The 230,686-nt window shown below is 70.2% G+C and carries 197 protein-coding genes, 5 tRNA genes, 10 pseudogenes and 2 riboswitches; of the genes and pseudogenes, 144 read left to right on the forward strand and 68 right to left on the reverse strand.

What is annotated here, in order from left to right; translation table 11 throughout:
- Positions 1-188 precede the first annotated feature (188 nt).
- Both QMK30_RS03455 and QMK30_RS03460 read right to left on the reverse strand, forming a co-directional pair.
- The gene (locus tag QMK30_RS03455) at positions 189-617 is read right to left on the reverse strand and encodes a pyridoxamine 5'-phosphate oxidase family protein (protein ID WP_283515633.1); all 429 of its coding nucleotides are present in this window, start codon (positions 615-617) and stop codon (positions 189-191) included.
- 79 nt (positions 618-696) lie between these two features.
- Positions 697-1,353, reverse strand: coding sequence for a TetR/AcrR family transcriptional regulator (locus QMK30_RS03460; RefSeq protein ID WP_283515634.1), 657 nt, complete (start codon positions 1,351-1,353; stop codon positions 697-699).
- Between the two features lie 132 nt (positions 1,354-1,485).
- Between QMK30_RS03460 and QMK30_RS03465 the strand changes: the two genes are divergently transcribed.
- The 9 genes from QMK30_RS03465 to QMK30_RS03505 all read left to right on the forward strand — a co-directional run bounded on the left by QMK30_RS03465 (position 1,486) and on the right by QMK30_RS03505 (position 10,118).
- Positions 1,486-3,138: an MFS transporter gene (locus QMK30_RS03465; RefSeq protein ID WP_502963060.1), complete on the forward strand. Its 1,653-nt coding sequence runs from the start codon at positions 1,486-1,488 to the stop codon at positions 3,136-3,138.
- A 121-nt stretch (positions 3,139-3,259) separates the two neighbouring features.
- Positions 3,260-4,609: an SUKH-4 family immunity protein gene (locus QMK30_RS03470; protein WP_283515636.1), complete on the forward strand. Its 1,350-nt coding sequence runs from the start codon at positions 3,260-3,262 to the stop codon at positions 4,607-4,609.
- A gap of 31 nt (positions 4,610-4,640) precedes the next feature.
- Positions 4,641-4,886, forward strand: a complete 246-nt coding sequence (locus QMK30_RS03475) for an ANTAR domain-containing protein (protein ID WP_283515637.1) — start codon at positions 4,641-4,643, stop codon at positions 4,884-4,886.
- 176 nt (positions 4,887-5,062) lie between these two features.
- The gene (locus QMK30_RS03480) at positions 5,063-5,419 is read left to right on the forward strand and encodes an STAS domain-containing protein (RefSeq protein ID WP_283515638.1); all 357 of its coding nucleotides are present in this window, start codon (positions 5,063-5,065) and stop codon (positions 5,417-5,419) included.
- Between the two features lie 28 nt (positions 5,420-5,447).
- Complete coding sequence (locus QMK30_RS03485; protein WP_283515639.1) at positions 5,448-5,852, forward strand: MerR family transcriptional regulator; 405 nt, start codon at positions 5,448-5,450, stop codon at positions 5,850-5,852.
- A 72-nt stretch (positions 5,853-5,924) separates the two neighbouring features.
- Complete coding sequence (gene trxA, locus QMK30_RS03490; protein WP_283515640.1) at positions 5,925-6,275, forward strand: thioredoxin; 351 nt, start codon at positions 5,925-5,927, stop codon at positions 6,273-6,275.
- A 134-nt stretch (positions 6,276-6,409) separates the two neighbouring features.
- Positions 6,410-6,853: a flavodoxin family protein gene (locus tag QMK30_RS03495; protein WP_283515641.1), complete on the forward strand. Its 444-nt coding sequence runs from the start codon at positions 6,410-6,412 to the stop codon at positions 6,851-6,853.
- A 59-nt stretch (positions 6,854-6,912) separates the two neighbouring features.
- On the forward strand, positions 6,913-7,527 hold the full coding sequence (locus QMK30_RS03500; protein ID WP_283515642.1) for a transposase family protein: 615 nt from the start codon (positions 6,913-6,915) through the stop codon (positions 7,525-7,527).
- Positions 7,528-7,859: 332 nt separating this feature from the next.
- Positions 7,860-10,118, forward strand: coding sequence for a HelD family protein (locus QMK30_RS03505; RefSeq protein ID WP_283515643.1), 2,259 nt, complete (start codon positions 7,860-7,862; stop codon positions 10,116-10,118).
- Positions 10,119-10,130: 12 nt separating this feature from the next.
- Here QMK30_RS03505 and glgB read toward each other — a convergent pair whose 3' ends face one another.
- From glgB to QMK30_RS03525, 4 genes are all read right to left on the reverse strand, one after another.
- Positions 10,131-12,623 (reverse strand): 1,4-alpha-glucan branching enzyme, encoded by a 2,493-nt coding sequence (gene glgB / locus QMK30_RS03510; RefSeq protein WP_502963061.1) that lies wholly within the window; start codon positions 12,621-12,623, stop codon positions 10,131-10,133.
- A 151-nt stretch (positions 12,624-12,774) separates the two neighbouring features.
- Positions 12,775-14,334, reverse strand: a complete 1,560-nt coding sequence (locus QMK30_RS03515; protein WP_283515645.1) for a maltokinase N-terminal cap-like domain-containing protein — start codon at positions 14,332-14,334, stop codon at positions 12,775-12,777.
- 200 nt (positions 14,335-14,534) lie between these two features.
- Complete coding sequence (treS, locus tag QMK30_RS03520; RefSeq protein WP_283515646.1) at positions 14,535-16,256, reverse strand: maltose alpha-D-glucosyltransferase; 1,722 nt, start codon at positions 16,254-16,256, stop codon at positions 14,535-14,537.
- Complete coding sequence (locus tag QMK30_RS03525) at positions 16,253-18,241, reverse strand: alpha-1,4-glucan--maltose-1-phosphate maltosyltransferase (protein ID WP_283515647.1); 1,989 nt, start codon at positions 18,239-18,241, stop codon at positions 16,253-16,255. Before QMK30_RS03525 ends, treS begins: the two co-directional genes overlap by 4 nt.
- 513 nt (positions 18,242-18,754) lie before the next feature.
- Between QMK30_RS03525 and glgP the strand changes: the two genes are divergently transcribed.
- Positions 18,755-21,391: an alpha-glucan family phosphorylase gene (gene glgP, locus QMK30_RS03530; RefSeq protein ID WP_283515648.1), complete on the forward strand. Its 2,637-nt coding sequence runs from the start codon at positions 18,755-18,757 to the stop codon at positions 21,389-21,391.
- Positions 21,392-21,495: 104 nt separating this feature from the next.
- On the opposite strand, the gene QMK30_RS03535 is transcribed toward glgP, so the two are convergent.
- Both QMK30_RS03535 and QMK30_RS03540 read right to left on the reverse strand, forming a co-directional pair.
- A complete protein-coding gene (locus tag QMK30_RS03535) occupies positions 21,496-23,523 on the reverse strand; it encodes a M4 family metallopeptidase (RefSeq protein ID WP_283515649.1) in 2,028 nt (675 codons plus the stop codon).
- A 161-nt stretch (positions 23,524-23,684) separates the two neighbouring features.
- On the reverse strand, positions 23,685-24,143 hold the full coding sequence (locus tag QMK30_RS03540) for a TetR/AcrR family transcriptional regulator C-terminal domain-containing protein (RefSeq protein ID WP_502963054.1): 459 nt from the start codon (positions 24,141-24,143) through the stop codon (positions 23,685-23,687).
- A gap of 126 nt (positions 24,144-24,269) precedes the next feature.
- Here QMK30_RS03540 and QMK30_RS03545 point away from each other — a divergent pair, with 126 nt between their 5' ends.
- Entirely contained in the window at positions 24,270-24,500 is a 231-nt protein-coding gene (locus QMK30_RS03545) for a hypothetical protein (RefSeq protein WP_283515651.1), read from the forward strand.
- A gap of 135 nt (positions 24,501-24,635) precedes the next feature.
- On the opposite strand, the gene QMK30_RS03550 is transcribed toward QMK30_RS03545, so the two are convergent.
- Positions 24,636-25,736, reverse strand: coding sequence for a M20/M25/M40 family metallo-hydrolase (locus QMK30_RS03550; protein WP_283515652.1), 1,101 nt, complete (start codon positions 25,734-25,736; stop codon positions 24,636-24,638).
- A gap of 213 nt (positions 25,737-25,949) precedes the next feature.
- Positions 25,950-26,579, reverse strand: a complete 630-nt coding sequence (locus tag QMK30_RS03555; RefSeq protein WP_502963055.1) for a helix-turn-helix domain-containing protein — start codon at positions 26,577-26,579, stop codon at positions 25,950-25,952.
- 89 nt (positions 26,580-26,668) lie between these two features.
- On the opposite strand from QMK30_RS03555, the gene QMK30_RS03560 reads away from it, so the two are divergent.
- A complete protein-coding gene (locus QMK30_RS03560; RefSeq protein WP_283515654.1) occupies positions 26,669-28,060 on the forward strand; it encodes an MFS transporter in 1,392 nt (463 codons plus the stop codon).
- Between the two features lie 655 nt (positions 28,061-28,715).
- Here the strand turns inward: QMK30_RS03560 and QMK30_RS03565 are convergent.
- Positions 28,716-29,039 carry a hypothetical protein gene (locus tag QMK30_RS03565; RefSeq protein WP_283515655.1) on the reverse strand — a complete coding sequence of 108 codons (324 nt, stop codon included), beginning with the start codon at positions 29,037-29,039 and terminating at the stop codon, positions 28,716-28,718.
- On the opposite strand from QMK30_RS03565, the pseudogene QMK30_RS03570 reads away from it, so the two are divergent.
- Positions 29,009-29,623 (forward strand): annotated as a pseudogene (locus QMK30_RS03570) (SDR family oxidoreductase); the annotation flags it as partial. The gene QMK30_RS03565 and the pseudogene QMK30_RS03570 sit on opposite strands and share 31 nt — an antisense overlap.
- Positions 29,624-29,749: 126 nt before the next feature.
- Here the strand turns inward: QMK30_RS03570 and QMK30_RS38685 are convergent.
- Positions 29,750-29,921, reverse strand: a pseudogene (locus QMK30_RS38685) (Tn3 family transposase); the annotation flags it as partial.
- A gap of 207 nt (positions 29,922-30,128) precedes the next feature.
- Between QMK30_RS38685 and QMK30_RS03580 the strand changes: the two are divergent.
- Together QMK30_RS03580 and QMK30_RS03585 are read left to right on the forward strand one after the other, a co-directional pair.
- A complete protein-coding gene (locus QMK30_RS03580) occupies positions 30,129-30,839 on the forward strand; it encodes a DUF4386 domain-containing protein (protein WP_283515657.1) in 711 nt (236 codons plus the stop codon).
- Positions 30,836-31,315: a hypothetical protein gene (locus tag QMK30_RS03585; protein ID WP_283515658.1), complete on the forward strand. Its 480-nt coding sequence runs from the start codon at positions 30,836-30,838 to the stop codon at positions 31,313-31,315. The genes QMK30_RS03580 and QMK30_RS03585 overlap by 4 nt, the downstream gene beginning before the upstream one ends.
- Before the next feature lie 352 nt (positions 31,316-31,667).
- Here QMK30_RS03585 and QMK30_RS03590 read toward each other — a convergent pair whose 3' ends face one another.
- Complete coding sequence (locus QMK30_RS03590; protein WP_283515659.1) at positions 31,668-33,557, reverse strand: ABC transporter ATP-binding protein; 1,890 nt, start codon at positions 33,555-33,557, stop codon at positions 31,668-31,670.
- Positions 33,554-35,374: an ABC transporter ATP-binding protein gene (locus QMK30_RS03595; protein ID WP_283515660.1), complete on the reverse strand. Its 1,821-nt coding sequence runs from the start codon at positions 35,372-35,374 to the stop codon at positions 33,554-33,556. Before QMK30_RS03595 ends, QMK30_RS03590 begins: the two co-directional genes overlap by 4 nt.
- 71 nt (positions 35,375-35,445) lie before the next feature.
- Between QMK30_RS03595 and QMK30_RS03600 the strand changes: the two are divergent.
- Positions 35,446-35,679 (forward strand): annotated as a pseudogene (locus tag QMK30_RS03600) (ABC transporter permease); the annotation flags it as partial.
- Positions 35,680-35,743: 64 nt separating this feature from the next.
- Here QMK30_RS03600 and glgX read toward each other — a convergent pair.
- Positions 35,744-38,011: a glycogen debranching protein GlgX gene (gene glgX, locus QMK30_RS03605; protein ID WP_283515661.1), complete on the reverse strand. Its 2,268-nt coding sequence runs from the start codon at positions 38,009-38,011 to the stop codon at positions 35,744-35,746.
- A 168-nt stretch (positions 38,012-38,179) separates the two neighbouring features.
- On the opposite strand from glgX, the gene QMK30_RS03610 reads away from it, so the two are divergent.
- The 7 genes from QMK30_RS03610 to QMK30_RS03640 all read left to right on the forward strand — a co-directional run bounded on the left by QMK30_RS03610 (position 38,180) and on the right by QMK30_RS03640 (position 45,303).
- A complete protein-coding gene (locus tag QMK30_RS03610; protein WP_283515662.1) occupies positions 38,180-39,379 on the forward strand; it encodes a L,D-transpeptidase in 1,200 nt (399 codons plus the stop codon).
- A gap of 176 nt (positions 39,380-39,555) precedes the next feature.
- Complete coding sequence (locus QMK30_RS03615) at positions 39,556-40,803, forward strand: L,D-transpeptidase (protein ID WP_283515663.1); 1,248 nt, start codon at positions 39,556-39,558, stop codon at positions 40,801-40,803.
- A gap of 201 nt (positions 40,804-41,004) precedes the next feature.
- Complete coding sequence (locus QMK30_RS03620) at positions 41,005-41,772, forward strand: enoyl-CoA hydratase/isomerase family protein (protein WP_283515664.1); 768 nt, start codon at positions 41,005-41,007, stop codon at positions 41,770-41,772.
- Between the two features lie 248 nt (positions 41,773-42,020).
- Positions 42,021-42,536, forward strand: coding sequence for an ATP-binding protein (locus QMK30_RS03625; protein WP_283515665.1), 516 nt, complete (start codon positions 42,021-42,023; stop codon positions 42,534-42,536).
- 423 nt (positions 42,537-42,959) lie between these two features.
- The gene (locus tag QMK30_RS03630) at positions 42,960-43,763 is read left to right on the forward strand and encodes a polysaccharide deacetylase family protein (RefSeq protein ID WP_283515666.1); all 804 of its coding nucleotides are present in this window, start codon (positions 42,960-42,962) and stop codon (positions 43,761-43,763) included.
- Positions 43,760-44,974, forward strand: a complete 1,215-nt coding sequence (locus QMK30_RS03635) for a YVTN family beta-propeller repeat protein (protein ID WP_283515667.1) — start codon at positions 43,760-43,762, stop codon at positions 44,972-44,974. The genes QMK30_RS03630 and QMK30_RS03635 overlap by 4 nt, the downstream gene beginning before the upstream one ends.
- A 113-nt stretch (positions 44,975-45,087) precedes the next feature.
- The gene (locus QMK30_RS03640; protein ID WP_283515872.1) at positions 45,088-45,303 is read left to right on the forward strand and encodes an EF-hand domain-containing protein; all 216 of its coding nucleotides are present in this window, start codon (positions 45,088-45,090) and stop codon (positions 45,301-45,303) included.
- Between the two features lie 39 nt (positions 45,304-45,342).
- Here the strand turns inward: QMK30_RS03640 and QMK30_RS03645 are convergent, their stop codons facing one another.
- Together QMK30_RS03645 and QMK30_RS03650 are read right to left on the reverse strand one after the other, a co-directional pair.
- A complete protein-coding gene (locus tag QMK30_RS03645; RefSeq protein ID WP_283515668.1) occupies positions 45,343-45,915 on the reverse strand; it encodes a PadR family transcriptional regulator in 573 nt (190 codons plus the stop codon).
- Positions 45,916-45,989: 74 nt separating this feature from the next.
- The gene (locus QMK30_RS03650; RefSeq protein WP_283515669.1) at positions 45,990-48,032 is read right to left on the reverse strand and encodes an oxidoreductase; all 2,043 of its coding nucleotides are present in this window, start codon (positions 48,030-48,032) and stop codon (positions 45,990-45,992) included.
- Positions 48,033-48,166: 134 nt separating this feature from the next.
- On the opposite strand from QMK30_RS03650, the pseudogene QMK30_RS03655 reads away from it, so the two are divergent.
- Positions 48,167-48,819 (forward strand): annotated as a pseudogene (locus QMK30_RS03655) (SulP family inorganic anion transporter); the annotation flags it as partial.
- Positions 48,820-49,115: 296 nt separating this feature from the next.
- On the opposite strand, the gene QMK30_RS03660 reads toward QMK30_RS03655, so the two are convergent.
- The 8 genes and pseudogenes from QMK30_RS03660 to gcvT all read right to left on the reverse strand — a co-directional run bounded on the left by QMK30_RS03660 (position 49,116) and on the right by gcvT (position 55,855).
- The gene (locus QMK30_RS03660; RefSeq protein WP_283515670.1) at positions 49,116-49,511 is read right to left on the reverse strand and encodes a DUF8189 domain-containing protein; all 396 of its coding nucleotides are present in this window, start codon (positions 49,509-49,511) and stop codon (positions 49,116-49,118) included.
- A 547-nt stretch (positions 49,512-50,058) separates the two neighbouring features.
- Positions 50,059-50,634 carry a TerD family protein gene (locus tag QMK30_RS03665; protein WP_283515671.1) on the reverse strand — a complete coding sequence of 192 codons (576 nt, stop codon included), beginning with the start codon at positions 50,632-50,634 and terminating at the stop codon, positions 50,059-50,061.
- A gap of 124 nt (positions 50,635-50,758) precedes the next feature.
- Positions 50,759-51,049 (reverse strand): annotated as a pseudogene (locus tag QMK30_RS03670) (GNAT family N-acetyltransferase); the annotation flags it as partial.
- Between the two features lie 219 nt (positions 51,050-51,268).
- Positions 51,269-51,370: pseudogene (locus QMK30_RS38690) on the reverse strand (GNAT family N-acetyltransferase); the annotation flags it as partial.
- Positions 51,371-51,450: 80 nt separating this feature from the next.
- On the reverse strand, positions 51,451-52,833 hold the full coding sequence (locus QMK30_RS03680; RefSeq protein ID WP_283515672.1) for an L-serine ammonia-lyase: 1,383 nt from the start codon (positions 52,831-52,833) through the stop codon (positions 51,451-51,453).
- A gap of 145 nt (positions 52,834-52,978) precedes the next feature.
- On the reverse strand, positions 52,979-54,241 hold the full coding sequence (glyA, locus tag QMK30_RS03685) for a serine hydroxymethyltransferase (RefSeq protein ID WP_283515673.1): 1,263 nt from the start codon (positions 54,239-54,241) through the stop codon (positions 52,979-52,981).
- A gap of 40 nt (positions 54,242-54,281) precedes the next feature.
- Entirely contained in the window at positions 54,282-54,659 is a 378-nt protein-coding gene (gene gcvH / locus QMK30_RS03690; RefSeq protein WP_283515674.1) for a glycine cleavage system protein GcvH, read from the reverse strand.
- An 80-nt stretch (positions 54,660-54,739) separates the two neighbouring features.
- Positions 54,740-55,855: a glycine cleavage system aminomethyltransferase GcvT gene (gene gcvT / locus QMK30_RS03695; RefSeq protein WP_283515675.1), complete on the reverse strand. Its 1,116-nt coding sequence runs from the start codon at positions 55,853-55,855 to the stop codon at positions 54,740-54,742.
- A 36-nt stretch (positions 55,856-55,891) separates the two neighbouring features.
- Positions 55,892-56,005, reverse strand: a riboswitch (glycine riboswitch).
- A riboswitch (glycine riboswitch) is annotated at positions 56,006-56,115 on the reverse strand.
- Positions 56,116-56,283: 168 nt separating this feature from the next.
- Between gcvT and QMK30_RS03700 the strand changes: the two genes are divergently transcribed.
- Positions 56,284-56,964 (forward strand): AAA family ATPase, encoded by a 681-nt coding sequence (locus tag QMK30_RS03700; RefSeq protein ID WP_283515676.1) that lies wholly within the window; start codon positions 56,284-56,286, stop codon positions 56,962-56,964.
- A gap of 99 nt (positions 56,965-57,063) precedes the next feature.
- Here QMK30_RS03700 and QMK30_RS03705 read toward each other — a convergent pair whose 3' ends face one another.
- Entirely contained in the window at positions 57,064-57,681 is a 618-nt protein-coding gene (locus QMK30_RS03705) for a hypothetical protein (protein WP_283515677.1), read from the reverse strand.
- A 224-nt stretch (positions 57,682-57,905) separates the two neighbouring features.
- Here QMK30_RS03705 and QMK30_RS03710 point away from each other — a divergent pair, with 224 nt between their 5' ends.
- The 11 genes and pseudogenes from QMK30_RS03710 to QMK30_RS03760 form a co-directional block, all read left to right on the forward strand.
- The gene (locus QMK30_RS03710) at positions 57,906-58,691 is read left to right on the forward strand and encodes an enhanced serine sensitivity protein SseB (RefSeq protein ID WP_283515678.1); all 786 of its coding nucleotides are present in this window, start codon (positions 57,906-57,908) and stop codon (positions 58,689-58,691) included.
- A 129-nt stretch (positions 58,692-58,820) separates the two neighbouring features.
- Entirely contained in the window at positions 58,821-59,609 is a 789-nt protein-coding gene (locus QMK30_RS03715; protein ID WP_283515679.1) for an enhanced serine sensitivity protein SseB C-terminal domain-containing protein, read from the forward strand.
- A 358-nt stretch (positions 59,610-59,967) separates the two neighbouring features.
- On the forward strand, positions 59,968-60,972 hold the full coding sequence (locus QMK30_RS03720; RefSeq protein ID WP_283515680.1) for an ABC transporter permease: 1,005 nt from the start codon (positions 59,968-59,970) through the stop codon (positions 60,970-60,972).
- Positions 60,973-61,102: 130 nt separating this feature from the next.
- Complete coding sequence (locus QMK30_RS03725) at positions 61,103-62,872, forward strand: ABC transporter substrate-binding protein (RefSeq protein WP_283515681.1); 1,770 nt, start codon at positions 61,103-61,105, stop codon at positions 62,870-62,872.
- A 132-nt stretch (positions 62,873-63,004) separates the two neighbouring features.
- On the forward strand, positions 63,005-64,003 hold the full coding sequence (locus QMK30_RS03730) for an ABC transporter permease (protein ID WP_283515682.1): 999 nt from the start codon (positions 63,005-63,007) through the stop codon (positions 64,001-64,003).
- Positions 64,000-65,136, forward strand: a complete 1,137-nt coding sequence (locus QMK30_RS03735) for an ABC transporter ATP-binding protein (protein WP_283515683.1) — start codon at positions 64,000-64,002, stop codon at positions 65,134-65,136. Before QMK30_RS03730 ends, QMK30_RS03735 begins: the two co-directional genes overlap by 4 nt.
- A 65-nt stretch (positions 65,137-65,201) precedes the next feature.
- Entirely contained in the window at positions 65,202-66,386 is a 1,185-nt protein-coding gene (locus tag QMK30_RS03740; protein ID WP_283515684.1) for an ABC transporter ATP-binding protein, read from the forward strand.
- Between the two features lie 18 nt (positions 66,387-66,404).
- A complete protein-coding gene (locus QMK30_RS03745) occupies positions 66,405-67,079 on the forward strand; it encodes a trimeric intracellular cation channel family protein (RefSeq protein ID WP_283515685.1) in 675 nt (224 codons plus the stop codon).
- A gap of 26 nt (positions 67,080-67,105) precedes the next feature.
- Positions 67,106-67,981 (forward strand): thioesterase family protein, encoded by an 876-nt coding sequence (locus QMK30_RS03750; RefSeq protein ID WP_283515686.1) that lies wholly within the window; start codon positions 67,106-67,108, stop codon positions 67,979-67,981.
- On the forward strand, positions 67,978-68,280 hold the full coding sequence (locus QMK30_RS03755; RefSeq protein WP_502963056.1) for a YsnF/AvaK domain-containing protein: 303 nt from the start codon (positions 67,978-67,980) through the stop codon (positions 68,278-68,280). Before QMK30_RS03750 ends, QMK30_RS03755 begins: the two co-directional genes overlap by 4 nt.
- Before the next feature lie 98 nt (positions 68,281-68,378).
- Positions 68,379-69,338, forward strand: a pseudogene (locus tag QMK30_RS03760) (helix-turn-helix transcriptional regulator); the annotation flags it as partial.
- 422 nt (positions 69,339-69,760) lie between these two features.
- On the opposite strand, the gene QMK30_RS03765 reads toward QMK30_RS03760, so the two are convergent.
- A complete protein-coding gene (locus tag QMK30_RS03765) occupies positions 69,761-70,387 on the reverse strand; it encodes a TetR family transcriptional regulator (RefSeq protein WP_283515687.1) in 627 nt (208 codons plus the stop codon).
- Between the two features lie 90 nt (positions 70,388-70,477).
- Between QMK30_RS03765 and QMK30_RS03770 the strand changes: the two genes are divergently transcribed.
- The 3 genes from QMK30_RS03770 to QMK30_RS03780 all read left to right on the forward strand — a co-directional run bounded on the left by QMK30_RS03770 (position 70,478) and on the right by QMK30_RS03780 (position 72,168).
- Entirely contained in the window at positions 70,478-70,642 is a 165-nt protein-coding gene (locus QMK30_RS03770; RefSeq protein ID WP_283515688.1) for a hypothetical protein, read from the forward strand.
- Positions 70,643-70,658: 16 nt separating this feature from the next.
- Positions 70,659-70,934 carry a DUF4190 domain-containing protein gene (locus QMK30_RS03775; protein WP_283515873.1) on the forward strand — a complete coding sequence of 92 codons (276 nt, stop codon included), beginning with the start codon at positions 70,659-70,661 and terminating at the stop codon, positions 70,932-70,934.
- 64 nt (positions 70,935-70,998) lie between these two features.
- Positions 70,999-72,168 (forward strand): cysteine desulfurase family protein, encoded by a 1,170-nt coding sequence (locus QMK30_RS03780; protein WP_283515689.1) that lies wholly within the window; start codon positions 70,999-71,001, stop codon positions 72,166-72,168.
- A gap of 24 nt (positions 72,169-72,192) precedes the next feature.
- Here the strand turns inward: QMK30_RS03780 and QMK30_RS03785 are convergent, their stop codons facing one another.
- Positions 72,193-72,867 (reverse strand): N-acetylmuramoyl-L-alanine amidase, encoded by a 675-nt coding sequence (locus tag QMK30_RS03785; protein ID WP_283515690.1) that lies wholly within the window; start codon positions 72,865-72,867, stop codon positions 72,193-72,195.
- A 53-nt stretch (positions 72,868-72,920) separates the two neighbouring features.
- Here QMK30_RS03785 and mnmA point away from each other — a divergent pair, with 53 nt between their 5' ends.
- Entirely contained in the window at positions 72,921-74,051 is a 1,131-nt protein-coding gene (gene mnmA / locus QMK30_RS03790) for a tRNA 2-thiouridine(34) synthase MnmA (protein WP_283515691.1), read from the forward strand.
- 34 nt (positions 74,052-74,085) lie between these two features.
- Here mnmA and QMK30_RS03795 read toward each other — a convergent pair whose 3' ends face one another.
- Entirely contained in the window at positions 74,086-74,865 is a 780-nt protein-coding gene (locus QMK30_RS03795; RefSeq protein ID WP_283515692.1) for an alpha/beta fold hydrolase, read from the reverse strand.
- Positions 74,866-74,948: 83 nt separating this feature from the next.
- Here QMK30_RS03795 and QMK30_RS03800 point away from each other — a divergent pair, with 83 nt between their 5' ends.
- From QMK30_RS03800 to QMK30_RS03870, 15 genes are all read left to right on the forward strand, one after another.
- Entirely contained in the window at positions 74,949-75,488 is a 540-nt protein-coding gene (locus tag QMK30_RS03800) for an LOG family protein (protein WP_283515693.1), read from the forward strand.
- 16 nt (positions 75,489-75,504) lie between these two features.
- Positions 75,505-76,194, forward strand: coding sequence for an SDR family oxidoreductase (locus tag QMK30_RS03805; RefSeq protein ID WP_283515694.1), 690 nt, complete (start codon positions 75,505-75,507; stop codon positions 76,192-76,194).
- The gene (locus tag QMK30_RS03810; protein WP_283515695.1) at positions 76,191-77,240 is read left to right on the forward strand and encodes a methionine synthase; all 1,050 of its coding nucleotides are present in this window, start codon (positions 76,191-76,193) and stop codon (positions 77,238-77,240) included. Before QMK30_RS03805 ends, QMK30_RS03810 begins: the two co-directional genes overlap by 4 nt.
- 32 nt (positions 77,241-77,272) lie before the next feature.
- Positions 77,273-79,456: an NAD-dependent DNA ligase LigA gene (gene ligA / locus QMK30_RS03815; protein ID WP_283515696.1), complete on the forward strand. Its 2,184-nt coding sequence runs from the start codon at positions 77,273-77,275 to the stop codon at positions 79,454-79,456.
- 239 nt (positions 79,457-79,695) lie between these two features.
- On the forward strand, positions 79,696-81,879 hold the full coding sequence (locus QMK30_RS03820) for a putative bifunctional diguanylate cyclase/phosphodiesterase (protein ID WP_349362038.1): 2,184 nt from the start codon (positions 79,696-79,698) through the stop codon (positions 81,877-81,879).
- A 398-nt stretch (positions 81,880-82,277) separates the two neighbouring features.
- Positions 82,278-82,574: an Asp-tRNA(Asn)/Glu-tRNA(Gln) amidotransferase subunit GatC gene (gatC, locus tag QMK30_RS03825; RefSeq protein WP_015036350.1), complete on the forward strand. Its 297-nt coding sequence runs from the start codon at positions 82,278-82,280 to the stop codon at positions 82,572-82,574.
- A gap of 5 nt (positions 82,575-82,579) precedes the next feature.
- Positions 82,580-84,073, forward strand: coding sequence for an Asp-tRNA(Asn)/Glu-tRNA(Gln) amidotransferase subunit GatA (gatA, locus tag QMK30_RS03830; protein WP_283515698.1), 1,494 nt, complete (start codon positions 82,580-82,582; stop codon positions 84,071-84,073).
- A gap of 5 nt (positions 84,074-84,078) precedes the next feature.
- Positions 84,079-84,312 carry a hypothetical protein gene (locus QMK30_RS03835; RefSeq protein ID WP_283515874.1) on the forward strand — a complete coding sequence of 78 codons (234 nt, stop codon included), beginning with the start codon at positions 84,079-84,081 and terminating at the stop codon, positions 84,310-84,312.
- 16 nt (positions 84,313-84,328) lie between these two features.
- Positions 84,329-85,837 (forward strand): Asp-tRNA(Asn)/Glu-tRNA(Gln) amidotransferase subunit GatB, encoded by a 1,509-nt coding sequence (gene gatB / locus QMK30_RS03840; RefSeq protein ID WP_283515699.1) that lies wholly within the window; start codon positions 84,329-84,331, stop codon positions 85,835-85,837.
- Between the two features lie 300 nt (positions 85,838-86,137).
- A complete protein-coding gene (locus tag QMK30_RS03845) occupies positions 86,138-88,231 on the forward strand; it encodes a phosphocholine-specific phospholipase C (protein ID WP_283515701.1) in 2,094 nt (697 codons plus the stop codon).
- 274 nt (positions 88,232-88,505) lie between these two features.
- A complete protein-coding gene (locus tag QMK30_RS03850; RefSeq protein ID WP_283515702.1) occupies positions 88,506-90,719 on the forward strand; it encodes an MMPL family transporter in 2,214 nt (737 codons plus the stop codon).
- A gap of 76 nt (positions 90,720-90,795) precedes the next feature.
- Complete coding sequence (locus QMK30_RS03855) at positions 90,796-91,362, forward strand: GNAT family N-acetyltransferase (protein ID WP_283515703.1); 567 nt, start codon at positions 90,796-90,798, stop codon at positions 91,360-91,362.
- A gap of 35 nt (positions 91,363-91,397) precedes the next feature.
- Complete coding sequence (locus tag QMK30_RS03860; RefSeq protein WP_283515704.1) at positions 91,398-92,057, forward strand: hypothetical protein; 660 nt, start codon at positions 91,398-91,400, stop codon at positions 92,055-92,057.
- A gap of 167 nt (positions 92,058-92,224) precedes the next feature.
- On the forward strand, positions 92,225-92,410 hold the full coding sequence (locus tag QMK30_RS03865; RefSeq protein WP_283515705.1) for a hypothetical protein: 186 nt from the start codon (positions 92,225-92,227) through the stop codon (positions 92,408-92,410).
- Between the two features lie 10 nt (positions 92,411-92,420).
- The gene (locus tag QMK30_RS03870; RefSeq protein WP_502963057.1) at positions 92,421-95,615 is read left to right on the forward strand and encodes a helix-turn-helix transcriptional regulator; all 3,195 of its coding nucleotides are present in this window, start codon (positions 92,421-92,423) and stop codon (positions 95,613-95,615) included.
- On the opposite strand, the gene QMK30_RS03875 is transcribed toward QMK30_RS03870, so the two are convergent.
- The 3 genes from QMK30_RS03875 to QMK30_RS03885 all read right to left on the reverse strand — a co-directional run bounded on the left by QMK30_RS03875 (position 95,548) and on the right by QMK30_RS03885 (position 98,266).
- Positions 95,548-95,748, reverse strand: a complete 201-nt coding sequence (locus tag QMK30_RS03875; protein WP_283515706.1) for a DUF6191 domain-containing protein — start codon at positions 95,746-95,748, stop codon at positions 95,548-95,550. The two genes, QMK30_RS03870 and QMK30_RS03875, sit on opposite strands and share 68 nt — an antisense overlap.
- 105 nt (positions 95,749-95,853) lie before the next feature.
- A complete protein-coding gene (locus QMK30_RS03880) occupies positions 95,854-97,074 on the reverse strand; it encodes a PQQ-dependent sugar dehydrogenase (RefSeq protein WP_283515707.1) in 1,221 nt (406 codons plus the stop codon).
- A 199-nt stretch (positions 97,075-97,273) separates the two neighbouring features.
- Positions 97,274-98,266 carry an aldo/keto reductase gene (locus tag QMK30_RS03885; protein WP_283515708.1) on the reverse strand — a complete coding sequence of 331 codons (993 nt, stop codon included), beginning with the start codon at positions 98,264-98,266 and terminating at the stop codon, positions 97,274-97,276.
- A 90-nt stretch (positions 98,267-98,356) separates the two neighbouring features.
- On the opposite strand from QMK30_RS03885, the gene QMK30_RS03890 reads away from it, so the two are divergent.
- The 6 genes from QMK30_RS03890 (at position 98,357) to serA (ending at position 108,158) form a co-directional block, all read left to right on the forward strand.
- Positions 98,357-99,295 (forward strand): 2-hydroxyacid dehydrogenase, encoded by a 939-nt coding sequence (locus QMK30_RS03890; protein ID WP_283515709.1) that lies wholly within the window; start codon positions 98,357-98,359, stop codon positions 99,293-99,295.
- 341 nt (positions 99,296-99,636) lie between these two features.
- On the forward strand, positions 99,637-102,501 hold the full coding sequence (locus QMK30_RS03895; RefSeq protein ID WP_283515710.1) for a putative bifunctional diguanylate cyclase/phosphodiesterase: 2,865 nt from the start codon (positions 99,637-99,639) through the stop codon (positions 102,499-102,501).
- Between the two features lie 204 nt (positions 102,502-102,705).
- Entirely contained in the window at positions 102,706-104,565 is a 1,860-nt protein-coding gene (locus QMK30_RS03900; protein ID WP_283515711.1) for an acetolactate synthase large subunit, read from the forward strand.
- Between the two features lie 26 nt (positions 104,566-104,591).
- A complete protein-coding gene (gene ilvN / locus QMK30_RS03905; RefSeq protein ID WP_283515712.1) occupies positions 104,592-105,119 on the forward strand; it encodes an acetolactate synthase small subunit in 528 nt (175 codons plus the stop codon).
- Between the two features lie 190 nt (positions 105,120-105,309).
- Positions 105,310-106,311, forward strand: a complete 1,002-nt coding sequence (gene ilvC / locus QMK30_RS03910; RefSeq protein WP_283515713.1) for a ketol-acid reductoisomerase — start codon at positions 105,310-105,312, stop codon at positions 106,309-106,311.
- A gap of 254 nt (positions 106,312-106,565) precedes the next feature.
- Positions 106,566-108,158, forward strand: a complete 1,593-nt coding sequence (serA, locus tag QMK30_RS03915) for a phosphoglycerate dehydrogenase (RefSeq protein ID WP_283515714.1) — start codon at positions 106,566-106,568, stop codon at positions 108,156-108,158.
- A gap of 89 nt (positions 108,159-108,247) precedes the next feature.
- Here the strand turns inward: serA and QMK30_RS03920 are convergent, their stop codons facing one another.
- A complete protein-coding gene (locus tag QMK30_RS03920) occupies positions 108,248-109,393 on the reverse strand; it encodes a PucR family transcriptional regulator (protein ID WP_283515715.1) in 1,146 nt (381 codons plus the stop codon).
- A 173-nt stretch (positions 109,394-109,566) separates the two neighbouring features.
- On the opposite strand from QMK30_RS03920, the gene QMK30_RS03925 reads away from it, so the two are divergent.
- A complete protein-coding gene (locus QMK30_RS03925) occupies positions 109,567-110,493 on the forward strand; it encodes a proline dehydrogenase family protein (RefSeq protein ID WP_283515716.1) in 927 nt (308 codons plus the stop codon).
- A gap of 32 nt (positions 110,494-110,525) precedes the next feature.
- Positions 110,526-112,157: an L-glutamate gamma-semialdehyde dehydrogenase gene (pruA, locus tag QMK30_RS03930; protein WP_283515717.1), complete on the forward strand. Its 1,632-nt coding sequence runs from the start codon at positions 110,526-110,528 to the stop codon at positions 112,155-112,157.
- Positions 112,158-112,259: 102 nt separating this feature from the next.
- On the opposite strand, the gene QMK30_RS03935 is transcribed toward pruA, so the two are convergent.
- Entirely contained in the window at positions 112,260-113,102 is an 843-nt protein-coding gene (locus QMK30_RS03935) for a DUF1206 domain-containing protein (RefSeq protein ID WP_283515719.1), read from the reverse strand.
- Between the two features lie 169 nt (positions 113,103-113,271).
- Between QMK30_RS03935 and QMK30_RS03940 the strand changes: the two genes are divergently transcribed.
- Positions 113,272-114,315: a S1 family peptidase gene (locus tag QMK30_RS03940; RefSeq protein WP_283515720.1), complete on the forward strand. Its 1,044-nt coding sequence runs from the start codon at positions 113,272-113,274 to the stop codon at positions 114,313-114,315.
- A 129-nt stretch (positions 114,316-114,444) separates the two neighbouring features.
- Complete coding sequence (locus QMK30_RS03945; RefSeq protein WP_283515721.1) at positions 114,445-114,984, forward strand: GNAT family N-acetyltransferase; 540 nt, start codon at positions 114,445-114,447, stop codon at positions 114,982-114,984.
- Between the two features lie 69 nt (positions 114,985-115,053).
- Here QMK30_RS03945 and QMK30_RS03950 read toward each other — a convergent pair whose 3' ends face one another.
- Positions 115,054-115,200: a hypothetical protein gene (locus QMK30_RS03950; RefSeq protein ID WP_283515722.1), complete on the reverse strand. Its 147-nt coding sequence runs from the start codon at positions 115,198-115,200 to the stop codon at positions 115,054-115,056.
- A gap of 234 nt (positions 115,201-115,434) precedes the next feature.
- On the opposite strand from QMK30_RS03950, the gene QMK30_RS03955 reads away from it, so the two are divergent.
- On the forward strand, positions 115,435-115,560 hold the full coding sequence (locus QMK30_RS03955; protein WP_283515723.1) for a hypothetical protein: 126 nt from the start codon (positions 115,435-115,437) through the stop codon (positions 115,558-115,560).
- A 14-nt stretch (positions 115,561-115,574) separates the two neighbouring features.
- Here QMK30_RS03955 and QMK30_RS03960 read toward each other — a convergent pair whose 3' ends face one another.
- Positions 115,575-117,146, reverse strand: coding sequence for a purple acid phosphatase family protein (locus QMK30_RS03960; protein ID WP_283515724.1), 1,572 nt, complete (start codon positions 117,144-117,146; stop codon positions 115,575-115,577).
- 162 nt (positions 117,147-117,308) lie between these two features.
- On the opposite strand from QMK30_RS03960, the gene QMK30_RS03965 reads away from it, so the two are divergent.
- Together QMK30_RS03965 and QMK30_RS03970 are read left to right on the forward strand one after the other, a co-directional pair.
- Positions 117,309-118,352 (forward strand): 3-isopropylmalate dehydrogenase, encoded by a 1,044-nt coding sequence (locus tag QMK30_RS03965; RefSeq protein ID WP_283515725.1) that lies wholly within the window; start codon positions 117,309-117,311, stop codon positions 118,350-118,352.
- Positions 118,353-118,575: 223 nt separating this feature from the next.
- Complete coding sequence (locus QMK30_RS03970) at positions 118,576-119,664, forward strand: branched-chain amino acid aminotransferase (protein WP_283515726.1); 1,089 nt, start codon at positions 118,576-118,578, stop codon at positions 119,662-119,664.
- A gap of 226 nt (positions 119,665-119,890) precedes the next feature.
- Here the strand turns inward: QMK30_RS03970 and QMK30_RS03975 are convergent, their stop codons facing one another.
- Together QMK30_RS03975 and QMK30_RS03980 are read right to left on the reverse strand one after the other, a co-directional pair.
- On the reverse strand, positions 119,891-121,159 hold the full coding sequence (locus QMK30_RS03975) for an amidase (protein WP_283515728.1): 1,269 nt from the start codon (positions 121,157-121,159) through the stop codon (positions 119,891-119,893).
- A 76-nt stretch (positions 121,160-121,235) separates the two neighbouring features.
- On the reverse strand, positions 121,236-122,648 hold the full coding sequence (locus QMK30_RS03980) for a cytosine permease (protein ID WP_283515729.1): 1,413 nt from the start codon (positions 122,646-122,648) through the stop codon (positions 121,236-121,238).
- Between the two features lie 146 nt (positions 122,649-122,794).
- On the opposite strand from QMK30_RS03980, the gene ureA reads away from it, so the two are divergent.
- The 4 genes from ureA to QMK30_RS04000 are packed head-to-tail and all read left to right on the forward strand — an operon-like array spanning position 122,795 to position 126,894.
- The gene (gene ureA / locus QMK30_RS03985; RefSeq protein WP_283515730.1) at positions 122,795-123,493 is read left to right on the forward strand and encodes an urease subunit gamma; all 699 of its coding nucleotides are present in this window, start codon (positions 122,795-122,797) and stop codon (positions 123,491-123,493) included.
- Positions 123,490-125,178, forward strand: coding sequence for an urease subunit alpha (locus tag QMK30_RS03990; protein WP_283515731.1), 1,689 nt, complete (start codon positions 123,490-123,492; stop codon positions 125,176-125,178). The genes ureA and QMK30_RS03990 overlap by 4 nt, the downstream gene beginning before the upstream one ends.
- Before the next feature lie 9 nt (positions 125,179-125,187).
- A complete protein-coding gene (locus tag QMK30_RS03995) occupies positions 125,188-126,237 on the forward strand; it encodes an agmatine deiminase family protein (protein WP_283515732.1) in 1,050 nt (349 codons plus the stop codon).
- A gap of 42 nt (positions 126,238-126,279) precedes the next feature.
- On the forward strand, positions 126,280-126,894 hold the full coding sequence (locus QMK30_RS04000) for a TetR/AcrR family transcriptional regulator (protein WP_283515733.1): 615 nt from the start codon (positions 126,280-126,282) through the stop codon (positions 126,892-126,894).
- A 144-nt stretch (positions 126,895-127,038) separates the two neighbouring features.
- Here the strand turns inward: QMK30_RS04000 and QMK30_RS04005 are convergent, their stop codons facing one another.
- Complete coding sequence (locus QMK30_RS04005; RefSeq protein WP_283515734.1) at positions 127,039-127,278, reverse strand: hypothetical protein; 240 nt, start codon at positions 127,276-127,278, stop codon at positions 127,039-127,041.
- A gap of 327 nt (positions 127,279-127,605) precedes the next feature.
- Between QMK30_RS04005 and cimA the strand changes: the two genes are divergently transcribed.
- From cimA to QMK30_RS04020, 3 genes are all read left to right on the forward strand, one after another.
- The gene (cimA, locus tag QMK30_RS04010; RefSeq protein ID WP_283515735.1) at positions 127,606-129,207 is read left to right on the forward strand and encodes a citramalate synthase; all 1,602 of its coding nucleotides are present in this window, start codon (positions 127,606-127,608) and stop codon (positions 129,205-129,207) included.
- A gap of 103 nt (positions 129,208-129,310) precedes the next feature.
- Positions 129,311-129,667, forward strand: coding sequence for a VOC family protein (locus QMK30_RS04015; protein WP_283515736.1), 357 nt, complete (start codon positions 129,311-129,313; stop codon positions 129,665-129,667).
- Positions 129,668-129,742: 75 nt separating this feature from the next.
- Positions 129,743-131,068 carry a hypothetical protein gene (locus QMK30_RS04020; protein ID WP_283515737.1) on the forward strand — a complete coding sequence of 442 codons (1,326 nt, stop codon included), beginning with the start codon at positions 129,743-129,745 and terminating at the stop codon, positions 131,066-131,068.
- Here QMK30_RS04020 and QMK30_RS04025 read toward each other — a convergent pair.
- The gene (locus tag QMK30_RS04025) at positions 131,065-131,736 is read right to left on the reverse strand and encodes a Scr1 family TA system antitoxin-like transcriptional regulator (protein ID WP_349362039.1); all 672 of its coding nucleotides are present in this window, start codon (positions 131,734-131,736) and stop codon (positions 131,065-131,067) included. The two genes, QMK30_RS04020 and QMK30_RS04025, sit on opposite strands and share 4 nt — an antisense overlap.
- A gap of 28 nt (positions 131,737-131,764) precedes the next feature.
- On the opposite strand from QMK30_RS04025, the gene QMK30_RS04030 reads away from it, so the two are divergent.
- Entirely contained in the window at positions 131,765-132,178 is a 414-nt protein-coding gene (locus QMK30_RS04030; protein WP_283515739.1) for an ATP-binding protein, read from the forward strand.
- 63 nt (positions 132,179-132,241) lie between these two features.
- On the opposite strand, the gene QMK30_RS04035 is transcribed toward QMK30_RS04030, so the two are convergent.
- Both QMK30_RS04035 and QMK30_RS04040 read right to left on the reverse strand, forming a co-directional pair.
- Positions 132,242-132,859, reverse strand: coding sequence for a YceI family protein (locus tag QMK30_RS04035; protein ID WP_283515740.1), 618 nt, complete (start codon positions 132,857-132,859; stop codon positions 132,242-132,244).
- Between the two features lie 169 nt (positions 132,860-133,028).
- Entirely contained in the window at positions 133,029-133,271 is a 243-nt protein-coding gene (locus QMK30_RS04040; protein WP_283515741.1) for a DUF6411 family protein, read from the reverse strand.
- Positions 133,272-133,487: 216 nt separating this feature from the next.
- On the opposite strand from QMK30_RS04040, the gene QMK30_RS04045 reads away from it, so the two are divergent.
- The 4 genes from QMK30_RS04045 (at position 133,488) to QMK30_RS04060 (ending at position 138,923) form a co-directional block, all read left to right on the forward strand.
- Positions 133,488-133,997: a hypothetical protein gene (locus QMK30_RS04045; protein WP_283515742.1), complete on the forward strand. Its 510-nt coding sequence runs from the start codon at positions 133,488-133,490 to the stop codon at positions 133,995-133,997.
- Positions 133,998-134,621: 624 nt separating this feature from the next.
- On the forward strand, positions 134,622-136,937 hold the full coding sequence (locus QMK30_RS04050) for a polysaccharide lyase 8 family protein (RefSeq protein ID WP_283515876.1): 2,316 nt from the start codon (positions 134,622-134,624) through the stop codon (positions 136,935-136,937).
- A gap of 164 nt (positions 136,938-137,101) precedes the next feature.
- On the forward strand, positions 137,102-138,685 hold the full coding sequence (locus tag QMK30_RS04055; RefSeq protein ID WP_283515743.1) for an acyl-CoA carboxylase subunit beta: 1,584 nt from the start codon (positions 137,102-137,104) through the stop codon (positions 138,683-138,685).
- Between the two features lie 28 nt (positions 138,686-138,713).
- A complete protein-coding gene (locus tag QMK30_RS04060) occupies positions 138,714-138,923 on the forward strand; it encodes an acyl-CoA carboxylase subunit epsilon (protein ID WP_283515744.1) in 210 nt (69 codons plus the stop codon).
- Between the two features lie 96 nt (positions 138,924-139,019).
- Here the strand turns inward: QMK30_RS04060 and QMK30_RS04065 are convergent, their stop codons facing one another.
- The 8 genes from QMK30_RS04065 to QMK30_RS04100 all read right to left on the reverse strand — a co-directional run bounded on the left by QMK30_RS04065 (position 139,020) and on the right by QMK30_RS04100 (position 149,549).
- Entirely contained in the window at positions 139,020-139,601 is a 582-nt protein-coding gene (locus QMK30_RS04065) for a GTP-binding protein (RefSeq protein ID WP_028813754.1), read from the reverse strand.
- Positions 139,582-140,127 (reverse strand): DUF742 domain-containing protein, encoded by a 546-nt coding sequence (locus QMK30_RS04070; RefSeq protein ID WP_283515745.1) that lies wholly within the window; start codon positions 140,125-140,127, stop codon positions 139,582-139,584. Before QMK30_RS04070 ends, QMK30_RS04065 begins: the two co-directional genes overlap by 20 nt.
- Positions 140,128-140,218: 91 nt before the next feature.
- Positions 140,219-140,632, reverse strand: a complete 414-nt coding sequence (locus QMK30_RS04075; RefSeq protein ID WP_283515746.1) for a roadblock/LC7 domain-containing protein — start codon at positions 140,630-140,632, stop codon at positions 140,219-140,221.
- 10 nt (positions 140,633-140,642) lie between these two features.
- Positions 140,643-143,819 (reverse strand): sensor histidine kinase, encoded by a 3,177-nt coding sequence (locus QMK30_RS04080; RefSeq protein WP_283515747.1) that lies wholly within the window; start codon positions 143,817-143,819, stop codon positions 140,643-140,645.
- Positions 143,820-144,157: 338 nt separating this feature from the next.
- Entirely contained in the window at positions 144,158-144,739 is a 582-nt protein-coding gene (locus QMK30_RS04085; protein WP_283515748.1) for a GTP-binding protein, read from the reverse strand.
- The gene (locus tag QMK30_RS04090; RefSeq protein ID WP_283515749.1) at positions 144,720-145,127 is read right to left on the reverse strand and encodes a DUF742 domain-containing protein; all 408 of its coding nucleotides are present in this window, start codon (positions 145,125-145,127) and stop codon (positions 144,720-144,722) included. The genes QMK30_RS04085 and QMK30_RS04090 overlap by 20 nt, the downstream gene beginning before the upstream one ends.
- Positions 145,128-145,247: 120 nt before the next feature.
- Complete coding sequence (locus QMK30_RS04095; protein WP_037649408.1) at positions 145,248-145,661, reverse strand: roadblock/LC7 domain-containing protein; 414 nt, start codon at positions 145,659-145,661, stop codon at positions 145,248-145,250.
- Positions 145,662-145,670: 9 nt separating this feature from the next.
- Positions 145,671-149,549: a nitrate- and nitrite sensing domain-containing protein gene (locus tag QMK30_RS04100; protein WP_283515750.1), complete on the reverse strand. Its 3,879-nt coding sequence runs from the start codon at positions 149,547-149,549 to the stop codon at positions 145,671-145,673.
- A gap of 573 nt (positions 149,550-150,122) precedes the next feature.
- On the opposite strand from QMK30_RS04100, the gene QMK30_RS04105 reads away from it, so the two are divergent.
- The 10 genes from QMK30_RS04105 (at position 150,123) to QMK30_RS04150 (ending at position 154,743) form a co-directional block, all read left to right on the forward strand.
- Positions 150,123-150,314 carry a hypothetical protein gene (locus tag QMK30_RS04105; RefSeq protein WP_283515877.1) on the forward strand — a complete coding sequence of 64 codons (192 nt, stop codon included), beginning with the start codon at positions 150,123-150,125 and terminating at the stop codon, positions 150,312-150,314.
- Positions 150,315-150,422: 108 nt separating this feature from the next.
- Positions 150,423-151,211, forward strand: coding sequence for a fumarylacetoacetate hydrolase family protein (locus tag QMK30_RS04110; RefSeq protein WP_283515751.1), 789 nt, complete (start codon positions 150,423-150,425; stop codon positions 151,209-151,211).
- Positions 151,204-152,688, forward strand: coding sequence for a glutamate--tRNA ligase (gene gltX, locus QMK30_RS04115; RefSeq protein WP_283515752.1), 1,485 nt, complete (start codon positions 151,204-151,206; stop codon positions 152,686-152,688). The genes QMK30_RS04110 and gltX overlap by 8 nt, the downstream gene beginning before the upstream one ends.
- Positions 152,689-152,821: 133 nt before the next feature.
- Entirely contained in the window at positions 152,822-153,550 is a 729-nt protein-coding gene (locus QMK30_RS04120; protein ID WP_283515753.1) for an HAD family hydrolase, read from the forward strand.
- 87 nt (positions 153,551-153,637) lie between these two features.
- Positions 153,638-153,709 (forward strand) — tRNA-Gln (locus tag QMK30_RS04125).
- 21 nt (positions 153,710-153,730) lie between these two features.
- A tRNA-Glu gene (locus tag QMK30_RS04130) sits at positions 153,731-153,803 on the forward strand.
- A 64-nt stretch (positions 153,804-153,867) separates the two neighbouring features.
- Positions 153,868-153,940 (forward strand) — tRNA-Glu (locus QMK30_RS04135).
- Positions 153,941-153,984: 44 nt separating this feature from the next.
- Positions 153,985-154,056 (forward strand) — tRNA-Gln (locus QMK30_RS04140).
- 22 nt (positions 154,057-154,078) lie between these two features.
- Positions 154,079-154,151, forward strand: a tRNA-Glu gene (locus QMK30_RS04145).
- Positions 154,152-154,209: 58 nt separating this feature from the next.
- Positions 154,210-154,743, forward strand: coding sequence for a hypothetical protein (locus QMK30_RS04150; protein WP_283515754.1), 534 nt, complete (start codon positions 154,210-154,212; stop codon positions 154,741-154,743).
- Positions 154,744-154,752: 9 nt separating this feature from the next.
- Here the strand turns inward: QMK30_RS04150 and ndgR are convergent, their stop codons facing one another.
- On the reverse strand, positions 154,753-155,472 hold the full coding sequence (gene ndgR / locus QMK30_RS04155; protein WP_283515755.1) for an IclR family transcriptional regulator NdgR: 720 nt from the start codon (positions 155,470-155,472) through the stop codon (positions 154,753-154,755).
- A gap of 173 nt (positions 155,473-155,645) precedes the next feature.
- Between ndgR and leuC the strand changes: the two genes are divergently transcribed.
- The 4 genes from leuC to QMK30_RS04175 all read left to right on the forward strand — a co-directional run bounded on the left by leuC (position 155,646) and on the right by QMK30_RS04175 (position 158,906).
- Entirely contained in the window at positions 155,646-157,070 is a 1,425-nt protein-coding gene (gene leuC / locus QMK30_RS04160) for a 3-isopropylmalate dehydratase large subunit (protein ID WP_283515756.1), read from the forward strand.
- A gap of 5 nt (positions 157,071-157,075) precedes the next feature.
- Positions 157,076-157,669 carry a 3-isopropylmalate dehydratase small subunit gene (gene leuD / locus QMK30_RS04165; protein ID WP_283515757.1) on the forward strand — a complete coding sequence of 198 codons (594 nt, stop codon included), beginning with the start codon at positions 157,076-157,078 and terminating at the stop codon, positions 157,667-157,669.
- A 190-nt stretch (positions 157,670-157,859) separates the two neighbouring features.
- Positions 157,860-158,087 (forward strand): SCO5555 family protein, encoded by a 228-nt coding sequence (locus QMK30_RS04170; RefSeq protein ID WP_283515758.1) that lies wholly within the window; start codon positions 157,860-157,862, stop codon positions 158,085-158,087.
- Between the two features lie 144 nt (positions 158,088-158,231).
- Complete coding sequence (locus tag QMK30_RS04175) at positions 158,232-158,906, forward strand: HU family DNA-binding protein (protein ID WP_283515759.1); 675 nt, start codon at positions 158,232-158,234, stop codon at positions 158,904-158,906.
- 112 nt (positions 158,907-159,018) lie between these two features.
- Here the strand turns inward: QMK30_RS04175 and QMK30_RS04180 are convergent, their stop codons facing one another.
- Positions 159,019-159,222: a hypothetical protein gene (locus QMK30_RS04180; protein WP_283515760.1), complete on the reverse strand. Its 204-nt coding sequence runs from the start codon at positions 159,220-159,222 to the stop codon at positions 159,019-159,021.
- Positions 159,223-159,321: 99 nt separating this feature from the next.
- Positions 159,322-159,984 (reverse strand): 2-phospho-L-lactate guanylyltransferase, encoded by a 663-nt coding sequence (gene cofC / locus QMK30_RS04185; protein WP_283515878.1) that lies wholly within the window; start codon positions 159,982-159,984, stop codon positions 159,322-159,324.
- 197 nt (positions 159,985-160,181) lie between these two features.
- Here cofC and QMK30_RS04190 point away from each other — a divergent pair, with 197 nt between their 5' ends.
- The 3 genes from QMK30_RS04190 to QMK30_RS04200 are packed head-to-tail and all read left to right on the forward strand — an operon-like array spanning position 160,182 to position 163,130.
- Positions 160,182-160,934 (forward strand): lysophospholipid acyltransferase family protein, encoded by a 753-nt coding sequence (locus QMK30_RS04190; RefSeq protein WP_283515761.1) that lies wholly within the window; start codon positions 160,182-160,184, stop codon positions 160,932-160,934.
- On the forward strand, positions 160,931-161,944 hold the full coding sequence (locus QMK30_RS04195; protein WP_283515762.1) for an NAD(P)H-dependent glycerol-3-phosphate dehydrogenase: 1,014 nt from the start codon (positions 160,931-160,933) through the stop codon (positions 161,942-161,944). Before QMK30_RS04190 ends, QMK30_RS04195 begins: the two co-directional genes overlap by 4 nt.
- Before the next feature lie 31 nt (positions 161,945-161,975).
- A complete protein-coding gene (locus tag QMK30_RS04200) occupies positions 161,976-163,130 on the forward strand; it encodes a D-alanine--D-alanine ligase family protein (RefSeq protein WP_283515763.1) in 1,155 nt (384 codons plus the stop codon).
- Between the two features lie 6 nt (positions 163,131-163,136).
- On the opposite strand, the gene QMK30_RS04205 is transcribed toward QMK30_RS04200, so the two are convergent.
- Together QMK30_RS04205 and QMK30_RS04210 are read right to left on the reverse strand one after the other, a co-directional pair.
- Complete coding sequence (locus tag QMK30_RS04205) at positions 163,137-163,604, reverse strand: DUF3515 domain-containing protein (protein WP_283515764.1); 468 nt, start codon at positions 163,602-163,604, stop codon at positions 163,137-163,139.
- Positions 163,605-163,623: 19 nt separating this feature from the next.
- Positions 163,624-163,857: an Lrp/AsnC ligand binding domain-containing protein gene (locus QMK30_RS04210; protein WP_283515765.1), complete on the reverse strand. Its 234-nt coding sequence runs from the start codon at positions 163,855-163,857 to the stop codon at positions 163,624-163,626.
- 226 nt (positions 163,858-164,083) lie between these two features.
- Between QMK30_RS04210 and QMK30_RS04215 the strand changes: the two genes are divergently transcribed.
- Both QMK30_RS04215 and thiD read left to right on the forward strand, forming a co-directional pair.
- On the forward strand, positions 164,084-165,055 hold the full coding sequence (locus QMK30_RS04215; protein ID WP_283515766.1) for a thiamine-phosphate kinase: 972 nt from the start codon (positions 164,084-164,086) through the stop codon (positions 165,053-165,055).
- A gap of 41 nt (positions 165,056-165,096) precedes the next feature.
- Positions 165,097-165,900: a bifunctional hydroxymethylpyrimidine kinase/phosphomethylpyrimidine kinase gene (gene thiD / locus QMK30_RS04220; protein ID WP_283515767.1), complete on the forward strand. Its 804-nt coding sequence runs from the start codon at positions 165,097-165,099 to the stop codon at positions 165,898-165,900.
- Here thiD and QMK30_RS04225 read toward each other — a convergent pair.
- From QMK30_RS04225 to rpmB, 3 genes are all read right to left on the reverse strand, one after another.
- Positions 165,878-167,119: an FAD-dependent monooxygenase gene (locus QMK30_RS04225; protein ID WP_283515768.1), complete on the reverse strand. Its 1,242-nt coding sequence runs from the start codon at positions 167,117-167,119 to the stop codon at positions 165,878-165,880. The genes thiD and QMK30_RS04225 overlap by 23 nt on opposite strands.
- A gap of 34 nt (positions 167,120-167,153) precedes the next feature.
- On the reverse strand, positions 167,154-170,207 hold the full coding sequence (locus QMK30_RS04230) for an AfsR/SARP family transcriptional regulator (protein ID WP_283515769.1): 3,054 nt from the start codon (positions 170,205-170,207) through the stop codon (positions 167,154-167,156).
- A gap of 117 nt (positions 170,208-170,324) precedes the next feature.
- Positions 170,325-170,510 carry a 50S ribosomal protein L28 gene (gene rpmB / locus QMK30_RS04235; RefSeq protein WP_078877327.1) on the reverse strand — a complete coding sequence of 62 codons (186 nt, stop codon included), beginning with the start codon at positions 170,508-170,510 and terminating at the stop codon, positions 170,325-170,327.
- A 241-nt stretch (positions 170,511-170,751) separates the two neighbouring features.
- On the opposite strand from rpmB, the gene QMK30_RS04240 reads away from it, so the two are divergent.
- From QMK30_RS04240 to mutM, 9 genes are all read left to right on the forward strand, one after another.
- Complete coding sequence (locus QMK30_RS04240; protein ID WP_283515770.1) at positions 170,752-172,407, forward strand: DAK2 domain-containing protein; 1,656 nt, start codon at positions 170,752-170,754, stop codon at positions 172,405-172,407.
- Positions 172,408-172,489: 82 nt separating this feature from the next.
- On the forward strand, positions 172,490-174,697 hold the full coding sequence (gene recG, locus QMK30_RS04245; RefSeq protein WP_283515771.1) for an ATP-dependent DNA helicase RecG: 2,208 nt from the start codon (positions 172,490-172,492) through the stop codon (positions 174,695-174,697).
- 196 nt (positions 174,698-174,893) lie between these two features.
- Positions 174,894-175,478 carry a 16S rRNA (guanine(966)-N(2))-methyltransferase RsmD gene (rsmD, locus tag QMK30_RS04250; protein WP_283515772.1) on the forward strand — a complete coding sequence of 195 codons (585 nt, stop codon included), beginning with the start codon at positions 174,894-174,896 and terminating at the stop codon, positions 175,476-175,478.
- A gap of 26 nt (positions 175,479-175,504) precedes the next feature.
- Positions 175,505-175,984 (forward strand): pantetheine-phosphate adenylyltransferase, encoded by a 480-nt coding sequence (gene coaD, locus QMK30_RS04255; protein ID WP_283515879.1) that lies wholly within the window; start codon positions 175,505-175,507, stop codon positions 175,982-175,984.
- A gap of 140 nt (positions 175,985-176,124) precedes the next feature.
- Positions 176,125-177,210, forward strand: coding sequence for a F0F1 ATP synthase subunit B (locus QMK30_RS04260; protein ID WP_283515773.1), 1,086 nt, complete (start codon positions 176,125-176,127; stop codon positions 177,208-177,210).
- A gap of 143 nt (positions 177,211-177,353) precedes the next feature.
- Positions 177,354-177,998: a YceD family protein gene (locus QMK30_RS04265; RefSeq protein ID WP_283515881.1), complete on the forward strand. Its 645-nt coding sequence runs from the start codon at positions 177,354-177,356 to the stop codon at positions 177,996-177,998.
- A gap of 2 nt (positions 177,999-178,000) precedes the next feature.
- Positions 178,001-178,174 (forward strand): 50S ribosomal protein L32, encoded by a 174-nt coding sequence (rpmF, locus tag QMK30_RS04270; RefSeq protein WP_003965982.1) that lies wholly within the window; start codon positions 178,001-178,003, stop codon positions 178,172-178,174.
- 7 nt (positions 178,175-178,181) lie between these two features.
- Positions 178,182-179,024, forward strand: coding sequence for a ribonuclease III (gene rnc / locus QMK30_RS04275; RefSeq protein ID WP_283515774.1), 843 nt, complete (start codon positions 178,182-178,184; stop codon positions 179,022-179,024).
- A gap of 108 nt (positions 179,025-179,132) precedes the next feature.
- Positions 179,133-180,002: a bifunctional DNA-formamidopyrimidine glycosylase/DNA-(apurinic or apyrimidinic site) lyase gene (gene mutM, locus QMK30_RS04280; RefSeq protein WP_283515775.1), complete on the forward strand. Its 870-nt coding sequence runs from the start codon at positions 179,133-179,135 to the stop codon at positions 180,000-180,002.
- A 125-nt stretch (positions 180,003-180,127) separates the two neighbouring features.
- Here mutM and QMK30_RS04285 read toward each other — a convergent pair whose 3' ends face one another.
- Complete coding sequence (locus QMK30_RS04285; protein ID WP_283515776.1) at positions 180,128-181,063, reverse strand: CAP domain-containing protein; 936 nt, start codon at positions 181,061-181,063, stop codon at positions 180,128-180,130.
- Between the two features lie 147 nt (positions 181,064-181,210).
- Here QMK30_RS04285 and QMK30_RS04290 point away from each other — a divergent pair, with 147 nt between their 5' ends.
- From QMK30_RS04290 to QMK30_RS04305, 4 genes are all read left to right on the forward strand, one after another.
- Positions 181,211-181,492, forward strand: a complete 282-nt coding sequence (locus QMK30_RS04290) for an acylphosphatase (protein WP_283515777.1) — start codon at positions 181,211-181,213, stop codon at positions 181,490-181,492.
- Between the two features lie 372 nt (positions 181,493-181,864).
- Complete coding sequence (locus tag QMK30_RS04295) at positions 181,865-182,080, forward strand: hypothetical protein (RefSeq protein ID WP_283515778.1); 216 nt, start codon at positions 181,865-181,867, stop codon at positions 182,078-182,080.
- 214 nt (positions 182,081-182,294) lie between these two features.
- Positions 182,295-185,912: a chromosome segregation protein SMC gene (gene smc / locus QMK30_RS04300; protein ID WP_283515779.1), complete on the forward strand. Its 3,618-nt coding sequence runs from the start codon at positions 182,295-182,297 to the stop codon at positions 185,910-185,912.
- A gap of 198 nt (positions 185,913-186,110) precedes the next feature.
- Positions 186,111-187,529, forward strand: coding sequence for a sugar porter family MFS transporter (locus QMK30_RS04305; protein WP_283515780.1), 1,419 nt, complete (start codon positions 186,111-186,113; stop codon positions 187,527-187,529).
- A gap of 37 nt (positions 187,530-187,566) precedes the next feature.
- Here the strand turns inward: QMK30_RS04305 and QMK30_RS04310 are convergent.
- Together QMK30_RS04310 and QMK30_RS04315 are read right to left on the reverse strand one after the other, a co-directional pair.
- Positions 187,567-188,551: pseudogene (locus QMK30_RS04310) on the reverse strand (LLM class flavin-dependent oxidoreductase).
- A gap of 60 nt (positions 188,552-188,611) precedes the next feature.
- Positions 188,612-190,075, reverse strand: coding sequence for a cytosine permease (locus tag QMK30_RS04315; protein WP_283515781.1), 1,464 nt, complete (start codon positions 190,073-190,075; stop codon positions 188,612-188,614).
- A 154-nt stretch (positions 190,076-190,229) separates the two neighbouring features.
- On the opposite strand from QMK30_RS04315, the gene ftsY reads away from it, so the two are divergent.
- A complete protein-coding gene (gene ftsY, locus QMK30_RS04320; protein ID WP_283515782.1) occupies positions 190,230-191,453 on the forward strand; it encodes a signal recognition particle-docking protein FtsY in 1,224 nt (407 codons plus the stop codon).
- 141 nt (positions 191,454-191,594) lie between these two features.
- Here the strand turns inward: ftsY and QMK30_RS04325 are convergent, their stop codons facing one another.
- Positions 191,595-192,269, reverse strand: coding sequence for a bifunctional DNA primase/polymerase (locus QMK30_RS04325; RefSeq protein ID WP_283515783.1), 675 nt, complete (start codon positions 192,267-192,269; stop codon positions 191,595-191,597).
- 426 nt (positions 192,270-192,695) lie between these two features.
- Between QMK30_RS04325 and nsdA the strand changes: the two genes are divergently transcribed.
- The 5 genes from nsdA to ffh all read left to right on the forward strand — a co-directional run bounded on the left by nsdA (position 192,696) and on the right by ffh (position 200,625).
- Positions 192,696-194,177, forward strand: a complete 1,482-nt coding sequence (gene nsdA, locus QMK30_RS04330) for a transcriptional repressor NsdA (RefSeq protein WP_283515784.1) — start codon at positions 192,696-192,698, stop codon at positions 194,175-194,177.
- 343 nt (positions 194,178-194,520) lie between these two features.
- On the forward strand, positions 194,521-195,885 hold the full coding sequence (locus tag QMK30_RS04335) for an ammonium transporter (protein WP_283515785.1): 1,365 nt from the start codon (positions 194,521-194,523) through the stop codon (positions 195,883-195,885).
- Positions 195,882-196,220, forward strand: a complete 339-nt coding sequence (locus QMK30_RS04340; RefSeq protein ID WP_274562355.1) for a P-II family nitrogen regulator — start codon at positions 195,882-195,884, stop codon at positions 196,218-196,220. Before QMK30_RS04335 ends, QMK30_RS04340 begins: the two co-directional genes overlap by 4 nt.
- Positions 196,221-196,421: 201 nt before the next feature.
- Positions 196,422-198,839: a [protein-PII] uridylyltransferase gene (locus QMK30_RS04345; protein WP_283515786.1), complete on the forward strand. Its 2,418-nt coding sequence runs from the start codon at positions 196,422-196,424 to the stop codon at positions 198,837-198,839.
- A gap of 235 nt (positions 198,840-199,074) precedes the next feature.
- Positions 199,075-200,625: a signal recognition particle protein gene (gene ffh, locus QMK30_RS04350; protein ID WP_283515787.1), complete on the forward strand. Its 1,551-nt coding sequence runs from the start codon at positions 199,075-199,077 to the stop codon at positions 200,623-200,625.
- A gap of 280 nt (positions 200,626-200,905) precedes the next feature.
- On the opposite strand, the gene QMK30_RS04355 is transcribed toward ffh, so the two are convergent.
- Positions 200,906-201,772, reverse strand: a complete 867-nt coding sequence (locus tag QMK30_RS04355) for a class I SAM-dependent methyltransferase (RefSeq protein ID WP_283515788.1) — start codon at positions 201,770-201,772, stop codon at positions 200,906-200,908.
- A 576-nt stretch (positions 201,773-202,348) separates the two neighbouring features.
- Between QMK30_RS04355 and QMK30_RS04360 the strand changes: the two genes are divergently transcribed.
- The 17 genes from QMK30_RS04360 (at position 202,349) to QMK30_RS04440 (ending at position 215,754) form a co-directional block, all read left to right on the forward strand.
- Positions 202,349-202,942, forward strand: a complete 594-nt coding sequence (locus QMK30_RS04360; protein ID WP_283515789.1) for a hypothetical protein — start codon at positions 202,349-202,351, stop codon at positions 202,940-202,942.
- Positions 202,943-203,165: 223 nt separating this feature from the next.
- Positions 203,166-203,621, forward strand: a complete 456-nt coding sequence (gene rpsP / locus QMK30_RS04365; RefSeq protein WP_283515790.1) for a 30S ribosomal protein S16 — start codon at positions 203,166-203,168, stop codon at positions 203,619-203,621.
- Between the two features lie 2 nt (positions 203,622-203,623).
- Complete coding sequence (locus QMK30_RS04370; protein ID WP_283515791.1) at positions 203,624-203,863, forward strand: RNA-binding protein; 240 nt, start codon at positions 203,624-203,626, stop codon at positions 203,861-203,863.
- Positions 203,864-203,965: 102 nt separating this feature from the next.
- Positions 203,966-204,574 (forward strand): ribosome maturation factor RimM, encoded by a 609-nt coding sequence (gene rimM / locus QMK30_RS04375; protein WP_283515792.1) that lies wholly within the window; start codon positions 203,966-203,968, stop codon positions 204,572-204,574.
- Positions 204,574-205,395 (forward strand): tRNA (guanosine(37)-N1)-methyltransferase TrmD, encoded by an 822-nt coding sequence (gene trmD / locus QMK30_RS04380; protein WP_283515793.1) that lies wholly within the window; start codon positions 204,574-204,576, stop codon positions 205,393-205,395. Before rimM ends, trmD begins: the two co-directional genes overlap by 1 nt.
- A 134-nt stretch (positions 205,396-205,529) precedes the next feature.
- A complete protein-coding gene (gene rplS / locus QMK30_RS04385) occupies positions 205,530-205,880 on the forward strand; it encodes a 50S ribosomal protein L19 (RefSeq protein ID WP_283515794.1) in 351 nt (116 codons plus the stop codon).
- 46 nt (positions 205,881-205,926) lie between these two features.
- Positions 205,927-206,688 carry a signal peptidase I gene (gene lepB, locus QMK30_RS04390; RefSeq protein WP_283515795.1) on the forward strand — a complete coding sequence of 254 codons (762 nt, stop codon included), beginning with the start codon at positions 205,927-205,929 and terminating at the stop codon, positions 206,686-206,688.
- Positions 206,681-207,733, forward strand: a complete 1,053-nt coding sequence (gene lepB / locus QMK30_RS04395) for a signal peptidase I (RefSeq protein ID WP_283515796.1) — start codon at positions 206,681-206,683, stop codon at positions 207,731-207,733. Before lepB (QMK30_RS04390) ends, lepB (QMK30_RS04395) begins: the two co-directional genes overlap by 8 nt.
- Positions 207,660-208,595: a signal peptidase I gene (lepB, locus tag QMK30_RS04400; protein WP_283515882.1), complete on the forward strand. Its 936-nt coding sequence runs from the start codon at positions 207,660-207,662 to the stop codon at positions 208,593-208,595. Before lepB (QMK30_RS04395) ends, lepB (QMK30_RS04400) begins: the two co-directional genes overlap by 74 nt.
- A 50-nt stretch (positions 208,596-208,645) precedes the next feature.
- On the forward strand, positions 208,646-209,407 hold the full coding sequence (gene lepB, locus QMK30_RS04405) for a signal peptidase I (protein ID WP_283515797.1): 762 nt from the start codon (positions 208,646-208,648) through the stop codon (positions 209,405-209,407).
- Positions 209,408-209,481: 74 nt separating this feature from the next.
- Positions 209,482-210,000 (forward strand): NUDIX hydrolase, encoded by a 519-nt coding sequence (locus tag QMK30_RS04410; RefSeq protein WP_283515798.1) that lies wholly within the window; start codon positions 209,482-209,484, stop codon positions 209,998-210,000.
- A gap of 55 nt (positions 210,001-210,055) precedes the next feature.
- Positions 210,056-210,364: a DUF2469 domain-containing protein gene (locus QMK30_RS04415; protein WP_003993268.1), complete on the forward strand. Its 309-nt coding sequence runs from the start codon at positions 210,056-210,058 to the stop codon at positions 210,362-210,364.
- Between the two features lie 173 nt (positions 210,365-210,537).
- Entirely contained in the window at positions 210,538-210,906 is a 369-nt protein-coding gene (locus tag QMK30_RS04420; protein WP_283515799.1) for a YraN family protein, read from the forward strand.
- Entirely contained in the window at positions 210,906-212,525 is a 1,620-nt protein-coding gene (locus tag QMK30_RS04425) for a YifB family Mg chelatase-like AAA ATPase (RefSeq protein WP_283515800.1), read from the forward strand. Before QMK30_RS04420 ends, QMK30_RS04425 begins: the two co-directional genes overlap by 1 nt.
- A 94-nt stretch (positions 212,526-212,619) precedes the next feature.
- Entirely contained in the window at positions 212,620-213,996 is a 1,377-nt protein-coding gene (gene dprA, locus QMK30_RS04430) for a DNA-processing protein DprA (RefSeq protein ID WP_283515801.1), read from the forward strand.
- 243 nt (positions 213,997-214,239) lie between these two features.
- Positions 214,240-215,076: an RNA polymerase sigma factor WhiG gene (whiG, locus tag QMK30_RS04435; RefSeq protein ID WP_283515802.1), complete on the forward strand. Its 837-nt coding sequence runs from the start codon at positions 214,240-214,242 to the stop codon at positions 215,074-215,076.
- Positions 215,077-215,196: 120 nt separating this feature from the next.
- On the forward strand, positions 215,197-215,754 hold the full coding sequence (locus QMK30_RS04440) for a TetR/AcrR family transcriptional regulator (RefSeq protein WP_283515883.1): 558 nt from the start codon (positions 215,197-215,199) through the stop codon (positions 215,752-215,754).
- Positions 215,755-215,915: 161 nt separating this feature from the next.
- On the opposite strand, the pseudogene QMK30_RS04445 reads toward QMK30_RS04440, so the two are convergent.
- Positions 215,916-216,440: pseudogene (locus QMK30_RS04445) on the reverse strand (peptidoglycan DD-metalloendopeptidase family protein); the annotation flags it as partial.
- Positions 216,441-216,719: 279 nt separating this feature from the next.
- Between QMK30_RS04445 and rpsB the strand changes: the two are divergent.
- The 9 genes from rpsB to QMK30_RS04490 all read left to right on the forward strand — a co-directional run bounded on the left by rpsB (position 216,720) and on the right by QMK30_RS04490 (position 226,589).
- Positions 216,720-217,694: a 30S ribosomal protein S2 gene (gene rpsB, locus QMK30_RS04450; protein WP_283515803.1), complete on the forward strand. Its 975-nt coding sequence runs from the start codon at positions 216,720-216,722 to the stop codon at positions 217,692-217,694.
- 108 nt (positions 217,695-217,802) lie between these two features.
- Entirely contained in the window at positions 217,803-218,639 is an 837-nt protein-coding gene (tsf, locus tag QMK30_RS04455) for a translation elongation factor Ts (protein WP_283515804.1), read from the forward strand.
- Between the two features lie 190 nt (positions 218,640-218,829).
- The gene (gene pyrH, locus QMK30_RS04460) at positions 218,830-219,615 is read left to right on the forward strand and encodes a UMP kinase (RefSeq protein ID WP_283515805.1); all 786 of its coding nucleotides are present in this window, start codon (positions 218,830-218,832) and stop codon (positions 219,613-219,615) included.
- 105 nt (positions 219,616-219,720) lie between these two features.
- Positions 219,721-220,278: a ribosome recycling factor gene (gene frr, locus QMK30_RS04465; RefSeq protein ID WP_283515806.1), complete on the forward strand. Its 558-nt coding sequence runs from the start codon at positions 219,721-219,723 to the stop codon at positions 220,276-220,278.
- On the forward strand, positions 220,278-221,366 hold the full coding sequence (locus tag QMK30_RS04470; RefSeq protein ID WP_283515807.1) for a phosphatidate cytidylyltransferase: 1,089 nt from the start codon (positions 220,278-220,280) through the stop codon (positions 221,364-221,366). Before frr ends, QMK30_RS04470 begins: the two co-directional genes overlap by 1 nt.
- 90 nt (positions 221,367-221,456) lie before the next feature.
- Positions 221,457-222,563: a dual-specificity RNA methyltransferase RlmN gene (gene rlmN, locus QMK30_RS04475; RefSeq protein ID WP_283515808.1), complete on the forward strand. Its 1,107-nt coding sequence runs from the start codon at positions 221,457-221,459 to the stop codon at positions 222,561-222,563.
- Positions 222,564-222,766: 203 nt separating this feature from the next.
- A complete protein-coding gene (locus QMK30_RS04480; protein ID WP_283515809.1) occupies positions 222,767-223,864 on the forward strand; it encodes a thiamine ABC transporter substrate-binding protein in 1,098 nt (365 codons plus the stop codon).
- A gap of 86 nt (positions 223,865-223,950) precedes the next feature.
- A complete protein-coding gene (locus QMK30_RS04485) occupies positions 223,951-225,564 on the forward strand; it encodes an ABC transporter permease (protein ID WP_283515884.1) in 1,614 nt (537 codons plus the stop codon).
- Positions 225,564-226,589 carry an ABC transporter ATP-binding protein gene (locus tag QMK30_RS04490; protein WP_283515810.1) on the forward strand — a complete coding sequence of 342 codons (1,026 nt, stop codon included), beginning with the start codon at positions 225,564-225,566 and terminating at the stop codon, positions 226,587-226,589. The genes QMK30_RS04485 and QMK30_RS04490 overlap by 1 nt, the downstream gene beginning before the upstream one ends.
- A gap of 193 nt (positions 226,590-226,782) precedes the next feature.
- Here the strand turns inward: QMK30_RS04490 and QMK30_RS04495 are convergent, their stop codons facing one another.
- From QMK30_RS04495 to QMK30_RS04510, 4 genes and pseudogenes are all read right to left on the reverse strand, one after another.
- On the reverse strand, positions 226,783-227,715 hold the full coding sequence (locus QMK30_RS04495) for a DMT family protein (protein WP_283515811.1): 933 nt from the start codon (positions 227,713-227,715) through the stop codon (positions 226,783-226,785).
- A gap of 110 nt (positions 227,716-227,825) precedes the next feature.
- A pseudogene (locus QMK30_RS04500) lies at positions 227,826-228,311 on the reverse strand (LOG family protein); the annotation flags it as partial.
- 430 nt (positions 228,312-228,741) lie between these two features.
- Positions 228,742-229,896, reverse strand: a complete 1,155-nt coding sequence (locus QMK30_RS04505; protein ID WP_283515812.1) for a hypothetical protein — start codon at positions 229,894-229,896, stop codon at positions 228,742-228,744.
- Positions 229,878-230,606, reverse strand: a complete 729-nt coding sequence (locus tag QMK30_RS04510; RefSeq protein ID WP_283515813.1) for an ABC transporter ATP-binding protein — start codon at positions 230,604-230,606, stop codon at positions 229,878-229,880. Before QMK30_RS04510 ends, QMK30_RS04505 begins: the two co-directional genes overlap by 19 nt.
- Positions 230,607-230,686: the final 80 nt, after the last annotated feature.

The raw sequence follows: 230,686 nt of genomic DNA on the forward strand, positions 1-230,686 counted from the left end.
GGAACTGGGGCGGCCCGCCTAGGGGGTGTCGTGGGGGGGGGGGGCGGGCCCCCACCCCGCGCTTCCGGGGCATCGCCCGCCGGACGGGCGGTGGACCCGGGGGGCGCGCTCAGGGGCTGTGCTCAGGGGATGTCCGGCGGATCCCCCTGGGCTCCGGTCTCTGAGCCACGCCCCTTCGCCCCCGGCCTCTACGCCTCGCCGAGGTCCGAACTGACCCAGCGCTGCGGCCGCATGTGGATGACGACCTGATCGCCGTGCTCCTTCCACGCGAAGTCGACGTAACCCTCGACCTTCTGGGCGGCCAGGTAGCGGCTGGACATCTCCACCAACTGCTCGCGCGTCGCGGGGACCGTCTCGGTGACGGGACCCTCGACGGAGACATACCGGACCGTGGGCTCGACGCGGTCGACCATCAGGCAGAACCGGCCCGACTCGGCGATCAGCCTGCCCTTGCGGGAATCGCGCCCCGTCATGATCCAGATGTCGCCGCCCGGTGCGTACTGGTACCAGATCGGCACGGTGAGGGGAGCGCGTCCGTCCTCTCCCGCGTCCACGGCCAGCGCCGCGATATGGGGCTCGGCCAGAAACTGCTCACGCTCTTCACGGCTCAAAGCCACGGGTGACTCCCTCGTGTTCCGTTCGTGTCTCTGTGTGGTGCCACCCCCACCGTAATCGCGGGGTCGGACACCCGCCGTCCTACTTGCGCGGCTCCGCCCGGAGCCCGGCCACGATCGCCCGCGCCCGCGCGGTGGGAACGCCTGCCGACAGCAGCGCGGTCGAGGCCGCGGCCCGGCCCGCGTCGGCCGGGTCCAGTGCCCCCTCGTTCACCGCCTCCATCAGGCCGAAGAGCGTCTGCTCGTGCACGTAGGCGAGCGCGGCCGGGGGGAGCGGGGAGTCGAACACGCCCTGATCCACGCCGTGTTGGAGCAGTTCGACGCAGTCCATGCGGACCGGTGCGAGGCGTTGTTTGATGCCCGCCATCGTGACGCTGCGCTGGGCGAGTGCGACCAGCAGGCGGTAGCCGTCGGCGATCTGCCAGACCGCGAAAGTGGCGCGGGCCAGCGCCTGCGCGGGGTCGGTGACCCCCTGGCGGCCGACCCGGTGCGCGTCGGCGACGGCCGCCGCCGCGCTGTCCACGAGCGCCGCGATGAGCGTCTCGCGGCTCGGGAAGTGCCCGTACACCGTCCTGCGTACGACGCCGGCGGCGCGCGCGATCTGGTCCATGGAGGCGTCCGGATCGCGCAGCAGTTCCGCGAGCGCGACATCCAGGATGCGGCGGCGGTTGGCATCGGCCCTGCTGCCGCTCGGCGGCTTCTCGCCCTGCTCGGCGCGTACGCGGTTACCGGGGGTCATGCCGTCCATTTTGCACATGGCCGTGCAGTCGCCTAAATTGCACACTGTTGTGTAATTGCACAGTCATGTGCAAGATCGTGGAAGGAAGGTGTGGTCGCCGTGCGTTTGATCGCGAACCAGCCGGTGGACGAGATGGATCAGCCGTACCGGCGGCGCTGGTGGGCGCTGCTCGTCCTGTGTCTGAGTCTGCTGATCATCGTGATGGCGAACACGGCCCTGACGGTCGCCGCCCCCGACATGACCAAGGACCTCGGGCTCAGCAGCTCCGACCTGCAGTGGGTCATCGACGGCTACACCGTTCCGTACGCCGCGCTGATGCTGCTGCTCGGCGCGATCGGCGACAAGTACAGCCGGCGCGGAGCTCTTGTCCTCGGGCTTGTCGTCTTCGGCGGCGGAGCGGTCGCGGGGTCGCTGGTGGACAGCTCCACCGGTGTCATCGCGGCCCGCGCGGTCATGGGCGTCGGCGCCGCGATGATCATGCCTGCCACCCTCTCGCTGCTCGCCGCGACCTTCCCGCGCGCCGAACGCGCCAAGGCGATCGTGCTGTGGACGGCGACCGCCGGACTGGCCATCGCCGCGGGCCCGCTGGTCGCGGGCGCGCTCCTGGAGGACCACGGTTGGGCCTCGACCTTCCTGATCAACGTGCCGGTCGTGATCCTCGCGATCATCGGTACGTACGTCCTGGTGCCGCCCTCCAGGGCGGCGCGGCACGGCCGGATCGACTACGTCGGCGGACTGCTGTCCGTCGTCTGGGTCGCCGCCCTCGTCTACATGATCATCCAGGGCCCGCACTTCGGCTGGGGAGCTTCGGCCATCAGCGCCGCCGTGGTCGCCGCTGTCGGCCTGGTGCTGTTCGTCGGCTGGGAACTGCGCCACCCGCGGCCCGTCCTGAACGTGCGCCGCTTCCTCGACCGCGGCTTCGCCGGCTCCAACCTCGCCGTCGCCCTCTTCTTCCTCGCGGTCTTCGGCGCCTTCTACTACCTGACCCAGCACCTCCAGTTCGTGCTCGGCTACAACCCCTTCGAGACCGGCGTACGGATGTTGCCACTGGCCGGCGCCGTCTTCGTCGGCTCCGCGCTGACCGGGTTCCTCACCCCGCGCCTCGGCATGAAGGTCACGGTCACCGCCGGCATGATCGGCGGCACGGTCGCCCTGGCCCTGCTCACCCGCATCGACGCGGGCTCGGCGTACGGGGACTTCGTCGCGCCCCTGGTCATCCTCGGCCTCGCCATCGGGCTGTCCCTGTCGCCCTGCACCGACGCCATCATGGGCGCCTTCCCCGAGTCCGAACTGGGCGTCGGAGGCGCGGTCAACGACACTTCCCTCGAACTCGGCGGCTCGCTCGGCATCGCCATCCTCGGCTCGGTGCTCGCCGGTTCGTACTCCTCGCACCTCGCGGACGCCACGACCGGCACCAAGCTGCCCGGTGACGCGCTGAACACCGCCCAGGACTCGGTCGGCGCCGGTTACGCCGTCGCGCAAGGCATCGGGGAGCAGGCCAAGCAGCTCGCGGGACAGGCTGCGAAGGCCGGCACGCCCGAACAGGCGGCGCAGCTCAAGGGCCAGGCGGAACAACTCTCCCAGGGTGCGCACCAGATGGCCGACGCGGTCGGCGGAGCCTTCTCCGACGCGGTCGCCCATACCAGCCTGGTCGGCGCCGCGATCCTCGGCGTGGGCACGGTGCTGGTCGCGGTACTGCTGCCGCGCCGCGCCGAGCGGGCCGGTACGGATGTGGAGGAAGCGGCTCCGGAAGCGGAGTTGGTGGGTTCGGCCACTCCCCGCTGACCGGGGGGACACCCCCTCCCGACGACCGGGGGGCCACCCCTCGCCGACCGTGCGGGCCCGCACGGTCGGCGGCGCGGGCCCGCACGCCCGGGTGTCAGTGCCGGGTGCCAGGATGATCTCCATGAGCACACAGGGGACTCGGGGCACTCAGGGCAATCGGGGCACGTACGACCGCGGGGCCGAGCGGGAGTTGGACGCGGTGCTGGCCGATCCCGACGCGCTGCTGCACGCGGACCGGGACGACATCAGGGAGCGCCTGTCGTCGGACCTGCGGTACACGGGGCCGGCCGAGGACGGGCGGGCCGTTTTCCGGCAGGCCGAGGCGATATTCGGCACTGAGGACGTGTCGCGCGCGGAGTTCGCCTCCTGGCTGCACTTCGCCGCCGCCGTCCTCGACCGTACGGCTTACGCGGAGCGGATCGTGGCCGCGGAGCCCGACATGCCGTGGAGCACGGAGTGGACCTGGTGGCGCCCGGTGGGCCACTACCGGGCGCACCCCAACCTGAGCGGCGACTGCGGCACCGACCAGCTGCTTTACCGGGGGCAGCCGTTGCTCCAGGTCGACGGGCAGTGGTGCGACGACCGGTGGTTCGACCTGAGGACCGGCGAGCCGGTCCCCGCGCCGCCCGAGGACGAGATCCGGGAGTACAGCCCAGGCCGCGACGCCGAAGCCGTCCTGCCCGTCCTCTTCGACACGGACGCCGGCGCCCCGGCCCTGTCCGTGCCGCCCACCTGGGAGTACGCGGAACCGCTTGATGCCGAGGGGCGCTATCTCATCGAGGAGGCGCGTGGCATCGCCGTGCTGCGAATCAACAGCGAGGCGCTGGAGGGCTGGCCGACGGGCGGCGCGTCCTACGAGTCGGCCGAGGAGGGCGGCGTCGACCTCGACCCCTCGCCCGACCTGGACCCGCCGCTCACCGCCGCGCGGATGAACGACACATTCGAAGCGGACGGGGTGCTGCGCATCCCGGACCGGGATCTGCCCGAGGCCCTGGAACACCGGCCGACCCGTGTCTTCCTGACCGAGGTCGGGATACCCGTCTGGTGGGCGGGCGGCGTCACCGCGTTCAGCGCGGCCCGGACCGTCGAACCGCTGGCTACGGACCCGGAGCTGATGGTCGTCGGGACCTTCGAGCTGCGCCCCGGCGAGGACGGCGTGGTCTGCGTGCACCACACCACCGGGGTCGTTCACCTCCAGCACTCCGGGGCGTACGGCGCCGAGGCGGGTCGGCCCGACCCGGTTTTCTACTTCGCGCGCGACGTCGAGACATTCACGCTGTTCCTGGAGAACATGCGTCGCTACATGGGCGCGAGTTGGGACCCGTACGAGGACGAGACGGGCGCGGAATTCGAGTACGAGGACCGTATGGAGGACCTGGATCCACGGGCGTTCACCGCCGACGCGCCGTCCCGGGAAGTCTGGAAACACATCTTCGCCACGGTCACCGACTTGAGCGTCCACGGCTACTGACGCGGATGAAGTAGTCCTGCGTTCACGGACGTTGAGGCTGGCCCTGACCCACTCGCTGGCGCTGCGGGACCCGACGGAATCGGCCGAGAGCCTGCGGACGGCACTGACCAGCCGGGTCAGGAGCGAGCAGGCCAAGGGGATGCTGGCCGCCCACTGGGACGTACACCCGGATGTCGCGTTCCAGCCCCTGCGCGCCTACGCGCGCTCCCGGCAGCGCAAGCTCTACGAGGTGGCCCATGACATTGTCGAGCGGCGACTGGATTTACCCCGGAATTAATGGACTCGCCACATTGAAGTCAAGGGCAATCGCATTCATTCACCCTTACGGGTCGCCCTTGAGTGCGTAATCGATTCTGCTGACCGCGCGGGGACTAGCTTCGTGACGACCATCCCAGACCCTGGTGTGTCACTTCGAAAAGTGCAGAGTGGCGGAGAACCTGGGGGTGAGGGGTCGTGTCAGAGCCTGTTGTGCACGAGCTGATTCGTACGAGTGTGGTCGGAGGCAGCTTGGTCCTGGCGCTTGCCGGGGACTTGGATCTCCATGCGTCGCTCAGGGTCTCCCCACGGGTGAGCGAGGCCGTCCGGGCCGCCGGGGGGCCGGTGGTCATCGATCTGCGCGAGGTCACCTTCGTCGATTGCAGCGGCCTTGAGCTACTGCTCCAGATCCGCCGCGCGGTCCTCGCCCGGGGCGGCACCGTGCGGATCCTGTCGCCGCACCCCTCACTGCTGCGCATCCTGCGCTATCTGATCCTGGACGACCCCTTCGAGATCGTCGGGCAGATGAGCGGCGAGTTCAGCGACTGGCCTTGACCCCGACGTCAAGGATTACGGTCGAGGCATGCGAATCGGCGAGCTTGCGGACCGGGCCGGGACAACCACCCGGACGTTGCGTTACTACGAGTCGCGCGGGCTGCTGCCCGCGCGGCGAGCGGTCAATGGCTACCGCACGTACGACGAGAACGACCTGCGGCTCCTCCAGCAGATCCGGACCCTTCAGGATTTCGGGTTCGAGCTGGAGGAGACCCGCCCGTTCGTGGACTGCCTGCGGGCCGGGCACCCGGCGGGCGACTCGTGCCCGGCCTCACTGGCGGTCTACCGGCGCAAGCTCACCGACCTGGACACGTTGATCGGCCAGTTGCAGGCCGTGCGCGCCCAGGTCGGCGACCAGCTCGCCCGGGCCGAGCTGGAGGCCGAGGCGCAGGAGCCGGGCGGCCCCGAGCCCCGGTGCGAACTCACGCACTGACCGATTCGCGACCGACAGCACCGACAGCACCGACAGCACCGACAACACCGACAACTACAGGGGAGTGCAGCGATGGCGCATGCGATGGGTGTGGACGCGGTGACGGACGCGACCTTCGAGAACGACGTACTGAAGTCGGGCGGGCCCGTACTGGTGGAGTTCACGGCGGACTGGTGCGGCCCGTGCCGGCAGATCGCGCCGGTGCTGAGCGCGGTGGCCCGCGAACAGGCCGGCCACCTCAAGGTCGTCCAGCTGGATGTGGACGTCAACCCCGAGACGACGCTGCGCTACGGGGTGCTCTCGATGCCGACGCTCATGGTCTTCCGGGACGGTGAGCCGGTACGGCAGCTGGTCGGGGCCCGCCCCAAGCGCAAGCTCCTGGCGGAACTTGAGGACGTGGTCGCGCTCGCGGCGGCCGACTAATGGGCTGTCCCGCGATGAATCGAGGGGCAGCCCATTACGCGATCTTGCGGGCGCGTCCCTCGTCCCGTTGACAAACCCGACGATCACCGTGTATTCGGAGGTGGCAGGCGGGACAGCAGCGGAGGGAGTACACGATGGGTAAGGCCCTGATCATCTGCGCGTCGGTGTCGCACGGCAATACGCGCAGGGTCGCCGAGTTGATGGGGGAGTTGTTGGGGGCGCCGGTGGTGGAGCCGGAAGAGGTCGACAGTACGGAGGGTTACGACCTCATCGGCTTCGGCTCGGGGATCTTCTTGCAGAAGTTCCACCCGCGTCTGCGCGAGTTCGTCTCCTCGCTCCCGCGGCAGCAGGGGCGGGCGTTCGTGTTCGCAACGAGCGGTCTTCCCGCGCCTCGTTTCGGCCCGATGGTGCGACTGTTGGAGGGTAAGGGCTTCGAGGTGGAAGACACGTTCTCTTGCCGTGGCTTCGACACCTGGGCGCCGTTCAAGCTGGTCGGTGGGATCCGCAAGGGGCGGCCGGACAACAGAGATCTCGCGGCGGCGCGGTCGTTCGCAAAGGGGTTGAAGCACGCCGCTTAGGGAGCGTGGGTCGGTCGCCGGTCGGCCCGTTACACGACGAGGGCCGCGCGGGTTCCGACGTGTTCGCCTACGCCGAAGCGGAGGACGTCACGTTGCGGATCGACGGGATGGAGACCCAGGTCCGCCGCCCGCAAGCGGGCAGGCCGGGCCGGCGGGCCTTCGTCTCCGGCAAGCGCAGGCAGAACACCATCAAGACGACCACGATCAGCGACCACCAGGGCCGCACTCTGTGGTCTGGGGCCGAGCGGCCCGGCCGCATGCACGACCAGACCGCCATGCGCACCGAGGGCATCGCCGAGCAGTTCCACCAGCACCCCGGCGTGAAAGCCGAGGTCGACGACGGATACCGGGGCCTGGCGAACGAGTTTCACCGCCAGGTCTCGGCCCCGCCGAAGAAACCGAAGAGCGTTACGGACCCGGCCGACGGGCCACTCACCGAGTATTACGGCTGGCGCGAGCACAAACGCCGCCAGTCCTCCCGCCGGATCTGCGTCGAGCACGCCAACGCCGAAGTACGCCAGTGGCGCCCGCTCCAGCGATACACCGGCCGCCGCGAGACCTATGGCGAAACGCACCGGGCCATCGCCGCCCTCGTCTCCGACCGCGCCGCCCAGCGGCCCACCCTGCACAAGCCGGGCACCGACCTCGTGCCCGTCCGCGTGACCGCCTGCTGAATCACCCAGCACCCCCCCAGCCCAGCACATCCCGTGATCAATCGCGGGACAGCACGTAAGGACCCGCAGACAATTAACCTGCGGGTTTCAGGACTTGACCTCGCAGGTCAGCGAGCCGCTCGCCCGCATGCTGTTCTTCTGCGAGCCCTAGGGGAGAGTCCTCCGGACCGGTCGGGAGTGGCCCGACGCCAAAGGAAATACCCCGGGTGAATTGACACCCGGGGTATTTCTCTGCGTATATTTGACGCTTCCATGACTGGATAAAGAAAGGTCATGGAGAAACTTTATGGCCACAGTCTAACCGGGTGGGAGCTGAATTGTCAACCGAGGAATTGCAGAATGAACAGCAATTCATTCACCGGCTGTACGAGCGCCTTGACGCGCTCCGTGCGCAGGCCGAGACCGCCGTGCGGGGGGCCTTCGGCCAGACCGGCAACGGGCAGCAGGCGCGGGTGGAGCGCGAGGTGACCGCCATCGAGCGGAGCGCCGCGCTGGCCGCGCTGAATTCCGTGGACTCCGGTCTGTGTTTCGGCCGCCTCGACTTCAAGGACGGCAGCCACCGTCACATCGGCCGCATCGGAATCCGCGAGGACGACCCGGGCCGCACGCCTCTTCTCATCGACTGGCGGGCCCCCGTCGCGCGCCCCTTCTATCTCGCCACGGGACACCGGCCGATGGGGCTGCGCCGCCGCCGTCACCTCACCACCCTGGGCCGTGAGGTCACCGCGCTCCACGACGAGATCCTCGACCTCGGTGACACCGCGCGCACCGGCCACGAGGACCCGGCAGGTGACGCCGTGCTGCTCGCTGCCCTCGGCGCCGCCCGCACCGGCCGCATGGCCGACATCGTGCAGACCATCCAGGCCGAGCAGGACCGCATCATCCGCGCCCCGCACCAGGGCGTCCTCGTCGTCGAGGGCGGCCCCGGCACCGGCAAGACCGCCGTCGCACTGCACCGCGCCGCGTACCTCCTGTACGCGTACCGCGAGCAGCTGGCCCGCCGCGCCGTCCTGATCGTCGGGCCCAACCCGGCCTTCCTCGGGTACATCGGCGAGGTGCTGCCCTCGCTGGGGGAGACCGGCGTGCTCCTCGCCACCCCCGGGGAGCTCTTCCCCGGCGTACGGGCCACCGCCTCCGACACCCCGGCGGCGGCCGTGGTCAAGGGCCGCGCCACCATGGCGGACGCGCTGGCCAACGCCGTGCGTGACCGGCAGCAGGCACCCGAAACGGCCGTGGAGATCGCGTACGAGGACGGGACGCTGCCGCTGTCCCTGGAGCGGGCCATGGCGGAGGACGCCCGCGCCCATGCCCGCGCCACCGGTCTGCCGCACAATCTGGCCAGGCCGCACTTCACCCGCTTCGTGCTCGACGCCCTCACCGCCCAGCTGGCCGAACGGATCGGCGCCGACCCCTACGGCGGCCCCAACCTCCTGGACGCCTCCGACATCGAGCAGCTCGGCAAGGAGATCGCCGGGGACGCCGAGGTGCACGCCGCGATCGACACGCTGTGGCCGTACCTCACTCCGCAGGATTTCATCACCGACTATCTGGCCGAGCCCACCCATCTTCCTTGCTCCGACGCTGAGTTGATCCGGCGCACCGGCAGCTCGCGGTGGACCACCGCAGACGTGCCGCTCCTCGACGAGGCCGCCGAGCTGCTCGGCGACGACGACATCGCCGCCCGCCGCGCCGCGGCCAGGGAGTACCAGGAGCGCGTCGCGTACGCCCGCGGGGTCCTGGACATGTCGTACGGCTCGCGCACCTTCGAGTTCGAGGGGGAGGAGTCCGAGGTCCTGGCCGCGCACGACATCATCGACGCCGAGCGGTTCGCCGACCGGCACGACGAGGAGGACCACCGCAGCGCCGCCGAACGCGCCGCGGCCGACCGCACCTGGGCCTTCGGCCACATCATCGTCGACGAGGCGCAGGAGCTGTCCGCGATGACCTGGCGGCTGCTGATGCGCCGCAGCCCGACCCGCTCGATGACCCTGGTCGGCGATCCCGCCCAGACCGGCGACGCGGCGGGCTGCGCGTCCTGGCAGGAGATCCTCGGCCCCTTCGTCGACGACCGCTGGGAACACAACCGCCTCGGCGTCAACTACCGCACGCCCGCCGAGATCATGGACACGGCGGCGGCCGTGATGCGCGCCGCCGACCCGTCCTTCGAGCCGCCGAGCTCGGTCCGCGCCACGGGAGTGCGCCCCTGGACGCTGGCCGCCGAACCGGACGCGCTGGTGCGGACGGTCGCCGAGAGCGCCGCCAAGTGCGCGAGCGAACTCGCGGGCGCCGCGGAGCACGGCGCGGGCGGGCGGCTTGCCGTCATCGCCCCGGCCACCCTGCTCCCGGCCCTCGCCGCGGCCCTCCCGGACGCCGCCCACGGCGAGGCGCCCGACCTCACCAGCCCCGTCGTCCTGCTCGACCCCCGGCAGGCGAAGGGCCTGGAGTTCGACACGGTGATCGTCGTCGAGCCGGAGGCCGTCCGCGCGGGGTCACCGCGCGGACTCAGCGACCTCTACGTCGCCCTCACCCGCGCCACTCAGCGCCTCGGCGTCGTCCACACGGGGACCCTGCCGGACGCGTGGGCGCGGTGAGCGGCGCGTGGCTCAGGTGGCCGGCCTCAGCCACACGGTCGCCAGCGGCGGCAGCGTCAGCTGAAGGCTCGCAGGCCGCCCGTGTGCGCCGACCGAATCCGGCTTGAGCGGCTCGGTGCGGTGCACGTCGCTGCCGCCGTACCTGGCCGCGTCCGTGTTCAGCACCTCGGTCCAGGCCGGCACGTCGTCGGGGACGCCGATCCGGTACTCGTGCCGGACGACCGGTGAGAAGTTGGAGACGGCCAGCAGCGGCGTCCCCTCGGCGTCGAAGCGCAGGAACGCGAAGACATTGTCCTCGGCGGCGTCACCCTCCACCCAGGCGAAGCCGTCCGGGACGGTGTCGCGCTCCCACAGGGCCGGCGTGGCCACGTACACCGTGTTGAGGTCGCGGACCAGGTCCCGCACACCCCGGTGCTCGGGCTCGGCCGCGTAGGAGGGGTCGAGCAGCCACCAGTCGGGTCCGTGCGCCTCCGACCACTCCGCGCCCTGGGCGAACTCCTGCCCCATGAAGAGGAGTTGCTTGCCCGGGTGCGCCCACATGAAGCCGAGATACGCGCGGTGGGTGGCGCGCTGCTGCCACCAGTCGCCCGGCATCTTGCTCACCAGTGAGCGCTTGCCGTGCACCACCTCGTCGTGCGAGATGGGCAGGACGTAGTTCTCGCTGTACGCGTAGACCATTGAGAAGGTCATCTCGTGGTGGTGGTACCTGCGGTGGATCGGCTCCTTGGCGACGTAGTCCAGCGAGTCGTGCATCCAGCCCATGTTCCACTTCATGCCGAAGCCGAGCCCGCCGAAACCGCCGGGGCCGATGTGGTGCGTCGCCCGGGTGACGCCGTCCCAGGCCGTCGACTCCTCCGCGATGGTGACGACACCGGGGGTGCGGCGGTAGACGGTGGCGTTCATCTCCTGCAGGAAGGCCACCGCGTCGAGGTTCTCCCGGCCGCCGTGCTCGTTCGGCGACCACTCGCCGTGCTCACGCGAGTAGTCGAGGTAGAGCATCGAGGCGACCGCGTCCACGCGCAGCCCGTCGATGTGGAACTCCTCGCACCAGTACGTCGCGTTGGCGACCAGGAAGTTACGGACCTCCGGGCGCCCGTAGTCGAATTCGAGGGTGCCCCAGTCCGGGTGGTCGGACCGCTGGGGGTCCTCGTGCTCGTACAGCGGACGGCCGTCGAACTCGGCGAGCGCCCAGGCGTCGCGCGGGAAGTGCGCGGGCACCCAGTCGACCAGTACCCCGATGCCCGCCCGGTGCAGCGCGTCGACGAGATACCGGAAGTCGTCGGGCGTGCCCATCCGGGATGTCGGTGCGTAGAGGCCGGTGACCTGGTAGCCCCAGGAGCCGCCGTAGGGGTGCTCGGCGACCGGCATCAGCTCGACGTGGGTGAAGCCCAGGTCCTGCACGTACGCGGGAAGCTGGCTGGCGAGCTGACGGTACGTCAAGCCTGGGCGCCAGGAAGACAGATGGATCTCGTAGGCGGAGAACGGCGCCTCGTGGAGCGGCCGTCGGGCGCGTGTCGCCATCCACTGCTCGTCGTGCCACACATGGTGCGAGGCCGTCACGATCGACGCGGTGGCGGGCGGCACCTCGGTGCGCCTGGCCATCGGGTCGGCGCGCAGGGTGTGGCTGCCGTCGGGGCGCATGATGTCGAACTTGTAGAGCGCGCCCTCGGCGACCCCCGGCACGAACAGCTCCCAGACGCCGGTGGCGCCCAGCGAGCGCATCGGATAAGCGGTGCCGTCCCAGTAGTTGAAGTCACCGGCGATACGCACACCGCGCGCGTTCGGCGCCCAGACGGTGAAGCGGGTGCCGGTCACCTCCTGGTGGACCATGGGCATCGCACCGAGCGCCCGCCACAGCTCCTCGTGGCGGCCCTCGCCGACGAGATGCAGATCGAGGTCGCCGAGCGCGGGCAGGAAGCGGAACGGGTCCTGCATCTCCAGCTCGTTGTCCGCGTACGTGACGAGCAGCGTGTACTCGGGGACGGAACTCAGCGGCAGCACACCGGAGAACAGCCCGTCACCGTCCCCAATGAGCTCGGCCCGCAGGCCGTCCGCGAGCACGGTGACGGCCGTCGCGTACGGCCGCAGTGCCCGAAAGCCGATGCCGCCGGGCGCCGGGTGGGCGCCGAGCACCCCGTGCGGATCGTGGTGCGAGCCGGTCAGCAGCCGCTCCCGCTCCCCGTCGTCGAGGGGCACGGCGGGCTGCACGCCGGGGCCGCCGCTCCGGGCGGGACCGGACTTCCCGGACTTCCCGGACTTCCCGGCCGCCTTGGCGGACTTGGCCGGCTTGGGCGACTTCTCCGGCTTGGAGGCCTTCGGCGGCTTCGGAGCCCTGGGCGGCTTCGCCACCTTCGCCACCTTCGCCACCTTCGGCTCCGGCCGCACCGGCGGCTCGTCCGACGGCGCGTCTGTCCCCCCGGGCACCGGCGTCCCCGGCTTGTCCTGCACCGCCTTCACATCGGAGTCGGGCGCGGGATGCGCGGCCCGGGGCCCGACCGGCTCCATCTCGTGCGAGGGCGCGGGCAGGAAGGCGGGCGGCGCGGGCGGCGGGCTCGGGGATTCGGCGGGCTTGCCGGGCTTGCGGGACGGACGGGGGGTCACTGGTGCGGCCTCCTCGGGAGGATCCGGTCGGGTGCGGTGGGCGGGCAGGGGTGAGTCATGTGCCGGTACCGGCCGTGCTGCCGGCCTCCGGACCCGCCGCCGGGGGCGGGTCCACGTCGGGCTTCACGTCCCGCTTCTCGGCGCGGGGCGCGACAGGGGAAGGGGCCGGGACCGGTTTCGCTTCGGCGGCCAGCCGGTGCACCGCCGCGAGCGGTACCGGCAGCCAGTCGGGCCGGTGCCGGGCCTCGTACAGCACCTCGTAGATCGCCTTGTCGGTCTCGTACGCCCGCAGCAGCTCCGGTTCCTCGCGCGGATCGGAGCCCGAGGCGTGCGCGTACCCCTCGCAGAACGCGGCGCGGCACCGCTCCGCCCAGCGCGGGGCCCACGGCTCGCAGGAACGGGCGGCGTAGTCGAAGGACCTGAGCATGCCCGCGACATCACGGACCACCGGCTGCGGCCGCCGCCGTTCGGTGAGGGGGCGCGCGGGTTCGCCCTCGAAGTCGATGACCGACCACTCGCCGTCCGGCGCCCGCAGGGCCTGCCCCAGGTGCAGATCGCCGTGCACCCGCTGCGCGGACCACTCCCGGCCGGCCCGGCCGAGCGCGGCGACCGCGTCGAAGGCGGTGCGCAGCGCCGGTACGTACGGGACGAGCGAGGGCACCGCCTGCGCCGCCGCGTCCAGGCGCTCGGTCATCGCGGCCGCCAGCAGCTCCGTCTGCTGCTCGCCCAGCGTCGTCGTCGGCAGGGCGTCGGCGAGCGCGGTGTGCACCTCGGCGGTGGCACGGCCCAGGGCCCACGCCTCGGTGGTGAAGTCGTCACCGGCCCTCAGCGAGCGCAGCGCGCGCTGCCAGCCGTCGTCGGAGCCGTACAGGAAGGGCTGGAGGACCCCCAGGGTGTAAGGCTCCTGCTGGTCCTCGGTGTTGGCGGCCTCGAACCAGGCGACGGGGGCGGGCACCCGGCCGCAGCCCTTGCGGGCCAGGGCGAGCGGCAGTTCCAGATCGGGGTTGAGACCCGGGTGGATCCGGCGGAAGACCTTGAGGATGTACGCATCGCCGTACACCAGCGAGGAGTTCGACTGCTCGGTGGTGAGCATCCGGGGGTTGAGTCCGGTCGGGAGGGGGACCGCGGGAACGCGCTGGAACCGCAGGGTGCCGGGCGTGCCGGGGGTGCGCAGCCGCTCAAGGAGCAGCTCGGCCAGGCGCGGGTCCTGGAGTGCCTCGTAGACGGTACGGCCGGCCAGCGGCCCGTCCTGGACGTGCCCGATGAGGGCCGGGGCCAGCGGGACCGGCAGGGTGGTCCGCACGCCGATGAGCAGCTGGTAGCAGTCGGCGACGGGCGGTGCCTGCGCGGACGGCACGGGCTGCTGGACCCGCACCAGGAGATGCAGCAGGCCGGGACCGGCGGCGGAGCCCATGGGCAGCAGCTCGGTGGCGGAGATCAGTGAGATGTCGGTGATCGGCCGGCCCTTGCCCGCGAACCAGCGCTGCCGGGGGAGCCATTCCCTCAGCAGGGGGATGAGGGAGGGGAGCAGGGCCGGTGATGGAGCCGCTGGGCCGGTGTGCGGCTCCGTGCTCCGGGTTGATGCCGTACTCCGGGTGGATGCAGCCTCCGACATGGCATCGCGTCCTTTCCCCGGGCACACCACAGGATCCGCAGAGTGTCCCGGATTGCGACCGTAGCTGTCCGGGCGGTGCGTGGGGTTCTCCCCGCGGCGAGCGCGGGGAGTGTCGGGTCAGGATGCTCCGTACGGACCCGATTATGAGGGGGAGAGTGCCCCGGGCGGGGCGGTGGAAACCGCTCCGCCCGGGTGGGACCTCAGGTGTGCTTCTTCAACAGCTGCGACGTGTCCTTGCGCAACCGGAACCAGTAGAAGCCGTGACCTGCGAGGGTCAGCAGATACGGCCATTCGCCGATGGGGGGGAAGCGCACCCCGCCGATCAGCTCCACCGGATGCCGTCCGTTGAAGGACTGCAGATCCAGCTCGGTGGGCTGCGCGAACCGCGAGAAGTTGTGCACGCACAGCACCAGGTCGTCCTTGTACTCCCGCAGGAACGCGAGCACCGCCGGGTTGGACGACGGCAGTTCGGTGTAGGAACCGAGGCCGAAGGCCGGATTCTGCTTACGGATCTCGATCATCCGCCGCGTCCAGTGCAGCAGCGAGGACGGCGAAGTCATCGCCGCCTCCACATTGGTGACCTGGTACCCGTAGACCGGGTCCATGATCGCCGGCAGCGAGAGCCTGGCCGGGTCGCAGGAGGAGAACCCCGCGTTGCGGTCCGGGGTCCACTGCATGGGCGTGCGGACGGCGTCCCGGTCGCCGAGCCAGATGTTGTCGCCCATGCCGATCTCGTCGCCGTAGTAGAGGATCGGCGAGCCCGGCAGCGACAGCAGAAGAGCAGTGAACAGCTCGATCTGATTGCGGTCGTTGTCGAGCAGCGGGGCGAGCCGCCGACGGATGCCGATGTTGGCCCGCATCCTCGGGTCCTTGGCGTACTCCGCGTACATGTAGTCGCGCTCTTCGTCCGTGACCATTTCGAGCGTCAGCTCGTCGTGGTTGCGCAGGAAGATGCCCCACTGGCAGTTGGACGGGATCGCCGGGGTCTTGGCGAGGACCTCCGAGACCGGATAGCGCGACTCGCGGCGCACGGCCATGAAGATGCGCGGCATCACGGGGAAGTGGAAGGCCATGTGGCACTCGTCGCCACCGGACTCGAAGTCGCCGAAGTAGTCGACGACATCCTCGGGCCACTGGTTGGCCTCGGCGAGCACCACGGTGTCCGGGTACGACGCGTCGATCTCGGCCCGCACCCGCTTGAGGAAGGCGTGGGCGCGCGGCAGGTTCTCGCAGTTCGTCCCCTCCTCCTGGTAGAGGTAGGGCACGGCGTCGAGGCGGAAACCGTCGATGCCCAGATCCAGCCAGAAGCGCAGGGCCGAGATCATCTCCTCCTGGACGGCCGGGTTCTCGTAGTTGAGATCCGGCTGGTGGGAGAAGAACCGGTGCCAGAAGTACTGCTTGCGGACCGGGTCGAACGTCCAGTTGGAGGTCTCCGTGTCGACGAAGATGATCCGGGCGTCCTGGAACTGCTTGTCGTCGTCGGCCCAGACGTAGTAGTCCCCGTAGGGGCCGTCCGGATCGGACCGTGACTCCTGGAACCACGGATGCTGGTCGCTCGTATGGTTCATGACGAAGTCGATGATCACGCGCATTCCGCGGTGGTGTGCGGCGTCGACGAATTCCACGAAGTCGGCGAGATCGCCGAACTCGGGGAGGACGGACGTGTAGTCCGAAACGTCGTAACCACCGTCACGCAGAGGTGACTTGAAGAACGGCGGCAGCCAGAGGCAGTCGACGCCCAGCCACTGGAGATAGTCCAGCTTGGCGGTAATGCCCTTGAGGTCGCCTACGCCGTCTCCATTGCTGTCCTGGAATGAGCGTACGAGCACTTCGTAGAAGACGGCGCGCTTGAACCACTGGGGATCGCGGTCCTTGGCGGGCGTGTCCTCGAATGTGTCCTGGACGGGCTCATTGACGATCATGATGTGGGTGACCCTCCGATCGGCGGGGACGGTCGCAGGGCGACGATGTGCGCGGGCGTACGGCCCGGATCGAGGCGCACATAGTTGGCCCTGCCCCAGTGATAGGTCTCGCCGGTGAGCTCGTCGCGCACCGGGACGGAATCAGGCCAGTCGAGGCCGAGTTCCGGCATGTCCAACGAGACCGTGGCCTCCTGGGTGTGGTGAGGGTCGAGGTTGACGACCACCACAACGATGTTCGATCCCGAGCGTTTCGAGTACGCGATGAGCGCGTCGTTGTCCGTGTGGTGAAAATGCAGGGAGCGCAGCTGCCGCAGGGCCGGGTGGCGGCGTCGCAGCCGGTTCAGCGTGGTGATCAGCGGGGCGATGGTTCGCCCCTCGCGTTCCGCCGACTCCCAGTCCCGTGTCCTGAGTTGGTACTTCTCCGAATCAAGGTACTCCTCACTGCCCGGCCGGGCAGGAGTGTGCTCGCACAGTTCGTAGCCCGCGTACATGCCCCAGGCCGGCGACAGCGTGGCGGCCAGCACGGCCCGCGCCTCGAACGCGGGACGGCCGCCGTCCTGGAGGTAGCCGTGCAGGATGTCCGGGGTGTTCACGAAGAAGTTCGGACGCATGTACGAGGCTGTCTCGCCGGCGAGCTCCGTGAGGTACTCGGTCAGTTCCTCCTTGGTGTTGCGCCAGGTGAAGTAGGTGTACGACTGCTGGAAGCCGATGGCGCCCAGGGTCCGCATCATCGCCGGGCGGGTGAAGGCCTCGGCCAGGAAGATCACGTCCGGGTCGGTGCCGTTGATGTCCGCGATCACCCGCTCCCAGAAGACCACCGGCTTGGTGTGCGGGTTGTCGACGCGGAACATCCGCACCCCGTGGCCCATCCAGAAGCGCAGCAGCCGCGTCGTCTCACTGATCAGGCCCGGCATGTCCGCGTCGAACGCGATCGGGTAGATGTCCTGGTACTTCTTCGGCGGGTTCTCGGCGTAGGCGATGGTGCCGTCCGCGCGGTGGTGGAACCACTCCGGGTGCTCGGTGACCCACGGATGGTCGGGCGAGCACTGCAGCGCGAAGTCCAGCGCGACCTCCATGCGCAGGTCACGGGCGCGCGCCACAAAGTGGTCGAAGTCCTCGAAGGTGCCGAGGTCGGGATGCAGCGCGTCGTGGCCGCCCTCGGCCGAACCGATGGCCCAGGGGACGCCGACGTCCGACGGGGACGCCGAGAGCGTATTGTTCGGCCCCTTGCGGAAGGTACGGCCAATGGGGTGCACCGGCGGCAGATAGATCACGTCGAAGCCCATCGCGGCGACGGCGGTCAGCCGCTCGGCCGCCGTCCGGAACGTGCCGCCGACCACGCTGCCGTCCTTCTCGGTACGGGCCCCCTCCGAGCGCGGGAAGAACTCGTACCAGGAGCCGTAGAGCGCCCGCTCGCGCTCGACCAGCAGGGGCATCGCCCGCGACGGCGTCACCAGTTCACGCAGCGGGTGGCGGCTCAGCGCGGCGTTGGTCTCCGGGGTGAGGGCCGCGGCCAGCCGGGCGGCGGCGGGCCGCGCGGTGTCGCGCAGCGCGTCCACGGCGGCCAGCACGCCCTCGCGGCCCTCGTCCTTGGGCACCCCGGAGGCGGCCCGCTCGTACAGCGCTGCGCCCTCGGTGAGAACCAGCTCGGTGTCGATACCGGCCGGGATCTTGATCTGGGCGTGGTGGCGCCAGGTCGACACCGGGTCGCTCCAGGCCTCGACGGTGTACGTCCAGTGGCCCTCGGCGTCCGGTGCGACCTCGGCGCCCCACCGGTCGGTGCCGGGGGCGAGCTCACGCATCGGGATACGCGGCCCGTCGCGGCCCGCCGGGTCCCGCAGGACCACCTGGGCGGCGACGGCGTCGTGGCCCTCGCGGAAAACGGTGGCGGTGATCTGGAACGCCTCACCTGCCACCGCCTTGGCCGGCCTTCTCCCGCAGTCGACTGCGGGGCGTACGTCCAGGACGGGAATGCGACCGATCATTGGCTCACCTGGGGGCAGGGCGGCCGTGGCTGACCGCGGCTCGCGTTTTCGGGACTTCTGCGGGTCTGTCCTATTTAGCTGCTCCGCTGACGGCTGACGGGCTGCGGGCATGACCGCTCCTGTCCACGTTCACTCGGGTGGACCGACTCAGATCGACTGAGGGTTCGATTGTGTGTGCGTACCGGGAGAGCCTTCCTCCCATAACGGGTGGGCAATCCGGTGCTGTGTTAACTACTGCCGCGTAATGACGGGCGAAAACAGGAAGCGGGTCGGCCGCGCCCGGAGGGCGGGCGATCCGGTGTTTCCCGTGGGTCCGGTGGGGCTGCGGGAGTGCTGCGCGGGCATATCCGCGTGCGCCGCCGCGACCGCGCGCGGGGGCGGTGGGTACCCGCAGGCCGCCCCGTGTGCGCCGTGGTGACGAACGGCGCACTGCCACTAACGTCGGGGATGAAGGAGGGGCGCACATCGCGGTGGGCCCCCTCGGATGTGTCCCTCCCCGTGAAGGTGGAACCCGTGAAGGCCATTCGTCGATTCACCGTCCGCCCCGTCCTCCCCGAATCCCTGCGACCACTCAGCGACCTCGCCCGCAATCTGCGCTGGTCCTGGCACACCGAGACCCGCGAGCTGTTCCAGGCCGTCGACCCCGAAGGCTGGGTGGCCGCGGGGGGCGATCCCGTACGGCTGCTCGGGACCGTGCCGTCCCGGCGACTGGCCGAGCTGGCCGGCGACCGGTGTTTTCTGCGCAGGCTGACCGAAGCATCCGACGACCTCGACGACTACCTGAACGGCAGCAGGTGGTACCAGAAACAGAACGACGAGGGAGCCGAACTCCCGGGCGCAGTGGCCTACTTCTCGCCCGAATTCGGGGTCACCGCCGCCCTGCCGCAATACTCGGGCGGCCTCGGCATCCTCGCCGGTGATCACCTGAAGGCCGCCAGTGACCTGGGGCTGCCGCTCATCGGCGTCGGACTGCTCTACCGGCACGGCTACTTCAGGCAGAGCCTGACCCGCGACGGCTGGCAGCAGGAGCACTACCCCGTGCTCGACCCCAACGAGCTGCCCGTCTCCCTCCTCAGGGAGCCCGACGGCACCCCCACCCAGGTCGTGCTCGCCCTGCCCGGCGGACGCTCGCTGCGCGCACACATCTGGCAGGCCCACGTCGGGCGCGTACCGCTGCTGATGCTCGACTCGGACGTCGAGGAGAACGCGGCGTCCGAGCGCGACGTGACCGACCGGCTGTACGGCGGGGGCAGCGAGCACCGGCTGCTCCAGGAGATGCTCCTCGGCATCGGCGGCGTCCGGGCGGTCCGGGCCTACTGCCGTCTCACCGGGCACGCCGAGCCCGAGGTCTTCCATACCAACGAGGGGCACGCCGGATTCCTCGGCCTGGAGCGCATCCGTGAACTCGGCGCCCAGGGGCTTGAGTTCGACGCGGCACTGGAGTCCGTACGGGCCGGGACCGTCTTCACGACGCACACCCCCGTACCGGCCGGCATCGACCGCTTCGACCGTGAGCTCGTCGCGCACCACTTCGGGGACCAGGGCGAGCTGCCCGGCCTCGACGTCGGAAGGATCCTCCAGCTCGGCATGGAGACCTACCCGGGCGGCGAGCCGAACCTCTTCAACATGGCGGTGATGGGGCTGCGGCTCGCGCAGCGCGCCAACGGCGTGTCCACGCTGCACGGCGCCGTCAGCCGCTCGATGTTCGCCGGTCTGTGGCCGGGCTTCGACCCCGAAGAGGTACCGATCACCTCGGTGACCAACGGCGTGCACGCGCCGACCTGGGTCGCACCCGAGGTCATCAGGCTCGGGGCACGCCAGAGCGGCCTGAGCCGCACCGAGGAGGCCCTGTCGGTGGGCGACTCGCAGCGCTGGGACGCCGTCGCCGACATCGCGGACACCGACATCTGGGACCTGCGGCGCACCCTGCGCGAGCAACTGGTCCAGGAGGTACGCGAGCGGCTGCGCGCGTCCTGGCGCCAGCGCGGCGCCGGGGAGGCGGAGCTCGGCTGGGTCGACGACGTCCTCGACCCGGGCGTCCTGACCATCGGATTCGCCCGGCGCGTCCCCTCGTACAAGCGCCTCACCCTGATGCTGCGCGACCGCGACCGCCTGATGGAGCTGCTGCTCCACCCGACGCGGCCCATCCAGATCGTGGTGGCGGGCAAGGCCCACCCGGCGGACGACGGCGGCAAGCGGCTCGTGCAGGAGCTGGTGCGGTTCTCGGACGACCCGCGGGTGCGCCACCGCGTCGTCTTCCTGCCCGACTACGGCATGCGGATGGCGCAGAAGCTCTACCCGGGCTGCGACGTGTGGCTGAACAACCCGCTGCGTCCACTGGAGGCGTGCGGGACAAGCGGGATGAAGGCGGCACTCAACGGCTGCCTCAACCTGTCGGTGCTCGACGGGTGGTGGGACGAGTGGTTCGAGCCGGACTTCGGCTGGGCCATCCCGACCGCCGACGGCGCGGCCACCGACGACGACCGCCGCGACGAGCTGGAGGCGAACGCGCTCTACGACCTGATCGAGCAGCGCGTCGCCCCGCGCTTCTACGACCGGGGACCCGGCGGGCTGCCCGACCGCTGGATCGAGATGGTCCGCCAGACGCTTGTCACGCTCGGCCCGAAGGTACTGGCCGGACGCATGGTGCGGGAGTACGTGGAGCGGCTGTACGCCCCGGCCGCCCACGCCCGCCGGTCCCTGGACCCGGACACCGCACGGGAGTTGGCGGTCTGGAAGGCCGGGGTGCGTACGGCGTGGCCGCAGGTCGCCGTCGACCACGTGGAGGCGCTGACGCCGACCGCCGTGAACGGCACCGCGGAGCTCGGCTCCACTCTCGCCCTGCGGGTTCGGGTGGCGCTCGGCGCGCTGGGGCCGGACGACGTGGAGGTGCAGGCGGTGGCGGGCCGGGTCGACCCGGACGACGCGATCGGCGAGGCCCATACCTTCCCGCTGAAGCCGAGGGGCGGACCGGACCTGGAGGGCCGCTGGGTGTACGAGGGCCCGCTCGTCCTGGACCGTACGGGCGCCTTCGGCTATACGGTCCGGATCCTCCCCGCACACCGTCTGCTGGCGACCCACGCGGACCTGGGCCTGGTCGCGGTGCCTTCGGAGACGACGGGGGAGGCGGCGGGGGTTCTGATGCGGTGATCGTGTGTGGGGGTTCCGGCTCCGGGACCCCCACACACGGGCAGTGCCCGGGGCTGGTGGCCCCGGGCACTGTGCGGATCAGTGGTTCGGACGCTGATGGTGCGTCAGAAGGTGATCTTCCAGCTGTTGATGTAGCCGGTGTCCTGCGCGGCGACGTCCTGGACCTTGAGCTTCCAGACGCCGTTCGCGGTCTCGGAGGACGCGTTGACCGTGTAGGTCTCGTTGACGTTGTCCGCCGAGTCGTTCGACGAGGACGGCTTCAGCCGGTAGGACGTTCCGTCCGGGGCGAGCAGATCGACGACCAGGTCACCGCGCCAGGTGTGCACGATGTTCACGGCGACCTTGAGGGTGGCCGGAGCGGCACCCGTCTTGGTGGAGGTGATCGAGGAGGTCACCGCGGCGCCGTTGTCCGGGATGGCGACGTCCACGAGGTTCTCGAAGGACGTGCCGGTGTCACCACCGGGGCGGCTTCCGACGTTGATGCCGGCCCACGCGTCCGCGACGGCCTTGTACTCGGCGCTGGTGGTGCCGTACAGCTCACCCGCGACCGCGAGGGTGCCGGTACGGGCGCCCGCGTAGTCGGTGCGCGTGTTGAACTTGGTGGTGAGCGCCTTGAACCAGATCTGCTGGGCCTTCGCACGGCCGATGCCGGTCACCGGCAGGCCGTCGGAGGTCGGCGAGTCGTAGTTGACGCCGTTGATGGTCTTGGTGCCGCTGCCCTCGGAGAGCAGGTAGAACCAGTGGTTCGCCGGGCCCGACGAGTAGTGGACGTCGATGCCGCCGATGCCCGAGTACCAGGCGTCCTTGGACGAGCCGTCCTTGCTCGGCTTGTCCATGTAGCGCAGCGGAGTGCCGTTGCCCCGGATGTCGATCTTCTCGCCGACCAGGTAGTCGCCGACGTCCTGTGGGTTGTTGGCGTTGAACTCGACGGCCGCCGCGAAGATGTCGGAGGTCGCCTCGTTCAGGCCGCCGGACTCACCGCTGTAGACCAGACCGGCGGTGTTGGAGGTGACGCCGTGCGTCATCTCGTGCGCCGCGACGTCGATCGAGGTCAGCGGCTTGGTGTTGCCCGCGCCGTCGCCGTACGTCATGCAGAAGCAGGCGTCCGACCAGAACGCGTTGACATACGCGTTGCCGTAGTGGACCCGCGAGTACGCGCCGACGCCGTCGCCCTTGATGCCGGTGCGGCCGTGCACGTTCTTGAAGTAGTCCCAGGTGAGACCCGCGCCGTAGGCGGCGTCGGCGCCCGCGGTCTCGGCGTTCTGCGGAGTGCCGTCACCCCAGACGTCGTCGGGGCCCGAGAAGAGGGTGCCGGTGCCCGAGGTGCCGCGGTTGAGGTTGTAGGTCTTGTGGTTGCCGCGGCCACCGTCGGTCAGGTTGAAGGTGGAGCCCGACTGGGTGGAGCCCACCGGCACCTGGCCGCTGTACTGGGTGTTGCCGGTGCCGTTCTCGATGGCCTGCCACTCGAACAGCTTCTTGCCGGTCGAGGCGTCGGTGACGACGTGCAGCTCGTTGGGGGTCTGGTCGTGCTGCAGGCCCCCGACGACCGTCTCGTACGCCAGCGTCGGCTTGCCGTCGGTCAGCCAGACGACCTTGCGCGGCGCCCGGCTGGCGTCGGCCTTGGTGGAGCCCTCCGCCTTGGCGGCGCTCAGCGCCTGCTTCTCGGCTGCCGCCGGGGCGACGTCCGCGGTGGTGTCGACGGCCTTCAGCTTGGCCTTCGACGCCTTGGTGACACCCTCGGTCTTCCCCGCCTTGGTCTCGGCGACGACGAGGTCGCCACCGAGGACCGGGAGTCCGTCGTAGGTGCGCTCGTAGCGTGTGTGGGTGGTGCCGTCACGGTCCTGGACGACATCACGTACGACCAGCTTCTCCTTGGCGCCGAGGCCGAGTTCCTTCGCGGTGGCCGCCTTGGTGGCGTTGGCCTCGCGTATCAACTCGGCGCGCTGTGCGGGGGAGAGCTTGGCGGGCAGAGCGCCCGGGTTGGGCTGTGCGGCCGCCTTGGTGGCAGCCCCCGAGTCGGGGCTGGCATGTGCGGCGCCGGCCTGAACGCCTACGGCGAGCAGGGCGGTGGCGGCGATGAGCGCGCCGGTAGCAGTGGCGCGGTTACGCCTGCGGGGGGTCGTGGGTCTCACGCGAACTCCATCTGCGAAGGAGGTACCGGACGACTGGGTGGGCCGGCCGGGCAGGGCAGCAGAACGGAAGAACAAACAGGCAGAGCGTCAGTACGAGCTACGTGCTGAGGTGCGAGTGATGCGTGGATCGGGGGAAGAGTGCCAGTCGGGACGAGTACCTGTCAGGAGCGCATCAACAAGTTGGCCAAAAATCGTCCGTTGCCCGAATGGTCACGTTCGTTAACCGGACGTTTCGGCGGCATCTGCCGTGTGTTGCCGATCATCGCCCCGACACCGTTCAGGGTCCGGCGCAGCCCGAATTCGAAGAGGGTGTCGATGTCGAGCTCGAACTCGCCCTGTTCGAGCATGCTGTTGAGCAAGGGGTACGTGCCCGCCGCGGTGATGGCTTCGAACTGTGGCTCGTTCCGTGCCATCCACTCGTCGCCGGACATCCCGGTGTCCTGAAGCGCCCTGTCCTCCGACTCGACGGCGACGACCAGCCCCTGGACGTACGCGAAGAGTGTGAGATGGGTGTAAATCATGTCATGCGGGTCGAGCCCGGTCCCCTTGAGGTTGCTCAGCACCCGCTCGGTGTACCTCATCGCCTGCGGGGTCGCGGACGGCCGGGTGAAGCCGCCCATCGCGTGCGCCATCCACGGGTGGCGCCCGCACATCGCCCACAACTTCCGTGCCGCCGGCACGGCGGGACCGGCCCCAGCGGGTCCTCGCCGAACGCCCCGTCCGTCATCAGCCGGACCAGCTCGCCCTTGCCCGGGACGCGCCGGTACAGCGCCATGGTGGAGGTCGAGAGCTCGGACGCGAGGCGCCGCATCGACAGGGACGCCAGCCCCTCGGCGTCGGCGAGCGTCACGGCGGTGCCCACGATGCGCGGCACGGGCACCACGCGCCCGCCGACCGGCACCGACGCCACTCCTGACGCGAGCGCCGAAGTCACCGCCGATCCGGCTGCCGCCGCCGGGTCCTCGGTCGCCGTATAGAGGCCGCATGGAGATCGCGGCGTCCGGCACGTTGTCGTCGGTCGCCGACGCTCCGCGTCGACTCCCTCCTCCGCCCTGCGGTTCCACGCACCAGACCCCGCTCCCTCACCCACGGAGATCGGCCGGACACCCCCTCTAGGCGATCCGTATCGCCTTCACCAGTCCGGCGACCAGGTTCGCCCGGTCGGCCATGGCCTCGACCACCAGGTACTCGTGGTCGGCGTGGGCGCCACCCCCGACCGCTCCGAGGCCGTCGAGTGTGGGCACTCCCAGCGCGGCCGTGAAGTTGCCGTCGCTTCCGCCGCCGACCACCCTGCCTTCGAGTTCGGGAAGCAGCCGCTTCGCCACCGCGAAGAGCCCGGCCGACGCCGACTCGGGCATCGGGGGGCGGCCGACGGATCCCCGAACCGTGATCTTCGCCCCGTCGAGATGCGGAGCCAGCGCCGCGAACGCGGCTTCGATCCGGTCCTTCTCGCCGACCGACTCGACCCGGACGTCTACGACGACGGTCGCCTCCGCGGGCACGACGTTGTCCAGGGTCCCTGCGGACGCGACGGTCGGGGTGACCGTCGTGCCGATGTCGGGCCGGCCGAGCGCCGCGACGTCCAGTACCTGGTGTGCCGCTTCGATCAGGGCGTTTATCCCGGCCGCGGGCTCAAGGCCCGCGTGGGACGCCCGGCCCGCGACGGAGACCTGGAACGTGCCGCAGCCCTTGCGGCCGGTCTTCAGACCTCCGCCGTCGGCGGCGCCCTCAAGTACGAGGACGGCGCCGCAGGCAAGGGCGCGTTCTTCGAGGAGGGCGCGGGACGAGCCGGAGCCGACCTCTTCGTCGGCGGTCACCAGGATCTCGACGCCCGACCGGTCGTCGAGCGTCGCCAGGCCATGAACGGCCTGGACCAGACCGCCCAGCATGTCGAAGACCCCGGGGCCGGTCGCACGGCCGTCCTCGACCGTGAAGGGGCGGCGCTCCAGGGTGCCGAGCGGAAACACCGTGTCGTGGTGACCGAGGACCAGCACCTGCGACTCGCCACCGGCCGACCAGTGGACGTGCGGCCCCGCTTCACTCTCCACGAGGACGGCCTGCCCGCCGAGGCGGCTCTCGATGACGGCGGCGACAGCCTTGGCCGATGCCGTCAACGCGTCGAGATCGCGCGACGGGGACTCGACCTCGACGAGTGTCCTGAGGTCGTCGATCATCGCGTCAACACTCACGTGGGCGGTCCTGCGCGTCGTCATGCCGCCAGGGTAGCCAGCGCCCCGCAGACCACGCTCCAGGGTCCGCGGTTTCGTGAGTGCTGGCTCCTGCGGAAACACCGGGATCCGGGCTGGGCGAGCAGCGGCGGTATCGGTGGATGATGCGCGGTCGGCGGTTCCACCTCGGTGGAGTCGGTAGCAGTGAGTGAGGTATCCATGGTCTTGCTGATCACCGGTTTCGCCGACTGTGGCGGGTCATGACGTTGTTGACGGTGGGGTTGTGCTCGCCGTCGGAGCGGGATCGTCGGTAGACGGTCTCGCGCGGACGACCGCTCGGTCGCCTCGTGGCCCGAACAGGTGAAGGATCTCTACGGCGCTCGTGCTCGCCGGACCGAACCAGTGCGGTTCGGTGGTGTCGAACTCGGCCACTTCTCCGGGGCTGAGGGTGGATTCGTGTTCTCCGAGAATGAGTCGCAGCTCGCCTGCGAGGACGTAGAGCCACTCGTAGCCGTCGTGGGTGACCAGCTTCGGTTCGCGGGCGCTCAGTACCTGTTTGAAGACCTGCACCCTGCCTGGGTACTGCGTCAGGGGCACGAGGGTGCTGCCGTGCGCTTTGCGCAAGGGCGTGAGATGCACCCGGGGGTCACCGGTGGCCGGCGCGGCCACCAGTTGGTCGAGCGCGATGCGGTGCGCACGCGCGAGCGGAATGAGCAGCTCCAGGGTCGGGCGCCGTTTGCCCGATTCGAGACGGGACAGCGTGCTCACCGAGAACCCGGTCGTAGCGGCCAGCGCCTCCAGCGTGAGCCGGCGGTCCCGGCGCAGCGCGCGCAGTCGGGGCCCGATGCCGTCGAGTATCTGTTCCAGTTCCTCGTCCATGGAGTCCATTTTGCAGTCTCCGCAAATCCGCTGGGCTGTGGTCGTCGTCCGGCCCGAGCATGGACGCACAGATGTTCCCGTACTTGATGAGGTAGGCCGTGACCGCGACGACTCACACTGTTCAACCCCTTCTGAGTGCGCGTAGGCGCTGGACGGTGCTGGCCGTCTGCTGCCTGAGCATGTTCCTGGTGGGCCTGGATACCACCATCGTCAACGTGGGCCTGCCGGCCATCGGGCGCGGCCTGGATGCCGGGACCCGCCGGCTCGAATGGACCGTGGACGCCTACACTCTGGCCCTGGCGAGTCTCCTGATCTCCTCCGGTGCGCTGGCGGATCGCTTTGGGCGCCGACGGGTGTTCCAGTTGGGGTTGGTCGTGTTCGGCACGGCCTCGCTGCTCTGCGCGATCGCCCCTTCGGTGGGCGCGCTCACCGCGGCCCGTGCGGTCCAGGGAGTCGGCGCCTCGATGCTCAGCCCCGTGGCACTCGCGATCGTGGTGAACTCGATGCCCGATCCGAAGGAGCGAGCGCGGGCGATCGGGGTCTGGGCGGCGGTCTTCGGGCTCAGCATGGCCGCCGGCCCCGTCACGGGCGGCGCCCTCATCGAGGCCTTCGGCTGGCGGTCGGTGTTCTGGGTCAACGCGCCGGTCATCGTTCTCGCCCTGGTGCTCAGCTCGCTGTTCGTGCCGGAGTCCCGAGCGCAGAAGGCGCTGAGGCTCGACATACCGGGTCAGGCCCTGCTGACAGCGGTCATCGGAGTCTCGGTCGGCGTCCTCATTGAGGGGCCGCACATCGGCTGGACATCGCTCGTGGCGGTTTCCGCTTACGCGATCGCCGCCGTGGCGGCGTTCGGATTCGTGTGGGTGGAGTCCCGCCGACGCGAGCCGCTGATGGATCCGCGGCTCTTTCGCAGTCCGGCGTTCAGCGGTGCGGTCCTGGGCGCCGTGGCGGTCTTCGTCGCCCTGAACGTGACGCTGCTGCTCAACACCCTCTACCTGCAGCACGGCCGGGGATGGACGCCATTGGCCACCGGACTGGTGACCTTGCCCATGGCTGTCGGAGCGACCCTCTGCGCCCCCCTGTCCGGCCGGCTGGTCGGTCGTGTCGGAGCGCGGCCGCCACTCGTCCTGGCCGGTGGCTTCATGACGGCCGGCGGACTCTGCTTGGTCGGGCTCGACCAGCACACGAGCGTGACGCTGCTCCTCCTTGCCTACTTGCTCATCGGCATCGGGTTCGGGTTCGCCAACGCTCCGATCACCAACACCGCAGTGAGCGGACTGCCTCCGGCCCGTGCCGGCGTGGCCGGAGCGATCACGTCCACCGCACGCCAGTTCGGCGCTGCGGTCGGCATCGCCATCGCCGGCGGTCTGGTCGCCGGTACAGACCCGACGGGCCTGGCCCACGCATCCCGTCCGGGCTGGATCCTGGTCGCCGCCTGCGGACTATTCCTGTTCCTCGTGGCCCACGCATCGCGGCTGCCACCGCGCTCGTGACCCGCCGCCACACACGGCGAACCACCCGCCTGCCATCAAGGCCGGTGACTTCCCCCATCGCCGCGCAAGCCGCCTGCTCCTCAATCTGGCATGACCCGACCGGACGGTGCGCCAATGCGCGGGATGTCGGGAGGAGTTCGAAGGAGCCCCAGCGGGGACCGCTACTGAACGTAGTTATTGTCAACCGGATCGCGGATTCGCCAGTCCATTGTCAGTGAAGCGCCTTCAATGCCAGTGAAGTCGCGGATCGTACACCCTGTAGGTTCCGCGACTTCGTGAGCACCGGCTCCTGCGGAAACGCTGGAATCCGCACCGAGTGAGCAACAGCCCTGTCGTTCGATGGTGAGCAATCAGCGTTCCTTGCCGATCGAGCTGGTGACAGCGAGTGAGGTATCTTCCACAACGCCCTGGACATCGCGGAGATCGTCCGGCAGCTCTTGGAAGAGCGCTGGGAGATCGCCCCGGAGGATCTGGCCCACATCTCGCCGTACCTGAACCGAACGCATCAACCAGTTCGGCGAGTACGCCACCCACGAGCTCGGCATCCAGCCCGAGGCGTACGAGACGAAGCTGGATGTCGACTTCGCTCCGCTGCGCGACCAGGACCTGGCCGCAGGCAGCTTGAACGCTCGTCAACCCGGTGGGAGTACCGCGGTCAGCGCACCGCCGCCTGCTGCACCTTGTCGAGGTCGTCGTGGTAGACGACCTCGTTGAATCGTAACCGCAGGCCGTGCTTGGCCAGGAGCCACGCCACGATGGCGTCGAGGTGTTCGCGGTGTTCCTTGGTGCGGGCCTGGAGATATGCCTCGCGGACATCGTCGAGTTCGTCGGCGAGGACCTGGTTCATGCGTTCGCGGATGTACCGCTTGAGGTTGATGTACTCCATGAAGACTTCGGTGATGCCTGCGTCGACGAGCCGGCCGAAGAGTTGGTCCAGCAGTTCGGGCTGATGTCTGGTGCGGCGAGCGGCTGTTCGCATTCGATACGCCGGTCTGGGAGCACGACCTCGACAACGACCTGCGGCTCCTCCGGCTGGGCGTGGAGACACATGCGATCACCAGCCACTTCCTGCTGCCCCTGCTGGTGCGGCAACCGGGCGGGCTCGTGGTCGAGATGACCGACGGGACGTCCGCGTACAACGGAACGAACTATCGCTACTCGTACTTCTACGACCTGGTCAAGAACAGCGTGCTGCGCATGGCGTTCGTGCTCGCACACGAGCTGAAGCCGCACGGCGGGACGGCGGTTGCGCTCACCCCGGGCTGGCTGCGCTCGGAGATGATGCTCGACGGCTTCGGCGTCACCGAGGACAACTGGCGCGACGCGCTGGTTACGGTGCCGCACTTCTGCATTTCGGAGAGCCCGTCGTATGTCGGACGCGCGGTCGCGGCGCTGGCTGGCGACGCCGACGTCGCGCGCTGGAACGGCCAGTCGCTGTCCAGCGGGCAACTCGCACAGGAATACGGCTTCACCGACCTCGACGGCTCGCGCCCGGACTGCTGGCGCTACCTGGTCGAGGTCGACGACGCCGGCAAGCCGGCGGACGCAACAGGGTATCGGTGACGGGCACCGCTCATGGGCCGCGGCGTTAACAGCGGTAGCCGTACAACTCCCGGCCTGTGAGCGGGCTATCGTCCGGTCCGGGCGGCCCGGCGCGGTGTCACGGCTCGTCGCCGGCGTCCGGGTCGGGCGCAGCGGGCGCAGGGCTCCGTGCGGCAGGTCCGGGGGTGGGAAGGAGCGCCAGGGGCGGGAAGGAGCAGCGGCCAAGCATGTCGATGTGGTGCCACGTGAACGGCGAGAGGCGAGCGGCGTCCTCTTCACGCACGTCGAAGCCATCCGCGCGGAGCCGGGCCAACGCGGCTCTCCGAGGACCGTCCCGCTGAACTGGTTCGGCTGCTGGGGGAATTCGTGTCCGACCGCGCCGCCTACTCCCTGCGGAGTATCCGCACTGCCTGCCGCTGTGGGACGACCGTGGTGCCCCGCAGCGGAATTCTGGATGTCCGCACCGGGCTCCCCGTCCGCACCCCCACCGGGGCCCGAAGCCTTCACCGATAATCCAGGAGATGTCATGCCCACATCGGCACATGAGTCCCGCGCGGCCTCGCTCAGGGGCCCGGCCCGGCGCCCGCGCGGCGCCGTCGCGCTGCTCACAGGTTCTCTCGCCTACGCTGTACTCACCGCTGCGTACGTCGTCGCCAACCGCGCCACCCCGCAGCCCGGCGCATCCGGCCGCGACATTCTGCATCACGTACGCGACGAGGGCACAGCGATTGATCTGGGCGCCTTCCTGCTGGTCGTCGCTGCCGTGCTTCTGGTGCCCGTCGCAGCCACCCTGTCCCGGCTGGTGCGGAAGGGACAGGGCTCAGGCGCCGCGGCGACAACAGCCCTCGCCGGCGGACTGCTGGCCGGTGGCGCGCTGGCCTCCAGCGCCGCGTTCGCCTGGACCCTCGGCCGGCTTCCGGAGGAGTCACCCACAGCCCTGGCCCGTGCTCTGGCAGACCTGTCCTTCCTCGCCGGCGGTCTCGGATACGCCGTGTCCTTCGCGCTCCTGGCGGCAGGCACCTGCCTGCCAGCCCGCAGCAGCGGACTCCTGTCGCGCGCCTGTGCCACCACCGGACTGGTCATCGCTGCCGCCGGCCTGGCCGCCACCCTCCTGCTCCTCGTCTTCGGGTTCAGCTACCTGCTGCCCGTCGTCCGCTTCGGTGGCACCGCATGGCTGGTGTGGGCCGCGTTCGCACTGGCCCGCCCGCGCCCGACCGCACCCGGGGTGGACGCATGACCACCGCCTCGCCCGTACGACTGCGCTCGGCCCGGCAGATCCCCGTCGGCGCGGGCCTCCTGCTGCTCGCGTCCGCCGCCTTCCACACCGTCGTCCTTGTGCTTGTCGGCGGTCCGTGGGACGGCCCCGTCTCCTGGCGGAAACCGATTACCTTCGGGCTGTCCTTCGGGATCAGCGTTCTGACCATTACCTGGATCTGCCGGCTCCTCCCGCTCGCCACGCGCACCCGCACTCTCCTCCTGGGCGCGTTCACCGCGGCGTCCCTGCTGGAGACCAGCCTGATAACCCTGCAGGCATGGCGCGGTGTCCCCTCGCACTTCAACACCGAGACCACCTTCGACACCGTCGTCGCTCGCGCCCTCACAGCCGGCGGCATCACCCTCATCGCGTTCGCCAACACGGGCCGTCAGGTGGCACGGCTGAGCGTAGATTCCACGTACCGCAGGATCCATGTCGGCCAAGAGCAGCCAGGCTAACTCCAGCCGGCTCTCGTAGACGACGGGCCCAGCCATCGTCGTTGATGCGTATCGTCCCGAATGGTGAGTCTGGCCGTGGACAGAGCAAAAACTCCGCCACGGCACCGACCAGGTGAAGTCCGCCAAACGCAGATCCCTGAAGGGGACCTTGCGCACCGACGCGTCGTGGTACCGGATCGACGCCATGACCGGTGCATTCTTCTTTCGGGATCGAATTGAACTCCGAACGGCCATACAGGCGACGGCAGTTACTGGCCGCAGCCAGTGCCCACGGAACCGTGAGAATGCCCATTCGCTGTCCATCTCGCAGGGGCATTGTCCATCAGAATGCGGAACCTACACACCCGCGCCGTCAGGCCAGGCTCTCCCGCCACGCCCGGTGCAGACCGGCGAACCGGCCCGTTCCCGCGACGAGTTCGGCCGGGGCGCCATCCTCGACGACGCGGCCGTGTTCCATGACCAGCACCCGGTCGGCGATCTCCACCGTCGAAAGGCGGTGGGCGATCACCACGGCGGTGCGGCCGCGCAGCACGGTGTGCATCGCGCGCTGGACGGCCCGCTCGCCCGGGATGTCCAGGGACGACGTGGCCTCGTCGAGGATCAGCACCGCCGGGTCGGCGAGCAGCGCGCGGGCGAAGGCCACCAGCTGGCGCTGGCCCGCCGAGATCCGGCCGCCCCGCTTGCGTACGTCCGTGTCGTACCCCTCGGGCAGGCTGCTGATGAACTCGTGCGCGCCGATGGCCTTCGCCGCCCGCTCGATGTCCTCGCGGGTGGCGTCAGGGCGGCCGATGGCGATGTTCTCCGCGACCGTGCCGGAGAACAGGAAGGCCTCCTGCGTCACCATCACCACCCCGCGCCGCAGCTCGGGCACCGCGAGGTCGCGCAAGTCCGTGCCGTCGAGCAGGACTTGGCCCTCGGTCGGGTCGTAGAAGCGGGCGAGCAGCTTGGCGAGCGTCGACTTGCCCGCGCCCGTCGAGCCGACGACGGCGACCGTCTGGCCGGCCGGCAGCGTCAGGTCGAGGCGCGGCAGCACTTCGCCGCCGGTGCGGTAGGCGAAGCTCACCCCGGCGAAGACGACCTCGCGGCCCCGGTGTTCACGGGCCGTCGCGGGCAGCTCGCGTGGCTGCGTGGGCTCAGGAACGGTCGGTGTCTGAGCGAGCAGCCCGGCGATCTTCTCCAGCGAGGCGGCCGCCGACTGATAGGAGTTGAGGAACATGCCGAGCCGGTCGATCGGGTCGTACAGCCGCCGTAGATAGAGCACCGATGCGGCCAGCACACCGAGCGCCAGCGTGCCGTCCGCGACCCGGTAGGAGCCCCACAGCACAAGCCCCGCGATCGCGGTGTTCGCGACCAGCCGGGAGCCGGTCACATAGCGCGCCATCTCAAGGAGGGTGTCGCCGTTCGTCAGCTCGTGGCGGTGGTTGAGGACCTGGAAGTCCGCGTCGTTGGCCTCTTCGCGGCGGAAGGCCCGCACCGGCCGGATGCCGTTGATCGTCTCCGCGAACTTCACGATGACGGCGGCGATCGCCGTGGACCGCCTGCTGAAGATCCGCCCGGCGCGGCGCTGATAGAGCCGCACGAGCAGATACAGCGGTACGAAGGAGAGCACCGCGAACCCGCCGAGCCCGATGTCCAGATAGAGCAGCAGCGCGCAGATGTAGACCACGGACAGGATGACCCCGAGCAACTCCTGGAGGCCCTCGCCGAGCAGCTCCCGCAGCGACTCCACGTCTGTCGTGGAGCGGGAAATGAGCCGCCCCGAGGTGTACCGCTCGTGGAAGTCGACGCTCAGGGCCTGCGCGTGGCGGAAGATCCGGCCGCGCAGATCAAGGAGCACGTCCTGGTTGACTCGGGCGGACGCCTGGATGAAGGCGTACTGGAGCGCCCCCGCGCCCAGTGCGCACACCAGATAGCCGGCCCCGACCGCGATCAGCGGCCCGAAGTCGTCGCGCCTGAGCGCAGGTACCCCCCGGTCGATGGCGTACGCCACCAGTAGCGGCCCGGCCTGCACCACGGCCTGCTGGAGGAGCAGGAGCAGCGTCGCGACGGTGACCGCGCCCCGCCTGGACCGCAGCAGCGAGCGCAGCAGCGTGCCCGTCGCCCCCTTGACGGCGGGCAGCGCGTCGCGATCGAAGAGGTCCTCGGTCCGCGCCGCGACAACGGTCCCCGGACCGGTCGGGGCACCGGCGCCGGTACCCGAGTCGGATTCGGGGGCGGGCCTGCCGTCCACGGTGGTGGTCATGCGTGATCCCCCTTGTCTGCGGCTCCGACGGGTTCGCCGTCGCCCGCACCCGACATCAGCCAGGCGTACTCGTCGCTGCTGCGCAGCAGTTCGTGGTGGGTGCCGACGGCGGTGATCCGGCCCTCGGAGAGCAGTGCGACCCGGTCGGCGAGCAGTACGGTGGACGGCCGGTGCGCGACAACAAGCGCGGTGGTCCTCGCAAGCACCCGCCGCAGCGCCGCCTCCACCAGCGTCTCCGTATGCACATCGAGCGCCGACAGCGGATCGTCCAGGACGAGGAACCGGGGCTCGCCCACCACGGCCCGCGCCAGCGCGAGGCGTTGCCGCTGTCCGCCGGACAGGCTCAGCCCCTGCTCGCCGACCTGCGTACCGGCGCCGTGCGGAAGTTCTCCCACGAACCCGGCCTGCGCGGTGTCCAGAGCCCGCTCCAGCTCCGCCTCACCCGCGCCCGCCGCGCCCATCAGTACGTTCTCGCCGACCGTCGCCGAGAAGAGCGTGGGCTCCTCGAAGGCGACAGACACCAGCTCCCGCAGCCGCTCGCGCGGCAGCGCGGTGATGTCGGCGCCGTCGAGCGTGATGCGACCGCCGGTCACCTCGTGCAGCCGCGGTACGAGCGTGGTGAGCGTCGTCTTGCCGCTGCCGGTGGCTCCGACGATCGCCATGGTCTCGCCGGGTCTGATGTGCAGGGTGATGTCCGCCAGTACGGGAGGGGAGTCCGCGGCCGCGTCGGGATAGCGGAACGCCACGCCCTCGAAGCGAAGTCCGTCGGCGGTCCCGGAGAGGTCCGCGGCCGCCTTCGGGCTCGCCAGGGTCCCCGCGTCCGTCTCCTCGGGCGCGTCCATCACCTCGAAGTACCGGTCCGCCGCGGTCGCCGCGTCCTGGCTGATCGCCAGCAGGAAACCGATCGACTCCACCGGCCAGCGCAGCGCCAGCGCCGTCGACAGGAACGCCACCAGGGTCCCCGCCGACAGCACACCGTCGGCGACCTGGACCGTGCCGAGGACCAGCGCAGCGCCGATGGCCAGCTCCGGCAGGATCGTGATCAGCGCCCAGATGGCGGCCAGCAGCCTGGCCTTGACCAGCTCCGTGCCGCGCAGCTTCAGCGACAGCTCGCGGAACGCGACGGCCTGGCTGCGGTGGCGGCCGAAGCCCTTGATGATGCGAATGCCCAGGACGCTCTCCTCGACCACCGTGGTCAGATCCCCGACCTGGTCCTGGGAGAGCCGTGACACCCCGGAGTACTTCGACTCGAAGAGCGAGCACAGCACCACCATGGGGATCACGGGTACCAGCAGCACCAGTCCGAGCGACCATTCCTGGAACAGCAGAATGATGAAACCGACCAGGATCGTGACCCCGTTGACCAGCAGGAAGGTCAGCGGGAACGCCAGAAACATCCGCACTGTCATCAAGTCCGTCGTGCCTCGCGAGAGCAACTGCCCCGACGCCCAACGGTCGTGGAAGGCCATCGGCAGCCGCTGGAGATGCCGGTACAGGTCAGCCCGCATGCCCGCCTCGACGCCGGCCAACGGCCGCGCCACCATCCAGCGCCGGATGCCGAACAGCACCGCCTCCACCACGCCGAGCACCAGCAGGAACACGGCGCCCAGCCACACCCCGCCCGGATTGCCGTCAGCGACCGGGCCGTCCACGATCCACTTCAGGACGAACGGGAAGACCAGGCTGAGGCAGGACGCGACAACAGCGACAAATGCCGCACCGAAGAGGCGCGCTCGCACCGGGCGCACGTAGGGCCACAACCGCAGGAGCGAGCGTACGGCCGACCGGTCCCGGGGTGCTGAATCTGTTTCTGGCATCAGGAGTGAGCCTATGGTTCACCACTGACATCGTTCATCTGGTTTTCGGCGGGGGAGGTCCGGACCCCGCCCTCGTGATCGCCGTGGGCCGTGTCGGCTTCGGCGTCGCGCTGCCCGAGCAGTTCCCCGGTTACGTCCTGGCGCTGCTGCTCACCACGGGCTGCGCCCTCGCGCTGGGCTCCCTGGTCTGCGCGCTGTCGCGCACCACGAAGATCGCGAGCGTCATCGGCACGGTGGTGTTCTTCCCGGCGATGTTCACCGCGGGCGTCTGGGTTCCGGTCCAGGCGATGCCGCAGACCCTCCGGCACCAAGGACCGGGCGGCGGCCGTGGCGGCGGCGTACGACCGCGGAATCCTGGGCTGACGCCCGTCACGACGACGCGACCCGCAGCAGCAGCACCGACCTGGCGGGCACGGTCACCGAACCGCCCCCCTCGTACACGGTGCCCGGCTCCTCGGTCTGGACCTCCGCCGAGGTGTCGACGACGAGCTCGTACGACCGGGCCCACGGACCGCCCGGCAGCAGGAAGCTCACCGGGCGGTCCGCCGCGTGCAGGATCGCCAGGAAGCTGTCGTCGGTCACCTGCGCCCCCCGCGCGTCACGCCCCGGGATGTCACGCCCCGACAGGAATAGGCCCAGCGTCGAGGCGGGCGCGTACCAGTCCTGCTCGGTCATCTCCGCACCGCGCGGAGTGAACCAGGCCAGGTCCCGCAGCCCGTCCGCGGCCTGCGGGCGGCCCGAGAAGAAGGCGCGGCGGCGCAGCACCGGATGCGCGTGGCGCAGGGCCAGCAGCCGGGACGTCAGCGCGAACAGGCCGCGCCAGCCCGGCTCTTCGAGCAGCGACCAGTCGATCCAGCTGGTCGCGTTGTCCTGGCAGTACGCGTTGTTGTTGCCGCCCTGGGTGCGGCCCATCTCATCGCCCGCCACCAGCATCGGCACCCCCGTGGACAGCAGGAGCGTGGTGAGCATGTTGCGCAGCTGGCGGCGGCGCAGCTCGTTCACCCGTACGTCGTCGCTCTCGCCCTCGGCGCCGCAGTTCCACGCCCGGTTGTCGCCGGTGCCGTCCCGGTTGCTCTCCCCGTTCGCCGCGTTGTGCTTCTGTTCGTAGGACACCAGGTCGCGCAGCGTGAAACCGTCGTGCGCGGTGACGAAGTTGACGGAGGCGTACGGGCGCCGGCCGCTCCACGCGTAGAGGTCGCTGGAGCCCGACAGGCGGTAGCCCAGGTCCCGTACGTCGGGCAGGGCGCCGCGCCAGAAGTCCCGTACGGCGTCGCGGTACTGGTCGTTCCACTCCGTCCACAGCGGTGGGAACGCGCCCACCTGGTAGCCGCCGCTGCCGACGTCCCACGGCTCGGCGATCAGTTTCACCCGGCGCAGCACCGGGTCCTGGGCGATGACCGCGAGGAACGGGGACAGCATGTCGACGTCGTGCATCGAGCGGGCCAGCGCCGCCGCCAGGTCGAAGCGGAAGCCGTCGACGCCCATCTCGGTGACCCAGTATCTGAGCGAGTCGGTGATCAGCCGCAGGACGTGCGGCTGGACCACGTGCAGGGTGTTGCCGCAGCCCGTGTAGTCGGCGTACCGCCGGGCGTCGGACTGCAGGCGGTAGTAGCCGCGGTTGTCGATGCCGCGCAGCGACAGCGTCGGGCCCAGCTCGCCCGCCTCCGCCGTGTGGTTGTAGACCACGTCGAGGATGACCTCGATGCCCGCCGCGTGCAGCGCACGCACCATCCCCTTGAACTCCTCGACCTGTTGTCCTGCCGTCCCGGTCGCCGCGTATCCGGCGTGCGGCGCGAAGTAGCCGATGGAGTTGTAGCCCCAGTAGTTGCGCAGGCCGCGCCGCAGCAGATGGTCCTCGTGCGCGAACTGGTGCACCGGCAGCAGCTCGACGGCCGTCACCCCCAGCCGCACGAGATGCTCGATCGCGGCGGGGTGGGCGAGTCCCGCGTACGTGCCGCGCAGCCGCTCCGGGATCCCCGGGTGCAGCTTGGTGAAGCCGCGCACATGCAGCTCGTAGATGACCGAGTCGGCCCACGGCGTCTTGGGCCGCCGGTCGTCCAGCCACTCGTCGTCGGGGGCGTCCGCGTGCACGACGACGCCCTTGGGGACGTACGGCGCGGAGTCCCGGTCGTCGCGGACCGTGTCGGCGACCTGCTGCTGCGGCCAGTCCCGCACATGCCCGTACACCTCGGCGGGCAGCGTGAAGTCCCCGTCCACGGCCCGCGCGTACGGGTCGAGGAGCAGCTTCGCGTGGTTCCAGCGGGCGCCCGTCCAGGGGTCCCAGCGGCCGTGCACCCGGAATCCGTAGCGCCGGCCCGCCCGGACCCCCGGCACGAAGCCGTGCCAGATCTCGTGGGTCAGCTCGGTCAGCGGGCAGCGCGTCTCGGCGCCGCTCTCGTCGAACAGGCACACTTCGACAGCCTCCGCCCCGCCCGCCCACAGCGCGAAGTTGGTGCCCGCCACTCCGTCGGGACCGACGCGGAAGCGCGCCCCGAGCGGAGTCGGCGCACCGGGCCACACCGGTGGCCGGGCCGCGTCGGGCTCCCGCCGGTGCCCGTTGACCCCGGCCGGTGCGGGCCCACTGCCCCGCACCGCCTCCGGTACTGCGATTGCCTGCTGCTCGGGTGCGCTCGACACCTGTAGTCCTCCCGCGGCTCGGCTGGACGGGCGGATCCTCCCAGGCCGTGCGGCATCCCGGCCGCGGCTTCCTGGTGTGGCTCCCTGCACCTGTTCTGCCCGGAACAGCGGTCGTACTCACGTTTCCCCCGGAGGGGGGCGATCGTTGGGCCGGACGTGAGAGACGCAGTGAGACGCGCACGGACGGCGCTGGCCGCCGTACTGGCAGGGGCAGGACTGATCGCCGGACTGTCCGGCTGCACCGGCGGAGGAGGCCTGGGCTTCGGCGACAAGCCGCGTTCGCCCAGGGACGCGATCAGGATTCTCCCCGACGACGGGGCGAAGGGCATCAAGGCGGACGGCCGTATCGAGGTGAGGGTCCCCGACGGACGGCTGGAGAGAGTCAAGGTGCTGCGGGTCGAGGACGCGGACCCGCAGGAGGTCGAGGGGCGGATCTCGCCGGACGGCCTGAGCTGGCAGCCGGTGGGCGGGCCGCTGCTGCTGGCCGCGAAGTACACGGTCGACGCGGTGGCGGTGGACGGCCGGGGCAGGCGCTCGGCCCGGCACACCTCGTTCACCACGTACGTTCCCGAGCACCGCTTCATCGGCTACTTCAAGCCGGAGAACCGCTCCACCGTGGGCACCGGCATGATTGTCTCCTTCGACTTCAACCGTGAGGTGACCGACCGCGCCGCGGTCGAGCGCGCCATCGAAATCAGCTCGGACCCGCCGGTGGAGGTCACGGGCCACTGGTTCGGCAAGCAGCGGCTGGACTTCCGGCCGCGCGGCTACTGGAAGCCGGGGACCCGCGTGAGCGTCGACCTGAGACTGCGCGACGTACAGGCGTCGCCCGGCGTGTACGGCATCCAGCAGAAGTCCGTCGGCTTCGCCGTCGGCCGCTCCCAGGTCTCCACGGTGGACGCCGAGGCGCACACGATGGTGGTGCGGCGCGGCCAGGACGAGCCGGTGAGCGTCCCGATCAGCGCGGGGGCGCCGAAGAACACGACGTACAACGGGAAGATGGTCGTCACCGAGTTGTACGACGTGACGCGGATGAACGGGCAGACCGTCGGATTCGGCGGCGAGTACGACATCCCGGACGTGCCGCACGCGATGCGGCTGACCACATCCGGGACCTTCCTGCACGGCAACTACTGGGCCGCTTCAAGGACCTTCGGGTCGGCCAACACCAGCCACGGCTGCGTCGGGCTGCGCGATGTTAAGGGCGGCAGCTCGGCCACCCCGGCCGGCTGGTTCTTCGACCGCACGCTCGTCGGGGATGTCATCGAGGTGATCAACTCGCATGACCGGAAGGTCGCTCCCGACAACGGCCTCGGCGGCTGGAACATGGAATGGAACCGTTGGAAGGCTGGTTCCGCCCTTTCCTGACCCCCGCTGACCTGCATGGCTCGCACCCGCCCCGCTGCGCACTTGGGACGGAACGGTGACATGCGCGGGGAGTTCCCGACACGCCCGGTGTGCTTATCTTTTCCAAGGCGCGTGGGAGCTGCGCGCGGGGTGCGGGCCATGGCTGGGGCCAGGCCGTGCGAGGGGAGAACAGAAAAGTGAACAGGCAGCGGATATCGGGGGCATCGGCCGGGGCGCGGCGGGGACATGGGCGTGGGCGCCCGGGTCTGCTCGCCCTGCCGCTGGGGGCGATGCTGCTGCTGGTCACGGCGTGCGGTGGGGGTTCTGACTCCGGCGACGGTGACGGCAAGGACAAGGGCAGCGGGAAGACCGACACGAAGGCTTCCCAGGCGGTGGTGACGGTCGTGCCCAAGGACGGTGCGAAGGACGTCGCCACCAGTGGCGCCCTCAAGATCGGTGCGGACAAGGGCAAGCTGACGTCCGTCACGGTCGAGGACACCAAGGGCAACGAGGTCGACGGCCGGATCACCAGGGGCGGCGCCGGCTGGGAGCCGGAGCGCCACCTCGGCGCCGCGACCAAGTACAAGGTGCACGCGACAGCCAAGGATGCCGAGGGCCGCGAGTCGGCGAAGGACATCACCTTCACCACGCTCGTCCCGAAGAACACCTTCGTCGCGTACTTCACGCCCGAGGACGGTTCGACCGTCGGCGTCGGAATGCCCGTCTCGGTCCGCTTCAGCCGCGGCATCACCGAGCCGGCGGACGTCAGCAAGGCGGTCAAGGTGACCTCCGAGCCCGCAGTGCCGATCGAGGGCCACTGGTTCGGCAACGACCGCCTCGACCTGCGCCCCGAGAAGTACTGGGCCAAGGGCACCAAGGTGACGCTGAAGCTGAACCTCGACGGTGTCGAGGGACGGCCCGGGGTGTACGGCAAGCAGACCAAGACCGTGAAGTTCACCGTCGGCCGCAGCCAGGTCAGCGTCGTGGACGCGAAGGCCTACACGATGACCGTCAAGCGTGACGGCAAGGTACTCAAGACCATCCCGATCACCGCGGGCGCGCCGTCGACGACGACGTACAACGGCCAGATGGTGATCAGCGAGAAGTACAAGGTGACGCGCATGAACGGCGCCACCGTCGGCTTCGGCGGCGAGTACGACATCAAGGACGTGCCGCACGCGATGCGCCTGTCCACGTCGGGCACCTTCATCCACGGCAACTACTGGGCGGGCGCCGGAGTGTTCGGCTCCTCCAACGCGAGCCACGGCTGCGTCGGCCTGCAGGACGTGCGGGGCGGCTACGACAAGAAGCTGCCGGGCGCCTGGCTCTTCGACCAGTCGATCATCGGTGACGTGGTGGTCGTGAAGAACTCCAACGACAAGCAGATCCAGCCGGACAACGGCCTCAACGGCTGGAACATGTCCTGGTCGGAGTGGAAGAAGTAGCAGTGCGCGCAGTACGGACGGGCCCGCCGCACCTCGATCAGGTGCGGCGGGCCCGTTGCCTTGTCGTTAGGGGGCGATGGCGGCGCGGGCTCCCGACGCCCTGCGCCTCCGGCTCCGCCTTGGATGCGAAGCCGCATGACGCCGCTCGCTGATCCACGCTCCATTGCCCCCGAGGTCGTAACCGGCGCTAACCTCGTTCGCATGACTGTGAATCTCGAAGTCTCCGAGGGCGTCGGCACCATCCGTCTGGACCGCCCCCCGATGAACGCGCTGGACGTCGCCACACAGGACCGGCTGCGCGAGCTCGCCGAGGAGGCGACCCGGCGCGACGACGTGCGGGCCGTCGTGCTGTACGGCGGGGAGAAGGTGTTCGCGGCCGGCGCGGACATCAAGGAGATGCGGGCGATGGACCACGCGGCGATGGTCGTACGGTCCCGGGCCCTGCAGGACTCGTTCACCGCTGTGGCCCGCATCCCCAAGCCCGTCGTCGCCGCGGTCACCGGGTACGCACTGGGCGGCGGCTGCGAGCTGGCGCTGTGCGCCGACTTCCGTATCGCCGGTGACAACGCCAAGCTCGGCCAGCCCGAGATCCTGCTGGGCCTGATCCCCGGCGCGGGCGGCACCCAGCGCCTCGCGCGCCTGGTCGGTCCCTCCAGGGCCAAGGACATGATCTTCACCGGGCGCCATGTGCGGGCGGAGGAGGCGCTGGCGATCGGTCTGGTCGACCGGGTGGTGCCCGCCGCCGAGGTGTACGAGCAGGCGCACGCCTGGGCCGCGAAGCTCGCGCTGGGCCCCGCGACGGCGCTGCGCGCCGCGAAGGAGTGCGTCGACGCGGGTCTGGAGACGGACCTGGAGACGGGGCTCACGATCGAACGGAACTGGTTCGCCGGGCTGTTCGCGACCGAGGACCGGGAGCGCGGAATGCGCAGTTTTGTCGACGAGGGGCCGGGTAAGGCGAAGTTCCTCTGACCGGAAGCCAGTTGGGGTGTACTCCTCCTGAGCGGATTAAGCCGGCCTTAAAGCAACCTCAAGACGGCCTTGCGCGGAACCCTCGGTGATCACTTGCGAGCGGGAGGTAATCGCAGGTCATGGGGGTTGTGAAGGGGGGCGTGCTGCCCATGGCATATGCCTACCGATACCCCCGGGCGGGGGTGTTCCGGGGGGTCGAATCCCCCGGAACGGCCCCGGAAGGTCAGCTGGGCGGCCATGATGGTGCCATGGCGGGGCTGGAGGGTATGGAGCAGCCGCGGCCGCGCGGCAGCGCGACCGCCGCGCGGTGGATGCCTGCGGTTGAGGATGAACAGGGTCTGAAAGCACTGGAGTTGTTCGGAAATCCGACGGACGAAGAGGTTCGGCTGCCCTCGTGCCCCGAATCCGCCGCCACTGCCCGGCGGCTGACGCAGTGTGTGGTGCTGCGCCAGTGGGCGCTCTCCCCGCAGACCGCCGAGTACGCGGTGCTGCTCGTCTCGGAGCTCGTCGGCAACGCCGTGCGGCATACCGGCGCTCGCGTCTTCGGGCTGCGGATGCTGCGCCGCAGGGGCTGGATAAGGATCGAGGTGCGCGACCCGTCGCGCGGCCTGCCCTGTCTGATGCCGGTGCGCGAGCTGGACACCAGCGGGCGGGGTCTGTTCCTCGTCGACAAACTGTCCGACCGCTGGGGCGTGGATCTGCTGCCGCGCGGCAAGAACACCTGGTTCGAGATGCGGGTGACGGAGCGCGCCGCCGACAGGTGACGCGGGCGCCGGACGCGTGGTCACGGAAACCCGGACGCGTGGCCACGGAAACCCAGAAGCCCCCTGCGGCCGGCGTGCGGCGCTTCGGGGGCTTCTGGGGAGCAGCCGTGGAACGGGGGGGTGTGATCCACGGCGCCTACGACGACCTGGCCCGGGTCAATGGGGTCGTGGCTCCGACTATGGCAGACGGCGAGCAGGGCGCCAAAAGTATTTACTCGGACAAATCTCCGCATAGCATGATGCTCCGATTGTGAATCGCAGGTGAGTTGGGCCACTTGCCTGCTAAAGAGCGTATAAGTGTGGCGCTTGAGGACGGATTCATTGACCGCGCGAGGGCGTGGGAGGGGTAATGCCTGCGACCCGCAAAGCTCGCGAATTTGGTCAATCATTACCTTCCACCCCGATACCCCCTTAAATGGGCGCGTGACATTGATCTGCCGACGCGACGCACTGCGTGCGGGAGCGGGCGCACTGGGGGCGGCTTTCGCCGGGACACTCGCCACGGGCTGCGGTACGCACGACGGCGCTTCCGAGCCCGCACCGTCCGCCGACACCCCCGCCGCCGCTCCGGCGAAACAGCCCGCCGCCCCGCGCCCCGCCCCTGCTCCCCGCCGCTTCCCCGGCCTGCCCGTCCAGATCACCCACGGCCCGCGCGACCGCCCCCGGGTCGCCCTCACCTTCCACGGCCAGGGCGACCCCGCCACCGCGAAGGCCGTCCTCGCCGAGGCGGAGCGGGCCGGTGCGCGGGTGACCGTCCTGGCGGTCGGCGGCTGGCTCGACGAGCACCCGGCCCTCGCCCGCCGGGTCCTCGACGGCGGCCATGACCTCGGCAACCACACCCAACGCCACCTCACGATCTCCGGCATGGGGGAGCGGGAGGCGTACGCCGAGATCACCGGCTGCGCGGACCGGCTACGCCGGCTCACCGGGTCCATCGGCACCTGGTTCCGGCCCTCCCGCACTCAGTTCGCCACCCCCCTCGTTCAGAGACTGGCGGGCCGGGCCGGATATCCGCACGTTCTGTCCTACGACGTCGACTCCCTCGACTTCACCTCGCCCGGCGCCCCGGCCGTCACCCGCAAGGTCGCCGCGGAGATCCGCAACGGATCCGTGGTGAGCCTGCACTTCGGCTATGCGGACACGGTCGCCGCGCTGCCCGCCCTCCTCGACGAACTCGACCGCCGCGGACTGCGCGCGGTGACCACCACGGAGCTGCTGACCCGATGACGACGATCACCCGCCGCACCCTCCGCCGCACCCGACGTACGACCGCGCTGCTCGCCGGCGTCCTCATCGCCGCCCTCGCGGGCTGCGCCGACCCCGACGCCAAGGGCCCGACCGAAGCACTCGGCACCAAGGGCGCCGTGCCGCCGGCCAAGCTGAAGAAGGCCGCGCCCGCCGTCCCGGCCGGGCTGCCCGGCATGCCGCCGGTGCTCGACCCGAACGATGTGTACGCCGCGGACCGCCCCAACAAGCTGTCCCCCGTCGTCAAGGGCTTCCCTTCGCGGGTGTACGTCCCCAACACCAACTCCAACACGGTGTCGGTGATCGACCCCAAGACGTACAAGGTCACCGAGACCATCCCGGTCGGCGTCCAGCCGCAGCACGTCGTGCCGTCCTGGGACCTCAAGACGCTGTGGGTCAACAACAACCGCGGCCATACGCTCACCCCCATCGACCCGGCCACCGGCGTCGCGGGCAAGCCGGTCGAGGTGCACGACCCGTACAACCTCTACTTCACGCCCAACGGCAAGCACGCGATCGTCATGGCGTCGATGGACCGCGAGCTGGTCTTCCGCGACCCGCACACGATGAACCGCGTCAAGACCGTTCCGGTCCCCTGCGCGGGCGTCAACCACGCCGACTTCTCCGCGGACGGCCGGTACTTCATCGTCTCCTGCGAGTTCTCCGGGGAGCTCCTCAAGGTCGACACCGAGAAGATGAAGGTCATCGGCCAGCAGAAGCTGCCCTTCCAGGGGGCCATGCCGCAGGATGTGAAGATCTCGCCCGACGGCAAGACCTTCTATGTCGCGGACATGATGGCGCACGGCATGTGGGTGCTCAATGGCGAGAAGTTCCCCACGCCGAAGCTGCTGCCCACGGGCAAGGGCGCCCACGGGCTCTACATCAGCCGTGATTCGAAGGAGATGTACGTCCCCAACCGTGGCGAGGGCTCCATCTCGGTCTTCGACTTCGCGAAGGACAAGCTGACGAAGAAGTGGCACCTGCCGGACGGGGGCAGCCCCGACATGGGCGGGGTGTCGGCGGACGGCAAGGTCCTCTGGCTCTCCGGGCGTTACGACTCGGAGGTGTACGCGATCGACACCACGACGGGCCGTCAGCTCGCCCGCATCCCCGTCGGCGGCGGCCCGCACGGCCTGGCGGTCTACCCGCAGCCGGGCCGCTACTCGCTGGGGCACACGGGCATTTTCCGCTGAGGTGGGGGGCGGGGTGGGGGGCGCCCCCCACCCCGCCCCCCGCACCGGTACCAGCCCTCCGCCCGGCCCGATAATCTGTGCGGGTAATGACGGCACGTGAAGGGGCGGATCCAGTGGTGGACATCGAGTTGGCGCGCAAGACGTTCTCGCGGTACGACGTCAACGGGGACGGGCTGATCTCGGCGGTGGAGTACAAGAGCGTGATGGCGCAGCTCGGTGACCCCTACGTCACCGAGACCGTCGCGCAGGCCGTGATCAACGCCCATGACAGCGACGGCGACGGCAAGCTCACCTTCGACGAGTTCTGGGCCTCCAGGAACAAGGGCTGACACCCGCGCCCGACTGCCTGGTGCGTACGGGCCCGGACCTCACTTCGCGGTGGGTTCCGGGCCCGTACCCGTTTCCCCGGCCATGTCCCGCAGCTCCCGGTGCGCGTCTTCGAGCCAGCCCACCCAGAACCGCTCCAGGTCGATGCCGCCGCGCAGCACCAGATGCCGGACGCGGTCGCCGGGGCTGGCCCGCTCCGGGCCGAAGTCGTGTGCCTCGATCGCGCGGTATTCCGCCAACTGCGCGCGGTGCAGGGCGAGATGACGCCCCACCTCGGCATCGAGGCCCTGTGCGCCCACCACCCCGGCCGCGCGCAGCCGCAGCAGGAGGGCGTCCCGTATGGGCTTGGGGTCCTCGATCCTGCCCACCCAGGCGGCCAGTTCGGCGCGGCCTGCGGGCAGGACCTCGTACTCCTTCTTCTGGCCCTGAGACGGCTGCTGCCGGCGCAGTTCCCTGATCGCGCCGGACTGCTCCAGCTTGCCCAGCTCGCGGTAGATCTGCTGATGCGTCGCGGACCAGAAATAGCCGATGGACTTGTCGAACCTGCGGGTCAGCTCGATCCCCGAAGACGGCTTTTCGAGCAGGGCCGTGAGGATCGCGTGCGGGAGGGACATGCCCGCATCCTAGGTACGGCCGGGCGCGGCCGGGGACGCACGGGTGCGGATGCGGGGGCAGGCGGGGGGGCGGGTCACAGCGTGGCCGCGAGTTCCGTCCCCTGCCGGATGGCGCGCTTGGCGTCCAGCTCGGCGGCGACATCCGCGCCCCCGATGAGGTGCACCGGGTGGCCCGCCGCCAGCAGCGCGTCGTACAGCTCACGGCGCGGCTCCTGGCCGGTGCACAGCACGACCGTGTCGACGGGGATCAGCCGCTGCTCGCCGTCGACCGTGACATGCAGGCCCGCGTCGTCGATGCGGTCGTACGTCGCGCCCGCCACCATCGTGACGCCGCGGTGCTTGAGCTCGGTGCGGTGGATCCAGCCCGTCGTCTTGCCGAGGCCCGCGCCCACCTTGGTGGCCTTGCGCTGAAGGAGGTGCACGGTGCGGGTCTGCGCCGGGCGGGCGGGGGCCTGGAGGCCGCCGGGGGAGCGGTAGTCGGTGTCGACGCCCCACTGGCGGAAGAATTCCTCCGGGCTCAGGCTCGGCGCGGCGTCGGTGTCCGTGCTGGTGTCGGTGAGGAACTCGGCGACGTCGAAGCCGATGCCGCCGGCCCCGATGACCGCGACGCGCTCCCCGGCCTTCGCGTCCTCGCGCAGCAGGTCGAGGTAGCTGACCACGCTGGGGTGGTCGATGCCGGGGATGGTCGGGGTCCTGGGGGTGACGCCGGTGGCGAGGACGATCTCGTCGAAGCCGGCCGCGGCGATCGAATCGGCGGTGGCGCGGGTGCCCAGCCGCAGCTGGACGCCGTGCGCGTCGAGCTGGTGGCGGAAGTAACGCAGCGTCTCGTTGAACTCCTCCTTGCCGGGGACCTTGCGCGCCACATTGAGCTGGCCGCCGATCACGTCCGCCGCGTCGAAGAGCGTCACCTCGTGCCCGCGCTCGGCCGCCGAGACGGCGCAGGCCAGGCCCGCGGGTCCGGCCCCGACGATGCCGACGCGCTTGGCGCGGCGGGTGGGGGAGAGGACCAGCTCGGTCTCGTGGCAGGCGCGCGGGTTGACCAGGCAGGACGTGATCTTCCCGCTGAAGGTGTGGTCCAGGCAGGCTTGGTTGCAGCCGATGCAGGTGTTGATGGCGTCGGCGCGCCCGGCGCTCGCCTTGGCGACGAAGTCGGGGTCGGCGAGGAAGGGCCGGGCGAGCGAGACCAGGTCCGCATGGCCCTCGGCGAGCAACTGCTCTGCCTTCTCCGGGGTGTTGATGCGGTTGGTCGTCACCAGAGGGATGTCGACCGAGCCCATGACCCGCTTGGTCACCCAGGCGTAGGCGCCGCGCGGCACGGAGGTCGCGATCGTGGGGATGCGGGCCTCGTGCCAGCCGATGCCGGTGTTGATGATGGTCGCGCCGGCCGCCTCGATCTGCTGGGCGAGCGTGATCACTTCCGCCAGCGTGGAGCCGCCGGGAACCAGGTCGAGCATGGAGAGGCGGTAGATCAGGATGAAGTCCCGGCCCACCCGCTCGCGCACCCGGCGGACGATTTCGAGGGGGAAGCGGATGCGGTTCTCGTACGAGCCGCCCCACCGGTCGTCGCGGTGGTTGGTGTGGGCGGCGATGAACTCATTGATCAGGTATCCCTCGGAGCCCATGATCTCGACGCCGTCGTACCCGGCCGACTTGGCGAGCGCGGCCGTCCGTACGAAGTCCTCGATCGTCTCCTCGATCTCGGCATCGGTCAGGGCGTGCGGCACGAAGGGGCTGATCGGTGCCTGGAGCGCGCTCGGGGCGACCAGCTCGGGGTGGTGCGCGTACCGGCCGAAGTGCAGGATCTGCATCGCGATCCGGCTGCCCTCGCGGTGTACGGCGTCGGTCACCTGCCGGTGCTGCGCCGCCTCGGCCTCGGTGGTCAGCTTGGCGCCGCCGGGGTAGGGGCGGCCCCGGTCGTTGGGCGCGATGCCGCCGGTGACCATGAGGCCCACGCCGCCGCGGGCGCGGGTCGCGTAGAACTCGGCCATCCGCTCGAAGCCGCGCTCGGCCTCTTCGAGCCCGACGTGCATCGAGCCCATCAGCACGCGGTTGGGCAGCGTGGTGAAGCCGAGGTCGAGGGGGCTCAGCAGGTTCGGGTATTCAGTCGTCGGACTCATGAGGCCATGTGTAGTCCACCCGGCGCACCTTGTGCAACAAGTTGCATAAGGTGATCGGTGTTAGTTCGGCGACACTCGCGCCGTGCGCTCACGCCCTCGTCCCAGGTGGCGGCCCGCCGGCCAGCATGTACGTGCCATCCACGCCCGGCGGCCTCGTAGGCTTTCCCCGTGCCGGTGCGTACCGGCTTCCCCGCGCACGACAGGTCGTCGTCCTCCCCGTGATCACGGTGGCCGTGGGCGTCGCCGTACCGACGGTGGGCGACCGGGGGGCGCTGCCGACGGCGCTGCCCGGTGTGCCGTTCACCTGGGAGACGCTGAAGATCATCGCTCCGTACGCGCTGGCCATGGCGCTGGTCGGCCTGATGGAGTCGCCGCTGACGGCGAAGCTGGTCGACGACATCACCGACACCCACTCCAGCAAGACCCCGAATCCGTCGGCCAGGGCATCGCCGATATCGTCACCGGCTTCCTCGGCGGGATGGGCGGCTGCGAGGTGATCGGCCGGACGATGATCAACGTCAAGACGTCGGACGCCCGCACCCGCCTGTCGACGTTCCTCGCGGGCGTCTTCCTGATGGTCCTGTGCGTGGTCTTCGGCCCTGTCGTCTCCGACATTCCGATGGCCGCCCTGGTCGCGGTGATGGTCGTGGTCTCGGCCGCCGCCTTCGACTGGCACTCCATCGCGCCCGCGACCCTGCGGCGGATGCCGGTCGGTGAGACGACGGTCATGGTGGTCACCGTCGCGTGCGTGGTGGTGACCCACAACCTCGCCGTCGGGGTCGTCGTGTACTGACCCGTGAGGTTGGGGACGCGGCCGGCGGGTCGTTGGCCCTTGAGTGCGGTGTGTCCGATGGGTCACGGAACCCTGCGCCTTGAGCCTCTCGACCCGCTGAACCGCGGGCCGAGAGAGCAGCGCCGGCTTACGACCTCGGGGGCGATGGCGCGCGGGCTCCCGGCTTCCTGCGACTCCGCCTCCGGCGTTGTCGTCGGTCGACGACGCTCCGCGTCGCCTCCCTCCTCTGCCTTGGACGCGAAGCCGCAGGACGCCGCTCGCTGATCCACGCTCCCTTGCCCCCGAGGTCGTTACGGGGTGGCGCCGAGGTGATCCCAGTTGGTCCAGTTCCCGTTCCGGTCGTGGCCTCGGTACCAGCGCGCTCCGTCGTTGCCTACGACGTGGATGATGAAGTCGTAGGCGGGCAGGTCGTATTGGATAAAGACTTTGCTTTGCGCCAGTCCGCCCATGGATATCCATGGGCCCCAACTCCCGGACGAGTTGGGCCAGCGCGTCCACACCGCCCGGTCCAGGCCGATGATGAATTCCTGCCGCCTGCCATCGCTCAGCTTCGCGGTGGTGACCCCGTACTCGCAAATGTAGATGCCACCGCCGCGCTTGCACTCACTCGCATGGGCCGGTGCGGCCATGACGCCCACACTGGCAAGGACTGCGGCCGCGACCAACGCGGATTTGATCTTGTTCATGGGCACGATTGTGCGGCGCTTCGCTCACGCGGCACTGACGTTTGGCTGACGTCCCAGAACAAGGGCTTCCCGCTGAGCGAGCCAACCCTCCAGCGAGGGAACGACATGACCCATCAGGTACGCCCTAAGGGCTGTCCCGTAATCCCTGGTGGATCAGCGCACGGCGTCAGATGCGGTGCATCGCAAGGCGGAGGGACGTTCGCATACTGGACGTATTCGGGCGTTCCGACAACGCGGCGAGGTGCCGTAGCTGTCGTCGTGCGCCTGCCAGGGATTGCGGGACAGCCCTTAGGTGGCGGCACGCACGGCGGCGAAGCGGTCGTCGCACTGGCCGTGGACGGTTGGCGCGGGCTGAGTCGTGGATCCCCTCCGGACGGCACTCGACTGCCAGGACCGTACCGACTGGTCGGACCGGCGGGAAGAGGGCGGAGGGAGCCGGTGGCGGGAGAGGCCGGGAACGGGGAATGCCCGCGTCGAGGAAATCGGCGCGGGCATTCACTCGAAGCCGCACAACTCGCGGCTTCTCTTCACTTCGCGATGCCTCAGGTCAGATGTTGACGCCGAAGTCCGTCGCGATGCCGCGCAGGCCCGAGGCGTAGCCCTGGCCGACGGCGCGGAACTTCCACTCCGCACCATTGCGGTAGAGCTCGCCGAAGACCATGGCGGTCTCCGTCGACGCGTCCTCGGAGAGGTCGTAGCGGGCGAGCTCGTTGTTGTCCGCCTGGTTGATCACGCGAATGAACGCGTTGCGAACCTGGCCGAAGCTCTGGCCGCGGCTCTCACCCTCGTGGATGGAGACGGGGAAGACGATCTTGTCGACCTCGGCGGGAACCGTCGAGAGGCCCACCTTGATCTGCTCGTCGTCGCCCTCGCCCTCACCGGTGGTGTTGTCACCGGTGTGCTCCACAGAGCCGTCGGGGCTCTTGAGGTTGTTGAAGAAGACGAAGTGCTGGTCCGAGACGACCTTGCCGCTGGCGTCCACCAGCAGGGCGCTGGCATCGAGGTCGAAGTCGGTCCCGGTCGTGCTGCGTACGTCCCAGCCCAGGCCCACCGTGACGGCGGTCAGGCCGGGGGCCTCCTTCGAGAGCGAGACGTTGCCGCCCTTGGAGAGACTGACACCCATGAAGATCCCTGCTCAATCCGGCGCGGGCCACGCCCCTTGACGATCTCTTTGCCCAACCCGCCAACGGATGCGGAGCCCGGTCAGTTCCCGAAAGTCCCGCGTAGTCCTCCGAATGGCCGCGAAGTCATTCCGGGGCGATTCTGAGGACCATCTCCGGCCGGTCCCACATCACCGCGGGCGGCCGTGCGAGCACCGTCCCGGTCCGCTCGGCGCCCACCCCGAGGTAGAAGCCCTCGGCGGGCGGATGCGCGACGACACGCACTTCATCGACCCCGGCGGCGCGTGCCTCGCCCCGCAGATGCGCGACCAGCAGCCGGCCGACGCCGCGCCCCTGAGCGGCGTCGGAGACGAACATCAGGTCGAGCTCGGGCGGGTCGATCAGGTCGAGCACGAGAGCGTAGAACCCGAGCACCTGCTCCGAGGCTCCACCGGCTCCACCGGCTCCACCGAACCTACTGGTCCCACCGGCCTTTCCACGCCCACCGGACGCATCGGCTCCACCGGGCCCACCGGGCCCACCGGTCTCCCCGCGCTCACCGGCCCCCTGGGATGAACCGGCCCCCTGGGATGAACCGGCCCCCTGGGACGAACCGGCATCCTGCGACGAACCGGCATCCTGCGACGAACCGGCCACGACGGCCACGAAGACCCGGTGGGCCTCGATGTAGTCGGGCCCCACCCGGTATCCGGCGATCATCGGCGCGTACAGGCCCTCGTAGGCGCGGGAGGCGCGCACGATCCGGGTGAGCCGCTTCGCGTCCCGCGCGACGGCCCGCCGGACCCGTACGGCCGGGGGGACGGCCCCGGGGCGCCGGTTCAGCACTCGATGACGTTGACCGCGAGACCGCCGCGCGCGGTCTCCTTGTACTTGACCTTCATGTCGGCGCCCGTCTCCTTCATGGTCTTGATGACCTTGTCCAGGGACACCTTGTGCTGGCCGTCGCCGCGCATCGCCATCCTGGCCGCCGTGACCGCCTTGACCGCCGCCATGCCGTTGCGCTCGATGCATGGGATCTGCACGAGACCGCCGACCGGGTCGCACGTCAGACCGAGGTTGTGCTCCATGCCGATCTCGGCCGCGTTCTCGACCTGCTCGGGGGTGCCGCCGAGCACCTCGGCCAGGGCGCCCGCCGCCATCGAGCAGGCGGAGCCGACCTCGCCCTGGCAGCCGACCTCGGCGCCGGAGATGGAGGCGTTCTCCTTGAACAGCATGCCGATCGCGCCGGCGGAGAGCATGAAGCGGACGATGCCCTCCTCGTCGGCGCCGGGCACAAAGTTCATGTAGTAGTGCAGGACGGCCGGAATGATGCCGGCGGCGCCGTTGGTGGGAGCGGTGACGACCCGGCCGCCCGCCGCGTTCTCCTCGTTGACCGCCATCGCGTAGAGCGTGATCCACTCCATGGCGTGGGCCAGCGGGTCGCCCTCGGCGCGCAGCTGGCGGGCCGAGTTGGCGGCGCGGCGGCGGACCTTGAGGCCGCCGGGGAGAATGCCCTCGCGGGACATGCCGCTCGAGACGCAGGCCTGCATGACGCGCCAGATCTCCAGGAGACCCTCGCGGATCTCGGTCTCGGTGCGCCAGGACAGCTCGTTCGCCAGCATCAGCGCGGAAATCGAAAGACCCGTCTCGCGCGAGAGGCGCAGCAGCTCGTCGCCCGTACGGAACGGGTACTTGAGCGCCGTGTCGTCGGGGACGATGCGGTCCTCGCCCACCGCGTCCTCGTCGACGACGAAGCCGCCGCCCACCGAGTAGTAGGTCTTCTCCAGGAGGGGGCCGCCCGCGGTGTCGTACGCGAAGAGGGTCATGCCGTTGGCGTGGTACGGCAGGGAGCGGCGCCGGTGCAGGATCAGCTGGGCCGACTCGTTGAAGTCGATCTCGTGGTCCGTGCCGATCTCCGTGAACAGCAGCCGCAGCCGGCCGGTCTTCCGGATCCGCTCGACATCCGCGTCGGCGCTCTCCACATCGACGGACTTGGGCGAGTGGCCCTCAAGACCGAGCAGCACGGCCTTGGGCGTGCCGTGCCCGTGGCCGGTCGCGCCGAGCGATCCGAAGAGCTCGCACCGTACGGATGTGGTCTGGGCGAGCAGGCCGTCCTTCTTCAGCCGGCCCACGAACATCCGGGCGGCGCGCATGGGGCCGACGGTGTGGGAGCTGGACGGGCCTATGCCGATCGAGAACAGGTCGAAGACCGAGAGGGCCACGGTAGAACTCCTAGCTGGTTGGTAGACGCCGTTGTCTGCCGGGTGGTGCGGGTGGGGGGCACGAGACGGGGCACCGCTCCCACTGTCCAGTGTGCGCGGTGCCCCGATGTTCAGTTGTGGTGCTACTGGGCTGTTTGGTACGTCACTACTTCAGACCAGGGTAGAGCGGGTGCTTGGCCGCGAGCGCGGTGACCCGGGAGGCCAGCCCGTCGCGGTCGTACGTCGGCTTCAGCGCGGCGGCGATGATGTCCGCCACCTCGGTGAAGTCCTCGGTGGTGAAGCCGCGGGTGGCCAGCGCCGGAGTGCCGATCCGCAGGCCCGAGGTGACCATCGGGGGCCGCGGGTCGTTCGGGACGGCGTTGCGGTTGACCGTGATGCCGACCTCGTGGAGGCGGTCCTCGGCCTCCTGGCCGTTCAGCTCGGAGTTGCGCAGGTCGACGAGGACCAGGTGGACGTCCGTGCCGCCGGACAGCACGGAGACGCCGTGCTCGGTGACGTCGGACTGCACCAGGCGCTCGGCCAGGATGCGGGCGCCGTCCAGGGTGCGCTGCTGGCGCTCCTTGAAGTCCTCGGTGGCCGCGATCTTGAAGGAGACGGCCTTGGCCGCGATGACGTGCTCCAGGGGGCCGCCCTGCTGTCCCGGGAAGACCGCCGAGTTGATCTTCTTGGCGAGCTCCTGTGTGGACAGGATCACGCCACCGCGAGGACCGCCGAGGGTCTTGTGCGTGGTGGTGGTGGTGACGTGGGCGTGCGGCACCGGGTTGGGGTGCAGGCCCGCGGCGACCAGACCGGCGAAGTGCGCCATGTCGACCATCAGGTACGCGCCGACCTCGTCCGCGATGCGGCGGAAGGCGGCGAAGTCCAGCTGGCGCGGGTACGCGGACCAGCCGGCCACGATGAGCTTGGGCTGGGATTCCTTGGCGAGGCGCTGGACCTCGTCCATGTCGACCTCGCCGGTGGCGTCGTCGACGTGGTACGCGACCACGTTGTAGAGCTTGCCGGAGAAGTTGATCTTCATGCCGTGGGTCAGGTGCCCGCCGTGGGCGAGGTTCAGACCCATGATCGTGTCGCCGGGCTTGAGCAGCGCGAACATCGCGGCGGCGTTGGCCTGGGCGCCCGAGTGCGGCTGCACGTTCGCGTGCTCGGCGCCGAAGAGCGCCTTGACGCGGTCGATCGCGATCTGCTCGATCACATCGACGTGCTCGCAGCCGCCGTAGTAGCGGCGGCCGGGGTAGCCCTCGGCGTACTTGTTGGTGAGGACGGAGCCCTGGGCCTCCATGACGGCCACCGGAGCGAAGTTCTCCGAGGCGATCATTTCGAGGGTGGACTGCTGGCGGAGCAGCTCGGCGTCGACGGCGGCGGCGACGTCCGGGTCGAGCTCATGCAGGGGAGTGTCGAGAACAGTCATCACGGTCCCGTTCGAGTCATCGGGGCTTCGGGCTTCGGTCTTAGTTGCCGGAGAGGGCGGTGTACTCGTCGGCGGAGAGCAGGTCGTCCGGCTCCTGCGTGACGCGCACCTTGAACAGCCAGCCGCCCTCGAACGGGGCGGAGTTCACCAGCGACGGGTCGTCGACGACGTCCTGGTTGAACTCGGTGACCTCACCGGTCACCGGCGCGTACAGGTCGCTGACCGACTTGGTCGACTCCAGCTCACCGCAGGTCTCACCCGCGGTCACCGTGTCGCCGACCTCGGGGAGCTGGGCATAGACGACGTCACCGAGCGCGTTGGCCGCGAACTCGGTGATGCCGATCGTCGCGACGCCGTCCTCGGCGGTCGCGAGCCACTCGTGCTCCTTGCTGTACCGCAGCTGCTGGGGGTTGCTCATGACCTGGATTCTCCTGTACGCGGGGGAGTGCTGAGGAACGGTGGTCTTGCCGGGTGAGACGCGCGTCTCGGACCGGCGGTCTACTTCTGGCGCTTGTAGAACGGCAGCGCGACGACCTCGTAGGGCTCGTGCGCGCCGCGGATGTCGACACCCACCCCGGGCGTGCCGGGCGCCGCATGCGCCGGGTTGACGTACGCGATGGCGATCGGCCTGCCCAGTGTCGGGGACGGGGCGCCCGATGTGACCTCACCGACGACCTTGCCGCCCGCGACGACCTGGTACCCGGCGCGCGGCACCCGGCGGCCCTCGGCGATCAGGCCGACCAGCTTGCGCGGCGGCGCGGTCTCGGCCCGCTCGGCGGCGGCCTCAAGAGCGGCGCGGCCGACGAAGTCGCCCTCCTTCTCGAACTTCACGACCCGGCCGAGGCCCGCGTCGAACGGAGTCAGCGCGGTGGTCAGCTCGTGCCCGTACAGCGGCATCCCCGCTTCCAGGCGCAGCGTGTCACGGCAGGACAGACCGCAGGGGACGAGACCGACGGGGGCGCCGGCCTCGGTCAGCGCCAGCCACAGCTTCTCGGCGTGCCGCGGGTCGACGAACAGCTCGAAGCCGTCCTCGCCGGTGTAGCCGGTGCGCGCGATGAGCGCCGGGACGCCCGCGACGGTGCCGGGCAGGCCCGCGTAGTACTTCAGCCCGTCCAGATCGGCGTCGGTCAGGGACTTCAGGATGCCGGGGGACTCGGGGCCCTGGACGGCGATCAGCGCGTACGCGTCACGGTCGTCGCGTACGTCGGCCTCGAAGCCGGCGGCGCGGGCGGTCAGGGCGTCGAGCACCACCTGGGCGTTGCCCGCGTTGGCGACGACCATGTACTCGGTGTCGGCCAGCCGGTAGACGATCAGGTCGTCCAGGATCCCGCCGTCCTCCTGGCAGATCATGGTGTAGCGGGCGCGGCCGAGGCCGACCGTGCCGATGTTGCCGACCAGCGCGTGGTTCAGCAGGGCGGCGGCCTGCGGCCCGGTGACGGTGATCTCGCCCATGTGGGAGAGGTCGAAGAGGCCGGCGTGCGTGCGTACGGCGAGGTGCTCGTCGCGCTCACTGCCGTAGCGCAGCGGCATGTCCCAGCCCGCGAAGTCGGTCATGGTCGCGCCCAGCGAGCGATGCAGTGCATCGAGGGCGGTGAGACGGGGGACATTGCTCATGTGTGGGGCTCCCAGGGCATGACAGGCGAGGACACATCCTCCCCATCTGTCATCGGAACCTGAGAGGTTCACCACGACCGCACGTAAGTGTGGTCATGACTTGCACCTTGGGTGGAGCCGCCACGAAGGCGGCTCGCTTTTCAGATCTGCCTCGCCCGCGCGGTTCGGGGCCTGAGAGATTCAAGGGAGGAACTTGCTCCTTCGGCGTCCTGGGCGGCACCAGACGAACTGGGCGCTCCGGACTCTCCCGCGCGGATTCAAGCGGCCGTTATGGAGTTGGCGGGCACATCATTGCACGCATCGCGGGGAAGCGGGTCGGGCGGGCCGAAGCGGACGTCGACCGGCCGCATCCGCAAATGGCTTGTGGCCCATTACCTTTTCTTTACACTTCTTGGGCAAGGGTGGGGGACCCGACATGGGGGAGTGCGATGACGTTGCAGCAGCCCGGTGCGTATTACGCGACGAGCGCGGGGGTCGCGCGCGGCGTGGTGCCCGCACAGCAGGCCGCACCGGCCGGGGAGACGGCCCGTCGGCCCGTGTTCACCGTTCGTGATCTGCGCGAGCGCGCCGGCCACAGCCCAGGGAGCCTGGTCTTCGCGGCAGGGGACGTGGTGGTCGTCTCCGGGCTGCCCGGCAGTGGCAAGAGCACACTGATCCGGCGCGCGGCGGCTGCCCGCCGCATCGACTCGCAGGATGTGCGCGAGCGGTGGGAGCGCCGGATGCCGCGCTTCTTGCCGTACGCGCTCTACCGCCCCCTCGTCCGCGTCGCGCACTACGCCGGGCTGCGGCGCGCCCTGCGCTCCGGCGAGAGCGTCGTCGTGCACGACTGCGGCACGCTCGCGTGGGTGCGGGGCTGGCTGTCGCGCGACGCCCGGCGCAGAGGCGCGGCGCTGCACCTGCTGCTGCTCGACGTCACGCCCGAGGTGGCGCGGGCCGGGCAGCAGGAGCGCGGCCGCGGTGTCTCGGGGTACGCCTTCGCGCGCCACCGTCGGGCGGTGGCGCGGCTCGTGCGCGACGCGGAGGACGGCGCACTGCCTGCCGGGTGCGCCTCGGCCGTACTGCTCGACCGGGCGGCTGCGACCGCGCTGCGGACCATCGACTTCGAGTAGCTGCCCGCTTCGTGCGTCCGGACCCGGACAGCGCGGCGGGCCCCGGTCCGCGTCGGGCGTGCGGACCGGGGCCCGTCGACGCACAGGCGCCCGGGGCCGCTAGACCGGCAGCGGCACCGGCAGCGGCACCGGCAGCGGCACCGGGAGGGGCGGGGTCGGCAGGGCCGGCAGCGGCACCGGCAGGGGCAGCTTCGTCAGCAGGCCCAGGATCAGCGGGATCACCGTGGTGACCGTCCCGGTGACCGCGGCCAGGATCTTCGCCGGGTCGCCAGCCGTGACGGCCGCCACCAGCTCGGTCACCTTCGCCTGGAGAGCCTGCAGCGCGTCGGCGACCGGGTCGGCCGCCGCGGCGCGGTCGGCCGGCGAGCCACCCGGCCCCGGAAGCGCCGGCACGCCGGGTGCGGCCGGGGCGGCGGCCGCCGCCGCGGTGATCGCCGCGGTCACCTTCTCCGCGAGCTGCTTGATCTTGGCCGGATCGGGCTTCGCGGCGAGAGCCTCCTTGAGGAGGTCGCCGAGGGGGCCCACGAGACCCAGCTTGGACAGCACGTCCGCCTGGCCCAGCAGCGCCGCCGGGTCCGGTGCGGCGTTGGTCGCCACGGTGGACCCGGAGGTTCGGTCCTGCACGGCCGCCGCGGCGGACGGACCGGCGAAGCCTATGGTGACGGCGCCACAGAGGGCGGAGGTGATCAGGAAGGTGGCAGGCCGGTTGAGTGCCATACGAGGAATCCTTTTCGCTGTGGGGGGTGCGGTGTTCACGTCCGAAGACGCGTTGGTGCCACCCTCCGAGCACCTGGCACGCTCCGCAACCGGATGGCTACCAAACGTGTCAGACGGATGGTGAGAGGCAGCGTGTCGCCCCGGCGGGCTAGGGTTCTCGCGCAGAAACGAGCCCGCTGCAATGAGCGCGGCCGTCGCGAGCACGGCTGTCGACAGGGGTGGAGATGGAATTTCCGGCGCAGGCGCATCCGCATCCGCACGGAGGCGGCGGATGGCCCGGCAATGAACTCGAAGAGGTGCTCGCCGCCTCGCTCGGCAACCCGGCGGCGGGCGCCCGGCTCGTCGAGGTGCTGGGCCGCAGCCAGGTCTGGGTACCGCTGCCGGCCGGCGGCGGCCCGCAGAGCCGCGACCTCGACCTGCCCACGATGGAGATCGGCGGCGCCCCGTACGTCCCCGTCTTCAGCTCCGAGCAGCAGCTCCGGCAGTCCGCCGGGCCCCACATGCCCTTCACCGTCGCGCCCGCCAGGGAGTTCGCCCGCGGCCTTCCGCCGCAGCTCGGCATCGTGGTGAACCCGGACGGCGCGGTCGGCATGCCGCTGCCGCCGCCCGCCGTCGCCGAGCTCTGCCGGGCCGGCCGCTCCCCGCTGGACGGACCGGCGAGCGGCGGCCGGGTGCGGCTCTTCGAGCCGGACTGGCAGCAGGAGCCGGTCGACTTCCTGGCCGCCGCGGCGGGGGAGTTCGAGGAGAGCGGCGTGGTGGTCACCGCCCGCCGCGCGCTCGCCAGCATCGAGGGCGACTCGCCGACGCTCTTCATCGGCGTACAGCTCTCCTCGTGGGAGGGCGCGGACCGCAACGCCCCGATGGACGCGCTGGGTCGGGCGCTCGGCCGGGTCCAGCCGCCCTGGGCGGTCAACCTCGTCCTGCTGGACGTCGCACAGGATCCCGTCGGTGACTGGATGCTGGAGAAGGTGCGGCCCTTCTACGCGCGCGAGCACCGGCAGGAGCACTGAGCGCGCCCGGCCCGCGCGTCCGCCTCCTGCGTCAAGTCGGTGTCAGGACGGCCGTTTAAGCTGGTTTGATGGCCCCGCCACACGGGGGCGGTTGGCCGAACGGTGGATCGAAGAGGGGCGGGACCCAGGGTGAGCGCGTCAGGCACTGCGGCGGCCGGGCAGGTCGAGCACATGCTGCGCCAGGTGACGCCCGGGAGGTACGACGCGTACGAGGCGCTGCTGCGCGCCCTCGCGGACGGCCAGGTCTGGATGCTGCTCTGGCACGGACAGGCCGGTTCGCCCGACGCGCAGTACGGAAACATGGAGGTCGAGGGCCTCGGCTACGCGCCGTGTGTGACTTCCGCGCAGGAGCTCGCCGCCAGCGGCTGGAGCCGGGCGTACGAGGTCGTCACGGGGCGCGACATCGCCCGGGTACTCTTCCCCGACCGCTGGGGGGTCTGGCTCAATCCGCACGCTCCGGGCGGCGGCGTCGGCATCCCGTGGCTCGATCTGCGGCGCATCGCGAGCGGTCTTGAGCGGATGCCCGCCGGGCCGCTGCGGCTGTCCGAGCCGGCCATCGAGATTCCGCAGTTCTACGCGCAGCTCACGCAGAACGCCCACCGTACGCCCGGGGTCCGCTCGTTGCGCCGCGGCTGGGTGCAGCCCGCGCTCGGTGCGCCGTATCTGGCCATTGGGCTCGATCTCTACGACACGAGCCAGCAGTCGGTCGACGAGGTGCGCATGATGATGCAGCAGTCCATCGGTGTGGTCCCCGAGGGGCTGCCCGTGTCCACCGTCGCGATGTCCGACGACTACGACCCGGTCGCCATGTGGCTGCGCGCCAACACCCGCCCGTTCTACGACCGTGAGGCGCACGCCCCGCTCTCGCCGCAGGCCCCCGCTTCGGGCTACGGCTACCCCGCACCGCGCGCTTACTGATAGCCCAATAAAGCCGCGCATAACGGCTGTTGGGTGTCATGCCTGATCTGGTGGTAAAGGCCGGCTCTGATCCGCTCAGCCGATCACCGCGTCCGCATAACGGAAAGCCGCGGGCCGCATCACGGTTGCGCATCCATTGTCCGTCAGGTCTGGCGGGTGATCGCGAAGGCGTTGAAGACTCCCCGCAATAGAAGCAGTCGGTCCTGTGCGGGATGCGTGTGCAATTGCCACCGTGCCCGCCACAGGATCACCTGAAACACCCGCACCACCTGCGCAATCTGCACCTGTGATGTGAACCAAGCCGCTACAGCGGCCGGTTAGGGCTGGTCACCGCCGGCCGAGAGGGGTCCCCGACACGATGACGGCACCATTGCCCGACACGACCGCGAAGACGGATGCGGTCGCTACCGTCGATGCCGCGACTGATGTCATGACCAAATCGGTCGAAGGCCGCTCGCTGCGCCAGATCGCTTGGAACCGGCTCAAGCGCGACAAGCTTGCGCTGGCCGGCGGAGTCGTCGTGGTCTTCCTGGTCCTGGTCGCGATCTTCGCTCCGTTGATCGTCGATCTCTTCGGGCACCCGCCGGAGCAGTTCCACCAGGACGAGATCGACCCGCTGTTCGGCACCCCCAAGGAGGCCTTCGGCGGCATGAGCTCCGAGTTCCTCCTCGGTGTCGAGCCCGGCAACGGCCGCGACGTGTTCAGCCGGGTCGTCTACGGGGCCCGCATCTCGCTCCTCGTGGCGTTCCTCGCGGCCCTGGTGGCCGTGCTGCTCGGTACCGTGTTCGGCATCATCGCCGGTTACTTCGGCGGTTGGGTCGACATGGTCATCAGCCGCGTGATGGACATGCTGCTGGCCTTCCCGCAACTGCTCTTCATCATCTCGCTGGTCTCGGTGCTCCCGAACGACCTGCTCGGGCTGACCGGCAGCGGGGTGCGCATCGCCATTCTGATCTCGGTGATCGGCTTCTTCGGCTGGCCCTATGTGGGACGCATCGTGCGTGGTCAGACACTGTCCTTGCGCGAGAAGGAGTACATCGAGGCGGCGCGCAGCCTGGGCGCGGGACGGCGTTACGTGCTCTTCAAGGAGCTGCTCCCGAACCTGGTCGCGCCCATCACCGTCTACACGACGCTGATGATCCCCACGAACATCCTCACCGAGGCGGCGCTCAGCTTCCTCGGGGCCGGAGTCAAGCCGCCGACCTCGTCCTGGGGTCAGATGCTCGACAAGGCCGTGGATACGTACGAGACCGATCCGATGTTCATGATCATCCCCGGAGTCGCGATCTTCGTCACCGTGCTCGCCTTCAACCTCTTCGGTGATGGCGTCCGCGATGCGCTCGATCCCAAGGGGACCCGCTGAGAACGCTGGTCCGGCTGTGCTCGACGGGCCGTACACAACTGAACGTGCCCCTGTCACAACTGTCAGGTGGCTCCCCGATGGTTCCCCGGCCCCAGGCCAAGGACCTCGCCAATCCGGAGGTTGCAGAAGCATGAAGCCCCTACGTTCGTCGAAGAGCAGGCGTGTCGCCGGCGCGGCGGTAGTCGTTGCAGCCCTGATGTCCACCGCGGCGTGCGGTGGCGGCGGGTCCGACAGTGACAGCAGCGAGGGTGCCGGCTTCAACGCCGGAACCAAGAGCATCGCCAACAAGTCCGCCAAGAAGGGCGGCACGCTGAAGTTCATCGGTAAGCAGGACTTCGACTCGACCGACCCGCAGCGCCAGTACTACGGCTTCGCGTGGGACTTCTCCCGGTACTACGCGCGTCAGCTCGTCAGCTACGCGCCGAAGCCGGGCGCCGCCGGCGCCGAGCTCGTCCCCGACCTCGCGAAGGCCAAGGGCGAGATCTCCGAGGACGGCAAGAAGTACACGTACCAGCTGCGTGACGGGATCACCTGGGAGGACGGCTCGCCGATCACCTCCAAGGACATCAAGTACGGCATCGAGCGCATCTGGGCCCAGGACGTCATCTCCGGCGGCCCCGGCTACCTGCGCAAGGTACTGGACCCCAAGGAAACCTACCCGGGTCCGTACAAGGACAAGTCCGCGGACAAGCTCGGCCTGAAGGCGATCGAGACGCCCGACGACAAGACGATCATCTTCAACCTGGCCGTGGCCAACGGTGACTTCGAGCAGATGCTCGCGATGCCGACCGGCTCCCCGGTGAAGCGGGAGAAGGACACCGGCGCCAAGTACCCGCTGAAGCCGTTCTCCTCGGGCCCGTACAAGTTCGAGTCGTACACGCCCAAGAAGGGTGCTGTCCTCGTCCGCAACGACAAGTGGCAGAAGGCTTCCGACCCGATCCGCCCGGCGCTGCCGGACAAGATCACGGTCACGATCAACACCAACATCGAGGCGATCGACAAGCTCCTCATCAAGGGCGAGTACGACGTCGACATGAACGCCACGGGCATGTCCCAGTCGGGCCGTACCGAGGCGCTCAAGCAGCACAAGGGCAACCTCGACAACATCGAGACCAGCTTCATCCGGTACGTCGACATCGCCACCAAGGTCGCGCCGTTCAACAACATCGACTGCCGCAAGGCGGTCCTGTACGCGGCCGACTACAAGTCGATGCAGGACGTCCGCGGCGGCCCGCAGGCCGGCGGCGAGATCGCCACGAACATGCTGCCCAAGTCCATCAAGGGCACGGACGACTACGACCCGTACGGCATCCTCGCCCGCAAGGGCAAGCCGGACGTGGCCAAGGCCAAGGACGCGCTCAAGAAGTGCGGCAAGCCTGCCGGCTTCTCCACCGTGATCAGCGCCCGTAGCAACAACCCGGGCGAGGTCCAGGTCGCCGAGGCGCTCCAGCAGTCGCTGAAGGCCGTCGGCATCAAGGCCGAGGTCGACCCGATCGACGGCGCCGAGTCCTCCAGCATCACCGGTTCCCCCGCCGTCGTGAAGAAGCGCGGCTACGGCCTGGTCATGACCGGCTGGGGCCCCGACTTCGCGACCGGTCAGGGCTTCTCGCAGCCGCTGATCGACGGCCGCTTCATCGAGCCGAACGGCAACTACAACGTCTCCGAGACGAACGACCCGAAGATCAACAAGCTCTTCGACGACGCGCTCAAGGAGACCGACCCCGACGCGGCCGGTGAGATCTACAAGAAGATCAACCACACCACCTCGGACCTCGCTGCCCAGATGCCCTTCATCTACGAGAAGAACTTCACCTGGCGCAGCTCGCGACTGACGAACGCTTACTCCACCGCGGCCTACAACGGCCGTTACGACTACGTGTCGCTCGGTGTCGTCAAGTAGCACCCCCAGCACGGACGAGTCACCCCCACCATCGCCCAACCCGCCAGTCCCGAAGGGCAGGTGATGGCCGCGGGCGGCGGCCCGGGACCCCCGTAATCCGGGGGCTTCCGGGCCGTCGCCGGGCCGCGCACAGTGCTTTCTTACGTCATCCGGCGCTTGTTCGCCGTCGCCATGATGCTGCTGGTCGTCACGCTGACGACCTTTGCCATCTTCTTCGTACTCCCGAAATGGGCCGGGTCCGACCCCGCGCTCCTGTTCGTCGGCAAGCAGTCGGACCCCGCGGCCATCGAGGGCATCCGGCAGAAGCTGGGGCTCGCCGATCCGGTCCTGGTGCAGTTCTGGCACTTCGTCCAGGGTCTGTTCGCCGGGCGGGAGTATGCCAACGGCCCGGATGTCACGCAGTGCCCCGCACCGTGCTTCGGCTACTCCTTCCGTACCGAGCAGGCCGTGTGGCCCCAGCTGACCGAGGCCATCCCGGTCACGCTCTCGCTCGCCGCGGGCGCGTGCTTCCTGTGGCTCGTGGGCGGTGTCTCCACCGGTGTGGTGTCCGCACTGCGCCGCGGCAGCCTGTGGGACCGCGCGGCCATGACCATCGCCCTGGCCGGCGTCTCGCTTCCCATCTACTTCACCGGTCTGCTCTCGCTGGCCATCTTCAGCTACCAGCTGGACTGGATCAGCGGCGAGTTCAAGTCACTGGGCGACGATCCCGCCCAGTGGTTCCAGAGTCTGATCCTGCCCTGGATCACCCTCGCCTTCCTGTACGCGGCGATGTACGCCCGCCTCACGCGGGCCACCATGCTGGAGATCATGGGCGAGGACTACATCAGGACCGCCCGCGCCAAGGGACTTCGAGAACCGGTCGTCATCAGACGGCACGCGATGCGTTCCACCTGGACCCCGATCCTGACCCTGTTGGGTCTGGACCTGGGTGCGCTGCTCGGTGGCGCGATCCTCACCGAGACCACGTACAACCTGCCGGGACTCGGGCGGCTCGCGGTCGACGCGATCAGCCAGAAGGACCTGCCGGTGATCCTCGGAGTCACGCTGATCGCCGCGCTGTTCATCGTCCTGGCCAGCCTCATCGTGGACCTTCTGTACGCCGTCATCGACCCGCGAGTGAGGCTCGGATGACCGATCTCAACAAGCCCGCCCCCGCAGATCTCGCTGTGACGGGCACCGCGCTCGGCGAGCCCGCCGCGGTCGGCTCTCCCGCCCCCACCTCCTTCCTCGAAGTGCGGGACCTGAAGGTGCACTTCCCCACCGACGACGGTCTCGTCAAGTCGGTGGACGGCCTCTCGTTCCAGCTGGAGAAGGGCAAGACCCTCGGCATCGTGGGCGAGTCCGGCTCCGGCAAGTCGGTGACCTCACTCGGCATCATGGGCCTGCACACCGTCGGCCAGTACGGCCGGCGCAAGGCGCGGATCTCCGGCGAGATCTGGCTGGACGGCAAGGAACTGCTCACCGCCGACCCGGACGACGTACGCAAGCTGCGCGGCCGGGAAATCTCGATGATCTTCCAGGACCCGCTGTCGGCCCTGCACCCGTACTACACGATCGGTTACCAGATCGTGGAGGCGTACCGCATCCACAACAAGGTCGACAAGAAGGCCGCCAAGCGGCGTGCAATCGAACTGCTCGACCGGGTCGGCATTCCGCAGCCCGACAAGCGCTTCGACGGCTATCCGCACGAGTTCTCCGGCGGTATGCGCCAGCGCGCGATGATCGCGATGGCGCTGGTCAACAACCCCGAGCTGCTCATCGCCGACGAGCCGACGACCGCCCTGGACGTCACCGTCCAGGCGCAGATCCTGGACCTGATCCGGGATCTGCAGAAGGAGTTCGGCTCGGCGGTCATCATCATCACCCACGACCTGGGTGTCGTCGCCGAGCTGTCCGACGACATCCTGGTGATGTACGGCGGCCGGTGCGTGGAGCGCGGTCCGGCGGACAAGGTCTTCTACGAGCCCCAGCATCCGTACACCTGGGGCCTGCTGGGCTCGATGCCGCGCATCGACCGGGACCAGACCGAGCGCCTCATCCCGGTCAAGGGTTCGCCGCCCAGCCTGATCAACATCCCGAGTGGCTGCGCCTTCCACCCGCGCTGCCCCTACGCGGACGTGCCCAAGGGCGGGATCACCCGCACCGAGCGGCCCGAGCTCAAGGTGCTGGCCGGACAGGAGGGCAAGCGGCACCACTCCGCCTGCCACATGTCGGCGGAGGACCGGACGCGGATCTGGACCGAAGAGATTGCGCCCAAGCTGTGAGCACTGCGTCTTCCCGGGGGACAACCCCCGGACCCCCGGCCGGAAAAGACCCCAAGGATCCAGCGATGCCGAATCCGGAGAAGGCCATCTCATCGCCTGAGCCCCTGCTCAAGGTGAGCGGGCTGGTGAAGCACTTCCCCATCAAGAAGGGGCTTCTCCAGCGCCAGGTCGGCGCCGTCCAGGCCGTCGACGGACTCGACTTCGACGTACGCCCGGGGGAGACCCTCGGCATTGTCGGTGAGTCGGGCTGCGGCAAGTCGACGATGGGGCGGCTGATCACCCGGCTGCTCGAACCGACCAGCGGGAAGATCGAGTTCGAGGGCCAGGACATCACCCACCTGGGCACCGGGAAGATGCGTCCGCTGCGCCGCGACGTACAGATGATCTTCCAGGACCCGTACTCCTCGCTGAACCCGCGCCACACGGTCGGCACGATCATCAGCGCGCCGTTCAAGCTCCAGGGCATCGAGCCCACGGGCGGCGTGAAGAAGGAGGTCCAGGCCCTCCTGGACCGCGTCGGGCTCAACCCCGAGCACTACAACCGCTATCCGCACGAGTTCTCCGGCGGCCAGCGCCAGCGCATCGGCATCGCCCGCGCGCTCGCGCTCAAGCCCAAGCTCGTGGTGGCGGACGAGCCGGTCTCGGCGCTCGATGTGTCCATCCAGGCGCAGGTCGTGAACCTGCTGGACGACCTCCAGCAGGAGATGGGCCTGACGTATGTGATCATCGCGCACGACCTGTCGGTCATCCGGCACGTCTCGGACCGCATCGCGGTGATGTACCTCGGCAAGATCGTGGAGATCGCGGACCGCAGGGCGCTGTACGAGTCGCCGATGCACCCGTACTCCAAGGCGCTGCTGTCCGCCGTCCCGGTGCCGGACCCGCGCAGTAAGGGCAAGCGTGAGCGCATTCTGCTCACGGGCGACGTGCCCTCGCCGATCTCGCCGCCTTCGGGCTGCCGGTTCCACACGCGGTGCTGGAAGGCGACCGAGGTGTGCAAGACCACGGAGCCGCCGCTGGTGGCCCTGAAGACCGGTCACCAGGTGGCCTGCCACCACCCGGAGAACGCACCCGACCAGGCGCCCGAGTCCACGATCCTGGAGACCGCCCGCGAGGCGGTCGTGCTGGTCGACGCGACGCCGGCGGCGACCGCGCACGCGCAGGCCCCGGACGCGGAGGCTCCGGCCACTTCGGCCACCGAGGGCGACGCGACGTCGCCCGAGAGCACGAAGGACATCGGCAAGGAATAGAGGCGGCACACTGAGCCGGTGTTCCACGAACTCTTCACGCCCTCCGTCCAGCACGCCCTCGACATCGTCGGGATCTTCGTCTTCGCGATCTCCGGCGCACTGCTCGCCGTACGCAAGAACTTTGACGTCTTCGGCATCGCGGTACTCGCAGAGGTCACGGCGCTGGGCGGAGGGCTGTTCCGCGACCTGATCATCGGGGCCGTCCCCCCGGCGGCCTTCACCGACCTCGGGTACTTCACCACCCCGCTCATCGCGGCGGCCCTGGTCTTCTTCCTGCACCCCGAGGTGGAGCGCATCCAGGGCTCGGTCCAGGCGTTCGACGCGGCGGGGCTCGGGCTGTTCTGCGTCACGGGCACCACCAAGGCGTACGACTACGGGCTCGGCCTCACCGCGTCCGCCGCGCTGGGGCTTGCGACCGCGGTCGGCGGCGGTGTGCTGCGTGACGTACTCGCCAATGAAGTGCCCTCGCTGCTGCGCTGGGACCGTGACCTGTACGCCGTCCCGGCGATCGTCGGGGCCGCGATGGTCGCGCTGTGCATCCGCTTCGACATGCTCAACGCGGCGACCAGCGGGCTCGCGGTCATCACCGCCTTCGCTCTGCGGCTGCTCGCGCTGCACTACCACTGGCGGGCCCCACGCGCCTGGAACCGTTCATCGGCGAAGGCCGAGGAGCAAGAAAAAGCTACCGCTTAGTAGGGTCTCGGTGTACCCTGCGTTCCATGGCACAGGCATCCATCGGGGACAGCGAGTTCGACCGCGACACCGCCGTTTCCCCGCGCGCACCGGGCGTCTACGACGCGGAGCTCTCCGCGGGCTGGACGATCATCCACGCGGTCAACGGCGGGTACCTCCTCGCGCTGCTCGGCCGCGCGCTCGGCGACGCCCTGCCGCACTCCGACCCGTTCACGGTCTCGGCGCACTACCTCACGCCGTCCGTGCCGGGCAAGGCGGTCATCCGTACCGAGGTGGTCCGCGCCGGACGCACCCTCTCCACCGGCCAGGCCTCCCTCTTCCAGTACGGCGACGACGGCGCCGAGGTCGAGCGGATCCGGGTGCTGGCCTCCTACGGCGACCTGGACGCCCTTCCCGACGACGTACGGACGACGGCCGAGCCGCCCCTCCTGCCGCCGTACGACCAGTGCCTGGGCACCGGCGACGGCCCGAGCGTCATACCCGGCAGCTCGGCGATCACCGAGCGGCTCGACATCAGGCTCGACCCGGCCACCGTCGGCTGGGCGGTCGGCGCACCCTCGGGCAAGGGCGAGATGCGCGGCTGGTTCGGCCTCGCCGACGGTCGCGACGCCGACCCGCTCTCGCTGCTGCTCACGGTCGACGCCCTGCCGCCGACCTCCTTCGAGCTGGGGCTCAAGGGCTGGACGCCGACCGTCGAGCTCACCACCCACATCCGCTGCCGCCCCGCGCCGGGCCCGCTGCGCGTCTCCATCACCACCCGCAACCTCGCGGGCGGCTTCCTGGAGGAGGACGCGGAGGTCTGGGACAGCGCGGGCCGTCTCGTCGCCCAGTCACGGCAGTTGGCGCGGGCGCCGAGGTCGGCCGGGCCCGGCTGCGCAAGGTCGTCGTCACCGAGAACGTGACCAAGACCGTGCCGGTCTCCCACGAGGAGGTTCGGGTCGTCCATGAGCCCATCACGGCCGCCGACCGGCCCGCGCGCGGTGCGCGCATCCAGGAGGACGAGACCGAGGTGATTCTGCACGCCGAACGGCCCGTCGTCCGCAAGGAGACCGTCGGCGTCGAGCGCGTGCGCCTGGAGACCGACAAGGTCACCGAGCAGCGGGAAGTCTCCGAGGACGTCCGCAAGGAAGAGATCCGGTGCGACACGGACGAGGGCCCGGGCAGGGACGGTCGCGGCGGCGAGCGCGGCCTCAGCCGCTGACCCGGTCCCACCCGTCACACCCGCCGCCGCCAGGACGGACTTCCGTCCGGGCGGCGGCGTCTTGCCGCCGTCGCCGGATTTTCGCGGAGGATGGCGCCGTGAAATCAGACCGGCTGCTCTCGATCCTGCTGCTGCTCCAGACCCGCGGTCTGGTCCCCGCCGCGGACCTCGCCGAGCGGCTCGAAGTGTCCGTACGCACCATCTACCGCGACATCGAGTCGCTGTCCGCCTCGGGCGTCCCGGTGTACGCGGAGCGCGGGCGGCACGGCGGGATCGCGCTGCTGCCCGGGTTCCGCACCGAGGTGACGGGGCTGACCAACGACGAGTCGCGGGCCCTGTTCGTGCTGGCCGCGCAGGGGGTGCACGCCGCGCTCGGGCTCGACGAGGCACTCGGCTCCGCGATGCGCAAGGTGCTGGTCGCGCTGCCCGAACCGCACCGGCCCGCCGCCGAACTCACCAGCAGGCGCATCCTGATCGACCCGGTGCGCCGGCTGAGCGCACCACAGCCCGCGGTCGACCTGGCCCAGCTGCACGCGGCGGTCTTCACGGACCGCCGGCTGCTGCTGCGCTACCGGCACAGTGGCGGGGACGAGGTACGGACGTACACCGTTGATCCCTACGGGCTCGTGGTGAAGGCGGGCGTCTGGTACCTCGTCGCGGACCACGAGTCGCAGCCCAGGCTCTTCCGCGCCGACCGCGTGCGCGAGGCCACGCTCACCGACGCGGCGGCCGAGCGGCGGGCCGGGGTGGAACTGGCCGACGTGTGGGAGGCGCTGCGGCGCCGGGTGGAGGAACGCGCCGCCGGGGTGCGGGTGCGCGGCCGGGTGCGACTGTCGCGCCTGGAGCTGTTCGTAAGGGTCCAGGCGGCGCACTTGGTGGCGGAACCCGTGCTGGAGGCGGCGGGGGAGTGGGCGGGCGTCGAGCTGGCCTTCGGATCGGTCCCGGAGGCGTGTGCGCTGCTGCTGGGCTTCGGGGCGAATGTGGAGGTGCTGTCCCCGCGAGAGCTGTGGGAGGAGCTGGCACGCGCGGCGGAGGCGGTCGTGGGGCTGTACGGGGGCGGGGACAGGGGGGCCCGTGGCATGGATGGGGGCGGGGGCGGTCGGGGCGAGGGTGTGTACGGCGGCGGGGGCGGTGACGATGTGTACGCCCCTGAGGGCGGTGGCGGTGTGTACGGCGCCGGGTGTGGTCGCGGTGGCGATGCGTACGTCGCCGGGGCGGGGCCGGAGTTCGGCGGCGCCGGTGGCGAGTGGGGCCCCGGGGTCGGTCCGGCCGCCGGTGGTGAGGGTGGTGGCTGGGAGGGGCCGGTCGGCGATGACGGTGACGGCTGGGGCCGCCCGGCGGACGGCCATGACGACTGGGGCGGTCCCATGGACGGCGGCGGTGCCTGGGGCGGCCCGGGCGACGGCGGTGGCCGTGGCTGGGTCGGTCCGGCCGGTGGCGGTCGTCGCTGAGCCGGTCCGGCCCCGTGGCGGGGGCCTGGTCAGTCGAGCCAGTGGCGGCGGCCGAGGCTGACCAGGCGCAGCTGGCGGCGGGCCAGCGAGGCGGCGGCCTCGATCTGCTCATCGCCGCCCTCCTCCGCCTCCAGGAACGCGGAGGCCGTCATCACCATGTGGTCGACGTACACATGTGCCAGCATCCGCAGATCGTCCTCGCTCCAGCCCGCGAAGCCGGGCGCCGCGGCCAGGGCGGCCGTCACCTCCTCGACGAAGAGCCGCAGTTGCTCGCCGATCGCCGTGCGCACCGGCTCGACACCGCCGTGCCGTTCGCGGGCGACGAAACGGACATGGGCGGGGTGCGCGTGCACATGGCGGGCGATGAGGCCGACGGTGCTGTCGATGCGCTCCTCGCTGTCGCCGGTCGCGGCAAGGGCCGCGCGGATCATCCCGTGCAGGCTGCCCAGGGCCTCATCGACCAGTGCGACGCCGAGGTCGGCCGTGTCCCTGAAGTGCCGGTAGAACGCGGTGGGGGCCACGCCGACGGCCCGGGTCACCTCGCGCAGGCCAAGGCTGCTGAGGCTCTGGTGTTCGAGCAGGACCAGTGCCGCGTCCAGCAGGGACTGGCGGGTCCGCTGCTTCTGGGCCTGGCGGGCGCCGACGATGTGACTCATGGCATTCAGTAAACAACCGTTCTCTGCGTGTGGAAACACTAGACTGGGCAGTCAGTTAACAGTCGTACTCCCGATTCTGAGAGGCTTCACATGATCATCCTCGTGGTCGCCCTGCTTCTGCTTGGGGTCGCGCTGGGACCGGTGGCCCACGTCCCGCTCCCGGTGACCCTTGTCGCCGCCGCTGCCATCTGCGGCTGGCTGCTCGTGTTCACCGCCCGTGAGCGTCATGGGCGCCGATCCACCCGAAGGAGCTGACCGCGCCGTGCAGACCATGGAACTCACCGCATCCACCCGCCGCCGCCGCACCGGCACCCGGGACGCCGACGGCACGGCCGTCGCCTCGTTCGTGCTCGGCCTCGTCGGGCTGCTCGTGATGAACATCTTCCTGGGGCCCGCCGCCATCGCCCTGGCCGGCGTGGCCCTGTGGCGCGGCACCGAGCGACGCGGACGCGCCCTGCTGGGCCTCGGTCTCGGCGTGGCCGACCTGGTCGTGCTCGCCGCCGTGATGTCCGCCAACGGCACCGTGTCGTGGAGCTTCGGCGGCTGAACGGCCCGGGCTGCGGCGGGCGGGGCGAACCTCCGCGCCATGGACTCGTAGAATCGAGCCCACCATGGCTTACCTCGACCACGCCGCGACCACCCCGATGCTTCCTGAGGCGGCTCTGGCGTTGACTGCCCAGCTCGCCGTCACCGGCAACGCGTCGTCCCTGCACGCCGCCGGCCGCCGGGCGCGCCGCAGCGCCGAGGAGGCCCGCGAGATGCTCGCGGAGGCCCTTGGCGCGCGCCCCAGCGAGGTGGTCTTCACCGCGGGCGGCACGGAGGCCGACAACCTCGCCGTCAAGGGCCTTTACTGGGCCCGGCGTGACGCCGACCCGCGCAGAGTGCGGGTCCTGGCCAGCCCCGTCGAGCACCACGCCGTTCTGGACGCCGTGGACTGGCTCGGCGAGCACGAGGGTGCCACGGTCGAGTACCTACCGGTCGACTCCTACGGGCGGGTGCACCCCGAGGCGCTGCGCGAGGCCATCGAGCGCGACCCCTTCGACGTCGCCCTGGCCACCGTGATGTGGGCCAACAACGAGATCGGCACCATCCTGCCGGTCCGTGAACTGGCCGACGTGGCGCGCGAGTTCGACGTACCGCTGCACGCGGACGCGGTGCAGGCCGTCGGTCAGCTCCCGGTCGACTTCGCCGCCTCCGGGCTGGCCGCGATGACCGTCTCCGGCCACAAGATCGGCGGCCCGTACGGCATCGGCGCCCTGCTCCTGGGCCGCGAGTACACCCCGGTCCCCGTCCTGCACGGCGGCGGCCAGGAGCGGCACGTACGCTCCGGCACCCTCGACGTCCCCGCCATCGCCTCCTTCGCGGTGGCCGGCCGGCTGGCCACCGAGCGGCGCGAACGCTTCGCCGAGCGGATCGGCGGCCTGCGCGACGCCCTGGTCGACGCCGTGCGCGAGGCCGTCCCCGAGGCGATCCTCGGCGGCGACCCGGCCCCCGGCGGCCGTCTCCCCGCCAACGCCCACTTCACCTTCCCCGGCTGCGAGGGCGACTCGCTGCTCCTGCTGCTCGACGCGCAGGGCATCGAGTGCTCGACGGGATCGGCCTGCACGGCCGGCGTCGCCCAGCCCAGCCATGTGCTGCTTGCCATCGGGACCGACCCCGACCTGGCCCGCGGCACCCTGCGCTTCTCGCTGGGGCACACCTCGACCGAGGCGGACGTGGCCGCGGTCGCGGTCGCGATCGGCCCCGCGGTGGAGCGGGCGCGCACGGCGGGGCTCGTCTGAGAGCCGGGGGTTCCCGGATCCGGATCAGGCATTCCCGCTCTCCTTCCCGGCCTCGGCACGCTCCCGCTTGGCCAGTTCACCGCGTACGAACTTGATGTACCGGTCCCAGTTCCAGTGCGGTCCCGGGTCGGTGTGGTCGGTGCCGGGCACCTCGACGTGCCCGATGATGTGCTCACGGTCGGCCGGTATGTCGTAGCGGACGCATATCCCGGCGGCCAGCCTGGCCGACGACCGGTACATCACGTCCGTGAGGGTCTCGGGCCGCGCGACGAACGCCTCGTGCTCGATGCCGACACTGCGCTCGTTGTACGACCGGTTTCCCGCGTGGTAAGCCACATCCAGCTCCCGGGCCATCTGCGCGATGTGCCCGTCCTTGGCCCGCACGACGTAGTGCGCGGCGGCCTGGTGCCCCGGGTCGCGGAAGATCCGCAGGGCCGTGCCGTAACTTCCCTCAGTGGTATGGATCACGATCCGGTCAATGTCGTAGTCGTCCGGCCGGTCGGCCGTCCGGAGATTCCCCGCGGACGCGGCCACCCACTGGGCCCCCGCGTGGTCGACCGCGCCCTCCGTACGCGGCTTGCGGACGCCGGGCGCGCTCCACCACAGCCGGGACAACTCGTCCCCGAACACCGCGGCCGTCCCACCCACGACGACCGCGCCACCCCCGATGAGCAAGGCGCGTCTGCTGATCTGTTCCATGAGCGGATAACGCCTGCGGAGCTGTCCTTGGTTCCGTCTACCCTTGAGGAGCTATGACTGAGACCCCGCGCCCCCTCCGTGTCCTCGCCGCCATGTCCGGTGGAGTCGACTCCGCCGTCGCCGCAGCCCGAGCCGCCGAGGCCGGGCACGACGTGACCGGCGTCCACCTCGCCCTGTCCGCCAACCCGCAGTCGTTCCGAACCGGCGCGCGCGGCTGCTGCACCATCGAGGACTCGCGCGACGCGCGCCGGGCCGCCGATGTCATCGGCATCCCCTTCTACGTCTGGGACCTCGCCGAGCGCTTCCGCGAGGACGTCGTCGACGACTTCGTCGCCGAGTACGAGGCGGGCCGCACGCCGAACCCGTGCCTGCGCTGCAACGAGAAGATCAAGTTCGCCGCGCTGCTCGACAAGGCGCTCGCGCTCGGCTTCGACGCGGTGGCCACCGGCCACTACGCGACGGTCGTCCTCAACGAGGACGGCACCCGCGAGCTGCACCGCGCGAGCGACATGGCCAAGGACCAGAGTTACGTCCTCGGGGTCCTCGACGAGAGGCAGCTCGCGCACGCGATGTTCCCCCTCGGCGACACCCTCACCACCAAGGGCGAGATCCGCGCGGAGGCCGAGCGGCGCGGCCTGGCGGTCGCGAAGAAGCCCGACAGCCACGACATCTGCTTCATCGCCGACGGCGACACCCAGGGCTTCCTCGCCGACCGCCTCGGCGGCAAGGCGGAGGGCGACATCGTCGACGAGTCGGGCACCACGATCGGCTCGCACGACGGCGCCTTCGGCTTCACCATCGGCCAGCGCAAGGGCCTGCGCATCGGCCACCCCGCCGCCGACGGCAAGCCGCGCTACGTCCTGGACATCTCCCCGGTGAACAACACGGTGACGGTGGGCCCTGTGGAGGCCCTCGACATCGGCGCGCTGACCGCCATCAAGCCCCGATGGTGCGGAGTCGCCCCGGCGGGCCCCGGCACGTACACCGCGCAGCTGCGGGCGCACGGCGACGAGACCCCGGTCACCGCGGAGCTGGTGGACGGCGAGCTCCACGTCAGCTTCGACGAGCCGGTGCGCGGCGTCGCGCCCGGCCAGGCGATCGTGCTGTACGACGGCACGCGCGTGGTCGGCTCGGCGACCATCGCCACGACGAGCCGGGCGGCGAAGACCTCCGCCTCCGTCTGATCCCCGGGCCCGCCCCGGCGGCGGCCCGCCCCGCCTACGCCGCGAAGAACTCCCGCAGCACCGGCGCGAGCACCTGCGGCGCCACGTCGTGGACCTGCCCCGTCAGCGTGCGGTGCCGGCCACGGCGTACCGACCTCGCGACCGTTTTGGCGGCCTCCCGCATCGCCTGCGGGCTCGCCCCGCCGTCGACGACCAGGACCGGCGGTCGTACGGACCCCAGCCGCTCCACCGGCACCGTGCCGTCGCCCATGACCGCGTCGTCGTAGGCGAGGGTGTGCGCCACCGCCACCAGGTCCGGCCACTCCGGCGCCTTGCGCACCTGCGCCAGCACCTGGGGCGACAGCCCCACCAGCGTCATGAACAGCTCGGCCGCGCCCTCGCGGTCGCCCTCCGACAGCAGTGCGGCGAGCCGCACCGAGTACGCCGCCTTGGCTGCCCGGTCTCCGTCGTCGACGACGGTGAAGGGCGGCTCGTACACGGCGAGTCTGCCCATCGGCACCCCGCTCGCCGCCGCCTCCAGAACCAGCGCGGCGCCCGACGAAATACCGTATACCGACACGGGTGCGGCCTCCTCGTCGACGAGGGCGGCGAGATCCTCCACCTCGCGCGCGACCGCGTACGGAGCGGTGTCGCCACTCGCCCCGTGGCCCCGGCGGTCGTAGGTGACCACGGAGAAGTGCGGCGCGAGCAACGCCGCCAGTGGTGCTTCCGAGGAACCGGTGCTGAAGGCACCGCCCACCAGGACCAACGGCGCCCCTTCGCCCCTGCGCTCGAAGGCGATGGGGGTGCCGTCACGCGAAATCAATTTGCTCATACCGATGGGGACCGGGCGGCGCGCGGGAACTCATCGGTGCGCGGGAAAAAACTTTCCCGGAACTTCGGTCGTAACGTTGGGGGATGAACATCTGCGTCTTCCTCTCCGCCGCCGACCTCGACGAGCGCTACACCCGGCCCGCCCGCGAATTCGCCGAACTTCTCGGCAAGGGCGGCCACACCCTGGTGTGGGGCGGATCCGAGAGCGGTCTGATGAAGGTGGTCGCGGACGGCGTACAGGAGTCGGGCGGGCACCTGGTCGGCGTATCGGTGGATTTTCTGGCCGCCAAGGCCCGTGTGAACGCAGACGAGATGATCGTCGCCAAGGACCTCGCCGAGCGCAAGGCGTTGCTGCTCTCCCGGTCCGAAGCGATCGTCGTCATGGTCGGCGGCACCGGCACGCTGGACGAGGCCACCGAAATCCTGGAACTCAAGAAGCACGGCCTGCACAGCAAGCCGGTGGTGCTGCTCAACGCCGCCGGCTTCTACGACGGCCTCAAGCAGCAGCTCCAGCGGATGGAGGCGGAGGGCTTCCTGCCGGTGCCCCTCAGCGACCTGGTGTTCTTCGCGGAGGACGGCGTCTCGGCGCTGGCCCACCTTGAGGAGTCGACCGGCGTGCAGTGATGCGAGCATGGCCCGTATGGCTACACATGTGATCACCGGGGCGGGCTCGGGCATCGGCGCCGCTGTCGCCCGCCGACTGCACGAGCGCGGCGACGACATCGTCCTGATGGCCCGCGACGCGGGCCGCGCCAAGCAGCTCGCCGCCGGCCTGCCCGGCGCCCGCACCCTCGTCGGCGACCTCGCAAATCCGGACCGGCTCTCCTGGGCCTTCTCGCACCAGCCGATGCCCGAGCGCGTGGACACCCTGCTGCACATCGCGGGCGTCGTGGACCTCGGCCGTATCGCCGACCTCGGCACCAAGGCCTGGCACAGCCAGCTCAACGTGAACCTGATCTCGCCCGCCGAGCTGACCCGCCTCTTCCTGCCCCAACTGCGCATGGACAAGGGTCATGTGCTCTTCGTCAACTCCGGCGCCGGTCTCAGCGCCGGACCCGAATGGGGCGCGTACGCGGCGAGCAAGCACGGCCTGAAGGCCCTCGCCGACTCGCTGCGCCAGGAGGAGCACGGCAACGGCGTGCGTGTCACGTCCGTGTATCCGGGCCGCACCGCGAGCGCCATGCAGGAGAAGGTGCACCACCAGGAGGGCAAGGAGTACGACGCGTCGCGCTGGATCGACCCCGAGTCCGTCGCCACGACCATCCTGATGGCCCTCGACCTGCCGCGTGACGCCGAGGTCAACGACCTGACCGTAAGGCCGGGCCGATGAACGAGCCCATGAGGGACGCGCCCGGTGGGCCGCCCGCCAAGGTGAACTGGGGCCCCGCCACCGGCGTCGGGTCCATGCCGGGCGAGGACGCGCGGGAGACCGCGAAGAGCGTCGTCGGGTCCTTCGAGGACTTCCCGTTCCTGCCGGAGCTGCCCGCGCGCGGGCCCGGCGCGGACATGATCGGCCGGTCCATCGGCATGCTCGTCGAGATGTACGGGCACGTGGAGCCCAGCGGCTGGCGGATCAGCGACCGGCCGGGGCGCGACACCCGGCGGGCCAGGTCCTGGCTGGGGGAGGACCTCGACGCGCTTGAGGAGTTCACCCAGGGCTACACGGGACCCCTCAAGGTGCAGGCCGTCGGGCCCTGGACGCTGGCCTCCTCGCTGGAGCTCAGGAGCGGCCAGGCCGTCCTGGGGGACCCCGGCGCGGTGCGGGACCTCGCGGGCTCGCTCGCCGAAGGTCTGCGCGACCACCTCGCGGATGTACGTCGCCGGGTGCCCGGCGCCGATGTGGTGCTCCAGCTCGACGAGCCGTCACTGACGTACGTACTGCGCGGCGAGGTCAGGACCGCGAGCGGATACCGGACGCACCGATCGGTCGACCGGCAGGTCGTCGAGGGCACGCTGCGGGACGTGATGGCCGTCAACCACGACGCGGGCGGCCCGGTGATCGTCCATTCCTGCGCGCCGGATGTGCCGTTCGCCCTGCTGCGGCGGGCCGGTGCGGCAGGCGTCTCATTCGATTTCTCGCTGCTCACCGAGCGTGACGAGGAAACGATCGGCGAAGCGGTGGAGGGCGGCACTCAGCTCTTCGCGGGAGTCGTGGCGTCCACCGAGGCCGCGTCGGCCGGATTGTCGGACCCCGCAGATATCGTCATGGGTGTCAGGACGCTGTGGCGCAGGCTGGGGCTGACGCCGGGGACTCTCGCCGAGTCCGTGGTGATCACTCCCTCGTGCGGGCTCGAGGGGGCTTCTCCCGGGTATGCCCGCGCGGCGCTCGCGCAGTGCGTCCGGGCGGCGAGATCGCTCGCAGACAACCCTGAGTGACGGGTTGAGTTTCCACAACGGGAGGACAGACGGTGGCTGGCGAACAGCACGCAGCGGTACCCGCAGAGGCACGGGAGCGGCACGCGCAGCTCGCTGAGCAGATCGAGGAGCACCGCTTCCGGTACTACGTGAAGGACCAGCCGGTCGTCAGCGACGCGGAGTTCGACAAGCTGCTCCGCTCGCTGGAGGCCCTGGAGGAGCAGTACGCCGAGCTGCGCACGCCCGACTCGCCGACCCAGAAGGTCGCCGGTGCGTACGAGACGGAGTTCACGGCCGTCCAGCACCGCGAGCGGATGCTCTCCCTGGACAACGCGTTCGACGACGAGGAGCTGGCCGCGTGGGGCGAGCGCGTCGCCAATGAGCTGGTCGACGTGCCGCACCACTTCCTGTGTGAGCCCAAGGTGGACGGCCTCGCGGTCAACCTGACGTACGAGAAGGGGCGGCTGACCCGCGCGGCGACCCGCGGCGACGGCCGCACGGGCGAGGACATCACGCCCAACGTCCGTACGATCAACGGCATCCCGGAGCGGCTGAAGGGCGAGCGGATCCCGGACCTCGTCGAGGTCCGCGGCGAGGTCTACTTCCCGATGGAGAAGTTCCAGGAGCTCAACGCCCGGCTGGTGGCCGCCGAGGAGAAGCCCTTCGCCAATCCGCGCAACGCGGCGGCGGGCTCCCTGCGGCAGAAGGACCCCAAGGTCACCGCGAGCCGCCCGCTGCACATGGTGGTGCACGGCATCGGCGCCCGCGAGGGCTTCGACATCGACCGGCTCTCGCAGGCCTACGAGCTGCTGCGCGAGTGGGGCCTGCCCACCGCCAAGCACAACAAGGTCGTCGAAGGACTCGACGGAGTAAGGGAGTTCATCACCTACTTCGGCGAGAACCGGCACTCGATCGAGCATGAGATCGACGGTGTGGTCGTCAAGCTCGACGAGATCAGGCTGCAGGGCCGGCTCGGCTCGACCTCGCGGGCGCCGCGCTGGGCGATCGCTTGGAAGTACGCGCCGGAGGAGGTCAACACCAAGCTGGTCAATATCCGGGTGGGGGTCGGCCGCACCGGCCGCGTCACGCCGTACGCGCAGGTCGAGCCGGTGACGGTCGCGGGCTCCGAGGTGGAGTTCGCGACGCTGCACAACCAGGACGTGGTGAAGGCCAAGGGCGTCCTCATCGGCGACACGGTGGTGCTGCGCAAGGCGGGCGACGTCATCCCGGAGATCCTCGGGCCCGTCGCGGACCTGCGGGACGGCAGCGAGCGGGAGTTCGTGATGCCCTCCGAGTGCCCCGAGTGCGGCAGCACGCTGGGGCACGCGAAGGAGGCCGACATCGATCTGCGCTGCCTCAACGCCCGCTCCTGCCCAGCCCAGTTGCGCGAGCGGCTCTTCTATCTGGCCGGCCGCAAGTCGCTGGACATCGAGAACTTCGGCTATGTCGCGGCAGCCGCGCTCACCCGGCCGCTGGAGCCCGCCGAGCCGCCGCTGCGCGACGAGGGCGACCTCTTCGACCTGCGCATCGAGCAGCTTCTGCCCATCAAGTCCTATGTCCTGGACCAGGATTCGGGTCTGCCCAAGCGGGACCCGAAGACGGGCGAGGAGAAGATCGTCACCTTCTTCGCCAACCAGGAGGGGGTGGCCAAGAAGAACGCCCTCGCGATGCTGGATAACATCGCCGCGGCCAAGGAGCGCCCGCTGGCCCGGGTCATCACCGGGCTCTCCATCCGGCACGTGGGGCCCGTGGCGGCCGAGGCGCTGGCTCGCGAGTTCCGTTCGCTGGAGCGGATCGAGCAGGCGACCGAGGAGGAGCTGGCCGCGGTGGAGGGCGTCGGGCCGACCATCGCCGCCTCGCTCAAGCAGTGGTTCGACGAGGACTGGCACCGGGAAATCCTGCGCAAGTGGCGGGAGGCCGGGGTCCGGATGGAGGAGGAGGGCTCCGGCGAGGGCCAGGGCCCGCGTCCGCTGGACGGTCTCACGGTCGTGGTGACCGGGACGCTGCAGCACCACACCCGGGACGGCGCCAAGGAGGCACTGCAGAGCCTCGGCGCGAAGGTGACCGGGTCTGTTTCGAAGAAGACCGCCTTTGTGGTGGTGGGCGACAGTCCCGGTTCGAAATACGACAAGGCCATGCAGTTGAAGGTGCCGGTTCTGAACGAAGAGGGCTTTGTCGTCCTTTTGGAGGAGGGCCCCGACGCGGCTCGCGAAGCGGCTGTGCCCACCGAGGAGTAGGGGCGGTGCGGGGCGGGGAAAGGGCAGGTGAGGGGGGGAGGAGCCGCAGCCGCCGGCCACCCGTTCAGCGCATAGCAGACGGATTCGGGTGGCTGGGTCGCATTCGGGCAAGAGCGGTGGACCGCTGCCCGTCGGAGCCGTCTGCGGCCTACTGTTGAGGTGTGCGCCTGTCGTGCACGGCTGCAATGGGTGTCTCCTGCTCGTGAAGAGCTCGGGGAAGGGATTCCAGTCGTGATGGCATGACAACGGGGCCATCGCGTGGCACGGGCACCGCCAGCTGTGAGAGGGACGGAATGAAACCGACCGAGAGCGTCGAGGCGGCTGCGCGGCTGCGCGGGTGGGCGGGAGCCGCCAAGGCGTTGCCCGCCGTCGTCGTCGGGCTGTCCGCCCTCCTGCTGGTGATCGGGGTCTGCCGCGCGGTGGTGATCGGCGACCCGGTGTTCCCCGACGGCGCGGTCGGCTGGTCGCTGGCCATACTCACCGGAATCATCGTCGGCCACCTGGTGGCACTCGGCCGCGACCGCTGGTGGGGCGGCACAGGATCCGGCGCCGCCCTCACGCTCGCCGTCCAGCTGCTGTACGGGTGGGTGCCGGCCGGTCTGGTCAGCCTGGCCGTCGTGGTGCTGGTCGGCATGGCCCGCCGAAACCGATGGCGGCTGGGGTTGCTGCATGGCGCGGTGGACGTCCTGGGCATCGGCGCCGCGGCGCTCGTCCTGGCCGCGTTCGGCGACGTACCGACCATCGAGAAGCCCTGGAACCCGCTGGAATGGGGCATCGACGACATCCCCGAGGTCGTGCTGGCCGCCACCGCCTACCTGCTGACCACCAGGCTGCTGCTCTGGTACACCCTCGCCCCGCGCAGCGGCCGACTGCCCAGCGTCGCCCGAACGGCCCTGGTCCGCCAGGTGCTCGTCGCGGTCGCGCTGCTCGGCATAGCCCCGCTGATCTGCGTGGTCGCGGTGGCCCTGCCGGTCCTGCTGCCGCTCTTCTCCGTACCGCTGATCGCGCTGGACTCCACCCTGTGGATCGCCAGGGCGAGGGCGGAGGAGCAGCTGCGGGACCCGCTGACCGGACTGCCCAACAGGCAATGGCTGTTGGAGCGGGCCTGGCCGGCGCTGGAGGAGGCCGAGAGCATCGGTGCCAGGTCCGCCCTGATCCTCATCGACCTGGACCGCTTCAGGGCGGTCAACGACACACTCGGCCATCTGGCGGGCGACCGGCTGCTGTTGCAGATAGCCGACCGGCTCCGGCTGGCCCTGCCGCGTGGTGCGGAGGCCGCGCGGCTCGGCGGCGACGAGTTCGCGGTGCTGCTCCCGACGGCCGACTCCACGACCAGCGCCCAGCGCATAGCCCGTCACCTGGTCGCCGAGTTCTCCTCCCCGCTCGACCTCGACGGCCTCACTCTTGTCCTGGAGGCCAGCGCGGGCGTCGCCGTCTTCCCCGACCACGCGCTCGACGCGGAAGGGCTGCTGCGGCGCGCGGACGTGGCGATGTACCAGGCCAAGCGGGACCGTACGGGCGTCGAGGTCTACGAGTCCAAACGGGACAGCAACACCCCTGACCGGCTCGGCCTGTTGGGTGACCTTCGACGCGCTCTGGACGCGCGCGAGGTCGAGCTGCACTACCAGCCCAAGGTCCAGTTCGACGGGCAGGTCGCGGGGCTCGAAGCCCTGGTCCGGTGGGTGCACCCGGAGCGGGGGCGGGTCTCCCCGGACGAGTTCATCGCCATCGCGGAGTCCTCGGGCCTGATGCCGCACCTCACGGAGTACGTCCTGGACACCGCCCTGGCGCAGGTCGCCCGCTGGCGGGCCCAGGGGCTGATGGTCCCGGTGGCGGTCAACGTCTCACCGCGCGACGTGCACACACCCGGCTTCGCAGGCTCGGTGGCCGCGAGGCTCGCCCGGCACGGAGTCCCCGCCGGATCCCTCCAGTTGGAGATCACGGAACATGTGCTGTTCGAAGACCCCCAGCGAGCGGCGGACACGCTCGCGGCGCTGACGGGGCACGGCGTCAAGATGTCGCTGGACGATTTCGGCACCGGCTACTCGTCCCTGGTGCATCTGCGGCGGCTGCCGGTGAGCGAACTCAAGATCGACCGTTCCTTCGTGGCCAGGCTGGCCATCGACAACGAGGACGCCGAGATCGTCCGCTGCACGGTGGACCTCGCACACTCGCTCGGCCTGCTCGTGGTCGCCGAGGGCGTCGAGGACGACGAGACGTGGGAGCGGCTGCGGGACCTGGGCTGCGACGCGGTGCAGGGCTGGCTGGTGGCCGCCGCGATGCCGCCCGAGGAGGCCACGGCCTGGCTGCTCGCCCGCGGTGACCGGGGCTGGCACCGCCAGGACGACCTGGACCGGGTGGCGGCGGCGCGGGCGCTGGAGCAGACGAACAGCCAGTCGCCGTCCGGGCAGACCGTGAAGTAGTCCCGGGGGGAGCGTGCGTCGAGCAGGGCCGGGGAGCGTGCCTGGAACGGCCTCCGGCGGCACGTCGGCGCGCGTCGAGCGGCCACGGGGGAGCGGGTCGCGCAGCCGCCGGGGAGCGCATCGCGCGGCCCGGGTCGAGGGCGTCGAGCGGCCACGCCGAAGCGCGTCGATCGGCCGCCTGGGAGCGGGTCCCCCAGCCGCGGGGGAGGGAGGCGAGCCGGCCCGGTCGCAGTGCGCCGAGCGGCCCCGGTGGAGTGCGTCCGCGGCCCTGCGTCGGCGGACTTGCCGGGGCGGAGCCGGGCATGATCGGGGTGCGGCGGCTCATCCGTGTATGGACATTGGACAGCGCCCCATAGGATTGGGCGAAAACCCACACACTCACCCCTGAGGATCGCTGCATGCCTGGCATCACGCGCGAGGAGGTCGCCCACCTCGCCCGGCTGGCGCGTCTGGAACTGAAGGGCGAAGAGCTCGATCACTTCGCCGGTCAGCTCGACGACATCATCGGCGCGGTCGCCCGCGTCTCCGAGGTCGCCGACCAAGACGTTCCACCGACCTCCCACCCGCTGCCGCTGACGAACGTCATGCGCGCGGACGAGGTCCGTCCGTCGCTCACCCCGGAGCAGGCCCTCTCCGGCGCCCCGGCCCAGGAGCAGCAGCGTTTCAAGGTGCCGCAGATCCTGGGGGAGGACTAATCACCATGACGGACATCATCAAGCTCACCGCGGCCGACACCGCCGCGAAGATCGCTTCCGGCGAGCTCACGGCAGTCGAGGTCACCGAGGCCCATCTGGCCCGTATCGAAGCGGTCGACGAGAAGGTGCACGCCTTCCTGCACGTCGACCGTAACGGCGCGCTGGCGCAGGCCCGCGCCGTCGACGAGAAGCGCGCCAGGGGCGAGAAGCTCGGCCCGCTGGCCGGTGTCCCGCTCGCGCTCAAGGACATCTTCACCACCCAGGGCATCCCGACCACCGTCGGATCGAAGATCCTCGAAGGCTGGATCCCGCCCTACGACGCGACGCTCACCAAGCGCCTCAAGGCCGCCGACGTCGTCATCCTGGGCAAGACCAACATGGACGAGTTCGCCATGGGGTCCTCCACCGAGAACAGCGCGTACGGCCCGACCGGCAACCCCTGGGACCTCACCAGGATCCCCGGCGGATCCGGCGGCGGCTCGTCCGCAGCGCTCGCCTCGTACCAGGCTCCCTTGGCCATCGGCACGGACACGGGCGGCTCCATCCGCCAGCCCGCGGCCGTCACCGGCACCGTCGGCGTCAAGCCCACCTACGGCGGCGTCTCCCGCTACGGCATGGTCGCCTTCTCGTCCTCCCTCGACCAGGGCGGGCCCTGCGCCCGTACGGTCCTGGACACCGCGCTCCTGCACGAGGTCATCGCCGGGCACGACCCGCTCGACTCGACCTCCATCGACGCCCCGGTCCCGCCGGTCGTCGAGGCCGCCCGCAACGGGTCGGTCCAGGGCATGCGCGTAGGCGTCGTCAAGCAGTTCCGCGGCGACGGCTACCAGGCCGGCGTCCTGCAGCGCTTCGACGAGTCCGTGGAGCTGCTGACGAAGCTGGGCGCGGAGATCGTCGAGCTGGACTGCCCGTCCTTCGACCTGGCGCTGTCGGCGTACTACCTGATCGCGCCGTCCGAGGCCTCGTCGAACCTGGCCCGCTTCGACGCCATGCGCTACGGCCTGCGGGTCGGCGACGACGGCACGAAGTCCGCCGAGGACGTCACCGCGCTCACCCGCGAGGCCGGCTTCGGCGACGAGGTCAAGCGCCGGATCATCCTGGGCACGTACGCGCTGAGCTCCGGCTACTACGACGCGTACTACGGCAGCGCCCAGAAGGTCCGTACGCTCATCACGCAGGACTTCGAGAAGGCCTTCGAGCGGGTCGACGTGATCGTTTCACCGACCACGCCCACCACCGCCTTCCCGATCGGTGAGCGCGCCGACGACCCGATGGCGATGTACCTCGCCGACCTGTGCACCATCCCGACCAACCTGGCGGGCAATGCCGCCATGTCGCTGCCCTGCGGCCTGGCGCCCGAGGACGGCCTGCCGGTCGGACTGCAGATCATCGCCCCCGCCATGAAGGACGACCGGCTTTACAAGGTCGGAGCTGCCGTCGAGGCGGCCTTCGTGGAAAAGTGGGGGCACCCGCTGCTTGAGGAGGCACCGTCGCTGTGAGCCCCATGCCCATCAAGGCCAAGGGATTCAAGAATTCCAAGGCCGCTACGTACCTGTCGATCGGCTCCACCGCCTTCGGCGCGATCAGCGTCGTCAAGCAGGCCCGTATGGCCCGCAAGGACAATGACACGCTCCGTCTCGTCGACGCCGCTGTCTCCGCCGCCGCCATCGTCACGGGCCTCACTCTGCTCTACCGAGAGCTGAAGAAGCTCGGCGACGACGACGTCCTGCTGGGCTGAGAGGGAAAGTTTCACCGTGACCGTCACTGAACTGGTGTCGTACGAGGACGCCCTCGCGACCTACGACCCCGTCATGGGCCTGGAGGTCCATGTCGAACTCGGCACCAAGACCAAGATGTTCTGCGGCTGCTCCACGGAGCTGGGCGCGCCCGCCAACTCGCAGACCTGTCCGACCTGTCTCGGTCTGCCCGGAGCGCTGCCGGTTGTCAATGAGATCGGCATCGAGTCGGCCATCAAGATCGGCCTCGCGCTGAACTGCGAGATCGCCGAATGGTGCCGCTTCGCCCGGAAGAACTACTTCTATCCGGACATGCCGAAGAACTTCCAGACCTCCCAGTACGACGAGCCGATCGCCTTCAACGGCTATCTGGACGTCCAACTGGAGGACGGCGAGATCTTCCGGGTGCAGATCGAGCGCGCCCATATGGAGGAGGACACCGGGAAGTCGCTGCACGTCGGCGGCGCCACCGGCCGAATCCACGGCGCGTCGCACTCCCTGCTCGACTACAACCGGGCCGGCATCCCGCTCATCGAGATCGTCACCAAGCCGATCGAGGGCGCGGGGGCGCGAGCACCCGAGGTCGCCAAGGCGTACGTCGCCGAACTGCGTGAGCTCATCAAGGCGCTCGACGTCTCCGAGGCCCGCATGGAGCAGGGCCAGATGCGCTGCGACGTGAACCTGTCGCTGCGTCCACACGGCCGCGAGCTGTTCGGTACGCGCTCGGAGACGAAGAACGTCAACTCGCTGCGCAGCGTGGAGCGGGCGGCGCGTTACGAGATCATGCGGCACGCCGCCGTTCTCAACGCGGGCGGCACGATCGTCCAGGAGACCCGGCACTTCCACGAGGAGGACGGCTCCACCACGGCCGGCCGCATCAAGGACAACGCCGAGGACTACCGGTACTTCCCGGAGCCCGACCTGGTCCCCGTCGCCCCGGCCCGTGACTGGGTCGAGGAGCTCCGGCAGGGCCTTCCCGAGCTGCCGCGGCTGCGCCGCAAGCGGCTGCGCGAGGAGTGGACCGTCTCCGAGCACGACATGCAGTCGATGCTCAACGCCGGCGCCATCGACCCGATCGTCGCGACGATCGCCGAGGGCGCGGACGCGGCTTCGGCCCGCAAGTGGTGGATGGGCGAGCTGGCCCGTAACGCCAACGAGTCGGGCCGCGACCTCGGATCGCTGCCCGTCACCCCGGCCCAGGTCGCGCGCGTCAGCGCCCTGGTCAAGGAGGGCTCGCTCAACGACAAGCTGGCTCGCCAGGTCTTCGAGGGTGTCCTCGCGGGCGAGGGCGGTCCCGACGAGGTCGTCGAGAAGCGCGGCCTCAAGGTCGTCTCGGACGAGGGTGCGCTCGGCACGGCCGTCGACGAGGCCATCGCGGCCAACGCGGGAATCGCGGACAAGATTCGCAGCGGCAAGGTCGCGGCGGCGGGCGCGCTCGTCGGCGCGGTCATGAAGACCACCCGGGGCCAGGCGGACGCGGCACGCGTGCGTGAGCTGATTCTTGAGCGGCTTGCCCCGAAGGAATGACAGAGAATCCGGGCGTCGAGGGCTGAGCCCACGGCTCCCCTCGCGCGAGGGCGGTACTGCGGCTGCGGCCGGGGTACCGCCCTCGCGCGTTTCCCCGGCCGTACGCGGCACGGGCGGCACCCCGGACCGGTCCCGTATGCCCGTGTCGGTGTCGGTGTCGGTGTCGTGGACTCTCCGCATCAACTCTTGGACGTTCATCGGTGCGCCGTGCACGCGTCTTCCCTCTGTCACCGAAGGTGACTACCGTCCCGGCCGTAACAGGTAATGAGAAATCGGTAACACCGGACTCGGGAGGACCACTTGGACACTGACCTTTCACGGCGGCGACTGTTCGCGCTCGGCGGGGGCGCACTCGGGGCGGCGGCCGCGGGGTCGCTGCTGCCGCCGTCGCTGCAGACCGCGCTCGCGGCGCAGCCCTCGTCCGGCGGCCTGCGGACCGTCAAGCACGTAGTCGTCCTGATGCAGGAGAACCGGTCCTTCGACCACTACTTCGGGACCCTGCGAGGCGTGCGCGGATTCGGCGACCGCAACGCCGTCGAACTGCCCTCGGGCAAGCCGGTCTTCGAACAGCCGGGGCCGCTGCGTACCGTGCTGCCCTTCCCGGTGCGGGACGCGGCCGACGCACAGAAGAAGGACCTCCAGTACATCGGCGACCTGGACCACTCGTGGGGCGGCGGCGCCAAGGCCTGGAACGAGGGGTGGATGGACGGCTGGGTGTCGGCCAAGACCGCCGCCACCATGGCCCACTACGACCGCCGGGACCTGCCGCTGCACTACGAGCTCGCGGACACCTTCACCATCTGCGACGCCTACCACTCCTCGATCCATACGTCGACGAGCCCGAACCGCAACCATCTGTGGAGCGGCTGGACCGGCTTCGAGGCCGACGGCAGCCGGGCCGTGACCAACGCCGCGTACGCCGAGGGCACCCACCCCGGCTACGCGTGGCCGACGTACGCGGAGCGGCTGGAGAAGGCCGGTCACAGCTGGCAGACGTACGCGGAGTGGGAGAACTTCACCGACAACAACATCGAGTTCTTCACGACCTTCAAGAAGATCGCCCGCAAGGCGCTCACGAAGGCCGGCGACTTCACGTTCATGGAGGCCTTCTACGCGAAGGTCCGCGAGGCCGCCGACGCCACGGAGCGCGAGCGGCTGCTCGCGGCGCTGGAGGAGGGGGTCGCCACCCTGACGAAGAAGGAGCGCTCGCTGTTCGAGCGTGGGCTGCGGCGCGTCGAGACCGGTGGTCTCGCGGACCGCTTCCGGGCCGATGTGGCGGCGGACCGGCTGCCCGAGGTGTCCTACCTGGTGCCGTCGGCGGTCGACTCCGAGCACCCCGGCGCCTCGTCGCCGATCGCCAGCGCCTCGCTGGTCTACAAGGTCCTGGACGCGCTCGGTTCGCACCCCGATGTGTGGCGGCACACCGTCGTGCTCATCAACTACGACGAGAACGACGGGTTCTTCGATCACGTACCGCCGCCCGTCCCGCCCGCGGACAACACCGACGAGCGCTGGCAGGGGAAGCCGACGGGGCTCGGCATCCGGGTCCCGATGCTGGTCGTCTCGCCGTGGACGGTCGGCGGCTATGTCTGCTCCGAGGTCTTCGACCACACCTCGGTGATCCGCTTCCTGGAGCAGTGGACGGGGGTGCGCGAGCCCAACATCACGCCTTGGCGGCGCACGGTCACCGGCGACCTGACCTCGGCCTTCGACTTCAGGCGCGGCCGCTCGCTGCCCGATGTTGAGCAGCCGGGCGCGATCCCGCCGTTCACCGGGCGCTGGCGTCCCGCGCCGCCGCTGGAGCAGCGCATGCCCGTGCAGGAGGAGGGGACGCGGCCCGCGCGCCCGCTGCCGTACCAGCCGGATGCGGACGGCAGGGTGCACGACGCCGTCTTCAAGGTCGCACTCAGTAACCGGGGGCGCGCGAGCGCGCACTTCGCGCTCTATCCGTACGCCGGAGAGTTCGCCGTTCCGCAGCACCGGGACGTAAGGAGCGAGGCGCAATGGCGGGTGCCCCTTACCGGGGACGCCTACCGCTTCACGATCACCGGCCCGAACGGCTTCCGCCGAGAGTTCGCCGGCTCGAAGACGGGCCGCGCCGAGGTCTCCTCGTACATCGGGGTACGCGACCGCGAACTGCACCTCACCCTCGTCAACCGGGGCCGGACCGCGCTCACCTTCGAGCTGCGCACCCTCGCGTACGCCGACGAGAACGGCCGTCACGACCGGCCGCGCCGGATCGTGGTGAGGCCGGGCCGCAACCGCACCGTCGTGCACGACGCCGACGACGCGCACGGCTGGTACGACCTGGAGCTCACCGCCGCGGGCGACGGCGGCTTCCGCAGGCGCCTGATGGGGCACATCGAGAACGGGCGCGCGAGCGTCTCCGGCTGAGGCCGCCCGTCCGCGGCGTTCCGCCCGTCCGTAGCGTTCCGCGGACAGGGGGCGCAGCCTCGGGGGGAGCGCGGCGCGAGGTAGTGCGCGGGGAGCCGGGAAGCGTGATCCTGGCTCCCATGCGCCCCCTGTGAGGGGACGCACGCCCCTGTGAGTAAGCGCACGAAAGGGACAAATGATCACGTTTGGCTGCCAGAGTGGCGGGGCGTAGGTCAAGCGTTCTTTGCGGGCTGTTCCCGGTAAAGATCCACGAACCACCCAGGGAGCAAGTCCGTTGGCAGCTATCGCCCGGTGGTGCATCAGGCACCGTCTCGTCGCAGTTCTGCTCTGGTTGCTCGCCCTCGGCGGAGTCTCCACGGCCGCGGCCCTCGCCGGCTCCGCGTACTCCAACGACTACGACGTCCCCGGCACCGAGTCGGGCCGGGCCACCGCCCTCCTCGACGCGGGCTTCCCCGGCAGCGGCGGCGACAGCAACACCGTCGTGTGGCACACCGACAGCAACATCACCGTCCGCGCCGCAGGCGTCGAGCAGCGGATGACGGACGCCCTGGACACCATCGCGGACCTCCCCGGCATCGCGAGCGTCACCGGCCCGTACGGGCCCGGGGGCGCGGGACAGGTCAGCGCCGATGGGCACACCGCCTACGCGACCGTCACCTTCGACGCGCAGGCCGACGAGATCCCGAAGGCGCAGGCCCAGGCGCTCGTGGACACCGCGAAGGACGCGGCGGACAACAAGCTCCAGGTCGAGCTCGGCGGCAGCGCCGTCGCCCTCACCGAAGCGGGCAGTGCGCACCTCAGTGAGGTCGTCGGGATCGTCGTCGCGGCCGTCGTCCTCTTCCTCGCCTTCGGCTCGTTCGCCGCCAGCCTGCTGCCCATCGCCACCGCACTGGTCAGCGTCGGAACGGCGTACGCGGGCATCGTGCTGCTCGGTCACGTCATGACGGTCGCCGACTTCGCGCCGATGCTCGGCATGCTGGTCGGCCTCGGCGTCGGCATCGACTACGCCCTGTTCATCGTCACCAGGCACCGCAGAGGGCTGCGCCGCGGCCTGACCGTCGCCGAGGCCGCCGCGAACGCCGTAGCGACCACCGGACGCGCCGTTGTCTTCGCCGGCGCCACCGTCTGCATCGCCCTGCTGGGCATGTTGATCCTGCGCCTGAGCTTCCTCAACGGCGTCGCGATAGCCGCCTCGCTCACCGTGGTCCTCACTGTCGCCGCGGCCGTCACCCTGCTGCCCGCGCTGCTGTCCCTGATCGGCACGAAGGCCCTCAGCCGCCGCGAACGCAGGCAGCTCGCCGAGCACGGCCCGCAGCCCGAACCGCCCACCGGGTTCGCCGCCCGCTGGTCCGGGTTCGTCGAGCGTCACCCCAAGCTGCTCGGCGCGGTCGCCGCCGTCGTGATGCTGGTCCTCGCGCTGCCCACCCTCTCGCTGCACCTGGGCACCTCCGACCAGGGCAACAACCCGGCATCCTCGACGACCCGCAGCGCCTACGACCTGCTCGCCGACGGCTTCGGGCCCGGCGGCAACGGCCCGCTGACCCTCGTCGCCCAGGTGGACGGCGCCGCCGACCGGGCAGCCATGGACACCCTCCGGGCCACCCTGCGGGGCACCGAGGGCGTCGCATCCGCGAGCCCGGTCACGTACAACAGCGGCGGCGACACGGCCCTGCTGACCGTCGTACCGGACTCGTCGCCGCAGTCCCAGCACACCAGTGACCTGGTCGACCGGCTCCGCGACGACGTCCTGCCGCAGGCCGAGCAGGGCACTTCGCTCCAGGTGTACGTCGGCGGGGTGACGGCGAGCTACGACGACTTCGCCGAGATCATCATCGGCAAGCTGCCGCTCTTCGTCGGCGTCGTCATCGCGCTCGGCTGCGCCCTGCTGCTGGTCGCCTTCCGCAGCATCGGCATCCCGCTCAAGGCCGCCCTGATGAATGTGCTCGCCGTGGCCTCCTCCTTCGGGATCGTCGTGGCGGTCTTCCAGTGGGGATGGGGGAGCGAGCTGCTGGGGCTCGGCAGCGCGGGCCCGATCGAGCCCTTCCTGCCGGTGATCATGGTCTCGGTGCTCTTCGGCCTTTCGATGGACTACCAGGTGTTCCTGGTCAGCCGAATGTACGAGGAGTGGCTGGAGACCGGCGACAACCGGCGGTCGGTGCGCGTCGGCCTGGCCGAGACCGGCCGCGTGATCAACTCCGCCGCCGTCATCATGATCGCGGTCTTCCTCGCCTTCGTGCTGAGCGGCGACCGGGTCATCGCGATGTTCGGCATCGCACTCGCGGCGGCCGTCGCCCTGGACGCCTTCGTGCTGCGCACGCTCCTGGTGCCCGCCCTGATGCACATGCTCGGCGGGGCGAACTGGTGGCTGCCCAAGTGGCTCGACCGGATCCTGCCGCGGATAAGCATTGAGCCGCCGGACTGCCGCCGTGCGACGATTTCCGCGCCCCGCGCGCGCGAGGCGGACCGGACCGATCAGCTCGTGCACTGACGCACCGGGCGCACGAGCCATCAGCAGGCCATGAGCCGTGGTCATCAGTAGTGGCCATCAAGAGTGGAGGACAACGATGTTCGCGACATCCCTGGGCGACGGCGCCCGGCTGGGGCCCTTGGAGCCGTGGCAGGCCGGAGAGTTCCTCGCCCACATGGACCGCGGCCGCGAGTACGTCGGCCAGTACGTCGGGCTGCCCGACGCCGTCACGGACCTCGGATCGGCGCGCGCCTACCTCCAGTCGTACGCCGACAAACAGGCCGCGGACGCCGGCCGGATCCACGGCATCCGGCTCGACGGAAAGCTCGTCGGCGGTGTCCTGTTCCGGACCTTCGACGCGGCGGGCGGGAACTGCGAGGCGGGCTGCTGGCTGGAGCCTTCCGCCGTGGGGCACGGCCTGGTCACGCGCGCCGCACAGGTACTGATCGACTGGGCGGTGGAGGAGCGCGGCATGCACCGCGTCGAGTGGGTGGTGTCCTCCGCGAACACCGCCAGCGTCAACGTGGCGCAGCGGCTGGGGATGACCCGTGACGGCGTACTGCGCGAGAGCTACGCGTACCGTGGCGTACGTCACGACATGGAGGTCTGGTCGGTCCTCGCCCCGCAGTGGCGGGAGCGACAGGGGCGACGCGAGCAGCGTTAAGACAGCTCTCAGAATCGGCGCCTAGCGTGCGGTGTATGACAGCCACCGCCAAGTCCAAGACCGATGAAGCAGCCTCCCCCACAGACGAACTCGCCCCGGTCGACGTAGTCGCCGCCGACGAAGCAGCTGCCGAAGAGGCCGAGGAAGTAGCGAAGGCCGAAAGGGCCGCGGAGAAGGACGGCAGCGCCGTCACCGTCGAGGACGCCGAAGATGACGACATCGCGGACGACGACGAGGAAGTGGCGCCGCGCGTCTCCTCCGGCGTCGCGGCCGGCGCCGCCGCCGTGGTCTCGGCCGCCCTCGGTCTCTCCGCCCTCACCGGGACCTGGACCAGCCGCCTCGCCGCCGAGCGCGAGACCCTCATGGGCCAGCTCACCACCACCCAGACCAGCAGCCCCGCCGACCAGATCGCCGCGGTCTACGGCAACGCCTGGCACACCACCGCCCTCGTCAACGGCGGCTTCGCGCTGCTCGCCCTCGTCGTCGGCATCGTGGTCCTGATCCGCCCCGCCTTCGGCACCCCCGGCATCAGCAAGCAGGCCGGCTGGATCCGCTCCGTCGCCTGGGCCGGCGTCGCCATCGGCGTCGTCGGGATCATCCTGTCGCTGGGCATGTACTTCGACCTGTTCGCCTCCATGCCTACGCCGCCCCCGGCCGCCCCGGGTGCCGGAGCAGGTGCCGGAGCAGGTTCGTAAGGCCGCAACCTCCGGGGCCTTAGGCGACGTACGCACTCCACGTACGTCGCCTAAGGCCCTTCGTGCTGCCCATATGCGGCACTCTCCCGATGTGCCGTACCCCCCTGGGAAACGAGAGTTGAGGCATCGCACCGAGCGATACCGACAACCTCACCGGGGAGCACGCGATGTTCGTTCACGAGATCCAGAAGATCAACCAGGCCGAGCTCATCCGCCGGGCCGACCAGGCCCGCCTCGTACGGCAGGCCGTCGCCGCCCGCCGTGCCGCTCGCCGGGCCGGCCGTCGATCGGCGGAGAACGCCCCCGAGGGGCCGGTGAGTTCGCTGCGCGGCCGCTTCGCCCGCGCCGCGTAACGGCCGCGCGATGACCGCCGTACCGCTGACTGCCGCACCACTGACCGTCGTGCCGGTCACGGGCGGCGCACCGGCCGCGCTGTCGGACCTCTGTGCGATGCTCAGCGATGTGGATACCAAGTCCGTCAGCCCGGTGTTCGTCGGCCGAGCCGACGAACTGGCCCAACTCACCGACGCGCTCGCCCGCGCCACCGCGGGCGAGCCGCAGACCCTGCTCGTGGGCGGTGAGGCCGGGGTCGGCAAGACCCGCCTCATCGAGGAGTTCCTCTCGGCGGCCTGCCGCGAAGGCGTGGTCGTCGCGGAGGGCGGCTGCGTCGAAATCGGCGCGGAGGGGCTGCCGTTCGCCCCGTTCTCCACCGCGCTGCGCGCCCTGCGCCGCCGCCTCCCCGACGAAGTCGCCACCGCCGCCGCGGGCCAGGAGGGCGAGCTGGCCAGGCTGCTGCCCGAGCTGGGGGAGACCACGCGCGGTCAGCACACCGAGGACGGCATGACGCGCCTCTTCGAGCTGACGGTCCGCCTGCTGGAGCGGATAGCCACCGACCGGCCCGTCGTCCTGGTCCTGGAGGACCTGCACTGGGCCGACGCCTCGACCCGCCACCTCCTCGAATACATCTTCCGTACGCTGCGCCGGGGCCGCCTGGTCGTGGTCGGCACCTACCGCGCGGACGACATCCACCGCCGCCACCCCCTGCGCCCCCTCCTCGCCGAGCTGGACCGGCTGCGCACCGTGCGCCGCCTGGAGCTCTCCCGCTTCAACCGCGCCGAGGTGCACCGCCAGCTGACGGGCATCCTCGCCGCCGAACCGGCACCCGACCTGGTCGACGAGGTCTTCGCCCGCTCCGACGGCAACGCGTTCTTCGTCGAGGAACTGGCCACCGCGGCCGGCCAGGGCTGCCGCACCGGCCTCACCGAATCCCTGCGCGACCTGCTGCTCGTACGGGTCGAAGCACTGCCCGATGACGCCCAGAAGGCCGCCAGGATCGTCGCCGAAGGCGGCTCCACCGTCGAGTACCCGCTGCTGCTCGCCGTCGCCCGCCTCGCCGAGGACGACCTCATCGAGGCACTGCGGGCCGCCGTCGGCGCCAAGCTGCTGCTCGCGACCCCGGACGGCGACGGCTACCGCTTCCGGCACTCACTGGTGCGCGAGGCCGTCAGCGACGACCTGCTGCCCGGCGAGCGCTCCCGCCTCAACCGGCGCTACGCCGAGGCGCTGGAGGCCGACCCCTCACTCGTACGCTCCGACGAACGCTCCACCCGCCTCGCCAGCTACTGGTACGCCGCCCACGATGCCGCCAAGGCGCTGCCCGCGGTGCTCCGTGCCTCCGTCGAGGCCCGCCGCCGGCACGCCTACTCCGAGCAACTGCGGCTGCTTGAGCGGGCGATGGAGCTGTGGGACGACGCCCCCGACGAGGTCCGCGCCGTACTGCGCCCCATCGACTACGCCGAGGTCTACCCGGCCTGCGGACCCAGCTGCGACTGCGACCCCGAGAACACCCCGCTGAGCTATCTCGACCTGATGGCCGAGGCGACGATCGCGGGCCGGTTCGGTGGGGAGCGCGAGCGGGCTCTGAAGATCGCCAAGAAGGCGGTCCGGCTGTTGCACGACGAGAGCAGTGACGACTCCCTGCGCGCTGCCTGGTTCTGGCTCCAGCGCTCGAAGCTCATCTCGACCCTGGCGCGCGGCGACGGCTGGGCGGAGCTCAGCACCGCGCAGGAACTGGTACGCGGCCTGCCGCCGTCCGCCGTCCACGCGGAGGTCCTGGTGCACGTCGCGTCCTGGGGCATGCTGCACGAGCCCGGCCCCGACACCATCGCCGCCGCCGAACAGGCCGTGGAGTACGCACGGATGGTCGGTGTCGAGGAGACCGAGCTCTCCGCCCGGCTCACTCGCGCCGGCCTGACGGTCGACGCCGGCGACATCGAGGGCGGCCTCGCTGAGCTGTATACCGTCAGTGAGCGGGCCGCCGAGCTGGGTCTGACCAAGCTGGTGAGCCGCTGCCACGTCAACATCCCCTCGCATCTGGAGGCCCTGGGACGGTCCGGGGAAGCGGTCGAAACCGCCACCGCAGGCGTCACGTACACCCGGAAGTACGGGCTGGTGGACAGCGAGGCCTGGGTCCGGGGGAATCTGGCCGAGTCGCTCTTCTCGCTCGGCCGCTGGGACGAGTCGGCCGAGCAGGCCGACCGCATCGAGCGCGCCCGCCCCAGCAGCAAGCCGCGGGGAGCCGCCGCCTGGCGGCTGGCCGAGCTGACCCTGGCCCGCGGTGATGTGGCCGCGGCGGCCCAGCAGCTGGCGATCGCCAACGGCCACTACGGCAGCCACGACCCGATGCCCCAGCACTCCATCCCGCTGGGCCGGGTCGAGCTGGGCCTCGCGGCGGCCAACGGCCGCGTCCTGGACGTCCGCGCCGCCCTGGCGCGCGGCGCCACGGCGGGTTTCCCGCTCGGCACACACCGCTACGCCTGGCCGCTGCTGCTGGAGGCCGCCGTCGCCGAGGCGGAGGCCCGCGGGCTCCCAGTGGCGGAAGCGGGCCGGGCCGAAGCGCTGGCGGTGATCCGCGCCGGGGCCAAGCGCCTCGCCACACCGGTGCCGCTCTGGTGCGCGTACGCGCGCTGGGTACAGGCCGAGCTGCGCCGGGCCGAGGGCCGCGACACCCCGGACGACTGGGCCGAGGTCGTCACCGAGCTTGAGCCGCTCGACCGTCCGTACGACCTCGCCCGGGTCCGGCTGCGCCGGGCGGAAGCCCTGCTCACGGCCTCGGGGCCGGCCGGCCCCGACGCCGATGCGCGCGACCGGGCGACGGAGCTGCTGCGGGGTGCCCACGCCGTCGCCGAGCGGCTGGGCGCCCGCCCGCTCGGCGAGAGCATCGCCCTGCTCGCCCAGCGTGCCCGGCTGCCCCTGACCCCGGCCACCGTGCTCCCTGCCCCCGCCGAGGGCGCGGCGGGCTCGCTGGGGCTGACGCCGCGCGAGCAGGACGTCCTGCGCCTGGTCGCGGCGGGCCGCAGCAACCGGCAGATCGCCGAGGAGCTCTACATCTCACCCAAGACGGCGAGCGTCCACGTCTCCAACATCCTCGGCAAGCTGGGCGTCGCGGGCCGCGGTGAGGCGGCGGCCGTGGCGCACCGGCTGCGGCTCTTCACTGACGTGCCGGCCCAGGATCGCCAGGATCGTCGGACGGGTCGGGTGGATCAGGCAGCCGTATGACGACCTTCCCGGAGGTGAGGTCCATCCGGCCTCGCCCCGGGTCGCTGTCGCCCAGGTCGACCCGGCTCTGGGCGAGCCGGTTGCGTTCGTCGTCGGTGTGCTTGCGCCCCGGTGCGAAGAATTCCTCGAACATGCGGCCCCCTGTCTCGGGTTCTCCGCTCCAGCGTAGACAACCCGTCCCGGAAACGGGCAAAGGGGGAAGGAGCAGGGGGCACGGGGCCTGAGGTGGGCGCTGCGCCTACTTCACCTCCAGCCTCAGGATCTTGTCGTCCTCCGGCTCCGGCGTCCCCCGGCTGTCCGTCTCGTTCGTGACCAGCCACAGCTGGTCGCCGCCCGCCGCCACCACCGTGCGCAGCCGCCCGTGCTCGCCCGCCAGGAACGGCTCGGGGTCGGCCACCGGCTCGGTTCCCGCCAGCGGAATCCGCCACAGCCGCTCGCCCCGCAGACCCGCCATCCAGATCGAGCCCTCGGCGTACGCGATACCGCTCGGCGAGGCCTCGGACGTCTTCCACTGCGCGACCGGGTCCACGAACCCGTCCCGGTTTCCCTCGCCCTCCACCTCGGGCCAGCCGTAGTTCTTGCCCGGCTGGATCTGATTGAGCTCGTCCCAGGTGTTCTGGCCGAACTCCGCGGCCCACAGCCGCTTCTCGGAGTCCCAGGCCAGCCCCTGAACATTGCGGTGCCCGTACGAGTAGACGACCGAGTCCGCCTCCGGATTGCCGTGCACGGGGTCGCCGTCCGGGGTCATCCGCAGGATCTTCCCGGCCAGTGACTTCTTGTCCTGCGCCAGCCCGTCCTCACCCGTCTCGCCGGTCCCCGCGTACAGCATCCCGTCCGGGCCGAAGGCGATCCGGCCACCGTTGTGGATGGTCCCCTTCGGGATGCCCTTGAAGATCGTGTCGGGTGCGCCCAACTGCTGCCCCGCCGGCTTCTTCTCGTCGTACTGCATGCGGGCGATGCGGTTGTCGGACGCGGTGGTGAAGTACGCGTAGACCATGCCGTCGGTGGCGAAGTCGGGGGAGACGGCCAGGCCCATCAGGCCGCCCTCACCGGCCGGTGAGGACCCGCCGACCGAACCGGCCTCGGTCTTCTTGCCGGTCTCGCCGTCCACCCGGGTGATCGTGCCCTCGTCGCGCGAGGAGACCAGCAGGTCGCCTTCCGGCAGCGGAGCCAGCCCCCAGGGCGACTTGAGGCCCTCGGTGAGCGTGCCCGCCACCTTCACCGAGCCCTTCGCGGGCGGTGGTTCGGCCTCGGCCCCGCTCTTCGGCGGCGAGGATGACGGCGAGGCCGTCCCGTTGCCCGACGGAGTGGACGCCGAGCTCCTGTCTCCGCCGGGCGTCCCCTCCTGCGGGTCCGAGCAGCCCGCCGCGAGCAGGAGGGCGGAGGCAGTCAATACAGCTGTCACAGCAGGTCGTTGCACGGTACAGATCCCTTCGACGGCACCAGCTCTACTGTTCATACACCGCTGCCGCGCCCAAGGTTCCCGATCATCCGGTCCGACTACTCACTCCCACGCACCACGGCGCCCGCCCGTGGCGCCGCCGATCACTCCCGGGAACCGGTCTCGCCGCCGCTCAGCCCCACGCCACGAATCAGCGCGCCGCCGGTGTTGCCGCCACCCGGTCCCGCGCGGCACGGCTCGTCCCGTGTTCCCGCGCTCAGTCCCAGGAACCGCGCGCGGCCGGCAGCGCCGCGATCTCCGCGAAGTCCTCCGCCGTCAGCCGCAGCCCGGCCGCCCCCGCGTTCTGCGTCACCCACTGCTCCCGCTTGGCGCCCGGCACGGGCACCACCTGCCGTCCGCAGCCCAGCACCCACGCCAGCGCGACCTGTGCCGGTGTCGCCGCGTGCCGCTCCGCGATCCGCCGCAGCCCCGCCACCACCGGCTGGTTCGCCGCCATCATCTCGGCGGTGAACCGCGGATGACGGGCGCGTACGTCGTCGGGCTCGAAGCCCTGACCCGGCTTCAGCGTCCCGGTGAGGAAGCCGTTGCCCAGCGGCATCGCGGCCAGAAAACCGATCCCGTGCGCCTCGCACCACGGCAGCAGCGACGCCAGCGCGTCCGGCGACCACACCGAGAGCTCGGCCTCCACCGCGCTGACCGGAAAGACCTGCTGCAACCGCCGCAGCTGCCGGATCGTCCCGTCGTGCAGCGGTGCGCCGGAGCGCCGCGAGGCCCGCGCGCCCACCGCGCACACCCCGAGCGCCCGCACCTTCCCCGCCCGCACCAGGTCCGCCATCGCGCCCCAGGTCTCCTCGACCGGCACCTCCGGATCGGGCCGGTGCAACTGGTAGAGGTCGATCACATCGGTCTGCAACCGCCGTAGTGAGGCGTCACAGGCCCGCCGAATGTACCCGGGCCGCCCATTGGCCACGATGTGCTGGTCCCCGACGAGCAGCCCGCACTTGGTCGACACGAAGGCATCCGCGCGCCGCTCCTTGAGGACCCGTCCCACCAACAGTTCATTGGTGAAGGGCCCATACATGTCGGCCGTGTCGAGCAGGCTCGACCCCTGGTCGAGCGCGGCGTGCACGGTACGCGACGACCTGTCCCCGCGCTGCTGCGAGCCGGTGTACGCCCAGCTCATCGGCATGCATCCGAGTCCGATCGCGCCCACTTCGAGGGCTGTCGCACCGATTGTCCTGCGCTCCAACTGCCCGTACCCCTCCCTCTGCCGCTCCCCAAAGCTAACCCCCGCGCCACCCCGCTCTTCGCACAGCCCTCTTCGCATAACCTCCTGACCATGGCTTCTGACGTATGGCTCCCTTTTCGGGCCGATGAGATCGACGGGCTCCCCGAGGGCCTCAACTACCACTTCTGGGACGGCGACAAGAACTACCCCGCCGACCCGGCGGACTGCGACTTCCACGTCGTCCCGTACCTGAAGGGCCCCGAGGTCGCGGTGCGTCCTCTCGCCGCGATGACGAAGGTGCGCGTCGTCCAGACCCTCTCCGCGGGGATCGACCACGTCCTGCCGGGACTTGGCGACCTGCACGCGGGCGTGCGGCTCTGCAACGCGAAGGGCGTGCACGAGGCCAGTACCGCCGAGCTCACCCTCGCCCTGATCCTCGCCTCACTGCGCGGCATCCCCCGCTTCGTACACGGCCAGGACAAGCAGGAATGGCGGGAGGGCTTCTACCCCGCCCTCGCCGACAAGTCCGTCCTGATCGTCGGCTACGGATCGATCGGTGCCGCCATCGAGGACCGGCTCACGCCCTTCGAGTGTGCGCGGGTGGCGCGCGTCGCGCGCTCCGCCCGGACAACAGAGCGCGGGCCCGTGCATCCACTGGCGGAGCTGCCCGAACTGCTCCCGACAGCCGATGTGGTGATCCTTTCCACCCCCCTCACCGACGACACCCGGGGCCTGGTGGACGCCGGTTTCCTGTCCCGCATGAAGGACGGGGCGCTGCTGGTGAACGTCGCACGCGGACCCGTCGTCGACACCCGGGCCCTCCTCGCCGAACTGGAATCGGGCCGGCTGTGCGCCGCTCTCGACGTCACCGACCCCGAGCCGCTCCCCGCAGGCCACCCGCTGTGGCACGCCCCCGGACTTCTCATCAGCCCCCATGTCGGCGGCAGCACCTCGGCGTTCGCGCCCCGCGCCAAGCGCCTGCTGGCCGACCAGCTCACCCGGTTCGCCGCCGGGGAACCGCTGCACAACATCGTCCTCACCACGGGCTGAGGGCGACGCAGACCGGACACCCCGAAGGCGTCCGCGGACACGCTCCGAAGCCGCCCGGACGCACCGATTTTCAGCCAAACCCCCGCCCGTTACGCAGAGTAGAGAACCTATGTCCCTGAGTGACGGGACTGGTGTATCGTCCCGACCAAGGGGCTGCGCCGCGCACCACCACGGCGCTGGGGAGCGAACGGACTGTGAGGGGGGCGACGGGCGATGCACGGCCAATGGGCGAACAATCCGACGCAGCGGGGCCACCTACGACAACCCTCGTGCGATCCGAGGGCCAGACCGGGCCCGCACCGGCTCCGGGCGTCCCGGGGTCCGGGCTCCCTGGTGGCCCGGTGACCGCCCCGGGAGCACTCCTCACCCGGCGGCCGGTCTCCGGCAGCGGAGCGGGGCTGCACTCCCAGCTTCTTCTGGCACTGATCTGCGGAGGCTATGCCGCTGGCGCTGCCCTCGGCTGGGGATCCCCGGAACTCGCCCTCTTCATGGGCGACTTCGGCCTCGCAGTCGCCGCCTTGATCGCCGCGGTGTCCTGTTTCCTCTACGCGCGCGCGAGAGAGAGCCGCTTTCGGCCGGCCTGGCTGCTGTTCTCCGTCTCCTCCGCGATGGCCGCCTGCGGCAACGCGGTCTGGGGCTGGTACGAGGTCGTGCTGGAGATCGAGGTCCCCTCGCCCTCCTTCGCCGACTTCTTCTTCCTCTGCTTCGGGCCGCCCGCCATCGTCGGGCTGCTCGTCCTCGCCAAGCGGCCCGTCACCCGGGCCGGCTGGGTCTGCCTCGCGCTGGACTCCTGGCTCATCGGCGGCTCGCTGCTCACCCTTTCCTGGAGCCTCGCCCTCGCGCACACGGCGCACTTCCAGGGCGAGAGCGTGTCCCACGCCGCGCTCTCCCTCGCCTATCCGCTGCTCGACATCGCGCTGGTCAGCATGGTCCTCGCGCTGCACTTCCGGCGGTCCAACGCCAACCGCGCCGCGATCAACACCGCCATCGCCGCCCTCGCCATGACCGTCCTGTGCGACGCGCTGTTCACCTCGCCCCTACTGCGTGAGAACTACCGCTCGGGCCAGCTTCTCGACGCGGGCTGGTTCGCCGGCTCGCTGCTCCTCGCCTACGCGCCCTGGGGCGCGCGTCGCGCGGGGCAGTGGGGGGAGGACGCTCCGTACCACCGGGGCACCCGCAGTCCCGGCAGCCGGCCCATCGGCGGCTCCCTGGCCGCCCTCACGCCGTATCTCGCCGCCGCGGTCTGCACGCTCGGCATCCTCTACAACGTGACCGAGGGCCGCCGCGTCGACCGCGTGGTGGTCTTCACCGGATGCACGGTCGTGCTCGCGCTGGTCGTGCGCCAGGGCATCATGCTCGTCGACAACATCTCCCTCACCCAGGAGCTGGCGCAGAAGGAGAACCACTTCCGCTCCCTGGTCCAGGGATCGAGCGACGTCATCATGATCGCCGCGCCCACCGGGATCCTGCGGTACGTCAGCCCGGCCGCCTCCGGGGTCTACGGGCGGGACGCCGAGGAGCTGATCGGCTCCGAGCTCGCCTCGCTGATCCACCCCGAGGATCTGGGCCGCGTGGTCCATGAGGTGCGCCGCTTTCTGGCCACTCCACCGTCGGAGGAACCGACCACCCGTATGGAGTGCCGCTTCAAATCGGGTACGGGGGAGTGGCTCAATGTCGAGTCCACGGTCAACCGCCACCAGGGCGGCCTGATCTTCAACAGCCGCGACGTGACCGAACGGGTTCGCCTGCAGGCGCAGTTGCAGCACAACGCCGAGCACGACCCGCTCACCGACCTGCCCAACCGCGCCCTGTTCACCGCGCGCGTCCGTCAGGCGCTGGGCGGACGCCGGGTCTGCGATCCGGGCACCGCCGTGCTCTACATCGACCTCGACGGATTCAAGGCGGTGAACGACACCATCGGTCATCAGGCAGGCGACGAGCTGCTGATCCAGGCCGCCCGCCGCCTCCAGGACTCCGTACGGTCCGGGGACACCGCGGCCCGGCTGGGCGGTGACGAATTCGCCGCGCTGATCCTGGGCGAGGGCTCCCACGACCAGGCCTCACGGGAGTGCCAGGTGCACGAGATCGCCGACCGGCTGCGGCTGATGCTCTCCCAGCCGTACAAGATCGACGGCCATGAGGTGCGGGTCGCCGCGTCCATCGGGGTGGCCTTCGCCGAGCACGGCGTCACCCCCACGGACCTGATGCGCAACGCCGACCTCGCCATGTACCGCGCGAAGGCGGGCGGCAAGGACCGGGTCGAGCTGTACGCACCGCAGATGCAGGCCGAGGTAGTCCGCAAGACCGAGCTGGCCGCCCGACTGCGCACCGCGTTGAACGAGGGCGAGTTCGCGCTGCTCCACCAGCCGGTGGTGAGCCTCACCACCGGCCGGGTCGCCGCCGTCGCCGCCCAGGCCCGCTGGCGCTCCACCCAGGGCATCCTCTTCACGCCCGCCGAGTTCCTGCGGGGCGCCGACGACAACGACCGCACCGCCGAGCTGGGCCGCTGGCTGCTGGAGGAGGCCGTCGAGCAGGCCGCCGAGCGCAACCGCGCGGGCCACCCGGTGCCCGTCGCGGTCCGGCTCTCGGCGCGCAGGCTGGTGGACCGGTCCATGCCGCTCGGCTCGATCGAGGCCCTCCTCACCCGGCACGGGCTGCCGTCGGGGGCCCTGATGATCGAGCTGGCCGACAGCGACCCGCGGTTCTCCTTCGATGAGCTGGAGCGGCGCCTGGTGGCGCTGCGCAGGCTCGGCGTCCGTATCGCGCTGGACGGCTTCGGCAGTGGCTATGCCGCCATCAACGCACTGCGCAGGCTCCCCATCGACGTACTGAAACTGGACCGCGGTCTGGTCGAGGGCGTCGTGGAGTCCGCCAGGCTGCACAAGATCACCAGTGGGCTGCTCCGGATCGCCGGCGACCTCGGCATGCAGTCCGTGGCGGACGGCGTGGACGTACCCGAGCAGGTGATCGCCCTGCGCTCCATGGGCTGCACCCATGGCCAGGGCATGGCCTTCTCCGGGCCGCTCGACGAGTACCGGCTGCGCCGCGCGCTGGTGCGCGGCGACTTCTCGGTGCCCGGAGGCGCGCCGGAGCCGGTGCTGGTGGGCGGATCACTTCCCGTACGGCATGTGGGCGCGACCGGAAGCGACGCGCTCACACATACTCCGATGCGTTCAAATACTGAGACGCCCGTCCCACCTACTTGACAGGCACCGGGCGCCGGAGGGAAGGTCAGTGCCATGCGCACCCGAATTCTCGTACTTGGAAAGCGCGTCGGCTGAAGCAGGGCATGACCAAGGCCCTGCTGACCACACTCGACGCGCTCCCCTCGCTTGCCTCCCGGCACGAGGGGTTTTTTGTTGCACTGGCACCTCCCAAACCCTCGTAAAACCCTCAGCTTCGAGAAGAGAATGCCGATGACCGAGCAGGCCACCGGGGCCCACCATCCGCAACCGCGGCCCCGCACCGGCGGACAGCACGTCGCCACTGTCGAGCACGTGACGGGCGCGCAGTCGCTCATCCGCTCCCTCGAGGAAGTCGGGGCCGACACGGTATTCGGCATTCCCGGCGGTGCGATCCTCCCCGCGTACGACCCGCTGATGGACTCCTCGAAGGTCCGCCACATCCTCGTCCGGCACGAGCAGGGCGCGGGTCACGCGGCAACCGGCTACGCCCAGGCGACCGGCAAGGTCGGGGTGTGCATGGCGACCTCGGGCCCCGGCGCCACCAACCTGGTCACCCCGATCGCCGACGCCCACATGGACTCCGTCCCGCTGGTCGCGATCACCGGCCAGGTGGCCTCCAAGGCCATCGGCACGGACGCCTTCCAGGAGGCGGACATCTGCGGCATCACGATGCCGATCACCAAGCACAACTTCCTGGTCACCAAGGCCGAGGACATCCCGCGGACCATCGCCGAGGCGTTTCACATCGCCGCGACGGGACGCCCCGGGCCGGTCCTGGTCGACATCGCCAAGGACGCCCTCCAGGCCCGCACCACCTTCAGCTGGCCGCCCACCAACGACCTGCCCGGCTACCGCCCGGTGACCAAGCCGCACGCCAAGCAGATCCGCGAGGCCGCCAGGCTGATCACCCAGGCCAAGCGGCCCGTGCTGTACGTCGGCGGCGGCGTCATGAAGGCCGGCGCCACCGCCGAACTGAAGGTCCTCGCAGAGCTCACCGGAGCACCCGTCGCCACCACCCTCATGGCGCTGGGATCCTTCCCCGACAGCCACCCCCTGCACGTGGGAATGCCCGGTATGCACGGTGCGGTCACCGCCGTCACCGCACTGCAGAAGTCCGACCTGCTCATCGCGCTCGGCACCCGGTTCGACGACCGGGTCACGGGCAAGCTGGACAGCTTCGCGCCGTACGCCAAGATCATCCACGCGGACATCGACCCCGCCGAGATCGGCAAGAACCGCGCCGTGGACGTGCCGATCGTCGGCGACGCCCGCGAGGTCATCGCCGACCTGGTGCAGGCCGTCCAGGCCGAGCACACGGAGGGCAACACCGGCGACTACACCGCCTGGTGGAAGGACCTCAACCGCTGGCGCGACACCTACCCGCTCGGCTACGACCTGCCCGAGAACGGCCAGCTGTCGCCGCAGCAGGTCATCGAGCGCGTCGGACAACTCGCCCCGGAAGGAACGATCTTCGCGGCGGGCGTCGGCCAGCACCAGATGTGGGCCTCGCACTTCATCCAGTACGAGCAGCCCTCGACCTGGCTCAACTCGGGCGGCGCCGGAACGATGGGGTACGCGGTCCCCGCCGCGATGGGCGCCAAGGCCGGCATGCCCGACCGTACGGTCTGGGCGATCGACGGCGACGGCTGCTTCCAGATGACCAATCAGGAACTGACCACCTGCGCGCTCAACAACATCCCGATCAAGGTCGCCATCATCAACAACGGCGCCCTCGGAATGGTCCGCCAGTGGCAGACCCTGTTCTACAACCAGCGTTACTCCAACACCGTGCTGCACAGCGGCCCGGACGCCGACGGCAAGCAGCCGAGCGCGGGCACCCGCGTCCCGGACTTCGTCAAGCTGTCGGAGGCCATGGGCTGTTACGCGATCCGCTGTGAGGACCCGGCCGACCTCGACAAGGTCATCGCCGAGGCCAACTCCATCAACGACCGCCCCGTCGTGATCGACTTCATCGTCCACGAGGACGCCATGGTGTACCCGATGGTCGCCGCAGGCACCTCCAACGACGAGGTCATGGCCGCCCGCGGGGTCCGCCCCGACTTCGGCGACAACGAAGACGACTGAGAAGACGAGAGAGAGACTTCAAGCCCATGTCCAAGCACACACTCTCCGTCCTGGTCGAGAACAAGCCGGGTGTCCTCGCGCGGATCACGGCCCTGTTCTCCCGCCGCGGGTTCAATATCGACTCCCTCGCGGTGGGCACCACCGAGCACCCCGACATCTCGCGCATCACGATCGTGGTGAACGTGATTGAGGCGCTGCCGCTGGAGCAGGTCACGAAGCAGCTCAACAAGCTCGTCAACGTACTGAAGATCGTTGAGTTGGAGTCCGGCGCCGCGGTCCAGCGCGAGCTCGTCCTGGTGAAGGTCAGGGCCGACAGCGAGACGCGCTCGCAGATCGTCGAGATCGTCCAGCTGTTCCGCGCCAAGACCGTGGACGTCTCGCCGGAGGCCGTCACCATCGAGGCGACCGGCGGCGCCGACAAGCTCGAAGCGATGCTCAAGATGCTGGAGCAGTACGGCATCAAGGAGCTCGTCCAGTCCGGCACGATCGCCATAGGGCGAGGCTCCCGGTCCATCACGGACCGCAGCCTGCGATCGCTGGACAGGTCCGCGTGACCGCGGTGTCCGTGCGGTGCCGCTTCCGGCGGCTCGCACGGCGCCTGGTCCTGCTGTTCCCCTGAGCCCTGCTGTTCGCAGCGTCCCTGTTGTTCGCATGGCGAGACCCAAGAACCCCCGCCCCCATCCCGCCGTACGGTGGGACGCAAACAGCGTCAATTCCAAGACGTGCACACCAAGGAGAATCCCAGTGGCCGAGCTGTTCTACGACGACGATGCCGACCTGTCCATCATCCAGGGCCGCAAGGTCGCGGTCATCGGATACGGCAGTCAGGGGCATGCCCACGCGCTGTCGCTGCGCGACTCGGGTGTCGACGTCCGAGTCGGTCTGCACGAGGGTTCGAAGTCCAAGGCCAAGGCCGAGGAGCAGGGCCTGCGCGTCGTCACCGTCGCCGAGGCCGCCACCGAGGCCGACGTCATCATGATCCTCGTCCCGGACCCGCTGCAGGCCGAGATCTACGAGGCGTCCATCAAGGACAACCTCAAGGCCGGCGACGCGCTGTTCTTCGGCCACGGCCTGAACATCCGCTTCGACTTCATCAAGGCCCCCGAGGGCATCGACGTCTGCATGGTCGCCCCCAAGGGCCCCGGCCACCTGGTCCGCCGCCAGTACGAGGAAGGCCGCGGCGTTCCGTGTATCGCGGCCGTCGAGCAGGACGCGACCGGCAAGGCCTTCGCGCTCACGCTCTCCTACGCCAAGGCCATCGGCGGCACGCGTGCGGGCGTCATCAAGACGACCTTCACCGAGGAGACCGAGACCGACCTGTTCGGTGAGCAGGCCGTTCTCTGCGGTGGTACGGCAGCCCTGGTCAAGGCCGGTTTCGAGACCCTGACCGAGGCCGGTTACCAGCCGGAGATCGCGTACTTCGAGTGCCTCCACGAGCTCAAGCTGATCGTGGACCTGATGTACGAGGGTGGCCTGGACAAGATGCGCTGGTCGGTCTCCGAGACCGCCGAGTGGGGCGACTACGTCACCGGCCCCCGCATCATCACCGACCAGACCAAGGTCGAGATGAAGAAGATCCTCACCGAGATCCAGGACGGCACCTTCGCCAACAACTGGATGGCCGAGTACCACGGCGGTCTGAAGAAGTACAACGAGTACAAGAAGGCGGACAGCGACCACCTCCTCGAGACCACCGGCAAGGAGCTCCGCAAGCTCATGAGCTGGGTCGACAACGAAGAGGCGTAAGCCTTCCGCCCGAGGGGCCGCGGCAGCCGCCGCGGCCCCTCGGGCACACCCGGCCCGTGCGCAAGTGGACACAACGTCCAGCCACGGACGGGTGATCCTTCCGTCGAGGCACAGGACGCGTCTTCCGGTCCCACTACACTCATCCACACATACACGCGTAAGGCCCACAGCGTCGTGCGTCTCACACGCGGCTAGCCCCTCCACCGCCTTCGGCCGTCGGGACGGCCGTCCGCAAAGGACCAGTGAGGACTCACGTGAGCTCGAAACCAGTCGTACTCATCGCGGAAGAGCTGTCGCCGGCCACTGTCGATGCCCTGGGTCCGGATTTTGAGATCCGGCACTGCAACGGCGCCGACCGCGCCGAGTTGCTGCCCGCCATTGCCGATGCGGACGCGATTCTCGTCCGTTCCGCGACGAAGGTCGACGCCGAGGCCATCGCGGCCGCGAAGAAGCTCAGGGTCGTCGCCCGCGCGGGCGTCGGTCTCGACAACGTCGACGTCTCCGCCGCCACCAAGGCCGGCGTCATGGTCGTCAACGCTCCGACGTCGAACATCGTCACCGCGGCCGAGCTCGCCTGCGGCCTGCTCGTCGCCACCGCGCGCAACATTCCGCAGGCCAACAGCGCCCTCAAGAACGGCGAGTGGAAGCGCTCGAAGTACACGGGCGTCGAGCTGAGCGAGAAGACGCTGGGCGTCGTCGGCCTCGGCCGGATCGGTGTCCTCGTCGCGCAGCGCATGTCGGCCTTCGGCATGAAGATCGTCGCGTACGACCCCTATGTGCAGCCCGCGCGCGCCGCGCAGATGGGCGTCAAGCTCCTCTCGCTCGACGAGCTGCTCGAGGTCGCCGACTTCATCACGGTCCACCTGCCCAAGACCCCCGAGACGCTCGGCCTCATCGGCGACGAGGCCCTCCACAAGGTCAAGCCGTCGGTCCGGATCGTCAACGCCGCCCGCGGCGGGATCGTCGACGAGGAGGCGCTGGCCTCCGCGCTCAAGGAGGGCCGCGTCGCCGGCGCCGGTCTGGACGTGTACACGAAGGAGCCCTGCACGGACTCCCCGCTGTTCCAGTTCGACCAGGTCGTCTGCACCCCGCACCTCGGCGCCTCCACCGACGAGGCCCAGGAGAAGGCGGGCGTCTCGGTCGCCAGGTCCGTGCGTCTCGCGCTCGCCGGTGAGCTCGTGCCGGACGCGGTCAACGTCCAGGGCGGCGTCATCGCCGAGGACGTGCGCCCCGGTCTGCCGCTCGCCGAGAAGCTCGGCCGTATCTTCACCGCGCTCGCGGGCGAGGTCGCGGCCCGGCTCGACGTCGAGGTGTACGGCGAGATCACCCAGCACGACGTCAAGGTGCTCGAACTGTCCGCGCTCAAGGGCGTGTTCGAGGACGTCGTCGACGAGACCGTGAGCTACGTCAACGCTCCGCTCTTCGCACAGGAGCGCGGCGTCGAGGTCCGCCTCACGACGAGCTCGGAGTCCCCGGACCACCGCAACGTCGTCACGGTGCGCGGCACGCTGTCGGGCGGCGAGGAGGTCTCGGTCTCCGGCACACTGGCCGGCCCCAAGCACCTGCAGAAGATCGTCGCGATCGGTGAGCACGACATCGACCTGACGCTGGCCGACCACATGGTCGTCCTGCGCTACCAGGACCGCCCGGGTGTCGTCGGCACGGTAGGCCGCATCCTCGGCGAGGCCGGGCTGAACATCGCGGGCATGCAGGTCTCGCGCGCGGACGTGGGCGGCGAGGCGCTGGTCGTCCTCACCATCGACGACACGATCCCGCCGGCCGTGCTCGCGGAGATCAGCGACGAGATCGGCGCGGCCTCGGCCCGCTCGGTCAACCTCTCCGACTGACGCACGCCCTGTAGTAGGCAAGCACGTAGTACACAGCAGCGCGCCCGGTATGCAGACCTTGCTTACCGGGCGCGCTGCTGTGCGTGGGGCTACAGCCGTGCCGCCTTGAGGGACATGTGCAGCAGCAGCCGGTCCTCGCCGTCGTGCAGATCCAGGCCGGTGAGCTGCTCCACCCGGGACAGCCGGTAGTAGAGCGTCTGGCGGTGGATGTTCAGGGCGCTCGCCGTGCGGCCCGCCTGGCCCGCGCAGTCCAGGTACGCCTCCGTGGTGCGGGCGAGTTCGGCGTGGGCGGGGTCGAGCAGCGGACGTACCGCGGGGTCGACGGGATGGCCGGGGCCGCTGTCGGGGAGCGCGGCCAGCAGCCGGTACGGGCCGATCGACGCCCACTCGGCGACCGGGCCGAGATGGGGCCGAGCCAGGGCCGCGCGGGCCGCCGCCGACGCCTCCCGCCAGGCTCCGGGCAGGTCGTCGAGCGTGCTCACGGCGCTGCCGATGCCGACGACGGGACCTGCGGCGGTGAGCAGGTTCTTGGCCGCCGCGAGGGCAGGGGAGAGGTCCGTCCGCGTACGGATCCTGATCAGCGCGGCGAGCCTGGGACCGGCCGGTCCCGGCACCGGGACCACGCTCAGGGCCGCCGCGCCCGGGACCGTACGTACGCCGGGCGCGAGTTCCGTCCAGGGCGCCGCGCACAACAGGGCGTACGGGCCACCGCCGCCCAGCGCCGTGCCGAGCGAGGCAAGCGCGGCGGCCCGGCGTTCGGCGGCCTCCGAGGTGAGCAGCGTGCGCAGATACGGGCCGAGGTCGGCGCGGGCGCGGGCCTCGTCCGCGAGATGTTCCCCGATCCGGGCGCAGACCTTCATCGCCTCGTCCGGCACAGGGCCGTGCGGCCCGTAGTCCCCGGCGAGCAGCCACACATAGCCGTGGACGGTGCCCCGGTGGCGCACGGGAAGGCAGAGTCGGCCGCGCAGCACCCCGGCCGCGGGGTCGGGGGGGATGTGCACCGGGCCCTCCGCCGTCGCGATGCCGAACTTCTCGAACCACGCCCGCACCTCGGCGGTCGAGCGCCGGGTGAGGATCGAGCGCGTACGGACCGGGTCCATGGCCGCTTCGTCGAAGCCGGAGTCGCTGTCGTGCGCGCCGAACGCGATCAGTCGGAAATCCCGGTCCTCCAGCGTCGCGGGGGCGCCGAGCAGCGCCGAGATCTCATCGACCAGCTCCTGGTAATCGTCTTTCACTCCTCCATACTCGCATTCCTTCAGACATCTGTATGAGATGCGGGCCACGGATGCGTGACAGGTGTCGATGGCTCGGGATCGGAGCGATCCTTAGATTTCACGGTGGTTCTCCGTACCGTTCCGGCCCTGTCGGGTCTGCGGCTTTGTCCGATCCTCGTCCGTGGAGGTGCCCCGTGCTGGCTCCTGTGATCCTTGCTGCCGCGCGCAGCGACAAGATGCGCCGCATCGTTTCCGCCGCGCCGGTCACCCGGCCCGTGGTGGACCGTTTCATCGTCGGGGAGTCGCTCGACCAGTCGATGACGGCGGTCCGGTCGATGGCCGACCGCGGTCTTGAAATCACCCTCGACGTGCTCGGTGAGGACATCAGCGACGCGAGCGAGGCGATGCGCGCCCGTGACGCGTATCTCGCGCTGGTCGACGCGCTGGGCCCGCTCGACCTGGGCGTGCGCGCCGAGATGTCGGTGAAGCTCTCGTCCTTCGGGCAGACGCTGCCCGGTGGTCACGACCTGGCGCTGAAGAACGTCCAGGCCGTCGTCGAGGCCGCCGCCGAGATCGGCACCACGGTCACCCTCGACATGGAGGACCAGACCACGGTCGACTCCACGCTCGCGATCCTCGCCGACCTGCGCGGACGCTTCCCGCAGACCGGCGCGGTCCTCCAGTCGTACCTCTTCCGCACCGAGGACGACTGCCGCGCGCTCGCCGGGGAAGGCTCGCGGGTGCGCCTGGTCAAGGGCGCCTACAAGGAGCCCGCGGCCGTCGCCTACCAGGACAAGGCCGAGGTCGACAAGGCGTACGTCCGCTGCTTGAAGATCCTGATGGCCGGCGACGGCTACCCGATGGTCGGCTCGCACGACCCGCGCATGGTCGCCATCGCGCAGGAGCTCGCCCGTCGCGCGGGCCGCAAGCTCGACGAGTACGAGTTCCAGATGCTCTTCGGCATCCGCGAGGGCGAGCAGGAACGCCTCGTCGCGGAGGGGCACCGGGTGCGTGTCTACGTCGCATACGGCTCGGACTGGTACGGATACTTCATGCGCCGCCTCGCGGAGCGACCGGCCAACCTCGCCTTTTTCCTCCGCTCGCTCGTCAGCCGCGGCTGATCACCTCTATCACCCAAGGAGATTCGGCAACCATGGATGCTGTAACCCAGGTCCCCGCGCCGGTCAACGAGCCGGTCCACTCCTACGCCCCCGGTACTCCGGAGCGTGCCCGCCTCGACGCCAAGCTCAAGGAGCTGGCCGAGAACCCCATCGAACTCCCGATGACGATCAACGGTGAGAAGCGACTGGGTGGTGGCGAGCGATTCGACGTCGTACAGCCGCACAACCACAAGGCCGTCCTCGGTACCGCCGCCAACGCCACGAAGCAGGACGCGCAGGACGCGGTCGACGCCGCGCTCGCCGCCGCTCCGGCATGGCGCGCGATGTCCTTCGACGACCGCGCCGCGATCATCCTGCGCGCGGCCGAGCTGCTCTCGGGCCCCTGGCGCGAGACCCTCGCGGCCTCCACGATGCTCGGCCAGTCGAAGACCGCCCAGCAGGCGGAGATCGACACTCCTTGTGAGCTTGTCGACTTCTGGCGCTTCAACGTCAAGTACGCCCGTGACCTTCTCGCCGAGCAGCCGCCGGCGAACTCCCCGGGTGTGTGGAACCGTCTGGACCACCGTCCGCTGGAGGGCTTCGTCTACGCGATCACGCCCTTCAACTTCACGGCCATCGCGGGCAACCTGCCGACCGCCCCGGCCCTGATGGGCAACGTGGTCGTGTGGAAGCCGTCCCCGACGCAGACGCACGCCGCGGTGCTGCTGATGCGGCTCCTCGAAGAGGCGGGCCTGCCCAAGGGCGTCATCAACCTGGTCACCGGCGACGGCATCGCCGTCTCCGAGGTCGCTCTGACCCACCGCGACCTGGCCGGCATCCACTTCACCGGCTCGACCAAGACCTTCCAGCACCTGTGGAAGACGGTCGGCGAGAACATCGAGAAGTACCGCACGTACCCGCGTCTGGTCGGTGAGACGGGCGGCAAGGACTTCGTCGTCGCCCACCCGAGCGCCGACCGCGCCGTCCTCAAGACGGCACTGACCCGCGGTTCGTTCGAGTTCCAGGGCCAGAAGTGCTCGGCGTCGTCGCGCGCGTACGTCCCGGCCTCGATCTGGAACTCCGGCTTCAAGGAGGAGTTCGCGGCCGAGGTCGACGGCATCACCATGGGTGACGTCACCGACCTGTCGAACTTCATGGGCGCCGTCATCGACGAGCGTTCGTTCGCCAAGAACAAGGCCGCGATCGACCGCGCCGCCGCCGACCCGACCTGCACGATCGTCGCGGGCGGTACCTACGACGACTCGGTCGGCTACTTCGTCCGTCCGACGGTCATCGCGTGCACAGCCCCGGAGAACGAGGTCTTCTCGACCGAGTACTTCGGCCCGATCCTCGCGATCCACGTCTACGAGGACGACAAGTACGACGCCATGCTGGAGCAGATGGAGTCGGCGTCCGACTACGCCCTGACCGGGGCCGTCATCTCCGGCGACCGCGCCGCGGCGGCGTACACGATGGACAAGCTGCGCTACGCCGCGGGCAACTTCTACATCAACGACAAGTCGACCGGCGCCGTCGTCGGCCAGCAGCCCTTCGGCGGTGGCCGCGCGTCGGGCACCAACGACAAGGCCGGCGCTCCGCAGAACCTCCAGCGCTGGACCCTGACGCGGGCCATCAAGGAGACCCTGGTCGCCCCGACCGAGTACACCTACCCGCACCAGGGCTGACCGCCCCGGGCGCCTGCCGCCCACGCGAGCCCCCGCCCCCGTCCTGGCCCCCATACCGGACGGGGGCGGTTCGTGCTTCCGGGGCGGGGGCCGGGGCTCCGCTCAGATCTTGCGCCACCGGGCCATCGCGAAGGAGAAGACGCCGAACAGCACCAGGCCCACCGCGATCACGGCCAGCAGCCACGGTCCCGCCGGGGTCTGGGTGAAGGAGTGGAGGGTGTCGTCGATGCCCTTGGCCTTGTCCGGTTCGTAGTCGACCGCGGCCTTGACCGCGAAGCCGCCGACCCCGGCGAAGACCACGCCGCGCGCGATGCCGCCGGCCACACCGGTGACGTCGACGGCGGTACGGGTGCGGCCCGTCAGCTCGCCCATCTTCAGGTGCTTGTGGTACTTGCGCATGGCCGCGCGGCTACCGATCCACAGGCCCGCGCCCACGATGGCCAGGCCGCCGATGCCGACGATCCACTGCCCGCCGGGAAGCTCGAAGGCCTTGGCCGTCACGTCCTGGGACTGGCCGTCGCTCTCACCGCTGCCACTGCCCTTGTCACCTACGGCGAACGCGATCACCGAGTACGCCACGAAGCCGTAGAAGACGAAACGGGCCAGGGACAGCAGGCGCTTGTGGGTTTTGTGGCCGTCGGGGCCCGCAGCGCCGAAGATCGCTTCGGAGAGCCGCCACAGCGCCATGCCGGCGAGTCCGATGCCGAGCACCCACAGCATGACGGAGCCCAGCGGCTGTTCGGCGACCTGCGCGAGCGCGCCACCACGGTCGGCCGTCTTCCCGCCGCTGCCGCCGAAGGCGATCTGCAGGGCCAGCAGGCCGATCAATACATAAAGCACCCCGCGTGCCCCGAAGCCCCAGCGTGCGGCGGCTTCCAGGGCAGAACTGTCCGACGCCTGCCTCGCGGTGCGTTTGCCCCGCCATGCCATGGCTCGTGTACTCATGTGCTTGCCTCCCTCGTCGTAACTCCGAGTGCCCCGCGCGGGCGGAACGAATCAGCTACCGCCCGGCAGCCCGGCAGCGCGCAGCTCGGGCGGTCTTGTGGAATGGCAATGCGCATGTCAAATTCACCGCAGCGTCCCCCACGGAAAACGGACCAAGGAGCTTCCCCCCATGAGACGTACCGTTCGTACGCACGCCGCTCTGTCCGCCCTGATCGTCATCGGCGCCCTGGGCGTCGGCGCGGCCTCCGCCGGCGCCGAGCCCTCGGCCACCCCCTCGCCGTACGCCCTGGACTCCGCCCTCACCCAGCGGCTCGGTGACGAAACCGCGGGCACCTACCTCGACCGGCGCACCGGCGATCTCGTCGTCACCGTCACCAGCGACCGCGCCGCCGAGCAGGTCCGCGCGGCCGGCGCGACACCGCAGCGGGTGCGGCGCGGCGCCGCGCAGCTCGACGCCGCTGTGGACACCCTGGAGTCCGAGGCGAAGATCACCGGCACGTCCTGGGGCCTGGACCCGAGGGTCAACCGGATCACGGTCGAGGCCGACCGGTCCGTGTCCGCGCGGGACATGGCCCGGCTGAAGAGGACGGCGGCCAAGCTCGGCGACGCGGTGCGCGTCGAGCGGGTGCCGGGGGTCTTCAAGCGGGAGATGTCCGGCGGTGACGCCATCTACGGCGGCGGCTCGCGCTGTTCGTCGGCGTTCAACGTGGCCAAGGGTGCCACCCGGTACTTCGTGACGGCCGGGCACTGCACCAACATCTCCGCCAACTGGTCGGCCACCTCGGGCGGTCCGGTGATCGGCGTCCGTGAGGGCACCAGCTTCCCGACCAACGACTACGGCATCGTGCGCTACAACACGGCCTCGTCGGCGGTCGGCAACGTCAACCTCTACAACGGCAGCTACCAGGACATCGCGTCCGCGGCCGACGCGGTCGTCGGCCAGGCCATCGAGAAGAGCGGCTCGACGACGAAGGTCACCAGCGGCACGGTCAGCGCGATCAACGTCACCGTCAACTACGGCGACGGCCCGGTCCACAACATGGTCCGCACCACCGCCTGTTCGGCCGGCGGCGACAGCGGCGGCGCCCACTTCGCCGGCTCCGTAGCCCTCGGCATCCACTCGGGCAGCTCCGGCTGCACGGGTACCAGCGGTTCGGCGATCCACCAGCCGGTGAAGGAGGCCCTCGCGGCGTACGGCGTGAACGTGTTCTGAGTCATGGCCGCAGCCCCCGCCGGACATCAGGCGGGGGCTGCCGCCTGCCCGCCACTATTCGTCCACGCTCCGTGTGCCCGGTGCGCAACTCACCAGCTGTCACGGACGGGTCCTGGGAGAATGCCGTGCATGACTGAGCCGCTGCGCACCGCCCACACCTCGGAGCTGGACCCGGCCGTCCGCCAGGAGATCCGTGCCCTCCTCGACGCGGCCTTCGACCACGACTTCAGCGACGACGACTGGGACCACGCACTGGGCGGCGTCCACGCGTGGGTGCGGGACAGCCGGGGCATCGCCGCGCACGGCAGCGTCATCCAGCGCCGGGCCCTGCACCGCGGGCGCTCCCTGCGCGTGGGTTACGTCGAAGCGGTGGCCGTACGGGCCGACCGGCGCAGGCAGGGCCTGGGCGGCCGGGTGATGGACGCGCTGGAGCGCGTGATCGGCACGGCGTACCGGGTGGGCGCGCTGTCCGCGTCTCACGAGGGCGCGGCCCTGTATGAGGCGCGGGGGTGGCAGGTGTGGCCCGGGGCGATCGCCGCGCTGGGCCCGGACGGGGTGGTGGCGCTGCCGGAGGAGGAGGGGACGACGTATCTCTGGCCAGGGGCGGCGGGGCTCCCGGCGGCGTCGGACGCGTTGGTCTTCGACTGGCGGGACGGGGATGTGCTGTGATTTTCCCCTACCCGCCCCTTCCCGAAGCCGGGGCAGGCCCCGGACCCCGGACGCCCTGCGGGCGTGTCCTCAAGCGCCGTACTCCCACCGCGTCGCCGCTCTCGGCACCCGGCGGCTCACGAACATCCCGACCCGGTCGATCCGTTCGACCTCCCCGCCCTGGCCGCCGAACTGGTTCAGCGTCCGCACGTCGGCGCAGATGGCGATGCGGGCCATCGTCTGCCACCGGATCGGCCGCCGGGCCAAGATCGCGTCTCAGATAGTAGGAAGTCCGAGTAATTGTGGAGACAGACAGTCCGGTCTCACTTAGCTTGGTAGTAGCCGAACGTCTCGCTCCATCAGCGAACGGCGGTCGTGAGCCGGCGCCCTCAAGCAGGCAACCCCTGCGGCGCCCACTCCCCGCCTCTTCCGGCACCTCGAAATCGTTCTGATCTCAAGGAGTCGATCATCATGGCTGAGACCGCACGCCGCGTCCGCCACGCCGCCCGTACCAGCGAGTCCGACCGCAAGCAGGCGGCAGCCGCCCTGCAGCGCGCCCTGGACCGCCGCGACAACGGCGGCTCCACCGGCCACTGAGGGCCCCGACACCCCTACCGGCCGCCGCGCCGGATCTCGAAGTGGTCGACGCGCTCGCCCGATTCGGCGAGCGCGGAGACCGTGAGCTTCGGTGAGGCGCCGGCTTCGGCCTCCACCGCGAGGAACGAGAAGCCGGTGTACCTGACCCGCGACCACTCCACGGTGTCCGGGTCGGGCAGCCGCAGCTTCGTCCAGTGGAACGTCACGATGTGCTCGTGGTCATGGATGTTGCCCTCGTAGCTGTCCTTCACTCCGGGCCCGAAGCCGTACAGGTCCTTGCCCGCGCCGCCCGCGGTGACGTACACGATGCCGTCCCGCGTCGGGTCGGTCGATCCCCCGACCGGCACCGGCCTGCCCACCTCGCCGTCGAGAATCGCGTCCGTGCGCTCGTACACATGGTTGTGCCCGTTGATCACCAGATCGACCTGGTGCTGGGAGAACAGCGCCAGCCAGGCGTCACGTACTCCGCCGTCCGATGCGTGGGTGGACGTCGAATAGGCGCAGTGGTGGAAGAACACCACGATGAAGTCGATCTCCGGCTGCCGGCGCAGTTCGCCCAGCCGCTTGTCGAGCCAGGCACTCTGCGCCCCGTCGGTGTAACCCTTGTTGGCCGGGATCTCGTACGAGACGTCGTTGGCGTCCAGCGCGACGACACCGACATTGCCGTAGGTGAAGGAGTAGACGCCCGGGGCTCCTGCCGCGTCAGGCCCGTTGCCCGGGAGCGACCAGCGCGCCGACTGGCCGCCGTAACCATTGGGGGAGTACCAGGCCTCCATGTCGTGGTTGCCGGTCGTCACCATCCACGGCACCCGTGAGGCCACGCTCTCCGTCTGCGCCAGGAACTGGTCCCACACGCGGGCGTCGTAGGCGTCCGACTCCCTGCCCTGGCCCTTGCTGTCCGCGTAGCAGATGTCACCCGCGTGCAGATGGAAGGACGGGTTCTGGCCGAGGATCAACTGGTCGTTGGCAAGGGCGTCGTAGCTCACGCCCTGGTCGCCGAAGGCCGTGAAGACGAAGGTCTCGGGGAGCGCGGGCGCCGTACGGAACGAGCCGATCGTCGAAAGGCGCGAGGCTTCGGCCGGATCGAATCCGTCGTGCCCCACCCCGTAGTAGTACGTCGTCCCGGGGCGCAGCCCGTCCAGGCCCACATGCAGGTAGTACTGGTCGACCGCAGGCAGCTTCCGCGTCAGCGAGGGCGTGTGCAGGGCGCGCACCTCGGCTTCGATCTTGCGGCTCAACTCCCACGGCTTGAGCCCGACCCGCAGATACGGCTTCCCGACCGCGAACGGCACCTGCCAGGAGACGCGCATCTGCGTCTTGGGATCGGCGCCGAAGGCCAGATGCCGCCCGAAGGGCGCGACGAACGACCCGTCCACGCGGGCGGTGACGGTGTCCGTCAGCAGCGTCGGGGATCCCGCGTACGCCGGACTCGCGCCGCCGAGCAGCGCGGCGCCGCCCACCGTGGCGGCGGTCGAGGAGATGGCCCGTCTGCGGGAGAGCTTCGCCCGCAGGTACTCGTGCTGCTCCGGCATGCTCATGCGGCTCGCGAGCCGGCCCGGGATGCCGGTGCGGGGAGTGTCGGTCATGCAGGAGAACTTCCCAGCAGCAGCCAACTCCGGTCGGTACGCAGGGTGAACAGAACCTGTCGAGGTGCTGTGCCGTTGCGCCACTCGGCCCGGCCCCCCGAAGGTCTGTCCGTATCGCGGACGCCAGGTGTCAGGGGATGGGACGCGGAGTAGGGTGCCGTTATGTCTCGCAGCCTCAATCTCGCAGTGATCCCCGGTGACGGCATCGGCCGGGAAGTCGTGGCCCAGGGCCTCAAGGTCCTCAATGCGGTTCTGCCGCAGGATGTGAAGCTGGAGACCAAGGAATACGATCTGGGCGCCCAGCGCTGGCACCGCACCGGAGAGACCCTCCCGGACGCGGAGCTCGAATCCCTCAAGCAGCACGACGCCATCCTGCTCGGCGCGATCGGTGACCCGTCCGTGCCCTCCGGTGTCCTGGAGCGCGGGCTGCTGCTCAAGCTCCGCTTCGCCTTCGACCACTTCATCAATCTCCGCCCGTCGAAGCTGTTCCCGAACACCGCGACGCCGCTGGCCGGCCGCCCCGACATCGACTTCGTCGTGGTCCGCGAAGGCACCGAGGGCCCGTACACAGGCAACGGCGGTTCGCTGCGCACCGGTACGCCCGCCGAGGTGGCCACCGAGGTCAGCCTCAACACGGCGTACGGCGTGGAGCGCGTCGTCCGTGACGCGTACGAGCGGGCAGCCGCCCGACCCCGCAAGAAGCTGACGCTGGTCCACAAGAACAACGTCCTCGTGTACGCCGGTCACCTGTGGAAGCGCGTCTTCGACCAGGTCGGCGAGGAATACCCGCAGGTCACCACCGACTATCTGCATGTCGACGCAGCGACGATCTTCTTCGTCACGCAGCCGGAGCGCTTCGACGTCATCGTCACCGACAACCTCTTCGGCGACATCCTGACCGACCTCGCCGCCGCCGTGTCGGGTGGCATCGGCCTGGCCGCCTCCGGCAACGTCAACCCGACGGGAGCCTTCCCGTCCATGTTCGAGCCCGTGCACGGCTCCGCGCCCGACATCGCTGGCCAGGGCAAGGCCGACCCGACGGCCACGATCCTCTCCGTCGCGCTCCTCCTGCGCCACCTCGAATTCGAGGCGCAGGCCGTCCGTATCGAGGAAGCGGTCACCGCCGACCTCGCGGAGCGCGATGGCGCGGCAGCCCGTACCACCGACGAAATCGGCGACGCGATCTCCGTACGAGTAGCGGGCTGACCCGACGACTCCTCCCACAGCCGCCGGGTCACAGACACCCGGCGGCTGTGCTTTGTCGCGGCCGGGTGCGACCATCAACCCTGGGCCGCATTTCACGCCGTTTCGTACACTGCCCCACACGCGCGATAATCGAACGTGGGGCCGCGGTATGAGGGGAAGCTCGGACGTCCTGCCAGAGGCGTGAGCGCGGTCCACCACACACAACCGGTGAAGGACAGCACTCATGACGACGCCCACGATCGAGCTCAAGCCCTCCTCACGCACCCTGTCCGACGCAGAGCGCGAGGCGATCCTGGCCGAGCCCGGATTCGGCCGCCACTTCACCGACCACATGGTGACGATCAGGTGGACCGAAGGCCGCGGCTGGCACGACGCGCAGCTCGTGCCCTACGCGCCGCTGTCGCTCGACCCGGCCAATATGACCCTGCACTACGGGATCGAGATCTTCGAGGGCCTGAAGGCCTACCGCCACCCCGACGGCACGGTCGCCACCTTCCGCCCCGACGCGAACGCCGAGCGCTTCCAGCGGTCCGCCCGCCGCCTCGCCATGCCGGAGTTGCCGGTCGACATCTTCATCGAGGCGTGCGACGCGCTGATCAAGCAGGACGAGGCGTGGGTTCCGGAGCACGGTGGAGAGTCCTCGCTCTACCTGCGCCCCTTCATGATCGCGACCGAGGTCGGCCTCGGTGTGAAGCCGGCCAACGAGTACCTCTTCCTGGTCATCGCCTCGCCCGCCGGCGCGTACTTCAAGGGCGGCGTGAAGCCGGTCTCCGTCTGGCTCTCCGAGAACTACGTCCGCGCGGTCCCCGGCGGCATGGGCTTCGCCAAGACCGGCGGCAACTACGCGGCCTCCCTGCTCGCCCAGGCCGAAGCGGCCGAGAAGGGCTGCGACCAGGTGGTCTGGCTCGACGCCCTGGAGCACAAGTGGGTCGAGGAAATGGGCGGCATGAACCTGTACTTCGTGTACGGGGACAGGATCGTCACCCCCGAGCTCAACGGCTCGCTGCTTGCCGGGATCACCCGTGACTCGCTCCTCAAGCTCGCCACCGACCTCGGCTACACCTCGGAAGAGGGCCGCATCTCGATCGAGGACTGGAAGCGCGACACCGAGAACGGCACCCTGACCGAGGTCTTCGCCTGCGGCACCGCCGCCGTGATCACCCCGGTCGGCTCGGTCAAGTCCCTGGGCGCGGACTGGACCCAGGCCGACGGGGAGCCCGGCGACGTCACGCTCAAGCTGCGCAAGGCGCTGCTCGACATCCAGACGGGCAAGGCGGCCGACAGCTACGGGTGGATGCACCACCTCGGCTAGAGCCGCGGCAGGCAACGTTTGCCCGTCAAGGAGCGGGCGTCCGGTGCGTGCTCTCGGCGTGCCGGCCGGGAGTCCTCGTGCTGGACGTACTTGGGCTTTCGTCCGGTGCGGCGAGAGTGCGTGCCGGGCGTCGCGACGGGGCACATGTTGCCTGGCGCGGCACTGGAAGTCCCGCGTGAAGGCCGCGCTCGGCACACCGCCGGGCGCGGCCTTCCGAGTTCCTCGCTCATGGGCCGACCGGCCCCGGCCCGGCGAGTGCCGTCACGATGCCGGGCGCCCACGACAGCAACTGCTCGTCCGCCCCCCATGCCGCGACGCACTGGAGCCCGAACGGCAGACCCTGCGGGGTCGCGCCCGCGGGAAGACTCAGGGACGGCAGGCCCGCGTTGCTCCAGGGCAGGCACATGAGGGAACTGCCGGTGCTGTCGAGCCCGCGCGGCGCCGGTCCGGTGGCGGCCGGGGTGATCCACAGGTCGATGCCGTGGGCATCCTTCGCGGCGGCGATCCGCTCGCGGAACTCTTCGCGCTCCTGCCGCGCCCGCGCGTACGCGTCGTCCCCGATGTCATGACCCTCGCGGATCGCCTTGACGGTCTCGGGCCGGTAGAGCTCGCCGTACGCCGTGAACCACTCGGCGTGGGTCCGGGCCACCTCGTAGCGGTTCATCACGAACAGTTGCGCGACGATCTGCTCGAAGTCGTCCATCATCGGCACCGGCCGTACGTCGAAACCGGCCGCGCGCACCTGCTTCACCTGGGCGTCGAAGGCATCGAGGGCCTCGGCCCCGGCGCGCTCCAGGTAGGGGCCGACCGGGATACCGAGGACGGGGCCCGGGGATCCGCTCCCGAGCGCGGCCGACTGCCAGTCGTCGCAGACCACAGCTGCGGCCGTGGCCAGCCCCGCGACGTCGCGGGCGTACAGGCCGAGGGTGTCGAAGGACGGGGCGCTGGCGATGACCCCGTCCACCGGAATGCGGCCGTACGTCGGCTTGAAGCCGGTCACCCCGCAGTACGCGGCTGGGCGGATCATCGAGCCGACCGTCTGGGTGCCGACGGCGAGCGGCACCATGCCCGCGGCGACAGCGGCGGCCGATCCGCTGCTCGATCCGCCGGGGGTGTGAGCCAGGTCGCGCGGGTTGCGGGTGGGGCCCGGTGCGAGGACGGCGAACTCGGCGGTCACGGTCTTGCCCGCGACCAGCGCGCCGGCCCGCCGCAGCCGGTCCACGACCGTGGCCTGGCGGCCCGCGAGCGCGTCGGCCGGCAGCTCGGACCCGGCCCGGGTGGGCAGCCCGTCGACGCGGACGATGTCCTTGATGCCGACGGGAACGCCGTACAGCGGGGGCCGCTCGGCGGAGTCGGGCCACCGCTCGGCAATCCTCCGCGCGTCGGCGGCGATCCGCCGCGGGCGATCCGGCTCGGGGACGAAGGCGCGTACGTCCTCGTCGAGTTGAGCGATCCGGTCGGTCAGGGTGGCGGCGTCACGCACGAGGGGGTCCACGCGGGTCAGGGTAGCGGGGGGTGCGGAGGGCCGGGTAGGGGATCAAACCCCGCCCAGCGGCCCGCACCCTGCCCGCCTACCGAAGCACCGGCTCCGGCGGAAGCACTGCCACCGCCGCGCCGCGCCCCACCATCCCGTACACCACGCCCCCCACAATCCCCGAGAGCACAAAACTGCAGTCCACCCCACCAGTGAGAGCGAGCAACGGACCTTCGTACAGCGGCGTCGACACCGCCGCGAGACCGACCGCCGCCCCCAGCGCCCACGACACCGTCGCCGGTACGTTCCAGCCCGCGCGGAACCAGTAGACGCCGCCCTTCGCGCGGCGGTTGTAGACCTGGAGCGCCTCCGCGTCGTACCTGCCGCCGCAGCGGAAGTAACCGATCGTCGTGATGACCGCCCAGGGCGTGCCGATCGCGGTGAGCAGCAGCACGAAGGACGTCATCGCGGACTGCGCGTCCCACGCGAAGTGGCCCAGGAAGACGAACGCGGTGGCTACCGCGGCGACTACGAGCGTCGCCCGCGCCCGCGTCACACGCGGCAGGATCGCGTCGAGGTCGAGCCCCATCGAGTAGAGCATCAGGCCCGCGTTGCCGACCGACCCCGCGGAGGCCGCGAGCAGCAGCGGCACCAGATACCAGAAGGGTGCCGCGGCGACCAGCGGCCCCGCGTAGTCCAGCGCCGCGTCCGCCGCCAGCGCGGTGAAGGTGCCGAAGAGCTGCGGGATCAGCAGCCCGGCGAGCAGCCCGAGACAGGAGGCGACGAAGACGGCGCGGGAGCTGTGGCGGCGCGGCGAGATGTAGCGGGTGTAGTCGCCGAGCAGCGTGATGAAGGCGATCGGGCCGCTGAGCCCTGCGGCGACGGCCGACAGCAGCCAGGTCGGCCAGAAGCCGCCCAGGAGGTACGTCGAGCCGGTGGGCGGCGCGGCCGTGAAGTCACCGGCGTACGCGACGAGGCCGAGGAGCAGCAGCACGGTCATGCCGACGGCCAGCATCTTGCTGAGCCGTAGCAGGAGCCGGTAGCCGTAGATCGCACAGACCACCGTCAGCCCCGCGAGCAGCGCGTACACCAGGGCGTGACTCGCGCCGTTGGCCGGCAGGCCGATCAGCCGGGCCAGCACGCCGACCATGACGTCGCCACCGATCCACAGGGTCAGCGCGGTGTAGCCGAGCGAGAGCAGCAGGCCGACGACCGAGCCGACGAGCCGCCCGCGTACGCCGAACTGGGCGCCGCTCGAGGTGGACAGGTTGGTCGCGGTGCGCAGCGAGACCAGCGCGAGCGGCGCCGTCAGCAGGGTGCCGACAACCGTGCCCGCCACGACGGAGGTGACGGCCGGCCACAGGCCGAGCCCGAAGGAGACCGGCAGCCAGCCGAAGATGATGACGCCGAGGCAGAGATTCGATCCGATGAGGATCGAAACGAGATCTCGGGGACCGCTGGTGCGTTCCCCGTCGGGGATGGTGTCGACTCCGCGCTGCTCGATTGGCATGCCTTGGCTCCTGCTCCGCCGGACGACTATTTGAGTGGCGTTCAATGTGGCTTAGCTCAAGGTGGCACGTCAATGCTTCCGCCACAGAAAATCAATTGTTAGAGTGGTGCTCAAATCGTGATTCATTCATCCGGAGGTGGGACGGCGTGCGCTTGACCCCGACCGAACGCGACCGGCTGCTGCTGTTCGGCGCGGCCGAGCTGGCCCGGGCGCGCCGGGCCCGCGGCCTGCGGCTCAATGTGCCGGAGGCAACCGCGCTGATCGCCGACACCGTGTGTGAGGCGGCCCGCGACGGGCTGCGGCTCGCCGACGCGATCAACGCGGCGCGCGCCGTGCTCGGCCCCGACGACGTACTGCCCGGCGTCGCCGACGTGGTGACCGAGGTACACGTGGAGGCCGTCTTCGACGACGGCTCGCGGCTCGCGGTCGTAGCGTCGCCGATCGGCGGCGGCCTGCTCGGCGACGACGCCCCCGGCGCGGTCCTGCCCGGCCCCGCGGACGCCGAGCAGCAGCCCGCGGTGCTGCTGACCGTGCGCAACACCGCGAGCGTCCCCATCAGCGTGACCTCGCACTTCCATTTCTTCGAGGCCAATCCGCGCCTCGACTTCGACCGCTCGGCGGCGTACGGCATGCGGCTGTGCGTCCCGGCGGGATCGTCCGTGCGCTTCGACGCGGACGGCGGCGAGCGCGAGGTCGGCCTGGTCCCGATCGGCGGCGACCGGATCGCGATCGGTTTCGCGGGCCTGGTCGACGGGCCACTGGACGCGCCGGGCGCGAAGGAAGAGGCCCTGCGCAGGGCAGTGGCCTGCGGTTATCTGGGATCCGAACGGGGAGCAGAGGCATGAGCATCGATCCGCACGAGTACGCCGCCGTACACGGGCCCCGCGCCGGGGACCGGGTCAGGCTCGGAGACTCCGGGCTGACCGTGCGCGTCGAGTCCGACGCCCAGAAGCCCGGCGACGAGTTCCTGGCGGGCTTCGGCAAGACCGCCCGCGACGGGCTGCACCTGAAGGCCGCCGCCGTCCGCGAGACCTGCGACGTCGTCATCAGCAATGTGCTGGTCATCGACGTGGCGCAGGGGATCCGCAAGGTGTCGATCGGTATCAGGGAGGGCCGGATCCACGCCATCGGGCGGGCCGGGAACCCGGACACCCTCGAGGGTGTGGACGTGGTCGTCGGCACGGGCACCACCATCGTGTCGGGGGAGGGGCTGATCGCGACCGCGGGTTCCGTGGACACCCACGTCCACCTGCTCTCGCCCCGCATCATGGAAGCCTCGCTCGCGGCCGGCGTCACCACGGTCATCGGTCAGGAGTTCGGCCCCGTCTGGGGCGTCGGTGTCAACTCGCCCTGGGCGCTGCGGCACGCCTTCGGCGCCTTCGACGCCTGGCCGGTCAACATCGGCTTCCTGGCGCGCGGTTCGTCCTCCGACGCCGCGCCCCTGGTCGAGGCCCTCGCCGAGGGCGGGGCGTCCGGCTTCAAGGTGCACGAGGACATGGGCGCGCACACCCGCGCCCTGGACACCGCCCTGCGCGTCGCCGAGGAACACGACGTACAGGTCGCGCTGCACAGCGACGGGCTGAACGAATGCCTCTCCGTCGAGGACACCCTCTCCGTCCTCGACGGCCGTACGATCCACGCCTTCCACATCGAGGGCTGCGGCGGCGGCCATGTGCCCAACGTCCTGAAGATGGCGGGCGTGGCGAACGTCATCGGCTCGTCCACCAACCCCACCCTCCCCTTCGGGCGGGACGCGGTCGCCGAGCACTACGGGATGATCGTGTCCGTACACGGGCTCAAGACCGATCTGCCCGGCGACGCCGCCATGGCCCGCGACCGCATCCGCGCCGGAACCATGGGCGCCGAGGATGTCCTGCACGACCTGGGCGCCATCGGAATCACCTCCTCCGACGCACAGGGCATGGGGCGCGCGGGCGAGACCGTGCGCCGGACGTTCCAGATGGCCGGGAAGATGAAGGCCGAGCTCGGCCCGATGGACGGCGACGGCCCGGCCGACGACAACGCGCGCGTGCTGCGCTACATGGCCAAGCTGACCATCAACCCCGCCATCGCCCACGGCCTGGCCCACGAGATCGGGTCGATCGAGGCCGGCAAGATGGCCGACATCGTGCTGTGGAAGCCCCAGTTCTTCGGCGCGAAGCCGCAGCTCGTCCTTAAGTCGGGCTTCCCGGCGTACGGCGTCACTGGCGACCCGAACGCCGCGACCGACACCTGTGAGCCGCTCGTCCTGGGCCCGCAGTTCGGCTCGTACGGCGCGACCCCCGCCGAGATCTCGGTGGCCTTTGTCGCGCAGGCCGCCATCGACCAGGGCAACGACCAGATGCCCACCCGCCGCCGCCGCGTCGCGGTGCGCCACACGCGCGGCATCGGCCCCGCCGACCTGCGCCTCAACTCCCGTATCGGAGACGTCGGAGTCGACGCCCGCAGCGGCCTGGTCAGCCTCGACGGCGACCCGCTTCGCTCGGAGCCCGCCGACTCCGTCTCCCTCAACCGCCTCTACTTCCTCTAGGGACCCGCCATGACCTTCCGCATGCCCGCCGAGTGGGCCCCGCACGAGCGCACCTGGATGGCCTGGCCGGGCCCCAACGTGACCTTCCCCAACGACGAGGAGCTCGCCGAGTCGCGCGCCGCCTGGGCGGCCGTGGCCCGCGCCGTACGCGGCTTCGAGCCGGTCACCATGGTGGTGGGACCCGGACAGTCGGACGGCGCCCGCGCGCTGCTCGGCCCGGACATCGACCTGGTCGAGCGCGAGCTCGACGACGCCTGGATGCGTGACATCGGCCCGACCTTCGTCACCGACGAGGAGGGCCGACTGGCCGCCGTGGACTGGGTGTTCAACGGCTGGGGCGCACAGGAGTGGGCCAGCTGGGAGCACGACGCCAAGATCGCCCGCCATGTCGCGGACCTCGCGGGCGTCGCCGTCCACAGCTCCCCCCTGGTCAACGAGGGCGGCGGCATCCATGTCGACGGCGAGGGTACGGTCCTGCTCACCGACACCGTCCAGCTCGGCCCGGAGCGCAACCCCGGCATGACCCGCCAAGAGGTTGAGGCCGAGATCCACGCCAGGCTCGGCACGACCAAGGCGATCTGGCTGCCGCGCGGCCTCACCGCGGACTACCCGCCGCACGGCTACGGCACCCTCGGACACGTCGACATCGTCGCCGCGTTCGCCGCACCCGGCGTGGTCGTCGCCCACACCCAGCCCGACCCGGCCCACCCCGACCACGAGCGGTGCAAGGCGAACGTGGCTCTGCTGCGTACCCAGACCGACGCGAAGGGGCGCCTGCTCAAGGTCGTGGAGATCCCCGCCCCGACCGTTCTCACCGAGGGCGGCGCGGACGGTGACGAGAGCGGCCAGTGGGTCGACTACTCGTACATCAACCACTACCTCTGCAACGGCGGCGTCGTGCTCTGCGCCTTCGGCGACCCGCGCGACGAGGAGGCCGCCGAGATCTTCCGCGGCCTGTTCCCCGACCGCACGGTGACACTCGTCGACGCGCGCACGATCTTCGCGGGCGGCGGCGGCATCCACTGCGTCACCCAGCAGCAGCCCGCCGTGCGCGGCTGACCGGGTGGCCAGGTAGAACTGACGGGTGGAAATGAACGTGTCATGACCGGCGCCGCGGGCGCCAAGCCGCCGCGCCGCCGCAACACGGCCCCGCCCCGCGAGGCGGTGCTCGCCGCCGCCATGGCGAGCATCGCCGAGCGCGGTCTTGAGCGGCTCACCATGGCCGGTCTCGGCCGTGAGGTCGGCATGAGCAGCGGACATCTCCTCTACTACTTCCACAGCAAGGACGAGCTGCTCCTGCAGACCCTCGAATGGAGCGAGGAGCAGCTCGGCATGGACCGCAGGGCCGCCCTCGGCCGCCAGGTCCCCGTCCGGACACGCCTCGACGCGTACGTCGACCTGTATGTGCCGGCGGGGCCCCGCGATCCCCACTGGGCGCTGTGGCTCGAACTGTGGAACCGCTCGCACGCCGTCGACGAGCCGGCCCGCGCCCGCCTCCTGGACATCGAACTGTCCTGGCACCGCGACCTGGTGGCGCTCCTCGTCGAGGGCGCGTCGCGCGGCGAACTGCGCGCGGTCGACGCGGACCGCTTCGCGACCCGGCTGCGCGCGCTGCTCGACGGCTTCAGCACCCATGTGGCGATGGCCCTGCCCGGCTCGGAGCGGTCCCAAGTGCTCACCCAGATCGGCGAGTTCCTCGACGAGTCGCTCGGCTGAACCGGGTCGGCGCCCAGCCGCACCTGATCGGCCGGCCCCGGCGCGGGCGCGTCGGGGTCGCAACCGTGGGCTGCCGGATCGCGTTCTTGGCAGGAGGACCGATCACCGCGTCGGCACCCCGGGGGAACCTCCATGGCCTTCGCTTCATGGATCACGCTCAGTGCCGCGCGCGTCGCCGCCGTCACCGCGACAGCGCGGCCCGCGGCCGCCGCGGCCGCCGGGCCGCAGACCCGGCGCCCGGGGCAACGACTCGTCGACCTGTCCTGTCACCAGCGCCGACGGGCGGGTCGCCGCCTTCACGTCGTACGCGTCGAACCTGGCGCCCGGCGACACCGCCCGCACCGAGGACGTCTTCGTGCCGCCTGCGCTGAGCGCACCTCGCACTGGAGCGGACGGGCGGGGCCGGACATGTCCGGCCCCGCCCGCATTATGAGATGGGGGCTTCCACGGAGCGGCAGACATGCGACACTTCGTCCGTGTTCTCGTTCGCCGTGATTATGGGCAGCAGGCGCGCCGGTCCGCACTGACCGCCTCGTACCACCACGTACTGAGCGGCCATCGTGCCCCAGACCCGCGCGCAGACCTCTCGCACCCGCGAGAGGTTTTTTCGTTTCCCGGCCCCACCACGGCCGGAACGGGGCGCACGGGATGATGGGGGCAAGTGGAGCCATTTCTTCCGGAGCCACTCACCCGACAGGAGTCCAACCAGCCATGACCACTTCAGGCCCCGACGACAGTTTTCACGTCTTCGACACCACCCTGCGTGACGGTGCGCAGCGCGAAGGCATCAATCTGACGGTCGCGGACAAGCTGACCATTGCCCGGCACCTGGACGACTTCGGCGTGGGCTTCATCGAGGGCGGCTGGCCCGGCGCCAACCCGCGCGACACCGAGTTCTTCTCCCGCGCCAAGAAGGAGATCGACTTCAAGCACGCGCAGTTGGTGGCCTTCGGCGCCACCCGCCGCCCGAACGCCGAGGCCTCGAAGGACCAGCAGGTCAACGCCCTGCTGCAGTCCGGCGCCCCGGTGATCACACTGGTCGCGAAGTCGCACGACCGGCATGTCGAGCTCGCCCTGCGCACCACGCTCGACGAGAACATCGAGATGGTCCGCGACACCGTCTCCTACCTCCGCGACCAGGGCCGCCGCGTCTTCGTCGACTGCGAGCACTTCTTCGACGGCTACCGCGCCAACCCGGAGTACGCCAAGTCCGTCGTACGAGCGGCTGCCGGGGCCGGCGCCGAGGTGGTCATCCTCTGCGACACCAACGGCGGCATGCTCCCCGCCCAGATCCAGGCCGTTGTCACCACCGTCCTCGCCGACACCGGCGCCCGCCTGGGTATCCACACCCAGGACGACACCGGCTGCGCGGTCGCCAACACCCTCGCCGCGGTCGACGCGGGCGCCACCCACGTCCAGTGCACGGCCAACGGCTACGGCGAGCGCGTCGGCAACGCCAACCTCTTCCCGGTCGTCGCCGCGCTGGAGCTCAAGTACGGCAAGCAGGTGCTGCCCGAGGGCGCGCTGGCCGAGATGACCCGTATCTCGCACGCCATCGCCGAGGTCGTGAACCTCACCCCCTCCACCCACCAGCCGTACGTCGGCGTCTCCGCCTTCGCGCACAAGGCCGGCCTGCACGCCTCGGCGATCAAGGTGGACCCCGACCTCTACCAGCACATCGCCCCCGAGCAGGTCGGCAACACCATGCGGATGCTCGTCTCCGACATGGCGGGCCGCGCCTCCATCGAGCTCAAGGGTAAGGAGCTCGGCATCGACCTGGACGGCGAGCGCGAGCTGGTCGGTCGCGTCGTCGAGCGCGTCAAGGAGCGCGAGCTCAAGGGCTACACGTACGAAGCGGCGGACGCCTCCTTCGAGCTGTTGCTGCGCGAGGAGGTCGAGGGCCGCGCCCGGGTCTACTTCCGTACGGAGTCCTGGCGTGCGATCACCGAGGACCGCCCGGACGGCACCCACGCGAACGAGGCCACGGTGAAGCTGTGGGCCAAGGGCGAGCGCATCGTCGCCACTGCGGAGGGCAACGGCCCGGTCAACGCCCTCGACAAGGCGCTGCGTGTCGGCCTGGAGCGGATCTACCCGCAGCTCGCCAAGCTGGAACTGGTCGACTACAAGGTCCGTATCCTTGAGGGCAAGCACGGCACGGAGTCCACCACCCGCGTGCTGATCACCACGGGCGACGGCGACGGCGACTGGGCCACGGTGGGTGTCGCGGAGAACGTCATCGCGGCGTCCTGGCAGGCGCTGGAGGACGCGTACACGTACGGGCTGCTCAAGGCGGGGGTCGAGCCCGCGGAATAGGGTCCGGTGGAGGGGTGGGCGGGCACGGCTCCCGCGAGGAGCCGCCCGCTCGCTCCCGGCATGTGCATCCGGCATGTGCATCCGGCGGTGGTGAGGAGACGTGATGTCCGTACGCCGAGTGGTGCCCGACGTCCGGTCCGAGTCGGCCCTGTCGATCGAGGAGAGCCGTGACTTCTACGGCCTGCTGGGTTTCGAGGAGGTCATGAACCACGGCTGGGTCATGACGCTCGCCTCGCCCGCCAACCCCACCGCCCAGCTCACCTTCGCCACCCACGACCCGTCAGCGCCCGTCGAGGCAGACCTGAGCATCGAGGTGGACGACGTGGACGCGGCGTACGCGGCGATGGTCGCCGCGGGCGCCCGGATCGTGCACCCGTTGCAGGACGAGGAGTGGGGCGTACGCCGCTTCTTCGCCGTCGACCCGAACGGCAAGATCGTCAACATTCTCAGTCACCCCTGACCTCAGTCACCCCTGACCTCAGTTGTCCCTGACCACGCCTGCCCGTTTACTCACCCTTTCGGGTAGCGTCGAAGCATGAGGAGCCGGCTGCTTTCCACTCTGTCCGGGCTGCTGCTCGCGCTGGCAGCCACCGCTCTCGCCGTCGCGCCGGGCGCCCAGGCGGCCACGCCGCTGGACACCGCCGCCGACGCGCTGCGCGAAGGCCCGGTGTACGTCGCACCGGGCGCCTCCGCTCAGCTGTCGGCCGCCGACGCGAAGGCCCTGACGAAGAAGATCGAGGACGCGGGCAAACCGGTGTTCGTCGCCGTGCTGCCGAAGAACGCGGACTTCCCGGAGGACGGGCTGCTGAGTACGTTGCGGGCCAAGACCGGGGTCACCGGTCTGTACGCGGTCCGGCTCGGTGACGGCTTCAACGCGGGCGCGGACCCGAGCGTGATGCCTAAGCAGGCCGTCGCCAACCTCACCGCATCGGTGAAACCGGCGGGCGGCACCGAGGACGCCGCCACCCAGCTGAACTCCTTCGTCGACGACGCTTTGGATCAGAGCAGGGGTAGCGCCCCCGCTTCCTGGGACCCAGGGGCCTCCGACGGCTCGTCCGCCGCCGGTCTCATTACCCTCGGCGCGGTCGTCGCGGCGGGCGGCGCGGGCGCGTTTGTCCTGGTCAGGCGCAAGCGGCAGAAGCGGGCCGAGCTTGAGCGGGCCGCGCTGGAGAAGCTGCGGGTGGTCGTGGACGAGGACATCACGGCGTTCGGCGAAGAGCTGGACCGGCTGGACTTCCACCCGGGCGAACCGGGCGCCGACGACGCGATGCGCGGCGATTACGAGCAGGCGCTGGACGCGTACGAGAAGGCCAAGTCGGGCATGGCCTCGGCGACGAAGCCCGACGACGTCCGGGGAGTCACCGAGGCGCTTCAGGACGGCCGCTACTCACTCGCGGTCCTGGCCGCACGCCGCACCGGCAACGAGATCCCGGCCCGCCGTCCGCCGTGCTTCTTCGACCCGCGCCACGGCCCGTCAACGGCCGACGCGACCTGGGCACCGCCCGGCGGCGCGGTCCGCGAGGTCCCTGTCTGCGCGGCGGACGCGGCGAGGCTGGCGGACGGCCAGGACCCGATGACCCGCACGGTCGAGACGGCCGACGGCCGCCGCCCGTACTGGGAGGCGGGCCCGGCGTACGGCCCATGGGCCGGCGGCTACTACGGCGGCGGCCTGCTGCCAGGCCTGCTGATGGGCACGATGCTCGGCTCGATGCTGTCGACCCCGGCCTACGCCGACCCGAGCGCGGGCGGCTACGACGGCGGCGACTACTCCGGCGGCGACTTCAACCCCGGTGACTTCGGCGGCGGAGGCGACTTCGGCGGGGGCGGCGGCTTCGACGGCGGAGGCGGCGGCGGCTTCTAACTAGAGCGCGGCCCCGACGAAGGCGGCCCAGGCGGCGGGCGGCACGAGAACACGGCTCGGGCGTACTCCTCGGTCTGGAGCAATCCGGGTACGACTTGAGTCTCGTACGAGAGCAGGGTCAGCGCCGGGGCTTCATAGTCGATGAAGTCCTGGGCGAAGACCGGGTACCGCTCCCGCTCCGGCATCATCTCCACGCCGACGGCCAACGCGCCGCCTGTGGAAAGGAGTTCATCCAGCCGGTCGGCGAGCTCTGGCTGGAGGGGGCGTCGCCCCTGTTCGATGGAGGCGATGGTGTCCACGTGCGTGCACACCCGCTCTGCGAGCTGCGGCTGCGTCATGCCGGTGTGCTCGCGGAAGTGGCCGAGCTGGGCGCCGACCAGATGCCAAGAGGGGTTCTTCTTACGCTTACGACCTCGGGGGCAATAGTGCGCGGGCTCCCGGCGTCCTGCGACTCCGCCTCCGGCGTTGTCGTCGGTCGACGACGCTCCGCGTCGCCTCCCTCCTCCGCCTTGGACGCGAAGCCGCAGGACGCCGCTCGCTGATCCACGCTCTATTGCCCCCGAGGCCGTTATTCGCCGGGTGCATGGATTCTGCCTTTCCGCCCGGGGCCGTACGCGACCGGTTCTGTGCCGTACAAGAGATCTGTACTGCTTCACCCACTGGCCCACCCTAGTGACTCACCGTGACAGTTGGCGTATGAACGACGAACTTCAACTGCCCTGTTTCCGCGAGGCGTTCTACCGCCGTGAGGCCCGCTCCGTCCCGGCGGCCAGGAAGTTCACGGCCCAGGCCCTCGCGGAATGGGGCGCCGATACGGCGGCAGGGGCGGACGCGGTGCTGCTCTGCGTAAGCGAGCTGGCGACCAACGCGCTGCTGCACGGTGTGCCGCCGGGGCGGGGCTTTCGGCTCCACCTGTACCTGGAGCGCGAGGGCCTGCTCCGGGTGGAGATGCACGACAGCGGGGGCGGCACGGTCCGCACCCCGGAGCTCGCGCCGAACGCCGAGACGGGCCGGGGGCTGCTACTGGTGGCGGCGCTGGCCGACAAGTGGGGGGTGGGGGAGCGGGACCCGGGGAAGGTGGTGTGGTGCGAGTTCGCGGTGCGTGGGTGATCAGCACTGTGGGGGGTGCGGCGGCCGTCCGGCCTCCGCACCCCCCACACGTCATCGCCGGGCTCAGCCCTGCGGGGCCGCCTTGATCGCGGAGATGTCGAACGTCAGCTTCACCTTGTCGCTGACCATCACGCCGCCGGTCTCCAGCGCCGCGTTCCAGGTCAGGCCCCAGTCGGAGCGCAGGATGGTCGCGCTGCCCTCGAAGCCGACGCGCTCGTTGCCGTACACGTCGGTCGCGGAGCCGTTGAACTCCAGGTCGATGGCGAGCGGCTTGGTGACGTCCTTGATGGTCAGGTCGCCGGTGATCCGGTACGCGTCGCCGCCGAGCTGCTCGGCCGACGTGGAGCGGAACGTCATCCGCGGGAAGGTCTCGGCGTCGAAGAAGTCGGCGCTGCGCAGGTGACCGTCACGGTCGGCCATGCCGGTGTCGACGCTGGCGATCTGGACCTCGATCGAGGCAGCGGAGCCGGCCGGGTCGGAGCCGTCCAGGTGCAGGGTGCCCTCGTGGTCGGCGAAGCTGCCGCGGACATTGGTCACCATGGCGTGGCGAACCGTGAAGCCGATGCTGCTGTGCGCGGGGTCGATCGTGTAGTCGCCGGTCAGCGCGGCCAGGGCCGGGTCCACCTCGAGGGTGGCGGTCGCGGCCGCGGCGGTGTCGTTTTTGCGGTTGAACAGAGCCATGGCTCCTCCTCGGGTGTAGTTCAACTTTCAACTTCCTTCGACACCGACTGTAAGCCATTCTGGTTAAAGATTCAACATTCACCGTCAAGCGTGTCGCGACAGAGCTGTGCCCGGCCCGCTTTCTCGTACAGCGGGCCGGGCACAGGGGCGCGGCATCATGACGCGGTGATCAGAAAGGCATGTGGCCACGGCCACGGCGGCCGGCCGCACCACTCTTGCCCACGGCCTTGGAACTGCTGCGGAACGGCTTGCTGAAGATCCGCCCCAGCACACCGGGCGCCTTGCCCCCGGCGCGCGAGCCCGCGCCCAGGGTGCGCTGGGTGCCGCGCTCGGGGTGCTTGGAGAGGCGGGGGACGAGGAAGGCCAGCACGGCCAGGACAACGCATACGGCGACGATGCCGACAATCATCATGTGAACTCCTGAAGTCGAGGTGTCCCTCTCGGGTGCCCTGTCCAACCACGCCCATGCGCCTCCTCGTCCGGCGGGCGCCCGGCGGCGGAGGGGAGGGGGGTGGGTGAAGTTCGAACACGCCCTCTGGCGGACGCGCGTAGAACTCGGGACCATCTCCTTGCTCCACCTGCGCAGCCGTCCCATCGGAAACACGGTCACCAGCAGGAGGAAAACCTCGTGAGAATCCGCTCCGCTCTCAGTGCGATCGCGCTCGTCCTCGGCGCACTCTTCGCGCCCGGCTTCGGCGTCTTCAGCAGTGCGGCCGACGCCCAGGCCGCCACCAAGATCAGCCACGCCACCGCGACTTCGATGTTCAGCTCGTCCGGAATCACCTGGTCGTCGTCCGGCGGCTGCTCCAACCGCAACAACCCCACCTGTACGTCCTTCGACCAGCTCAACCTCGACACCGCGAAGGGGGCGCAGACCCTCAGGAGCGCGACGGGCTGCGGGCTCAACATCACCGGTGGCACCGAGACCGGGCACGCGGGCGGCACGTACTCGCACTGGAACGGCTACAAGCTCGACTTCGGAAAGTCGACATGCGTCACCAACTACATCAAGAACACCTTCACCTACATCGGTGTGCGCGGTGACGGCGCCCCGCAGTGGAAGTCCGGCTCCGGCAACATCTACGCCGACGAGGGCAACCACTGGGACGTGACCTACTACAACTGCGGCGGCTGCTGAGCCGGACGCGCGGACATGTGAATGCCCGGGGTGCCTCACGGCTGCACCCCGGGCATTCGCCTGCGGGCGTTACGCGTCGGCCGTCACCGTGAACCCGGGTTGCCTGCGGCACTCTCGCGTACCCGCCCCTTCCCGAGCTGGGGCTCCGCCCCAGGCCCCTGTCCTCAAGCGCCGGACGGCTGAAGTGGGCGGGGTGGGAGAACGCGGGGGCGGCCCCGCGCGCTGGTCCCGGTCCTCAAACGCCGGACGGGCTGAGTGGGCGGGGTGAAAGCGCCGGGCAGGCTGAAGACGCGCGGCATCCGGAAAGAATTCAGCGCCTCCGGCGTTTGAGGACATGCCCGTAGGGCGTCCGGGGGTCTGGGGGCTCGCCCTCAGTCTCGGGAAGGGGCGGGTAGGAAACAGCCCCGCGCGGCGGCCCACCCGCAGACCCGGCCACCCCCTCCGTATGCCACAAGCCCTTTCCATCCAGCCCGTCCCACCCATGGAAAGCCCCCGAACCCCGTGCTACACCAGCGGGCACAGGTCTACACCACACCCCCTCTGGGAGGATTACCCGTGCCGCACCTGCCCGCAGCCTGGTCCCGTCGTGCCTTTCTCGCCACCACATCGGTCACCACCGTCGGGCTGGGCCTCGGGCTCGCTGGGCCCGCCCAGTCGGCGCCCTGCGCACAAGCTCTCTCTGCCACGGACGAGTTCGACACGCTGCGGCTGCGCTGGGTCGAACTCGCGCTCGGCGCCGACTACGACCCCGCCACCGAGCCGTACGCCGGCCGCCTCAAGGAGACCGGCGAACTCGCCCGCGGCTTTCGCGCGTCCATGGTCCCGGCCGACACCTCGCTGTGGCCGGGGCAGACCTTCGACCCGCCGGCCGGCATCACCCGCAGCTACGCCCGGCTGTGGACCATGACCCAGGCGTACGCCCAGCCGGGCACCGGCCTTACCGGCGACGAGGGTCTCCTCGCCGACATCATCAAGGGCCTCGACCACCTCTCGGCGAAGGTCTACACCCCCTCAACGACCCGCTACGGCAACTGGTGGGAGTGGCAGATCGGCAGCCCCCGCCTCCTCCTCGACATCGTCGCGGCCCTCCACGACCAGCTCACCCCGGCCCGGCGCACCGCCGCCTGCGCCGCCATCGACCACTTCATCCCCGACACGATCCTCGGCTCGTACACCGGCACCTCCACCGGCGCCAACCGCGTGGACCTCTGCCGCTCGGTCGCGATGCGCGGGGTCATCGGAAGGAACCCGGCGAAGATCGCGCTCGCCCGCGACGCCCTGTCACCCGTCTTCCCGTACGTCACCAAGGGCGACGGCCTCTACGCCGACGGATCGTTCGTCCAGCACACCTGGGTCGCCTACTCCGGTACGTACGGACAGGTCATGCTCGACGGCCTCGGCCGGCTCTTCACCCTGCTCGCGGGTTCGACCTGGGCCGTCACCGACCCGGAGCGGCAGATCATCCTGGACAGTGTCGAGAACGCGTACGCGCCGTTGATCCACAACGGCCTGATGATGGACAGCGTCAACGGCCGGGCCATCAGCCGCGGGTACCTGGCGGGCGACGACCTCAAGGTCATGCGCAGCGACCACTTCCACGGCCAGGGCCTGATCGCGGCCGTCCCCCTGCTCGCCGGCGGTGCGTCGCCCGCCGAGCGGGTCCGCTGGAACGCCATGGTCAAGGGCTGGATCGAGCGGGACACCACCGCCCCGATCCTGGCCGCCCGCCAGCTCGGCGTCGCGGACCTCTCGCGGCTGCAAGCCGTCGCCGAGGGGCCGGAGCCGGCCGCTCCCGAGCCGGTGAACCACAAGCTGTTCGCCTCCATGGACCGGGCCGTGCACCGCCGCCCCGGCTGGGCCGCCAATATCTCCATGGCCTCGGAGCGGATCTCGTACTACGAGTGCGGCAACGGCGAGAATCCGCGCGGCTGGCACACCGGCGCCGGAATGCTCTACTGGTGGAACGCGCAGCGGGGCGGCGATCAGTACACCGACTGGTTCTGGCCCACCGTCGACCTCTACCGGCTGCCCGGCACCACCGTCTCCACCAAGCGGTTGGCCGACCGGGCGGGCGGCGAGTGGGGCGCTGCCAGGCCCGCGGTGAAGTGGGTCGGCGGGGCGAGCGACGGCGAGTTCGCCGCGGTCGGCCAGCACATCAAGGGGCTCGGTTCCACCCTCGAAGCCCGCAAGTCGTGGTTCTGCGTCGCCGACACGGTCGTCTGCCTCGGCGCGGGCATCACCAGCACCGACGGTGTACCCGCCGAAACGATCGTCGACAACCGGATGCTCGGTGAGAGCGGTACGAACGCCTTCACCGTCGAGGACCGCTCCCGCCCCCGCTGGGCCCACCTGGACGGCCACGGCGGCTGGGTCTTCCCCGGTGGCGCCGCCCTCAAGACGCTGCGCGAGGACCGCACCGGGTCCTGGAACGACATCAACACCACCAGCACCACCGAGAAGCGCACCCGCCGCTACCGGACCCTCTGGCTCGATCACGGCACCGACCCCACCGACGCTTCGTACGCCTACCTCCTGATGCCCGGCGCCTCCCGCCGTACTCTCGCCGCCCGCGCCCAGGACGGCGACTGGCTCCGGATCCTCGCCAACAACGCCACCCGGCAGGCCGTCACCGTCCGCTCGCTGGGCCTGACCGCGGCCAACTTCTGGCAGGCCGGTACGGTGGGGCCGCTCACCACGACCGCCCCGGCGAGTGTGCTCGTACGCGAGGGGCGCGCCCAGGGACGCAGGACGGCGACGCTGTGCGTCAGTGAGCCGCCCCGCACCGGGCAGCCCCTGGAGATCACCTGGCGGCACCCGGTCCGCGGGGTCGTGGCGAAGGATTCGTCGGTTGAGGTGCTCGCCACCGGAGGCACTCTGCGGCTGCGCGTGGCGCCCGGGACGGCAGGGGCGAGCCACAGCTGTGAGGTGACTCTCAGCTGACGCGGCCCGACGTCGTTGTTGGACCCCGACAAAGGGCAACCGGTCTGAGCTGGCACTAAGGGCGCCTGCGGGGAAGGTTCTGTTCAGGCCTACCAGGAAAACGGTCCGGAGACTGTACAGAGTCGACGGGCTGTTTTTCTTGGTCTCCTTCGTAGGGTCAATACATGACCGTTTTGGACGAGACGTCGGGTGAGCCAGCAGATACCCGTGGCCGGGTGGCCGAGCTGCACGCCCTGCGTGAGCAGGCCAGGCGCGGACCCAGTGACCGTGCGACCGAGGCACAGCACGCCAAGGGCAAGCTGACCGCCCGCGAGCGCATCGAGCTGCTGCTCGACCCGGGATCGTTCAAGGAGGTCGAGCAGTTGCGTCGGCACCGGGCGACCGGGTTCGGCCTGGAGGCCAAGAAGCCGTACACCGACGGTGTCATCACCGGCTGGGGCACGGTCGATGGCCGCACCGTCTTCACCTACGCACACGACTTCCGGATCTTCGGCGGCGCGCTGGGCGAGGCCCACGCCACGAAGATCCACAAGATCATGGACATGGCCATCTCGGCCGGTGCCCCGCTGGTCTCCCTGAACGACGGCGCGGGCGCCCGCATCCAGGAGGGCGTCTCGGCGCTCGCCGGCTACGGCGGCATCTTCCAGCGCAATGTCCGCGCCTCCGGTGTCATCCCGCAGATCAGCGTGATGCTCGGCCCGTGCGCGGGCGGCGCGGCCTACAGCCCCGCGCTCACCGACTTCGTCTTCATGGTCCGCGAGACCTCGCAGATGTTCATCACAGGCCCGGACGTGGTCCGCGCGGTGACCGGCGAGGAGATCACCCAGAACGGGCTCGGCGGCGCCGATGTGCACGCCGGGACCTCGGGCGTCGCGCACTTCGCGTACGACGACGAGGAGACCTGCCTCGCCGAGGTCCGCTACCTGATCTCGATGCTCCCGTCCAACAATCGGGAGAACCCGCCGACGGTCCCGTCCGAGGACCCGGCCGACCGGCGCGGCGACGTGCTGTTCGACCTGGTGCCCGCCGACGGCAACCGCCCGTACGACATGCACAAGGTGATCGAGGAGCTCGTCGACGACGGCGACTACCTGGAGATCCACGAGCGCTGGGCGACCAACATCATCTGCGCGCTGGCCCGCCTGGACGGAGGGGTGGTCGGCATCGTCGCCAACCAGCCGCAGTCCCTCGCCGGTGTGCTCGACATCGAGGCCTCAGAGAAGGCCGCCCGCTTCGTGCAGATGTGCGACGCGTTCAACATCCCGATCCTCACGCTTCTGGACGTGCCCGGCTTCCTGCCCGGCGTCGACCAGGAGCACGGGGGAATCATTCGGCACGGCGCGAAGTTGCTCTATGCGTACTGCAACGCCACCGTGCCGCGGATCTCGCTGATCCTGCGCAAGGCCTACGGCGGCGCGTACATCGTCATGGACTCGCAGTCCATCGGCGCCGACCTCACCTACGCCTGGCCCACCAACGAGATCGCGGTGATGGGCGCCGAGGGCGCCGCCAACGTCATCTTCCGCAAGCAGATCGCCGAGGCCGACGACCCCGAGGCCATGCGTGCCCGCATGGTCAAGGAGTACAAGGCCGAGCTGATGCACCCGTACTACGCCGCCGAGCGTGGCCTCGTCGACGACGTGATCGACCCGGCGGAGACCCGCGAGGTGCTCATCGGCTCCCTCGCGATGCTCCGCAACAAGCACGCAGACCTGCCGTCGCGCAAGCACGGCAACCCCCCGCAGTAATCCCGCGACGAACGGAGATCACCGACTCATGAGCGCTCCTGCACAGTCCTCACTGCTGCGCGTCGAGAAGGGCCAGGCAGCTCCCGAGGAGCTGGCCGCCATCACCGCCATCCTGCTGGCGCGCGCCGCGTCCCACTCAGAGGCCGCGCCCGCCGCCCACGGCGGCCGCTCCACCGCCGGCTGGCGCCGCCTGGAGCGCACCCCCGGCTTCCGCGCGCCGCACAGCTGGCAGGGCTGAAACACCCGGACAACACAAAGGCCCCCCGCACTCCTCGAATCCAAGGAGTGCGGGGGGCCTTTGTGTTGTCCCGTACGTACGACGGTCCGGCGCGCCCTAGCGCAGGCGCGCCATCAGCGCGTGCTCGACCAGCGTGATGAGCGCGCTCTTGGCGTCCGCGCGGTGGCGGGCGTCGGTGGTGAGGATCGGGGTGTCGGGGCCGATCTGCAGGGCCTCGCGCACCTCGTCCGGGTTGTAGGGCTGGTGCCCGTCGAAGCCGTTGAGGGCGATGACGAACGGCAGTCCGCTGTTCTCGAAGTAGTCGACGGCGGGGAAGCAGTCGGCGAGCCGCCTCGTGTCGACCAGAACGACGGCGCCGATGGCGCCACGGACCAGGTCGTCCCACATGAACCAGAAGCGGTCCTGACCGGGCGTACCGAAGAGGTACAGGATCAGGTCCTGGTCGAGGGTGATACGGCCGAAGTCCATCGCCACCGTGGTGGTGGTCTTGTCCCCGGTGTGGGTGAGGTCGTCGATGCCCGCCGAAGCGGACGTCATGACGGCCTCGGTGCGCAGCGGGTTGATCTCCGAGACGGCTCCGACGAACGTGGTCTTGCCCACGCCGAAGCCGCCCGCCACCACGATCTTCGCGGAGGTAGTGGAGCGGGCTGCTCCGCTGCTAGAGCTTGCGAAGTCCACTGAGCACCCTTTCGAGCAGTGTCACGGCTGGCTGACCGCCGGCGGTCTCGTCGCCGCCGGGCTGATGGATGGCGACAAGTCCGGCCTCCGCCAGGTCGGCGACGAGGATCCGGGCAACGCCGAGGGGGATGGAGAGGAGTGCCGAGATCTCAGCGACCGACTTGATCTCACGGCACAGGTGGCAGATCCGCTGGTGCTCGGGCAACTGCCCTTGCAGCCGTGCGGGCTCCGCCGTGGTGTGCACCAGCGCCTCGATGGCGAGCTGGTAGCGCGGCCGGGTGCGGCCGCCGGTCATGGCGTACGGACGGACCAACGGGTTGTGGTTGGCCATCGGGGGTGCGGGCTCGGGAGCCCGGCGCTGCTGAACCGGCTGGATGCGGGGCTGCGGCTGCTGAGCGCGCTCGTACGACTGCTGCTGTCGGCTCGGCGCGGAGGGGAAATTGAACCTGTTCTGCGAGGGGTCACCCTGATTCTGGCCCTGGCCATAAGGCCAGTTGGCCGAAGAACCGTCTGGGGGTGTTGCCACGTTTCCTCCTCCGACTGCCGGGCGCCGATTGCTGGGGCGCCGCATCCCCGAACCCTAAAGCTCGAGGATGCCAAAGCGCACTGTATGTCTACTAGTTGAGAAGAGTTCCTTGCAGTTCGGCGCGGAGGTCCGGGGTGAGGACACTGCCCGTCCGGTCGACCAGGAGAGCCATCTCGTAACCGACCAGGCCGATGTCGGCCTCGGGATGTGCGAGCACCGCCAGCGAGGAGCCGTCGGAGATCGACATGAGGAAAAGGAAACCGCGCTCCATCTCCACGACGGTCTGGTTGACCGCGCCGCCCTCGAAGATCCGGGAGGCCCCCGCGGTCAGCGAGGTCAGGCCGGAGGCCACGGCCGCCAGCTGGTCGGCGCGGTCGCGCGGGAACCCTTCGGACATCGCCAGAAGGAGTCCGTCGGCGGAGACCACGACCGTGTGGGACACCCCGGGGGTGTTGTCCACGAAGTTGGTGATCAACCAGTTCAGATTCTGCGCCGCCTGGCTCATCGGGCTCACACTAACGCTCCTGGTTGTAGGTATTGCCGTGGCCACCGTGCTGATCGTAAGTGGCCGATCCGTTCGTGTCCGTACCCGCGTTGCGTCCCTGCTGGACACCGCGCCGCAGGTTGCTCAACCTGCCGCGCACGTCCTCGGGGGCGCGGGAGACCTGGGGGCCGCCCTGCGAAGTCTGCTCCGCGGTGCCCTCGACCAGGTTGGCCTTGGGCACGCGCCGAGGAAGACCGGACGTCGTCACTCCACCCGCCTTGGGCTCGCGGAGCTTCTCCGCCCGCTGCCAGCGCTCGTCATTCGACGAGCGCCAGTCCTCGCTCTTGCCGTTGCTGTTGCCCCCGTCCAGCTGCGCGGGCTGCTGCTGCGCCGCGATCTGCTGCTGGGGCGGCTGCGCGGCGGCGGGGGGCTCTTCGGCGCTCTGTCCGGCGGACTGGCCCGTGGGCTGCCAGTGCTGCTGGCCACCGCGTCGAGGAAGGCCCGCCTGCGTCAGCTCGGGGCCTGCTGCCGGGGTGGGACCTGGCCGGTCGAATCCTACGCGCTCCGGGGCGTTCCCGGGAGCGCTGGGAGCAGATTCCGCTTGGCCGCCGAACTCCGGTTCGTACGGAGCCTGGTACGCGCCCTGATCCGGCCAGTTCTCCTGGTGGGAGGGGGTGTCGTAGGACTCCTCGTACGACGGCTGCGGGGTCTTGGGAGCCTGGTACTCGGCTTCCGGATAGGCCTGGTAGGACGCGTAGCCGTCGAATCCGCCCTGGTCGTACGCGGGCTGCTGCGGCTGCTGCGGCTGCTCGTACTGCTGATCGAGCCCGCCCTCGTAACCCTGCTGGGTCTCGTCGCGGAACAGCGGGCGGTCGCCCGAGGTCTGCGCCTCCAGCTGCGCGCGCCGCTCCTCGCGGATCAGCGAGCGGTTCACCGGGTCCAACTGCCGCGGGTCGTCCGGGGCGTCCGTCGCGTAGCGCGAGTCGTCGAAGCCCAGCTCGGCCGCGGTGAGCAGCGGCGCCGGCTCGAACTGCTGCTGCTCGGGAATGATCGAGGAGACCGTGAAGTTGTCCTGCGGCAGCGCCTCGCCACCGCCACCGTGGGTGATGGCGTCGGGAAGCATGACCAGCGAGGTGGTGCCGGCCTGCTCACCCGAGGGGCGCAGCTGGACCCGGACGCCGTGCCGGTCGGCCAGCCGGCCGACCACGAACAGGCCCATGCGCTGCGAGACGGCGGCGTCCACGGTCGGCGGGTTCGCCAGCTTGTGGTTGATGTCGGCGAAGTCCTCGGCGGTGAGGCCGATTCCCTTGTCGTGGATCTCGACCATCACCCGGCCGTCGGGCAGCCGGGTCGCGGTGACGCGGACCTTGGTCTGCGGCGACGAGAACGTGGTGGCGTTCTCCAGGAGCTCGGCCAGCAGGTGCACGAGGTCGGTCACGGCCTGGCCGTGGATCTCCGACTCGGGTACGCCGCTCAGCTCGACGCGCTCGTACGACTCCACCTCGGAGGATGCCGCACGCAGCACGTCGACGAGGGGGACCGGCTGGTTCCAGCGGCGGCCGGGCTCCTCGCCGGCGAGGACCAGCAGGTTCTCGCCGTTGCGGCGCATACGGGTCGCCAGGTGGTCCAGCTTGAACAGGTTCTCCAGCTGGTCCGGGTCGGCCTCGTTGTTCTCCAGGCCGGTGATCAGGGTCAGCTGGCCCTCGATGAGGGCCTGGTTGCGCCGGGACAGGTTGGTGAAGATGGCGTTGACGTTGCCCCGCAGCATGGCCTGCTCGGCGGCGAGCCGGACGGCCTCGCGGTGCACCTGGTCGAAGGCGCGGGCGACCTCGCCGATCTCGTCGCGGGACGTGATCGGGATCGGCTGCACGCGGGTGTCGACGCGGCCGGGCTCGGTGCGCGAGAGCTGGTCGACCAGCATCGGCAGTCGCTGCTCGGCGATACCGAAGGCGGCGGTGCGCAGCTGGCGCATCGAGCGGCTCATCTGGCGTGCCATGAGACCGGCCAGGATGAACGCGGCGAGCAGCGCGATGACGACGATCAGACCGTTGACGATGGCGTCGGTCTTGGCGTCCGACGAGATGTCGGCGGCCTCGGTCACCGCCTTGGTGAGCAGGTCGTTCTCGACCTCGGTGTACCCGTCGAACTTGGCGGTCGCCCCGGCCATCCACGCCTCGGGCGTGACGCCCTTGGCCTTCAGCGCCGCGGGACTCTGGCCCTGGCCGATCTGCTCGGCCATGCCGTCGAAGACGGAGCCGTTCTTGCTCGGCGGCGGCACGAACCGGACGCCCGCCTGGTCGGCCTGCTGCTTGGCGGCGGCGATCTTCTTCGCGCCGTCCTCGGCCTTGCCCGTCATGATCCGCACCAGCTTGGCGGTGTCCTCCTCGGTGCCACCCGAGCGGTACTCGCCGAGGGCGATCTGCTCCAGGTAGTTGTACGAGTTGAACGCGATCCGCTGCTGCGCGAGCTTGTCCGGGTCACCGCTCGGGCGCACCAGCAGGTGCGTGCCGATGGAGCGCTGGAGTGACTCGGCCGCCTTCGCCAGCTGGATGGCGTAAACCGTACGGCCGTAGCTGGTGATGTTGCCGGTGCCCAGACCGAGCTCGTTGGCGAACTCCATCAGGGAGTGCTGGACGGCGACGTAACCCTCTTCGGTCCGCACCGGGTCGAGGGCTTCGCTGTACGCGGCCTTGCGCAGGCCGGGAAGTTTGGGCTCTTCCTTCTGAAAGAGGCTGAGACGCCGCTCAAGGCCCTGGTTCGCGGGCAGGTCCCGGGTGACCTGCTTGAAGTTCTGTGCCGCTTCGTCGGTCAGCTTGTACGCGCCGGTGACCTCGGAGCTGGTGCGCTTGCCGTTGAGCAGCGGTGCGGCGGTGAGGTCACGCTCGTTGAGCAGCGCCTGGCCGTACTCGGAGGCGGCACGCACGACGAGCGCGGTCTTCTCGGCGTCCTGGGCCTCTCCCCAGGTGTCGATCGAGCCCTTGACCTGGAAGCCGCCCATCACGAGGCCGACCAGTACAGGAACGAGGAGGATCGCGTTCAGCTTGGTGGGTACGCGCCAGTTGCGCGGCGCGAAGCGGCTGGAGCTGCCGTTGCTCGGGGGCGGGGCGGCGGCTGCCGGCGGGGGCGCAGACGACGCCGCTGTGCGCTGCGGCGGGGTGAAGTTCCCGCGCGCCTGCTGCTCTGCGGAGCTCTGCTTGCTACGCCTCACTCGACCAACAACCTCTCGGCGTCGGCACCAACATTGTGCCGTTTATCGTTCAGGGCTTACTTACTCGGGAGTTCGACGAATTCCAGCACGTGCAAGCACTGCGTTCCAAACAGCAGGAATCGGCCGTTCCGAGTGGTGTAAGCCTCAGATAAAACGGTCATAAAGAGCGAGCGCCGCCAAATAGTGGGGCAGATGTGAACTCAGGGGTACCACGCGACCGCACAGGGTGGCAGTGGTGGGGTAATTCTCTGTCGAAACGTTATGAACAGGGGGGCGGAGAGTGTCGAAGGACACAGTCCGCCCCCCGTTCGACTACGACAACTGCCGTATGGCGCTTTCTACTTCAGTCGTGCCATCAATGCGTGCTCGACCAGCGTGATCAGCGCGCTCTTGGCGTCCGCGCGGTGGCGGGCGTCGGTGATGACGATCGGGGTGTCCGGGCCGATCTGCAGTGCTTCGCGCACCTCGTCCGGCTTGTAGGGCTGATGTCCGTCGAAGCCGTTGAGGGCGATGACGAACGGCAGTCCGCTGTTCTCGAAGTAGTCGACGGCCGGGAAACAGTCGGCGAGACGGCGGGTGTCCACCATCACCACGGCGCCGATGGCGCCGCGCACGAGGTCGTCCCACATGAACCAGAAGCGGTCCTGGCCCGGTGTACCGAAGAGGTAGAGGATCAGGTCCTGGTCAAGAGTGATACGACCGAAGTCCATGGCGACGGTGGTCGTCGTCTTGCCTCCGGTGTGGGTGAGGTCGTCGATGCCCGCCGAAGCGGACGTCATGACGGCCTCGGTGCGCAGCGGGTTGATCTCGGAGACCGCCCCGACGAACGTGGTCTTGCCCACGCCGAAGCCGCCCGCCACCACGATCTTCGCAGAGGTGGTGGAGCGGGCCTCCCCGCTGCTAGAGCTTCCGAAGTCCACTGAGCACCCTTTCGAGCAGTGTCACGTCCGGCGTGCCGCCGGCCTCTCCATTGCCCGGCTGGTGGATGGCCACCAGGCCGGCCTCCGCCAGGTCGGCGACGAGGATTCGCGCGACACCGAGCGGCATCGACAGCAGTGCCGACACCTCTGCCACCGACTTGACCTCACGGCACAGGTGGCAGATGCGCTGGTGCTCGGGCAGGAGTGTGGAGAGGTGCGCCGGGTCGGCCGTCGTGCTGACCAGCGCCTCGATGGCGAGCTGGTAGCGGGGCCGGGTCCGGCCGCCGGTCATCGCATACGGACGTACCAGCGGCTGGTCGCCTTCACCGCCGTACGACGCGTCGAGGTGAACGCCGTACGGATCGTGTGAGGCGGGTGGCGGGGTCATGGATCCTCCGGGCATGACAGCAAGTTGGGGTTCGTGCTATCTGACGGGGCCGGTGGGGGGATGCTGCGCGGCCTGACGGTGATGTGTCTGGGCAAGGGCAATACCTGTGAGGTGCGCGGCCTAGTGGAGAAGGCTGCCCTGAAGCTCGGCACGGAGGTCCGGGGTGAGGACGCTCCCGGCCCGGTCGACAAGAAGAGCCATCTCGTAACCGACCAGACCGATGTCGCAGTCCGGGTGGGCGAGTACGGCCAGCGAGGAGCCGTCCGAGACGGACATGAGGAAGAGGAAACCGCGCTCCATCTCCACGACGGTCTGGGTCACAGCGCCGCCCTCGAAGATCCGGGAAGCCCCCGCGGTCAGCGAGGTCAGGCCGGAGGCCACGGCCGCCAGCTGGTCGGCACGGTCACGCGGAAAACCTTCGGACATCGCCAGAAGGAGTCCATCGGCGGAGACCACGACCGTGTGGGACACCCCAGGGGTGTTGTCCACGAAGTTGGTGATCAACCAGTTCAGATTTTGCGCCGCCTGGCTCATCGGACTCAACTAATGCTCCTGCTGGTGAGAGGGGTCAATGTTGAAGCTGCCAGTCGATGAGCCGTTGCCGTTGCCGGCCTGGCGACCCTGCTGGATACCCCGACGAAGATTGGTCAGCCGACCGCGTACGTCATCAGGCGCACGCGATACCTGCGGACCGGTCTGGTGGTTCTGCTGCTGCGCGGTACCGGGCACCAGATTGGCGCGCGGTACGCGACGCGGCAGACCCGAGGTGGTGACACCGCCGGCTGCGGGCTTCTTGACCCGCTCGGCCTGCCGTACGAGTTCGTCGTTCGGCGAGGTGCGCCAGGAGGCGCCGTTGGTGGCGTTCGTACCGTTGGTGACGCTGTGGTTGGTACCGGTGGTGGTGCTGTTCGGGACGCCCGTTTCGCGCGACTGGGCGCGCTGCGGCATCGGCGGAGCGGGTGCCTGCTGCGCGGGCCGCGGGGCCTGCTGCTGAGGCTGCTGCGGTACGACGGGTGCCTGCGGGGCGTCCTGCTGCTCGCCCTGCGGACCCCGGAACCAGTTCGACTCAAGGCTGTCGAAGAGCGGTGTACGTCCGTCACCGGGAACGGCGGCGGGCGGCAGCTCGTGCTGCACGGGCTGCGGAGGCAGGCTCGCGGCGGGCGGACGCGGCACCGTGTGATCGGTGTTCTCGCGACCGGGCCGCAGCGGGGCGACGGGGCCGAGGCCCTGGGGGCGGCCCTGGTTCTGGTCGTGACCCTGCCCTCGGTCCTGCTGACCGGGCCTGCCGTACGCACTCGCCGGGTCGGCCGGCTGCGGTGCGTCGAAGTCCGGCCGGGAGAACTGCGCGGTGGCGGCCGCGTCCTGGGCGCCGTACTGCTGGGGGCGCTCGAACTGGCCGGTGCCGCCGTTGCCCTGCTGGCCGTTGCTTTGCTGGCCGTTGGCCTCGGGCCTCCTGAACTGACCGGTGTTCGAGGAGTCCTGCGGACCGTACTGCGGCTGGGGCCGCTCGAACTGGCCGGTGCCGCTGTTGCCCTGCGGTCCGTGCGCCTCGGGCCCGGCGAACTGATCGATGGACGAGGGGTCCACCGGACCGCGTACGTCGGACCGCTCGAAGAGGCCGCCCGACGGGGATCCGGCGGGGGAGGACGAGCCGGGCGGCGGGGCGTTGAAGTCCGGGCGCTGGAACTCGGCGGTGGCGCCGGGTCCCTGCCGGTCGTCCGCCCCGGGGCGGGTGTGCTGACCGGTGTTCTCCGCCTCTTCGTGGCCACGCGGCTGGTCGTTGCCCCAGCTGGTGGTCTGCGGACGCGACTGACGCGGCTGCTGCGGGACGGAGGAGCCGCCGCTGCCGCCGGGAAGCTCGGCGCGCGGGCCGCTGCGGGGCGGCAGCTGCTGCTGCGGACGGCCCTGGTCGGGCGCGGCCGGGCCGCCCTGCTGAAGGCCGTTCTGCCGCGCCTCGGGACGCTCCCGGTTGCCGCCGCTCTGCCTGCCGCCGCCGAAGGCGCTCGCGAGGCCGCCGTTCTGACTGCCCTGGCTGTGCCTGCCACCGGACTGACCGGGGCCGCCCTGCTGACCCTGAGCACCCTCGCGGCCGGGCAGCGCGGCCCGCGGACCGGAGCCCGCGACCTGACCGCGTCCCGCACTGGGACCGGCGCCGAGCCGGGGCGCGGGGGCGGAGCCGCCACCGAGTCCGGGCCGGGGCGGGGCGCCGACCGCGGCCTGGGCCGCCGCCTGACGGCCGCCGGGACCGCTCATCTGGGCCTGCGCGGGCGGACCGGGCTTGCCCGGGACCTGCTTGCCGCCCTGGGCGACATCGACGGGGAGCATGACCAGCGCGGTCGTGCCGCCGGAGTCGGACGGGCGCAGCTGGATCCGGATGCCGTGTCGCAGGGACAGGCGGCCGACCACGAACAGGCCCATGCGCCGCGACACCGAGACATCCACGGTGGGCGGGGAGGCGAGCCGCTCGTTGATCGCCGCGAGGTCCTCGGGAGAGAGGCCGATACCGGTGTCGTGGACCTCGACCAGCACCCGCCCGTCCGGCAGCGCGTGGCCGGTGACCTTCACCTTGGTCTGCGGCGACGAGAACGACGTGGCGTTCTCCAGGAGCTCGGCGAGCAGGTGCACGAGGTCGTTGACCACGCGGCCCGCGACCTCGGTGGTCGGCACCCCGGTCAGCTCGATGCGCTCGTACTGCTCCACCTCGGAGGCGGCGGCACGCAGCACGTCGACCAGCGGGACGGGGCGGGTCCACCGGCGACCCGGCTCCTCGCCCGCGAGGACCAGGAGGTTTTCGCCGTTACGGCGCATGCGGGTCGCGAGGTGGTCGAGCTTGAAGAGTGAGGACAGCTGGTCCGGGTCGGCCTCGCGCGCCTCCAGCTCGGAGATGAGCGAGAGCTGGCGCTGGATGAGGCCCTGGCTGCGGCGCGAGAGGTTGGTGAACATCGCGTTGACGTTGCCTCGCAGCAGCGCCTGCTCGGCGGCCAGTCGGACCGCCTCGCGGTGCACGTCGTCGAAGGCCGCGGCCACCTGGCCGATCTCGTCCCTGGAGTGCACACCGACGGACTCCACGGACGTGTCGACGTCCTGCGGGTCGGCCTCGGAGAGCTGCCTGACGAGCTCGGGCAGACGTTCCTGGGCGACGGTGGTGGCCGTGTCCTGGAGCCGGCGCAGCGAGCGGATCATGGAGCGGGCCACGACGAACGCGCCGACGAGCGAGACGCCGAGAACGAGCAGGATCAGCGCACCGTTGATGATCGCGTCCTGCTGCGAGTCCTCGCGCAGCTGGCGGGCCTTCTGCTCCATCTCGTTGAGCAGCGTGGCCTCGATGGTCTTCATCGACTGGATCTTGTTGGAGTCCTGGTCGGTCCAGTCCATGTACGAGCGGCGCTGCGGCTGGCTCTCCAGACCGGTCGGCGTCGCGAGCACGCGCTGGGCGTACTTGTCGGCGGCCGTGATCTCCGGGTTACCGGTGTCCAGCGGGGCGGTGAGCTCTTCTGCGTTGCCCGCGTAGACCTGGTTGAAGGACTTGCGCGCGGCGTTCTCGCTCTCCATCGCCGACTTGGCGAAGAGACGGTCGCTCTCCTCCAGGTTGCCCTTGTCCTTCTTGTTGGGTGGCAGGGCGGCGGCGATGATCGCGCGCTGGATGGAGGCGAACTCCTTGGCCGATGAGAAGGCCGACAGCGCGCGCGTGCGCTTGATCATCTCGGGGTTGGAGGTGGCCTGCGCCATGTCCTGCGAGAGGCTCAGCAGCGAGTTGATCAGCTGGCTGTAGTTGTTGACCGTCTGCGAGGTGGTGGCGTTGTCCTGGTAGGCGCTCTCACGGATCTGCCGGATCGAGCTGAGCCGCCCGGCGATCTCCAGGAGGCTGCCCCGGATGCTCTGGAGGCTCTCGTCGTTGCCCGCGTCGATGTTCTGGGTGCCGACGAGGAAGGCGTCCTTGGCCCGGTCGGTCTTCTCGCGCGGACCCTTGACCTTGAAGTCGGCGGGGCTGGTGCCGTTGGAGAGCGGGCCGGCCGACCTGTCGCGCTCCTCCTGGAGCGCGGCGGCGAGTTCCGTCGCCTGCTTGGTCATCTCGGTCAGCAGCTGCATGTGCTCCAGCTGCTCCATGTCGTTCATGGACTCGTTGATACGGACCCCGCCGAGCGTGGTCGCTGCGACCACGGGCAGAGCCAGCAGGGACACCAGACGGGTGCTGATGCGCCAGTTGCGCAGGGCTATTCGTGAGCCCGTGGAAGTGGGGTCCTTGACCTTCTTGCCGGTCGCCGGCTCACCGCCGCCCTGATTCCCGGAACGCGCGCCGCCGTCGCCAACCGAAGCCGGTCCCTGATTCTGGGCGTGCTGGGGTGAGGATCCGCGGTCGTTCCCGCCGCGCGGCTCCTGCTCCGCCGCAGCGCTGCCATCCCTCTTGAAACGTCCCTGCACTAGCGTCGCAACCTCTGGACCAGGCGTTCCTCCGCGTGAACGGCGAAACGGTGTCGAGTCGTGGGGTACTGAACAACCCCATGGGTGGTCGTGAGTGACCGGCGCTTCTTCCCCTTCTCGCCGCCACTCGGCGCTGCGTTGCGCCCTGCGCGCCGGTTTGAAGTCTCGCGGCGGTCCGTGGAATTCCAGCACAGTGCAGGATCTCCAACAAGGCCCGCGTGTCGTGCTGTGACCTGGGTGACACGGTGTGAGTGCCGAGTAACCAGACGTAGAAAGAGTTCATGGAGAAAAGGGGTGTAACGGTACGAGTCCCTTAGGGGGAGGGGGTGTCTGGGTCGAGATGATCAGGAGCAGAATGAAGCCTTCAGTGGGGGAATGTCCGCTTCCTTCCGCACTCTCGTCTGACCGAAATGGTCGATATGCTGGTCATCTCGTGAGCAAACTCACACGTAGATCTCTGAAGCTTCCCGCCTTTGGCGGGGAATTGGATGTTTAGCCTGACCCTTTACAGGGATGGCGAAACCGACAATCAGCGCGCCCAGGGCGCCCGTACGGACAGGGTCACAGCACCAGATGAAGACGACGACGATGTTCCGCAACATTGCCAACCCCCGGCGCACCACGCTGATGCACCTCGCCGACTCCACGGACCTGCAGCGCGCCGAGCAGCCGGAGCACACCGTCGACCTCCCCGCCGTGACGGCCAACCCCCGGCGCACCATCCTGATGGACGCGCCCGCTCTGATGGACGCCCCCGCCGCATAGGCGACGCCCGGCAGTACGAGAGGTGGGAGCCGTCGGTCGCGTTAGCCTGGAGCGTCAGTCTCCGGCCAGTCGGCCAGTCCAGTAAGCAGTGAGGGGCGGCACCATCCCGTGCGCATCGCCAGGTTCTCCATCGACGGCAATGTCGCCTTCGGCGCGGTCGAGGGCGACAGCGCCCCGGGCGCCGGGGCCGATCTCGTCCTCGACATCATCAAGGGCGTCCCGTACGGAGACTTCGAGCTCTCCGGGGTCAAGGTCCCGCTGAGCAAGGTCCGCCTCCTGCCGCCAGTGCTCCCCAGCAAGGTTGTGGCCGTCGGCCGCAACTACGCGGAGCACGCGGCGGAGCTCGGCAACGAGGTGCCCGACGTCGCCATCACCTTCCTCAAGCCGTCCACCTCGGTGATCGGCCCCGGCGGGGAGATCGGCTACCCGTCCTTCTCCAGCGACCTGCACCACGAGGCCGAGCTGGCCGTGGTCATCGGCCGGATGTGCCGCGAGGTCCCGCGCGAGCGCGTCAAGGACGTCATCTTCGGCTACACCTGCGCCAACGACATCACCGCACGCGACGTGCAGGCACGCGAGAAGCAGTGGGCCCGCGCCAAGGGCTTCGACGGCTCCTGCCCGCTCGGCCCCTGGGTGGAGACCGACCTCGACCCCGGCGACCTCACGATCCAGTGCACGGTCAACGGCGAACAGCGCCAGCTCGGACGCACCAGCGAGATGGTCCGCTCAGTGGAGGACCTGATCGTCCACATCACCGAGGCCATGACGCTGCTCCCGGGCGACGTCATCCTCACCGGCACCCCCGCGGGTGTCGGACCCCTGAACGTCGGCGACGAGGTCGCCGTCACCATCGAAGGCATCGGCACTCTCACCAATAAGGTGATCAAGCGTGGCTAGCGCAACCCCCCCCTCGGTCCGTGTCCGTTTCTGTCCCTCGCCGACCGGCAACCCGCACGTGGGTCTGGTCCGCACCGCCCTGTTCAACTGGGCGTTCGCCCGGCACACCGGCGGCACCATGGTCTTCCGCATCGAGGACACCGACGCCGCGCGCGACTCCGAGGAGTCGTACAACCAGCTGCTCGACTCGATGCGCTGGCTCGGTCTCGACTGGGACGAGGGCCCCGAGATCGGCGGCCCGCACGCCCCCTACCGCCAGTCCGAGCGCATGGACATCTACGCGGACATCGCGAAGAAGCTCCAGGACGCCGGGCACGCGTACGACTGCTACTGCAGCGCGCCCGAGCTCGACGAGCGCCGCGCCGCGGCCCGCGCCGCCGGCCGTCCGTCCGGCTACGACGGTCACTGCCGTGACCTCGGCGCCGGGCAGGTCGAGGCGTACAAGGCCGAGGGCCGCCCCTCGATCGTCCGCTTCCGGATGCCCGACGAGCCGATCACCTTCACCGACCTGGTGCGCGGCGAGCTGACCTTCACCCCGGAGAACGTCCCCGACTTCGGCATCGTGCGTGCCAACGGCGCCCCGCTGTACACGCTCGTCAACCCGGTCGACGACGCCCTGATGGAGATCACCCACGTCCTGCGCGGTGAGGACCTGCTGTCCTCCACCCCCCGCCAGGTCGCGCTTTACAAGGCCCTCATCGAGCTGGGCCTCGCCAAGTACGTGCCGGTCTTCGGCCACCTGCCGTACGTCATGGGCGAGGGCAACAAGAAGCTCTCCAAGCGCGACCCCGAGGCGTCCCTGAACCTCTACCGGGAGCGCGGTTTCCTCCCCGAGGGCCTGCTGAACTACCTCTCCCTCCTGGGCTGGTCGTTCTCGGCGGACGAGGACGTCTTCACGGTGGCCCAGCTCATCGAGAAGTTCGACATCGCGGACGTCAACGCCAACCCGGCCCGCTTCGACCTGAAGAAGGCCGAGGCGATCAACGCCGACCACATCCGCATGCTCGATGTGAAGGCGTTCGCCGAGGCGTGCACCCCCTGGCTGCGGGCCCCGTTCGCGAACTGGTCCCCCGAGGCCTTCGACCAGGTGGCCTGGGAAGCGATCGCCCCGCACGCCCAGACCCGGCTGCAGGTCCTCTCGGACATCACGGCCAACGTCGACTTCCTCTTCCTCGACGAGCCCTTCCACGACGAGGTGTCCTGGGCGAAGGCGATGAAGGGCGAGCCGGCAGCGCTCCTCACCACCGCCCGCGCCAAGCTGGAAGCGGCGGACTGGTCCAGCGCCGAGGCCCTCAAGGAGGCCGTCCTGGCCGCCGGCGAGGCGCACGGCCTCAAGCTCGGCAAGGCGCAGGCCCCGGTCCGCGTCGCGGTCACCGGACGCACGGTCGGCCTGCCGCTCTTCGAGTCCCTGGAGATCCTGGGCAAGGAGAAGACCCTGGTCCGGATCGACGCGGCCCTGGCCAAACTGGCCGCGTAACCCGTAGTCGTACGACGCCCCGCGGGGCCCGTGAGCCACTCGGCTCACGGGCCCCGCGGCGCTTTCGGGGGCCGGGTGTCGGGTAGACACCCCCCCAGCGGCGGGACGCCGCATGACCGGAAGGTTCGTATCCATGCCGATCCGCGCAGTTGTCTGGGACATCGACGACACGATCTTCGACTACGCGAGCGCCGACCGCGCCGGTATGCGCGACCACCTCAGGGCCGAGGCGCTGCTCGGCGAGGTGGTGTCCGCGGAGTCCGCCGAGCAGGCCCTGGCCCGCTGGCGCGAGATCACCGAGGCCCAGTGGCTCCGCTTCGCCGCAGGCGAGGCGACCTTCGAGGACCAGCGCCGCGAGCGCGTGCGCGTCTTCCTGGGGCGAGGGCTGACCGACACCGAGGCGGACGCCTGGTTCAAGCGGTACGTCGCCCACTACGAGGCCGCCTGGAAGCTGTTCCCCGACACTCTCCCGGCGCTGGACCTGCTGGCGGCGGACTACCGCCACGCCGTCCTGTCGAACTCCAGCGTCCACAACCAGGACCGCAAGCTCCGCGTCCTGGGCGTGCGCGACCGCTTCGAGGCCCTGCTGTGCGCCGCCGAACTCGGGGTGTCCAAGCCCGCCGCGGAGGCCTTCCACGCCGCCTGTGACGCGCTGGCGCTGCCGCCTGGCGAGGTCGCGTACGTCGGTGACCAGCCGGACATCGACGCCCGTGGCGCCGACGAGGCGGGCCTGTCGGGCATCTGGCTCGACCGCGGCGGACACGGCGGCCGTCCCGAACTCGCGCGCATCACCGGCCTCGACCAGCTTCCCGGCCTGCTGCGTGGCAATACACGTTTTGGAGCGCCGTCCACCTTCGGGTAATGTTCTTCCTGCGCCGCTCAAGAGGTCCGAAAGGCCCGGGAGGGCAGCGCACACCAAACAAACCCCCATCAGGGGGTTGAGTTTTGGTGGGCTATGGTGTAATTGGCAGCACGAGGGTTTCTGGTTCCCTTAGTCTAGGTTCGAGTCCTGGTAGCCCAGCTCGCAGAGCTCATCTGCAAGGCCCCCGTTGTGTAGCGGCCTAGCACGCCGCCCTCTCAAGGCGGTAGCGCCGGTTCGAATCCGGTCGGGGGTACAGATCCTTATCTTTCCACCGCCTCCGGGTCGCACCTGGATGCGGTGACGTAGGGATCGCCAAGGCCCCCGTTGTGTAGCGGCCTAGCACGCCGCCCTCTCAAGGCGGTAGCGCCGGTTCGAATCCGGTCGGGGGTACTGGTTCCATCGAACCAAACGGACCGTAATGGTCTATACCACCATGGGCTATGGTGTAATTGGCAGCACGAGGGTTTCTGGTTCCCTTAGTCTAGGTTCGAGTCCTGGTAGCCCAGCTCGCAGATCAGGTTCTGCAAGGCCCCCGTTGTGTAGCGGCCTAGCACGCCGCCCTCTCAAGGCGGTAGCGCCGGTTCGAATCCGGTCGGGGGTACGTACAGAAGAAGGCTCTCCGCTCAGCGGGGGGCCTTCTCGCATGTACACCGCGGTCGGTGCCCTATCGCAGCCCGTCGCGGCGGCAGGACAATCCGCGCACGGCACTCCTCGAAGGCGGGTACCTGACGGTCGCCGCAGCCGATCTGCGGACCGGGGACCACGCCTGCCTCTTCTACGGCTCGGAGGCCGAACAGCTCGCGGAGCTCGGCTCGTTGGTCGTCGCCGGAAACCGGGCGCGGAGCGCGGGCCTGACGGGCGCGCGGCTGACGATGGCCCAGATCGTCGCCAACGAGGCGCTGATGCACCTCCTGCGGTGGGGGCAGCGGGGCGGGCGGCCGAGCGAAGCGGCCGACGCGCGGGTGTGCACCTGGGAGGAGCCCGGCATTCTCACCTGGGACCTGTTCGCCACCGAGCGCTCGGCGGCCCCGGCCGCCTGGGCCGGGTTCGCACCGCCCGACGCCGACGCCGGCCCCGACGACGGGCTCTGGCCGATCCGCAATCTCCGCGAGTCGGTGGAGTTCAGGACCGTGGAGGGGCGGCCGCGGCTGCGCCTGCGGTACGCGGGAGCGGGCAACGCCGAGCGGCTGTGAGGCGTCCGCTCAGCCGCCGGTGCGGCGCAGGGCCTCCGAGAGGCGTGCGGCCGAGTCGATGATCGCCTGGGCGTGCATCCGGCCCGGGTGACGGGTCAGCCGCTCGATCGGCCCCGAGACGGAGACCGCGGCGACGACCCGGTTGGACGGGCCGCGCACCGGCGCCGACACCGAGGCCACGCCCGGCTCGCGTTCGCCGATCGACTGGGCCCAGCCCCGGCGGCGTACGCCCGAGAGCGCGGTCGCCGTGAAGCGGGCGCCCTGCAGGCCGCGGTGGAGGCGTTCGGGCTCCTCCCAGGCCATCAGGATCTGGGCCGACGAGCCGGCCTTCATGGTGAGCGTGGAGCCGACCGGCACGGTGTCCCGCAGTCCGGACAGCCGCTCCGCCGCCGCCACGCAGATCCGCATGTCTCCCTGACGGCGGTAGAGCTGGGCGCTCTCGCCGGTCACGTCGCGCAGATGCGTGAGCACGGGCCCCGCCGTGGCCAGCAGCCGGTCCTCGCCCGCCGCGGCCGAGAGCTCGGACAGCCGGGGGCCGAGAATGAAACGGCCCTGCATGTCCCTCGCCACCAGGCGGTGGTGTTCCAGTGCCACGGCCAGTCGGTGCGCCGTGGGTCGTGCGAGCCCGGTCGCCGCGACCAGCCCGGCGAGGGTGGCCGGACCGGACTCCAGGGCGCTCAGTACCAGAGCCGCCTTGTCGAGAACGCCGACGCCGCTAGAGTTGTCCATGCGTCGATACTCGCGTCTCACTCTGTGAAACGCAAGTTCAATTTTCCGGTGAACTTGCGAATCTGTACAGGGGGCCGCATAGCGGCCTGTCGTCACCGTCCTGTACGGGGGTCCGGACGGGGACGCACCGATCTCTAGTTGGGCCGGCGAAGGTGCCGGCCGAAGGGAAAGCGATGGGTAGGACACTCGCGGAGAAGGTCTGGGACGACCACGTCGTCAGGCACGTGGAGGGCGAGCCCGACCTCCTCTTCATCGATCTGCACCTGCTGCACGAGGTGACCAGCCCGCAGGCCTTCGACGGCCTGCGCAAGACCGGTCGCCAGGTCCGGCGCCTCGACCTCACCATCGCGACCGAGGACCACAACACCCCGACGATCGACATCGACAAGCCGATCGCCGACCCGGTCTCCCGGATCCAGCTGGAGACGCTGCGCAAGAACTGCGCGGACTTCGGTGTGCGGCTGCACTCGCTCGGCGATGTCGAGCAGGGCGTCGTCCACGTGGTGGGACCGCAGCTGGGACTGACCCAGCCCGGCACCACCGTGGTCTGCGGCGACTCCCACACCTCCACCCACGGCGCGTTCGGCGCGCTGGCGTTCGGCATCGGCACCTCGCAGGTGGAGCACGTACTGGCCACCCAGACCCTGCCGATGGCCCCGCCGAAGACCATGGCCATCACGGTCGAGGGCGAACTGCCCGACGCCGTCACCGCCAAGGACCTGATCCTCGCCATCATCGCGAGGATCGGCACCGGCGGCGGCCAGGGATACGTCCTGGAATACCGCGGCTCCGCCATCGAGAAACTCTCGATGGAAGCCCGGATGACCATCTGCAACATGTCGATCGAAGCGGGCGCGCGGGCCGGAATGATCGCCCCGGACCGGACGACGTTCGACTACCTCCAGGGCCGGGTGCACGCCCCGCAGGGCGCGGACTGGGACGCCGCCGTCGCGTACTGGCAGACCCTGCGCACCGACGACGACGCCGTTTTCGACGCCGAGGTCTTCATCGACGCCGCCGAACTGGCCCCGTTCGTCACCTGGGGCACCAACCCGGGCCAGGGCGCGCCCCTGACGGAGAACGTCCCCGACCCCGCTTCGTACGAGGACGCTTCGGAGCGCTTCGCCGCCGAAAAGGCCCTGGAGTACATGGGGTTGACCGCCGGGCAGGCGCTGCGTGACATCACCGTCGACACCGTCTTCGTAGGTTCCTGCACCAATGGCCGTATCGAGGACCTGCGCGTCGCCGCCGCCATCATGGACGGCCGCAGGGTGGCCGAGGGCGTACGCATGCTGGTCGTCCCCGGCTCGGTCCGGGTCGCCCTGCAGGCCATCGAGGAGGGCCTGGACAAGGTGTTCACGGCCTCCGGCGCCGAATGGCGGCACGCGGGCTGCTCGATGTGTCTGGGCATGAACCCGGACCAGCTGGCCCCCGGTGAGCGCTGCGCGTCGACCTCCAACCGCAACTTCGAGGGCAGGCAGGGCAAGGGCGGCCGAACGCACCTGGTGTCGCCGCAGGTCGCCGCCGCCACCGCGGTGCTGGGCCATCTGGCCGCGCCCTCCGATCTGTCCCAAGCCCCCACGCCCGCGGGAGTCTGAGAATCATGGAAGCTTTCACCGCACACACCGGCCGGGCCGTCCCGCTGCGCCGCAGCAACGTCGACACCGACCAGATCATCCCGGCCCACTGGCTGAAGAAGGTCACCCGCGACGGCTTCGAGGACGGGCTCTTCGAGGCCTGGCGCAAGGACCCGCAGTTCATCTTCAACCGCCCGGAGCGCACGGGCGCCACGGTTCTGGTGGCAGGGCCCGACTTCGGCACCGGCTCCTCGCGCGAACACGCCGTCTGGGCGCTGCAGAATTACGGCTTCAAGACCGTGATCTCCTCCCGGTTCGCCGATATCTTCCGGGGCAACTCGCTCAAGAACGGCCTGCTCACGGTCGTACTGGAGCAGAAGGTCGTGGACGCGCTCTGGGATCTGGTCGATGAGGACCCCACGGCCGAGATCACCGTGGACCTCCGAGACCGCCAGGTACGCGCCGAAGGCATCACCGCCGACTTCGAACTCGACGAAAATGCCCGCTGGCGACTGCTCAACGGTCTGGACGACATCAGCATCACCCTCCAGAACGAGCCGGACATCGCCGCATACGAGGCCGGCAGGCCCACTTTCAAGCCAAGTACCGTGCAGGTCTGACCCCTCGCATCACCCAAGTGCCCCCGACCGTCACGGTTGGGGGCATTCGGGTGTTCCGGCCCCAACTCCCTTGACGCAGCGGGGAGATGGAGGCGTCCCGGGACCCCGAACAGGCCTCTTTTGGAGGCCTCGATTCCGCTAGTTGCCCCCGCCGGAGGCGACAACTCGCCCCAGATGGCACAATCGGTGCATGGAACGCGACAGCCAACTCGAGCTCTACGTGGCAGTCGCGGACCGATTGAAAGAAGCACACACGGCAGTGCGCACACTGCAAGTCCCGGAGGGCGTACGCATGGCGCTGTCCCGGAAGCTGCTGGTCATAACGGCCGCGGCGAAACATGATCTCACCGATGCCGCAAGGCGCCTGGACAGGTTGATGAAGGACCTCGACGAGGGTCGATTCCCTGAAGGCGACTAGGCCTTTGGAACTCCCCGAAGGTCTACTTCGTTGCGGCACTAGGGTGATTAGCCCGTTTCGTGTTTGATTTGCGGTATATATCTGCCTAACGTGCGAAAAAGCTTGAACACATTCGTTCTGGCAATGTCTCCGAAGGGGAAGACAGTGAACAAGGCGCAGCTCGTAGAAGCCATTGCGGACAAGGTCGGCGGCCGTCAGCAGGCCGCAGACGCGGTCGACGCGGTACTCGACGCGGTAGTCCGTGCAGTTGTGGCCGGAGACCGCGTGTCGGTCACCGGCTTCGGTTCGTTCGAGAAGGTCGACCGTCCGGCCCGGTACGCCCGTAACCCGCAGACGGGTGAGCGGGTCCGGGTCAAGAAGACCTCGGTGCCGCGCTTCCGCGCGGGTCAGGGCTTCAAGGACCTGGTCAGCGGCTCGAAGAAGCTCCCGAAGAACGACGTGGCCGTCAAGAAGGCGCCCAAGGGCAGCCTCTCGGGCGGTCCTTCCACCCGGACGACCGCCAAGGCCGCGGCCAAGAAGGCCACCGCCAAGAAGGCGACGGCGAAGAAGGCGATCGCCAAGAAGACCACCGCTGTGGCGAAGAAGGCCACTCCGGCGGCGAAGAAGACCACGGTGACGGCCAAGAAGGCCACTCCGGCGGCGAAGAAGACCACGGTGACGGCCAAGAAGGCCACTCCGGCGGCCAAGAAGGCCACCGCCACGGCCAAGAAGACGGCACCCGCGGCCAAGAAGGCCGCCGCCGCCAAGAAGACCGCGCCCGCCAAGAAGAGCTCGGCGCGCAAGACCACCGCCAAGAAGGCCACTGTCAGGAAGAAGTAGGGGCAGCGAGGCACTCACGCGCCGGGCCGGGCTCCCTCCGGGGAGCCCGGCCCGCGGTGTGTCCGGGGGAGCCCGGCCCCAGCAGGCACTTGGCCGGTCGGGCTCAAGGGAGTCAGAACGTCTGGAGCGTCACCAGGGTGATGCGCCGGGATTCCCCTTCGCCGTCGACCTCGATCCGCACCCGCTGCCCCGCCCGCAGCAGCCGCAGGCCGCCCGCGTCGAAGGCCGGGGCGTCGAAGTCCACCGGGGTGCCGTCGTCGAGCAGCACACTGCCGCTGCGGGTCTGGGAGTCGTACGTGAACGCGGTCGCCTGCATGGCGGCAGCGTATCGGGCCGGGCCGCGCAGCGCTCCGTACGGTCGCGGTACGAACCGGCGTTGCTACGACCGGCCGCGGGGAGCCGCGAGCGGTACGCCCTATACGCGCGGGGGTCCGCCCACGACGACCCCGCTGAGCCGCGCCGTGCGCACCCCCACCCCCAGCTCCACCGCCGCCCGCAGATCGTCCCCGGTGTCCACGTCCTGGCGTACGGAATCGACGCCGGTCAGCAGGATTTCCCGGGCGCCGGAGGCCGAATGGCGGGCCCTGGAAGCGCCGCCGAAGGCCGGGGCCAATTCCACACCGGGGGCCGCGCACAGCAGCGTCGTCCCCATTCCGGCCGCGTCGGCCAGAAAAGCGCGCGGAAATGTGGCCGCGTAATCGAGCACGTGCCGCAATTCCGCGGGACGCAGCGCGGGCAGATCGGCATTCAGCGCGGCGACGGCCGCGCCGGGCCGCGCGGCCCGCACCGTGTCCGCCCCGTACGCCAGCGCTGCGTTGAGTCCGGCGGCCGGAATATCCGCGGTGATTCGCGCTCCCAGTGCGGCCAGCGCGGCGCCGGCGGGCCCGTCGTCCGTGACGACCACCACATCGCGCACGGCGGGACAGGCCAGCGCCGCCCCCACCGTGTCCAGCGCGAAGGCGAGCGCGAGCCCCGGACGCAACGCGTCGCCCGAGGAGGGCGTGAGCCTGCTCTTGGCCAGCAACAGGGGCTTGAGGGGGACAACGAGGGACCAGGGAGCGGTCCGGAACGTGTTCAGTGGCGAGCCCTCCGTCCAGTGCGCATCGGCCTCATTGTGGCCTGCCCGCCCGGTCGGGGGCACAGCGACGGGGAGGTGGGGCCCCGAAACCGGGGCGTACGGTGTTCTCGACAGACAAGGGGCCTGGGGCCACACTTGTGCGCCTGACCAGGCGTATCGGTGCACAGAGCAGCCAGGTCCTAAAGGAAGGTGTCCGAGTGTCCCGCCGCAGAATCGGCTTCTGGTACCGCCTGGCAGCGGTCATCGCAAAACCGCCGCTGATGGTGCTGTTCAAGCGGGACTGGCACGGAATGGAGCACATTCCCGCCGAAGGCGGATTCATCACCGCGGTCAATCACAACTCGTATCTGGACCCGCTGTCCTACGGGCACTTTCAGTACAACACGGGCCGTGTTCCCCGCCTCCTCGCCAAGGCCGGTCTGTTCCGGACGCCCTTCGTCGGCATGATGCTGCGCGGTACGGGCCAGATCCCCGTCTACCGCGACACCGGCAACGCCCTGGACGCGTTCCGTGCCGCCGTCGCCGCCATCGAGCACGGCGAGTGCGTGGCCTTCTATCCCGAAGGCACCCTCACCCGCGACCCCGACATGTGGCCGATGGAAGGCAAGTCCGGTGCGGCGCGCGTCGCCCTCCTGACGAAGGCCCCGGTCATTCCGGTGGCCCAGTGGGGCGCCAACTTGGCGATGCCGCCGTACGCCAAGGAGAACAAATTCCAGTTCTTCCCGCGCAAGACGCTTCAGGTGCAGGCGGGTCCGCCGGTCGACCTCGACCGGTTCTACGACCTGGACCCCACCCCCGACGTCCTGCGCGAGGCCACCGAGCTCATCATGGCGGCCATCACCGAGCAGCTCGCGGACCTGCGCGGCGAGCCCGTGCCCGCCGAGCCGTACGACCACCGCACGGTCCGTGCAGAGCAGCGGCGCAAGGCCGCGGGAGAGGGCGCAAAGTGACACGCCACCCGGTCAGGGCAGCCGTATTCGGAACGGGCTCCTGGGGCACGGCCTTCGGGATGGTCCTCGCCGACGCGGGCTGCGAGGTGACCCTCTGGGGCCGCCGCCCCGAGCTCGTCGAGGCCGTCAACACCACCCGGACCAACCCGGACTATCTGCCGGGCGTCGAACTCCCCGCGTCGCTGCGGGCCACCACCGACCCCGCCGAGGCCGCGGACGGCGCCGACTTCACGGTGCTCGCCGTGCCCTCGCAGACGCTGCGGATCAATCTCGCCGCGTGGGCGCCGCTGCTGCCCGCCGACACCCTGCTCGTCTCCCTGATGAAGGGCGTCGAACTCGGCACCGCGAAGCGGATGAGCGAGGTGATCGAGGAGGTCGCCAAGGTCCCCGGCGAGCGCGTCGCGATCCTGACCGGCCCCAACCTGGCCAAGGAGATCGCCGCCCGCCAGCCGGCCGCCGCGGTCGTCGCCTGCCGGGACGAGGAGGCCGCCACCCGCTTCCAGGCCGCCTGCCACACCCCGTACTTCCGCCCGTACACCAACACCGACGTCGTCGGCTGCGAGCTGGGCGGGGCCGTCAAGAACGTCATCGCGCTGGCCGTCGGCATCGCGGACGGCATGGGCCTGGGCGACAACACCAAGGCCTCGCTGATCACCCGCGGGCTCGCCGAGACCACCCGGCTCGGCCTGGCCATGGGCGCCGACGCGCACACCTTCGCGGGACTCGCGGGCATGGGCGACCTCGTCGCGACCTGCTCGTCGCCGCTCTCGCGCAACAACACCTTCGGCAAGAACCTCGGGCGCGGCATGACGCTCCAGGAGACCATCGCGGCGACCAAGCAGACCGCGGAGGGCGTCAAGTCCTGCGAGTCCGTCCTGGATCTCGCGCGCCGGCACGACGTCGACATGCCGATCACCGAGACGGTGGTGAGCATCGTCCACGAGGGAAAGCCGCCGCTCGTCGCGGTCAAGGAACTGATGGCGCGCAGCGCCAAGCCCGAGCGCCGCTGACGCGCGTACCTACGGGTACGCTCAGTGCGATATGAGCAGCGAGAACTCCTCCCACAGCCCTGAGCCGCAGCGCAAGCCGCGCGTAGCCGTCGTGTTCGGCGGTCGCAGCTCCGAACACGCCATCTCGGTCGTCACGGCCGGCGCCGTACTGCGGTCCATCGACCGTGAGAAGTACGATGTCCTGCCGATCGGGATCACCACGGACGGCCGCTGGGCCCTGACCAGCGACGATCCCGACCGGATGGCCATCGCCGACCGGACCCTGCCGACCGTCGATGACCTCGCCGAATCGGTGGCCGGCGGCGTGGTCCTCTCCGTCGACCCGGGCAGCCGCGAGGTCGTCTACAGCGAACCGGGCTCGGTGCCCAAGGCGCTGGGCGAGGTCGACGTCGTCTTCCCCGTCCTGCACGGCCCGTACGGCGAGGACGGCACCCTCCAGGGGCTGCTGGAGCTCTCCGGCGTCCCGTACGTCGGCTGCGGCGTCCTCGCCTCGGCCGTCGGCCAGGACAAGGAGTACATGAAGCGGGTGTTCATCTCCTTCGGGCTGCCCGTCGGCCCGTACGAGGTCATCCGCCCGCGCGAGTGGGAACTGGACCCAGCCGCCACCCGGAAGAAGATCGTGGGCTTCGCCGCCGACCACGGCTGGCCGCTCTTCGTCAAGCCGGCCCGCGCCGGCTCCTCGATGGGCATCACCAAGGTCGACGACCTGTCCGGTCTCGACGAGGCGATCGAGGAGGCGCAGCGCCACGACCCGAAGATCCTCATCGAGTCGCTGCTGCGCGGCCGTGAGATCGAGTGCGGTGTGCTGGAGTTCGAGGACGGGCCGCGCGCGAGCGTGCCCGCCGAGATCCCGCCCGTCACGTCGCACGACTTCTACGACTTCGAGGCCAAGTACATCGACTCGGCCACCGGCCTGGTGCCGGCGCCGCTCACCGACGAGCAGACCGCCGAGGTGCGGCGGCTCGCGGTCGACGCGTTCGAAGCGGTGTCCTGCGAGGGCCTGGTGCGCGCCGACTTCTTCCTGCAGGAGAACGGCGAGTTCGTGATCAACGAGATCAACACGATGCCGGGCTTCACCCCGATCTCGATGTACCCGCGGATGTGGCAGGAGAGCGGCGTCGCGTACGCGGAACTCGTCGACCTGCTGATCCAGGCGGCGCTGCGCCGCCCGACGGGTCTGCGCTAGCGGGCCTCAGAGGCTGGACGGCACGGTCTTCTTCACCGGCCCCGCGAAGGCCGCCAACGGCGTGATGTCGTGGGCGTACTTCGCGGGGAAGGTGATCTCGACGTAGGCCTCGCGGTAGGTGCTGGTGAAGCGCTGGCCGCCGTTTTCCTGCGGCTCGTGCAGCCAGTTGACGCCGTCGGCGTCCACTCCCTGCGCCTGCGGGTCCCCCATTTTCTCCGGTCGGGGGACCCCGCAGCGCAGTACGATCGCCGGGTCTCCCCACGCAGCGGTGAAGTCCGACCCGGGATCCGCGGTACGGGAGTCCTGGCCGTCGACCGACCCCGGCAGCTCCTTGTGCAGCGCCCGGCACACCGTGGCCGCTTCCGCGGACAGGGTGGGAACCGGGATCGCCACGGCGTCGTCCGTCAGGGAGCAGCCCGCGGTGGCGAGCAGCAGGGCGGCGGACAGACACAGAAGCCGGCGGGGAGAAGTCACCGGCCAAGCGTAGACGGGGCTACAGATGGACGACCGGGCAGGTCAGGGTGCGGGTGATGCCGTCCACTTGCTGGACCTTGGCCACCACCATGCGGCCGAGTGCATCGACCGTATCTGCCTGCGCACGCACGATCACGTCATAGGGTCCGGTCACGTCCTCGGCCTGGATCACTCCCTGAATCTTGCCGATGAGATCGGCGACGATCGACGCCTTGCCGACCTCGGTCTGAATAAGGATGTACGCCTGTACCACGGAACCTCCAGGGCGGCCACGAGGATCATGTGGGGAGAAGGGACGCCACCGTATCGCGTCGTCGTGGGCAGCGGGGAGACTTGCGCGGCCGGTGACGCACGCGGTGCGGCGCACGGAGACAGAAGTTGACGTATGTGTTGACGGTACCGACAGCAGTGATGGCTCGCGACCGCAAGCTCAGCGGGTCCAAGGGGGTATCCGGGATGAATACGAGAGGCGAGACTCGATGAAGGGCACTGTGGGCGAGTTGGGGGAGTTCGGGCTCATCAGAGAGCTCACTTCCCGGCTCACCTCCACCCCGGCGGTAAAGCTGGGGCCCGGTGACGACGCAGCTGTCGTGGCCGCTCCCGACCGACGGGTCGTGGCGAGTACGGACATTCTCCTTGAGGGGCGCCACTTCCGGCGCGACTGGTCCACCGCGTACGACGTGGGCCGCAAGGCAGCCGCACAGAACCTCGCCGACATCGCCGCCATGGGCGCGGTCCCGACGGCGCTGCTGCTCGGCCTCGTCGTCCCCGCCGAACTCCCCGTGGCCTGGCCGACCGAGCTGATGGACGGCATCAGGGACGAGTGCCAGGTGGCGGGCGCGGCGGTGGTCGGCGGAGACGTCGTACGCGGCGACACCATCACGGTGGCGATCACCGCACTCGGTGATCTGCGCAACCACGAGCCGGTCACCCGATCCGGCGCCCACTCCGGCGACATCGTCGCCGTCACCGGATGGCTGGGCTGGTCGGCCGCCGGGCACGCGGTACTCTCGCGCGGCTTCCGCTCACCGCGGGCCTTCGTCGAGGCACACCGGCGCCCCGAACCGCCGTATCACGCGGGCCCCGCGGCCGCCGGGCTCGGCGCCACCGCCATGACCGACGTGAGTGACGGGCTCGTCGCGGACCTCGGGCACATCGCGGAGGCCAGCAAGGTCCGGATCGACCTGCGGTCCGGGCTGATCGACATTCCCTCGCAGATGTACGACATCGGGCAGGCCGTCGGCGTGGACCCGCTCCAGTGGGTGCTGACCGGCGGTGAGGACCACGCGATCGTGGCGACCTTCCCGCCGGACGTGAAACTGCCCGCCCGCTGGAAGGTGATCGGCGAGGTACTCAACCCGTCGGCGCTGCCCCAGGTGACTGTCGACGGCGCGCCGTGGACGAGCAAGGGCGGCTGGGACCACTTCGGCGACATCGAGACGGGGCAGTAGCCGGCACACCCCCGGAGCCGCGGCGTACTAGATTCGCGGGTATGCGAATACTTCCTTGTGTGCTCACCGTCGCCGGGTCCGACTCCGGCGGCGGTGCGGGCATCCAGGCCGACCTCAAGACGATGCTCGCCCTCGGTGTGCACGGCATGAGCGTGCTCACCGCGGTGACCGCGCAGAACTCGCTGGGCGTGCAGGGCGTCTGGGACCTGCCGGTGGAAGCTGTACGCGCCCAGTACCGCAGCGTCGTCGGCGACATCGGCGTACAGGCCGTGAAGACCGGGATGCTGTCGTCGGCCGAACTCGTCGAGGCCGTCGCCGAACTGCTGGCCGGCACGGACGCCCCGGTGGTCGTGGACCCGGTGGGCGTCTCCAAGCACGGGGACGCGCTGCTCGCCGACTCCGCGCTCGACGCCGTACGGACCAGGCTCCTGCCCACCGCGACCGTCGCGACGCCCAATCTCGACGAGGTGGCCCAGCTCACCGGCGTCCGGGTGGAGTCCGAGACAGACATGCGGCGGGCCGCCGACGCCCTGCTCGCGTTCGGGCCGCGGTGGGCGCTCATCAAGGGCGGGCACCTGACGGGCGAAGCGGTCGACCTGCTGACGGACGGCACCGACGAACACTGGCTGCGCGCGCCCCGGCACGACAACCGGCACACGCACGGCACGGGGTGCACCCTCGCGTCGGCCATCGCGTCGGGTCTCGCGAAGGGCCTCGATGTGCCGCAGGCCGTGCGGGCCGCCAAGGAGTACGTGACCGAGGCGATCGCCGCCGGCTTCGCGCTCGGCGGCGGAATCGGCCCGGTCGACCACGGCTGGCGGCTCAGGAATAGTCCTTCAGCATGATCGCCGAGGCGGCCTTCTCCGTGAGCCTCTTGAAGACTCCGGCGAGCAGCCGCGAGCTCAGCATCCGGTAGGCGCGGTCGCGCTGGCGGACCTTCTTCTCGGTGGGCGGCGCCAGGAACGGGCCCGCGCCCTCCGCCGTCTTCTGGCAGCCCTTCGCGTAGTCGGTGACCTCGGCCTCGTAGGCGGCGAACGCGACCTGGTGGTCGCCGCCTACGAGAGCCAGTTCACCGGCCAGGACGTAAGCGCAGACGATGGCGGAGCCGGTGCCCATGCCGCCCATCGTGGCGCCGTACCCTGCGTCACCGAGTAGCACGACCCGGCCCTTGGACAGCCGCTCGACGTGGACCTGCGCGATCGCGTCGAAGTACAGACTCTCCGTCGCCTCCAGCGCCGCCAGGATCCCAGGTGTCTCCCAGCCCACGTCCGCGAACCGCTCCGCGAGGATCTTCTTCTGCGCGGCGATGTCGTGCCGGTCGTAGTCCAGCCGCTCCGAGGCGAAGACCAGCGCCGCGCCGGCCCGCTCCGGGTCGCCGTCGTAGTTGGAGAGGGAAACCATCCGGTCGGGCTCGCTGTAGATCCGGGCGGTCCGGTCCAGACCGAGGTGGTTGGGCAGGTCGAAGCCCGCGACGTAGTACCCGAGATGGCGCAGGGAGTGCCCCTCGTCGCCGAAGGCCAGCCGGCGGGTGTGCGAGTGCAGGCCGTCGGCTCCGACGACGAGGTCGAAGCGGCGCGGGGCGCCCTGGTCGAAGGTGACTTCGACCCCGTCGGCGTCCTCGGCCAGGGTGGCGATGGAGTCCCCGAAGACGTACTCGACACGGTCCTTGGTGCGCTCGTAAAGGATCTCGGAGAGGTCACCGCGGAAGATCTCGACGTCGCCGCTCATGAACGCGGCGGGCAGGTCCACCCGCGCGCTCCCGTCGGCGTCGACGACGGTCTGGCAGCCCATGTGGGTCTGCCGGGCGTGGACCTCGTCCCAGATGCCCAGGCGCTGGAGCGCCGTGCGGTGCGCCCGGCCGCGGAAGTCGACGGCGAAGCCGCCCTTGCGCAGGGCGGGCGCCTTCTCGACGACGGTGACGTGCGCGCCGTACTTCGAGAGCTGGAGGGCGAGTGCGGGACCGGCGACGCTGGCACCGGAGATCAGAACGCTGAGGTGGTCGAGCCGCTGCGCGGTGCCGGCCTGCGGGGTGTTGCTCTGCGAGGTCTCGCTCTGCTTCGTCATGCCCCGAGGCTGCCGGAGCCCCCTGACCGTCCGCCTACCGTTCGCTGACCGCCGCTGACCGCAGGGCGTGGCCGCGCGCGTACGCCGTTTTGTACGCCGCCGGGGACAGCTGCGACCTGGCCCTTTCCCGGACCCGTACGACATCGACGTCACCGGCGAGCGAGGCCCCGCGCAGCGCTTCGGCCGCGCCGAGCAGTTCGGCGGCGCCCTCGGGGGCGGCCACCTCGGCCCAGGCCTCCGCCACATCGGCGAGCGCGATGTCCTCGGGCTGCTCCACCGCGAGGTCCCGGGCCTGCCCGAACCAGTCGCGGGCCTCCTCCGGGCGGCCGTCCGCCGCCGCGGTGCGGCCGAGCCCGATGAAGATCCGCAGAGTCTCGCCGACGCTGAACCAGGTCGCCGCGCACACTTCGAGCGCCGCTTCGTAGTGCTCACGCGCGCGTGGCGTGTCACCGGCGAGACGGGCCGCGTCGCCAAGACCGCGCAGGGCGCCCGCGATCTTGTCGGGGACACCGGCGCCCCGGGCGAGGTCGGCGGAGCGCGTGAACAGCTCGACCGCCTCGGCCGGCCGGCCCGCGTGCAGCTGGATCGCCGCCCTGCGCAGCAGCAGATCGGCGGTCTCCTCGGGCGCCGCCAGTTCCCGCACGAGTACGAGCGCCTCGTCGACCAGCGCCAGCGCGCGCCCGGTGTCCCCCAGCCAGTGCGCGAACATCGCCAGCGGATCGAGGCAGTTGGCCGCGCCCCAGCGATCACCGGTCGCGCGAAAGCCGTCCAGAGCGTCGGCGAACGCGGTCTCCGACTCCGGTGGCCGCCCGGCGAACAGCTCCTGGAACCCCTCGCCCATGCGGTACATCGCCACGGTCCACGGATCGTCGCGCCGCAGCCTGCGCACCCACTCCTCGTTGCCGCGCTGCGGCCCGCTCGCCAGCGACCACAGAACGAGCGTGAACGGCAGCCGCAGCGTCAGGCCCGGGGTGGCCATGAGGGCGTCCACCCGCTCGATCAGAGCGGGTTCACCGGGATCCCCCTGACCGGTGAGGGTGTTGAGCACACAAATGACGTACTCCTCGATGAGCCCTTCGGGCGCCTGCGGGCCCACCGCGGCCAGCAGTTCGACGGCCAGCGGTACCAGCTCGCCCTGCCGGCCGCGCAGGCGTACGTACCAGGAAATCCTGGCCAGCAGACGCAGCGCGGTGGACCGGTCGCCGTGGCGCAGCGCCGCGAGGAGATTGGCGTGCTCGGCGTCCAGCCCTGCCAGCCAGGCGAGCTGAGCCGCGCCGCGCAGGAAGGGCTCGGCGGTCTCGGCCAGTTCCAGGAAGTACGCGGCGTGCGCCGCGGGCAGCGCGGTCTCCTCCCCGGCCAGCCGCTCCGCGCAGAAGGCCCGGATGGTGTCCAGCATCCGGTAGCGCCCGTCCGCCACCTCCACGAAGGACTTCTCGACGAGCGAGGCCAGCACGTCCTCGGCGCCCGCGACACCGCAGACCTGCTCGACCGCGTCCAGCGTCGCGCCCCCGCGGAACACCGTCAGCCGCGGCGCCAGCAGCCGCTCCTCGTCGTCGAGCAGCTCCCAGCTCCACTCCACGACCGCGCGCAGGGTCCGGTGGCGCGGCGCCTTGGTGCGGTCCCCGCGCGACAGCAGCCGGAAGCGGTCGTCGAGACGGGCCGCGATCTCGCCGAGCGTGAGGGTACGCAGCCGGGCCGCCGCCAGTTCGATGGCCAGCGGCAGCCCGTCCAGCGCCGCACAGATGTGCTCCACGCGCGCGTGCTCCTCGCGGCTGCCGCCCTCACCGAAGCCGGGGTGTACGGCCGCCGCCCGGTCGGTGAACAGGGCGACGGCTCCGTCGGGTGCGAGCGGCGGCAGCGGGCACAGGGCCTCACCGGTGATGCCCAGCGCCTCACGGCTCGTCGCCAGCACCCGTACGCCCGGACAGGCCCCGAGCAGCAGCCCCGCGAGCCGGGCCGCGCCCTCGACGAGATGCTCACAGTTGTCGAGGAGAAATAGCAGCTCACGCCCTTCGAGCGCGGCCAGCAGCCGCTCGGTGGCATCACCGGCCCTGTCCTGGAAGCCGCTCTCGCGCACCCCCAGCGCACCCAGCACGGCGTACGGCAGCTGCGCCGCGTCGGCGAGCGGCGCCAGCTCGACGTAACAGACCGCCCCCGCCCGGCGCCCGGCCGCCTCGACCGCCAGCCGCGTCTTGCCGGCCCCGCCGGGCCCGGTCAGCGTCACCAGCCGCCCGGCCGAAAGCAGCGAGCCGATCCGTTCCAGCTCCCGTGTACGGCCCACGAAGCTGGTGAGCTGCGCGGGGACGCCATGGGCCGCCGCCCGCGGCGGAGCCTGGCCGCGCAGCAGCTCCAGGTGGAGCGCGGCCAGCTCGGGGGAGGGGTCGGCGCCCAGCTCGTCGGAGAGCGTGCGGCGGGCATCCTCGTACACGGTCAGGGCCTCGGCCGGGCGTCCTGCCGCGTGCAGGGCCCGCATCAGCTGCCCGTACGACCGCTCCCGCAACGGGTGTACGGCGATGAGCCCGCGCAGCTCGGGCACCAGCTCGGAGCCGCTGCCCAGCGCGAGATCCGCCTCCGTGCGGTCCTGCACCGCGGCCAGCCGCAGCTCGTCGAGCCGGACCGCCTGCGCCTCGGCGAACGGCACGGAGGCCAGATCCGCCAGGGCGGGGCCCCGCCACAGCCCGAGCGCCTCGCGCAGCAGCTCGGCCGCCCGCCGGTGATCGCCCGCGGTCAGGGCCCGGTGTCCCTCGCGGGAGAGCCGTTCGAAGCGGTGGACGTCGACGTCCTCGGGGTCCGCGACCAGGCGGTATCCGGCGGGCAGCGACTCGACGCGTACCCCGAGACGCTTGCGCAGCCGGGACACCTGGGACTGGAGCGCGTTGGCGGCACCGGCCGGCGGCTCGCCCCCGTACAGACCGTCGATCAGCCGGTCGGTGCCCACCACGCGGCCCACGTCGAGCAGCAGCAAGGCGAGGAGGGCGCGCGGGCGTGGGCCGCCAGCATCGAGCACGGCGTCCCCGCCGTCCCCACCTTCGCTGTCCGCGTCGTCGTCGGAACGTATGTCGAAAGGACCCAGGATTCCGAAGCGCACCCGCCGATTCTGGCAGCTCACAGGGGGCGCAGGGGGAAGTGGGCAGAAAAAACCGGCCCATCACAAGGATGGACCGGTTCTTAAGCAACCAGCTAGGTGGCCGCGCTTGGCGTTACGTCAGCGCGAGACCTTGCCGGCCTTGATGCACGAAGTGCAGACGTTGAGCCGCTTCGGCGTCCGACCGACCACTGCACGCACGCGCTGGATGTTGGGATTCCAGCGACGAGACGTACGGCGGTGCGAGTGCGAAATACTATTGCCGAAGCCCGGCCCCTTGCCGCAGACGTCGCAGTTGGCAGCCACGGGTCACTCCAAAGACTTCAGGTGCTCTTACAATGGATCCCGGCATGCCGGGATCGAAGATTCGAGTGGCGTAGCCGGGGGAAAGTCCCGATTCTCATCGGGCAACCGGAGCAGCATACATCGGCTGCTCCCGTACAACGAAACTACCATGGCTGCCGCTGCCCCCGCCCCGGCCCCCGGCCCTGACCGGGCTCGTTGCGGGTCTACCCTGCGGTGCAACCGCTCTCAAGGAGGACGCCAGGTGCCGCAGAACCTCGACGCCGTCGCGGTGCGCACCTGGTGCTCACTGGCGCTGGAAGCCCTGGGCAGGGCCCGCGAGGAGATCGACGCGATCAATGTCTATCCGGTCGCGGACGGAGACACCGGCACAAATCTCTACCTGACGGTGGAATCCGCGGCCCAGGCGGTGGAAGCGGTCTTCACCGCGCACGAGACGGTCACCGGCGCCACCTCGGTCCCCGCCCTCGCCGACACGATGCGGGCGATGGCCCATGGCGCGCTGATCGGGGCGCGGGGCAATTCGGGGACCATCCTGGCGCAGCTGCTGCGCGGCATGGAACAGGTGCTGTCCGAAGAGGTCCCCGCCGAAGGGGCGCCGGTCATGAGGGCCGACGTGCTGCGCCGCGCACTGCGCAGGGCCTCCGAAGCGGCCTACCAGGCGGTCGCGCACCCCGTGGAGGGCACCGTCCTGACCGTGGCCGCAGCCGCGGCCACCGCCGGGGAGAGCGCCGTGGGCGGCACGGCCCAGGTGGCGCGCGCGGCGTACGAAGGGGCGCGCCAGGCGCTGGACGCGACCCCCGGGCAGCTGGCCGTGCTGAGCCGCGCGGGCGTCGTGGACGCGGGCGGCCAGGGACTGGTGACCCTGCTCGGCGCCCTTGTCGAAGTGGTCTCGGGCGAGGCAGTCACCGCGCGCAAGCAGCCGGCGCACGCGCTCGTGGCCGACGGCTGTCACACGGACCCGGCCGACCCCTCGGACTTCCCGGCGGACGGCGGCCCGGCCTTCGAAGTGCTCTACCTCCTGGAGGCGGACGACACGGCGGTCGCCCGGCTGCGGACCCGGCTCGACGCACTCGGCGACTCCCTGGTGGTTGTCGGCGGCGACGGCCTGTGGAACGTCCATGTGCACGTGGACGACGCGGGCGCCGCCGTGGAGGCGGGCGTGGATGCGGGCCGCCCGTACCGCATCCGCATCACGCACTTCGCCGCCGACCGGGCGGCCCCGCCCCGCGAGCGCGCCCAGCGTGCGGTCGTCGCGGTGGTCCCGGGCGAGGGGCTCGCCGACCTGTGCGCCCAGGCCGGCGCGACCACGGTCCTCGCGCGCCCCGGGGAGCCGCCCGCGAGCGGCGAGCTGGCGGAGGCGATCCGGCGGGCTCACGCGCGCGAGGTGGTCCTGCTGCCGAACGACGCGGACCTGCGCCACACCGCGGCGGCCGCCGCCGAGCAGGTCCGTACCGAAGGCGTACGGGTCGCCCTCATCCCCACCCGGGCCGCGGTCCAGGGCATCGCGGCCCTCGCCGTCCATGAGCCCGACCGCCGCTTCGACGAGGACGTCGTGGCGATGACATCGGCGGCCGGCGCCACCCGCTACGGCGAAGTGGCCGTGGCCGAACGGCAGTCCTGGACGATGGCGGGCATCTGCCAGGCCGGCGATGTGCTGGGCCTGATCGACGGCGACGTGGTCGTCATCGGCGCCGACCTGACCACGACGGCCCGCGCGGTGCTCGACCGGATGCTGGCGGCGGGCGGCGAGATGGTCACCCTGATCCTCGGCGAAGCGAGCCGGCCCGACCTCGCCGAGCAGCTGGAAGCCCACGTACGCGAATCCCACCTGGCCGTCGACACCGTGACGTACGAGGGCGGCAGGCACTCGTCGCCGCTCCTGATCGGCGTCGAATAGCTCCGGAGGAAGCCGCCACGGCAGCAACTCCCGGCGCGTTCCCGCGAGGGGGCGTGGCCCGTTGTCAGTGGAGTGGTGTGCAATGGATCGCGTGCCCGCGCTCGACGAACCACTCAAGAAGACGCTCGGCGGCACCACCGCGAAGGTGATGGCCGAGCACCTCGACCTGCACACGGTCGGTGACCTGCTGCACCACTACCCGCGGCGGTACGCCGAGCGCGGCGAGCTGACCCAGCTCGCCGACCTCCCGCTCGACGAGCACGCCACCGTGCTCGCCCAGGTCGCCGACGCCCGCGTCCTGCGGTTCAACAACGGCAAGGGCCAGCGGCTGGAGGTGACCCTCACCGACGGCAGCGGACGGCTCCAGCTGGTCTTCTTCGGCAGGTCGATCTACCACCACCAGAAGGAGCTGCTGCCCGGCCGCCGCGGCATGTTCTCCGGCAAGGTCGGCATATTCCGCAAGATCCGCCAGCTCTCCCACCCGGCGTACGAAATGCTCGGCAAGGACAGCGAGGACGACGCCGCCGAGGTCTGGGCGAACCAGCTGATCCCGCTCTACCCGGCCTGCGCCCAGATGGAGTCCTGGAAGATCGCCAAGACGGTCGACCTGGTCCTGGACTCGATGGAGGCCACCGGCTGGCAGGAGGTCGGCGACCCGCTGCCGCCCGCGCTCCGCGAGGGACGCGGACTGACCGGGCTGCCCGACGCCTTCCGCAAGGTCCACCGCCCGCGCACCAAGGCGGACATCGCCGAGGCACGGGACCGCCTCAAGTGGGACGAGGCGTTCGTCCTTCAGGTCGCCCTCGCACGCCGTCGCCTCGCCGAGCACCAACTGCCCGCCGTGGCCCGCACCCCCACGCCCGGCGGCCTTCTCGACGCCTTCGACGCCAAGCTGCCCTTCACCCTCACCGAGGGCCAGCTCACCGTCACGAAGGAGATCTTCGACGATCTCGCCACCGAGCACCCCATGCACCGGCTGCTCCAGGGCGAAGTCGGATCCGGGAAGACGATGGTGGCGCTGCGCGCGATGCTCACGGTGGTCGACGCGGGCGGCCAGGCCGCGATGCTCGCGCCCACCGAGGTGCTCGCCCAGCAGCACCACCGCTCCATCACCGAGATGATGGGCGAGCTCGCCGAGGGCGGCATGCTCGGCGGCGCGGAGCTCGGCACGAAAGTGGTGCTGCTCACCGGCTCCATGGGGGTGCCCGCCCGCCGCCGGGCCCTCCTCGACCTGGTCACGGGCGAGGCGGGCATCGTGATCGGCACCCACGCGCTGATCGAGGACAAGGTGCAGTTCCAGGATCTGGGCCTGGTCGTGGTCGACGAGCAGCACCGGTTCGGGGTCGAGCAGCGCGACGCCCTGCGCTCCAAGGGCAAGCAGCCACCGCACCTGCTGGTGATGACGGCGACACCCATCCCGCGCACGGTCGCGATGACGGTCTTCGGCGATCTGGAGACCTCGGTCCTCGACCAGCTCCCGGCCGGCCGGCTGCCGATCGCCAGCCATGTCGTACCGGCCAAGGACAAGCCGCACTTCCTCGCCCGCGCCTGGGAACGGGTGCGCGAGGAAGTGGAGAACGGCCACCAGGCGTACGTCGTCTGCCCCCGCATCGGCGACGGTGACGACGACCCCAAGGCCGCCCAGAAGAAGTCCGCCGACGAGGACCCCGAGAAGCGGCCGCCGCTCGCGGTCATGGAGATCGCCGAGCAGATCGCCGCCGGTCCGCTGAAGGGCCTGCGCATCGAAGTCCTGCACGGGCGGATGCCGCCCGACGACAAGGACGACGTGATGCGCCGCTTCTCGGCCGGCGAGGTGGACGTCCTGGTCGCCACCACCGTCATCGAGGTCGGCGTCAATGTCCCCAACGCCACCGCCATGGTGATCATGGACGCCGACCGCTTCGGCGTATCGCAGCTGCATCAGCTGCGCGGCCGGGTCGGCCGCGGCTCGGCCGCCGGGCTGTGCCTGCTGGTCAGCGAGATGCACGAGGCGAGCCCGGCCCGCGCCCGCCTCGCCGCCGTGGCCGCCACCCTCGACGGCTTCGAGCTCTCCCGCATCGACCTCGAACAGCGGCGCGAGGGCGATGTGCTCGGCCGGGCCCAGTCCGGAGTCAGGTCCTCGCTGCGGATGCTCACCGTCATCGACGACGAGGAGGTCATCGCGGCGGCCCGCGAGGAGGCCGTCCTGGTGGTCGCCGACGACCCCGACCTCGAACGGTTCCCCGAGCTGCGCACGGCCCTGGACGCACTCCTGGACGAGGAGCGTGAGCAGTACCTCGACAAGGGGTGAGCAAGGGACGGGCAGGGGACGAGCCGAGGGGTGAGCAAGGGACGGGCCAGGGGGATGAGCGAGGGATGACGGGCGGCTCACAGCTGAGGGTGGTCCCGGGTCACCGGTCCCGGCCGGGACCGATCCGGACCGACGCCATATCGTGGGAGGAAGTCAGCCCCTCCACCCACGACACCCGATCCGAGGCCCGACACTCATGACCCGCGTGATCGCCGGCACAGCCGGCGGACGCCGCCTGGCCGTTCCGCCGGGCAACGGCACCCGTCCCACATCCGACCGTGCGCGCGAGGGCATGTTCTCCACCTGGGAGTCGCTCCTCGGCTCACTGGCCGGCACCAGGATCGTCGACCTGTACGCGGGCTCGGGCGCCATCGGCCTGGAGGCGCTCTCCCGCGGCGCCGTGCACGCCCTGCTGGTCGAGGCGGACAGCACCTCCGTCCGCACGGTCCGGGAGAACGTCCGGACGCTGGGTCTGCCCGGCGCCGAGGTCAGGGCGGGCACAGCGGAGCAGATCGTGACAGGTGCGGCGCCGGAGATCCCGTACGACGTGGTGTTCCTGGACCCGCCGTTCGCCGTCACCGACGACGATCTTCGCGAGATCCTGCTCACACTCCGCACCCGGGGGTGGCTCACGGACGATGCCCTCGCCACCGTGGAGCGCAGCACCAGAGGCGGAGAGTTCAAGTGGCCCAGGGGATTCGAGCCACTGCGGGCCCGTCGCTACGGCGAGGCGACGTTTTGGTACGGTCGCGCCGCCGCTGCGTGCGAAGACGCACGATGACCGGACCGGAGAGCGAGGGAGTACAGATGCGCCGCGCCGTCTGTCCCGGGTCATTCGACCCGATCACCAATGGACATCTCGACATCATTGGCCGCGCCTCCAAGCTGTACGACGTCGTACACGTGGCGGTGATGATCAATCAGGGCAAGAAGAGCCTGTTCACCGTCGAGGAGCGGATCGATCTGATCCGGCAGGTCACCGTCGACTACGGCAACGTCGAGGTGGAGTCCCATCACGGACTGCTCGTCGACTTCTGCAAGCAGCGCGACATCCCGGCCATCGTCAAGGGCCTGCGCGCGGTCAGCGACTTCGACTACGAGCTGCAGATGGCCCAGATGAACAACGGGCTCTCGGGCGTCGAGACGCTGTTCGTCCCGACCAACCCCACCTACAGCTTCCTCTCCTCCTCACTGGTCAAGGAGGTCGCGGCCTGGGGCGGCGACGTCTCCCACCTGCTTCCCGAGGTGGTCCATGAGGCCCTCACCGAACGCCTCGGCCAGAAGTGACCCACTGACGGCCCGTCACCCGGTGTCGGTCGGACGCCGACTGGCCGTACAGTCGTCCCGTCCGTCTCCAGGCAGGCGTTCCGCGCCGCTGCGAGAAGACCCCCGGACCCCCGGCCGAAAGAACAGGTGGCGAGCTCGCGGTGGACGTGCAGAAGAAGCTCGATGAGATTGTCGAGGCGATCGGCAGCGCCCGGTCCATGCCCATGTCGGCCTCGTGCGTGGTCAACCGCGCCGACCTGCTCTCGATGCTCGAAGAGGTGCGCGACGCCCTGCCGGGCTCGCTCGCGCAGGCCCAGGAGCTGATCGGCGGCCGGGAGCAGCTCGCCGAGCAGGCTCGCCAGGAGGCCGAGCGGATCATCGAATCCGCGCACGCCCAGCGCGGCTCCCTGATCTCCGACACCGAGGTCGCCCTGCGCTCCCAGGACGAGGCGGACCGGATCCTCACCGATGCGCGCCGCGAGGCCGACGAGATCCGGGTCGAGGCCGACGAGTACGTCGACTCCAAGCTCGCGAACTTCGAGGTCGTCCTCACCAAGACCCTCGGCTCCGTCGACCGCGGCCGCGAGAAGCTGCTCGGCCGGGGCCCCGGGCTCGACGAGCAGGGCTACCCCGACGAGGAGGCCCCGGAGCGCAGCCACGATCCGGAGACCCTGCGGCAGCGCGCGGACGAGTACGTCGACACCAAGATCGGCGCGTTCCAGGCCGTCCTGTCCAAGACCCTTGAGGCGGTCGGCCGCGGCCGGCAGAAGTTGCACGGACAGGTGGCATCGGACGAGCTCGGCCTGCACATGGCGGCCCAGGACGATGCGGGGCCGCAGCACAGCAGCGACTCCGACTTCCTGGCGGACCTCGCCGAGCCGCAGGCCGCGCACGCGGTCCCGCAGCAGGCGCACGCCCCCGCGCCGCCGCGGGAGCAGCCGCAGGTCCCCGCGCAGCAGCCGTACGACCCGTACGGGTACCAGCAGCAGCCCCAGGACCCCTACGCGTACCAGCGGCAGCCGCAGGACCCGTACGCGTACCAGCAGCAGGATCCCTACGCGTACCAGCAGCAGGGCTACGACCAGGTGTACGAGCAGCAGGGCTACGGACAGCAGGGCTACGAGCAGCCGCAGGCCGCGGAGCACCAGCAGCCTCAGCAGCCCCGGAGCTCGCTCGACGAGACCAGCCTGTTCGACACGAGCGTGATCAACCTCGATCAGCTCCGCGAGTACGATCAGGGGCGCTAGGGGGCGTCCGGCACCGGATTGGGTCCTGGCGGAAGCGTCCAGTATCCTGGTTGTTCGGTCGCGAGTACGTCCGCGATCCCGGCTGCCCGAATCGTGTTCCGCGGCATGGCAGCCCACCACCGCGATCCGAAAGCAGGACACCCCTGAACGCCCGCCTTGACCACCGCAACCCTCTCGTGTTCGACACACACGAGCTGGGCCGGCGTCCCGGTGCGCTCCAGCGGCTGACCCGCTCGGTAGCAGCCCCCAAGGACTTCGGTATCGAAGGGGTGATCGGTGTGCCCGAGGGCGCACCGATCAATCTCAAGCTCCGCCTCGAATCCGTCATGGACGGGGTGCTTGTCACAGGCACCTCCCGTGCAACGGCCGTGGGGGAGTGCGTAAGGTGTCTGGAGCCGCTGGAGCTCAGGGTTGCAGCGGATTACCAGGAAATGTTCTCGTACCCTGACGCCGACGACCGTGGCCGCTCGAAAAAAGCGGAACCGGCCGACGACGCCGAGGACGACGAGGACACGCTTCACCTCGAGGACGGCTTGTTCGACCTCGAGTCCGTGCTGCGTGATGCGGTAGTGCTCGCACTGCCGATGCAGCCGGTGTGCCGGGAGGAATGTGCCGGCCTGTGTTCCCAGTGCGGAATCAGGCTGGACGAGAATCCCGATCACAACCATGACGCCGTCGACATCCGTTGGGCGGCACTGCAAGGACTCGCTGGGACCATCCAGGACGGCGAGAAGGACAACATTGGCGGCGCCGCCGAGTCGGGCGTCGACGAGAAGCAGGAGAAGTAGCCGTGGCTGTTCCGAAGCGGAAGATGTCGCGCAGCAACACGCGCCACCGCCGGTCGCAGTGGAAGGCTGCGGTCCCCACCCTGGTTTCGTGTGAGCGTTGCCAGGAGCCGAAGCTTCAGCACATTGCGTGCCCGAGCTGCGGCACTTATAACAAGCGCCAGGTCCTCGAGGTCTGAGCGGCTGTTGAGAGGCACCGTGTCTAGCCACAAAACGGCGGATGACGCCAAGGCGGAAAACGCCAAGAAGCCGGCGGAGAACACGGCCTCGTCCCACACGCTTCTGGAAGGGCGGCTCGGCTATCAGCTCGAGTCCGCCCTTCTGGTGCGTGCGCTGACCCACCGTTCGTACGCGTACGAGAATGGCGGTCTGCCCACCAATGAGCGACTGGAGTTCCTCGGGGACTCCGTGCTCGGTCTGGTGGTCACGGACACGCTGTACCGGACCCATCCCGACCTGCCGGAAGGCCAACTGGCCAAACTGCGGGCCGCTGTGGTCAATTCTCGTGCGCTTGCTGAGGTGGGCCGCGGCCTGGAACTCGGCTCCTTCATCCGGCTCGGCCGGGGCGAAGAGGGCACGGGCGGCAGGGACAAGGCATCCATCCTGGCCGACACCCTTGAAGCGGTGATCGGCGCGGTCTATCTCGATCAAGGTCTGGGCACGGCATCGCAACTGGTGCACCGGCTCTTTGATCCACTGATCGAGAAGTCTTCGAGCCTGGGCGCCGGCCTGGACTGGAAGACGAGTCTCCAAGAACTGACTGCGACCGAAGGGCTCGGTGTTCCCGAGTACCTGGTCACGGAGACCGGACCGGACCACGAAAAAACCTTCACCGCTGCTGCCCGCGTCGGTGGTGTCTCGTACGGCACCGGCACCGGCCGCAGCAAGAAGGAAGCGGAACAGCAGGCGGCGGAGTCCGCGTGGCGCGCGATCAGCGCGGACGCGGACGAGCGCGCGGAGGCGGCCAAGGCCGCTCCCGTGGCGACGACGACCGACGACACAGAGTCGTCTGCCCCGGCCACTGCCTGAGTTCCGAGGCCTTTGACCCAGGTGCCCCCGACCGGATTCCGGTCGGGGGCACCTGGGCACCCACCCCAGGCCGTTCAGCTCCGTCGGCCGCCCTCCCGGAGGAGACCCGTGCCCGAGCTTCCCGAGGTCGAAGTCGTACGCCGCGGGCTGGAACGCTGGGTCACCGGCAGGACCGTCTCCGAGGTGCAGGTCCTGCACCCGCGTGCCGTACGCCGTCATCTCGCGGGCGGCCAGGACTTCGCCACCCGCCTCGAAGGCCACCGCGTCGGCGCCGCGCGCCGACGCGGCAAGTACCTCTGGCTGCCGCTGGAGGACACCGACTCGTCGATCCTCGGCCACCTCGGGATGAGCGGCCAGCTGCTCGTGCAGCCGCAGGGCGCGACGGACGAGAAGCACCTGCGGATCCGTGTCCGCTTCGACGACGCCCTGGACACCGAGCTGCGCTTCGTCGACCAGCGCACCTTCGGCGGGCTGTCGTTGCACGACAACACCCCCGACGGCCTGCCCGACGTCATCGCGCACATCGCACGCGACCCACTGGACCCGGCGTTCGACGAGGCGGCGTTCCATACGGCGATGCGCCTGCGCCGTACGACCGTCAAGCGCGCACTCCTCGACCAGTCGCTGATCAGCGGCGTCGGCAACATCTACGCGGACGAGGCGCTGTGGCGCGCGCGGCTGCACTACGAGCGCCCCACCGCGACCCTCACCCGCCCCCTGTCGACCGAGCTCCTCGGTCATGTGCGGGACGTGATGAACGCGGCCCTCGCCGTCGGTGGAACCAGTTTCGACAGTCTCTACGTCAATGTGAACGGCGAGTCCGGTTACTTCGACCGGTCGCTGGACGCGTACGGGCGCGAGGACGAGCCCTGCCGCCGCTGCGGTACGGCGATGCGCCGGCGCCCCTGGATGAACCGCTCCAGCTACTTCTGCCCCCGCTGTCAGCGTCCGCCGCGCGCGAGCGCCGTCAGGATCTGAGCGCCGCCGACCGGTGAGTGCATCCTGCATTCAGTGGCCAGTACACAAAAGCAAATGCCCCCGTCGCGTTCGACGAGGGCATTTCTGCTGACGCGCGGGGCGATCAGCAGGCGCTCATCAGGGGATCAGAAGCCGAAGTCCTGAGTCCACCAGGGGCCGCCGCCGGCGATATGTACGCCGACGCCCAGGGTCTTGTAGTCGCAGTTCAATATGTTCGCGCGGTGGCCTTCGCTCTTCATCCAGGCATCCATCACCGACCGGGCGTCGGCCTGGCCGCGGGCGATGTTCTCGCCGCCCAGATCGTCGATGCCCGCCTTGTCGGCGCGGTCCCAGGGGGTCGCCCCGTCCGGGTCGGTGTGGTCGAAGAAGCCGCGGGCGGCCATGTCCTGGCTGAAGTCCCCGGCGAGCTTGGCCAGCAGCTGGTTGGGCCGTACCGGGGTGCAGCCGGCCTTCGACCGCTCCTGGTTCACCAGGGTCAGCACGGCGGCCTCGGCGGTCGACGCCGCTCCGGAGCCGACGCCCTTCCCGGCCTTGTCGCCGCTCTCCGTCGCCGGGGGCGTGCGGGGCGGGGCGGGCTCACTGGGGGCCGGCTCGCTGCTCTTGTCGCTCTCGCGCGCCTTGTCCTTCTGGTCGGCGGGCTTCTCCGTCTTGCTGTCCGCGACCGTCTCCCGCTCGGAAGGGGTGGTGGAGGGCTTGGGGGGCTTGGGCGACGGGGACTTCGACGGCGCGTGCGCGCGCTCGGGGCGGTCGGCGGGCGGCGACGCCCCGCCCGTGGGCTCCGCGCTGCTGCCGCCCTGCGCGTCCAGGTCGGCCGGGCCGTTGGCGCGGACCCGCTCGCCCGCGCCGCTGTCGCCGCCCAGGGAGAAGTTTTCACCGCCGGGCAGCAGCCCGGAGGCCACCGCGACGGCGCCCATGGCCACGGCCGCGGAGACGCCGAGGAGCCCGGTCCGTACGGGCGCCGCCCGCCTCTTGCGGCGTCCGCCGCCCCGGTGGCTGCCTGTCCGGCCGTCCGCGTGGTCCGCCGCGGCGGGGCCGGCGGCGGAGCGTCGATGGCGTCCCATCTGGCGTGCCTTCCTCGTGCTCGACGTAATGATCGAAGTCTTAAACATGAATCATCCGAAAGGATGAGGCTCATTGGATCGGGACTGTACGCCATGACGGGTGAGGGTGAAGTGCCTCGTGGGTAATTGGCCGGTTAGCGTGCAGGCATGAACGAAGATGTCCGGCTCACCGCTTGGGTGCGCGGCCGTGTACAGGGAGTGGGCTTCCGCTGGTTCACCAGGGCAAATGCTTTGGAGATCGGCGGCCTCACCGGCTTCGCCCTCAATCTTGACGACGGGCGGGTGCAGGTGGTCGCCGAGGGCCCGCGTGACAATTGCCACCGCCTGCTCCAGTGGCTCGGCTCGGACGACACTCCCGGCCGGGTGGACGGAGTCACCGAGATCTGGAGCACACCGCGTGGCGGATATACCGGGTTCGCGATCCGCTGAGCGAGCTTCCCTGGGGGGCATCCCCAAGCGCGTACAGGGGGGTCCCCCGGCAGCTGCCGGAGACAGAAAGGGCCTGGTGGTTGCCAAGAAAGCCCTGTCGTGGAAAGCTCCCCGAGAACGGATGATCCATCCGCCCCCAGGGCCCCGCAGTAGAGGTGGCGCCGCGCGACGCGCGGCAGCACGCCCCCGGGTCGCCCGTCGATACGGCGCGTGATCGTGTTGACCGTCAAACTTTTTGGTGAGACTCTGGAATCCCCGCGCACCTTAGCTGTTTGGCATTGAGAACGACAGAGATGACAAGCACCGCGGGTGCGATTCCCTCACGACCCACCAACGCTTCGGTCGGTCACTCAATGTGGAGGACCATCCATCATGGCAAAGGCGCTTCTCGGTTACGTCGGCGGTTCCGACCCGCGACTCCTCGCCGAGATGCGACGGCTTCAGCAGCGCGTTCAGGATCTTGAATCCGAGCTCAACCGGATTCAGGACGAGAACGACACGCTCAGCGCCGCCGCTCAGCACCGTGGAGATTCGATGCTCGACGGCATCGACATCGACGTACCCCAGGCGGAGCCTGCGCTCACCTGATCCAGGCCCGTAAAAGAGCCCGTCAGGCTGTTTGTGCAGCCGCTTGAGATCTACGTATCGAGATCTACTCAAGATCCACCAGCAAGGCATTACAAAGGGACGCTTCGGCGTCCCTTCTTTCTTTCCGCCCCGTCCGTGGCACCCTTCCCTTACCGTCTGATGTGCCCTGCACCTTAATGGGCGAAACCGACAGTGAGAGGTAGAGTCCGGCGGCGTGCATCTCAAGGCCATGACCCTCCGCGGTTTCAAATCCTTCGCATCGGCCACAACTCTGCGGTTCGAGCCAGGTATCACCTGTGTCGTCGGCCCCAATGGCTCCGGCAAGTCCAATGTGGTGGACGCGCTGTCCTGGGTCATGGGCGAACAGGGGGCCAAGTCGCTGCGCGGCGGCAAGATGGAGGACGTCATCTTCGCCGGTACCACCGGGCGCCCGGCGCTCGGCCGCGCGGAGGTCTCGCTCACCATCGACAACAGCGACGGCGCGCTGCCCATCGACTACGCCGAAGTCACCATTACGCGGATCATGTTCCGCAACGGCGGCAGCGAATATCAGATCAATGGCGATACGTGCCGACTGCTCGATATCCAGGATTTGCTCTCCGACTCCGGTATCGGGCGGGAGATGCATGTCATCGTCGGGCAGGGCCAGCTCGACTCCGTACTGCACGCCGATCCGATGGGGCGCCGCGCTTTCATCGAGGAGGCCGCCGGGGTGCTCAAGCACCGCAAGCGCAAAGAGAAGGCGCTGCGGAAGCTGGACGCGATGCAGGTCAATCTCTCGCGCGTGCAGGACCTGACCGACGAACTACGCCGCCAGCTCAAGCCGTTGGGCCGGCAGGCGGCGGTGGCGCGGCGGGCCACCGTCATCCAGGCCGACCTGCGCGACTCCCGGCTGCGGCTGCTCGCCGACGATCTGGTCAGGCTGCGCTCCGCGCTCAGCACCGAGATCGCCGACGAGGCCGCGCTCAAGGAGCGCAAGGACGCGGCCGATGCGCAGCTGAAGGCCGCGCTGGCGCGCGAGGCGGAGCTGGAGGACGAGGTACGCCGTCTCACGCCGCGGCTGCAGCGCGCGCAGCAGACCTGGTACGAGCTGTCGCAGCTGGCCGAGCGGGTACGCGGCACGATCTCGCTCGCCGACGCCAGGGTGAAGAGCGCGAGCGCGTTGCCCGAGGAGGAGCGGCGCGGGCGCGACCCCGAGGACATGGAGCGCGAGGCGGCCAGGGTCCGCGAGCAGGAGGCGGAACTGGAGGCCGCGCTGGAGTCGGCGCAGCGCGCGTTGGAGGACACCGCCGAGCACCGCGCCGAGCTGGAGCGGGAGTTGGCGGCCGAGGAGCGCAGGATCAAGGACGCGGCCCGCGCCATCGCCGACCGGCGCGAGGGGCTGGCCCGGCTCCACGGGCAGGTCAACGCGGCTCGCGGCAGGGCCGGTTCGGCCCAGGCGGAGATCGACCGGCTGGCCGCGGCGCGGGACGCGGCCCAGGACCGGGCGGGCGCGGCGCAACAGGAGTACGAGCAGCTCAAGGCCGAGGTCGACGGGCTGGACGCGGGCGACACCGAGCTGGCCGAGCAGCACGACAGCGCGAAGCAGGCCCTCGCGAACGCGGAGGCCGCGCTCACCGCCGCCAGGGAATCGGCGACCTCAGCCGAGCGCAGGCGGGCCGCCACGTCCGCCCGGCACGACGCGCTGGCGCTCGGGCTGCGCCGCAAGGACGGCACGGGGGCGCTGCTCGGCGCCCGCGACCGGCTGGCGGGCCTGGTCGGTCCGGCCGCCGAACTGCTCACGGTCGCACCGGGCTTCGAAGTCCCCGTCGCCGCGGCGCTCGGCGCGGCGGCCGACGCGATCGCGGTGACGGACCCGGCGACGGCGGCCGAAGCCATCCGCCTGCTGCGCAAGCAGGACGCGGGGCGCGCCGCGCTGCTACCGGGCGCGGTGCGCGTGTACGAGGGTGAGCCTGAAGATTTCCCGGGGGCGACCGGGACGGGCGGTGCAGGTGCGGACGGTTCCGAGGACGGCCCTGACAGTGGCCCGCCGCGGGTGGCCGACCTGGTGCGCGGCCCTGAGGGGCTGATGCGCGGTGTGCGGCGGCTGCTGCGGGACATGGTCGTCGTCGGAACGCTGGAGGACGCCGAGGACCTGATCGCGGGTCGGCCCGAGCTGACCGCCGTGACCGCCGAGGGCGATGTCCTGGGCGCGCACTTCGCCCAAGGTGGGTCCGCGGGCGCGCCGAGCCTCATCGAAGTACAGGCGTCGGTCGACGAGGCAGCCGCCGAGCTTGCGGAGCTGGCCGTGCGGTGCGAGGAGCTGGCCGGGGCGCAGCAGCGGGCGGCGGAGCGGCGTACCACGTGTGTCGCGCTCGTCGAGGAGTTGGGGGAGCGGCGCAGGGACTCAGACCGGGAGAAATCGGCGGTCGCGCAGCAACTGGGCGGCCTGGCGGGCCAGGCCCGCGGCGCCGCTGGGGAGGCGGAGCGGTCGGCCGCCGCCGCCGCGAAGGCCCAGGACGCGCTGGAGCGGGCGGCCGAGGAGGCCCAGGAGCTGGCGGAGCGCCTGTCGGTCGCGGAGGAGACCGGGGAGGGGGCCGAGGAGGAACCGGACACCTCCGTACGGGACCGGCTGGCCGCCGACGGCGCCAACGCACGCCAGACCGAGATGGAGGCCAGGCTCCAGGTCCGTACGCACGAGGAGCGGGTGAAGGCTCTCGCGGGGCGGGCGGACTCGCTGGACCGGGGGGCGCGCGCGGAGCGTGAGGCGCGGGCGCGCGCCGAGCAGCGGCGCGCCAGGCTGCGGCACGAGGCGCAGGTGGCGGCGGCCGTCGCGGCCGGCGCCCGCCAGCTCCTCGCGCATGTCGAGGTGTCGCTCGTACGGGCCGACGAGGAGCGCACCGCGGCCGAGGGCGCCAAGGCGGAGCGTGAGCGCGATCTGGTGGCGGAGCGCGGCCGGGGCCGGGACCTCAAGGGCGAGCTCGACAAGTTGACTGATTCGGTTCACCGCGGCGAGGTACTGGGGGCGGAGAAGAGGCTGCGCATCGAGCAGCTGGAGTCCAAGGCCCTGGAGGAACTCGGTATGGAGCCGGCAGGACTGGTGGCGGAATACGGGCCCGATCAGGCGGTACCGCCGTCGCCCCCCGCCGAGAACGAGGAACTGCCCGAGGATCCCCAGGACCCGCGCAATCTACCGAGGCCCTTCGACCGGGCCGAGCAGGAGAAGCGGCTCAGGGCAGCCGAACGGGCGTATCAGCAGCTCGGGAAGGTGAACCCGCTGGCTCTTGAGGAGTTCGCGGCGCTGGAGGAACGGCACAAGTTCCTCTCCGAGCAGCTTGAAGACCTGAAGAAGACACGGATCGACCTGATGCAGGTGATCAAGGAGGTCGACGAGCGGGTCGAGCAGGTGTTCAGCGAGGCGTTCCGGGACACGGCACGGGAGTTCGAAGGGGTCTTCTCGCGGCTCTTCCCGGGCGGCGAGGGACGGCTGATCCTGACAGATCCCGACAACATGCTCACCACGGGCGTGGACGTCGAGGCACGGCCGCCCGGCAAGAAGGTCAAGCGGCTGTCGCTGCTCTCCGGAGGGGAGCGTTCCCTGACGGCCATCGGGATGCTGGTGGCGATCTTCAAGGCCAGGCCGAGCCCGTTCTATGTGATGGACGAGGTCGAGGCGGCGCTCGACGACACCAATCTGCAGCGGCTGATCCGGATCATGGAGGAGCTCCAGGAGAGTTCCCAGCTGATCGTGATCACTCACCAGAAGCGGACGATGGAGGTGGCCGACGCGCTGTACGGGGTCTCCATGCAGGGGGACGGCGTCTCCAAGGTCATCAGCCAGCGGCTTCACTGAAGGCTCTTCATGACTTGAACACAACTCGCCTCAGTGTGGCGTGACTCTCGGAAAGACCCCCTTCCATCTTCGAAACTTGAAGACATAGTCTCTGCAACGTTGTTTTTACCTTCAAGTGGTGGGCGGTCTGACGTTGTACGCCACTTGAACTGCTTGCCCCCCCACGTCAGGCAACGCGGCCAGGCCCCAGGAGTTCATGTGACCAGCACAGCGCAACCACCGGCTTCCGGAGCCCGTAACGCCCACCCGGACCACCTCGGGCACATCATCTTCATCACGGCGGCAGCCGCGATGGGCGGCTTCCTGTTCGGATACGACAGCTCGGTGATCAACGGCGCGGTCGAAGGCATCCGCGGCAAGTACGACGTCGGATCCGCCACCCTCGCCCAGGTCATCGCCATCGCCCTGATCGGCTGCGCCATCGGCGCGGCCGCCGCGGGCCGGATCGCCGACCGTATCGGCCGCATCTACGTGATGCGGATCGCCGCCGCGCTGTTCACGATCAGCGCGGTGGGCTCCGCGCTGCCGTTCGCCCTCTGGGACCTCGCCATCTGGCGGGTGCTCGGCGGCATCGCCATCGGCATGGCCTCGGTCATCGGCCCCGCCTATATCGCGGAGGTCGCCCCGCCCGCGTACCGCGGCCGTCTCGGCTCCTTCCAGCAGGGCGCGATCGTCCTCGGCATCGCCGTCTCGCAGCTCGTCAACTGGGCCATCCTCAACTGGGCCGACGGCGACCAGCGCGGCAAGGTGCTCGGCATCGAGGCCTGGCAGGTCATGCTCGGCGTGATGGTCGTCCCGGCCGTCATCTACGGCATGCTCTCCTTCGCGATCCCCGAGTCCCCGCGCTTCCTGATCTCCGTGGGCAAGACCGGCCGGGCCAGGGCGATCCTGGCCGACGTCGAGGGCAAGAACGTCGACCTCGACGCCCGCGTCGCCGAGATCGAGCACGCGATGCACAGCGAGCACAAGTCCACCTTCAAGGACCTGCTCGGCAGCCGCTTCGGATTCCTGCCGATCGTCTGGGTGGGTATCGGCCTGTCGGTCTTCCAGCAGCTCGTCGGTATCAACGTCGCCTTCTACTACTCCGCGACGCTGTGGCAGTCGGTGGGCATCGACCCGAGCGAATCGTTCTTCTACTCGTTCACCACATCGATCATCAACATCATCGGCACCGTGATCGCGATGCTGTTCGTCGACCGGATCGGCCGCAGGCCACTCGCGCTCATCGGCTCGACCGGTATGGCGATCGCCCTCGCCTTCGAGGCCTGGGCCTTCTCCGCCGACCTGGTCGACGGCAAGTTGCCGCACACCCAGGGCATCGTCGCGCTGATCGCGGCCCACACCTTCGTGCTCTTCTTCGCCCTCTCGTGGGGCGTGGTGGTCTGGGTCTTCCTCGGCGAGATGTTCCCCAACCGGCTGCGCGCCGCCGCGCTGGGTGTCGCCGCGTCCGCGCAGTGGATCGCCAACTGGGCCATCACGGCGAGCTTCCCGAGCCTGGCCGACTGGAACCTCTCCGGGACGTACGTCATCTACACGTTCTTCGCGGTGCTCTCGATCCCCTTCGTGCTCAAATTCGTGAAGGAGACCAAGGGCAAAACGCTGGAGGAAATGGGCTGACGCGCCCTCGCCCAGTTCTGTCGCGTACTGCCCCGGCTCAGCTCTTGAGCCGGGGCAGTACGTCTTCACAGAGCAGATGCAGGCTGCGCCAGCCCTCGTCGACCGGCATGCCCCCGCACAGCGGATGCAGGACCAGGCTCGCCGTGTCGCCGCCGCCCTCCGCCAGCGCCACACACGCGTCGGGCGTGAGCACCCGGTACACGCCCTCGTCGCGCAGCTCGTCGACGGTCGTGGCGGTGGACCGCACCGCGGATCGGATGCCCTTCGACTGCCAGGAGGCGTACGTCCGCGCCTCGTGCAGGAAGTGCTCGCCGTACTGGGCCCAGGTGTGGTCCGGGTCCCGCGAGATGTGCAGCAGCGCGGTCTCGGCCGCGGGCATCATGCAGAAACCCTCGGTCCGGTACTCCGCGCGCCGCGCCTGGTAGTACGCCTCAAGCTCAGGCAGATGCGCGCTCGGGAAGAACGGCAGCCCAAGACGGGCGGCCCGCCGGGCCGCGGCCTCGGAGCTGCCGCCGACCAGCAGCATCGGGTGGGGCTGGGTGAACGGACGCGGGGTGACGCGGACCGTGCGGTCGCGGTACGTGAAGGGCTCGCCGGTCCACGCCTTCAGCAGCGTCTCAAGGAGCTCGTCCTGGAGCCTGCCGCGCCGGTTCCACGGGACGCCGTGGGCCTCGTACTCCTCGGGCCGGTAACCGATCCCCGCGACCGTGACCAGCCGGCCGCCGCTGAGCAGATCGAGTACGGCGATGTCCTCGGCCAGCCGCAAAGGGTCGTACAGCGGGCCGATGACCGCGGAGACGGTGACGCCGATGCGGCGGGTGGCGCCGAAGACCGCGCCCGCGAAGGTGAAGGGGGAGGGGAGCCAGCCGTTGGTCGCGCCGTGGTGCTCCTCGGTCTGGACAGTGGGGATGCCGCGGTCGTCTGCGTACGCGGCCATCTCCAGCGCGGCGCGATAGCGGGCGGAGGGTCTCCGGGGTCGCGTGGGGGTCGACGAGATTGAACCTGACCACTGTGACGGTCATGGCGGACGTCCCCCTTCGCCGGGTGGTGGGTGGCGAAGGAGGAGGTTAGCTGACGATGCGTCAGATAGACAGGGTCGCGGCGGGCTCCGGCTCGGTGCGGGCCGCGGGGTCGCTCGTCACGGTCGAGTCCTTGGGCCTCGGCAGCAGCGCGTACAGCAGCCCCGACACCACGATCGTCGCCGCCCAGCCCAGGCCGTTGCGCCCGATCCAGGAGCCGGCCAGCGGGCCGGTGAACCAGTCGACCTTGGTGAACAGGAGGCCCACCAGCAGGGCGACACCCCACGAGGCCATCGCGGACCAGGCGAAGCCGCCGCGGTACCAGTAGGCGCTGGTGCGCGTCGTGTTCATCAGGGCGTCGCCGTCGTAGGTGCGGCGGCGCAGCATGTCCACGCCGAAGACGCCGATCCACGCCGAGAACGCCACCGCGAGCAGCGTCAGGAAGGAGATGAAGGAACCGAAGAAGCTGGTCGCGACCACCATCAGCAGGAAACCGAAGATCAGGCTGATGATCGCGTTCACGCTGACCGCCCAGGCGCGCGGCACCTTGATGCCGAGCGTCTGCGCGGTGAAGCCGGCCGAGTACATCGACATCGAGTTGATCAGCAGCATGCCGACCAGGGCGATCAGCAGATACGGAACGGCGATCCAGGTCGGCAGCAGCTCACCGATGAAGGAGACCGGGTCGGAGGCCGACGCCAGGTCCGGCGTGCTGACGGCCATCACCGCGCCCATCAGCACCATCGGCAGGACGACGACGCCTGCACCACCGATCGTGGTGCCGACCAGCGCCTTGCCGGACGCCTTGCGCGGCAGGTAGCGGGTGAAGTCGGGGCCCGAGGGGACCCAGCTGATGCCGCCGGCCGCGATGGTGCCGATGCCCGCGATCATCATCGCGGTGGACCCGGCCGGCTTGGCGAAGACGGCGGACCAGTCGGTGTCGGCGATCAGATAGGCCAGTACGAGCACGCTGAAGGCGCCGAAGAGGTACGTCGACCAGGTGCTGCACCGGCGCAGGGCGTTGATGCCCAGACCCGACACAACGAACGTGCAGCCGACGAAGAGCAGCAGCGTCACCACGATCAGCGCGGTGTTGCTCTGGATGCCGAAGAGCAGATCGAGCACGGTCAGCACGGCGTACGCGCCGGTCACCGCGTTGATCGTCTCCCAGCCCCAGCGGGCGACCCAGATGAGCGAGCCGGGGAAGAGATTGCCTCGCTGGCCGAAGACGGCGCGCGAGAGGGCCATGCCGGGGGAGCCGCCGCGCTTGCCCGCGATGGAGATCAGGCCGACCAGACCGTACGACAGGACGGGCGCCGCGAAGGCGACGGCCAGCACCTGCCAGATGTTCAGGCCGTTGGAGACGACCAGGCCCGCACCCATGGTGAGAAGGAGCACGCTGATATTGGCGGCGACCCAGGTGGGAAAGAGTTCACGGACACGGCCCGAGCGTTCGGCGTCGGGAACGGGTTCGAGACCGCGGGTCTCTATCGCGCTCCCGGACTCGGGGGCGGTCGCTTCAGGCATGGGGGAACTCCGTGCAGAGGTGGGGGGAACCAACAGCATCCTACGGTCACACCGACCTACGGTCACACCAAAAGGTCTAAATTGCCCCTAGCTTCCTGGTGTGATCCTCCAAGGAGGTTGGCCGGATGCGGGGGTGACTGATACTGGGAGGGTTATGGAAATCGTCATTCTTGTTGTTCTCATCGCCCTGGTCGCGGTCGGCGCGATCAGCGGGCTCGTGGTCGGCAGCCGCAGGAAGAAGCAGCTGCCGCCCGCATCGCCGCCGAGCGCCCCGACCATCACAGCTCCGCCCGCCGAGCCGCAGGTTGGCGAGGACGCGGCACCACCGCGCGACGAGGCGCGCCGGACCGTCGAGGAGGTGGACCTCCCCGACGCCGAGACGGCCCTGGGGGAGCCCGCCGCCGTCGAGGATCCGGTCGTCGCACCGCCCGTCGCGCCCGAGATCGAGGTCCCCGAGCCCACCGCGGGCCGCCTGGTGCGGCTGCGCGCCCGGCTCGCCCGCTCGCAGAACTCGCTCGGCAAGGGTCTGCTCACCCTCCTCTCCCGTGAGCACCTCGACGACGACACCTGGGAGGAGATCGAGGACACGCTGATTACCGCGGACGTCGGAGTCGCCCCCACCCAGGAGCTGGTCGAGCGGCTGCGCGAGCGCGTCCGGGTGCTCGGCACCCGTTCGCCCGAGGAGCTGCGCACGCTTCTGCGCGAGGAACTGCTCCGCCTCCTCGACACCGAGATGGACCGCACGGTCAGGACCGAAGGCGGCGAGGAGACCCCCGGCGTCGTCATGGTCGTCGGCGTCAACGGCACCGGCAAGACCACCACCACCGGCAAGCTCGCCCGCGTCCTGGTGGCCGACGGCCGCAGCGTGGTGCTGGGCGCGGCGGACACTTTCCGCGCCGCCGCCGCCGATCAGCTCCAGACCTGGGGCGAGCGGGTCGGCGCGCGCACGGTGCGCGGCCCCGAGGGCGGCGACCCCGCGTCGGTCGCCTTCGACGCGGTGAAGGAAGGTATCGCCGAGGGCGCGGACGTCGTGCTCATCGACACCGCCGGGCGGCTGCACACCAAGACCGGGCTCATGGACGAGCTCGGCAAGGTCAAGCGCGTCGTGGAGAAGCACGGCCCGCTGGACGAGGTGCTGCTCGTGCTCGACGCGACGACCGGGCAGAACGGTCTGGTCCAGGCGCGGGTGTTCGCCGAGGTCGTGGAGATCACCGGCATTGTGCTCACCAAGCTGGACGGGACGGCCAAGGGCGGCATCGTGATCGCGGTCCAACGCGAGCTGGGCGTGCCGGTGAAGCTGGTCGGCCTGGGCGAGGGCGCCGACGATCTCGCGCCGTTCGAGCCAGAGGCGTTCGTCGACGCGCTGATCGGCGACTGACCCGCGCGAGCGACCCCGTACGAGCCCCTGGGTGCGAGGGATTGAGTACGAGGGATTACGTACGTGGGGCTTACGTGCGGGCGAAGAAGGGCCCCACCGCATGGTGCAGATGCGGTGGGGCACTTCGGTTTCATGGGTCCCTCAGGGCAGCAGCCGGTGGCAGATGTACGCGAGGGTGCCGAGCAGCAGCCGGGCCTGCGGCGGCGCCTCCGCCGTGTCCAGGGCCGGCGGGCGCAGCCAGCGGACCGGTCCCAGGCCGCCGAGGTCGGAGGGCGGCGCCGTGATGTGATCGCCGGCGCCCAGACCGTGCAGGTCGAGGTCCGCGTCGTCCCAGCCCATCCGGTAGAGCAGCTGCGGAAGCTCGGCGGTCGCCCCCGGGGCCACGAAGAAGTGCGCCCGGCCGTCCGGGGTGGTGGCCACCGGGCCGAACGGCAGCCCCATCCGCTCCAGCCGTACGAGCGCCCGGCGCCCCGCGGTCTCGGCCACGTCGATGACATCGAAGGTGCGGCCCACCGGCAGCAGTACCGCCGCGCCGGGAAACTGTGACCAGGCCTTGGTGACCTCGTCGAGGGTGGCGCCCGCGGGCACTTCGGGCGCGAACTCCAGCGGATGGGCGCCCGGTGACCCGCACCCGGCATCCTCGCACGAACACTCCCGGGTCCCGCTGCCCCCGGCCGAGGTCCCGGCCCTGGCACCCGGCCGCACGGCCCAGCCCCACAGTCCGGTGTACTCGGCCACCGTTGTGCACTCTGATGCGCGGCCGCGGCGCCGTGAGGCGGACCTGATCTCGCGGATGCCACCGATCGTGAAGCCCATGCCCCCTCCAACGGGTGAAAAGCGCCGGTGGTTACGATCCGGAGTGGCCCGGTGACGGTGTGTCCCGCCCGTAGGGGTCGGGCGGCGCACTGTGTCCATGGGGGTGGTGCGGACCGGCCCGCGCGCCCCGGCGCGCTTCGCTCCACCGACTCCTGATCGTCGTATGTCAAGTGAATCGCGCCTGGCGGCGGGGGAGTTCATTCGAAGGGGTGGCGAATGGTGGCGTTTCAGGGATCGCCCTCGCCGGAGGGGTGATCGTAGGATTACTTTCAGTACACGAACCTCGGAACGAGTGCGCATCTGGGTATGCCGGAGGCAACCCGTTTTCCTGTTCGAGGGGGCGCATCCTCCGGACAGGAGGCCACAACTCGCGGCATTCTGTTAAGGGTTCGTGCAAAAGAGGATTCAGCGGGATGGGGGCTTCCAGTGAGCGGCAGCGGCAGCGGCGCAGGCGGTTTGAACGCTGAAAAGCGCCCGAACGAGCAGCTGGGCTCGTGGTTCGCACGCAGCGGCTGGTCCAAGGGAGAGCTGGCACGCCAAGTCAACCGCAGAGCGCGACAGATGGGCGCCCATCACATCAGCACGGACACCTCACGGGTCCGCCGCTGGCTGGACGGTGAGCAGCCGCGCGAGCCGATCCCGCGCATCCTCTCCGAGCTCTTCTCCGAGCGCTTCGGCAGCGTCGTCGCCGTGGAGGAAATCGGACTGCGCTCCGCCCACCAGTCGCCGTCGGTGTCCGGCGTCGACCTGCCCTGGGCCGGCCCGCAGACGGTCGCGCTGCTCAGCGAGTTCTCGCGCAGCGACCTGATGCTCGCCCGGCGCGGCTTCCTCGGGACCTCGCTTGCGCTGTCCGCCGGTCCCGCGCTCATCGAGCCCATGCAGCGCTGGCTGGTGCCCTCTCCGCCCGGCGAGCCAGGACACCCGGAGCCGGCTGCCGCGTCACGGCGGCCCTCACGGCTCTCGGGTCCCGAGCTGGACCTGCTGGAGTCCACGACCATGATGTTCCGCCAGTGGGACGCCCAGTGCGGAGGCGGACTGCGCCGCAAGGCCGTCGTCGGACAGCTCCACGAAGTGACCGACCTGCTCCAGGAGTCACAGCCCGCTGTCACCTCCAAGCGGCTCTTCCGGTGCGCGGCGGAGCTGGCGGAGCTGGCCGGCTGGATGAGTTACGACGTGGGGCTCCAGCCCACCGCGCAGAAGTATTTCGTCCTCGCCCTGCACGCCGCCAAGGAGGCGGGCGACAAGCCGCTCGGCTCGTACGTCCTGTCCAGCATGAGCCGCCAGATGATCCACCTCGGCCGCCCCGACGACGCCCTGGAACTGGTCCACCTCGCGCAGTACGGCAGCAGGGACTGCGCCACCCCCAGGACCCAGGCCATGCTGTATGCGATGGAGGCCCGCGCGTACGCGAACATGGGCCAGCCCAGCAAGTGCAAGCGGGCCGTCAGGATGGCCGAGAACACCTTCGAGGACTCCGGCCTGGACGGCGAGCCGGAGCCCGACTGGATCCGCTTCTTCTCCGAGGCCGAGCTCAACGGGGAAAACGCGCACTCCTACCGCGACCTGGCCTATGTGGCCGGTCGCAGCCCCACCTACGCCTCACTGTCCGAGCCGGTGATGCAGCGCGCCGTGGACCTCTTCGGCAAGGACTCGGAGCACCAGCGGTCGTACGCACTCAACCTCATCGGCATGGCCACCGTGCATCTGCTCAAGAAGGAGCCCGAGCAGTCCGTGGTGCTGTCGGGGCAGGCGCTGCGCGTCGCCAGGAGCGTGCGCTCGGAGCGGGTCAACAACCGCCTCCGCAAGACGGTCGACACGGCCGCCAGAGACTTCGGCGACGTCGCCGAGGTCCTCGATCTGACCGACCAGCTCGCCGCCCAGCTGCCCGAAGCGGCCGAAGCGGTCTGAGCGGGCGGCTCACCCACGCCGGCCGCGACAGTCACCCCGTACAGCCCGACTCGGCTCCTCCACGCCAGGTCAGCGGGTGCCTGTCGCGGCCGGTTCCCGATGTGCCCGGGCGCGGGCCGCTCCGATGAGGGCAGAGGGTATCCGCGTTACTCGCACGCGACCCGGGAGTTCATTCGTACGTAACACGTGGGACCTCTTCGTCACTGTGGCGAAACATCGTGCGGCACTGACCGAAACGGCGCTGGGCCAACCTCAGGGCGCATAACCGGCCCACCCCTTTCTTGCCGTACAAGCCAACAGGCTCCGCCCCCGCACGGGCCGCACCGACGACGAGGAGACGCCGATGCCTCCAGGCATCACGACGCTTGCCGCAGACGCCCCAGAGCTGTCTGCCGCCAATACCGGCTTCATGCTCATCTGTTCCGCCATGGTGATGCTCATGACGCCTGGCCTGGCCTTCTTCTACGGAGGCATGGTCCGCGTCAAGTCGACGCTGAACATGCTGATGATGAGCTTCATCAGCCTCGGGATCGTCACGATCCTGTGGGTGCTCTACGGGTTCAGCCTCGCCTTCGGCGCCGATATCGGATCCGTCATCGGCTGGTCCTCCGACTACGTCGGCCTGGGCGGCATCGGAGTCACCGAACTCTGGGGCGGCTACACCATCCCGGTCTATGTCTTCGCCGTGTTCCAGCTGATGTTCGCGGTGCTCACCCCCGCTCTCATCAGCGGTGCGCTGGCCGACCGGGTGAAGTTCACCGCCTGGGCCCTGTTCATCGCCCTGTGGGTCACCGTCGTCTACTTCCCGGTCGCGCACTGGGTGTGGGCCGAGGGCGGCTGGCTCTTCGACCTGGGCGTCATCGACTTCGCGGGCGGCACCGCCGTCCACATCAACGCGGGCGCGGCCGCACTCGGCGTGATCCTCGTCATCGGCAAGCGCGTCGGGTTCAAGAAGGACCCGATGCGCCCGCACAGCCTTCCGCTGGTCATGCTCGGCGCCGGTCTGCTGTGGTTCGGCTGGTTCGGCTTCAACGCCGGCTCCTGGCTGGGCAACGACGACGGCGTCGGCGCGGTGATGTTCGTCAACACCCAGGTCGCCACCGCAGCGGCGATGCTCGCCTGGCTCGCGTACGAGAAGCTCCGCCACGGCTCCTTCACCACCCTCGGCGCCGCCTCCGGCGCGGTCGCGGGCCTCGTCGCCATCACCCCGTCCGGCGGCTCCGTCAGCCCGCTCGGTGCCATCGCGGTCGGCGCCATCGCCGGTGTGCTGTGCGCCATGGCCGTCGGCCTGAAGTACAAGCTCGGATACGACGACTCCCTGGACGTCGTCGGCGTCCACCTCGTCGGCGGTGTCGTGGGCTCGCTCCTCGTCGGCTTCTTCGCCACCGGCGGTGTGCAGTCCGACGCCAAGGGCCTCTTCTACGGCGGCGGGCTCGAACAGCTCGGCAAGCAGGCCGTCGGAGTCTTCGCGGTCCTGGCCTACTCTCTGATCGTCTCCGCTGTCCTCGCGTTCGCCATCGACAAGACGATGGGCATGCGTGTCGACGAGGACGTCGAGGTCGCGGGCATCGACCAGGTCGAGCACGCCGAGACGGGCTACGACTTCAGCGGAGCCGGCGGCGGCTCGGCCTCCCGAACGGCCGTCCACGCCCCGGGCCGGACCGACACGGCCGGAGCCGGGCCGAAGACCAAGAAGGTGGACGCATGAAACTCATCACCGCAGTCGTCAAGCCGCACCGGCTCGACGAGATCAAGGAGGCACTCCAGGCCTTCGGCGTCCAGGGGCTGACGGTCACCGAGGCCAGCGGGTACGGCCGCCAGCGCGGCCACACCGAGGTCTACCGCGGCGCCGAGTACACCGTCGACCTCGTACCGAAGATCCGCATCGAGGTGCTGGTCGAGGACAGTGACGCCGAACAGCTCATCGACGTGGTGGTGAAAGCCGCCCGCACGGGCAAGATCGGCGACGGCAAGGTGTGGAGCGTCCCCGTCGAGACGGCGGTCCGGGTGCGGACCGGCGAACGCGGCCCGGACGCCCTCTAGGAGTGTCCTGAAGATCTTGAGATCACGCCCGTATTACACCAGTTCGACGGGATTGACATTTACTGGCAATCCGGGGTGATCCGGGTGGCCGGAGCAAGATCTCCATCGGCCTTCTAGGACCCTCTGAGGATCTCCTCGGGCCTTCACTCGTTGGGCCTCCGGAGAACCTCGTGGAACGAAAGCGTGAACGGGAGCTGCTGGGTGACGAGCGTTGAAGTGAGCACCGGAACAGAAGACTCGGGACCCAGCGGCTACGCGGCGGCCCGGCTGACCGACGAGTGGCTGGAAGCGCTGTTCAGCACAGCCGCACGGTCGGCCGGCGTACGGGGCGCCGCCCTGGTCGCCGTCGGCGGCTACGGCCGCGGCGAGCTCTCGCCGCGCAGCGACCTCGACCTGCTGCTCCTGCACGACGGCAACGCCGAGAAGGGCGCCATCGCCGCACTCGCGGACCGCGTCTGGTACCCCGTGTGGGACCTGGGCCTGGACCTCGACCATTCCGTACGGACACCCGCTGAGGCCCGCAAGACGGCGGGTGAGGACCTCAAGGTGCAGCTCGGGCTGCTCGACGCCCGTCATGTGGCCGGCGACCTGGGGCTCACCGCCGGGATGCGCACCGCGGTACTCGCCGACTGGCGCAACCTCGCGCCCAAACGCCTGCCCGAACTCCACGAGCTGTGCCAGGAGCGCGCCGCGCGCCAGGGCGAACTGCAATACCTCCTGGAGCCCGACCTCAAGGAGGCGCGCGGCGGACTGCGGGACGCCACCGTGCTGCGCGCCGTCGCGGCCTCCTGGCTCGCCGACGCCCCGCGCGAAGGCCTCGACGGGGCGCGCCGCAGGCTCCTCGACGTACGCGACGCACTGCACCTGACGACCGGCCGCGCCACCGACCGCCTCGCCCTCCAGGAACAGGACCAGGTCGCCGCCGAACTCGGCCTGCTCGACGCCGACACCCTGCTGCGGGAGGTGTACGAGTCGGCCCGCACCATCTCGTACGCCAGCGACGTCACCTGGCGCGAAGTGAACCGGGTGCTGCGCGCCCGCTCCGTGCGCCCCCGGCTGCGCGCCATGCTCGGCAGCAGGCCAGCCAATGAGCGCACCCCCCTCGCGGAGGGCGTGGTCGAGCAGGAGGGCGAGGTGGTGCTCGCCCGCACCGCGCGCCCCGAACGCGACCCCGTGCTCCCCCTGCGGGCAGCCGCAGCCGCGGCCCAGTCGGAGCTGCCGATGTCCATGCACGCCGTACGGCGCATGGCCGCCACCACACGCCCCCTGCCCGTGCCGTGGCCCGCCGAGGCGCGCCAGGAACTCATCACGCTGCTCGGCGCCGGGCAGGCGACCATTGGGGTGTGGGAGGCGCTGGAGGCGGAAGGGCTGATCACCCGGCTGCTGCCGGACTGGGAGCGGGTGCGCTGCCGCCCGCAGCGCAACGCCGTACACACCTGGACCGTCGACCGGCACCTGGTGGAGACCGCTGTGCAGGCCTCCTCACTGACCCGCCGGGTCGGCCGCCCCGACCTGCTGCTGATCGCCGCCCTCCTGCACGACATCGGCAAGGGCTGGCCGGGGGACCATTCGGTCGCCGGCGAGATCATCGCCCGCGACGTGGCCACCCGGATCGGCTTCACCAGCCAGGACGTCGATGTGATCGCCACGCTCGTACGTCACCACCTTCTCCTCGTCGAGACCGCCACCCGCCGCGACCTGGACGACCCGGCCACCGTCCGGGCCGTCGCCGACGCCGTCGGCTCGACGGGCACCCTGGAACTGCTGCACGCCCTCACGGAGGCCGACGCGCTGGCCACCGGGCCCGCCGCCTGGAGCACCTGGCGCGGCTCCCTCGTCACCGACCTGGCCAAGCGGGTCGCCGCCGTGCTGGTCGGCGAGGCGCCCGCCGCCCCCGAGCAGTCCACCGCCCTCAGCGCCGAACAGGAGCGCCTCGCCATCGAGGCCTTCCGTACCGGCGGCCCGGTCCTGTCGCTGCACGCCCAGACGGAGGAGCCCGCCGCTGACGAGGGCGGCGCGCCGGAGCCGCTCGGCGTCGAGCTGCTGATCGCCGTACCCGACCAGCCCGGGGTGCTCCCGGCCGTGGCCGGCGTCCTCGCGATGCACCGGCTGACCGTACGCACGGCGGAGTTGCGGGCCGCCGAGCTGCCCGACCCGGTGGCCGCCGACGGCGAAGCCCCCTCGGGGGTGCTGCTGCTCGACTGGCGGGTCGCGGCCGAGTACGGCTCGCTGCCGCAGGCGACCCGGCTGCGGGCCGATCTCGTACGGGCCCTGGACGGCTCGCTGGACATTCCGGCGCGGCTCGCGGAGCGCGAGAAGGCGTACGCGAAGAACCCGCGCCGCCGCGGTTCCCACGCTCCGCCGCCGCGCGTGACGGTGGCGTCGGCGGGCTCACAGGTCGCGACGGTGATCGAGGTGCGCGCGCAGGACGCCCCGGGTCTGCTCTACCGCATCGGGCACGCGCTGGAGGCCGCTTCGGTGCTGGTGCGCAGCGCGCATGTGTCCACACTGGGCGCGAACGCGGTCGACGCGTTCTACGTGACGACCCCGCAGGGGGGCCCCCTGCCGGGTGCTGTGGCCGCGGAGTTGGCCCGGGTGATGGAGGACAGCCTCCGCTAGTGATGCGGCAGGTGACGTTTGCCCGTCAAGGAGCGGCGTCCGGTGCGTGCTCTCGGCGTGCCGGCCGGAAGTCCTCGTACTGGACGTACTTGGGCTTTCGGCCACCCCGTCGTCGCCCCGTTCAGGGCTCCCGCTCCGTCGTCGTTCGACGGGCGGGAGCCGCTGGTGTTGCCAGGGCGGATACCCTGGAGTGCGACTCGTCCGCCCGCCCCCGACCCGAGGATCCGCGACCGCCGTGTTCGATACTCTTTCCGACCGCCTCGCAGCGACATTCAAAAGCCTCCGGGGCAAGGGCCGCCTTTCCGAGGCGGACATCGACGCCACGGCCCGTGAAATCCGTATCGCCCTGCTCGAAGCGGATGTCGCGCTGTCGGTCGTGCGTGCGTTCATCGTCAGGATCAAGGAGCGCGCCGCCGGCTCCGAGGTCTCCCAGGCGCTGAACCCGGCCCAGCAGGTCATCAAGATCGTCAACGAGGAGCTCGTCGGCATCCTCGGCGGCGAGACCCGTCGGCTGCGCTTCTCCAAGAACCCGCCCACCGTGATCATGCTCGCGGGCCTCCAGGGCGCCGGTAAGACGACCCTCGCGGGAAAGCTCGGCCTCTGGCTCAAGGGCCAGGGCCACTCCCCGATCCTGGTCGCCTGTGACCTCCAGCGCCCCAATGCCGTGAACCAGCTGAGCGTCGTCGCCGAGCGCGCCGGCGTCGCGGTGTACGCGCCGGAGCCCGGCAACGGTGTCGGTGACCCGGTCAAGGTCGCCAAGGACTCGATCGAGTACGCCAAGAACAAGCAGCACGACATCGTCATCGTCGACACCGCGGGCCGCCTCGGTATCGACGAGGAGCTGATGCGGCAGGCCGCGGACATCCGCGACGCCGTCAGCCCCGACGAGATCCTGTTCGTCGTCGACGCGATGATCGGTCAGGACGCGGTCAACACCGCGGAGGCCTTCCGCGACGGCGTCGGCTTCGACGGCGTGGTGCTGTCCAAGCTCGACGGTGACGCACGCGGTGGTGCGGCGCTGTCGATCGCCGAGGTGACCGGCCGTCAGATCATGTTCGCCTCCAACGGCGAGAAGCTGGACGACTTCGACGCGTTCCACCCGGACCGCATGGCGTCCCGCATTCTCGGCATGGGCGACATGCTCTCGCTCATCGAGCGGGCCGAGCAGACCTTCAGCCAGCAAGAGGCCGAAGCGATGGCGGCCAAGCTGGCGAAGGGCCCCAAGGAGTTCACGCTCGACGACTTCCTGTCCCAGATGGAGCAGGTCCGCAAGATGGGCTCCATCTCGAAGCTGCTCGGCATGATGCCCGGCATGGGGCAGATCAAGGACCAGATCAACAACATCGACGAGCGCGATGTGGACCGTACCGCCGCGATCATCAAGTCGATGACGCCCGCGGAGCGCCAGGACCCGACGATCATCAACGGCTCGCGCCGGGCCCGTGTCGCCAAGGGCTCCGGCGTCGAGGTCAGCGCCGTGAAGAACCTGGTGGAGCGGTTCTTCGACGCCCGCAAGATGATGTCGAAGATGGCGCAGGGCGGCGGGATGCCGGGCATGCCGGGGATCCCGGGCATGGGTGGTGGCCCCGGCCGTCAGAAGAAGCAGGTCAAGCAGGCCAAGGGCAAGCGCAAGAGCGGTAACCCGATGAAGCGCAAGGCCGAGGAGCAGGCCGAGGCCGAGCGCCGCGAGCAGGCCGCTCAGGCGGGCGGCGCGGCGGGTCAGCCGCCCGCGCAGACCCCGCAGGACTTCGCGCTGCCGGACGAGTTCAAGAAGTTCATGGGCTGACGCCCTTCCCCTGCCGCGCCTGTACGTGCGGCTGCGTCAGCGCCCTTACGCCGCCGTGGGCGCCCCTCCTTCAAGGAGTGGGCGCCCACAGCGCGTTAACGACGTCCCCCGCGGTAGGGAGTGGATCGGTGAGCGGTGTCCGGTGGCTGCGATTGCGGGGCGGAGGAGGGAATCGACGCGGAGCGTCGTTGACCGACGACAACGCCGCAGGCGGAGTCGCGGGACGCCGGGAGCCCGCTCCGTATCGCGGGGGAGGTCGTACGTGTCCAAGGCCCCGGACTCAGGGCGTGCGTGCGATCAGGTAACGGAACACGTTCGGCATCCAGACCGTCCGGTCCCGACGCACATACGGATGAAGCGCCTCGGCCAGTTCCTTCTCGACCTGCGCCGGATCGGTCGCCCGTATCGCCGCGTCGAAGAGCCCCGTCGACAGCAGGCCGCGTACGGCGCTCTCCGTGTCGGCGTAACCGAAGGGGCACGCCACCCGGCCCGAGCCGTCCGGCTTGAGCCCGGCCCGCGCGGCCACGTTCTCCAAGTCGTCCCGGTGCGCGGGGCGCCAGGCGCCGCCCGTGCTGCGCAGGGTGTCCGTCAGCCGGGAGGCCACCCGGAGGACGGCCGAAGTGGCGCAGCGCTCCGGCGGGCCCCAGCCCACCAGGACCACCGGGCTGCCCCGCTCGGCGAGCGGCAGGGCGTCTTCGAGCGCGGGCGCGAGCCCCTCCGAGTCCCCGGCGGCGCAGCCGAGCGGTTCGAAGGCCGTGACGAGGTTGTACGCCGGGTCGGCGGGGTCCTTGCCTTCCACGGAGCCGCAGTCGAACAGTCGGGCGAGCTTGGCCGGATCGTCCTCGGGCTCACCGCTCCGTGTGCCGTCGGGCAACAGACGTTCGCGGGCCAGGGCCACCCGTTCGCGGTCGGCGTCGACGCCCGTCACACAGGCGCCACGGGACGCCGCGATCAGCAGGGCGAGACCCGACCCGCAGCCAAGGGCGAGCAGCCGGGTGGCGGGGCCTACCTCTAGCCGCTCGTACACCGCACCATAGAGCGGCACCAGCATCCGTTCCTGGATCTCGGCCCAGTCGCGGGCGCGTGCGCCCGCGCCCGTTGGGGGGGACGAGGCCGTGTTCAGGTGCTGGACGAGCGTCGGTGTCATCGAAAGCGCCCCAATCCGCCGAGAGGTCATGTCAAGCCCTGATTGGCATCCCCCGTGTGCGTGCGCTCGTGCATCCCCCGTATGCCAGGGAACTGCGCATCCGTCCCCAAGTCCAGGGGTTGTATGGCAATGCTTGTGTGCCCAGGTTGTGCGCCCCCGCGCCGGAGCAGATCCACATCCAAGAGTGCCGCCGGTTCGCGATTCCCGCCACGGCAGGGACGTCCGGACGGGCCGTGGCCGTGCGGTGTCCGGTCCGTCGAGTGCGGGGCGGTACCTGACGACGGCGGCCCGCCCGATACTGTCGCCGTCATGGTCCATGCCGACCGGGGCCGAGGTCGGCGCACGGGGCGACAACCGTGCCTTCCGCCCCAACTGATGTCCCGGCGTGCGGGCATTGGCTATACGCCGGGGCGTACGCGCGGGTACGTACCGGCTTGGCGTGAACTGCGCGGGTTCTCCGCAGATCAGCGCACCCGCCCTCGTCGGGATGCATCAATGGCAACTGACTGGTACGTGCAAATTATTTGGGATGCCCCGGAATAGGAACACCGGGGCACCTCGGCTCGTTGTCACGACGTGAGCACGACACCCCCTGTTCTCGCCGCAGAGCTGGCACAGGCATGGGCCGATATTCAGCGGTACCACGCCGAGCTGCCGGATCTAGCCGCGCCCGAGTCCCTGATCGGAGAGTCTTCGTCCGCCTGCGGCGCGAAGCTCTCCTTCGAACGACTGCTGCACGAGGCAGTCCACGGCATCGCCGCGGCACGAGGCGTCCGTGACACCTCGCGTGCCGGCCGATACCACAACCGCAGATTCCTCGCGATCGCCGAGGAGCTAGGGCTCGACCACCCGGAGGAGCCGCACCCGAGCAGTGGCTTCTCGCTGGTCTCGCTCAACCCGGAGGCGAAACGACGCTACCGGCCCACCATCGAGCGGCTGCAGCGTGCCCTGAAGGCACACGCGGTCGCGACGACCTCGGACACCAAGCGCACCTTCCGCGGACCGGCCGCCCGGCACGGTTCGTCCGGGGGCGGGGTGCGGGTGAAGGCGGTGTGCGACTGCGGACGCAATGTCCGCGTCGTCCCGTCGGTCCTGGCCCAGGCCCCGATCGTCTGCGGCGGCTGCGGCAAGCCGTTCCGCATCCCCGAGGTAGTGGTCGCGGCGGGCTGACCTCTTTCTCGCCGCTGCCGCGCCCGCGCCCCCGTACCGGAGGACGATGTCGGTCGGGTGATGCCGCGCCGCAGGTGTGTGGCACAATGGCTAGCTGTACTCGACAGTCGCACAGGACCCCTCTCTCCTCCGGCTGACGCGTCCATCGGGCACTCCGAGTACCGCAACCCCACGTGGCATCTTGTTGTGCCCAACCACGTCAATTCCAGGAGAGACCACTCCAGTGGCAGTCAAGATCAAGCTGAAGCGTCTGGGCAAGATCCGTTCGCCTCACTACCGCATCGTCGTTTCCGACTCCCGCACCCGCCGTGATGGCCGGGCGATCGAGGAGATCGGCCTGTACCACCCGGTGCAGAACCCCTCGCGCATCGAGGTCAACGCGGAGCGTGCGCAGTACTGGCTGTCCGTCGGCGCGCAGCCGACCGAGCCCGTGCTCGCCATCCTGAAGCTCACGGGCGACTGGCAGGCCCACAAGGGCCTTCCCGCCCCGGCCCCGCTGCTCATGCCGGAGCCGAAGGCCGACAAGCGCGCGCTGTTCGAGGCCCTCACCAAGGACGCTGCGGACGAGCCCAAGGGTGAGGCCATCACCCCCAAGGCGAAGAAGGCCGAGAAGAAGGCGGACGAGCCTGCTGAGGACGCTGCGTCCCCGGCGGCCGCCGCTGAGCCGACCGAGGCCTGATCATGCTCGAGGACGCTCTCGAGCACCTCGTGAAGGGCATCGTCGACAACCCCGGCGATGTGCAGGTCGCCTCGCGTGACCTGCGTCGTGGGCGTGTACTCGAAGTTCGGGTGCACCCCGACGACCTCGGTAAGGTGATCGGCCGTAACGGCCGCACCGCTCGCGCCCTGCGCACCGTCGTGGGCGCCATCGGTGGCCGTGGTATCCGCGTCGACCTCGTCGACGTGGACCAGGCGCACTGAAGTATTGAGCGTTACCGGCACGGGCCGGGGAGGGCTTCGGCCCGCCCCGGCCCGTAGTCGTCTGCGGAGCAATGCCGCAGGCACACGACAGGAGAGACAAGAGTGCAGCTGGTAGTCGCGCGGATCGGCCGCGCCCACGGAATCAAGGGCGAAGTCACCGTTGAAGTACGTACGGACGAGCCGGAGTTGCGGCTCGGGCCCGGCGCCGTACTCGCCACGGAGCCCGCATCGACCGGGCCGCTGACGGTCGAGACCGGCCGGGTGCACAGCGGCAGGCTGCTGCTGCGCTTCGAGGGCGTCAAGGACCGTACGGGCGCCGAGACGCTGCGCAACACGCTCCTGATCGCGGACGTGGACCCGGAGGCGGTGCCGGAGGACCCCGAGGAGTTCTACGACCACCAGCTGATGGACCTCGACGTGGTCCTGGAGGACGGCACGGACGTCGGCCGCATCACCGAGATCCTGCACCTCCCGTCCCAGGACCTCTTCGTCGTGGCACGGCCCGACGGCAGCGAGGTGATGATCCCCTTCGTCGAGGAGATCGTCAGCGAGATCGACCTGGAGGAGCAGCGGGCCGTCATCACCCCGCCCCCCGGTCTGATCGACGGCGGCCAGGTCGAGACCGAGGCCCACAACGAGGCGGGCACCGGGGACGAGGCGGAGACCGCGGACACGCCGGAGGGCAAGGCCGCGCCGGAGGACAAGGGCTGATGAGGCTCGACGTCGTCACGATCTTCCCCGAGTACCTGGAGCCGCTGAACGTCTCGCTCGTCGGCAAAGCACGCGCGCGTGGGCAGCTCGACGTACACGTGCACGATCTGCGGGAGTGGACCTACGACCGGCACAACACGGTCGACGACACCCCCTACGGCGGCGGCCCCGGCATGGTCATGAAGACCGGCCCGTGGGGCGCCGCGCTCGACGAGGCCCTGGTGAGCGGCTACGAGACCGGCGCGCACGGCCCGGTCCTCGTCGTGCCCACGCCCAGCGGCCGGCCCTTCACCCAGGAGGTCGCGGTCGAGCTGTCCGAGCGACCCTGGCTGGTCTTCGCGCCCGCGCGCTACGAGGGCATCGACCGCCGGGTCATCGACGAGTACGCGACCCGGATGCCCGTGTACGAGGTGTCCATCGGGGACTACGTGCTGGCGGGTGGCGAGGCCGCGGTGCTGGTGATCACCGAGGCGGTGGCCAGGCTGCTGCCCGGCGTCCTCGGCAACGCCGAATCGCACCGCGACGACTCCTTCGCGCCCGGCGCCATGGCCAATCTCCTCGAAGGCCCCGTCTACACCAAGCCACCCGAGTGGCGCGGCCGTGACATCCCGGACGTGCTGATCAGCGGGCATCACGGGAAGATCGCCCGGTGGCGGCGGGACGAGGCGCTGCGCCGCACGACCGTCAACAGGCCGGATCTGATCGAGCGTTGCGACCCAGCCGCCTTCGACAAGCACGACCGGCAGATGCTGAGCATTCTCGGCTGGCAGCAGGGGGCCGACGGCCGATTTGGGCGCAACCCCGAAGCCGTGGAAGAATAGGCCGCTGCTGTGTGTCCGGCGTGCGCCCCTGCCGCAGGGGGAACGACGCCCGCCCGATGCGGACAGCACCCTGAATACTTCTCTACACATACCGCTCGATGACCTGTGGCATCGGCGCGAAGAAAGCAGCCAACATGGCAAGCCTGCTCGACGAAGTGAACGCCGCATCGCTGCGTACCGACCTGCCCGCCTTCCGTCCCGGTGACACCGTGAACGTCCACGTTCGCGTCATCGAGGGCAACCGCTCGCGTGTGCAGCAGTTCAAGGGCGTTGTCGTCCGCCGTCAGGGTGCCGGCGTCAGCGAGTCCTTCACGGTCCGCAAGGTCTCCTTCTCCGTCGGTGTCGAGCGCACCTTCCCGGTGCACAGCCCGATCTTCGAGAAGATCGAGCTCGTCAGCCGTGGCGCCGTCCGTCGCGCGAAGCTGTACTACCTCCGTGAGCTGCGCGGCAAGGCCGCGAAGATCAAGGAGAAGCGCGACCGCTGATCGCACCACAGGCGCCCAGGGACCGGCCGGATAGGCTCAGGCCCCGATGGACACCGAAGAACACGTCTCGGAGCGCGACCGCTCGTCCACCCCTGAAGCGGGGGAGGGAGAGGGGGCGCGCTCCGTGCGTTTTCTGGACGCCCCGTGGCGCAGGCCCGCTCTGCTCGGCCTCGTCTGCGCGTCCTTTCTGCTGTTGTTCAGCACTTTCGTGCTGCAGCCCTTCCTGATTCCGAGCGGCTCCATGGAGCCCACGTTGAACATCGGGGACCGGGTACTCGTCAATAAGGTGGCGTACCGTTTCGGTTCTGAACCGCAGCGCGGTGATGTGATCGTGTTCGACGGCACGGGGTCCTTCACACAGGAGGAGCCGGCCGGGAACCCGGTCACCGGGCTGGTGCGGTGGGTGGCCGCGGCCGTGGGACTGGCGGAGCCCGCCGAGACCGACTACATCAAGCGCGTGGTGGGCGTGGGGGGCGACCGCGTCGTGTGCTGCGACAAGCGGGGGAGGGTCGAGGTGAACGGCCGACCGGTCGACGAGAAGTACCTGCATCCGGGCGACGCTCCTTCGCAGGTCCCGTTCGACATCGTCGTACCGCAGGGCACGCTGTGGGTCATGGGCGACCACAGGTCGCACTCCCGGGACTCCCGTGACCACCTGGGGGAGCCCGGCGGCGGCATGGTGCCCGTCGACATGGTCATCGGGCGGGCCGACTGGATCGGCTGGCCGGTGGGCCGCTGGTCCCCGCTGGATCGGTCGGACGCCTTCACCCATGTACGGGCGCCCGGACCGGTCGGGGCCCATGGGTAACCGCGGACGGGCCCGATCGGGCGGTCACCGGGTGGACACCCGGCTGCCGACGGGGACGCGGCCGACGAGCGGGCCCGTACTGCCGGGCCGGGCCGACCGGCGCAAACTGGCGCGCAAAGTGAAGCGGCGGCGCCGCAGGTCGGCCGTGAAAGAGATACCGATCCTCATAACCGTTGCGCTGCTGATCGCGCTCGTCCTCAAGACGTTCCTCGTGCAGGCCTTCGTGATCCCGTCCGGCTCGATGGAGCAGACGATCCGGATCGGCGACCGGGTGCTGGTCGACAAGCTGTCGCCGTGGTTCGGGTCGAGACCCGCGCGCGGCGACGTGGTGGTCTTCAAGGACCCCGGTGGATGGCTGGAGGACGAGAAGACCGACATCAAGAACGATCCGGTCGGCGTCAAGCAGATCAAGGCAGCCCTGACCTTCATCGGGCTGCTGCCGTCCGAGGACGAGCAGGACCTGATCAAGCGGGTCGTCGCGGTCGGCGGGGACACCGTGAGGTGCTGTGACAAGGACGGACGGGTCACCGTCAACGGCATACCGCTCGCGGAACCCTACTTGAATCCGGGCGACCGTCCGTCGAGCCTCAAATTCGACGTCAAGGTACCGGTCGGGCGGCTCTTCGTGATGGGCGACCACCGGTCGAACTCGGCGGACTCCCGGTTCCACCTGGACGAGCAGTTCACCGGCACGGTCTCGGAGGAAGAGGTGGTGGGACGGGCCGTCGTCATCGCCTGGCCGTTCTCGCACTGGCGGCAGTTGGAGGAGCCGGGGACGTACGCCTCGGTGCCTGACGCGCGCGCCGCGGCGACGTCGGCCCTCGGCCCGTCGAATAGGGTGGCGTCCCAGGATCCGAACGCGATGATCCGGCTCCCGACCCCTGCGGAACTCCCGCTCGTTATGGGAGTGGTGGGTCTGCGCCTCCTATGGCGTGGGCAGTGGCACGGAGTGAGGAGTGGATGTGGGGGATTTGGCGGTCGGCGCACGATCCGGACGCGACGAGCCCGAGGACCGGCCAGAGTCACCCGCGGCCGCGGCAGATGAGGTGCGCAGCGCGCAGTACGCGGGCAGCACCGCGGACCAGGCTCCGGGGCTCGACGACGGCACGGCGGACAGTGACGACAGGGAGGGGCCCAAGAAGCCCCGGTCCTTCTGGAAGGAACTGCCGCTGCTGATCGGTATCGCGCTCCTGCTCGCGCTGCTGATCAAGACATTTCTGGTGCAGGCGTTCTCGATTCCGTCGGACTCGATGCAGGACACCCTGCAACGGGGCGACCGGGTGCTGGTCGACAAACTGACACCGTGGTTCGGCTCCGAGCCCGAGCGCGGCGAGGTCGTGGTGTTCCACGACCCGGGCGGCTGGCTGGACGACACCACGGCGCCCGACCCGAACGTCGTGCAGAAGTTCCTCAGCTTCATCGGCCTGATGCCGTCGGCCGAGGAGAAGGACCTGATCAAGCGGGTCATCGCGGTCGGCGGTGACACGGTCGAGTGCAAGAAGAACGGCCCGGTTCAGGTCAACGGCAAGGCGCTCGACGAGAAGTCGTACATCTTCCCCGGTGACACCCCGTGCAACGACGAGCCGTTCGGGCCGCTCAAGGTGCCGGACGGCCGGATCTGGGTGATGGGCGACCACCGGCAGAACTCGCTGGACTCCCGTTACCACCAAGAGCTCGAAGGCGGTGGCACGGTCGCGGTCAGCGAGGTCGTCGGACGCGCCATCGTGGTGGCCTGGCCGGTCAACCGCTGGTCGACGCTGCCCGTTCCCGGCACGTTCGACCAGTCCGGGCTCAACGTCGCGTCGGCGGCGATGAACGTGGCGCCCAGCGCTCTGGGCCTCGCGGGCGCGGTGCCTCTGGTGCTCTGGCGCAGGCGGAAGCTGACCGGCGGGCATACCGCCGGGTAGGGTGCCGCTCGGATCAGCGATTGCCGATCTCCGGAGTGGGGAGCGCTGGGATGAGCGGAACAGGACGTAAAGAAGACGGCCGCGGCCGGCTCGGCAGTGTGTTGTCGGGGCTGGCCGTGGCCGTCGGCTGTGTGCTCTTCCTCGGCGGGTTCGCCTGGGGAGCCGTGCAGTACAAGCCGTACACGGTGCCGACCGATTCGATGACCCCGTCGGTCAAGGCGGGGGACCGGGTCCTCGCGCAGCGAATAGGCGGCGCCGACGTGCGGCGCGGAGATGTAGTGGTCTTCACCGACTCGGTGTGGGGCGATCTGCCGATGGTCAAGCGTGTGGTCGCTGTCGGCGGCGACAAAGTCGCCTGCTGCGGCAAGGACGGCCGGCTCACGCTGAACGGCAAGCCCCTCGACGAACCGTATCTGCAGAGCGGTGAACCGGCCTCGACCGTACCCTTCACCTCCGAGGTGCCCGAGGGCCACCTCTTCCTGCTGGGAGACGAGCGGCGCACGTCGGTGGACTCGCGAGGGCACATCGGGGACGCCGCCAAGGGGACGGTGCCGGTCTCCAAGGTGAGCGCGCGCGTGGACGCCGTCGCCTGGCCCGTGGGCGGGATGCTCGACCGTCCGCAGAGCTACGAGGGGTTGCCCGGCGGGGTCTCGCGGCCGGGACCGATCGTCCTGGTGCTGGCCGCTGTCGTGACGGGCATGGTGCTGATCTTCAGTGGAGCGGCGTACGGACCGATCGCGCGGCGTGTCCGGCGGAGGAAGGCGACGACGGCGAAGACGGCGAGGGACCGCGAAGGCGACGAGTGCCGGTGAGCGGTGAGCAGTGATCGGTGATCGGTGATCGGTGATCCGAGCGTGGGCGGCGATGCGCGAATGAGTACCGGAGAATGAGTGCCGGAGCGGGAGTGAGCGGTGTGTCGGGAGCGCCCCTGCGGAAGGTCGCGCGGGTGATCCTGCTCGACCCGCGGGACCGGGTTCTGCTGATTCATGGGTACGAGCCGGACGATCCGGCGAACACCTGGTGGTTCACGCCGGGCGGCGGCCTGGAGGGCGACGAGACGAGGGCGCAGGCCGCACTGCGCGAGGTCGCCGAGGAGACGGGCCTCACCGAGGTCGAACTCGGCCCCGTGCTGTGGCAGCGCATCTGCTCGTTCCCGTTCGACGGGCGGCGCTGGGAACAGGACGAGTGGTTCTATCTGGCCCGTACAAAGCGGACGAAAACCGCGATGGACGGGATGACCGGACTGGAGCGACGGAGCGTCGCCGGGTTGAGGTGGTGGACCTCCGCCGAACTGTCCGCGACGCGTGAGACGGTGTATCCCATCAAGCTCGCCGGGCTGCTGCGTACGCTGCTCGACGAAGGTCCTCCAAGTACGCCGATGGTCTTGGCCCCGGAAGTCGCATAGGGGCGCACGGGGCTGGCGCACGCTGAGGGGACGCAAGGCTGAAGGGGAACATGCCATGAGCGCCGAGGACCTCGAGAAGTACGAGACCGAGATGGAGCTGAAGCTCTACCGGGAGTACCGCGATGTCGTCGGTCTGTTCAAATACGTGATCGAGACCGAGCGGCGTTTTTACCTCACCAATGACTACGAGATGCAGGTGCACTCGGTGCAGGGTGAGGTTTTCTTCGAAGTTTCCATGGCGGATGCCTGGGTCTGGGACATGTACCGGCCGGCCAGGTTCGTCAAGCAGGTGCGCGTGCTCACGTTCAAGGACGTGAATATCGAGGAGCTCAACAAGAGTGATCTCGAACTTCCGAGTGGCTGACGTTCGAGTGGACGAGGCCTGGGTGGCTGAGGTCTGCGTGGACAAGGTCCGCGTGGGCGAAATCCGGGGGGCTGAGGTCCGGGTGGCTGAGTTTTCCACAACCGGCCGGTTGTCCACCAAGATCCACTAGTTTGCGGTGTTCGCGACACATTCGGTTCCGGAGGTGGAACCGAATGAACGCGAAGAATGCGACAGGAGCACTCGGCCGGTACGGCGAGGAGCTGGCGGTCCGCAGGCTGACCGAGGGCGGCATGACCGTCCTGGAGCGCAACTGGCGCTGCCGTGCCGGGGAGATCGACATCGTCGCCCGGGACGGCGACGCGCTGGTCATCTGTGAGGTCAAGACCCGCAGAGCGGGCCCGTTCGAGCACCCGATGGAAGCCGTCAGACCTGCCAAGGCCCAGCGGCTGCGCCATCTCGCCGAACGCTGGACGCACGAGCACGGCGGGCCGCCGCCGGGCGGGGTCCGCATCGACCTCGTCGGGGTGGTGCTGCCGCGGCGCGGTGCGCCGGTCGTCGAGCACGCGCGGGGGGTGGCCTGATGGGATTCGCGCGTACGTGCTCGGTGGCGCTCGTCGGGGTCGAGGGCGTGGTGGTGGAGGTCCAGGCGGACCTGGAGCCGGGGGTGGCGGCCTTCTCGCTGGTGGGGCTGCCGGACAAGAGCCTGACCGAGAGCCGGGATCGGGTGCGGGCGGCGGTGGTGAACTCTGGCGCCGACTGGCCGCAGAAAAAGCTCACCGTGGGGCTCAGTCCGGCCTCCGTGCCCAAGAGCGGCAGCGGATTTGATCTTGCCGTGGCCGTAGCTGTCCTGGGGGCGGCGGAGCGCATCGACCCCAAAGAGATCGCCGACCTGGTCATGATCGGGGAGCTGGGGCTGGACGGCCGGGTCCGGCCGGTGCGCGGTGTGCTGCCGGCGGTCCTCGCCGCGGCCGAGGCCGGATACCACCAGGTCGTCGTGCCGGAGCAGACCGCGGCGGAGGCCGCCCTGGTGCCGGGGATCTCGGTGCTGGGCGTGCGCAGCCTGCGTCAGCTCATCGCTGTCCTGACCGGTGCGGAGGTGCCGGAGGAGGAGGAGCGGGAGAAGGGGCGGCCGGACCCCATGCTGTCCGGGCTCATGGTGCCCGGCGCGGGGGCGGGCACCGGGCTGGCCATCGGTGACGGCGAGGGCAGCGGTCCCGACCTCGCGGATGTCGCCGGGCAGCGCGAGGCACGCACGGCCCTGGCGGTCGCGGCGGCGGGCCGGCACCATCTGCTGCTGCACGGACCGCCGGGCGCGGGCAAGACGATGCTGGCGGAGCGGCTGCCGGCGATTCTGCCGCCACTGACCAGGCAGGAGTCGCTGGAGGTGACCGCGGTGCACTCGGTGGCGGGCATCCTGCCGCCGGGCGAACCTCTGGTCAGGACCCCGCCCTATTGCGCCCCGCACCATTCGGCGACCATGCAGTCGCTCGTCGGCGGGGGCAACGGGCTGCCGAGGCCGGGGGCCGTTTCGCTCGCGCACCGGGGCGTGCTCTTTCTGGACGAGGCACCGGAATTCAGCGGCCGGGCACTGGATTCGCTGCGCCAGCCGCTCGAATCGGGACACGTGGTGGTGGCGCGCAGCGCCGGAGTGGTGCGGCTGCCCGCACGCTTCCTGATGGTCCTTGCGGCAAATCCGTGCCCCTGCGGTCGGCACACCCTGCACGGGGCGGGGTGCGAATGCCCGCCGTCGGTGATCCGCAGATACCAGGCGCGGCTGTCGGGGCCCCTCCTCGACCGGGTGGATCTGCGGGTCGGGGTCGAGCCGGTGCAGCGCGCCGACCTGATGGGGCAGGGCGGGCGCGGCGATTCCACGGAGACGGTCGCGGGGCGCGTGCGCGAAGCGAGGGAGCGGGCGGCGGCGCGGCTGGAAGGCACACCGTGGACCACCAACAGCGAAGTGCCTGGTCATGAATTGCGCACTCGCTGGCAGGTCGCCCCCGGCGCTCTCGGCGCTGCCGAACGCGACATGGATCGGGGGCTGCTGACGGCTCGTGGCCTCGACCGGGTGCTGCGCGTCGCCTGGACCGTCGCAGACCTGGCCGGCCGGGACCGGCCCGACGTGCGGCACGTCGATCTGGCGCTGGAGCTTCGCACCGGGATCGCGCGTGGCGCGTCGGAGCTGATCGGGGTCGGCCCATGAGGCCGCGGCGCGGATCGACCGGACGCCGGGTCGGATCCCTCGGAGGCCCGGGCGAATCGTCCGGATGCCAGGGCGGAGGCGGTCGCCGCGGCGGATGGTCCGGACGCCGGCTTCGCATGGGACGTCGGCTCCCGGTCGTTCGCCGGGGCGGAGGCGGGGGGTGAGCGCGGCGGCGGGGGAGGCCGAGCGGCTGGCCCGCGCGGCGCTGACCCGGGTCATCGAGCCGGGGGACGAGGTCGGTGGGCGGTGGCTGCGGGAGTTCGGGGCGGTGGAGTTGATGCGCAGGCTCACCTCGGACGGGACCGGGGCGCTGGGCCGGGCGCCGGATCACGCCGCGGGCCGGGCGCCAGGTCCCGGCACGGCCGGGGACGCAGGCGGAGCAGGGACAGGAGCAGGGTGGGGGCCAGGGAATGGGTCAGGGAGCGGGGCCGGAGGCGCCGGTGCGGCGGGGGGTGCGGCGCTGACCGGGGTGAGCGAGCATCGGCTCGGTGGCTTCCGGGCGCGGGCGGCTGCCGCCGAGCCCGCACGTGACCTGGCGGCCGTGGCCGCGGTCGGAGGCCGTTTCGTCTGCCCGGACGACCAGGAATGGCCCCGGCAGCTCGACGACCTGGGCGACTCCAGGCCGATCGGGCTGTGGGTGCGGGGGCGGCCCCAGCTGCGTTTATGGGCACTGCGCTCGGTCGCCGTCGTCGGAGCCAGGGCCTGTACGCCCTACGGGGCGCACATGGCTGCGTCGCTGGCCACCGGGCTTGCTGAGCGGGGCTGGGTGGTGGTCTCCGGAGCAGCGTTCGGTGTCGACGGCGCCGCCCATCGCGGGGTGCTGGCGGCGGGTGGCGCGACCGTCGCGGTACTGGCCTGCGGCGTTGACGTCGTCTACCCGCGCGGACACGCGGAGTTGATCGGTCGCATCGCTGAACAGGGCCTGGTTGTCGCGGAGTTGCCGCCCGGTAGCCATCCGACGCCCAGCCGGTTTGTCCTCAGGAACCGGGTGATCGCCGCGCTCACCAGGGGCACCGTCGTGGTCGAGGCGGAGTACCGCAGCGGATCGCTGGTCACCGCGCGCAGTGCGAACAAGCTCGGCCGCTTCACGATGGGAGTGCCCGGCCCGGCCACCAGCGGTCTCTCGGCAGGCGTGCACGAACTGCTGCGGGGTGAGGGTGTACTGGTCACCGACGCCGCGGAAGTGGTGGAGCTGGTCGGAAGCATCGGCGATCTCGCCCCGGCGCGCCGGGGTCCCGTGCTTCCCAGGGACCTGCTCGACCCCGTCGCGGCGCAGGTGCTCGACGCGTTGCCGGCCCGTGGCCGCGCCGACGCGCGCGACGTCGCCCGCAACGCCGGGACCACCCCGGACGACGCGCTCGGCAAGCTGTACGAGCTGCACTCGTTGGGGTTCGTCGAACGGCAGCGGGACGGCTGGCAGTTGGTTCCCGGTGCCTCACGCCATGCGAACGAGCGGCGAGGCGGTGCTTGACCAGCGGTATTCGGGTGAAAGGGTGACGAAGATGACTCTCGCGGCCCTCTCGAAGGCGCCGCCGGGGTCACCGTTCGCGGTGCCGTTCCCGGCCTCGGAGGGCGGTCCGCGGTGCTCATCCGGAGGAGGACAATCTCATATCCTGCGCGCACTGCGACACTTCAGTCACGCTACGCTCACGAGGATTCCCGCCCAGACGCAAGATCCCCCCACACGTCACAGCAGAACGGCTCAAGGCAACGCATGCCCCAGCACACCTCCGGGTCTGACCGCGCGGCAGTGCCGACCGCTGCCCGCAGCAGAGTGCGCCCCCCCGCCCCCTCGTCGGTCGACGAGTTGTGGCGGTCGTACAAGACCACGGGCGACGAGCGGCTGCGGGAGCAGTTGATTCTTCACTACTCACCGCTGGTGAAGTACGTCGCGGGACGGGTGAGCGTAGGGCTGCCGCCCAACGTCGAGCAGGCGGACTTCGTCTCCTCCGGAGTCTTCGGGCTCATCGACGCCATCGAGAAGTTCGACATCGAGCGGTCCATCAAGTTCGAGACATACGCGATCACGCGCATCCGGGGCGCGATGATCGACGAACTGAGGGCCCTGGACTGGATCCCGCGCTCGGTGCGGCAGAAGGCCAGGGCCGTCGAACGCGCTTACACCACGCTGGAGGCGCAGCTGCGCCGTACTCCCTCCGAGAGCGAAGTCGCCGCGGAGATGGGCGTCGCCCTGGAGGAACTGCACGCGGTATTCAGCCAGTTGTCCCTGGCCAACGTGGTGGCCCTGGAGGAACTGCTGCATGTCGGGGGCGAGGGCGGCGACCGGCTGAGCATCATGGACACCCTTGAGGACACCGCTGCCGACAATCCGGTCGAGGTTGCCGAGGGGCGGGAGCTGCGGCGATTGCTCGCGCGCGCCATCAACACGCTCCCCGACCGCGAGAAGACCGTCGTCACGCTCTACTACTACGAGGGCCTCACGCTCGCCGAAATCGGCAATGTGCTGGGCGTCACGGAGAGCCGGGTCAGTCAGATCCACACCAAGTCGGTGCTGCAGCTCAGGGCGAAACTGGCCGACGCCGGGCGCTGACCGCGAGCAGCGGCGGCGGGCTCCGGGGCCGGCGCAGAATCGGAGTGCTTCACCGGTCACGTCGTCATCGCGCCGCCTCGTCCGTAGAGTGGGACCGTGCCAAGGATTCGAGCGGCCTCTGTGGCCGAGCACCGGACCATGCAGCGCGGCGCCCTGCTCGACGCCGCCCGCTCCCTGCTGTCCGAAGGCGGTACGGAGGCGTTGACCTTCCCCGCCCTCGCCGAGCGCACGGGCCTCGCACGGTCGTCCGTGTATGAGTACTTCCGTTCGCGCGCCGCGGTCGTCGAGGAACTGTGCGCCGTCGACTTCCCGGTCTGGGCCGCCGAGGTCGAGAACGCGATGGCGCGGGCCGAGACCCCGGCGGGCAGGGTCGAGGCGTATGTGCGCTCGCAGCTGGACCTGGTCGGTGACCGGCGGCACCGTGCCGTCGTCGCCATCTCCGCGAGCGAGCTCGACGCCGATGCCCGCGAGAAGATCCGCGCCGCGCACGGCGGCCTCGTCACGATGATCGTGGAGGCGCTCGCCGAACTGGGCCACGAGCAGCCCCGGCTGGCGGCGATGATGTTGCAGGGCGTGATCGACGCGGCGGTGCGGCGCATCGAGCTCGGTGCGGCGGAGGAGCCCGGGGTGATCGCGGAGACCGCGGTCGCGATGGCCCTGCGCGGCGTCCAGGGCTGACCTGCCGCACCGGGCTCCGTGGGCAGCGGGACCGGGACGCCGAAGATCGGGAGCAGGCGCGGCGGGCCGCCGCGCAATAGGTGGGGCGGGAGCAGCGTCAGCGGGTCCAGGTACGTGCTGTCTCGGAGCAGCCCCCAGTGCAGACAGCCGGTCGGGCAGTGGAAAGGGCCGTCCTGCACGGTCGCCACAAGTTGGCCGGCCCGGACCTCGTCCCCCTTCGAGACCACCGCGCGCACCGGCTCGTACGTCGTCCGCAGGGGCGGGTCACCCGTGCCGGGCAGGGTGATGGACAGCACCCCGCGACCGGCGACCCGGCCCGCGAAGGTCACCTGGCCGCCGACCGCGGCCCGCACGGCGGCGCCCGGCGCCGCGGTCAGGTCCACGCCCCGGTGGCCCGCCGCGTACGTAGACGGGGGAGGCTCCCAGCCCCGAAGGACCTGAGGCCGCCCTTCACCCACCGGCCAGGCAGCGTCCCGGGCACCGGCCGGAGCCGTAGCCGGGGCCGAGGAACCGGGAGCTTCGGCCGGTGCGCCGACCCGGGTCGGAAAGGGCACCGGCGCCTCCCCGGCCGAGGCCCGTGAAGTCCCGCCGAGCAGCACCGTCAGGAGGATCGGGACCAGCACCAGAACCGGCAAGGTCAGCAGGCTCGGCGCCGGCGCCAGAGCCATCAATGTCAGTCGTCGCATGGCGTAAATCGTCGCGCGCCGGACCAGTTCGCTGGGATCATGGACCGGATCTGTGGACCACCGGTCGGTTGTGGACAACGCCGTCACCCGGCACTGTCAGGGTCCCGTACACTTCTGGTGGCGATCCGGGTCACCGGGTCGACTTCGCACGCCCCGCCACCCACCCTCTCAGCGGTCGGTGGCCGCGCCGCTCGGTCCCTCGTGGCACGGCGCATCGGGGCGTCAGGCGTGGCCGCAATCCTGCGGTCGCGGCAACCGAGTAACTCAAGGAGTACGGCCATGGCCGTCGTCACGATGCGGGAGCTGCTGGAAAGCGGCGTCCACTTCGGTCACCAGACCCGTCGTTGGAACCCGAAGATGAAGCGATTCATCTTCACGGAGCGCAACGGCATCTACATCATCGACCTGCTGCAGTCGCTGTCGTACATCGACCGCGCCTACGAGTTCGTCAAGCAGACGGTCGCGCACGGTGGCTCGATCATGTTCATCGGCACCAAGAAGCAGGCGCAGGAAGCGATCGCCGAGCAGGCGACGCGCGTGGGCATGCCCTACGTCAACCAGCGCTGGCTCGGCGGCATGCTGACGAACTTCTCGACCGTCTACAAGCGCCTTCAGCGTCTGAAGGAGCTTGAGCAGATCGACTTCGCCGATGTGGCCGCCTCGGGCCTCACGAAGAAGGAACTGCTGGTTCTCTCCCGCGAGAAGATCAAGCTGGAGAAGACCCTCGGTGGTATCCGCGAGATGTCCAAGGTGCCCAGCGCCGTCTGGATCGTGGACACCAAGAAGGAGCACATCGCCGTCGGTGAGGCGCGCAAGCTCCACATCCCGGTCGTCGCGATCCTCGACACCAACTGTGACCCCGACGAGGTCGACTACAAGATCCCGGGCAACGACGACGCGATCCGCTCCGTCACCCTGCTCACCCGCGTGATCGCCGACGCCGTCGCCGAGGGCCTCATCGCCCGTTCCGGTGCCGCCACGGGCGACAAGAAGCCGGGCGAGAAGGCCGCCGGCGAGCCGCTCGCGGAGTGGGAGCGCGACCTGCTCGAGGGCGACAAGAAGGCTGACGACGCCGCCCCGGCCGCCGAGGGTGACGTCCAGACCTCCGCCGAGACCGAGAAGGTCGCCGACGCGGAGGAGGCCGACGAGGCCCCCGCCGCGGCCGAGACTGCCGCTGAGGTTGTCACCGAGGCTGCTGCCCCGGTCGCCGAGGACGAGGCTGCCGCTCCGGCCGCCGAGGCCGACAAGGCCTGACACCTCCGCTACGGCTGATGACGGCGGGGGAGGGTGCCACTACTGGCGCCCGCCCCCGCCGTCCACTCCGTAGATCTTCGCTTCGACTTCGAGAGAGATTCACAAACCATGGCGAACTACACCGCCGCGGACGTCAAGAAGCTCCGCGAGCTCACCGGCGCCGGCATGATGGACTGCAAGAAGGCGATCGACGAGGCCGACGGCAACGTCGACAAGGCTGTCGAGCTCCTTCGCGTCAAGGGTCAGAAGGGCGTCGCCAAGCGCGAGAGCCGTTCTGCCGAGAACGGCGCCGTCGTCTCCCTCATCTCTGAGGACAAGACCTCCGGTGTCCTGCTCGAGCTGAAGTGCGAGACGGACTTCGTCGCCAAGGGTGACAAGTTCCAGGACGTCGCCAACACGCTCGCCGCCCACGTCGCCAAGACGTCCCCGGCCGACATCGAGGCGCTGCTCGCCTCGGAGATCGAGTCCGGCAAGACCGTTCAGGCGTACGTCGACGAGGCCAACGCCACCCTCGGCGAGAAGATCGTCCTGGACCGTTTCGCGCAGTTCACCGGCGGTTACGTGGCTGCGTACATGCACCGCACCATGCCCGACCTTCCGCCGCAGGTCGGCGTCCTGGTCGAGCTGGACAAGGAGAACGCCGAGGTCGCGAAGGATGTTGCTCAGCACATCACCGCGTTCTCGCCGAAGTACCTGAACCGCGACGAGGTCCCGGCCGACATCGTCGAGAACGAGCGCCGCGTCGCCGAGGCCACCTCCCGCGAGGAGGGCAAGCCCGAGGCCGCCCTGCCGAAGATTGTCGAAGGCCGTGTCAACGGCTTCTTCAAGGACGTCGTCGTGCTGGAGCAGGCGTTCGCCAAGGACAACAAGAAGTCTGTCCAGAAGGTTCTGGACGAGGCCGGCGTCACGCTGAAGCGCTTCACGCGCATCCGCGTCGGCGGCTGACAACCCAGCCGTACCGCGATCTACCCAAGACCCCGATAGGGTTTGGTGCAGTCGTCCGCGTATGCCTGACGGCATTCGCTCGGCCGAAGCGCCGGACGATCGCAGATCTGACGAGGAGGCCATTGCCGCACAGGGAACCGCAAGGACCCACCGGCAATGGCCTTCTTCGTATGTGCACGAGGAGATCTCCATGAAACAGGGCGCGGACGCCAATCAGTCTGCCGACGGCAAGGCCGACGACAAGAACGGCAAGAAGGCCGGTCGCTTCATGCTGAAGCTGTCCGGCGAGGCGTTCGCCGGCGGCGGGGGGCTCGGTGTCGATCCGGACGTCGTGCACGCCATCGCGCGTGAGATCGCCGCGGTCGTACGCGACGGAGCCGAGATCGCCATCGTCATCGGCGGTGGCAATTTCTTCCGTGGCGCGGAGTTGCAGCAGCGCGGCATGGACCGGGCGCGCTCCGACTACATGGGCATGCTCGGTACGGTCATGAACTGCCTCGCCCTCCAGGACTTTCTGGAGAAGGAAGGCATCGACTCCCGGGTCCAGACCGCCATCACCATGGGACAGGTCGCGGAGCCGTACATTCCGCTGCGCGCCGTACGTCACCTGGAGAAGGGCCGCGTTGTCATCTTCGGCGCCGGTATGGGCATGCCGTACTTCTCCACCGATACCACCGCCGCTCAGCGCGCCCTGGAGATCGACGCCGAGGCGCTGCTCATGGGCAAGAACGGTGTGGACGGGGTCTACGACTCGGACCCCAAGAAGAACCCGGACGCGGTGAAGTTCGACGCGCTGGATTACAGCGAGGTGATCACTCGCGACCTCAAGGTCGCGGATGCCACCGCCGTCACTCTGTGCCGTGACAACGCGCTTCCGATCCTTGTCTTCGAGCTGCTCTCGGAAGGCAACATCGCGCGCGCCGTCAGGGGCGAGAAGATCGGCACCCTCGTGAATGCGCAGGGTACTCGGGCCTGACCGGGGGATGGACAATGTCCTGCCGGTCGGACACCGTGCAGGAGAAGACGCGGGTTAACGCCGGGCCCGAGTGCGGGGCCCACTCAAGACATGCAGGAGCAACTGGTGATCGAAGACATCCTCCTCGAGGCCGAGGAGAAAATGGAGAAGGCCGTCGTGGTGGCCAAGGAGGACTTCGCCGCGATTCGCACCGGTCGTGCGCACCCGGCGATGTTCAACAAGATCGTGGCCGACTACTACGGCGCGCTGACGCCGATCAACCAGCTTGCCTCGTTCTCGGTGCCCGAGCCGCGGATGGCCGTGGTGACCCCGTTCGACAAGAGCGCGCTGCGCAACATCGAGCAGGCGATCCGGGACTCCGACCTGGGCGTCAACCCGAGCAATGACGGCAACATCATCCGAGTGACGTTCCCTGAGCTGACCCAGGACCGTCGCAAGGAGTACATCAAGGTCGCCAAGACCAAGGCCGAGGACTCCAAGATCTCCATCCGTGCGATCCGTCGCAAGGCCAAGGAGACCCTCGACAAGCTCGTCAAGGACAAGGAGTCCGGCGAGGACGAGGTCCGCCGTGCGGAGAAGGAGCTCGACGACACGACCGCGAAGTACGCGGCACAGGTCGACGAGCTGCTCAAGCACAAGGAAGCCGAGCTGCTCGAGATCTGATGAACGACTCTTCCTGGGGGGCCCCGCCGAGAGGCGGCTACGCCGGCGCGTGGGACCCGTCCGAGCAGGGACCCGTCCCGGCGGGTCCCGCATACGATGCGCATCAGGCCGAGCAGACTCGCCCCATGCCCATCGTGCCCGAGACAGGCAGAGACGCTGAAGGCCGCGACGACGACCGCGACCGGGGGGCCGCTCCGCTGAGTGGTCCCCCCTTGCGCGACGAGAAGCCGCAGGAGCCCATGCACATCCCCCAGCCGCCGCCCGCGCAGAAGAAGCGCGCGGGCCGTGATCTGCGCGCCGCCATAGGCGTGGGTGGGGGACTGGGGGCGGTGGTCATCGCGTCCCTCTTTATCTGGAAGGCCGCCTTCATCGGCGTGATCGTGGTCGCCGTTGTCGTCGGGCTGTGGGAACTGACCTCCCGGCTCGACGAGCGCAGGGGAATCAAGGCCCCCCTGGTGCCCCTCGCGGTCGGCGGTGCGGCCATGGTCGTCGCCGGGTATGTGAGGGGTGCGGAGGGTGCCTGGGTCGCCATGGCGCTCACCGCTCTCGCGGTGCTCGTCTGGCGCATGACCGAACCGCCCGACGGCTACCTCAAGGACGTCACTGCGGGCGTCTTCGCCGTGTTCTACGTGCCCTTCCTGGCCACCTTCGTCGCGCTGATGCTGACGGCCGACGACGGAGCGCAGCGGGTACTCACCTTCCTGCTGCTGACGGTGGTCAGCGACACCGGCGCGTATGCCGTGGGCTGGCGCTTCGGCACACACAAGCTCGCGCCGCGCATCAGTCCCGGCAAGACCAGGGAAGGGCTCCTCGGCGCGGTCGTCTTCGCGATGGCGGCGGGTGCGCTGCTGATGCAGCACGTGGTCCACGACGGGACGTGGTGGCAGGGTCTTGTGCTGGGGTTCGCGGTCGCCGTGAGCGCCACGCTGGGCGACCTCGGCGAGTCCATGATCAAGAGGGACCTCGGGATCAAGGACATGGGCACGCTGCTGCCGGGCCACGGCGGCATCATGGACCGTCTCGACTCGTTGCTGCCGACCGCTCCGGTGGTCTGGCTGCTCTTCGTCCTCTTCGTAGGAACGGGCTGACCTGCGCTTTTAGCGGCTAGTTGGTGCTTGGGGTTCGTCGTCCACAGGGCGGCGAACCCCTTTCCGGATGTCTGCGACACTGGTCTGACCATGCCTGTACCCGGAGAACTTACTTTTGTCGCGCCCCGCGGAGCCAAGAAGCCCCCGCGGCATCTCGCCGACCTCACGCCCGCCGAGCGCCGCGAGGCCGTGGCCGCGATCGGTGAGAAGCCGTTTCGTGCCACACAGCTGTCGCAGCACTACTTCGCGCGGTACGCACACGACCCGGAGCAGTGGACCGACATCCCGGCCGGCTCGCGCGAGAAGCTTCAGGCGGCGCTGCTGCCCGACCTGATGAATGTGCTGCGGCACATCAGCTGTGACGACGACACCACCCGTAAGACGCTGTGGAAGCTGCACGACGGCACGCTCGTCGAGTCCGTGCTGATGCGCTACCCGGACCGGGTGACCATGTGCATCTCCTCGCAGGCCGGGTGCGGGATGAACTGCCCGTTCTGCGCGACGGGCCAGGCCGGTCTCGACCGGAACCTGTCGACCGCCGAGATCGTGCACCAGATCGTGGACGGCATGCGCGCGCTGCGCGACGGCGAGGTCCCCGGTGGGCCCGCCCGGCTGTCCAACATCGTCTTCATGGGCATGGGAGAGCCGCTCGCCAACTACAACCGGGTCGTCGGCGCCATCCGCCGGCTGACCGACCCGGAGCCCGACGGGCTCGGCCTCTCGCAGCGCGGGATCACCGTGTCAACCGTGGGCCTGGTGCCGGCGATGCTGCGCTTCGCCGACGAGGGCTTCAAGTGCCGCCTCGCGGTGTCGCTGCACGCCCCGGACGACGAGCTGCGCGACACCTTGGTGCCGGTCAACACCAAGTGGAATGTGCGTGAGGTGCTGGACGCCGCCTGGGAGCACGAGGCGAAGTCCGGCCGTCGCATCTCCATCGAGTACGCGCTGATCCGCGACATCAACGACCAGGCCTGGCGTGGTGACCTGCTCGGACGGCTCCTCAAGAACAAGCCGGTGCATGTCAACCTGATCCCGCTCAACCCGACGCCCGGGTCGAAGTGGACCGCGTCCAGGCCCGAGGACGAGAAGGCCTTCGTCGCGGCGATCGCGGCCCACGGCGTGCCCGTGACCGTACGGGACACCCGTGGCCAGGAGATCGACGGAGCGTGCGGACAGCTGGCGGCTTCGGAGCGATAGGGCCCGTGTAACGTGGGTCGGACATTTACATATTCCGACAGGGGAGCGCCACAGCGCTGAGAGTGCGGCATCGCCGCAGACCCTCTGAACCTTGCCCGGGTCATTCCGGGTAGGAAGTTCGGTCACTACTCGAGCTGTAGCGCCCTGCCCGCACTCTGTTCGGGCGGGGCCGCGTCTCTTCCTGGTCATCCAGGAGGAATTCAGTGAGCACCACCAAGAAGTTCGCACTCAGCGCCCTCGCCGCGGCGCTCGGCGTCTCGACGCTGGCCGCCTGCGGCGGCGGGTCCGACGACGGCGCGAAGTCGTCCGGCGGCTCGAAATCCAAGACGGTGACGCTCGTCAGCCACGACTCGTTCGCCGCCTCCGAGTCCGTGCTGAAGGCGTTCACCAAGGAGACCGGCTACAAGGTCCAGGTCCTCAAGAGCGGCGACGCGGGCTCCGCCCTGAACCAGGAGATCCTGACCAAGGGCTCCCCGCGCGGCGACGTCTTCTTCGGCGTCGACAACACCCTCCTCTCGCGGGCCCTGGACAACGATCTGTTCACGTCGTACGAGGCCAAGGGCCTGGACAGGGTTCCGGCCGGCCTTCAGCTCGACAAGGCCGAGCACCGGGTCACGCCCATTGACACCGGCGACATCTGCGTCAACTACGACAAGAAGTACTTCGCGGACAAGAAGCTCGCGCCGCCGAAGAGCTTCGACGATCTCGCGAAGCCCGCGTACAAGGACCTGCTCGTCACCGAGAACGCCGAGAACTCCTCGCCCGGCCTCGGCTTCCTCCTCGGTACGACCGCGCAGTACGGCGACGACGGCTGGCAGGACTACTGGAAGCAGCTCAAGGACAACGGCGTGAAGGTCGTCGACAGCTGGGAGCAGGCGTACAACGAGGAGTTCTCCGGCTCGGCAGGCGGCAAGAAGACCAAGGGCGACCGGCCGCTCGTGGTCTCGTACGCCTCCAGCCCGCCCGTCGAGGTGCTCTACGCGAAGCCGCAGCCCAAGGAGGCGCCGACCGGCGTCGCGACCGGCACCTGCTTCCGGCAGACCGAGTTCGCGGGGCTCCTGAGCGGTGCGAAGAACGAGGCGGGCGGCAAGGCGCTGCTGGACTTCCTGGTCGGCAAGCAGTTCCAGGAGGACATGCCGCTGAACATGTTCGTGAACCCGGTGGCGAAGGACGCGAAGCTGCCCGAGCTGTTCACGAAGTTCGGCGCGGTGATCGACAAGCCGCAGACCGTGGCCCCGGACAAGATCGCAGACAACCGTGAGCAGTGGGTCAAGTCGTGGTCCTCGCTCGTCCTGAAGTAAGCAAGGACGTCACGCCTGGAGCTGGCAAGGGCGTCAAGAAGGGCATCAGGCAAGGGCTGCGCGGGAACACCGCGCGGCTCGGCCTGATGGCCGGACCCGTCGTGTTCTTCGCGCTCTTCTTCGCGTACCCCGTGGTCGCGATCGTCGGGCGCGGGCTCAAGGCTGACGGCAGCTGGCAGTTCGGCCGGATCGCTGAGGTGCTGACCGACTCGGACATCCTGGACGTCCTGTGGTTCACCACCTGGCAGGCGATCGCCTCGACCGTGCTGACCCTGCTGATCGCCCTGCCCGCGGCGTACGTCTTCGCCCGGCTCGATTTCCCCGGCAAGCAGCTGCTGCGAGCCGTGGTGACCGTGCCGTTCGTGCTGCCGACGGTGGTCGTCGGGACCGCGTTCCTGGCGATGCTGGGACGCGGTGGGCTGCTCGACGAGCTGTGGGGCGTACGGCTCGACACGACGGTGTGGGCGATCCTCCTCGCGCACGTCTTCTTCAACTACGCCGTGGTGGTACGCACCGTGGGCGGCCTCTGGGCGCAGCTCGACCCGCGCCAGGAAGAGGCCGCGCGGGTGCTCGGCGCCGGGCGCTTCGAGGCCTGGCGGCGGGTGACGCTGCCGGCGCTCGTGCCCGCCGTGGCCGCCGCCGCGCTGATGGTCTTCCTCTTCACCTTCACCTCGTTCGGTGTGGTACAGATCCTCGGCGGGCCCGCCTACTCCACCCTGGAGGTGGAGATCTACCGGCAGACCGCGCAGCTGCTCGACCTGCCGACGGCGGCGGTCCTGACGCTGGTGCAGTTCGCGGCGGTGGGCGCGATCCTCGCCCTACACGCGTGGACGGTACGCCGCCGGGAGAGCGCCCTGAAACTGGTCGACGCGGCGCAGACCGCGCGCCGGCCCCGCGGGGTGGGGCAGTGGTCGCTGCTCGGCGGGGTGCTGGCCACGGTGGTGGTGCTGATCCTGCTACCGGTCGGGGTGCTCGTCGAGCGGTCCTTCGACGGGCCCGACGGGTACGGCTTCATGTACTACCGCGCGCTCCAGTCGGCGGGCGGGAGCACTGGGACGTTCCTGGTGCCGCCGCTTGAGGCGGTGTGGAATTCGCTGCAGTACGCCCTGGTGGCGACAGCCATCGCGCTGCTCGTCGGCGGTCTGGCCGCCGCAGCTCTGACGCGGCGGGCAGGTCGGCTCGTGCGGGGCTTCGACGCACTGCTGATGCTGCCGCTCGGCGTCTCCGCCGTGACGGTCGGCTTCGGTTTCCTGATCACGCTCAACAAGCCGCCGCTGGATCTGCGGACGACCTGGATCCTGGTGCCGCTCGCCCAGGCGCTGGTGGGTGTGCCCTTCGTCGTACGGACGATGCTGCCCGTACTCCGGGCCGTCGACGGCCGACTGCGTGAGGCGGCCGCGGTGCTCGGGGCTTCGCCGCTGCGGGCCTGGCGGGAGGTCGACCTGCCGATGGTGCGGCGGGCGCTGCTCGTCGCCGCCGGGTTCGCGTTCGCCGTGTCGCTCGGCGAATTCGGGGCGACCGTCTTCATCGCGCGGCCCGACAACCCGACACTTCCGGTGGCCGTGGCGCGGCTCCTCGGGCGCGCCGGGGACCTCAACTACGGGCAGGCGATGGCCCTGAGCACGATTCTGATGGTGGTGTGCGCGGTGTCCCTGCTGGTGCTCGAACGTATCCGTACCGACCGGTCGGGGGAGTTCTGATGTTGCGGCTGGACGGCGTGAGTGTGCGGTTCGGGAAGCTCGCGGCGCTCGAATCGGTGGATCTGGCGGTCGCCGATCACGAGATCGTCTGTGTGCTCGGGCCGAGCGGCAGCGGCAAATCCACGCTGCTGCGGGTCGTAGCGGGGCTGCAGAGCGCGGATGCCGGGCGGGTGCTGCTCGACGGGCGCGACCAGAGCGGGGTGCCTGTGCACCGGCGTGGGGTCGGCCTGATGTTCCAGGACCACCAGCTCTTTCCGCAGCGGGACGTCGGCGGCAATGTCGCCTTCGGTCTGCGGATGCGCGGGGCTGCGCGGGCCGAGCAGGTGCACCGGGTCGACGAGCTGCTGGATCTGGTGGGGCTGCCGGGGGCGCAGCGGCGGGCGATCGCCACGCTGTCCGGCGGTGAGCAGCAGCGGGTCGCGCTCGCACGGGCGCTGGCCCCGCAGCCGAAGCTGCTGATGCTCGACGAGCCGCTCGGCCAGCTCGACCGGACGCTGCGCGAGCGTCTGGTCGTCGAGCTGCGGCGGCTTTTCGGGCTGCTCGGTACTACCGTGCTGGCCGTCACGCACGATCAGGGCGAGGCGTTCGCGCTGGCCGACCGGGTGGTGGTGATGCGGGACGGGCGGATCGCCCAGACCGGTACGCCGCTGGAGGTCTGGCAGCGGCCCGCCTCCGAATTCGTCGCCCGCTTCCTCGGCTTCGACAATGTCGTCCCGGCCACGGTGACCGGTGAGGCGGCCAACACCGTGTGGGGCAAGATCCCGGTGCCGGCCGGCTCGCCGCAGGGCGCGTGCCGGCTGTTGGTACGGCCGGCGGGTGTCCGGCAGGTGCCGGTGGCGGACGGCCTGCCGTGCACGGTGACGGCCCGCACGTTCCGCGGCAACCATGTCGCTCTGCTGCTGCAGCCCGCGGGGGCGCCGCAGTTGGAGGCGGAGTGTGCGTTGCGGGACGCGCCGGGGGAGGGCGCGGAAGTGGGGGTCGTGTTCGCGGCGGACGACGTGGTGGTGCTGCCGGAGGAGCGGTAGGGGGCGGGTGCGGGTTGCGGGTTGCGGGGTGCGGGTGGCAGGGCGGGTGCGGGTTGCCTGCGGCGCTGTCCCCTACCCGCCCCTTCCCGAACTGGGGCTCCGCCCCAGACACTCCGGTCCTCAAACGCCGGACGGGCTGAGATGGGCGGGGTGGGGGACGGCACGGGGTCGGTTGACCTCCTGCTCCCGGTCCTCAAACGCCGGACGGGCTGGATTTCGCTAGCTCGCCGGGCTGCGGCTCCTCTGCCTGTGCGGTCTCCTCGCCCCCCTCCGGCGCTCCGAACCAGGCCACCGCGACCGCTCCCGCCACCGCCAGGACGAAGCCCAGGACCGCCATCCAGGCCAAGCCCTCGCGGGACGCGTCGCCCAGCCACAGGACGCCGATCGCGCCCGGCAGTACCGTTTCGCCGACCACCAGGGCCGCAGTCGCGCCGTTGACCGAGCCGATCTGGAGGGCGACTGTGTGCAGGTACATGCCGCCGATGCCCGCGACCAGGATCGCGTAGAGGGCCGGGTCGGACAGCAGGGCGGAGAGATCGAACGGGTCCACACCGTTCAGTACACGGACGCCCACGCCCAGCGCGCCGAAGCCGAGGCCGGACAGCAGACCGGCGAGGATCGCGGCGCGGGCGCCCAGGAGACGTACCGCCAGAGTGCCGCCCACCGTCAGCGCGACCGCGATCACCAGCAGCCACCAGTGGGTGGCGATCGGGGTGTGGCTGCCGCCCTCGTGGCCAGCGGCGGTGGCCAGCAGGATCAGGGCCGAGCAGACGACGCCGATGGACGTCCACTCCTTGCGGGCCAGCCTGATACCGAGCATCCTCACGCTCAACACCGCCGTGATCACCAGATTCGCGCTGATCACCGTCTGGGAGAGGAACAGCGGGAGGAGGCGCGCGGCGAGGGCACCGAGGCCGAATCCGATGAAGTCCAGGATCGTACCGACGATGAACTCCCAGGTCATCGCGGCCTTCGCGGTGGAGGAGAGATTCGGCCCGCCGTGCTGCGTCACTCCTGACGCGTCTGCCTCGCGGCGGGCGGACTTGCGGGATCCGACGGCTTGCAGGACGGAGCCCGTGCCGTAACAGATCGACGCCGCGATTGCGGTCAGTAGGCCGATGAGCACCAAGAACTCCGTTCACGCGGTTCGTCTGTCCTGTTCCGAATGGCAGACGTGCCTGTGGGCGTAAACGTTGCTTCTGGATCTTGTGGACCTGCCCGGTCGGACCTGCTGGATCAGGCGTTCTTGCCCGCGGCCAGCCGGGCGAGGGCCGCCGGGGCCTCTTCGACGGTGTCGACCAGGGCGATACGGGCCCGCGTCGGGCGCTCCTTCGCCAGGGCCTGGAGGAGGGGCCAGGTGGGGAGGCGCCCGGTCCAGTGCGTGCGGTTGACCAGGACCATGGGGGTCGGTTCGCCGCGCGACTCGTAGTAGTTCGGGGTCGCGTTGTCGAAGATCTCCTGGACGGTGCCCGCGGCGCCCGGCAGGAAGACGACGCCCGCGGTGCAGCGGGCGAGGAGGCCGTCCTCGCGGGTGGCGTTGGCGAAGTACTTGGCGGTGTGGCCCGCGAAGGCGTGCGGCGGCTCGTGCCCGTGGAACCAGGTGGGGATGCCGACCGAGTCGCCGCCGGACGGCCAGCGGTCGCGGACGGCGAAGGCGGCCTTGGCCCACTCGGTGATCGACGGGACGAAGGACGGGGTCCCGGCGAGGAGTTCGAGGGCCTTGATTTCGCGGTCGTGGTCCGGCTGTTGAGGCACTCGGCCACGCTAGGCCCTGCGGGGGCGCGGATGGGGCGGGGTACGGCGGGGACGCGGAAGGGCGAATCCGCCCCCGCGCGCGCTACCCCCGGACGGGGGCGCGCGGTCGTCCGGATGCGCCCCCGGCCCCTGGATCGCGGACTGTGGCGGGGCGAGGACGTTCCCCCAATCCGCCCCTTCCGGGAACCGGTGAGGCCCCCGGCCCCCCGAGCGCCTGCTGCGCGGAGCGGTGCCGGAGGGGGACCAAGGGGTAGCCAGGTGCCCTGGCCCCGTTCGGGCCCCGGCCCGGCCCCACCCGCGCCGGTCGGAGGCCGGCGGAGCGACCCGAAGCCCAGGAGGCCCCCCGGGCCGAGTGGTGCGAGGGGGGCGTTAAGAAGAGGAGGGGCGCGGGACACATTCAGAAGGGCAGCGCGGCCAGTTCCGCCACGGCCCAGGTCAGGGGGCCGAAGACCGTCAGCAGGGCGATGGCTCGCAGCGTTGCCGCGCCGCGCAGCGTCTGGGTCGGGGCGCCCAGGCGGAGCAGGGCCTTCGTCGTGTCGGTACGGGCGTGCTTGGCCTCCAGCGTCGCCGTCAGCAGGGTGGCGACGGTGCAGCTCATGACCAGGGCCGCGCCCAGGCCCGTAAGAGGTCCGAAGGGGCGTGGGCCGCCGTCGCCGCCGTACAGCGTCGACGCCGCGATCGCACCCGATGCCACCGCGCAGACCACGCCCAGCGGGCGGCCGATGCGATGGGCCTCGTCCATCAGGACGCGGCCCGCGAGCAGGCGCACGGCGCCCGGCCGGACCGACTGGATCACGCGCCCGCACAGGTACGTCAGGCCCGGACCCGCCAGCGCCAGCCCCAGTGCCGTGAGGGCCCAGCCGGCCAGCACGCCCGCCGGGACCACGTCGAGCCGGCCGGGGAGCGGGAACGGGGCGCCGGGTGCGCCGCGGTTCGCGTACGCCTCCACCGCGAGGCCCGCCGCTGTGAGGGCGACGCCCCAGGGGAGGCCGGTGGGGACCCGGTGGGGGGCGGCGGCCGTGTCGTCGGCCGGCTTGACGGGGTGCGGTCGCAGGGCCAGGGCGCTCGCGGCCGCCGCCGTCAGCGGCACCAGGCACAGCAGGGTGAGTGCGGCGGCGAGCGGCATGGGCCGCCCGGCGGCGAGGAGTTCGGCCGCCGCGCCGTCGAAGGGCAGGCCGGTGAGGTCGCCGCGGAGGTGGAGATAGAAGAGCAGCGCGAGGGCGCTGCCCAGCGTGCAGGAGACCGCCGTGGACACGGCGGCCAGCGCCGTGAGGCGGGCCGGTCCGAGTCCGGCGCCGGACAGGCCGGCGCGCGGGGGGCTGGTGCTCGGGTCGGTACGGGCCACCGCGACCGCGAAGTGCACGGTCGCGGCCAGCGGGGCCAGGCACCAGAGCAGGCGGAGCACGGAACCGGTGGAGTGGGCGGGATGGCCCACCGCGTAACCCAGCGTGCACAGCAGGAGGAAACCCACCCCGGCCGAGGCCGCCGCGACCAGCAGACGACGCAGCAGGACCAGCGGATGGGTGCCGCGGGCTAGACGGAGAGCGAGCACGCGGCCCGGCCTTCCACACCGGCCGCCGGCACGGAGGCGACGCGGCGCCCGTCGAGCAGCGACACCGTGCGGTCCGCGAGGGTCGCCACCTCCGCGTCGTGGGTGGCCAGCACGACGGTGATCCGGTGCGAGCGGGCCGCGGTGGTGAGCGTGCGCAGTACCTGGGTGCGGTCCATGCGGTGCAGCGGCGCCGTCGGCTCGTCCGCGAAGAGCACCGAGGGGGTGGTGACCAGGGCGCGGGCGATGGCGATGCGCTGGCGCTGGGACTGCAGGAGCGCGGCCGGGCGCTTGCGGGCGATCATGCCGATGTCGAGCCGCTCCAGCCACTCCATGGCGGCCTTCTTCGCGGTGCGGTGCGAAGTGCCGTGCAGCAGGAGGGGGAGCGCCGCGTTCTCCCAGGCGTTCAGTTCCGGTACCAGGCGGGGCTCGGGGTCGATCCAGCCGAACCGGTCGCGGCGCAGCCGTTCGCGCAGCAGCGGGCCCATGGTGTGCACGGGAGCGCTGTTGAACCACACTTCACCCTGGTCCGGGACGAGTTGACCGGAAAGGCATTGCAGCAGGGTGGTCTTGCCGCTGCCTCGCGGGCCGTTGACGGCGAGGATCTCGCCCTCTCGCACACCGAGGGAGACACCGGTGAGGGCGGGGGAGCCACTGTGGGAGTAGTGCAGGGACCGTGCCCAGAGCACATCGTTGTCCGGCGGGGCCACCATGGCGTACACCTCGTTCAGATCAGATATCCCGTCCCCCGTACGAGGGAACGAAGACGGGGCCGATCGGTCACTGGGCACGG

The organism is Streptomyces sp. H27-C3, from assembly GCF_030063415.1.
Taxonomy (GTDB): domain Bacteria; phylum Actinomycetota; class Actinomycetes; order Streptomycetales; family Streptomycetaceae; genus Streptomyces.

Excerpts from the sequence above, each read along its gene's own strand:
- pyrH (WP_283515805.1), top strand. The coding sequence starts at position 218,830 with ATGAAACAGGGCGCGGACGCCAATCAGTCTGCCGACGGCAAGGCCGAC.
- QMK30_RS03485 (WP_283515639.1), top strand. The coding sequence starts at position 5,448 with ATGCGAATCGGCGAGCTTGCGGACCGGGCCGGGACAACCACCCGGACG.
- QMK30_RS03550 (WP_283515652.1), bottom strand. The coding sequence starts at position 25,736 with ATGACGACGCGCAGGACCGCCCACGTGAGTGTTGACGCGATGATCGAC.
- QMK30_RS04290 (WP_283515777.1), top strand. The coding sequence starts at position 181,211 with ATGAACGAAGATGTCCGGCTCACCGCTTGGGTGCGCGGCCGTGTACAG.
- QMK30_RS03890 (WP_283515709.1), top strand. The coding sequence starts at position 98,357 with ATGGCTTCTGACGTATGGCTCCCTTTTCGGGCCGATGAGATCGACGGG.
- gatA (WP_283515698.1), top strand. The coding sequence starts at position 82,580 with ATGACGGACATCATCAAGCTCACCGCGGCCGACACCGCCGCGAAGATC.
- ilvN (WP_283515712.1), top strand. The coding sequence starts at position 104,592 with ATGTCCAAGCACACACTCTCCGTCCTGGTCGAGAACAAGCCGGGTGTC.
- glgB (WP_502963061.1), bottom strand. The coding sequence starts at position 12,623 with ATGGAGCCGGTCGGGCCCCGGGCCGCGCATCCCGCGCCCGACTCCGAT.
- QMK30_RS03780 (WP_283515689.1), top strand. The coding sequence starts at position 70,999 with ATGGCTTACCTCGACCACGCCGCGACCACCCCGATGCTTCCTGAGGCG.
- QMK30_RS04040 (WP_283515741.1), bottom strand. The coding sequence starts at position 133,271 with ATGATGATTGTCGGCATCGTCGCCGTATGCGTTGTCCTGGCCGTGCTG.
- QMK30_RS04035 (WP_283515740.1), bottom strand. The coding sequence starts at position 132,859 with ATGGCTCTGTTCAACCGCAAAAACGACACCGCCGCGGCCGCGACCGCC.
- QMK30_RS04335 (WP_283515785.1), top strand. The coding sequence starts at position 194,521 with ATGCCTCCAGGCATCACGACGCTTGCCGCAGACGCCCCAGAGCTGTCT.
- QMK30_RS03805 (WP_283515694.1), top strand. The coding sequence starts at position 75,505 with ATGGCTACACATGTGATCACCGGGGCGGGCTCGGGCATCGGCGCCGCT.
- QMK30_RS03800 (WP_283515693.1), top strand. The coding sequence starts at position 74,949 with ATGAACATCTGCGTCTTCCTCTCCGCCGCCGACCTCGACGAGCGCTAC.
- thiD (WP_283515767.1), top strand. The coding sequence starts at position 165,097 with ATGCGAATACTTCCTTGTGTGCTCACCGTCGCCGGGTCCGACTCCGGC.
- QMK30_RS04030 (WP_283515739.1), top strand. The coding sequence starts at position 131,765 with ATGAACGACGAACTTCAACTGCCCTGTTTCCGCGAGGCGTTCTACCGC.
- QMK30_RS04490 (WP_283515810.1), top strand. The coding sequence starts at position 225,564 with ATGTTGCGGCTGGACGGCGTGAGTGTGCGGTTCGGGAAGCTCGCGGCG.
- trxA (WP_283515640.1), top strand. The coding sequence starts at position 5,925 with ATGGCGCATGCGATGGGTGTGGACGCGGTGACGGACGCGACCTTCGAG.
- QMK30_RS03970 (WP_283515726.1), top strand. The coding sequence starts at position 118,576 with ATGACGACGCCCACGATCGAGCTCAAGCCCTCCTCACGCACCCTGTCC.
- lepB (WP_283515797.1), top strand. The coding sequence starts at position 208,646 with ATGAGCGGAACAGGACGTAAAGAAGACGGCCGCGGCCGGCTCGGCAGT.
- QMK30_RS04095 (WP_037649408.1), bottom strand. The coding sequence starts at position 145,661 with ATGAGCCAGGCGGCGCAAAATCTGAACTGGTTGATCACCAACTTCGTG.
- QMK30_RS04060 (WP_283515744.1), top strand. The coding sequence starts at position 138,714 with ATGAGCGCTCCTGCACAGTCCTCACTGCTGCGCGTCGAGAAGGGCCAG.
- QMK30_RS04215 (WP_283515766.1), top strand. The coding sequence starts at position 164,084 with ATGAAGGGCACTGTGGGCGAGTTGGGGGAGTTCGGGCTCATCAGAGAG.
- QMK30_RS04355 (WP_283515788.1), bottom strand. The coding sequence starts at position 201,772 with ATGACACCGACGCTCGTCCAGCACCTGAACACGGCCTCGTCCCCCCCA.
- QMK30_RS03880 (WP_283515707.1), bottom strand. The coding sequence starts at position 97,074 with ATGAACAGTAGAGCTGGTGCCGTCGAAGGGATCTGTACCGTGCAACGA.
- QMK30_RS03750 (WP_283515686.1), top strand. The coding sequence starts at position 67,106 with ATGGCACAGGCATCCATCGGGGACAGCGAGTTCGACCGCGACACCGCC.
- QMK30_RS03945 (WP_283515721.1), top strand. The coding sequence starts at position 114,445 with ATGACTGAGCCGCTGCGCACCGCCCACACCTCGGAGCTGGACCCGGCC.
- QMK30_RS03465 (WP_502963060.1), top strand. The coding sequence starts at position 1,486 with ATGGATCAGCCGTACCGGCGGCGCTGGTGGGCGCTGCTCGTCCTGTGT.
- QMK30_RS03960 (WP_283515724.1), bottom strand. The coding sequence starts at position 117,146 with ATGACCGACACTCCCCGCACCGGCATCCCGGGCCGGCTCGCGAGCCGC.
- QMK30_RS03995 (WP_283515732.1), top strand. The coding sequence starts at position 125,188 with ATGACCTTCCGCATGCCCGCCGAGTGGGCCCCGCACGAGCGCACCTGG.
- QMK30_RS03770 (WP_283515688.1), top strand. The coding sequence starts at position 70,478 with ATGATCATCCTCGTGGTCGCCCTGCTTCTGCTTGGGGTCGCGCTGGGA.
- QMK30_RS03725 (WP_283515681.1), top strand. The coding sequence starts at position 61,103 with ATGAAGCCCCTACGTTCGTCGAAGAGCAGGCGTGTCGCCGGCGCGGCG.
- QMK30_RS03580 (WP_283515657.1), top strand. The coding sequence starts at position 30,129 with ATGCCCACATCGGCACATGAGTCCCGCGCGGCCTCGCTCAGGGGCCCG.
- QMK30_RS03565 (WP_283515655.1), bottom strand. The coding sequence starts at position 29,039 with ATGCGAACAGCCGCTCGCCGCACCAGACATCAGCCCGAACTGCTGGAC.
- QMK30_RS03965 (WP_283515725.1), top strand. The coding sequence starts at position 117,309 with ATGTCTCGCAGCCTCAATCTCGCAGTGATCCCCGGTGACGGCATCGGC.
- QMK30_RS03820 (WP_349362038.1), top strand. The coding sequence starts at position 79,696 with ATGACAACGGGGCCATCGCGTGGCACGGGCACCGCCAGCTGTGAGAGG.
- glyA (WP_283515673.1), bottom strand. The coding sequence starts at position 54,241 with ATGACTGTTCTCGACACTCCCCTGCATGAGCTCGACCCGGACGTCGCC.
- whiG (WP_283515802.1), top strand. The coding sequence starts at position 214,240 with ATGCCCCAGCACACCTCCGGGTCTGACCGCGCGGCAGTGCCGACCGCT.
- leuC (WP_283515756.1), top strand. The coding sequence starts at position 155,646 with ATGGGTAGGACACTCGCGGAGAAGGTCTGGGACGACCACGTCGTCAGG.
- QMK30_RS03665 (WP_283515671.1), bottom strand. The coding sequence starts at position 50,634 with ATGGGTGTCAGTCTCTCCAAGGGCGGCAACGTCTCGCTCTCGAAGGAG.
- recG (WP_283515771.1), top strand. The coding sequence starts at position 172,490 with ATGGATCGCGTGCCCGCGCTCGACGAACCACTCAAGAAGACGCTCGGC.
- pruA (WP_283515717.1), top strand. The coding sequence starts at position 110,526 with ATGGATGCTGTAACCCAGGTCCCCGCGCCGGTCAACGAGCCGGTCCAC.
- dprA (WP_283515801.1), top strand. The coding sequence starts at position 212,620 with ATGGTCCGGACGCCGGCTTCGCATGGGACGTCGGCTCCCGGTCGTTCG.
- QMK30_RS04090 (WP_283515749.1), bottom strand. The coding sequence starts at position 145,127 with ATGACCCCGCCACCCGCCTCACACGATCCGTACGGCGTTCACCTCGAC.
- QMK30_RS03765 (WP_283515687.1), bottom strand. The coding sequence starts at position 70,387 with ATGAGTCACATCGTCGGCGCCCGCCAGGCCCAGAAGCAGCGGACCCGC.
- QMK30_RS04170 (WP_283515758.1), top strand. The coding sequence starts at position 157,860 with ATGGAACGCGACAGCCAACTCGAGCTCTACGTGGCAGTCGCGGACCGA.
- rplS (WP_283515794.1), top strand. The coding sequence starts at position 205,530 with ATGGCAAGCCTGCTCGACGAAGTGAACGCCGCATCGCTGCGTACCGAC.
- QMK30_RS03875 (WP_283515706.1), bottom strand. The coding sequence starts at position 95,748 with ATGTTCGAGGAATTCTTCGCACCGGGGCGCAAGCACACCGACGACGAA.
- coaD (WP_283515879.1), top strand. The coding sequence starts at position 175,505 with ATGCGCCGCGCCGTCTGTCCCGGGTCATTCGACCCGATCACCAATGGA.
- QMK30_RS04510 (WP_283515813.1), bottom strand. The coding sequence starts at position 230,606 with ATGGTGGCCCCGCCGGACAACGATGTGCTCTGGGCACGGTCCCTGCAC.
- QMK30_RS03955 (WP_283515723.1), top strand. The coding sequence starts at position 115,435 with ATGGCTGAGACCGCACGCCGCGTCCGCCACGCCGCCCGTACCAGCGAG.
- trmD (WP_283515793.1), top strand. The coding sequence starts at position 204,574 with ATGAGGCTCGACGTCGTCACGATCTTCCCCGAGTACCTGGAGCCGCTG.
- leuD (WP_283515757.1), top strand. The coding sequence starts at position 157,076 with ATGGAAGCTTTCACCGCACACACCGGCCGGGCCGTCCCGCTGCGCCGC.
- QMK30_RS03700 (WP_283515676.1), top strand. The coding sequence starts at position 56,284 with ATGACGTTGCAGCAGCCCGGTGCGTATTACGCGACGAGCGCGGGGGTC.
- QMK30_RS03460 (WP_283515634.1), bottom strand. The coding sequence starts at position 1,353 with ATGACCCCCGGTAACCGCGTACGCGCCGAGCAGGGCGAGAAGCCGCCG.
- QMK30_RS03635 (WP_283515667.1), top strand. The coding sequence starts at position 43,760 with ATGACGACGATCACCCGCCGCACCCTCCGCCGCACCCGACGTACGACC.
- QMK30_RS03620 (WP_283515664.1), top strand. The coding sequence starts at position 41,005 with ATGACTGTGAATCTCGAAGTCTCCGAGGGCGTCGGCACCATCCGTCTG.
- QMK30_RS03590 (WP_283515659.1), bottom strand. The coding sequence starts at position 33,557 with ATGACCACCACCGTGGACGGCAGGCCCGCCCCCGAATCCGACTCGGGT.
- QMK30_RS03785 (WP_283515690.1), bottom strand. The coding sequence starts at position 72,867 with ATGGAACAGATCAGCAGACGCGCCTTGCTCATCGGGGGTGGCGCGGTC.
- QMK30_RS03525 (WP_283515647.1), bottom strand. The coding sequence starts at position 18,241 with ATGATCGGTCGCATTCCCGTCCTGGACGTACGCCCCGCAGTCGACTGC.
- QMK30_RS03855 (WP_283515703.1), top strand. The coding sequence starts at position 90,796 with ATGTTCGCGACATCCCTGGGCGACGGCGCCCGGCTGGGGCCCTTGGAG.
- QMK30_RS04425 (WP_283515800.1), top strand. The coding sequence starts at position 210,906 with ATGGGATTCGCGCGTACGTGCTCGGTGGCGCTCGTCGGGGTCGAGGGC.
- QMK30_RS04420 (WP_283515799.1), top strand. The coding sequence starts at position 210,538 with ATGAACGCGAAGAATGCGACAGGAGCACTCGGCCGGTACGGCGAGGAG.
- QMK30_RS04415 (WP_003993268.1), top strand. The coding sequence starts at position 210,056 with ATGAGCGCCGAGGACCTCGAGAAGTACGAGACCGAGATGGAGCTGAAG.
- QMK30_RS03540 (WP_502963054.1), bottom strand. The coding sequence starts at position 24,143 with ATGGGCGGCTTCACCCGGCCGTCCGCGACCCCGCAGGCGATGAGGTAC.
- ftsY (WP_283515782.1), top strand. The coding sequence starts at position 190,230 with ATGGAAATCGTCATTCTTGTTGTTCTCATCGCCCTGGTCGCGGTCGGC.
- QMK30_RS04055 (WP_283515743.1), top strand. The coding sequence starts at position 137,102 with ATGACCGTTTTGGACGAGACGTCGGGTGAGCCAGCAGATACCCGTGGC.
- QMK30_RS03720 (WP_283515680.1), top strand. The coding sequence starts at position 59,968 with ATGACGGCACCATTGCCCGACACGACCGCGAAGACGGATGCGGTCGCT.
- QMK30_RS03940 (WP_283515720.1), top strand. The coding sequence starts at position 113,272 with ATGAGACGTACCGTTCGTACGCACGCCGCTCTGTCCGCCCTGATCGTC.
- QMK30_RS04180 (WP_283515760.1), bottom strand. The coding sequence starts at position 159,222 with ATGCAGGCGACCGCGTTCACGTACGACTCCCAGACCCGCAGCGGCAGT.
- QMK30_RS03650 (WP_283515669.1), bottom strand. The coding sequence starts at position 48,032 with ATGAGTCCGACGACTGAATACCCGAACCTGCTGAGCCCCCTCGACCTC.
- QMK30_RS04370 (WP_283515791.1), top strand. The coding sequence starts at position 203,624 with ATGCTCGAGGACGCTCTCGAGCACCTCGTGAAGGGCATCGTCGACAAC.
- cimA (WP_283515735.1), top strand. The coding sequence starts at position 127,606 with ATGACCACTTCAGGCCCCGACGACAGTTTTCACGTCTTCGACACCACC.
- rsmD (WP_283515772.1), top strand. The coding sequence starts at position 174,894 with ATGACCCGCGTGATCGCCGGCACAGCCGGCGGACGCCGCCTGGCCGTT.
- QMK30_RS04295 (WP_283515778.1), top strand. The coding sequence starts at position 181,865 with ATGGCAAAGGCGCTTCTCGGTTACGTCGGCGGTTCCGACCCGCGACTC.
- rpsB (WP_283515803.1), top strand. The coding sequence starts at position 216,720 with ATGGCCGTCGTCACGATGCGGGAGCTGCTGGAAAGCGGCGTCCACTTC.
- QMK30_RS04410 (WP_283515798.1), top strand. The coding sequence starts at position 209,482 with ATGAGTGCCGGAGCGGGAGTGAGCGGTGTGTCGGGAGCGCCCCTGCGG.
- QMK30_RS04225 (WP_283515768.1), bottom strand. The coding sequence starts at position 167,119 with ATGACGAAGCAGAGCGAGACCTCGCAGAGCAACACCCCGCAGGCCGGC.
- QMK30_RS03705 (WP_283515677.1), bottom strand. The coding sequence starts at position 57,681 with ATGGCACTCAACCGGCCTGCCACCTTCCTGATCACCTCCGCCCTCTGT.
- QMK30_RS04120 (WP_283515753.1), top strand. The coding sequence starts at position 152,822 with ATGCCGATCCGCGCAGTTGTCTGGGACATCGACGACACGATCTTCGAC.
- gatC (WP_015036350.1), top strand. The coding sequence starts at position 82,278 with ATGCCTGGCATCACGCGCGAGGAGGTCGCCCACCTCGCCCGGCTGGCG.
- tsf (WP_283515804.1), top strand. The coding sequence starts at position 217,803 with ATGGCGAACTACACCGCCGCGGACGTCAAGAAGCTCCGCGAGCTCACC.
- QMK30_RS03585 (WP_283515658.1), top strand. The coding sequence starts at position 30,836 with ATGACCACCGCCTCGCCCGTACGACTGCGCTCGGCCCGGCAGATCCCC.
- QMK30_RS04000 (WP_283515733.1), top strand. The coding sequence starts at position 126,280 with ATGACCGGCGCCGCGGGCGCCAAGCCGCCGCGCCGCCGCAACACGGCC.
- QMK30_RS03740 (WP_283515684.1), top strand. The coding sequence starts at position 65,202 with ATGCCGAATCCGGAGAAGGCCATCTCATCGCCTGAGCCCCTGCTCAAG.
- QMK30_RS04340 (WP_274562355.1), top strand. The coding sequence starts at position 195,882 with ATGAAACTCATCACCGCAGTCGTCAAGCCGCACCGGCTCGACGAGATC.
- QMK30_RS03645 (WP_283515668.1), bottom strand. The coding sequence starts at position 45,915 with ATGTCCCTCCCGCACGCGATCCTCACGGCCCTGCTCGAAAAGCCGTCT.
- gcvT (WP_283515675.1), bottom strand. The coding sequence starts at position 55,855 with ATGAGCAATGTCCCCCGTCTCACCGCCCTCGATGCACTGCATCGCTCG.
- lepB (WP_283515795.1), top strand. The coding sequence starts at position 205,927 with ATGGACACCGAAGAACACGTCTCGGAGCGCGACCGCTCGTCCACCCCT.
- QMK30_RS03980 (WP_283515729.1), bottom strand. The coding sequence starts at position 122,648 with ATGCCAATCGAGCAGCGCGGAGTCGACACCATCCCCGACGGGGAACGC.
- QMK30_RS04105 (WP_283515877.1), top strand. The coding sequence starts at position 150,123 with ATGAAGACGACGACGATGTTCCGCAACATTGCCAACCCCCGGCGCACC.
- lepB (WP_283515796.1), top strand. The coding sequence starts at position 206,681 with ATGGGTAACCGCGGACGGGCCCGATCGGGCGGTCACCGGGTGGACACC.
- QMK30_RS03515 (WP_283515645.1), bottom strand. The coding sequence starts at position 14,334 with ATGTCGGAGGCTGCATCCACCCGGAGTACGGCATCAACCCGGAGCACG.
- QMK30_RS03710 (WP_283515678.1), top strand. The coding sequence starts at position 57,906 with ATGGAATTTCCGGCGCAGGCGCATCCGCATCCGCACGGAGGCGGCGGA.
- QMK30_RS04200 (WP_283515763.1), top strand. The coding sequence starts at position 161,976 with ATGAGCAGCGAGAACTCCTCCCACAGCCCTGAGCCGCAGCGCAAGCCG.
- QMK30_RS03625 (WP_283515665.1), top strand. The coding sequence starts at position 42,021 with ATGGCGGGGCTGGAGGGTATGGAGCAGCCGCGGCCGCGCGGCAGCGCG.
- QMK30_RS04325 (WP_283515783.1), bottom strand. The coding sequence starts at position 192,269 with ATGGGCTTCACGATCGGTGGCATCCGCGAGATCAGGTCCGCCTCACGG.
- QMK30_RS03865 (WP_283515705.1), top strand. The coding sequence starts at position 92,225 with ATGTTCGTTCACGAGATCCAGAAGATCAACCAGGCCGAGCTCATCCGC.
- QMK30_RS03775 (WP_283515873.1), top strand. The coding sequence starts at position 70,659 with ATGGAACTCACCGCATCCACCCGCCGCCGCCGCACCGGCACCCGGGAC.
- QMK30_RS03735 (WP_283515683.1), top strand. The coding sequence starts at position 64,000 with ATGACCGATCTCAACAAGCCCGCCCCCGCAGATCTCGCTGTGACGGGC.
- QMK30_RS03470 (WP_283515636.1), top strand. The coding sequence starts at position 3,260 with ATGAGCACACAGGGGACTCGGGGCACTCAGGGCAATCGGGGCACGTAC.
- gcvH (WP_283515674.1), bottom strand. The coding sequence starts at position 54,659 with ATGAGCAACCCCCAGCAGCTGCGGTACAGCAAGGAGCACGAGTGGCTC.
- QMK30_RS04470 (WP_283515807.1), top strand. The coding sequence starts at position 220,278 with ATGAACGACTCTTCCTGGGGGGCCCCGCCGAGAGGCGGCTACGCCGGC.
- QMK30_RS03795 (WP_283515692.1), bottom strand. The coding sequence starts at position 74,865 with ATGAGCAAATTGATTTCGCGTGACGGCACCCCCATCGCCTTCGAGCGC.
- QMK30_RS04485 (WP_283515884.1), top strand. The coding sequence starts at position 223,951 with ATGGCCGGACCCGTCGTGTTCTTCGCGCTCTTCTTCGCGTACCCCGTG.
- ndgR (WP_283515755.1), bottom strand. The coding sequence starts at position 155,472 with ATGGACAACTCTAGCGGCGTCGGCGTTCTCGACAAGGCGGCTCTGGTA.
- QMK30_RS04315 (WP_283515781.1), bottom strand. The coding sequence starts at position 190,075 with ATGCCTGAAGCGACCGCCCCCGAGTCCGGGAGCGCGATAGAGACCCGC.
- QMK30_RS03870 (WP_502963057.1), top strand. The coding sequence starts at position 92,421 with ATGACCGCCGTACCGCTGACTGCCGCACCACTGACCGTCGTGCCGGTC.
- mnmA (WP_283515691.1), top strand. The coding sequence starts at position 72,921 with ATGACTGAGACCCCGCGCCCCCTCCGTGTCCTCGCCGCCATGTCCGGT.
- QMK30_RS03810 (WP_283515695.1), top strand. The coding sequence starts at position 76,191 with ATGAACGAGCCCATGAGGGACGCGCCCGGTGGGCCGCCCGCCAAGGTG.
- QMK30_RS03935 (WP_283515719.1), bottom strand. The coding sequence starts at position 113,102 with ATGAGTACACGAGCCATGGCATGGCGGGGCAAACGCACCGCGAGGCAG.
- QMK30_RS03860 (WP_283515704.1), top strand. The coding sequence starts at position 91,398 with ATGACAGCCACCGCCAAGTCCAAGACCGATGAAGCAGCCTCCCCCACA.
- QMK30_RS04285 (WP_283515776.1), bottom strand. The coding sequence starts at position 181,063 with ATGGGACGCCATCGACGCTCCGCCGCCGGCCCCGCCGCGGCGGACCAC.
- QMK30_RS03950 (WP_283515722.1), bottom strand. The coding sequence starts at position 115,200 with ATGGCCCGCATCGCCATCTGCGCCGACGTGCGGACGCTGAACCAGTTC.
- treS (WP_283515646.1), bottom strand. The coding sequence starts at position 16,256 with ATGATCGTCAATGAGCCCGTCCAGGACACATTCGAGGACACGCCCGCC.
- QMK30_RS03900 (WP_283515711.1), top strand. The coding sequence starts at position 102,706 with ATGCCGATGACCGAGCAGGCCACCGGGGCCCACCATCCGCAACCGCGG.
- rlmN (WP_283515808.1), top strand. The coding sequence starts at position 221,457 with ATGCCTGTACCCGGAGAACTTACTTTTGTCGCGCCCCGCGGAGCCAAG.
- QMK30_RS03835 (WP_283515874.1), top strand. The coding sequence starts at position 84,079 with ATGCCCATCAAGGCCAAGGGATTCAAGAATTCCAAGGCCGCTACGTAC.
- QMK30_RS03555 (WP_502963055.1), bottom strand. The coding sequence starts at position 26,579 with ATGGACTCCATGGACGAGGAACTGGAACAGATACTCGACGGCATCGGG.
- QMK30_RS03495 (WP_283515641.1), top strand. The coding sequence starts at position 6,410 with ATGGGTAAGGCCCTGATCATCTGCGCGTCGGTGTCGCACGGCAATACG.
- QMK30_RS03595 (WP_283515660.1), bottom strand. The coding sequence starts at position 35,374 with ATGCCAGAAACAGATTCAGCACCCCGGGACCGGTCGGCCGTACGCTCG.
- QMK30_RS03990 (WP_283515731.1), top strand. The coding sequence starts at position 123,490 with ATGAGCATCGATCCGCACGAGTACGCCGCCGTACACGGGCCCCGCGCC.
- QMK30_RS03660 (WP_283515670.1), bottom strand. The coding sequence starts at position 49,511 with ATGAACAAGATCAAATCCGCGTTGGTCGCGGCCGCAGTCCTTGCCAGT.
- QMK30_RS04075 (WP_283515746.1), bottom strand. The coding sequence starts at position 140,632 with ATGAGCCAGGCGGCGCAGAATCTGAACTGGTTGATCACCAACTTCGTG.
- QMK30_RS04015 (WP_283515736.1), top strand. The coding sequence starts at position 129,311 with ATGTCCGTACGCCGAGTGGTGCCCGACGTCCGGTCCGAGTCGGCCCTG.
- QMK30_RS04020 (WP_283515737.1), top strand. The coding sequence starts at position 129,743 with ATGAGGAGCCGGCTGCTTTCCACTCTGTCCGGGCTGCTGCTCGCGCTG.